Consider the following 225,495-nt stretch of genomic DNA (forward strand, 5'->3'; position numbering starts at 1 on the left):
GGCGGCCGCATGTGCTGTGAGATGGGTGGCGGTTACTCGGCCGCGACCGGAGCTGCCATCGGGTTGTTGGGGTGCATCGTCCAGTTCGCATAGGCCGCTTCGACCACCTTGCCGGTCCGCTGGTCGATGTCACCGACGGCCAGAGCTTCCAGGGTGATGCAGTTCTCGACGGGACAGACGTTGACGCAGAGATTGCACCCGACGCATTCCTCTTCCTTCACCTCGAAGTGGCGGACCCCATCGACCATGCTGGTGATCGCCTGGTGCGAGGTGTCCTCGCAGGCGATGTGGCAGCGGCCGCATTTGATGCAGGCCTCCTGATCGATATGCGCCTTGGCGATATAGTTGAGGTTGAGGTAGCGCCAGTCGGTGACGTTCTGGACTGCACGGCCGGTAATGTCGTCGAGTGAGCGGTGTCCCTTGGCGTCCATCCAGTTCGACAGGCCGGTGATCATCTCCTCGACGATCTTGAAGCCGTAGGTCATGGCCGCCGTGCAGACCTGCACGTTGCCCGCGCCTAGCGCCAGGAACTCTGCCGCGTCGCGCCAGGTGGTAACGCCGCCGATGCCGGAGATCGGCAAGCCATACGTTTCCTCGTCCCTGGCAATCTCGGCCACCATGTTGAGGGCGATCGGCTTCACCGCCGGTCCGCAATAGCCGCCATGCGAACCCTTGCCGGCAATCGACGGGTTGGGAGAGAAGCTGTCGAGATCGACGGACACGATCGAGGAGATCGTGTTGATGAGCGACACGGCGTCCGTGCCACCCCGCTTGGCGGCGCGGGCAGGGTAGCGGATGTCGGTGATATTCGGCGTCAGCTTGGTGATGACCGGCATGCGCGTGTACTGCTTGCACCAGCGAACCACCATCTCGATATATTCCGGCACCTGTCCGACCGCGGACCCCATGCCGCGTTCGGACATGCCATGGGGACAGCCGAAGTTGAGTTCGATGCCGTCGACTTCCGTTTCGTCGACCAATGGCAGGATGGCTTTCCAGGCCTCCTCCTCGCAGGGCACCATGATCGAGGCGATGATCGCCCTGTCCGGCCAGTTCTTCTTCACCTGCTTCATTTCGCGCAGGTTCACGTAGAGGTCGCGGTCGGTGATCAGTTCGATATTGTTGAGGCCGAGCAGCCTGCGGTCGGCGCCCCAGATCGCGCCGTAGCGCGGTCCGTTGACGTTGACGACCGGCGGTCCTTCCGAGCCGAGCGTTTTCCAGACGACGCCGCCCCATCCTGCCTTGAAGGCGCGCTCGACATTGTAGGCTTTGTCGGTCGGCGGCGCGGAGGCGAGCCAGAAGGGGTTCGGAGACTTGATGCCAACGAAGTTGTTGCGGATATCAGCCATTGCCCTGTCTCCCTTTAAGCTACGGCGGCAGCGGCCGGACGCATGCCGGCCGCGAAAGCGCTGTTGATGCTTTCCGCCGCGTCGCGTCCCTGCGCCACGGCCGATACGGTGAGATCTTCTCCGGTACCGGTGCAGTCACCACCGGCCCATACTCCTTCGATGGAGGTCCGACCCTCCGGATTGACGGCGATCTTGCCGCCTTCCATGCGCAACGTGCCGAGCCCGCCGCCCACAAAGGTCTGACCGATTGCCTTCATGATCTGATCGGCGGCGATGACGCCGGTTTCGCCGGTGGTGCCAAGCTTGCCGTCACGCATCGCCGTGTACTCCACTTCAATGCCGGCGACCTTGCCGTCCTTGCCGAGAATGCGCTTTGGAGCCAGCCAGTGGCGAATGATCACGCCATTGGCTGTGGCGAGGTCCTGTTCGTATCCCGAGGCGTTCATGTTCTCCTTGCCGCGCCGGTAGCAGATCGTCACCTCATCGGCCCCCAGCAGCTTCGCCTGGATCGCGGCATCGATGGCGGTCATGCCGCCGCCCAGTACGACGACACGGCGGCCGATCGGAATTTCAGCCTTGTCCATGGCCTGGCGAAGCGCAGCGATGAAATCGACCGCATCCTCGACGCCGGAAAGGTCTTCGCCTTCGATGCCGAGGCCGTTGACCCCGGCAAGTCCCATGCCGAGGAAGACGGCGTCGAAATTGGCCGTGAGCTCGCCGAGGGTGAAGTCACGGCCGAGCATCTGTCCGGTGCGGATCTCGATGCCGCCGACAGCAGTAACGTATTCCACCTCGCGCCGTGCGAAGTCGTCGGTCGCCTTGTAGGTGGCGATGCCGTACTCGTTGAGGCCGCCGGCCTTTTCACGCGCGTCGAAAACGATGACCGCGTGCCCACGGACGGCAAGCCTATGGGCAGCCGCCAGGCCGGCAGGGCCTGCGCCGACGACTGCGACCCGGCGTCCGGTAGACGCCGCACGGCTGTAGAACTGGTGGCCCGTCTCCATGGCGATGTCGGTGGCGTAGCGCTGCAGTCTGCCGATCTCGACGGGCCGATCCTCCGCCGTGTTGCGGACGCACACCTGCTCGCAGAGCGTTTCGGTGGGACAGACGCGTGCGCACATGCCGCCGAGAATGTTCTGGTCGAAGATGGTCTTGGCGGAGCCGAGGGGATTGCCTGTCGATATCTGCCGGATGAACAGCGGGATATCGATGGCGGTGGGACAGGCCGTCATGCACGGCGCATCGTAGCAGAAGTAGCAGCGGTCTGCTGCGACCAGCGCCTCATGCTTGTCGAGGCGCGGGTGAAGGTCGGAAAAATTGGATTCGTATTCGCCGGGAGACAGGCGTCCGGCCTGTATCCCGCTTCCCAGTCGTTCCATCTGAGTTCCCTCTTTTATGGCTTTATGGACAACTATTAACAGCAGGCTACCACAGGCCAAAAATTTATCAAACGGTAAAAGAATTGGGTTGGCGCGGGGCCGGCGAGCTCGAAAAGAGGGCCGCTTCATCCACAGAAGCGTGAAATCTGACAGTTGAACATGTTTCGCAAGGGGCGTACGAAGTTAACATTCTTTTAACCAATTATTTCCGGTCCAGGATTATGTTGCACAACGAGAAGCCCCGCCATTATCTGGCGCAGTTCTACGGGGCGAACGACAATCCTCACGAACGTCATCGCAAGGTGAACCTGGTCGCACGCGCAGTGTATCCGAGAGCCGGGGTCAAGTCGTTCGCCAGCCTGCAGGTTCGAATTGTCGGCCTGCGTGAGAACGGTGCGATCATCCAGTCCAGCGCCATCGATTTCCTGCCGGACCACTTTTATATCTGCCTGGGCGAGGGCGAGATCTTTCTCACCTGCGCCAAGCGAAACGTGATGCAGGCGGAGATGGCTGTCTCATTTTCTCAACCCGTCGAGACGCCTTTTATCGAAGCCCTGTCGCGCATCAGTTTTCCGCTGAGCACGCTCAAGCGAATGGACGGCTATTGCCATCCGGCCGTCCAGGCAAGGATCGTCCGGTCGCGTCGCGGAGCCTGAAACGGCCCGCAGTTTCTTGTTTTTGGTCGCTTTTCCTGGCGCCGGTTGTGGATCTTAACGGAGCGTTAAGGTTTAAAACTGATTGGCGGCCATCATAAGGATTTACGCTCTACTTCTCTGACTGAACTGAGTCTCTGTCATGCAGGAAGAGGTATTATCTATGAGCGATGATGCGGATATCGAGGTGCCTTCGCCGGCTTGGGCCACTCCCTTCGGTCTTGGCCCCGTCTCATATGGCATTACAATAAAAGGTGGCGCGCCCACGCTAGGTGCGGTTCTTCCGCAATTTGATGAGGTGGCCTTTGCAGCGGGGCCTGCCGTGCCGGCTGTCCGCGCCGAAGTCTCGCAAGATAGCGTCCGCGAAATCCCGCTGGAGATCGAGGTGGTCATCGGCCGTACCAAGGTTTCGGTGGCAAAGCTCATGGCTGCGAACGAAGGCGATCGTTTTCTGCTGGACCGGAATTTCGGTGAGCCGGTGGAGCTTCAGGTCAATGGCAAGATTTTCGGCTACGGCGAGATTGTCTCTGACGATCACGAGAACATCATCGGCATCCGGATCGCATCCATCGAAAAGAACCTCTGAGTGACTGGCCGCCACGGCTGAGCCGGCCCAAAGCCCCTTCCCATTCTGCATAGCAACTGCTGACCGCCCGGTAAAACGCTGTCAAATCCGGGCGGCGAGCACGCTGTATAACTTGACGATTATCATCCACTTTAATCTTTACTCTGAAAATCAACTTTACTATGGTGCCGGCCGGTAGAGGGGCTCCGGCCCGGGATTCGAGAGTGGGACGACGTGATGGCGAAAAAGCAGAAGCGCAAGAACGGCAGCAAGGCATCGGCGGAGAAGGGTGCGTCGCAGGCGCCGGCTCCCGCTCCCGCACGGGAGGTGCCCGACGTTCGCAGCTTTCTTTACGTTGGTGGCCGCGATTGCCAGGTCGCGCACCTGCGTGCCATCGCCACCCGCCACGGAGCGGAACTCATTCATCACGACGGCGGCCTCAGGGAAGCGGTCTCGCGCATCGATACCGTGCTGCCTTCCGTCGACTGCGTCTTCTGCCCCATCGACTGTATCAGCCATGATGCGTGTCTGCGGGTGAAGACCGGCTGCAAGAAGTTCGGAAAGACCTTCGTCCCGCTGCGCAACGGCTCAAAATCAAGTCTGGAGCGGGCGCTGCAGACCATGAAGGAACAGCATGATGAACAAAGAACGTCCTGACGCGAGCCTGTTCATAGGCCTGCACAAACTCGCAGAACAAAATGGCGATGGCCTCGTGCCCGAACTTTACGCCCTGCTTTCGGAGCGGGCACAGGCGGTCGACATGACGAATGTTGTGGCGTTTCCGCCCGAGCGGCGGGACACGATCGCTAACACACTTAGCGAGATCCCGGCGAAGGTGCTGGCGTTCCGGCGGTAACGCCTTGGCCTATATCATCCTCACATCCGACCCACCTCCTTCCCGCTGGGGAGAGCCGATCTTCCTCTTCCTTCAGGGTGAGGGGCGTAAGCTAGTCTCGAACTAGCCTTGCGGCCTTCTGAAAAACGCACCGATAGCCACCAGCAGCCAGCCGGCCATCATGGTCATGCCGCCGGTCGGCGCGGCCATCGCGAAGAGGCCGCTGCCCAGGAAGTGTCGTGAAACCAGGTCGCCGGCAAACAGCAGGGTACCGATGGCGATCACCAGCGCCGCGAGCGTCGCCATTCGCAATTGCCGGTGCGCGGCGTAGAGCGCAATCAATGCAGGGGCGTGTACCAGACACATCGTTGAGGCGGAGCCGAGCAGGCGCGTCTCGCCGCCATGGCTTGCCGCTGCAGCAAGAGCCACGCCGGCGGCGCCGAAGATGCCGCTCAGAAACAGAATCAACGGCCGCAGATTGTCGAGTCTTTCCATCGGCCTATTCCTTGTTCCGCATGTGGTGGGCGAGGCGCTCGATGGGCGGCCAGATGATGTCTCGCAGCTTCGGGTTCTCGATCGTCTCGTCAAGCGCACGGCGGAAACAGAGCAGCCATTCCTCGGTCTCCTGCGGGCCGATGGCTGCCCCGAAGTGGCGTGAACGCAAGCGAGGGTGTCCGTATTTCTCGACGTAAACTGGAGGTCCGCCGAGGTAACCCGTGAGATAGTCGTAAAGTTTGGCTTCGCTGCCTTTGAGGCTTGGCGGATGAACAGCACGGCAGTGGGCGGCCTCGGGCAACGTATCCATGAGTTCATAGAAACGTCGCGTCAATGCACGCACCGCCGCATCCCCGCCGATCGCTTCGTATAAGGTGATCGTGTCGCCCGCCATGCATGGCCCCTGTTCCGGTCCCCATGCTCTATTGGCTGATGAAGCGGCGGGCAAGCACCTTGGTATTGTCGTCAGTCGGGTCCGACGTCCGCTTCCCGACCGCTGTCGTCGGGCAGCGAGCCGGAACCGGGAGTTTTTTCCCGATCCGTTAGGTGCTCCTTCGCGTGGGGGCCGGCCGGCTTCTGGGCTGACGCGGGTTTCCTGGCCTCGCCGCGGCTCTCGACTGCGTCCTGAGCCTTCTTGTCATCACTCATCGGATACTCCCTTTCACGAGACAACCCACTTCGGCCGATACTGGTTCCGGAAGCATTGGCATCGCCGCCGGTTTAGATGCGCCTTGCAGGTAGGCCGGGCGAACCGTCACGAAACTGCTATTCTCACACGGTATTGCGAATCCGACGAACCGACCGCCTTTATCCTCATTTCCCGAGACAGACATGCCTGACGCCGACCGGACCCTGCCTGCCGAGCCAACCCATCATCACGGTATACCGTTCGGGGAGGCGGTCGTCGTCTGGGCGAAGGTTGCCGCGTTGAGCTTCGGCGGTCCGGCGGGGCAGATCGCCGTCATGCACAGGCTTATCGTCGAGGAGAAGCGCTGGATCGGCGAGAACCGGTTCTTGCACGCCTTGAACTACTGCATGCTGCTGCCGGGACCCGAGGCACAGCAGCTTGCGATCTACATCGGCTGGCTGATGCACCGCACGGCGGGCGGGCTGGTCGCCGGCATTCTGTTCGTCCTGCCCGGCTTCGTCGCGATCCTCGGCCTCAGCTACATCTATGTCGCACTCGGCGATGTGCCACTGGTTGCTGGCCTGTTCTTCGGTCTCAAGGCGGCAGTGCTGGCAGTGGTCATCCATGCGGTATTCCGCATCGGCAGCCGTGCCCTGAAGGGTCCGGGCATGGTTGCGATCGCGGCCCTGGCATTCGTGGCGATCTTTGCTTTCGATGTGCCGTTCCCGCTGATCATCGTGGTCGCTGCCATCGTCGGCTTCCTGGGCGCCAGAAGCGGCCATGCCGCCTTCAGGGGCAGCGCCTCCCACGCCTCTGCCGGCGGTGCGGTGGTGCGGGATGCGGATTCTGCGCTCGGCGAGCATACGCCCGAGCATGCGCGACCGCATCTCGGCTGGTCGCTTCGCATCTCGTCCATACTGCTCGCGCTCTGGCTCGTGCCGCTTGCGCTTCTCTACGTGTTTCTTGGCCCGGATGACGTCTTCACCCGGATCGGCATCTTCTTCAGCCAAATGGCGCTTGTCACATTCGGCGGGGCCTATGCGGTTCTCGCCTATGTGGCGCAGCAGGCAGTCGAGAACTTCGGCTGGCTGCAGCCGGGAGAAATGCTCGATGGCCTCGGCATGGCCGAGACGACGCCCGGGCCGTTGATCATGGTGGTGCAATTCGTCGGCTTCATGGCTGGTTTTCGAGACCCGGGCAGGCTCGATCCGATGCTGGCCGCCACGCTTGCCGCAATCCTCACCACCTGGATGACATTCGTACCCTGCTTCCTCTGGATATTTCTCGGTGCGCCCTTCATCGAGAAACTCCGCGGCAATCAGGTGCTTGGCGGCGCCATGTCTGCCATCACCGCGGCGGTGGTCGGTGTCATTCTCAATCTGGCCGTCTGGTTTGCGGTCCATACGCTTTTTGCGCAGGTGGATGTATTCAACTTCGGATGGATGGAGATCGAGGTCCCGGTTCTCGACAGTCTCATCCTTCCTGCTCTGGTCCTGTCCGTTTGTGCGGCGTTTTTTCTCTTCCGCCTGAGATTGTCGGTGATCGTCACGCTGGCAATCTGTGCCGTTGCGGGAATGGCCTGGGTGCTCGGGAATTCCTGAACCCGATCAGTCCGGTTTCGCGAATGGGTTTGGGGCCGAGACGCGAAAGACGCCCGACCATCGGCCAGGCGTCTTTCAGGAATGGGCTTGGGCAAGTCTGTCACCCGTGGCCGATGATTAGTTCGGGCGATTTGCGCCGTCGTAATAGTCGCCACGATTGACGGTGACTGACCAGTTGTTGTCGCGTCTGCCTTCATTGCCAACCGAGAAACGATGTTCGCTGCCAATGCTGCCCGTTGAAATGCGGTCGACGGCGAGGGGACGATCCTTGGATGCGCCTTGATAATAATCGCCGCCGGCGTGAGCGGCAGAGCCGAGCGCGACGGAGGCAGTAAGGGCGGCGATGATGAACTTGGTCATGTGCGTGTTCTCCTGAATTGGGAGCCGCCCCCTGTTTGCGACCTGGTGGGCGGCCGATGTCTTGAATGAGCTACTGATTTAGTTGGGGCGGTTTGCACCGTCATAGTAATCGCCGCTGTTGATGGTGGCGGCATGGTGGTCTGCAGAAGTGGAATTGAGGGAAATGCTTGCGGTATTGATCGTGTCGACGGCGTTGGATTTGTTCTTTGAGGCGCCTTCGTAATAATCGCCTTCGGCACGGGCTGCCGTGCCAAATGCGATAGAAGCAATCATGACTGCTGAGAGTGTCGATATAATTGTCTTGTTCACTGTCGTTCTCCTGATGCTCGAATGAAGTCTTGATGATTGTTGTGCAAACGCTGTCGCTTGCCATGACAAGAAGATGGATGTTTCAGGTGAAAACCGGTAGGTGCCGAAACGGCAACGCGTCGTTCACTTATGTTGAACGGTAATCGGTGAGGCGTTCACATATCCGTGAATTTGACGCTGTAATCATTCGGACGGTGGAAATCGGCTTTAGCCTTTGCCGCGAGGCCAATTGCGCTTCCGCGAAGATTTGCCCAAACTCGACATCTGCCCGACGCATTCAGGACCATTATGCCCAAGACGATCACGTTCCCATCCGAAGACGCCGCGTTCGACTATTTCGATACGCTAGACCCGGTTCCCGTTTCCGGCCTTGTCGGTCTCTGGGAGGGGCGTGGGGTTCCCACCGGTCACCCGCTCGACGGCGTGCTCGAAAACCTGGGGTGGTTCGGCAAGCGGTTCAACGGCGACAGAAGTGCTGATGCACTTCTTTTCAGGCAAGGTGAGCGGCGGCTCGTGCCAATCGATCCCTCGTTCATTCCGCTGGGCCTTGCCTTCCGCTTCAACAGGTTCGGACGCAGCCGCACTGGCCAAAACCTCTTTTCGCATATGACTAGGTATCTGCGGGCACGGGGACCTGTCGCTTCCGTGAAGAGCTTGCCCTTTCGGGACAAGACCAGTGCGGCCATGGCATACAACCGCAAGCCCATTACCGACCACTTCCGGCAAATCGACGAGGATACCTTGCTGGGCGTCATGAGCGTGGAAGGGCAGGCCTCACATTACTTCTTCCAGCTCTCCCGGGTCGTCGAGGCGAAGGCGTGATGCGCATCGCCGGATACCCGGCTTTCGGTTTGCGGTGCGCGTCGCGCTCAATGCAGGTCCAGCGGGATCTGGATACCCTTGGGAAGGACAGGCTTTCTGATCGAGGCGATCTGGATACGGCCGAAAACTTCCCTCCGCTCTTTCGCCTCACGCTCGCGGCGCGCACGTGAGGCGGCAACGGCTGCCAGGGCGCGATCAATAACTTGTTGGGTACGATCCATCACTACCTCCGCATGTTCACTTTATGTTCTCATTTCTGGGTAAGCGAGTCAATGGGGACGGTGTTGTTGCCGTTCGACGCCCTGCGTCGCAGGCTTGCCGCAGAAAAACGCGATACTATTTTGCCCGTGCGGTAACATTGTATTGGGCCTTGCCCACCTGGCGGTCTCGGACGGAGCGGGTATTATCGATGCGAAAATTACTCCTTCTTGTCGTCGTCCTGTGCGTGGCATGGGCTGGCAATCGTGATTTGGCTTCGGAGGAAACGGCGATCAAAAGCGATCTGCACGCGGCTGCTGCCGATGACGATCCCGCAGCCATTCGCGAGCGGCTTTCAAAGGGGGCCGACATTGAGGCGAGGGACGAGCGTGGCCGGACCGCGCTCCTAGTGGCAACGCATGGCAACAAGGTCGATGCCGCCAAGGGCCTCATCGATGCGGGCGCCGACGTCAACGCCAAGGACGATATCCACGACAGTCCCTACCTCTATGCGGGGGCGAGGGGGCATATCGAAATTCTGGAAATGACGCTGGAACACGGCGCCGATCTTGCGAGCATCAACCGCTACGGCGGCACCGCGCTGATCCCGGCAGCCGAACGGGGGCATGTGGAAGCGGTTCGCCGGCTGATCGACGCAGGTATCAACGTCGATCATGTCAATAACCTCGGCTGGACCGCGTTGCTCGAGGCGATCATTCTTGGAGATGGCGGTGAGCCCCACCAGCGCATCGTCAAGCTGCTCATTGACGCCGGAGCCGATGTGGATCTGGGCGACAGTGACGGTGTGCTTCCGCTGCAGCATGCGCGCAGTCGCGGCTATCGGGAAATAGAGATGCTGCTGGTTGCGGCAGACCAAAAATAGGGTCTACCCCAGACACGCTGAACGATCCCGCTTCCGGAAATGAAAGGGGCTCAATCTGCACGATGATCATCCCTCCCGTTTTCTCGCCGTTGCTCAGGCAGATGGGATGAACTCGCTACCAGCTTCATAGCTCCTCCAAGCAGAAGAACGGATAGAGGAAGTACAAGCGTGTTCCAGTCGAGGGGGCCCTGCGTCTCCCCCACCTGCGCTGCGAAGTGGACCACCAGGTAGAGGATGATCATCTGGAAAAACAGGTTCTTCAGTTCGGCGACCGTGTCGATGATCATCCACTGTGGCAGATTTTTTCGCTGCTCCGGGGAAATGTCGAGTGCAAATCCAAGCGCGATGCCACAGCCGACGACCATCAGCACGATGCCAAGAAGGATCTTGTCGGTCGCTTGCAGGACGGTGACGATGACCGAGAAGTCCGGATCGAGCCGGACCAGCCCGTAGCCTTCCCACAGCATCAGCAGGCCTTCCCAGAACATGAGAAAGGCCGCAAAAAGCACGCCGAGGGACGCCAGGATGAGGAAGTATCTAAGGCCCAGAAAGAATGACACCATGTCACGATCCCCTCTATCAGGATGCGGTATCTCGCCTCTATTTTCCCGACGCTTGCGTTGCGGCATGCTCGGAGGGAGGTTCCGAGGCTACGCCGAAGACCCGATGTTTGATGGTTTCCCGTATCGATTGCACAAGGATGTAGAGAAGCGGAATCACCAACAGGCCAAGGATGGTTCCGACCAGAAGCCCGCCGAGGACGGTTGCGCCAATCGCCTGTCGGCTACCGGCGCCCGCCCCGGTGGCGATCACCAGCGGCACTACTCCAAGTATGGAAGCCATTGCCGTCATGAGCACGGGTCTGAAGCGCTGGGATGTGCCTTCGCTGGCGGCTTCCACGATGGCCATGCCCTCCTCCCGACGTTCCTTGGCGAACTCGACAATCAGGATTGCGTTCTTCGCGGCCAGGCCGATGAGGAGCAACAGGCCAATCTGAGCGTAGATGTTGAGATCGATTCCACCGACGACAAGCGCGCCGAGGGCTCCGAGAACCGCTACCGTCACGGACAGCATCACCGCTATCGGAACGCTCCAGCTTTCATATTGCGCGACGAGGAAAAGATAGGTGAACACGATCCCCATGATCAGGATCATGATGGTCTCGTCCCCGGCCTGTTTCTCCTGAAGTGCCAGACCTGTCCATTCATACCCAAAACCGGGTGGCAGCTCTTCGGCTGCAACTGCGGCCATGGCATTGAGGGCCTCGCCTGTGCTTGCCCCGGGTGCCGCCTGTCCGTTTATCGCGGCCGACGGGAAGAGGTTGTAGCGGTTGACGGAGCTGGGTCCGTGGATCGTTGAAATGGTCAGCAGCTCTTGCATCGGAACCAGATCGCCGGACTGACTGCGCACTCTCAGGCGCTGGATGTCCTCCGTTCGAGTTCGAAAGCCTGGCTCATCCTGGAGCCGTATCTGGTAGATGCGGGAAAAAATATTGAAGTCATCGACATAGGATGAGCCCAGATGGGCCTGCAGCGTAGCGAAGATCGCCGCAGGGGAAACGCCGTAGAGTTCTGCCCGGCTCCTGTCGATGTCCAGATAGACTTGCGGGACATCTGCCGAAAACGTGCTGAAGATGCCGGCTAGACCGGGTGTCTGGTTCGCGGTGATGATCAGGCCGCGCATGACCTCGGCGAGTTCCTGCTGGCTTTGTCCGGCTCGGGCCTGGAGCCGGAAGTCGAAGCCGCCGGTGGTGCCGAGGCCGGGAATCGCTGGCGGATTGAACGGCACGACGGACGCGGTCGTGATTGCCGCAAGATCGGTCTGAAGGCGGCTTATCAAGGCGAAGACGCTTTGATCGGCCCCCCGTTCGCTCCATGGCTTCAGGGCGGTGATGATCATCCCGGAGTTCGAGCCGCCGCCGCCAATCATGCTTGCCCCAGCAATTCCGATTGTATTGGCTACCCCCGGCGTGCGCTGGAGGAGTGAGCTGACCGTGGCGATCGTCTGCTGCGTCCGCTCGAGGGATGCAGCGTTTGGCAGCTGCACGTTCATGAAGAGGTATCCCTGGTCTTCAGCAGGAACAAACCCTGTCGGAAGAACACGGTAGAATCCATAGATACCGCCCGTGACGGCCAGAAGAATGAACGATGCCACACCGAGCCGTCGCGCGCACTTGAGCAGCAAATTCAAGTAGAAGCGTCGTGAGGTATCAAGGCCATTGTTCAGTTTTTCGAAGAGCTTCGAGCGCCTTTCTGGAGCGGGGCGGAGCATGAGGACGCAGAGGGCGGGGCTAAGCGTCAGGGCATTGATCGTCGAGAAGACGATGGTCACGAGAATAGTCACGGCAAACTGCCGATAGAGTTCACCGGTGATGCCGGCCAGAAAGGCGACGGGTACGAAAAGCGCACCGAGCACCAAAGTCGTCGCAACGATCGGACCGGTAACCTGGCCCATTGTGCGCAAGGTCGCCTCCCGCACATCGACACCGCTCTCGCTCATGACGCGCTGAACGTTCTCAACCACGATGATCGCGTCGTCCACGACAAGGCTGATGGCCAGAATGACAGCAAAAAGCGTGATCGTGTTGGCCGAATATCCCAACACGTAGAGCACGGCAAAGCCGCCAATCAGCGACACAGGTATCGTCAGGCTGGGGATCACCGTGGCGCGCCAATCCTGCAGGAAGCCGTACACGACCGCTACGACAAGGAGGAAAGTAATCGCCAGAGTGATGAAAATTTCCCGGATGGTTTCTCGCACGAAGGACGTCGTGTCGAAGACGAGCGTATAGGCTACATCGTCTGGAAACTGCCTTGACAGTGTCTCCAGTTCTCCAAGGACAGCGGCGGAAACCGACAGCGCGTTGGCGTCGGGGGACTGGTAGACGACAACGGTCGCACTCGGCATTCCATTCAGGGTCGAGGCGGTATCGTAGGACTGCGCACCCAGTTCGACACGCGCAACATCGCGAAGGCGGACAATCGCTCCATCCCTGTTTGCGCGCACTATTATGTTGCCGAACTCGGTCTCGTTTGCCAGCCGTCCCTGCGCCATGACCGTCAGTTGCAGCTGTTGACCCGAAGGGGTGGGAGGTGATCCGAGCTGCCCCGCGGATGCTTGCGCGTTCTGGGCCTGAATGGCTGCCGCAAGATCCGCGGCGGTAACGTTCAATGCCTGCATCTGGTCCGGGTTCATCCAGATCCGCATGCTGTAGACGGGACCGAATACGCTTGCTTCCCCAACCCCCGGAAGGCGTGCGATCGCATCCCGGATGTTGATCGTTGCGTAATTGCTGATGAAAATGTCGTCTTTCGTGCCCTTCGGCGAATAGATCGCAAGCCCCAGCAGCATACTGGATGACCGGCTTCTGACGGACACGCCTGTCTGCGTGACCGCCGCAGGCAGGCGCGGTGTTGCCATGGCGACCCGGTTTTGCACATTGACCTGCGCGATGGCGGGATCGGTCCCGGCAGCAAATGTTACCGTCAGGCTGTACGTGCCGTTATTGGTGCTCGAGGATGACATGTACAGCATGTCTTCGACACCGTTCACCTGGTCCTCGATCGGAGCCCCGACGCTGTCCGTCATGACGCTCGCGTTTGCGCCGGGATAACTCGCCGTGACCTGGACTTCAGGAGGCGTAATCTGCGGAAACTGGGCCACCGGGATCTGCAGCAGGGCAAGGGTGCCGGCAATCAGCATGACCACGGCAATGACCATCGCCAGCCGTGGCCGGGCGATGAAGGGCGCTGACAGGTTCATCTTGAAGGGTCCGCCTGTGATGAGACCGAGACAGGAGGTTCGGCGTCAATGTCCGGACTGGCGGCGGGCACAGCCTTGACCGCCAGCCCTTGGGAGACGTTCTGCAATCCCTCGACGATCAACCGCTCGTTGCCTTTCAGTCCGTCTTCAACGATCCATTTTCCTCCCGTCTGAGAGGAAACGTCTATCCGGCTCATAACCACGTGGTTGGTGTCATCGACGAGCAAGACATACTTGCCGTCGCGATCTTGATGCACGGCTCCCATCGGCACGACAGGGCGCAGTTTTTGTTGCGTTTCCGAGATAACCACAGTCACGAATTGACCCGGCGTGAGCAGCAGTTCCGGGTTCGGAAAAAGCGTCCTGATGGGAAGCGTTCCGGTTCGTTCGTCGATCTCGTTGCCGAAAAACTCGATCTTTCCCGGATGCGTATAGGGTTGCCCGTTCGAGAGGTTCAAGGCAGGTACGAACTGCGTGACGAGTTCATCCTTGCTTGCGCCGCCCGCGGCACGGCGCAGGTCCAACACGGTTCGGTCGCTGACGGAAAACACGACACGGATTGGATCCAGTTGCACGACCCTCGCGAGCGCCGGGGACGATGAATTGACGAAGCTTCCGGGAGAAAGCGCGGCTGCTCCGATGCGCCCTGTCATGGGCGAAGAAATCCGGGTGAAGCTGAGGTTCAATTCGGCCTGGTTTACCCTTGCCTGAGCGGAAAGGAGGTTTGCTTGCGCGGTGTCGCTCGCGGCTTGGCTTTCTTCCAGCGCGGCACGTGACACCGTTTGGCTGCTCAGCGTTTGATTTCGCTCAAGCCGCCGCTGAGCGTCTGCCAACGTGGCCTTGGCGCTCGCGAGGGAGGCATTGGCGTCCGCAAGAGCGATTTCCAAAGTACGCGGATCCATAAGAAAGAGATCCTGGTCCTTCTCGACGATGCCTCCTTCGATAAAGAGGCTTTGGTCTATGAAACCCTCGATGCGGGAGCGGATATCGACGGCATTTACCGCCTCCACGCGCCCAACGAATTCGTGCTTGGGAGAGACGTCCAGTACCTGGACATTGATGATGCCGACCGTCGGTTCGACCTGCGCCGCCAAATGCCCTGGTGCGATGACAACTGCCGTAAGCAAAGCTGCATATTGGAGTTGTCGAATGCCATTCGGTATTTTCATCAACTGATCTCCGACAGTCCAAGTATCAAACCGGGCGATAGTTCGGCAGACGGCCGCGGGCAGGGTGCCTGAAGGGCCAACGCGGCCAGGTTTAGACGACCTGTCTTCTGCGCCACGAGGCTTGATCGGCAGTGTCTGCCTTCGGAATGCTGGCGCAGAACCGCAGAGATCAACAGGCCGACGCGCAGAGCCCCGCCGCCGCGGTGTTCAGCTGTGGCCGCGAGATTGCAGGTGCTTCCCCGCAGGGAGCCAGTGTCGCCGGCGCGTTGAAATGAATGAACTTGTGAGATCGAAAAGCGGGTCCAGTAATTCCATGCGGATTCCTCGGTGTCGGGAAATGCTGCAACTGGTAGCTGTCTCAAGTGTTCGGTGTGGCTGGAGTATCGTTTCTTCAGCCAACAGCGAATTGTGTCAACATAGCGAAGTTCTCCCGGCGTTGGAACGTTTTTTAAACCGCCAGTACATCCGCATGAAACGTGGTGAAGTCATCCCACGATTTCCGCAGTAATTTGCCCTGGAACGGAGCGTATCCATCGCGCATCGCCGATATGCTTTACTCGGGCGCTCGCAGCGCAGGGCGGGCAAGACATCGGAGGTGGAGTGCGAGACTTGATCAGCGAAGTGAGCGCTCATGGAACATCGTCGTCGCCCACTATCCCTCCTTCACCTTCCAGTCTTGCGATGCGACGCGTATCCGCGTGGTTGAATTTCAACCTCACCCCAATCCCGCTGTCCGCTCCGTCGGGCAAGAAAGCCGCGCCAGCTTTTTCCAGAGCGGATCGAATTGCTGCGACCGCAGCCTGATCGGGCTCGTCCACTTTTCGTTCGAACAAGTCGATGATGTCCTTATCGACCCCTGATGACGTTGCGAGGCGATCCTGACTGTATCCAACCAGTGCCCTGGCAGCTCGGCATTGTGAACCAGTGATAATGAGTGACATTGCATTCTCTCCGTTCATCGACCTGTCAGCATTGCTCAGGCCCAGCCCTCCAGCGACAGTCGCCTATTGGAACAGGGTGGCCAGACCTACTATGGCTTCCTGCAGAGTGAGACCGTGATCGAAAGCGCCAGCTTCGAGAAAGTTGATGACTTCGAGCACGACGATGGGGTTGAACATCATGAAGGTATGCGTTGCGTGCAAGACCAGATGGTCGTCCGCTCCCTTCAGCCGGGTCGATTCGACAGTGACCTTTCCATCATTCGGCCCGTCCAGGATGGAATCGAATATCGGGTTTAGGGATGTGTCTCCCGCGATGATCCCTATTGAATAGTCGGGATCGGGGAGAATTTTCAGAATTGATGCGGGATCCGTTCCCAGCTCAAGTCCGGCCGGTCCGTTGATCCATTCAAATGGTGCAAGGTCGCCGAAAACATCGACGATCTCCGAGCCATGATTGGGAGGGGCAAGCATCACCACGCGTCCGAGCTTTTCAGGTCTGGCGTTGGCCAGCCAGTAGCGGACAAGTATGCCGCCCATGGAGTGCGTGACGAAGTTCACGCGACGGTCGCCGCAGGATTCGACTGCGCTGCCGACATAACCGGCAAGGTTTGCAATCGATGCTGTCGTGGAGGGATACTCCGCATTGACGACTGCGTAGCCTCGTGCCGCCAAAGCCCTCTCGACAAGCCAGAACGATCCGCTGCCGCGAGCAAGCCCATGCAGGAGGACAACGCATTCGGTCTTTTCCCGAAGCGGTTCGACTGCCATAGCCGACCCCGGCAGCATCAGGAGGACGGCCATGACGGGCCGCAACCACAACAGGAGCATTGTTCCGCTCATCCGATCCGATAGCACAACATGAACCGTAAAATTGCCAGCGCCTATCCCCGCTCAGGAGATGGCGCAGGTGCAGCCTCCGCAGGGACGGGATATCTCGTCTTGAAAATCAGGCATTATGAATTCACGACCTTCGAGATGAAGCTGGACTGCTGGTCAGGATGGTTGCGATCCAATTCGTCGATGGTGCTCCGGCACAGTAGACGACAAATGCGATCAGCATCGGAACGCCGATGAATGCTCCTGATACGCCCCACATGAAGCTCCCGAAAAACACCGCGAAGATAACCGCGAAGGGGGAAATGGCCAGCGACGTTCCTGTCATCCGCGGCTCGATATAGCTGCCGATTATGAACTGTATCACATTCAGGCTGGAAAAGATCAGCACTGCCGGCAGCCAGGAATCGTACTGCGCGATGGCGAACAAGGTCGGCAAGGTCGTCGCCACGAGCGGGCCGAGAAATGGGATGTAGTTGAAGGCGAAGGCGATGGCACCCCAGGCTGCGGCCAGTTCAAGGCCGGAGCCGAGCGCAAACAGCCAGACGACGAAGCCGGTCAGGATGCTGGCCAAGGTTCGTACCATCATGAAGCGCCGCATCTTGGCGGCGATCACCCGGTTTGCCGAAAGAATCCGCTCTCCAAAAGGCTGGGCGGCGGGCAAGACAAGTCGTGCTCTGAAATCCTCGACTTCGAGGAGACCCAGCATGACGAAGATCAGCACCAGGAATGCAAAGCCGCCCAGACTGTGCAACCGTCCGGCCATGCCGCGCACGATGCCGACAAGCCAGGACACGTCGAACTGGTCCATCAGCGGCCCGGCGATTCCCATACCATGGTGATCCAGCCAGTCCGTCCAGCCGAGATAGATCGTCTGGAAGCGATCCGCATTCACGAACAGCCACTGGCCAAGCATGCTGAACCCCCAGGCAAGCGCAGAGCCAACGGTGATGATGATCGCCATGGTCATGAAGAGAGTGAGCAGCAGCGCCACCAGCTTGGGGAGCCAACGCTGCAAAGCAAGCTGGCAGGGCCAGACCAAAGCGATGATAAACAGCGAGAATACCAACGGTGCAAAGATCGACTGCGCCACGAATAAAAGCGCAAGCACGAGGATAGCTGTGGTGAGAGAGCCTATCGTCCGATTGTCTGCTTGCGGCATTCGGTCCCCAATATCGTTGGCGTACGCTGCACTTCCAGGAAATGGTCAGGGTGTGTCGCGCCCATTCAGTTTCGCGAGCACAAAAATCCACGTCCCGCGGATCACTGCACTTCGATCGAATGGACGCGAAGACGCTAGCTCGTTGCGGAAGCCGACGCTAAAGCATCGCGCAGGACCTGTTCCTTGGTTTCGTCGAGCGAAGACTTCAGAACCGTGCCGCCGTAGGGAGAGATTTCCTTCAGGACCTTGTCTGCGGTCATTTCCTGAACCAGGACAAACAATGCAGCGTTCCCTTCCTGAAGGTTGGCTGCGAGATCCTTTATGAACTTGTCGTTGATGCCGACGTCAGTCAACGCCCCGCCAATCGCACCGGACGCGGCACCGACGGCAACTCCCAGAAGGGGATTGAGGAACAAGACCCCGATCAGCAACCCCCAGAAACTACCGGACGCCGCTCCGGCTGCGGTCGTGTTGACCACCTGGTTGAGCTTGACCTTGCCACCCTCGGTTTTGGTGGCGATGACGGCATCTCCAATCTTTACAAGATATTCCTTCTGCAAATCGAAGAGCCGCTGGCGGACCTCCTCGGCCTTGGCTTCAGTTGGATAAACTATCGCAATCAAGTCAGACATGGTTAGCCCTCTAAACTGAGAAACGCGTTCATCTACACTTCATTCAAAGCAAATCGCGGCCTTAAGCACAAATGTATTTTTAAGAAACATTTCGGCGAGACCTCGAATGGAAGGCGATTACGGTCTGCGCCGAAGCACTTGTCCATGCCGACGCGAACTATAAAGTGGCCCCGCCGAGCTTTCCTTGCATCTCGTTCACACGCAATTCGCGTGCGCTCCAGATGTTGGAATTCATCTGGAACTCGAAGCAGGATCAAACTCCCGCATCAGTTTATCGCTTGCCTCTACCGATGAGCGGAACCGTCCGATGGAGTAGGGGGAGAGGTCGACCGGAGCCTTTTTCCCGCAGATTTCCAGTGCGAGACATTCACCAACCGCAGGGGCGATCTGGAAGCCGCCGCCGCTGCCCCCGAACGCGTGATAAAGACCGGCAGTGGTTTGGCTTGCTCCGATGGCCGGCAGCATGTCAGGCAGATACCCCTCGACACCGGACCAAACCCGTATGACTTCCGCGTTGCGGAACCCAGGTACATGTGTCCCCACGGCGCGCATGCCATTCAAGGTCTTTTGCGGAGGCACAAAGGTATGGCGACCGTCATCGTTCGCGAGTGTTCGGGGGTATCCCGCGAATATGAAATTGCCCCGCGATGTTTGTCGGATGATCATATCGCCTTCGATCGCGTAAACCGAAGGCTTCAACACATAAGGCATCGGTTCTGTGACGAACTGGGGAGGTCCCGCAGAAAAAAGCGGCACGGGTTCGCCAAATTGCTCGCAAATCGTTCCTGCCCAACCCCCGGCCGCGTTTACCAGCACGGGCGCGGTCATGGGGGGGCGGTTCGGGGTGCTGACAGTGAAGCTTGTCTGGCCTTGATCGATTCCCACCACCTCGGTTCCCTCGAACAGCTGTCCGCCGGCTCGCGTCATTGCGCGCACGACCGCAGGGGTGGTGATCCGGGGATTGGCGACCGCACAACGAGGCGAGTAGGATGCAGTCAGCCCGCTACCCGTGAGCCAGGGCAATTGCCGGCGGACCTCGTCTCCCTCCCAGATCTCGATCTCGAGGCCGCAGGCGCGCGAGCTGGAAGCGTATTTGAGCAGTCGATCTCTGCTGGCCTCGCTGGAGGCAAAATAAACCATGCCGTTGCGATCGTATTCGCAACCTTCGCCGATAAGCCCGTCAAAATTCTCCCAGTGACCTTGAGCCATCAGCGACAGTGGATACTGCTCAGGCGAACGGCCTTGCAGGCGCAGTCCACCAAAATTCGCGCCGCTCGATTGTGCCCCCACAAGGCCTCGCTCAAGCAAGGCTACCCGCTTGCCGGATCGAGCAAGGAAAAGACCGGTGAAACTGCCAAACAAGCCACCGCCGATGATGATCACATCAAAATTTGAGCTCATGGCTGATGTCCGTCATTGTCGGAGGCGGCGATCGGGATCGGGCGCACGGGAGCCTGAGCACGCAGCCGGCCGACGTCAGCCACCGGACGTTCGCAGGTTGCGGCCGTCAGTTCCTGCAGGGTCTGGCCGCAATAACGGCCTTGGCACCGGCCCATGCCGCAACGTGTTATCGCCTTGACGCGGTTGACCTCAGCCGGACCGGCAACCTTCCTGATTGCGTCGCGGATCTCGCCGGCGGTGACGCGCTCGCAACGACAGACTATGGTGTCAGCGGGCAGATCGCCGGCTGCTTCGTGTGGCCAGGGAAACGCTCCGGCCATATGTGCCTGGAACCGACGCAGACGGGCGACCGAACCGCGTAGCGAACGGACTTCGGCGGCATCTGAAACCTCGCTTCCCTGTGAGGCGATCATCGACAGCGCCGCCAGCCGCCCGCTTTGCGCCGCGGCTACACGGCCGCCCGTCAAGCTGCTGTCGCCGGCAAGCCAAAGCCTCGGGCCGGCGCGGCCGTCGGCATCCACGAGTGGAAACCAGTTCCGCAACGTTTCATCAAAACGAAAATCCGCGCCGGCAAGCTCGGCGAGCTGCGTCTCGGGCCGAAGGCCGTAGCCAAAGGCGAGGGCATCGCACGAGATCGTCTCCAGCGTTCCATCGGGATGTCGAATGTCGAGGGCTTCCACGCGCTCGGCTCCAACCGCCCGAACCAGCGTTGCGCCATTGATGCGGCGGATCCGATGCCGTCGGAGTTCCAGGAGAAGCTGAAGGCCTTCCAGCAATGTCTTTGGCGACGTCATGGCCATGCCAAATGCTGCTCTTCGCTTGCCTGCAGGTCTCGCGGTATCGACAATCGTGATATCCCGCGCTCCCATGCGCACATATTGAGCGGCAGCGAGATAAAGAAGGGGCGATGCTCCCGCCATCACAATCCGCTTGCCGATGAACGATGTGTGGTTTTTGAGGGCAACCTGCGCGCCGCCGAGTGAAAACACCCCCGGCAACGTCCAGCCGGGCAGCGCCATAATCCTGTCGGTGGCGCCAGTCGCGATCACAAGCTGGTTGTAGGGAATGCTGTCGTGGCGGCCTTCGCGCACAATCTCCAGGTGGTTGCCGAAAATGCCCCAAACCAGAGTGCCGGGCCGCCAATCGCAGGCCGCAAGCACACGGTCTTCATCGGCCTCACGCGCCGCCGTGGCCGCCGCCGCGCGCCGTCCCATGAAGCGTATGGCTTCCGACGACATCGCTGCCGACAAGCGCCGTGTGCCCTGGCCCCCCGGTCGCGACGTTTCTTCAAACACTATCGGGCGAAGGCCCGCCTCGACCAGAGCTTTTGCGCATGCAAGGCCGGCAGGGCCTGCGCCGATGATGACTGGGGGTAGCGCAGAGTTCACGTGCTGGACCCCTCAAGCGGAGCTGTGCGACGCAGGGACATTCCTGGCTGCACTTCGGTCATGCATGCGCGCAGTCTCTTCCCAGACGACGTCCAGAGGGTGCAATCCTGACAGGCACCCATGAGGCAGAAGCCGGAACGTGGCTCGCCATCAAATTCAGACCAGCCTGTTACTTGCCCCGCCGCCAGCAGGACGGCAATCAGCGTGTCGCCCGAGCAAGCGGGGATGTCGTGGCCGTCAATATGCACCGTGGTATCCGGGGTTCGGTGAACCGCCGGATAAAATTGAGGAATTGCGCTCATCGTTCCCAATTATTGTTATGCAATAAATGCTATTGCATACAGGGAACGCCAAATCCGGTGGACTGTCAATCTCTTAAAATGAGGGTCCCGACCTAGCTGAACGAGATTCCGCGCGCTGCTGCGATGACCAGTTTCGGGAAGGTCTCGAGGACTTCCTCGCGGCTCAGTCGAGCCAAGGGAACGGCTATGCTCACCGCCGCAATCACCCCTCCGTCAGGGCCGAGGATCGGTGCTCCCACCGACGCGTCACCGTGGTAGATCTCCTCGAAAGCATGCGCGTACCCCTTCGATCGCGCTTCATCGAGACGAGCAAGAACCTCCTCGATCGTGTCAGGGGTGGAGGGGGTCCGTTGGCGGAGTTCGCTTCGGTCGAGAATATCGCGAACAGCAGCTTCCGGCAGGCGTGACAAGATCGCTCGGCCGGGAGATGTGCAGTACGCCGGCAGTCGCGAGCCGGTTATGACGTCGGTGTTGAGAGACTGACGGCTGAGATAGCGGCACACGAAGACAATCTCGGTTCCGTCGAGGATCGTCAGGCTGACTGCTTCTTCTGTTTCCTTGCTCAGATGTTGCAGCACCGGCATCGCACGGTCAACGAGACGTGAGCCTCTCGTGTAGTGGTAGGCCAGATCAAGCGTCTTGATCGCCAGCTCAAATTGACGCGTGAGCGGATCCTTCCGCAGATAACCCAGTTGCGTCAGCGTGTGCGTGAACCTTTGAGCTGTGCTGACATCCATGCCGGTGAGTTGCGCTATCTGCGACAGCGTAAGCGATCCGTGTCCCTTGTCAAAAACGTTCAATACCTTGAAGGCCTTCGCGACGGAATTGACCATCAGCGGTTCGGCACGTTTGGATCGCGAGGTGTCGTTTCCCATACTCTATCAGCCCGGCTTCTCTAACCAATTAAACGCAGCCCGCCACACACGAGGGCGCCTGCGTCACCTGAGCCCAGATCAGCTGCCTTCGCAAGAAGCCATCATTCGATCGCCCAATATGCGATCTCCAAAAATTAGTGCGCTTGCAAATTTCAGCTTGACCTAAGACAATTTCGTATATCAACATACAATAAGAGTTATCGCTATGCAATAGAAAGGCTCGCTATGTCGGAGTTTGTGTTGGTCGAAACCATCGGTTCTGTCCGGAGGCTGACCCTGAACCGCCCTGAGAAGCTGAACGCGTGGAATACCCCGATGCGGGATCAGCTCATCGCAGCGCTCGAAGCTGCGGAGGTCGATCCCTCGGTCAGGGCGATCGTATTGACCGGCGCTGGCGACAGGGCCTTCGGTGCAGGACAGGATCTTGCGGAAAGCAAGACCTTCGATGCCGATCGTGCGGAGAGCTGGATGGGCGAGTGGAGACGGCTCTACAATCTGTTCCGTCTCGGCTCGAAGCCGATCGTGGCTGCGCTGAACGGCATAGCGGCAGGCTCGGCATTCCAGGTGTCACTGCTTTGTGACCTGCGGGTCGCCCATGCCGGCGTAAAGATGGGGCAACCAGAAATCAATTCGGGCATCGCGACCGTCACCGGCAGCTGGATCATGCGGGAGTTCATGGGGCTTGCCCGCACTATCGATCTCACTTTGACAGGGCGAATGCTCGAAGCAGACGAAGCCTTCTCTTTCGGATTGATCTCCCGGCTGGTCGATCAGGACAAGGTTCAATCCGAGGCTTTGGAGCTTGCCCAATTCCTGGCGGAGAAGCCGCCTGTTGCCATGCGTCTGAACCGTCAACGGTTCGCGGAACTCACTGAAGCGGGCTTCGATGACGCCATGACTTCCGGCGTTCGGATACAGCGCGAAGCCTACGCGTCAGGCGAACCGCAGGCGATGATGGAGAAGTTCCTGGCTGTGAGAGCTGCTCGCAAAGGCTGACGATCCTGCGCTTCGGCTCACCGCCGAAGCGCCAATCCTGAGCATCGATTAACGATGCCAGAATCAAAACCATCAGAGGAGAATAGATGTGACAAAGACCAGCTTCCTGAACCTGTCTCGCCGTAGTCTGCTCGCTGCAGGCGCCGTGGCTCTCGCCACTCCGATGCTGACGCGCCGGTCGTGGGCCAATGAATCACTTGTTGTGGCGGATCCCGGCGGTCCCTTCGCAGATGGCTATCGCAAGGCATTCTACGAGCCCTTCACGGCTGCGACAGGTATCAGCATCAACGGCGTGGCGCGCGACGCCGAGCCCACTGCGCAGTTCAAGTCTATCGTCGAGACCCGTTCGTATATCTGGGATGTGTGCACTCTGACGCTCTCGGCACGGCTTATCCTTGAAGAGGAAGATCTGCTGGAGCCACTGAACATCGAACCAGCCAAGGTTGCCAACGTAATGCCGGAAGCCGTTCACCCCAACATGCTGGGGACGGACGTTTATGCAACCGTCATGGCCTACAATACCGATATGCTGCCGGAAGCGCCGACCGGTTGGGATGCGTTCTGGGACCTCGATCGCTTTCCGGGCCGCCGCTGCCTGCGCAAGAACCCGATCGACACGCTTGAAATTGCATTGATGGCGGATGGCGTATTGCCGGCCGACCTTTACCCTCTCGATCTGGATCGCGCCTTCCGCAAGCTGGATCAGATCAAGGACAATATCGATGTCTGGTGGACAGGGGGCGCGCAGTCCACGCAGCTTCTTGAAAGCGGTGAAGTTGACATGATCGCGGGTTGGAATGCTCGTTTTCAGGCAGCGATCGACAATGGTGCGCCCGCAAAAATCGTCTGGAACGGCGGTCTCTACTCGATTGAGGGTTGGGGAGTTCCCAAGGGTAATCCGAAGGCCGATCTGGCGCGCGAGTTTGTCGCGTTCTGCGCTCAACCCGAGATGCAGGCCAAGTTCACGGACGATCTGGCCTATGGACCTACCAACCTGCGCGCCTACGATCATATCGCCGCTGAACGGGCCGCGATCCTGCCGACGGCACCTCAGAACCTGCAAGTCATGTCGCTGGCATCTGAGCCATTCTGGAAGGCCAATCGGTCGGCAATCACTGAGCGCTTCAACGGTTGGTTGCTCAGCTGATAAATTCCTGTCGGGGGGCCGTGCGCCCCGCGACCCCGGCTAACTGAACGATGGGCGCCTGCGCTGCCTCTGCGCAGCCGCCTTCACGAACCAATACTGCAGGAGCGACAATGACAACGGGAACCGGTGAGAGCGAAATTGTGCTCGAAGGCCTGTCCAAACGCTATGGAACGTTTACGGCGCTTGAACCTACAAGTCTGTCGGTCAAGGAAGGCGAGTTTCTAACTCTCCTGGGGCCATCCGGGTCGGGAAAGACAACCCTGCTCCAGATGATTTCCGGCCTGGTGGATCCGTCGGCAGGCCGGTTGACGGTCAATGGTGAGGATTGGACACATCGCCCGGTCAACCAGCGAGGCATGGGGCTGGTTTTCCAGCACTACGCCCTGTTTCCGCATATGACCGTCGCGGAGAATGTTTCCTTTCCCCTTCAGATGCGCAAGCTGCCAGCCGCAGATATAAGCGCTCAGGTGGAAGAAACTCTCCGCAAGGTCCAGCTCGACCGGTTCTCCCACCGATTTCCAAAGGAACTTTCGGGCGGGCAGCAGCAGCGTGTTGCCCTCGCTCGGTGTTTCGTTTTCCGGCCCAAGATTATCCTGATGGACGAGCCGCTTGGCGCGCTCGACAAGGCGCTTCGCGAGCATATGCAGCTCGAGATACGGCGGCTCCACAAGGAGTATGGCACCACCGTCATCTACGTGACGCACGACCAGGAAGAGGCGCTGGTCATGTCCGACAGGATCTGCGTGATGAACCACGCCAAGGTCGAGCAGCTTGGTGCGCCGCACCAGATCTATTCCGATCCCGAAACGGTATTTTCCGCGACATTCATCGGTCATTCCAACGTGCTGAAAGGTACGCGGGAGGCAGCCGACGACAATTGGGCGACAGTACGGACGGCGAATGGCACCTTCAGCGGTCGCTACACCGCTCGCGACAAGGCCACGCAGGATGTCGCGCTCGTCGTAAGACCCGAACAGATGCGCGTTGGCCCAGCTCCATCGAGCGAATTTGAGGGGCTGCGCGGTCGTCTGAGCGAATTGGTCTACCTCGGATCAGAGACACGTCTTCTCCTCACGCTCGCTGACGGCACGAACATCATGCTCCGTCATGATCCCGCAGCCGGTGCGATGCCTTCGATCGGCGAGGAGATAGAGGTCCACTGGCTGAAGTCGCTCGCGAGGGTCGTGGCATGAGCGTCATCCAAAACGTTCCTGGATTGCGTCGGTTTCCCGTCGGCCCTCTCTGGCTCGTTCTGCCGGCTGTTGCGCTGCTTGCCGTGTTTTTCCTTTTCCCGATGGGGCGGCTGTTCTTGCTCGGGGTACAGGACCCGGCGACGGGAGCGTTCACGGGCGAGCATTACTCCCGTGTTTTTGACACATCCGTCTATTGGCGCATCCTGGCTATCACCTTCCGCATCGCCATCCTCACGGCGCTATTTTCGGTTCTGCTGGGTTACCCGCTGGCTTTGTGGCTTTCGCGGATGGATAGCCGCCGGCAAGCCCTGATTGCTCTTCTGGTGCTTCTGCCGTTCTGGACGTCATACCTGGTCAAGACCTTTGCCTGGATGATCCTTCTGGGAAATCGTGGCGTGCTGAACACCTTGTTCATGGACGTCGGATTAATCGAGCGTCCACTTCGGCTTATGTACAATGAGTTCGGTGTCATCATCGGCATGGTCCATGCGATGATGCCCCTGGCCGTCCTGACGATGCTTCCGGTGATGAACGGGATCGATCAACGGTTGGCGCTCGCGGCAGGTACCATGGGTGCCAGCAGGTCTCAGCGCTTCTGGCTGGTATACTTCCCTCTGTCGGTGCCCGGCGCAGCCGCGGCAGGACTGTTGGCCTTTGTAACATCGCTCGGGTTCTTCATTGTCCCGGCCTTCCTCGGCGGGCGTGGCCAGACCATGTTGGCGCAGGCGATCATCACCCAGGTTCAGGAACTGGTGAACTGGTCATTCGCTGCCGTCCTGGCGAGCCTGCTGGTCATCACGGCCTTGGCGTCCATCTGGGTCTACAACAAGCTCTTCGGCTTGTCGGTGATTTCCGGCGCGGAAAGCGATGATCTGCCCAAGCGCACGAGCCTTCTGCGAACGGGCGGGCAACGGCTGCTCCGTTTCATGGCTTGGGTGTCGGCGCCATTTGATCGTTTTCGCTCTCCCGACGGCATCACCAACAAGAAGGTCAGCATCTACCCGCTGCTGGCTCTGGCCTTCCTGGTAGCGCCGATCCTGGTCGTGTTCCCTATCGCCTTCACGTCATCCAACTCGCTGCAATTCCCGCCGCCGGGATATTCGCTGCGATGGTTCGAGCAATATCTGACCTCACCTGTCTGGATCTCGGCCACACTGCGCTCGTTCGGCGTCGCGTTCGCCACGGCCTTTTTTGCAACGGTACTGGGTGGGCTGGCGGCACTTGCCCTAGCGCGGTCGAAATCGCTCTGGAACGGCCCGATCTTTGCACTCATCCTCGCGCCGATGGTGGTTCCGCGAATAGTCATCGCGGTAGGTCTCTTCTACCTGATGGCGCAAATGGGGCTCGTCGCGACCGATGCCGGCCTGGTAATCGGCCACACGCTGCTGGCCATCCCCTATTGCTTCATCACCATCGGAGCCGTGCTGAAGAACTACGACTGGAGACTCAACCAGGCAGCAGAAACACTGGGCGCCGGGCGTTTCACCATCATGCGCCGCATTACGTTGCCTCTCCTGCGCGGCGGCGTGGTGTCTGCCGGACTGTTCGCCTTTGTCACGTCTTTTGACGAGCTGACCATCGCGATCTTCATTTCGGGCGGGCTCAAGACAACCCTGCCGAAGCAGATGTGGGACGACATGTTCCTGCAGCTCAATCCAACGCTCGCAGCAGTCTCCGTCGTGGTTCTGGCGATCGTGACTGTGATCCTGCTCGTCGCACAAAAAATACAAAAGTAGATGTGGTCTTATCCGCCAACGGGTTAGCTCCAGAAATCAAGGTTATACTTCACATGCAGATCCGAGGATTAGCAACTCGCCTCCAAGAGCTTGGTGGCGCCTCACCGGAACGACTCTTTGCCCAGATCGGCGACAATCCACTAACGTTCGGCGAACTGGCCGGAGCGGCATCCGGCATAGCCGAGCGCTTGCACAGGCAGGGCCTGCGCAAGGGCGACCGGGTCGTCGTCATGATGGCCAACAGTGTGGCGTCGCTCGCGCTTATTTACGGGCTTCTGCGCGGCGGGATCGTGTGGGTGCCGGTCAATCCGGCGCTCGTTGGGGAGCCCCTTGCCCATGTCATCAGGACCACCGAGCCTGGCCTCATCATCTGCGATGCGGGCCTGGAGGCATCCATCGCCGATTGCGGTGAAGCGACGAATATTCCGCTCGAAGTCATCTCGGATCGCGGCCTGCCTTCGGCTGTCGCCGAGTTTGATGGGGCGTTCCCGCAGCCGCGTGATCTTGCAGCCATCATGTTTACCTCAGGCACGACCGGCCCGGCAAAGGGGGTGATGGTCAGCCATATGATGCTGGAGCTTGCCGCCGAGGCGGTGTCGCTTTGCGCAGATCTTGTGCCGGGCGACAATCTCTTCATGTGGGAGCCCTTCTACCATATCGGCGGCGCTCAGGTGTTGCTGGTTCCCCTGGTCAGGGATGTGCGGCTCACCATCGCGGATCGGTTCAGCGCCTCGAAGTTCTGGCGGCAGTTGGCGGAAACCGGGTGCACCCATATCCACCATCTCGGCGGCATCGTTCAGATCCTCCTGAAGCAGCCCGAGAACGAGTGGGAACGCGATCACAAGGTCCGCATAGCCTGGGGAGGCGGTTGCGCGCCGGAAGCTTGGCGTCCGTTCGAGGAACGCTTCGGCGTACAGATCCGTGAATGCTACGGCATGACGGAGTGCTCCAGCCTGACGACCTGGAACAATGAATGGGTGGTCGGTTCTGTCGGCCGACCGATGCCCTGGTTCGAGATCGACCTTGTCGACGAGGCCGGCCGGGTTCTTGGCTTCGGGGAAGGCCGGGGCGAGATCGTGGTTCGAACCTCGCTGCCGGGTGCCGTCACGGAAGGGTATTATCGCAATCCTGAGGCGACCAAGAAGGCGATACGGCCATCCGGGTTCCATACGGGAGATCTGGGTTCCTGGAACGACGACGGCATGCTCTTTTTCCATGGACGGATGACCGATTCCGTGCGGTGCAAGGGCGAGAACGTCTCTGCGTTTGAAGTCGAGAGCGTGGCCGGCAGGCATCCCGATGTGCTGGACGCGGCCATGGTTGGGGTTCCGGCAGAGATCGGCGAGCACGACATTCAGCTCTTTATCCAGCCGCGGGCAGGGACCAACCCGGACCCGGCGATGATCTGGGCATGGATGGCCGAACGTCTCGCTCCGCATCAACGCCCACGGTACATCGCCCTGATGGCGGACTTTCCCCGCACTCCCAGCCAACGGATCCAAAAACACCTGCTTCCCAAGGAGCCGGCCGGACGTTGGGAAGCTCCGTCGAACCGCAAGAGCACTGTAAACGAGGAAGCTGCACAATGAGCTGCGATGTTTTGATCACCGGTACGGGAATGTTTGCGGGACGGATCGCGCTGGATATCGCGGCCACCGCAAAGGAGCCGGTGAATGTCGTATTGTCGGGCCGCAACCGAATGAGGCTCGACTGGCTGCGCACGGCCGGAAATGCCCGTGCAGCCATGTTCGGCACACCAGCGCGCTTCACCACCCAGGCGATGGATCTGCTTGAACCGGGCGCAAGCGAGATTCTGGTTCGTGAGCACAAGCCAAGATTGGTGGTGCAGGCAGCATCAATTCAGACCTCGACGGTGATTTCGGATGGAGGTTCGGCCTGGACCGATCTCGTGGCTGAAGGCGGACTAAGCGCCACGGCGGTGTTTCAGGCGCTGATTTCAGCGCGGATGGCAGCTGCAATCAGCGATATTACTCCTGACACCAGACTGATCAACTGCTCCTTCCCGGATGTCGTAAACGGCATGCTTGTGGCGTTGGGACACAAGGTGTTGTGCGGTACAGGCAACGTTGCGATCCTGTCCAACGTCTTCGCTGGCGCGCGCGAAAACCTGCCGGAAGGCAAGCTTCGTGTTCTGGCCCACTATCAATGCCTTGCTCCCTGGCGGTTGCCACCCGAACAACGTGCCGGTGCACCGGCGCCACGTATCTTTGTCGGCGACGAGGAAATCACAGATCCTTTCGAGGCGTTCCGTCATTGCCAGCTGACTCCCGAACCGGCGATCGAGATCTCGGGTGCCTCCGGCGTCACGCTGATGCTGGCGCTGATTGCGGGCCAGGTATGGGAGGGGCACGTGCCTGGCCCCAACGGTCTGCCGGGCGGCTATCCGGTACGGCTGGAAAACTCGGAGCTGACACTCGATCTGCCGAAGGGCGTCGCCCGGGCTGAGGCCGTCGCATGGAACCAGGCGTTCGAGGAGCGAAAGGGCCTGACGGTTGACGGCAGTGCCGTGCGTTATCATGGCAGGCTTCGTGAACTCCTGGCGGAAGCCGGCTCAGCGCACGCGGACGGGTTCGAACTTGCTGGTCTCGAGAGCGTCTGCAAGGATCTGATCACCTTACGCGACCATCTGATGTCCCTTCCATCCAAACGCTAGTCAGGCCTGCGGGGAGGGATGATGGAACACGCAGCTCAAGGAACATGCCCGTCATCGGTCGCGATAATCGGCGGCGGAATCGTTGGCTTGTTCACTGCCTTGGAGCTGCTGGAGAGGGGTTACAACGTCAGCCTCATTGAGCCGGACTTGCCCGGGGGACGACAGGCCGCATCGTATGGCAACGGCACCTGGGTGAGCGAAGGCGCGATCATTCCCATCTCGCTGCCTGGAATGTGGAGGGCGGTCCCGGGTTTCCTTCTGGATCCCATGGGACCGTTCGTCCTTCAGTGGAGGTACCTTCCTTGGCTCCTCCCATGGCTTGTCCGGTTCCTGGCCGCAGGCAGGAGCTGGTCGCGTGTGGAGAGAGACATTCCCGCTCGGGCGGCCTTGTTGACGGGGGCGGTGGCTCGTTATGAGGCGTGCGCGGCTGAAGCGGGTATATCCCAACTGATGGGCGCGCGGGGCGTCATGTATGTCTACCGCAGCCATGCGGACCTTGAAGCCGATCGCCCGGCCTGGGACCTGCGATCGAAGTACGGCATTGAATACGAAGTCAGGGAAGGCGAGAGTTTGCGGTCGCTCGTGCCGGATCTCTCGGCTGAGTACATTCTGGGCATCCGCATACTTCCTGCGGTATCTCTGCGTGATCCCGGCAAATTTTGCGCGGGTCTCGCCAAGCTGTTCGAGGATCGTGGAGGCAGGGTTTTCAAGGCCCTGGCGACAGGATTTGATTTGAGTGGTGGAAAGCTCAGGGCCGTGCAGACCAGTCAGGGGCCGATAGCATGTGATTATGCCGTCATCGCCGCCGGCATCGGATCGGGGAAGCTCGCGCGCATGGTCGGCGATCTCGTGCCGCTGATCGCGGAACGCGGGTATCACGTCGAGGTCTTGGACTGCCCCATACGCCTCCAGACCGGCCTGATGCCCGCGGACGGCAAGATGGCCGTGTCGAGTACCCTGACCGGGCTTCGCCTGGCTGGACAGGTTGAACTGGCGAAGCCAACGACACCGCCAGATTGGCGCAGGGCACGGATACAGCTAAAGCATGCGCGAAGGATGTTTCCCCAGATAGCCGACATCATCGACAACGGACCGCATGATGTGTGGATGGGAAACCGGCCGTCAACTCCGGACTGCCTGCCGGTGATCGGGCGCTCCTCCGGCTGCCCGGATGTTTTCCATGCATTCGGTCACGGCCATACGGGGATGGTGATGGCGCCCGGTACCGCATCGCTGGTCGCTGATCTCATCGCCGGATCGACGCCCTCAGTTGACCCGACACCTTATTCCCCTCGGAGGTTTCGTTTTTCTCGCTGATTCCGTTCGTACGTCGGTTGTCAGCAACGACAAGGACGACGAGGGACATCGGTACCGGCCCAACACCAGGACGGGACCGGTCCGCTAATATCGTGTCGTAGCAACCTTGAGCGTTCCCGAAGCTTCCATCGCCTGCGCGATGTTGGGCGGCGGCGGCGAATTCGATACGAGACGGTCTACGCGATCCCAACCGGCTACCTCGAAAATACCCCGCTTGTTGAATTTGGAGGCGTCCGCCAGCACCGTGACGCTCTCAACGCGCTCTATGATGGCGCGGGCAATCTGGGTTTCAGCCTCGTCAAAATCGAACAGGCCTGTGCTGTCAATCGCGCCCACGGTCAGAAACGCATGCCGGGCTCGGATCCGTGCGATCTGCTCGACCGCCAGCGAGCCGACCGTTTCCGATGCATCGAGGCTGAATGCGCCGCCGATCAGAAAGACCTTGTTATCGCTTCCGGCTGCCACGATCGAGGCAATACGGGTGCTGTTGGTGATCACCGTCAGACCCGACAAGCCGGCGATTGCTTCGGCAAACAGGAGCGTGGTGGTTCCGGTGTCTATGAAGAGGCTGTCGCCTGGGGACAGAAGGCTTGCGGCCGCCTTGGCGATCTGCCGCTTCGCGGCCAGGTTCTCGGCCATCCGCGCGGCGAACGGGCCTTCTCCTCCGAGTTCGGTGGCGGCGATCGAGCGAAGCTTGGCGCCTCCGTGGAATTTCTGCAGCCGGCCCTGATCGTCCAGCCCCACGAGGTCACGACGAATAGTCTCCTTTGACACCTGCAAGTCATCGGCCAGTCTATCAACACTCATCTCACCATGGCGCGTAACAAGCCTGATGATTTCCTCGTGACGCTCATGCGGACGCAATTCTGACCCTCTTCATTCCGGCCTGTTCAATGTGCAACAAGATGCCCGAGTGGGCAATGATTCACCAAATTATCCAGCATATAGCGATCGTGTGGGCACGTCACAAACAAGGGACGACGCAAAACTGCGTGGAATTTTGCGACTGACCACAACTCTTGTTGGCTTTTGGCAAATTCCGGCTTTACAGGCGGGTAATCTACTTGTTACCGTTCGGGCATAAATCGCCCGAACGGTAGGAAATGATGTTGTGAGCATGCAACAACCGCATCCCCGAAACGACATCTTTGACGTCGCGATCATTGGCGCGGGCGTCGTGGGATGCGCGGTCGCACGGCGGTTTGCCCTGGCGGGTGCCAAGGTGGTCTTGCTCGAAAAGGGATCGGACATTCTTTCAGGCGCCTCCAAGGCGAATAGTGCCATCCTCCATACAGGTTTCGATGCGCCCAAAGGCAGTCTTGAGCTTGCATTGGTTCAGGCAGGCAGACGGGAATACCTCGACATCCATGCGGGCATGAACCTCCCTCTGGTCGAGACCGGAGCGCTCGTCTGCGCATGGACGCAAGACGAGGCGGCCAGGCTTGAAGCGATCGCGGAGCAGGGGCGCGAAAACGGCGTAACCAGCGTTCGTTTGGTAACCCCAACCGAGGCACTCTCGATAGAACCCGGCCTGTCTGACGGGCTTGTTGCGGCACTGCATGTCCCGGACGAGCATGTGATTGACCCCTGGTCGGCGCCGCTGGGATATGTGAATCAGGCCATAGCCTTAGGGGCCGTTGTTCTCAGGCAGTGTGAAGTCCGCGCCGGGTCCTTCGACGGTGAGTGGCGGCTCGAGACGAGCAAGGGCGATCTGCGGACAAAGTTCGTGATCAACGCGGCGGGTCTGTTCGGAGACTACGTGGACACCCGCCTTGGCTTTGAGCCCGAGTTTCAGATCAAGCCCCGCAAAGGGCAGTTTATCGTCCTCGACAAGGCGGCGTCGCGGCAGCTCAAAACAATCATCCTCCCCGTTCCGAACGAGATCACGAAAGGTGTGGTCGTCTGTCCTACGGCCTTCGGAAACATTCTCGTCGGACCGACCGCCGAAGAGCAGGACGACCGAAACCGGGCAACCGTTGAACACGATACGTTGGAGGGACTGGTCGCGCAGGGGGTGAAGCTCGTGCCGGGGCTGGCCCACATCCCTGTGACTGCCGTCTACGCCGGCCTTCGCCCGGCTTCGGACAAGAAGGAATATCGTGTCATCGCTCGTCCCGAGCTCAATGCCATTACCTTGGGCGGAATTCGATCGACAGGACTGAGCTCGGCTCTTGGCCTGGCGCAACACGCGTTGAAGCTCCACGGCGGCTCCGAGCGAGGCGAGTTTGCCCCCAGGGCGGCTCCCGACGTTCGCATGCCGAACCTCGCCGAGTCGAGAATGCGTGACTGGCAGGCCGAGGGGCATGGAGAGATCGTCTGTCACTGCGAGATGGTGACGAAACGGGAGATCGAAGCCGCGCTGAACAGCGCTCTTCCTCCGGGTGACTTCGGCGGTCTGCGCCGCCGCACCCGCGCCGGCATGGGGCGGTGCCAGGGGTTCTATTGCAACTCTCGCTTGGCCGAAATGAGCAGCGGTTGCCTTGCCAACCCGCTGGCTATCGAACAGGAGGGCGGCAAATGACCCACTCCAGCTCGGACGTCATCATCATCGGCGGTGGGCCTTCCGGCGTTGCAGCCGCCATCGCAATGCGCAAGGCGGGCGTAGGAAAGATCACGTTGCTTGAACGCGAGCAGCATCTGGGCGGCGCGACGCGTCACTGCAGCCACTCACCGTTCGGGATGCTCGAGTTCGGTCGCGTCTATATCGGGTCCGCCTACGGCAAGCGCCTCGAAATGGAGGCCGAAAGATACGATATCGACGTGCGCTATGGCCATTCGGTCGCAAGCCTGGGCGAAGACGGCCGTCTGCTCGTATCCAGCCACACCGGGTTGGAAACGCTGGCGGCGAAACGCGTGCTTGTTACCACCGGAGTGCGCGAGACCACGCGCGCCGCGCGTATGGTCACCGGTGATCGTCCCGTCGGTGTCGTGACCACCGGATCGCTTCAGTCCTACGTGGCATTCCACAATCTGATGCCGTTCAGGCGTCCGGTGATCGTTGGCTCCGAACTCGTCACCTTGTCCGCGATCTGGACGTGCCTGAGCCACGGCGCCCGCCCGGTTGCAGTACTGGAGCCGGGGCCTCATGCGCTTGTTGGCGCACCCCTCAACTGGTTTCCGTCGATGATGGGCATCCCGTTCCATCGGAACGCGGAAATCATCGATATTCTTGGGGCTGGTCGCGTCGAATCCGTAAAAATCAAACGCGGCGATGTGATCGAGACGCTGGAATGCGATGGCGTTCTCTTCTCGGGTCAGTTCACGCCGGAAGCGTCCCTTTTCCAGACGTCCGGACTGAACGTGAACTGGGGCAGCGGAGGGCCAGCCGTCGACCAGGACGGACGTTGCGAGAACCCGATCTATTTCGCCGCCGGCAATGTTCTGCGCGCCGTCGAGACGGGTGGCTGGGCTTTCAGGGAAGGTCGTTCCGTCGGCATGGCCATCGCGTCGGACATCCTGGGCGACGTTTCCGGTACGGCTCCCGTCAAGGTGACCTACGACCAACCGATCAAGCTCGTGGTGCCTAACCTCATCCGGAGCGGTACTTCGTTACCCGGCGGTCTCAAGGACTTTCAGCTGCGCTTTGCCCGTTATGCCAAGGGGACGCTTTTCTTGACTGTCGATGGGCGCGAGGTCTGGCAGCGCCGCGGTACCTGGCATCCTGAAAAGCGCATCACGGTTACGCGGCCGGACAAGACCAGATCCGCGGAAAACATACATTTTGGGTTCAGAGGGGAAGGTTGAATGCGTATCGCATCGATTGACCAGGGAACGACATCAACGCGTTGTCTTGTTGTGGAAGACGGTGGCGAATGGCGGATCGTCGCCAGCCGCAAACACGGGCAGGATCATCCGTTCGCGGGTTGGGTCGAACACGACCCGGACGAGTTGCTCAAGAACATCATGACTGTTCTGGACGCGGCGGGAGAGGTCGATGCGATTGCTATCGCCAATCAGGGCGAGAGCTGCATCGCCTGGGATGCCGAAACCAGGGCCGCCCTTTCGCCTGTGATCGTCTGGCAGGATGCCCGTACCGCCAAGCAGCTGTCGGAATTGGGAGCTGAAGCGGAGAAGGTCTCGAAACGCATCTGCGGACTTCCGCTCGACCCGTATTTTTCCGCCAGCAAACTCGCCTGGCTGCTCCGCAACATACCCAGCATCGCCGAGGCCCATAAGGCGGGTCGCCTGCGACTGGGAACCACCGACGCCTTCTTCCTCGATAGTCTGGCTGGCGTTTTCGCGACCGACCTCGCCACCGCGTCCCGAACGGGTCTTCTGGACCTGGCGACCGGGCAATGGAGCGACGAGCTTTGCGCGTTGCATGGCGTGCCCAAGGAGTGCCTGCCCCGCATCGCCGCTGTCGACGAGGGATTCGGCGAGATCAACGGCATCCCTGTGCGTGCCTCCATCGTGGACCAGCAGGCTGCTCTCTACGGCCATGGCTGCCGTGAACCCGGTGATTGCAAGATCACTTTTGGTACTGGAGCGTTTCTGCTCGCCGTTGCAGGCGCTGAGCGTCCGCCGCAGGCCGAACTTCTTCCGACTGTCGCGTGGGCGCTTCGTGACAGCGGCACGACCTTCGCCATCGAAGGCGGCGTCTATGACGCCGGAGCCGCGCTGGAGTGGGCAAGAAATATCGGCCTTTACTCGGCTCTCGAGGAGCTTGGGATTTTTGAAGGACCATCCGCGCTGAGCCGCGGCATCATCTTCGTGCCCGCTCTATCCGGTCTCGCCGCTCCGTACTGGGATCGGTCGGCTGCACCGCTCTTTATCGGCATGGATCACGCGACCGACCGGCGCGACCTTGTTCGGGCCGTGCTCGAAGGCATAGCCATGCTGACGGTGGGGCTGATCGATGCCGCCGCCGAGGTGACGGAACTGGGGCCGGCCATCTCGATCGACGGCGGCCTCTCACAGAGCGCCTATTTCGCCCAATTTCTGGCATCGGCAAGCAAACGGACCATCACGGTTCCTTCGATGCACGAACTGACTGCGTTGGGTCTGGCGGAATTCTGCGGCCTGGATGTCAGCGCCGCGAGAGCAAAGCATGAACGGTTCGAACCGGACGGATCTGTGACCGAGGAACACCATGCGTTGTTTGCCAAGGCCGTCGAGCGTTCGCGCGGCTGGCGAAACTGACCTTCCAACGAGTATACGAACAACTGGAGAACACCGTGCGAAAGATTTTTCTCGCTGGCCCTTACGGCCACGCTGACCGTGAAGTCGTGGAGAGACGCTTCCAGGAAGCAAACGCAGTGGCCGCGAAGATTGCTCGAAGCGGATCGACGGTCTTCAGCCAGATTTCAATGTCCCATCCCATCAACGGCTGCCTGACCGATCTCGACAAGGCGGGCATCGGCAAGCTCTGGGCTCCGATCGACCAGGTTTTCATGGAGGCCATGGACGAGATCATCGTGATTGACGGACCCGGCTGGCAGGAAAGCGCCGGGGTCAAGCGGGAAATGGAATTTTTCCAATCCAAGGGGCTCCGCGTCAGCCTCTGGAGCGAAGTCGAAGGCGAATTCGCCAACTGACGCTCGACGTGAACAAGAGGGGAATAATATGTCAACGGTTACCAGAGCCGGCTCCGCGCCGGGACTAACTGATCATGATCACCTGAAACGCGATGTCACTCCGTTTCAATCTTTCGCAGTGGCTTTCGGCTTCGTATCGATTGCGACAGGCATTTTCACCGCCTACGGCGCCATGTTGTCGACATCGGGGCCGATAGGCATCTGGACATGGCCTGTCGTGGTCATCGGCCAGCTGATGGTCGCTTTGATCATCGGCTCGCTCGCGGCCCGCATCCCGGTCACCGGGTACATCTACCAGTGGGCATCGCGCCTCACCAATCCGGTCTTCGGCTGGATCATGGGCTGGATCGGATTTACGTTCCTCGCCGTGGTCCTTTGCGCCGTGGATTACACCATCGCTTCCACGGTTCTGCCCGTCCTGCTCAATTACGAGGGAACTGCGGCCAACGCCTGGTGGATCACCAGCTTGGTGATCGTCCTGCAGGCGATCATGATCGCGTTCTCCACGAAGTTCACGCAGAAGTTCAACGCGGTCGCCGTGACGATCCAGCTCGTCGGGATGATCGGACTGGTCGTCCTGCTGTTCGCCGTCGGTGCATTCAATAACGAACTCGACTTCTCGAACCTGTTCAGCACAGGCAACGTGGCGCAGGAAGGCTATTATTCCTTCGGCGGCCTCACGAGCGTCGGTCCCTGGATCATGGCCACGCTCCTCGGTGCGTTCACCATTGTCGGCTTCGAGTCCGCGGCGAACCTCGCCGAGGAAACGCGCGATCCGGCGCGGGTGGTTCCGAAAGCCATGTGGCAGGCGGTCCTTAGCCTCGGCATCATCGGGATGTTTTTCCTCGTTGCCATCACCGCGCTGCTGGGTGATCCGACACTGCTCGGTGGTTCGGCCACGCCTATTGCCGACGTCATCACCCGCGTTCTCGGACCGATCCTGGGCAACCTCCTGCTCGTGCTCGTGGTCATCTCGATCTTCTCCTGCGGCCTGGTCATCCTCCTCAGCGGGACACGTCTCGTCTGGGCAATGTCGCGCGACGAGCGGTTCCCCGGTTGGCAGCTGTGGCACCGGATTCATCCGACCCTGAAGACGCCGGTCAATTCGACGATCTTCGTTGCGGTCGTTGGGCAGGTGATCCTCGCCCTGTTCTCGCAGCAGACCGACGCCCTGTTCGCGCTCTTCTCCGCTGCGACGCTCCTGCCGGCCATCATCTACGCGGTGACCGTTGGTATCTATGCGCTCAAGCGGAAGAACCTGCCGCCGAGCCAGGGCTTCCGCCTCGGCGCCTGGGAGACCCCGGTTCTGATCGTGGCCATTGCCTGGCTGGTATTCGAACTGGCTATCTTCCGGGATGCGTCCTTCGCCAAGCCCTGGTCCTACGTGGCGATCATGTTTGCGATCGGCGCAGTTTACCTGGTGTTCCTGCTGGCAACACGAGGTGGTGCAAAGGCGCTCAAAATGCCTGACCTGATCGAGGTCGACGCGATCCTTGACGCCGACAAGGGCGCGGAACTGTCGCGCTAAACGGCCTTATCCAAAGCCGGCATCTAGCACGCCGGCTTTGGACCCATGAAGTCAACGTTGAGGGCTTGTGGCGTAGCAGAGACGAAAGCCCGTGTTGCTGGTCGACGATTCAGCGCTCATGGCGGAGCGGGCGGCTATCCTGTAGCGATAGCAATAACTTCTGTGACACAGGAACGACCCGCCCTTGATCACCTTGTCCCGGGTTTTGGCGGCCTGCTCGTTGCGTTGCCGCGCCAGTTTGCCGACCGAACGCACCTTGAACGGTTCGGCAGTCCACTCCCACACATTGCCGGCCATGCCAAACAAGCCGGCACCATTCGGCGCAAACGCATCGACCGGTGAAGCGCCCGTAAATCCGTCGAGCGCGCTGTTGTAGCTCGGAAAGCGACCCTGCCAGATGTTGCAGTGGATCGTGCTGTCGTCGGGCTCTTCGTCACCCCAGGGGAAACGGGGATCAGCCAATCCGCCACGCGCGGCGTGTTCCCATTCCGCTTCGGTCGGAAGGCGCCCGCCACTCCATGCGGCGAAGGCTTGCGCATCGTTCCATGAGACCTGCACGACAGGATGGTTCCCCCGTTCGACGACACTGCTCAGCGGACCCTCCGGCGCATGCCAGCAGGCTCCGTCGACACGCACCCACCACGGGATCTGGTCGCCGACAGGAGAGTGGATGGCGCCGTCCGGCAGTAAATCGATGAAGACAGGCGACCAACCGTAGCGTTCGGCATCGGTCACATATCCCGTTGCATCCACGAAGGCAGAGAACCGCGCGTTGGTGACGGTCGTGACCTCAAGCTCGAAAGCCTGCAGCTTGACGGCTCGGCGCGGCCCCTCGCCATCCTGAGGCAATTCCGGCCTGTCTGTTCCCACATGACTGCCCCCGGCGTCAAAGCTCGCTCGAGGAACATGCTTCACAGGACCGCTGGCGGCATCGGCGGAGAACGGCTTTGATGCGGGGCGGGCCTGGGAGCCGATGCAGCAATTCATGACCTGGGACCATTCGACATTCAGATTTCGGGCATCCTCTAGCTGTATCCGCGTCCCGAGGGAATATGGTGAAAATCGCTCATTTCCGCGTCGCGAAACCCTGAATGTCGATTGGTTCTATGCTTCCACAACCAGTTTTCGCAAGCCGGCAAGCACGGCTGCACTGTCATGCTCCGGGATATCCCCGATCTCGGTCATCTTGGCGTCGAGCTTGGCAAGCATTTGCGCGAAGATGTTGGCGAGGGCTGGGTCATTGGCCCGGTTGTGAAGCTCGGACGGGTCCGCCTCGCAATCGAAAAGCTCCCACTCGGGCGGCTCGTCGCCACTATAGGCTCCAAGCTGGTCAAGCGGATCATTGTACCAGTAGATCAGCTTGTATCGACCATCGCGCACCCCGTAGTGAGCAAAGGCGTTGTGAAATTCGTCCTTGTGCATCCAGTAGCGGTGGTAGGCGACGCGCTGCGGGTCATCGGGGGATGTCTGTTCGAGCGCCCCGCGCATGCTTTCGCCCTGCATGTAGGTGGGCTTCGTCAGTCCCGCATAGTCCAGAAACGTCGGTGCGAAATCGACATTGGTCACGATCACGTCCGATTTCGTGCCGGGCTCGATGCCTGCGGGATACCGGACGAGGAATGGCATCTGCAGCGATTCCTCGTACATGAACCGCTTGTCGAACCAGCCGTGCTCGCCGAGGAAGAAACCCTGATCGGACGTGTAGATAACGATGGTGTTCTCGGTCAGCCCCTCGGCGTCGAGATAGTCGAGAAGCCTTCCAACGTTTTCGTCCACGGCAGCGATCGTCTGCAGGTAGCGCATCATGTAACGCTGGTATTTGAACAGATCCAGTTCATGCGGGTCGGTGAAGACATGAACTTCGCCGGTGTTTACGTCGATCAGCCGCAGCTCCTGGCCGGCGGTGATCCCGGGGACCTTGCGGTGCGGCCAGCCCGGCAGGAGAAGTTCGCCGATCTCGTCGCCGCCTTCGGGCTGCACCAGTCCCAGGTCCTTGTAGGTCATGTCCGACCTGATGCGCATCTTGGCAGCGGCAGCGGCAGCGGCGCGGTTCGCGTAGTCGTCGCCAAACGTTTCAGGGACGGGCAAATTCCCGTCGGCATAGAGATGGCGGTGGCGCGGATGAGGCTCGAAACTGCGGTGCGGCGCCTTGTGGTGGCACATCAGGAAGAAGGGGCGATCGGCGTTGCGCCGGCTCAGGAAATCCAGGCATTTGTCCGTGATGATGTCGGTGGCGTAGCCCTGTTCCGCACTCGGACCATTGCGGTCGAGCATGACCGGATCGAAATAGTCGCCCTGGCCCGGCAAGACGGACCATTCGTCGAAACCGGTGGGCTCGTGTGCCGCGCCTTCCCCCAGGTGCCATTTGCCGAAAATCGCGGTCTGATAGCCGTCGGCACGCAGGTGCTTGGCGACGTTCGGCAGGCGGTTGTCGATATGGGTGTCGAGCGTGGTGACCAGATTGACGTGATTGTAGGTGCCGGTCAGAATTGCCGCGCGACTGGGCGTGCAGATCGAGTTGGTCACATAGCATCGGTCGAGGCGCATTCCGCCATCGGCTATGCGGTCGATGTTGGGAGTGCTGTTGAGACCGGAGCCGTAGGCGGAAACCGCCCTGGCTGCATGGTCGTCCGACATGATGAACAGGATGTTCGGCTTCTGGGTCATTCGGGGCTCGCTGAAAAGTGCCCGACGCATCGCGAAGAGTTGCGTCGGGCCATGGAGACTAATTGCCGGCGTAGAGGTCAGCCAGGTAGTAGTCTTTCGGGTCGAGAGGGTTCTGCAGCTTGCCGAAAGCGACGAACTGTTCGTTCAGGCCCGTCAGCCAGCTTGCCACCGTGCCATCCTTCGTGGCGGCGACTAGCTCGGCCGACGTCAGGAACTGGCCGTTCTGGCTTTCCGTCACAAGAGGCTCGGCGGGAACACCGAGGAACTTGGCGGTGATCTCGACCGAGCGCGGCACGTCCGCAGCGCGATAGTCGTTGGCGTCTTTCATGACGGCAATGAACTTCTTCACCATCTCCGGATCCTGGTCAGCCACTTCGTTGCGCGCCACAAAGGCTGACGGGAAGGAGTTGGCCGGATAGAAGTCCGCGCTCTTGGCAACCTCAACGAGATCCGGGATCGTCTTCTTGATGATGCCTACCAGCGGATACCAAATTCCCGCTGCATCGATCTGTTTCGAGGCGAAAGCCGAAACGACTGTCGGCGGGTCCATTTTGATGACTTCGACATCGGAGAGCTGCATGCCTGCCTTTGCCAACGCCAACCGCAGCAGCATGTCGCCGGAGGTGCCCTCGGGCACGCCGATCTTCTTGCCCTTCAGGTCCGCCATGGTGTTGAAACCGGCCTGGGCGATGACGCGGTCCGACAGACCCAAGGCGTTCATGGCGACAAGCTTGGCTTTACCGGTGGCGGGGAGCCAGAGAGCGCCTGGGCCAACATAGCCGAAGTCGAGGCTGCCAGCGCCAAGGGCCTGGATCTGGATCGGGCCATTGGTGAAGACCTTGAGGTCGGGCTCAAGGCCATGCTTTGCCCAAAGGTCCTGATCGCTCGCGATGGCCGTCAGGCTTGTGCCGAAATAGTCGGCAATGTAGCCCACTCTCACAGGCGTGGCCTGCGCGAATGCGCTGCGCGTTGTCAGCATGGCGGCGGGGGCAGCCAGCGCTCCGGCTGTGGCTGTAGCAAGGAAATGGCGTCTGGTCAGTTTCATGTCAGGGGTTCCTCCTCTTGTATGTGCAGATCGACGTGGGGTTTCTGATGGTAAACGGCATGCCAGACCTGGTTGCGAATTTCCGCGAACTCGGGTGACAGGCGCATTTCTTCTGTGCGCGGGTAGGGAAGATCGACCGGGATGATCTTGTGGAGCCGGCCGGGCCGCGCAGCCATGACGATGACGCGATTGGCGAGATAGACGGCCTCGTCCACATCATGCGTGATGAAGATGACGGTGCGCCGCTCACGGGTCCAAGTATCGAGCAGCTGATCCTGCATGCCGACGCGTGTCAATGCATCGAGCGCACCGAAGGGTTCATCCATGAGCAGGATCGTCGGGTTGACGGCGTAGGCGCGTGCAATGGCGCATCGCTGCTTCATGCCACCCGACAGGGTCTTGGGAAGTGCGTCGGCGAAGTCGGTCAATCCGACCAGACTGATGAAGTGATCCGATATGCGCCTGCGCTCCGCAGCGGAAGTGCCCTTGATGCGAAGACCGAACTCCACGTTCTGGCGAACCGTCAGCCACGGGAACAGCGCGTATTGCTGAAAGATGACGCCCCGTTCGGGGCCGGGGCCGACAACGCTCTTGCCATCGACAAGCACTCTTCCGTCGGACACGTCGGTAAGGCCCGCCGCAATGTTCATCGCCGTCGACTTGCCGCAGCCCGACGGGCCGACCACCGTCACGAATTCACCGTCGGCAATGTCCAGTGAAAGACGATCCAGTGCGAGGAACGACCTGTCGCCCTCGCCGTAGCGACGGCTGACGTTCTGGAACGATATTTTGGCGTTGGTCTGGGGTGATGTCATCACACGCGCTCCTGCCATTGCGTCAGGCGGCGTTCTGCAGCCTGAAGGAAACGGTCCATGACGAGGCCGAGAATGCCGATGGCAATCAGGCTGACGAAGATCGTCGGCAGATCGTAGTAGAGTTGTGCCTGCTGCATGCGGAAGCCGAGACCCGATTGCGCCGCGATCAATTCGGCAGCGACAACCGTCGCCCAGGCGGACCCGAGCCCGATGCGCACGCCGACCAGGATGAACGGAATGGACGCCGGGATGATGACGCGCGGGAAGATGACCCGATCCGTTGCCCCCAGCACGCGCGCGGCGTTGATCAGCGTGCGGTCAACGCTGATCACTCCCTGATAGGTGGCGACCACACACGAGAGGAAGGACGCGAGAAAGATGACGAAAATCTTGGGCGCTTCATCGATGCCCAATGTAACGATCGCCAGCGGAATCACCGCCAGCGGCGGGATCATCCGAAAGAACTGGACGTAAGGTTCGATCAGGGCCCGAGCTACGCGGTACCATCCCATCAGGAAGCCGACCGGCACCGCCAATGCGACGCCCAGGATGAAGCCGGTGAGCACGCGCTGCAGGCTGGAGACGATATCGAGCGGCAACTGGCCGTTGGCAATCAGTTCGATTGCGCGTTGGAACACTGCCGCCGGTCCCGGCAGAATGACCAGCTGTGCGGCTGTGATCGCCCACCAGACAGCCAGGCCGAAAACGAACGCGACCAGGTTCAGGATGATTGGCGGCCAATCGGCGATTGACCGGCTCCCGGCGCCTTGGTTGTCTACTGCCACATCACTCAATGCCGGACTCCAGAATAGAAGAAATGATCCAAGGCGACGACGGCGCCGCCGATCGCCCCCGCAAGTGGCCCAAAGCCCGTGCGATCGATGCGCAGGACATCACGCATGTGCGGCATGACCCGGGGCGGCAGGTTTGCGCGCAAATGGGAGAACAGGCTTTCCGGCGCTTGGCTGAGATGGCCACCAAGGACGATCAGGTCCGGGGTAAGGATATTGATGGCAATCGCCAGCGAGTCGGTTAACCGGTCGAGCGTGGGGCCGAACGCGTCTGTCGCCTCAAGTTGTTCGAACAGATTGCTCGGTGCCTGCCCCTTCAGTCCGATCGAACGCATCAGCACGCCTTCGTTGACGTAGCTTTCCAGGCAGCCGTGATTGCCGCAACTGCACAGCGGCCCATCTCGGGAAATCTGGATATGGCCGAGTTCAACAGCGCCATGGCCGCCGGGTCGGAAGGGAATGCCGTCAACGACGAGCCCTGCGCCAAGCCCGGTGCGCAAGTAGACATACAGTACGGCCGGAACCCTGCGTCCGATGCCGTATCTCACTTCGGCCAACGCCATCGAGGTAACGTTGTGTTCAAGGATGACAGGGAGGTTGATCTGCGTTTCGAACAGTTTTGCCAGCGGCAGGTTGCGCCACCCGGTATTGATCGATGCGAGGAGAGACCGTTGCTCGACGTTGACAGGGCCGGGGACCGCAACGCCGGCTCCGAGCAAATGCGGGTCTCCTGCCTCGCTTCTCAGCGTTGCAAGTGCTTCGGCAGTCCGAGCGATGACATCGTCCGGCGCAGTGTCCCGGACGGAAAACTCAAAAGAGGCGGAAGCTTTGATGCTGGCTGCAAGATCCGCGATCACCAGTTGCACCAATCCGGCGCCGAGGTGGATTCCGACGACATGGTGAGCATCGGGGATCAGCTTGATAGCCTGTCCGGGCCGGCCGATGCCCGTGGTGTCGACAAATTCTGATTCCGCGACGACGCCGTCACGCAAAAGCTGCGCAGTAACATGCGTCAGCGTGGTGGCGGACAACTTTCCCCGCCTGGCCAAGGATGCTCGAGACTGTGGACCGTCATCCCGAAGGATGCGGAGTACTTCCCCGTGATGGCTTCCCATAAAGCCTGCCCCTATTACTTTCTAAAATTTAGAAAGTAATTCTTGAGCATTGTCAAGCGAGGGGCAGATGTCCTCCACAAAGCCGCGCGCAGGTGTTCTGCGGGTGCGCATTCGCCGCTCTTGGTGGCACGGGAGGAGTGGCCGTCGTCACCGGCCACTGTATGAAGGGGAAACCCGCGCCGTCATGGGCGCGGCGTTACTCCTGACATAGCAACAAGATCCCGCCGGATGGCTCAGGCAACGGAGCGCCAGGTTCGGCTTCCCGACCGTGCCGGCTGCTGGACAGATCCCGCCGTGCGGAACCTTGAGAGCAGGGCGGCAAGACCATCGCTGATCTCCGAGAGGTTTTGCGCGGAGGCGTTGGTCTCCTCCATCTGTGCCGCATTCTGCTGCGTGATCTGTTCCATGTCGCGTACGGCGGTATTGATTTCGTCGATTCCTGACGCCTGCTCCTGGGCCGACTGCGTGATCGAATTGATGTTCTCGTTGATAGCGCCAACTCTTTGTCCGATCGCGGCAAGAGACTGACCTGTCCGGTTGACCAGCTCCACACCGCGGCTGACGTGATGCGAGGAACGTTCGATCAGCTCCTTGATTTCCTGCGCCGCCGTTGCAGAACGTTGGGCAAGCTGCCGTACTTCCTGTGCGACGACGGCAAAGCCCTTGCCCTGTTCTCCGGCACGGGCGGCTTCCACACCCGCGTTCAGCGCGAGAAGGTTGGTCTGGAATGCAATGTCGTCGATGACGCCGATGATATGGGTCATCTTCTGCGACGAGCTTTCGATCTCGCCCATCGCTGCGATCGCTTCCTTGACGACATTTCCAGAGCGCTCTGTCTCGCTCGTGGATTCATGAACGATCGCCTGAACGTCACGGGTCCGCAGGACAGACTGACCTGAGATGGCCGTGATTTGCTCCAGTGCTGCCGCGCTTTCTTCGAGCGCGGAAGCCTGATGTTCGGTGCGCTTGGCCATGTTGTCCGACGCGGTCGTAATATCCGCGATCTCCGAACGCACCTGGTCGACGGAATGATTGATCTCTTCCATGGCAAGTCGCAGCGCTGCAACGGAGGCATTGAAGTTGTGCGTCAATTGCTCGAAATTCGGGCCTAGTCCCTGCAACTGTGCCGTCAGGTCGCCGTTTGCCAGTCCTGCGAGGACCGTCTCGAGAGCATCAAGCGCCGCACCTTGTTCCGCCTTCTCCTGATCACGCTGCGCCTGCAGTTCGGCGCGCTCCTCAGCCAATGCGTCCAGGTAGACGGATATGGCATAATCCATGTCGACAAGTGCTGCCTTGACGACAGCGGTAAGGCTTGCGGACAGCTTCTGCGCCTTGCGACCATGCAGGATGCCCGTCAGTTCCTGTTGAACGACGGCGCGGATGATGCCATCCAGGATCAATGCATAACCGCCGATATACCAGCGGGGCTCAAGGCCGATCTGCGCATGGACCTTGCCGACCCTGGTGACGCCGTCGACATAGTCTCCCTGATAACGGCCGGAGGCGATGGTTTCCCAGTGCTTGAGCTGATGGCCCTTCGCGTGGGCGATATGGGCCTCGCTCGAGAAGAATTTGCGCGTGTGGGCGTGGCTGGCTGCCTTTTTGTAGAAAACGTCCAGCGCTTCGCCAACAGCCGACTTGATGACCGACTGCGCGTCGGCAAGGTTCCGACGCTGGGCGGAATCGAGGCCGACGAATTCGAGGCGTTCGTTGAGGACTTCGATCTTGCGCTGGTCTGTCATGGAGAACTCCGGGGGAAGGACCGCTGGGCTCTGCTCATTCAGACAGCGGCTCGGGCCACCGTGTAGTCTTTTTATCCTTAACAATTGCTAACTGCATAAAAAATAACGCCTTCTCATGCTGTCTAATAAGCAACGAGCGCATTTTCGTCCGCCACGCGGAAACGCGTTGGAAAGCAAATGGGAAAGTTGCCACGGTCGGGGTCTGACCGTGGCAACGTCGATCTACGCAACTTCCTTTGTCGTCTCCGCCGCTAGCTCCCTTGCAACCAGCTCACGCGCACGGGCGAGTGGCTTGGGGTCTATGAAGTCATTGAATGAAAAATCAGCCTTCAGGAAACCCTGCTCCAGGAGAAATTCCTTTTGGGTTTTGAGATGACCAATCAGGTCGTCATCGAGACTGGTTTCCAGTTGATGGATGACCTTGGGAGAATAACTCAGCTCGACGGCCTCCTCGGGGATCGCCGTGTCGCGAGCGATATATCGGGCCGCATCCTGCGGGTTTTCGCGTGCCCACTTCGCTGACCGCAGATTGGCGGCAACATACTCGGTGACGATGTCGGGTTGGGCATCGAGCAACTCGCCTTTGACGGTGAACGTGACGGGGGTGAGATTGCTCACGCGATCCGATGGATCGAGCGAGGTCGCCGCATCGAAGATGACATTCGCACCTGTCAGACTCTGCACCTCGGCCCCGGCGCCGGTGAGATATAGCGCGTCCACCGTGCCTTCCAGCAAGGCTCGAATGAGGACCGATTGTCGCTCTCTGACGCCGATGATTCCAAACGCGGAGGATGACAAGGCTTTTGTCTCAGGAGGTAGGCCGACCAGAGGCTTCTCGTAGGTGAGGTCGACAAATGTGACGTCATTTGGCGAAATGCCGCCAGCCTTCAGGGCGACATGATACCCGCGGAGCTGGGTAGCCCGGCTAAAATCGATCCTGTCGTTGGGACGATTGATCAAGCCGAGCCGCTTGCCCTTCAGATCGGCAGGGCTTCGGATGTTGGAGCCAGGCAGTGTGATCAGGCTGGCGTAGTGCTCCACCCAGGAGAGCCCGATGACGCGAACGTCCTTGCCCTCGGAACGGCTCCATAGCGGTGGAATATTGCCACCTTCACGGAACAGGTTTTGCTGGGTCTGGTCGTAGTGTGACTCGCGCACGCTACGGTCTTCATGCGTTCGCACATTTCGCAAATTGACGGGGCTATTGGCGAACCGCGCCTGTATTTCGCCGCGGCCCAAAGCAATGCTGACCGCCGACGGTACCGGGCAGACCGTGTACCACACGTCTGTCGGCTGAAAATCATTCAAAGGATGGATCGACATGGTCTGAATCTCCTTGTGCTTCAGTTTTCAAGTTTGACGTTGTTCTTCTTGACGATGTCGGCCCAGAATCCGATGCCGTCGTGCAATAGGGCTCCCTGTTGCTCGGGGGTGCCGCCGGCAGGATCGAAGGCGTTGGCAAGCAACTGCTTCTGGACCTCAGGTTCGGCCAGAACTTCGTTGATTGCGCTGTTGAGTTTTGAAACCACTTCGGGTGGTGTCCCGGCTGGAGCGAAGTAGCCCTGCCAGGAAGTGAAAGTCATCCCATCCAGGCCGAGCTCGCGAAACGTGGGGACATCGGGCAGAGCTGGCGTTCTTTCCGGTGTGGTCACGGCGATAGCGCGGAGCTTGCCCGCCTGAATTTGCGGCAATGCAGGACCAAGCGTTACAAAAATGGAATCGATGTGCTGACCCAAGACGTCGTTGATTGCTGGTGCGGCACTCGGATAGACGGCGATGTTGAGATCGATGCCAGTTTGCGACTCCAGCATCAGGGATGCCAGGTTGCCGCTCGTGGTCACGCCGGGCACAGAGATCGTCTGACCGCCCGGGTCGGTCTTTGCTCTTTCAACGTACTCGTCCACGCTCTTTACATCGATGTCGCTTCTGACTGCCAAAACCTGCGGTGACGACATGGCCTGGATGACCGGGGTAAAGCTCGTTGTCGGATCAGGCTGGTCGGGAAAAAAGCTGACATTGATGCCGAGAGCATCCGAGGTGCCCAGCAAGGTGTAGCCATCTGGCTTTGCGCGGGCCACGTACTCGTTAGCAATCGCACCTGCGCCACCCGATTTGTTTTCCACAATGACGCTCTGCCCGATCTTGAGGCTGAGATGCTGGCCGATAATTCGTGCGAGGATGTCGGGGCTACCGCCCGGGAGGGCCGAGACCACAATCCGGATTGGCTGCTCCGGGAATTCGGCAAGTGCCGGGCAGGATACCGTAACCGTCATGATGGCAGCGGATGCGAGTGCAACTATTTTACGCATTTGTTTTCTCGATTTTGGGGTTGGTGAAGTTTGCGCGGTGACGGGTTCGCCGCAGGCGCGGGAGAACCAAGGAAAAGAAGATGGTCAAGGCGGTTGCGGCGAGGAGGCCGGCGCTGATCGGCTTTGAGATGAAGATCGTCAGGTCGCCCCTGGCGATGGTCATGGTCCGACGAAAATTCTCTTCCAGCATCGGACCAAGAACGAAGCCCATGAGAAGCGGGGCGGGCTCCAGCTTCAGCTTGATGAAGATGTAACCGACGAGGCCGAAAAAGGCTGCCAGCAGGATGTCGAAGGTACTGTTGTTGAGGCTGTAAATCCCGATTGCACAGAGCAGCATGATGACCGGGAAAAGGATCGAGTATGGGATCGTCAGGACCTTCACCCATACCCGGATGAGGTTCAGGTTGAGGAACAGCAGCATGAGGTTGCCGACAAACATACTGGCGATCAGGCCCCAGAAGAGCTCGGGTCTCGTCGTCATGACCGCGGGTCCCGGCACGACCCCATGAATCATCATTGCGCCGGCCATGAGAGCCATGATTGCCCCAGAGGGAAGTCCAAGCGTCAGCAAAGGGATGAAGTTGGTCTGGGCTGCGGCGTTGTTTGCCGCCTCCGGTGCCGCAACCCCTTCGATCACGCCGGTACCGAAGAGTTCAGGATGGGCTGAAACTTTCTTCTCGACCGTATAGGCCGCGAACGCCCCCGCCGAGGTGCCCAGTCCGGGCAGAAATCCCACTGCGGAACCAATGAAGCTACCCCGCAAGATCGCCTTCCAGCTTCGTCGAAAATCGTCCCGAGTAGGGTAAATGTTGGTTATGCGGGCGGTCGGAAGCTTCTCTTGCTTCAACCCCTCCTCGAGGTTGGCGATGATCTCCCCGAAACCATAAATTCCCATCGCTATGACGACGAAATTTACCCCGTCTCGCAATTCCGGGATTCCGAAATGGTAGCGCGCAATGCCTGTGGACGTGTCGGTGCCAATGGTGCCCAGCAGGATGCCGGCGACAAGCATGCCGACGGCGGGCAGGGAAGGGCCCTGGGCGACCATCACCGCAGCGGTTAGACCCAGTAGCATCAGGCTCACGTTCTCCGCCGGGCCAAAATCCAGCGCAATGGACACGAGAAGGGGAGCAAAGAAGACGACCGCGAGCGTGCCTATGGTGCCTGCAACGAAGGAGGAGATCGCGGACATGCCAAGCGCCGCGCCTGCTCGTCCATTCCTTGCGAGTTGGTTCCCGTCCAGGCACGTCAGTACCGCGGCGGTTTCCCCCGGCAGCTTCAACAGGATTGCCGTGGTTGAACCCCCGTATTGCGCGCCGTAGTAGATGCCAGCCAGCATGATCAGTGCGGTCACCGGCTCCATCCCGAAAGTCAGGGGAAGAAGTAGGGAAATCGTGACGACGGGCCCGACCCCCGGCAGAACGCCAACCAGCGTGCCGAGCACGACTCCGATGAAGCAGATGAAGAGATTGATTGGCTCGACGGCCACCAATAGTCCGCCAAGAAGACCGCTGATGCCTGTATCCCACATTACGGGAACACCTTCAGGGGCACGCCAAGCAATATGGGAAAAGCGAGAACCGCGGCGAGAGTGAGTGGGACGCCGAGCAGCACCCCCGTCTTCAGGCTTCCTTGCCCGCTGGCAACCAGCGCTCCCGCGATCAGGAGTGGAGCCGACAAGGCAAGACCGAGCGTTTCAAGCAGTAGCGAGAATGCGACCACCGAACCCAGTATCGCGACAATCGGCTTTACCGGAAGGCTACGAAGATGTTCGTCCGATTTGCGTCCGGTCAGCGCCACGACGAATGCTATGCCGACAAGAAGCATTCCCCCCACGACAGGAAACATCCCCGGACCCATGGATCGAAGGGAGCCGAGTCGATATTCCAGGCCAAAGTAAGCAAAGAATGCCCCTAGTCCGAGAAGCAGGAATGCCGAGGCGTTGGTGTTCGAGATGCTATAGCGAGCATTCCGTGATTTGGAATCAGCTGTGCCCGATCCCGCAGTCTCCAGGTAGGTGGTCGAATTTTCCGCCATGAGGCCCTCCAAAGCGTCAGGCGGAAAGTATCTATAGTCTATAGATTTAATCGAGATTTAGCGGACCGTCAGTTGGCCCGAATGGAAATTAAGTTTCCCGAAAAACCGAGGCTTGGGCAAAATACGTCTTTGCGTGGTCGGCGGCCTGGGTCCGGGGAGGCTAGGCCCAAAGAGCCGTCACCCGGACGGAATAGATGCTCGGCTTAGGAGGAGCATAATCGCAACATTGATCGCGCTGGAAGGTTGTAACCGGAGTTGGCGGCGCGGGCTGACAACACGTGCGCGGCCTGAGGTATTGCTGCTGAGGCCTCACCTCAAGCGTTAAGTGCCTGAAAGTTTTATTCTAATAATGGCGCACCCGACATCCGCCAATTTAAAGTCTTGGTTACACTAAGATATTGATATCAATAAATAAAATATTCTTGCCGTTGGCAAGATGTGTTACAAAATGTGTTGCAAATCTGGGTTGAGTGCTGGATTTGGCAGATTCGAATCCTGTGATGTTCGGTCACGGCGGCAGGAGTCGAACCCGCACCTCCTTACCCAGCCGAATATGCAGCTGTCGAAAGTAAGGGCTCTATCCATTAAGCTACACCGTTGCCCCTCGGACCGAACGATGTCTTTGTAGGGTTACTCGGCACCGCATTGTTGACCAGCATTGCGGCAATTTCGAAAAAGTAGGTCAATCAGCTCGGCTGCGTACTTTCTGACCGAGTTCGATAGCTAGAGACAGTATCTTGTTTTCGTGTCTCTCAGACTCTTCTCGCCACTCAGCAAACGTGCTGCGGCTCATTTGGCTGCCCCAGATGAGAAAAGGACCGTGTTCTTTAAGCGCCGCCTGCTTTTGTTCTATTACGTCCAGCATACGATTCGAGATTTGCTGGATCGAATTTTTGTCCCATGACTGTGAGGACAGCATACTTTGCCAAAATTCCTCCTCCGCTCCCAACGACTTTATTCGTGATTTCAGAGCGGCAAAATTATCAGACTCGTAATCCGCGATGCCCTCATCACTATTTTCATAGCGGTGGGTTTTTTCTTCCTCATCTACCTCTTGTCTTTCGGGGCTGCGAGCAAACTTGTTGATGGCACCTGCCAAGCTTTCGTGCGGTATCCCTGTTCCAAGCTCATATATAAGGCTGCAAAGATTTGAAAATTCTGATCCTGGCGTTGTTTTAAGAACGGGTGTGCCGAACTGCAAAGCAAGACGGTATGCACATTCGACAACGTGGGTTTTCGCTTTGTTGTCGCCTACATAGAACGATCGCTGGCATACACTGTCGCGATAGAGAGTTAGTCTCGAAACAAAACGCAATGCCATTAGCTCGCGGCGAAAGCTCTCGATATGTCTCAATTCTTGCTCGGTTTCATAAAAACGAGCAATCGCGTCTTTGTGGTGATTAAATTCGATATCTATGTGTCTTGAAGCTTCATCCAGCGCTCCATCCAATTGTTCTGCCAATTGTATTATGGATTTTATCCCTTTGACGGCCTTCTTACGTTGCTGAGAAGAGAATTGAGACCTCTCAATTGCCGGATATTCTCCAGCGCAATCGTATATTTGGTGAGTTGCGGACGATATGTCGTTAACGTCGTCTATTTCGAATATTTCGATGATCGCAGGCAAAATGACTGTCAGTCGAGACACAAGGATTTTCCGTGTCTCTATGATGTCTCTGATTTCTTCCTCGCTAGATTTCGCGCTTATGAAGTTGAGTAGAGCCCAAGATTCAAGGTATTTTCCGGCGCTTTCGGATATTTGAGAAGCGGCTATTCTCCGGCTTTCACAGGAATATGTGTCGGTAATCTCATTGATGGTCAAATTCATTAAATCATGCGGTATGTCTTCGCCTCTTTTTATGAGGCGTACAACTTTGCCTAAATGTACCTTGCCATCGCTCATTATGTTTCTCGCATCATATGCAATGATTTCTAGTCAACTCGCTACCTGTTTAAAAATAATGACTTGAAGACTGTTCGCACGACCTTAGGTGCGGCTGCACTGGAAAGCTCAGCCTCACGCCTATCGAGATCGATGTTGATCAGGACTCGGGCCGCGAGGCTATAGGTGAAGGCGTCCAGGCACTCGGCTCGCCTGCCGGGGATGCGCTCAAATGCTCGCGTCGGCTGGCCTCGCGTATAGCGGACAATGCGCCGCTCGCTCACAAGCTCCTCAAAGAACCGCGCTTCAAGGTCGCCCGAAAACCGAATGCTCTTGCCAGCGGACAGTCGATTGAAGATCGAATTTTTGATGGCATCGCTACCGACGATGAAAACCGACTGGCCTTTGACGTTCGAGCGTTGCAGCGGCGGACGGCTGAATCCGGCCATGCCCTTCGAGGCCGCGACCTTGCGACCGAACCGGGGACGGGCGAAGGCATAGACATGCGGCTGATGCTCCCCGTCCCCGCTATCGATTAGCGCCGCCGATACGCCGATATGTGCGCCGCCCGGATGCTGCCAGGTCGTCTTGAGGAGGTCGTCCACTTCGGCCCATAGGTCATCCGAGTCGAACCGGCCATGTATCTGCCCGTTGGCGAGAACGAACGTCTCGGTTCGGCTATGGCCGGTCAGCACCCAATCTGCCCATTGGTCCTGCATGTCGATGCCTGCCGTCACAAAGAGGACGTCGGCAGGTAGGTCGGTCAGGCCGAACGGCTCGGCACGGCGGTGTGAAGTGATACGGCGACGTGTTCGGGGACTTCTATCAACCGAAATCGAAGAGGTACGCGCTTTCGCAGATGGTAGTTGAGCCGCGACGGATAGTTGCCATTGGGCATAAGTACCGCTCAGCTATTGACGTCGCAAGCGTACCGTGCGCGCAAAATGTGGTGCAAAAATCAGAGTCAAAAACCTAAGTATTTAAATTTACTATGGTTTTTGAAAGAATATGGCGCACCCGACAGGATTCGAACCTGTGACCTTTGGAATCGGAATCCAACACTCTATCCAGCTGAGCTACGGGTGCTAACCGTCGGCAAGTCTGACTCGCCGCTCCGATGGCTGGTACTTAACCCAGGAAGCCGCCCGCATCAATGGCAATAGCGATCCAGGCACCGGGAAAAATTCCACGGTGCGCTGAACCATCACGCAACGGTGTGGCATGCCCATCGCAAGTGTTTGCGTGTCACGCCGATTGCGGAGGCGGGACCTGGCCCTCAGGCGTGAGCTCGTCCACGACGCTCGGCAGATCCTTGGATAGCCTGCTGAGGATCTCTTCCTGCGAAAGACCTGTCCGTTCGGCCAGATCCGCAAGAACATCCGGTCCCAGCGCGTCGGACAGTTCCCGGTCATCGATCGGCTGGTTTTCTCCCGTTCTCACCCAGGATTCCGCCTTGTCGCCATGGCCGGTCTGCTTGAACTGATCCAGAAGTTCGCCAAGCCCGTTATTGAGGATCGACCCGAGCGATCCAAGCGATCCGCCAGCGAGAATGCTTCCCAATCCACCTTGCAGGCCTCCCTGCAAGCCGCCCTGCAGGCTGCCGAGCAGGTCGTTCAGTCCGCCGCCCGATGGCGTCGTACCGGGCTGTTCGCCCTCCGATTGCATGCCTTGCGAGAGCGTGCCGTCGGCAGGCGCGCCTGTGCGTCCGCGGGTCGCTTCGCGGAAAACCTCGGCAATCTTGTCGCGGTTCTGGTAACCGGCCACTGCCAATACGGCCAGCAGTGCCTTCAATGGTCCCTTCTGCATCGGTTTCCTCCCTCTTTGCGCGGCCACGCAGCATTTCGGAGCGCAGCCCCGGTCAACGACGCGGGAGCAAATTGGTTCCGGCAGGGTCCCCCGGCGCGCAGGTGATCCTCAATGCATCCGGCCGGGCGTCGCGTGACGCGGCAGCCTGGCTCTTCTGGCGAAGCAATGTAGAAACCCAGCGGTCAGTTATAAAGACCCCGCCCTGGGTCCAGATCATCGTGGTTGTAGCTGCCAAACACGGCGTTGGGTCCGGGTTCCTGCGTCCGCGCATAGGTCGTGTTGCCGGGGGCGGTGCTCGTGCACCCTGAAAGCGTCCAGAGTATCACGCTGAGGACTATCGCAACATTGTTCAAGGTCATTGGTAGTCTCCTGGTCAAGGTTGTACCGAACTCGAAATGCGTAGAATGAGTATATAATCCTCCGAAGTCCATACTGTCTCACAACGTCGGCTGCGAAGCCATCGGAGGCTGGCACGCATCAATGCCAGTATCCCCGCAGCCGCTTGAAGCCCTGTCTGCATGCCTTACTGTCTCGCGCCGCTAGGGCGAGAGAGGTTCGCTCACGCGACCTTCATCGCACCAGGCCCCGGCGTCGCACCGGGCGGCACCTTGCCGAGGATGATCATGCCGAGCACCTCGTCCTTGGTCACGTCCCCGGTTCGCGCATGGCCGACGACCTGGCCGTTCTTCATCACGAAGACGCGGTCGGCGAGGTCGAAGACGTCATGGATGTCGTGGCTGATCAGGAAGATGCCGATACCCTCGCGCTTCAGCTGCTTGATGAGGTCGCCCACCTGTGCCGTCTCTTGCGGACCGAGTGCTGCGGTCGGCTCGTCCATGATCAGGATGCGCGCATCGAACAGGATGGCGCGGGCGATGGCCACCGATTGCCGCTGTCCGCCCGAGAGCGCCTTCACCGGTTCCTTGAAGCGCTTGAAGTTCGGGTTGAGCCGGCCCATCACCTTGCGGGCGTTCGCCTCCATGGCGACGTCGTCCAGAGTGCCCCAGGCCGTCTGCAGTTCGCGGCCGAGATAGAGGTTGGCGGCAGCGTCCACGTTGTCGGCAACCGCGAGCGTCTGGTAGATGGTCTCTATGCCGTGCTTCTTGGCGTCCCGAGGGTTGCGGATGTCGGTATCCTCGCCGTTGATGAGGATGTCGCCGGCATCCCGGCGATAGGCGCCGGACAGGATCTTGATCAGCGTCGATTTGCCTGCGCCGTTATGGCCCACGAGCGCCACGACTTCTCCCGGATAGAGATCGACACTGGCATTTTCCACGGCATGGATGCCACCGAAGGAGATGGAGATGTTCTTCATTTCCACGAGCGGAGTGTTTTGGTCCGTCACGATGAAAACTCCTGTTTGAATGGCCGGTTACTTGGCTCTGGCGCGGTAGACGGTGTCGAGCCAGACGGCCAGCACCAGGACGGCTCCGACGACGATGCGCTGGAGCGGTGTGTCGATGCCAAGCAGCACCATGCCGGATTGCAGCGATTGCATGACCAGCGCGCCGAGCATTGCTCCGGCGATCGTGCCCATGCCGCCCCCGAGTGACGTGCCGCCGATGACGGCGGCGGCGATCGTGTAGAGTTCGTCGAGTTCGCCTTGAGCGTTCGTCGCGGCGTTGAGGCGGGCGGTGGAGATGGCCGCGGCGATGGCGCAGAGCATGCCCATCAGGGCGAAGATGCGCACCGTCACCCAGCGGGTCTTGATGCCGGCGAGTTCCGCCGCCTCCAGGTTGCCGCCGATCGCAAAGACATAGCGGCCGAACCGCAGGCGCGTCGCGATGAAGGTCATGACGATACCGACCGCAATGGCGATCAGGACGGGGATGGCGATGCCGTGAGGGATGAGGAGACCGCCTTCCGGCCATGCGATGCCATTGGCGTCGGCATAGCGGCGGGCGATGGCGACCGGCCAGTAATAGCTGTTGGCGACCAGGACGAAGCCCATCACGACCGCGCAGCCGATCCCGCCGATCACGTACTCGGCCCACACCGGCTTGCGCGGGAAGGAGAAGCGCTTGCGCTGGCGGCGGGCGTTGATGATTGCCACGATGATGGCGAGGCAGGCGGTAAGGCCGACGATCCAGCTCCAGGTCGCGCCGATCGAGCCCTCCGTGCCGCCGCCCATGAGGCGGAACGTGGCGTTCATGGGGGCAACGGTCTGGCCGCTGGTCACGAACCAAGTCGCTCCGCGCCATATCAGCAGGCCGCCGAGAGTGACGATGAAGGACGGGACGCCGAGGAAGGCGATGATCACGCCGTGCAGGCCGCCGATCATCGCGCCGACGACAAGGCCCGTCGCCAGTGCCACGGCCCAGAGGGCAGGGTGGTCGAAGCCCAGCAGCTGGGGCAGGATATGGGCCTGCATCACGCCCATGATCATGCCGGTGAAACCGAGTATCGAGCCGACCGATAGGTCGATGTTGCGGGTGACGATCACCAGCACCATACCGGTTGCCATGACCGCGACGGACGACGTCTGCACCGTCAGGTTCCACAGGTTGCGTGGGGTCAGGAAGAGCCCGCCTGTGAGGAAATGGAAGCCGACCCAGATGATCAGCAATGCGCCGACCATGCCGAGCAGGCGCGTATCGATCTCGGTCGCGCGGAAGAAGCGCTTAACGAGATTGGCGTCCGACTGTCTCGGTCCGCCCGTTGTCGTCGAATGCAATGTATCGGCCATTCTTGCCGTTCCCCACTTCTTGCGGCGCGTTGGTCGCCAATGGAATAGTTTTCCGCTGGACCGTGCCGCCTGCGCAGCGCACCGCATCGGCGCCCTGCCGTCATGACCGATCCCGACGTTGCGGCGCGAGTGCTGGCAACGTCGGGATTTTCTGCTTCGCTCTTATGCTTCGCCGTTAGTTGCAGGCGGCAACCGAGTCGGCCTTCACGCCCTGGCAGGCCTCATCCTTGCTGATCCAGCCGGCATCGACGACAACGTTGAGGTTGTCCTTGGTGATCGGCAGCGGAGCGAGGAAGACGGACTTCATCTCGGCACCCTTCGGGCCGCCCGTGAAGGTCTGCACGTTAGGGATCTGGTCCATGGTCTTGCCGCCGGCAAGGGCAAGCGCGATCTCTGCGGCGTTCTTGCCGAGTTCGCGTGAGTCCTTCCAGACGGAAACGGTCTGGGTGCCGAGTGCGACACGGTTCAGCGCCGCCTTGTCCGCATCCTGGCCGGATACGGGAACAGAACCGGCAAGGCCCTGGGCATCGAGAGCAGCGATCGCACCGCCGGCGGTGCCGTCGTTGGATGCCACGACCGCATCGACCTTGTTGTCGTTGGCGGTCAGGAACTGTTCCATGTTCCGCTGGGCGTTTTCAGGCTTCCAGCCGTCGGTGTAGGCTTCGCCGACGTTCTTGATCTTGCCGCTGTCGATCGCTTCCTTCAGCACTTCCATCTGGCCGGAGAACAGGAAGTCCGCGTTCGGATCGGCAGAGGAGCCCTTGATGAAGACGTAGTTGCCTTCCGGCTTGACCTTGAACACTTCGGCAGCCTGCATGCGGCCGACTTCCTTGTTGTCGAAGGTGATGTAGAAAGCTTCTGGGTTTTCGATCAGGCGGTCGTAGCCGACGACAGGAATGCCTTCCGCTGTTGCCTTCTCGATGGCTGGGCCGATGGCGTCGCTGTCCTGCGCGAGAACGATCAGCGCATTTGCCCCTTGCGAAATCAACGATTCCACATCGGTCAGCTGCTTGGCTGCGGACGACTGGGCATCGGCGGAAATGTATTTGGCGCCGGCGGCTTCGAGCGCCGTCTTGATGGCAGCTTCATCGGTCTTCCAGCGCTCTTCCTGGAAATTCGACCAGGAAACGCCAACAACTAGCTCCTGTGCCAAAGCGGCAGTCTGCATGGAAACAACGATGGCCGCACCGGCCATCAGTCTGATGATCGACTTCATAATGTCCTCCTCCCGAGTGACGGCGGATGGCCAAAGCCTCCGTGCTCTCCCCCCGCCAGTTTAGCTGTCGGACAAGCAAACGCTTTTTTCTCGACAGTCGAGAAAATAGATGTCAGAGAATTTTAACGGAGTCAATCGGCCGAACGGACCACGATTTCAGGTAGCGCGGCCGGGGTTCTTGAACAATAAACGCCCGGTTCTTGAGCGATAAACGAAGGGAGGAAGGGCCGTTCATGCTGGCCAAGTCGAGCACCGAACTGGTCCGGCAACAGAACAGTGCCCTTGTCTTGTCGGTGCTCCGACGCGAGGGACGGCTATCCCATACGCAGATATCGGAGGCGACCGGTCTCTCGTCGGCGACGATCTCGGCCATCACCGCCGACCTTGAACGCAGCGCGATCATCGAGAAGAGCGAGCAGCAGGCGCCCACCGGCAGGGGACGCCCCCGGGTTTTGTTCAGCCAGCGGCGCGATTGCGGCTATCTTATCACCGTCATCATCTCCTCGGATTCCATCCAGTATTCCCTGGTCGATTATGCCGGGACGCTTCTGGACCGCTTTACGGAGACCCGGCCCGAGGGCTCGCGAGAAGCGTTCGTCGCCGCTATTTCCGCCGGGCTCGACCGGACGGTGCAGCGCGCGGATATCGGCCGCAATCAGGTCCTTCTCGTTTCACTCAGCAGCAAGGGCCTCGTCAGTCCCTCCGAGCCAGTGCTGGTCTGGTCTCCCATGCTGGGATCGGAGGCGGTGGATTTTCGTGTCGCGCTCGGCGAGAACTGGGGAGACAAGGTCGTCCTCAACAACGAGACGCTGCTCGTGGCCAAAGCACTACAGCAAAGGCAGGCGCGCGGGGCGCAACCAGGCGCCAGCCTTGCAGCGATCTCGCTCGGCCACAGCATTGGTCTTGGAATTGCACGGACGCTGCCGGAGAAGGATGCGGAAATCTCGGCGCCGAACTTCGGGCACATGCTGCACATTCCTGGAGGGGCGCTGTGTCGTTGCGGGGCTCGCGGCTGCATCGAGGCCTATGCGGGCTTCTATGCGGTGTTGAGATCCGCGTTCGAAGTGCGTGCCGATACGGTGCCCGCAAAGATCGTGCCGCTGGCCGAGGTCGACAAGATCGCGGCGCTGGCCCGGCAGGGGCAGCGGATGGCCGTATTGGCGTTTCGCCAGGCGGGCGTCGCGCTCGGAAACGGCATTTCGCGATTGCTCAGCCTGTACGATCACATGTCGATCTTCATCACCGGTCCGGGCATCCGCTATTACGATCTTCTGCAGGCGGGCGTGGAGGAGGGGCTGGCGCAGACGCATGTGGTCCGGCTGTCCGGCATGCCGCGGCTTGAAGTGGTGGTCGATGAAGCAGCACTTGTCTTTGAAGGCCATGTCGGGCTTGCCTTTTCGCTCATCGACCGGGATATCATTGCGCTTCGCACGCCACTTCAGGCGGCAGGAGAATAATTGAATGATCGATCTCGACCACCCGTATTACCAACCGCTCTGGGCACGGCTGCTGATTGTCGGCTCCTGTGCGGCCTGGGCCGGTTTCGAGTTCTACACGAACGCACCTTTCTGGGGCACGATCGTCGGCGGCATGGGCGCCTATGCCGCCTACAAGCTCTTCTATGAATTCTATCGCCGTCCGCCGGCGCCGGGCAGCGATGCTCAGGACGAGCGCAAGTAGAGATCCTTGATGGCGCGGTCGATCAACAGGTTGGCCATCTTCATTCTCGACGTCGCGCTGTCGCGCAGTGCGGCGGGTACGCGGTCGGGATGATTGTCCTTGGCAAAACGGCGGCGCTTGTCCGCCAGCACCTCGGCAGTGTCGGCGGGCATGATCGCGAGTTCGGCGGCGACCTCCTCCTCGGAGACCCGCAGCAGATGGTCATGCATCGGAGCCGGTTCTTCGGGCTCTGCGGCGGGCGGTAGATCTTCGGGGTCGGCAAGAAAATCGAAGTAGGCGCTTGTGCCGGCAGACTCGACCGTCGACGGCGCGTCCACCGTCGCCGCGACGAAGCCCGCATTCAGGCCTGCCACGCGGAAGGTCGATGGTGCCGCCTCGGCATCCTCCCGTTTTTCCTCTTCGCTCAGCCGGGTCAGTACCGACTGAAACACTGATTGCCCGAACAGCATCCTGCCTCCTTGTAGAGGCATAGTAGATCACATCAACGTGGTGCCGGGCTTGTGCCTGTCGTTGTAAAGAAGCTTCATCCTTTAACTGCTTTTCAAGTCATTCCGAATATTGTGCTGTCGTTTCTTCCCGGTTCCAGACAACCAGACGGTGGCTCATGAGTGAACTCCAGAATCGCGCAGTCCGCATGTTGCAGCAGGAATCGCTCAACATGACAGTTTCAGACCATCGATTTCAGATGCTGAAGGTAGCCCTTGCCCTGTACCGCTCGTCCGGCGGGTCGGAGCGGATGGCACGCGATCTCTGCGCGGAGGCATTCAAGGAACCCCGGAAGGATATCGCTGCCGGCATCGGCGAGATCATGATCGTGCTCGCGGGTATAAGCCACCTGAATGACCTCGATATGATGCAGGCGGCCTACAACGAGCTTGAGCGCGGACTTCCCGAACTGGCTTAGACAGCGCCGCCTTCACCAGCGCTGTCTTCACCTTTATTGCTGTTGGCTTCCGGCCCGTGCGACCGTGACTGATACGGTCAGGTTCTCGTTGGTCGGGCCGATGCGCACGCCGGCAATCGGTGCGCAATCGTGATAGCACATCCCCGTGGCGATGCGGACGTAGCGTTCGTCAGGGCAGACATTGTTCGCCGGATCGAAACCGGCCCAGCCAAGGTTTGGAAGGTGGACTTCCGCCCAGGCATGCGTCGCGACCTGCTCGACGACGCCATCCATCAACAGATAGCCGGAGACATAGCGCGCGGGGATGCCCAGTGAGCGCGCCGCCGCGATGAAGATGTGTGCGTGGTCCTGGCAGACGCCGCTTTTCGCCTCGAGCGCCTGTTCGGCGGTGGTGTCGCTGTCAGTCGTGCCGGGCAGATAGGCGACCTCGCTGTTGATCGTATTCATCAAGGCGTGCATTCGGCTGATATCGTCTTCACCGCCGATGCGCTGCACGAGATCGCGGACACGCTGGCCCGGCTCGGTTCGAGGTGTATGGCGCAGGAACAGCCAGAGTGGCGTAAAGCCCTGGTGTGCTCCGTAGACACCGGCGGTGTCGATGGTTTCGACTTCGCCACGGGCAACAATCCGCACCGCTTGCGTATTGCCCTGCAGCGACATGAGCGCCACCTGGTTGCAGTATTGGTCGCCATAGCCGGTCTCGGCCGGCTTTCCGTCCACCAAGACGGACCAGTTCAGCACCTTCTGCGTCGGGCCATCCATCGGCCTCAGCCGAAGACGCTGCACCACATAAGAAACCGGCTGCTCATAACGATACTCTGTCGCGTGCGCGATCGTCAGCTTCATGTCCGCGATACCCTACTGATAGAACCGATATCCGTCGGAGATTTCGAGGCTGAGCTGATTGTTGCGATTGATGAAGTCGTCCAGGAATTCATGCAGTCCGTGGTCCATGATGTCGTTGATCGAGCCGCGGGTCAGCATTGCCTGGATTCCTTCGGCCGTGTCGATTGCTTTTGGACGAATCCCGTATTCACCCTCAAGATATTGGAGGTTGCGGACAATCTTTCCATAGCTGTAGGCAAGCGAACGGGGCATGCGGCCGTTGAGAATGAGGAAATCGGCGATATTGGCGGGCACGTATTCCCCGCCGTCGTAGACCCAGCCGTAGGAGCGATGCGCGGAGACCGAGCGCAGGATCGATTCCCACTGCATGTTGTCGATAAGCGAGCCCACCTGGCTGACGGCCGGCAGCAGGACGTAGTACTTCACGTCGAGGATGCGGCTCGTGTTGTCGGCGCGCTCGATGAAAGTGCCGATGCGCGAGAAGTTATAGATGTCGTTTCGCAGCATCGACCCGTGGAAGGCGCCACGGATCAGGCCGCAGCGGTGCTTGATGACATCGATCAGTTCGGGAAGATCGACGTCCCTGATCTTCCGCTGCAGGCGCTGCTTGATGTCGATCCAGCATTCGTTCGTCGCCTCCCACGTTTCGCGGGTCAGCGCGGTCCGGACCATGCGCGCATTGTTGCGGCCGGCGTCGATGCAGGACATCACGCTGGAGGGATTGTTGTGATCCCGCAGCAGAAAGTCGATCGCATCGGATGCCGTGACGTTCGGGTGAACCTTGAGGTAAGGCTCGCGCACATCCGCACTTTGAAGCACGCCGTCCCAGTCCTCGTCGCCGGTGTCGCTCCGCGTCAAAGATACGCGCAGACCCACATCGACGAGGCGGGCGATGTTTTCCGCCCGCTCGATATAGCGGAACATCCAGTAGAGGCCGTTGGCCGTACGTCCCAGAAGCATGATCAGTCCTCCAGAACCCAGGTGTCTTTGGTGCCGCCGCCCTGACTGGAATTCACCACCAGGGACCCCTTCTTCAGCGCCACGCGAGTAAGGCCGCCAGGGATGATCTTCACCTTGTCGGAGACCAGCACGTAAGGCCTCAGGTCCACGTGCCGCGGTGCGATACCCTTGTTGACGAAGATCGGCGTGGTGGACAGCGAGAGCGTCGGCTGGGCGATGTAGTTCGACGGATTTGCCCGCAGCTTGGCGGCGAAGGCTGCACATTCCTTCCTGGATGCCGTCGGGCCGACCAGCATGCCGTATCCGCCGGAGCCGTGCACTTCCTTGACCACCAGTTCGTGCAGGTGCTCCAGGACGTAGGCCAGGCTGTCGGGCTCGGTGCAGCGCCAGGTCGGCACGTTTTCGAGGATCGGCTTGCGGCCCGTGTAGAACTGCACGATCTCGGGCATGTAGGAGTAGATCGCCTTGTCGTCGGCAATGCCGGTGCCCGGTGCGTTGGCGATCGTGATGTTGCCGGCGCGGTAGACGTCCATGATCCCCGGCACGCCAAGGGCCGAATCTGGTCGGAAGGTCAGGGGATCGAGGAAATCGTCATCGACGCGGCGGTAGAGTACGTCGATGACCTCGTAGCCACGCGTGGTGCGCATCTGCACGCGACCGTCGATGACCCGCAAGTCTGCCCCTTCCACCAGTTCGACGCCCATCGTGTCGGCGAGGAAGGCGTGTTCGTAATAGGCGGAGTTGTAGATACCGGGCGTCAGCACAGCCACGCGCGGCTTTCCCCTGCAGCCGGGCGGCGCCAGTTGCGCCAGCGATTGCCGCAGCTGCCTCGGGTAGTCCTCCACCCGCTGCACCTTGTTGATCGCGAAGAGTTCGGGAAACATGTGCATCATGGTTTCCCGGTTCTCCAGCATATAGCTGACCCCCGAAGGTGTGCGGGCATTGTCCTCCAGCACGTAGAACTGGTCTTCGCCGGTCCTGACAATATCGGTGCCGACGATGTGGGTATAGACGCCGCCGGGCGGCTTGAAGCCGATCATCTCGGGCAGGAACGCCTCGTTCCGGTCGATCAGTTCGCGCGGGATGCGCCCCGCCTTGATGATTTCCTGCTTGTGATAGATGTCGTCGAGGAATGCGTTGATCGCGAGAACCCGCTGTTCGATGCCCTGGGCGAGCTTGCGCCACTCGCGGCCGGAGATGATGCGGGGAATGATGTCGAAGGGAATGAGCTTTTCCGAGCTATCCGCATGTCCGTAGACAGCGAAGGTGATGCCCGTCTTGCGGAATATGTTCTCGGCGTCGCGCGTCTTCTGGAGAAGGTGAGCGGGATCCTGGTTCCGGTACCACTCGTGATAGGTCTCGTAGGCGGGGCGCGGACGTCCGTCCGCAGTCATCATTTCATCGAACGCCAATGCCCGTTTCCCCTCGGCTTGTAGTTTTCATCAGGGCGATGCAAGAAGCGTGCAAATTCGAGGCAACGGCATGGAAATTCGGCTTTCCACCAGCGCGGGTTACCGTCGTCTGCCAGTAATTGAGGCAATCGCCACACTTTTGATCTCGCGACTTCTTCTTTTATGAGCTTCAGCCGTCCTGATGACTTCTGTCAGCATTTCTGCTTTGACCGCATTACGCTAGGGCTTTAAGCACCTGCAACCTCTATTCCCGTCTCGCCGGAAGTTCCGACATGCTCGATCGACTGGCTCCGGCCCTCTTTGTCCTTCTCTGGTCCACCGGTTGGCTTGTCGCAAAGCTGGCGGTCGCGCATGCTGATCCCCTGACCTTCCTGGCGGCACGGCACGCGCTGGCCGCAATCGCCTTCGCCTGCCTCTGCGTCGTTGTCGGCACCCGATGGCCGAGATCGCGCCGCGTGATCGTGCATGGCGTAGTGTCCGGCATGTTCCTGCACGGTCTCTATCTTGCCGGCATCTGGTGGGCGATCGGGCAGGGCGTTCCGGCCGGTCTGTCCGGCATCATCGCCGGCTTGCAGCCTTTGCTGACAGCGGCAGTAGCTCCCCTGATGATCAGCGAGCGACTGCGGCCGCGCCAGAAGGTCGGCATCATCATCGGCTTCGCGGGCATTCTGATCGCCATCTCGCCGCAGCTTTTCGACACGTTCGAGCACGGCCTCGTTGGCCTCGGGTTGCCGGTGATGGTCAATCTCGCCGCGATGCTCTCCGTTACATACGGCACGCTCTACCAGAAGCGCCACCTGCAGCAGGGCGACCTCCTGTCGATCGCGGTCCTGCAGTTCATCGGCGCCTTTATCCTGACCTTGCCGCTTGCCCTTGTCTTGGAAGACCTGCGCTTCGACTGGAGTGGTGAGGTAATCTTCGCCATGGCCTGGTCGGTCTTCGGTATCTCGATGGGTGCCGTCGGCCTGCTCCTCTATCTCATCCGCCGCGGGCAGGTGTCGCGGGCGGCGTCGCTCATCTACCTGATGCCGCCGGTCGTCGCGATCGAGGCATTCTTCCTGTTCGGCGAGCCGCTGACACTGCCGATGATCGTCGGAACGATCATCGTTGTTTGCGGCGTTTATCTGGTCAACCGGAAGGCCTGACGGCCTCTTTCGCCGGTTGTCGGGAAACGGGTGTCGGCGGGGTTTCGCCTTCGCTAGGCAAAGGGTCTCAACAGCAAAGGAGACCCTCATGCTTGAGAACAAGGTTGCCATCATCACCGGCGCGTCCAGTGGGATAGGCCGCGCTGCGGCCCTGCTGTTTGCTGCCCAAGGTGCTGCGGTTGTCGTCAATGCCCGCGATGCGGGGCGCCTTCAGGCGGTGGTGGATGAGATCGAGGCGGCCGGCGGTCGCGCATCGGCGGTTATCGGCGACATCGTGGAGGATGCGACCCACGTGCGACTGGTCGAGACGGCGCAGGAAAAGTTCGACGGCCTCGACATTGCCTTCAACAACGCCGGGTCTGTCGGACCCTACAAGCCCCTTGCGGATGTAACGCCGCAGGAATGGCATGAGACGCTTTCCGTCAACCTCAGCAGTGCCTACCTCGGCGCAAGACGGCAAATCCCGGCGATGCTGCGGCACGGGGGTGGGGCCATCATCTTTACCTCCACCTTCGTCGGCACCAGCGCCGGAATGCCGAACATGGCGACCTACGGATCTGCCAAGGCGGGGCTCATGGGCCTGGTGAAGGGTATAACGGCCGACTACGGTGCGTTGGGAATACGTGCCAATGCCTTGCTGCCTGGTGCGGTAGACACGCCGGCAGCGGGTGATCAGGCGCAGAAGGAATGGGCGGCGGGACTGCATGCCTTCAAGCGTATCGCCCAGCCGGAGGAAATTGCTCGCGCCGCACTGTTCCTGGCGGGGCCGATGGCGAGCTTCGTTGCGGGCACGGCGCTCTTTGCCGACGGCGGCAACGCTGCCGTCAAATAAAAAAAGAGGCCGCTGTTGGCGGCCTCTTTCAACTCGTTATGCCGGGCGGCGCTTGCGGCCCTGGCTGCCGGTCCGGTCGCTATTGCCGCGAGCCTCGCCTCCGCCGAACTTCACCGGGCCGCCAGTACCGCTGCCCTTGTTCGCCGGGCGGCCATGGCCGCTGCGGCTGCGCTGGTTACCGGCTTCGTGGGCGCCGTGCGCTGCCGGAGCATTGCCCTTGCGGTGCTCGCTGCGGGCCGGACGGCCTTCGCCCTGCGGACCACCGAACTGCTTCTTCGTCGCACGGAAATCCGAGGTCGAGGAGAGGTCGTTGTCGGCTTCGGAACGCGGAGCGTCCTCGCCGCGGCGCTGTCCACGGAAGTCTTCGTTGCGGTCGCGCTGCGGACGTCCGCCATTGCCGCCATTCGGCCGGCCGCCACGTCCTTCCGAACCTTCATTCTGGAAGAAGGGCTTGCGTGCCGGGCGATCGCGGCGTTCCGGGCGGCCTTCGCCGCCACGGGCCTGGCCATTGCCATTGCCACCGCGATTTTGACCGCCGCGCTTGTTGCCGCCGCCACGTGCCGGGCGGCTCATGCCTTCCGGACGCTCGCCGGAAGCGGTGGTGATCTCGATGCCCATCAGGCGCTCGATGTCACGCAGGAGACCGGTTTCGTCCGACGCGCAGAAGGCGATCGCAATGCCGTCGCGGCCGGCACGGGCCGTGCGGCCGATGCGGTGGACGTAGGCATCCGGGACTTCCGGCAGGTCGTAGTTGAAGACGTGGGTAACGCCGGGAATATCGATGCCGCGGGCGGCGACGTCAGTCGCCACGAGAACGCGGATCTCTCCATCGCGGAATGCCTTCAAGGCACGCTCGCGCTGGCCCTGGCTCTTGTTGCCGTGGATCGAGGCGACCTTGAAGCCGACATGCTCCAGGTGCTTGGAGAGCTTCTCGGCGCTGTGCTTGGTGCGCAGGAAGACCATGGCGCGGCCATCCGGGTTTTCTTCCAGCGACTTCTTGAGAAGATCGGTCTTGTCGTTCTTGCCGCTCACGAAGTGCACGTACTGCTCGACCTTGTCGGCAGCCTTGCCCGGAGGCGTGACGGAGACCTGGACCGGATCCTTCAGGAAGTCGGAGGCGAGCTCGGAGATCGTCTTCGGCATGGTGGCCGAGAACAGCAGGGTCTGCCGCTTGTTCGGAACCATCTTCGAGATCTTGCGCAGGTCGTGGATGAAGCCGAGGTCGAGCATCTGGTCGGCTTCGTCGAGCACCAGGTAACGGACTGCGGTCAGGCCGATTGCGCGGCGGGCGATGAGGTCAAGCAGGCGGCCCGGGGTCGCGACGAGAATGTCGGTGCCCTTTTCGAGCTGAAGCTGCTGCTTGTTGATGGAAGCACCGCCGACGACGGCGTTGATCTTCATCGGCGTGTTGCGGACGTAGCTCTTGAGGCTTGCCGCGATCTGATTGACCAGTTCGCGGGTCGGCGCAAGTATGAGCGTGCGGGCCGTGCGGTTGTCAGGACGCTTGGGGTCCTTCGCGAGCATTTCGATAAGGGGAAGACCGAATGCTGCGGTCTTGCCGGTGCCGGTCTGGGCAAGGCCGATCATGTCGCGGCCTTCGAGCAGGTGTGGGATTGCCTGTGCCTGGATCGGCGTCGGCGTCTCGTAACCGAGCGCAAAGAGAGTGGCTACGAGCTGCTTGGAAAGGCCAAGCTCATGGAAATTCGTCAAGTCGAATACCTTTTCGGGGCGCCAAAAAAAGATCGCCCGATACGGCACGATGCCGTCCGGTTTTCTCTGGCGTCAAGAACCCCGCGTGAAGTGGGAACTTGTAAGTTGGAAATTGCCTTCCAGCGCGTAAACCCTCAAGGTCGAGGGCGATCTATCTATGCGCCTTGTACCTTCTTCGCGATCTCTATTGTCGCTGGGCCAACTCACGCGGCGGCCGGAAGATGAAAGCTGTGCCTCATTTGGTGGATAGGCGGTCCAAAGTCAAGTAATGATTTCGCACGTGCGAAATCTAGAACCGGATGCAGACCTGCAAACCGGTGCCCTGGCGGTTCTCGATTGCGAGCGCCAAGCCGTAGACGCTGCAGATTTCCTGGGCGATGGAAAGGCCCAGTCCGGTGCCGGGCACCTTGGTGTCCAGCCTCACGCCGCGCTCGGTGATGCTGCGGATCTTTTCCGGATCGACCCCAGGACCATCGTCGGTGACGACAAGCCGGCGGTCCTGCCAACTGATCGCGACCTCGCTTTTCGCCCACTTGACGGCGTTCTCGACGATGTTGCCGAGCAGTTCGCGCAGGTCATGGGGGTCGAGCGGTACGTCCTGCGGCTCGGCGGCATCGACGCGCCACTCCAGCATCTCGCCCTCCGGTGTGCGCTTCAATGTTCTGACGATCTGCCCGATGATCGTTTCCATGTTGGCGTCGGATTGCCTCATCTCGGCATTGGCGGCGATACGGCTGCGGGCAAGCTCGGCATCCACATGACCGCGCATAAGCTGCACCAGCCGCTCGATCTCGCCCGCCATTTCCGTTTCTCCCTTTGCAAGAAGCGTCAGTGCGTCGTTGGAAAGGACGGTGAGTGGTGTTTTCAGCCCATGAGCGAGGTCGCCAGCGCGGGCGCGGGCCTTGGCGAGCGATTGGGCCTGTTCGTCGAGGAGCCGGTTGACCGCCGTCTCGACGGGTGCAAATTCAGCCGGCAACACGCCCTGCAACCGTCCGGCACGGCGCTCGCGGATCCTGTCGAGACCGCTGGTAAGCTCGGTGAGTGGCCTCAGGCCGAAGAAGACCTGGAATGCGGAGGCGGCGATCAGGAAGGTCGCCAGCCCGGCGAGATAGGGCAGGATGTCCACGGCGAAGGTGCGGCTGGCATCCGCGAGCGGCTTGCTGTCGGCGGCGACGACGATGGTCAGCGTCTTGAGCCCGGCTGGCGTTGGAACCATGATCTGCCGCTGCTGGGCCGTCAGCGTGGTGCCGTCAGGCCCTGCAAGGTCGTAGCGGTGAACCGCGCCATCGGCGGGCAGGCCCTCCGGGGAAGGAAGCGTGAAGTCCCAGAGTGATTGCGAGCGAAAGCGCGCGGGAGAACCCTCATCGCCGATCTGCCAGTAGAGGCCGCCATAGGCTTCGGTGAAGCGCTTGTCGAAGAAGCCTGGCGGCCGCTCGAGGCTGCCGTCGGGAGCAAATCGAAGCGATGCAGCTATGTTGTTGATGTGGCCGGTCAACTCGGTGTCCAGCCGCCGCTCCAGATTTGTGGAGAATACCGAGATCATGAACAGTGCAGCAAGCGTCAGCGCGGACGGTACGGCAATGAGCGACACGATGAGGAAGCGCGAGCGGATGGAAAGTGGACGCTTCATGTAATGCCGATCCGGTAACCGTAGCCGCGCCGTGTGGTGATCACATCCCTGCCGAACTTCTTGCGCAGACGCCCGACCAGCACTTCGACGGAGTTGCTCTCGCGCTCGAAATCCTGCGCGTAAAGCTGCTCGGTCAGTTCCATCTGCGAGACATGCCGGTCGGCGCTCGCCATCAGGACATGAAGGCAGCGATATTCAAGCGGCGTCAGGTCGACCGGCGACCCGTCCACCGTGGCGGTCCGGCTGCGGGGGTCGAGTTTCAGCCGCCCGGCATTCAGCACCGGCCCGGCATTGCCCTGGGAACGGCGGATGATTGCCCGGAGACGCGCCAGAAGTTCCGGCATCTGAAAGGGCTTTGCGAGATAATCGTCGGCACCGGCATCGATGCCCTCGACCCGCTCTTCCCAGTTTCCTCGGGCCGTCAGTATCAGCACCGGAAGCACCCGCTCGGCGGCGCGCCAGCGCTTAAGCACGGTCAGGCCGTCCAGCTTCGGAAGACCGAGATCGAGGATGACAGCGGCGAATTCCTCGCTGTCGCCGCGGAACCAGCCGCTCTCGCCGTCGCGCTCGTGTTCGACGAGGTAGCCGGCGCGCTCGAGGTGATGCGTGACGTCGCGGGCGATCAGGGGGTCGTCTTCAACAAGCAGGATACGCATGGAAATCAATCGTCATCATCTATGTCGAGAACCTTGCCGTCCTTGGCATCCATCTCGATTTCCAGCAACCTGCCGTTGGTCTGCAGAACCTTGAACTCGTAGATGAAGCGACCGTCGTCCTCGTCTATTTCGACACTGATGATGTCGCCGGGAAATGCCTTGCGGACGTGATCCTGAAGAGTGGATAGCGGCATGGCCTCTGCGCGCCTGACAGCATCGCGCAGGCGGTCCAGGTCATCGTCGCCGGCGCGAGCTACCCACGTGGGCAACGCGAAGGCGCAAATCAGCATCAGGGGAAGGAGGCCTCTCATCATCAAGACCATGTAACACACCCTTGCTGAAATTTAGCTGACACGGAGCGTCAGTTATCGCTCAGCCCGGTTTTCGTAAGGTCCAGTCATCGGCCGGGCAATGGCGCTCGGGTCGGATCGAAAGGAAACTGTCATGAAGAGCCTGGTTCTTGCCGCTGCCTTAGCTTCCCTTGCCCTGGCTTCTACAGCCAAAGCAGACGACGACCACTTCCGTTGCGGCAACGTGCCGATCGCCGACTGGATGACCGAGGCGGACCTTCGCAGCAAGGTCGTTGCCATGGGTGTCGAGATTCGCAACGTCGAGATCGACGATGGCTGCTACGAAGTGGAAGGACGAAACAAGGATGGCCGTGCGGTGGAAATCCGCTTCCACCCTCAGACCGCGGAACAGATTTCCGTTGATGGCGACGATTGATGAAAGAAGAAGGGCGACGGTCTCGCCGTCGCCCTTTGAACCCAGGTACTAGTAGCAGACGCGAGCGCGGTAGGCATCGCCCCATTCGTCCTCGACCCACTCGAAGTGGCAAGGCGGCGCGTCACGATAATAGGTGCGGCGGTACACCGGCCGGGGCGGCGGCGCGTATTCCGGCTCGACGTAAACCGTGCGCGGCTGCGAGGCGATGGCGCCTCCGATGAGGCCGCCCGCAATACCCGCTGCGACACCGGGCCAGATGTCGTCATGGTGGTGGCGATCGCGAGCCTGTGCAGTCGGCGCGGTGGCGGCGAGCGCACCTATGACGGTAAGGGCAAGAAGCCCCGCAGAAGCGCGTTTATGCATTACGGACATGGTCTGTTCCTTTCCCTTTGTTCTCTCAAGGGCACGAACGAGAGTCTCCCCGGCAAAGGCGGCGGATTGATGGAACGGCGGAGGCTCTTGTCTGAACGGCTGTTCAGCTTGGCGCTGCTTCTGGTTGAACCCGGTCCGTTTTCCTCAGCCTGTGGCGGGAATTATGGCCGACATGCGGCCTGCATGAGGCCGAACCAAGAAGGAGAGAATCGCGGTCTTCCTTATCCCTCAGGTGGCAAACGCAGGAAATATGAATGGCATAAGCGGTGTGGCAAGAACTTGTTAACGCTCGCTATGGTGTTATCGACGGATCAGATGCCTACAGAAGCGCTGCGGCGCGGGCCACATCGGTTTGGAGCGGATACGGTGGAGATGCAGGGCGAACTCCTGGGAACGGCGTGCGCGCGGATCGACGATCTGCGGGAGCCGGCGTTCATCAAGGACAGCACCCTCAAGTACGTCGCCGTCAACCGCGCATATGCGAAGCTCTACGGGGTTCGCGCCGGTGACCTCGTCGGCCAGACGAGCCGTCAACCATCCCATGGCGAAGAAGATCCGGAACGCAGGGACAAGGAGTGCCGGGCGCTGATCTTCGGCACAGACGAGACCGTCCGCTGCGGTGAAGCCGACTACGAAATTTCCATCGAGCGTTTCGTGACCGAAGACGACCAGACCTATCTGTTCGGCTCCTTCACGACAGTATCGGAGACCGGCCATGGGCCGGAGCCGACCGATCGACATGAGGGAGGAGAACAGATGGGCGAGGGTAGTGCGGCCAGCGATCGCAGTCTGCAGCTCGAGGGCGCGCTGGACCTTCTCGATGTCGGGATCGGCATCTACGACGACACCCATGTGCTCATCTATTGCAATGCCCAGCTGACGGACTTCTTCGATTCCTTCGGCGTCCGACTTAAGGCAGGCGTTACCTTCACCGAAATCTGCGAGCAGGTCTACGACAAGAGCGTCAAGACCAGTCCACGCCTCGCGGGGCGCGGACTCCCCGAGCGTTCCGCCTGGGTTCAGGAGCGGCTCAGGACCTTTGCTCTTCCCTATTCGGAGGCTGTCGAGCAACTGTCGGACGGGCGCTGGCTGAAGAGCGTCAACAAACGGCTCGACAACGGTCTCGTCATTACCCTGCGATCCGATGTCAGCGAGTTCAAGGAGCAGGAGCTGCTTCAACGGGCGCAGGTTGCGGAAACGGAGCTGCTGCGCGCTGTTCTGGAAGATCTGCCGGTGCCGGTTTTCGTTCGCAACAGCGGGCACGAGCTGACCTACGCCAATGCCGCCTACGAGGACATGCTCGGCGCTCCCCGGGACAGCTTTCTCGGAATGACGGAAAGTCAGATGTTCCCGACCGCGGCCGAACGGTTCCGGCTTGAGAACGATCGCATTCTCGAAGGGGAAGAGATCGAGAAATCCGAGGACATGGAGTTCTCCGATGGCTCGGTGATCCCCGTCATCACCCATCTGCGTCGCATCACGACGCATGATGGCGCGCACCATCTTGTCGGTTCGCGGATGAACGTATCCCTCATCAAGGAGGCGCAGAGAAAGGTCGAGAAGCTCCACAAGGACATGCAGACCATCATGCATGCCGTCCCGGTGGGCATCGGTATTCTTGATGGCGATTTCGTTTTCGAATATGCAAACCCTGCCTTCTACAGCTTCTGGGATGCGGGCGAGCAGTTCGAACTGGTTGGCCGGTCTTACCGGGATTTCCTGAGAGTCAATTTTGCCCACGGGATCTATGCCGATAGCGGCAAGTCGTTCGACGCGATTTACAGCCAGCGCATCTCCGACCTGACGCAGGAGGGCGAAAAGCCGCCGATCGAGGTGCGCAGCGCCCAAGGTCGTGTCATTCTCATCTCCGGCACCCGGCTCTCCGGCGAAAAGCTGCTTCTCAGCTACATGGACATTACCGCGATCCGGAAGCGCGACGAGGAGGCGAAGGCCGCGCAACAGGCCCTCGAACGTCAGGACGCCCTGATGCGTGAGGCCACCAGCGCAATGTCGCAGGGCCTTCTCGTCCTGCACGACGGAACCATCGTCTTTTCCAACAACGCCCTGTCGGCGATGCTGGAAGTTCCCGAGAGCTTCAGTGCTCCCGGCGCGCTCTGGCGGGACGTGTTCCGCTTCTGCGTCAAGCGCGGCGATCTCGGTCCCGCCGACGAAGCAATGGAAATGCTTCGGACCTGGGAGGAGAACGTCAGCGCCGGCAACTCGGTCTCCGCGACCTTCTGCGTCGAGGGCCGAAAATGGGTTCAGGTCGAGGCAAACCTCAGCGGTAGCGACCACTGGCTTGCCGTCTTTACCGACGTTACGGAGATCCAGGAGCGCGAGACAGAACTCAGGCGCCTCGTCCAGCGCGCCGAGGCCGCCGACAAGGCGAAGTCCGAATTCCTCGCCAATATGAGCCACGAGATCCGCACCCCGATGAACGGCGTGCTGGGCATGGCCGAACTGCTCGCAAAGTCCAACCTCGATACCCGCCAGAAGACGTTCATCGACATTATCGTCAAGTCGGGCAATGCGCTGCTGACCATCATTAACGACATCCTCGACTTCTCGAAGATCGATGCGGGCCAGATGAAGCTGCGCAAGGCGCCGTTCGATCCCGTCGAGGCGATCGAGGATGTGGCGACGCTTCTGTCGTCCTCGGCCGCCGAAAAGGACATCGAACTCATCGTCCGGGGTGACGCTTCGGTCAAGGAAACGGTGCTCGGCGACGCGGGCCGCTTCCGGCAGATCATCACCAATCTTGTCGGCAACGCGGTCAAGTTCACCGAAAAGGGGCATGTCTTCATAGACCTGCATTCGGAGCCGCTGGCTGACGGCGAGATGATGCTGAGCGTGCGGATCGAAGATACCGGTCTCGGCATTCCCGACGAAAAACTGAGATCGGTGTTCGAGAAATTCTCGCAGGTCGACACCTCATCCACCCGTCGCCATGAAGGCACCGGCCTCGGCCTTGCCATCACCGCCGGTCTCGTCGAGCTGTTCGGCGGCTATATCGACGTGGCGAGCGATGTCGGAAAAGGCTCGGTCTTTACCGTGCACCTCCCGTTCCGCGTCGTCAGCGAACGCAGCAACAACACGGTGCTTCCGGTCAATACGCTTGGCGCGCGGGTTCTGGTCGTCGATGACAATGCCGTCAATCGCCGCATCCTGACGGAGCAGCTCACCATGTGGGGCTTCGACACGGTCGCTGCCGACGGCGGGGCCGAGGGCTTTGCGGTGCTGGGCGAGGCGGCGCGCCTCGGCATCTCCATCGATGCGATCGTACTCGACTATCACATGCCGGAGATGAACGGTCTGGATGTCGCGAGCCACCTGCGGGCGGACCACCGTTTCGCCGATGTCGGCATCGTGTTCCTCACCTCGATGGACATGGCCGGCGACGAGAGCATCTTCTCCGAGTTGAACATCCAGGCACACCTGATGAAGCCGGCGCGCGCCAATCTCCTGCGCACCACGATCATCGATGTGGTGCGCTCGGTGCGGACGAGGCGCCGCAGTGAAGCAGTTCCTGTCGGCGCGAAAGCGGTGTCGGTCGAGCCGGCAACTCTGCCGCAGCGACCTGTCTCAGCGGTCTCGACGCCTGTCGTCCAGTCCCTTCCGGCACTCGACGTGCTGGTCGCCGAAGACAACGAGGTGAACCAGATCGTCTTTACCCAGATCCTCCAGGGAACCGGCTGGCGTTTCGAGATCGTCGAGAATGGTGCCAGGGCCGTCGAGGCCTGGCAGGAGAAGGACCCGGCCCTCATCCTCATGGACGTTTCGATGCCGGTCATGAACGGACATCAGGCGACAGAGAAGATCCGGGAGATCGAGCAGCAGCGCGGCGGCCACGTCCCGATCATCGGCGTCACGGCCCATGCGCTAGAGAGCGACAGGGAACTCTGCATCAAGGCCGGCATGGACGACTATATGTCAAAGCCCATCAGCCCGGAACTGCTCGAACAGAAGATCAAGGCCTGGCTCGGGGAACCATCGACCTCCATGTCGGCGCGCTAGGACGCTTTGCGGCCGCACAACATCTCACGCTTGCCGGCAAAGCCTGGCCGCCGTTCGACCGCGTATCCCGCTCCCTGCAGGTTTCGCCGCACGAAGCCCGCCGCCGCATAGGTGGCGAAGCTGCCTGCGGGGACCGTCCTGTCATGGATTGCCTGCATCAGGCCCTGTGACCACATGTCCGGATTGCGAGCCGGCGCAAAGCCGTCGAGGAACCAGGCATCGAAATCGGGCTGTTCGGCGGTGACGCCGTCGAAGGCCGGGCCGACGATGACCGTCAGCTTGGTCTGCTCGTCCACGACGATCTCCACGCGTCCTGCCGGCTCATCCGGCCATGCCGCCACCAGCGCCTGCCGCTCCGCATCGATCTCGGACCAATGGGCGAGGGCGCGGCCGATCTCCTCGGCGCGCATGGGATAGAGCTCGAAGGACGTGAAATGCAATCTGGTCCCGGGACGTCGGGCGAGCTTCCACTGCCGCCAGGTTTCGCAGAAGTTCAGGCCGGTGCCGAAGCCCAGTTCGCCGATCCGGAACGTCTCGGACGTCTCCCAGCGCTGCGGCAAACCGTTACCGGCAAGGAAGACATGGCCGCATTCCAGGCGCCCGTCGCTGCGACAATAAAAGTGATCGCCAAACTGCTTCGAGTAGGGCATATCGCCCTCATGCCAATCGAGGCCATCGTCGGCCGTAGGGGAAATCTCTTCGCTCATGGCCACAGCCGATAATCCCGCAGAACGCACCGGTCAATCTGTTCTTCAGGCGCTTCCAGCATCCGTCAATCTCGTCATCGTCGGCGGCGGCGTCATGGGCCTGTGGGCCGCCGTGAAGGCAGACCGCATCGGCATACGGACATTGCTGGTCGATGCCGGGCGGATCGGCAGCGGTGCGAGCGGCGGCCTGTTGGGCGCGCTGATGCCCCACACGCCGGATCGCTGGACGGACAAGAAGCAGTTCCAGTTCGACGCGCTGGTCTCGCTGGAGGCGGAGATCGCCGGGATCGAGGCGGCGACCGGCCTTTCCACCGGCTACCGCCGCTCCGGCCGGCTGATTCCGCTGCCGAAGCCGCACCTGCGCGAGATCGCGCTGCGCCACGCGGCAGACGCGGGCGATCATTGGCAGGCGGATGGCCGCGATTTCGAATGGAGCGTTGTCGACAACGCGTCCGATGCCTGCGGGCTCGATCCCGAGTTCACGGCAGGGGGACTGATACACGAGACGCTGTCGGGCCGGGTGTCGCCGCGCCTTCTGACGGCAGCGCTTGCCCGCTGTCTTTCCCTGTCCAGGCACGTCCGGGTCATCGAAGAAATGGGAGTGGCGGAGATCGACCCGTCTCGAGGCCGCATTCGCTTCGTCAACGACGAGAGCACATCCTTCGGTCACTGCATCGCTTCGGCGGGCCACCAGTCCTTCCCGCTGCTTCAGCGGTTTGCGCCGGGCACCGGTGTCGCGCTCGGCCGGCCGGTCAAGGGGCAGGCGGCCCTGCTTGACGCTCCCGGTGTCGATCCCGCGCAACCGGTGCTTTTCCTGAACGGTCTTTACGTCGTGCCGCACGATGATGGCAGGGTGGCCGTCGGCAGCACGAGCGAGGAGGAGTTCGACGATCCCCGCGCGACCGACGGGAAGCTCGATGACGTGCTCATGCGGGCGCGTGCGCTCGTTCCGGCATTGCGCGACGCAGCGGTTGTCGAACGCTGGGCTGGCTTGCGGCCGAAGGCTGTCGGCCGCGAACCGATGGTCGGTCCGCATCCGGATCATTCACGTCTCGTGGCGCTGACCGGCGGCTTCAAGGTGAGCTTCGGCCTTGCCCACAAGCTGGCCGATGCGGCGCTCGCTGCGGTCGAGGGCCGGGAAGCCTCTGTACCCCCGTCATTCACCTTCACCAGCCACCTTGAGGTCGCAGCGACGAAGCGCGCGGTGGCCGAAGACTAGCGAAGCATCTCGACAGCGCCGGAACGGGTGCGCTACCGTCACCGCCGGTCTTACAGGGTGATTTGATGTCCGCGCACGATTATTCCCGCAATCTCATTGGCTACGGCCGCAACACTCCCGATCCGAGATGGCCGGGCGGCGCGCATGTCGCCGTGCAGTTCGTGATCAATTATGAGGAGGGCGGCGAAAGCTGCGTCCTCGACGGCGATCCGGCGTCGGAATGCCTTCTGTCGGAAATTGTCGGCGCGCAGCCGTGGCCTGGCCAGCGCAACCTCAACATGGAGTCGATCTATGAGTACGGCTCGCGCGCCGGCTTCTGGCGCCTGTGGCGAATGTTCACCGAGCTCAAGGTGCAGACGACCGTCTATGGCGTGACGCTCGCCATGGCGCGAAACCCGGAAGCCGTCGCGGCGATGAAGGAAGCGGGCTGGGAGATCGCCAGCCACGGCTATCGCTGGCTGGAATACAAGGATTTCCCGCTCGACAAGGAGCGCGAGCACATCCGCGAGGCGGTGCGCCTGCACACGGAAGTCACGGGCGAGCGACCCTACGGCATGTACCAGGGCAAGCCGTCCGACAACACGCTGCGGCTCGTCATGGAGGAGGGCGGTTTTCTCTACTCGTCCGACTCCTATGCGGACGATCTGCCGTTCTGGGTGCCCGGCCTCGATGGCAAGCCGTTCCTGATCATCCCCTATACGCTCGACACCAACGACATGCGGTTTGCCACGCCGCAGGGCTTCAATTCCGGCGACCAGTTCTTCGCCTACCTGAAGGACGCGTTCGACGTGCTCTACGAGGAAGGCAGGCAAGGTGCGCCGAAAATGATGTCGGTTGGTCTCCACTGCCGCCTTGTGGGGCGTCCCGGTCGCGCGGCGGCGCTTCGCCGCTTCGTCGAATACGTACTTTCCCATGACAAGGTCTGGATCCCGCAGCGGATCGAGATCGCCCGCCACTGGCACGAACATCACAAGCCGGGAGACCAGCCGTGACCGCCCGCGACGATTTCATCGCACGCTTCGGCGGCGTGTTCGAGCATTCGCCGTTCATCGCCGAGCGGGCCTATGACGGCGGATTGATCTTCGTTCCGCTGACGGCGAAGGGCGTTCATCAGGCGCTGGTCTCGGTTTTCCGCACCGCGTCCCGCGAGGAACGGCTGGGCGTGCTGCGCGCCCATCCCGATCTTGCGGGCAAGCTGGCGATTGCCGGTGAACTGACGGAGGACAGCCGCAAGGAGCAGGCGGGTGCGGGGCTCGATCGTCTTACGCCGCAGGAGCATACCCGCTTCACCGAGCTCAACACGGCTTATATCGAAAAATTCGGCTTCCCGTTCATCGTCGCGGTGAAGGGGCTAGATAGGAAAGACATCCTCGCTGCCTTCGAAAAACGCATCGGTAACAGCGCTGACGACGAGTTCGAGACGGCCGCGGCACAGGTCGAGCGGATCGCCGGCCTGCGGCTAGCAGCACTCCTGCCCGAGGGGTGAGGGGACGATCGTTCGCCAGTGCTTTCTAAGCCACATGCTCTCCGTTATACTATTGGGATCAGGAGTGATTTCGGCATGAGACCCTCGGAAGCGCTGAACAAGAACCGATCCGTCATCAGAGAGATCGTCGCCCGTCGACGGGTTTCCAATCCACGGGTCTACGGGTCGGTCTTGCGCGGTGAAGATCGCCCAGGCAGCGACCTCGATATCCTGGTGGATCCTTCGCCTGACACGAACCTGCTGACCCTTGGCGGGTTGGAGGGGGACCTTTCGGACGCTCTCGGCATCCGGGTAGACGTGAAGGTCCCTGGAGATTTTCCTCCTGCCGTGCGCGCCCGCATCATGGCGGAAGCGGTCGCCGTATGAACGATGAACGGCTGGAAATCTATTTGAAGCGCATGGCCGCTTCAGCGGAGACGGCTATTGGCTATTACCCGAGGGATGGATCGCGATGACTTCCTCGTGGATCGGAGAACGCAAGACGCTGTTGTTGCCAATCTCATGGCGATCGGCGAATGCGCCACAAAGCTCATGAGCGGCATCTGGATTTTGTTGTCGAACATCCGGAAATTGCCTGGAAGGACATCCGCAACATGCGCAATCGCATAGCGCACCAATATTTCCAGCTGGATGTAGGGACGATCTGGCTCACAGTAAGCGAAGTACTTCCCGACCTTCTCGACAAACTTCACGCCCTCCACAATTGGCGCGCGCAAGGCGAATGACGATGCCCGAACACCTCTCGATTCATCCGCTTACGAGGCAGGCTTTCGAGCCCTACGGGGACGTCATCGAGGCCGATCCCTCGACCGTTCGTCTCATCAACAACGGCACGACGGAGCGCTTCCACAGGCTCGGCGTTGCCGAGGCGGAAGGCGAAGGCATCATCATCAGCCTCTTTCGTGGCCAGCCACGGCAATTCCCTTACGAAATCGGCATGATGGAGCGGCATCCCTTCGGCAGCCAGAGCTTTTCGCCAATCTCGGGGAGGCCGTTCCTCGTCGCCGTTTCGGATGATGTCGACGGACGGCCCGGCAAGCCGACGATATTTCTGGTGCGCGCAGACCAGGGCGTGAACTATCGGCGCAATGTCTGGCATCATCCGCTGATGGTGCTCGATGCACCGAGCGACTTCCTTGTGATCGACCGGGACAAGCCGGAAAACAACCTCGAAGAGTTTCACTTCGACAGTCCCTATATCATTGCGGAGCCACGCCCATGACCGGCCTCACCACCCATGTTCTCGATACGGCGCGCGGCACCCCGGCACAGGGGTTGAGGATCGATCTTTACCGGCTGTCCAGCGATAGCCGCGAGAAGCTGACGAGCGTCGCCACCAATGCCGATGGTCGTGTCGATGGCGGTCCGATGCTGATCGACGAGAGTTTCGTGGCCGGCGAATACGAACTGGTCTTCCATGCCGGCGAGTATCTGAGGACGACCGGGCAGGCCTTGCCGGAACCGGCCTTTCTCGACGTCATTCCGATCCGCTTCGGGATCGCAGATACGACGGCCCACTATCACGTGCCGCTGCTGCTCTCACCCTACGGCTATTCCACCTACCGGGGAAGCTGATGATCGTCGCCGCGCTCGCCGACATCCACGGTAACGCCGCCGCGCTCGAGGCGGTTCTTGCCGATATCGAACGGCAAGGCATCAACGACATCGTCAATCTCGGCGATTGCTTCAGCGGCCCTCTGGAAGCCGGCAAGACCGCCGATCGCCTGATGGCGCTTGGGCTGCCGACGGTTCGCGGAAACCACGACCGTTACCTCATCGAAACGCCGCCGGATGCGCGTGGTAGCTCCGATGCGCATGCCCATGCGCAGCTTTTGCCGCGGCATTTCGAATGGCTTCGAAGCCTGCCGTTCAGCCTGGTCTATCTCGAGGAGGTGTTTCTGTGTCACGCCACCCCCGATGACGACGGTCTTTACTGGATGGAGCAGGTGTCGCCGGAAGGCCATGTAACGCTGAGGGCGGCGGATGATATCGCCGCGCTTGCCAGCGGCGTCGAGCAGCCATTGATGCTTTGCGGACATAGCCACCTCCCGCGCGTCGTCCAGCTCGCCGGAGGCCGGATGATCGTCAATCCCGGCAGTGTCGGCTGCCCTGCCTATGACGACGATCGACCGGTCTTCCACAAGGTGGAAACGGGACATTGCCTCGCATCCTATGCGATCCTGCAAAAGGTTGCGGGCCGGTGGGCGCCGCAGTTTCGCACCGTGTCCTACGACAACATGGCGATGTCGCAGCTTGCGGCTGCAAACGGCAGGGCGGATTGGGCGAACGCACTCGCCACCGGCCGTGTCTGATACAACAGACTGCCATTTCGAAACCTTTCGGAAACCATAGGCGGCGATACTGCGGCGGAATCGACGAGAGGTTCCTATGGCCGGTCCCAGACGTAAACCCCAGCGCAAGAGCGGCGGGCGCAAGAGGCGCGCGTCCAGTGGCAGCGCATCCATCTGGCTGTGGAGCGCCGCGCTGGTTTCACTGGTCGGCGGCATCGCCGCCTATGACAATTCCGCTGCCGTTCGTCGCGTTGCCGACGGCCTTATGCCCGGAAACGAGGAAAAGGTCGCGAGCAGGGAGCAATCCAGGCCAAGTGAGCAAAAGAAGCCCACCGCGACGCGACCGGCGCCACCGGTTCCGCCCAAGGAAGTCGCCGTGCGCAAGCCCGAGATGAAGCGCGGGCCGGCACCCCAGCGACACGATGCCCTGCAGACGGCCGCAATCACGCCGCCGGCACCAATCGGCAGGCCCGACCATGTCCGCAAGCCGGTGGTCACCGCCGCCGTGAAGCCCGACAAGCCTGCGGTCTTGAATAGCCGCTACCAGACGAAAATCTTCCTTTGCGGCACCGCCAAGCAGGATGACTGCGTGATCGCCGGAGACAGTTTTGTGCTGAGCGGCCAGAAGATCCGCCTTGCAGGCATCGAGGTGCCAAGCATCGACAAGCCCCGCTGCGAGGCGGAGCGCATCAAGGCGAGTGACGCAGAGCTCAGGGTGCGGGCATTTCTCGATTCCGGCCCGTTCGAACTGGTTGCTGCGGGTGCCGACGACGCAGACAGCGGCGGCCAGAAGATCCGGGCGGTCATGCGCAACGGCATCTCGCTGTCGGATGTTCTGGTGCGCGAGGGACTGGCCCGGCGCCCCGGCGCCAGGGACAGCTGGTGCTAGTCGCTACCCCCTAAAACGGCATCTCCGCCAATACGCTGTGATCGACCGTCTGGATGTCACGCTTGCCGCAGAGCGCCATCGTAACGTCCAGCTCCTTGCGGATGATTTCGAGTGCTGTCGTCACGCCGGGCTTGCCCATGGCCCCGAGGCCGTAGAGGTAGGGGCGGCCGATGTAGGTGCCCTTGGCGCCGAGAGCCACTGCCTTCAGCACGTCCTGGCCGGAGCGGATGCCGCCGTCGACATGAACTTCGATCTGGTCACCCACCGCATCGACGATGCGCGGCAGCATGCTGATCGACGATTTTGCACCGTCGAGCTGGCGTCCGCCATGGTTGGAGACGATGATCGCATCCGCGCCGGTTCCGGCGGCGGCGCGCGCATCCTCCTCGTCAAGAATACCCTTGAGGATCAGCTTGCCGCCCCAGCGCTCCTTGATCCAGGCGACATCGGCCCACGAAAGCTGCGGGTCGAATTGCTCGGCGGTCCAGGAGGATAGCGAGGAGAGGTCGGACACGTTCTTCGCATGGCCGACGATATTGCCGAAACCCCGACGCTTCGTGCGCAGCATGTCCAGGCACCAGAACGGCTTCGTCGCCAGCTGTATGCCATGATGGAGTGTCCACTTCGGCGGGGCGGAAAGCCCGTTGCGGAGATCCTTGTGGCGCTGGCCGAGGACCTGCAGGTCGAGCGTCAGGACGAGTGCGGAGCACTTCGCCGCCTTGGCGCGGTCGATCAGCGAGTTGATGAAGTCGCGATCCTTCATCACGTAGAGCTGGAACCAGAATGGCTTCGATGTCACGGACGCCACGTCCTCGATCGAGCAGATGGACATGGTCGAGAGCGTGAACGGGACGCCGAATTCTTCCGCGGCCTTAGCCGCCAGCATTTCGCCGTCGGCATGCTGCATGCCGCAGAGCCCGGTCGGCGCCAGCGCCACAGGCATGGAAGCGTCCTGACCTGCCATGGTGGTGGCAAGCGAACGGTTGGTCATGTCGACGAGCACGCGCTGGCGCAGCTTGATCTTCGAGAAATCTTCCTCGTTGGCCCGGTAGGTGCCTTCGGTCCAGGCGCCGCTGTCGGCATAATCGAAGAACATCTTCGGCACCCGGCGCCGGGCTCGGGTCTTCAGATCGGCGATGGTCAGCGGCTGCGACATGATGTGTCTCTCTTCCCGTGCAGAATTACCTGCCAGCTAGCATGAGTCATTTGTCTCCGTCAGCAAAAAAAGACGCTGTCATTGTCTAAGGTATGCTGTGAACGTTGCTGGCTTTGGTCAGTGATGCCGAGGGCTCAATCCGGTTTTGCTGCCGCCCATTTAAGCAAGGTATCGAGGGCGGGGCACATGGATTGCCCCCAGTCCGTCAGCCCGTACTCGACCTTTGGCGGAACCTGATGGTGGACGATGCGCCGGACGATCCCGTCGGTCTCCATCTGCCGCAGTTGCTGGATCAGCATCTTCTGCGAGATCGCGGGGATGGCCCGTTCGAGATCGGAGAAGCGCAGAAGCTTGCCGCCGAACAGGTGGAAGAGGATTACCAGCTTCCATCGCCCCTCGAGCATGCGCAGGACGTTTTCCACGCCGGCGGCAGCGGAGGAAGGGGTCATCGCCTCGGCCACCTTACCTTCAGGTAAGTACCCTACTTTTTCGTGCGTACTTGTCATCTTTTCAGGTTAGCGCCATCTTGCCATCGAAGCAATGCAATTGCTCCGGACGGCGGCGCCCCGTCCTCCAACGCTCAAGAGGACAGACATGACAAAGCCATTGCCGCACGCTCTGGCAGCCTTTTACGCTGCCAAGAACAGCCATGATATCGAAGGCGCGCTCGCGCAATTTACCACCGACGCCATCGTGACGGATGAGAGGCAGACCAGGTCCGGCCATGCCGAAATCCGGGCATGGCTGGAGGAAACGACGCGCACATACAATGACACGGCGGAGGTGCTTGACGTGGAGGAAGACGAGGGCAGCCATCTCGTCAGGGCGCGTGTCACGGGGACCTTTCCAGGCAGTCCCGTCACGCTCAGCTTTCGCTACACGCTCTGCGACGGGCAGATCGCACAGTTGGAGATTGGCTGATGACGACCGGGCCGACTTTCCCCATCATCCCCGAAGAATTCTCCGGCAAGCGTGTCCTCGTCACCGGCGGAACGAAAGGGGCGGGCGCCGCAATCCTGCAGCGCTTTGCCGCCGCCGGTGCCGTCACCGCGAGCAGCGCCCGCTCGAGCCGGCCCGGAGCGGTGAAGCCTGATCTTTTCGTGGAGGCAGACCTCACGACTGCCGAGGGCGTCGACAGACTTGCGTCCGCAGTCATCGAAGAACTCGGCGGGATCGACATCCTCGTTCACACGCTCGGCGGCTCTTCCGCCCCCGGTGGTGGGTTCCGCATGCTCGCCGACCAGCATTGGCAGGATGAAATCAACCTGAACCTCATGCCGGCCGTCAGGCTCGATCGTGCGCTGGTGCCGCAGATGATCGAACGCGGCTCGGGTGTCGTCATCCATGTCTCGTCGATCCAGCGCCGCCTGCCGCTGCCCGAGTCCACCACGGCCTATGCCGCTGCCAAGGCGGCACTCACCACCTACAGCAAGGCTCTTTCGAAAGAGCTTGGACCCAAAGGCGTGCGGGTGACGTCCGTCTCGCCGGGCTGGATCATGACAGAGGCCGCGGAAGATCTGGTTTCGCGGATCTCTGCCGCGACGAACACGGACGCCCGGGCGGCACGGCAAAGCATCATGGATGCATTGGGCGGCATTCCGATCGGTCGCCCGGCCTTTCCGCAGGAGGTCGCCGAACTCGTTGCCTTCCTGGCGTCGGATCGCGCCGCTTCCATCCACGGTGCCGAGTATACGATCGACGGCGGAACCATTGCGACGGTGTGAGTAACTCACGCCCTCGATAGTATGAAGAGGGCGACGTGGCGGCGGTTACCGGCCGGCCATCCTAGCTGCCGGTGGTATGGGCCAGTGCCTCGGCCACCGCCAGTTCCGCCATGGCCAGCGCTGCCTCACGCGTTTTCGCGGCGGCAATGAAGCGCCCGTTGTGGCAGAAGGTGGCGCCTGCGACGCCGCAAACGGCTTCGAGACCGCTATCGGTCAAGCCGCCCCAGCTTGCTGGAAGGTCTGCACGCAACTCGAACCCGTTTTCCGAACGGCGTATGCCCGTGAGGCACCAGTCCCGGTCGCGCGGATGAACGACGAACAGAAGGTGGTCGGCGCCGGCCTTCACGACCGCAGGTCTGAACGGCATGCCGACAGGCAGTTCGAGGATGCGGCCGGAGCCGGTTTTCTCGATCGCGTCGAGAACGAGCGATTCGGCCCGCAGCTTCGCCGCACGTTGTCGGATGCTCGCCTCGACGAAGCCGCGTGCAATCGCCAGAGCCTGTTCGAAGGCCCGCATTTCCGCTTCTGCGTCCCTTTCGTCGAAGACGGGCTTCAGCGTCTCCAGCAGGGCCGGCAGCGTCAGGCTTGCAAGCGGCCCGGCGGACGAAGGATCGATCGCGCCATTGTCGAGGAGATCGACCGGCAGCACGAAGGCGGTATCAAAGGATGCATGCAGCGCTTCGACATGGTCTGCCGGAACGGATGAAGCGGCAAGATATTCGCGGCCGTAGTGCTTCCAGATCAGCCCAAAGGAACTGAACGGATTGCCGTCCTCCCGCAGCGGCGCACCCCGCTGGTGGTGGTCGAAGATGCCCGCTTCTGGATCGTAGACGCCCCCGACATCGTAGATGATGCGGTCAGAGCCAGGCGTGAGCCATTCCGCCGCCCTGCTGCGGATGATGCGGGCTTGCGGAAAAAGCCGCGTCAGGATCACGCTCGAAAGAAGCTCGTCGGCATGGAAGCCACCCGAATGGGTGACGAGGAATTCTATGGTCATGCCGAGAGACGTCCCTGATGAAAAGAAGATGTCCTGCCTGATAACGTTTCCGCGATGCGTTCTCAACCGTTCTTCGCCGGTCGGGAAAGTCGTTTCGCGCAATTGCGGGAGATGGCGGATTTTAACCGCTCAGCCGTCCAGCCGCTGCTTCATCGCTTTACCCGCCACATAAGTCTCCGCCACGGCGCGGTCGTCGCCCATCGTCTGCAACAGGAAGAGTTCCTCCGGTAGCGTCGTGATCGTCTCCATGCGCAGTGTCATGGCTGGTGTCGAGGCGGCGTTCAGCACCACGAGATCGGCGTCGGTACCGACTTCGAGCGTGCCGATCCGGTCGGAAAGCGACAGCGCCTCCGCATTGCCGCGGGTCATCAGGAAGAAGGTCTCGAGTGGGTTCATCCGCTCGCCCAGCATTTGCTGGATCTTGTAGGCCTCGTCCAGCGTACGCAGCATCGAATAGCTCGTTCCGCCGCCGATGTCTGTTGCGACGCCGATGCGCACCGGCTTTTCCCGGCGCGTCAGCGCCTTCAAGGGGAACAGGCCCGAACCGAGGAACAGGTTGGAGGTCGGGCAGTGGATGGCGACAGAGGCCGTCTCGCTCAACAGGTCCGTCTCGCGGTCGGAAAGGTGGATCGCATGGCCGAGCAGCGTCTTTTTCCCCAGCAGCCCGTAACGGGCGTAGATATCGGTGTAATCCTTCGCCTCCGGATAGAGTTCGCAGGTATAGCGGATCTCGTCGTGGTTCTCCGACAGATGCGTCTGGATGTGCAGGTCGGGAAACTCCTTTGCCAGTGTCTGCGCCGCCTGCATCTGCCCGGGCGTCGAGGTGATGGCGAAACGCGGCGTGATGGCGACGTGGTTGCGGCCCTTGCCATGCCATTCGGCGATCACGGCGCGCGTCTCGTCATAGGCCATCTGCGGCGTGTCGAGCAGGCCCTGCGGCGCATTGCGGTCCATCATCACCTTGCCGCCGATCATGCACATGCCGCGCCTCGTCGCCTCTGCGAAGTAGGCGTCGGCGGATGCCTTGTGCACCGAACAATAGGCAGCGGCGGTGGTCGTACCATGGCGAACCAGTTCATCGTAGAAATGGGTGGCGATGCGGGCCGCGTGGTCGCTTTCGACGAACCGGCATTCCTCGTGGAAGGTATACGTGTTCAGCCATTCGAGCAGGCTGCCGGCGTAGGAGGCGATCACCTGCATCTGCGGGAAGTGCATATGCGTGTCGATCAGACCGGGAAGTATGAGATGCGGCCGGTGGTCGATCTCCTCAACACTCTCGGGTGCTTCGGCTTTCACCTTGGCGTAGTTACCGATGGCGGCAATCACGCCGTCCTCGATCAGCAGGCCGCCGTCGTGTTCGTACGCGTAGCTGTCCGTGTCGGTGAGGGAGAGCGGCGCACGCTTGAAGGAGAGCAGGCGGCCGCGGATCAGTGTCGTCGTCATTCGGAAACGGTGCTTTCATACCAGGCGGTGAGCAGTTGCCGCTCCTCCGCCGAGATTTCGGTAATGTTGCCGGGCGGCATGGCATGGCTCCGGCCGGCCTGGATGTAGATCTCGCGGGCGTGCGCGGCAATCTCCCGGTCGCTTTCGAGCTTGACCGATTTCGGCGGGAAAGGAATGCCCTCCCATACGGGTTCTGCCGCGTGGCACATGGAACAGCGCGATTGCACCACGTCGCGGGCCGCTTCGAAATGGGCATTCGAGGCGAACTTCTGCTGGATCGGCGACAGTGCTGCGCCTTCGGTCTCGCCGGTCAATACCTTCGGGACGGTCGAAAGCCACATGATGGCGATGAACAGGAGCAGCGTGACGAGCCACGTCCATGTCGGGCGACCCTTGCGTGCGTGCGTCGTGTTGAACCAGTGCCGGATGGTGACGCCCATCAGGAAGACCAGGGCAGCGATCACCCAGTTGAAATGCGTCGCGAATGCCAGCGGATAGTGGTTCGACAGCATGAAGAAGATGACGGGCAGCGTCAGGTAGTTGTTGTGCAGCGAGCGCTGCTTGGCGATCACGCCGTATTTCGGGTCGGGCGTCCGTCCGGCAATCAGATCGGCCACGACGATCTTCTGGTTCGGAATGATGATGAAGAACACGTTTGCCGACATGATCGTCGCCGTGAAGGCGCCGAGATGCAGGAAGGCGGCGCGGCCGGTGAATGCCTGTGTATAGCCCCAGGCCATGGCCACCAGAACGATATAGAGAACAGCCATCAGGCCCCAGGTGTTCCTGCCGATCGGCGACTTGCAGAGCTGGTCGTAGATGACCCAGCCGACCGCCAGCGAGGCGACGGATATGGCGATCGCCTGCCACTGGGTCAGTTCCATGACGTGGGTGTCGATCAGGAACAGGTCCGCACCGCCGTAGTAGACGATGGCCAGCATCAGGAAACCGGAAAGCCAGGTCGCGTAGCTCTCCCATTTGAACCAGGTCAGGTGCTCGGGCATCTGCGCCGGCGCCACCAGGTATTTCTGGATGTGGTAGAAGCCGCCGCCATGCACCTGCCATTCCTCGCCATAGGCGCCCACCGGCAGGTGCGGCCGTTTCACGAGACCGAGATCCAGCGCGATGAAATAGAAGGACGAACCGATCCAGGCGATGGCGGTGATCACATGCAGCCAGCGTGCCGCGAACGACAGCCATTCCCATGCGACGGCATACTCATACATAGAAAACCCCTTCGGAAACCCGTGTCCCGACTCGTCACATTGCGGAAAAATAGCGGGTGAGGGAAGGGCTGATCGGTACGAAGGAAAATGTTCCCCCGCGGGGAACTTCCGCGACGCGCCTTCAGTTAATGGACTGCGCCACAGTAAGGACGTTTGTGTTCGCTAATGTAAGGGTGCATCGACCGACGAGAACGCAGGATGCGGACCCCGTCGGCGACACGTGCATGCTGGCCGGTGTTGGGTTTGTCGGGCTCACCGGCTGTGATCATTCACAACGGAGAATGAGCATATGCGCATACCGATGGCCGTGGCACTTGTTGCTTCCCTGGTTCCGGCCTTGTCCGTGGCAGCACACGATACCGAATCAGGCTGGGACTATGAGCAGTTCTGTTGCAACGGCGACAACCATAGCGGTGATTGCCAGATGATCGCGACGAAAAACGTCCGTGTCACCAAGGGCGGCTATGAGATTTTCCTGCGGCCGGGCGATCATCGGCTGGTGACCCGCCCCCACAATTTCAGCCTGCCCCAGAGCGAGGCGCGCCGCTCGCAGGACGAGGAGTATCACCTCTGTCTCTACCCGACGGAAGATACCCTGCGTTGCTTCTACGCCCCGGATATGGGGTTTTGATCGGCAAAGGCGCGACCGCGACCGCTGCCGTCAATCCTGGAAACTGGGCATCATCTTGCGCATGAAATCGCGAAAGGCGCGGATCTTGTGCGTATTGCGGCGTGACTCGGGATAGACGAGCCAGTAGTCGGAGCCGTCACTGGCGAGAAGCTCGAAGGGCTGGTAGAGTCGCCCGAGCGCCACGTCGTCCGCATAGAATTCCGGCCTGAGGATTGCCACGCCCTGTCCGGCAATCGCCGCCGCCGCATGGAAATACTGCGCGCCGAACTGGCTCGACGGTCGGCCTGCCAAATCGGCCTCGGGCAGGCCCGCTGCATGAAACCAGATCGGCCACCACATGTCTTCCGGATCGATGATCCGCAGCTTGAGCAGATCGGCCGGCTCCTTTACGCCGCCGATCGTTGCGGCAAGCGCCGGGCTCAACATCGGCGAGAAATGGCTTTTCATCAGGAAGTGTGATTTCAAGCCGGGCCATGTCCCCTTGCCGGAGCGGATCGCCACGTCGCCCTCGGTACGCGAGAAATCGATGACCTCCTGCGAGGTTTCCAGACGCACGGCAATGCCCGGATTTTCCAGTTGGAAGGTGCCGATGTGATGCGCCAGCCAGTGCGAGCCGAAAGTTGCGGTCGTGTGGATCGTCAGCGTGCCTTCCGACTGGTCGCGGACGCTGGCCATCGCCTCCGACAGCGTGTCGAAGGCGTCGCTCACCTTCGGCGCCAGCCGCTCGCCGATCTCGGTCAGCGACACCTGCCGCGGGCGGCGCAGGAATAGCGGTTCGCCGATCGTGTCCTCGAGCAGCTTGATCTGGTAGCTGACTGCCGTCTGGGTCATGCCCAGTTCGTCGCCCGCCTTGGTAAAACTCTTCAGGCGCGCGGCGACCTCGAAAACCCGAAGCGCATTGAGCGGAAATTGCCGGGATAGTTTCATGGATAAGTGCTCTTGATCCATGCAGGCGGATATTGAATTGGAAGGGGCCTGCTTCGAGGCGCATTGTAAGCTCATGAATTCCAGATGGAAGTGAGCTTGCCATGTCTATTTGTCATGATCTTGAGGGAGAAGAGCGTGTTTCCTCCCTTCGTTTCCCGAAGTTTAGGGGCCTGGGCTCTCTCTTCAGGTCGGGGCGTTCATCCAGCAACAGGATTGATCGTGCGCATCTGCCGGAAAGCCTGCAGCGCGACATCGGCCTGATCGACGGCCGAGACGGTTCGTACCGCTCAGGACAGACTTTCTGCACGGCTTGGTGCGCGGCCAGTGTCATGCATCTGCCGAGGAACCTCTGACCGCGCCGCGGGCGGCTGCCGTATCTGTAAGCACTGTCAGAAGTTCGGCTGCCACCAGTGCGGCGATAACCGCCGGTCGCTTGTCGCCCACGGTGCTGCCGCCGATCGGCAGCACCAGCCGGTCCATCAGTTGAGGGGGGGCACCGTCCCGCTTCAGCCAGTGGGCGAAAGTCGCGCGCTTGGTGGCCGAGCCGATCATGCCGACATAGGCCAGGTCCGGACGTGACAGCGCTTCCCTGGCAATCAGGAAATCCAGCGCGTGGTCGTGCGTAAGAATGACCGCCGCGCCGCCGGCGGATATCTCGGCAACGAGAGCTTCCGGCATGGCGACATGCCGTGTCTTCACCTGCCGCGGCAGTCCGTCCAGCACGTCGGTGCGTGTCTCGACCACCGTGACGGAAAACGGCAGCGGTGCAAGCGCCCGCGCCAGTGCAAGGCCCACATGTCCCGCCCCGAACAGGAATACGGACGGGTTCCCTCGTTCCTCCTGCCTCTGCCTCTCCTCCAGGAGATCCGCCAGCTCCGGCGTCACCACGCGGAATGACAGATGCGTGCGGCCGCCGCAGCACTGGCCGATCTCCGGCCCGAGCGGAATGTCCATCGCTGCCATGCCGCTGCCCGCAAGGATCGCCCGGGCATTGTCGATTGCCATGAACTCGAACTGCCCGCCGCCGATCGTGCCCCAGATCGCATCCCGGGACACGAGCATGAAGGCACCCCGGTCGCGCGGGGTCGAGCCCTTCGCCTCGTCGATCGCGACGAGAACATTGTGCGGGTGGCTGGCAAGAAAGCTGGAAAGGGTGAGATCTGACATGACGGAAACATCATAGCATTCTGTAAGGGCAACCGCACCGGCATCACCGCGTGCGCCGCACGCCAGCGGAAGCTGGAATCGTTTAAATTTTATCAGCTTTTTGTCGTTATTTCTTGCGTAAGATCAATTCGCTCGCAGCCTGCGTGTGGCAGCTGCGAGAGCGCGACCGGGTACAATGACGAAAAGAGCATCCATTGCTTCGCTGATTCCTGGATCGCAGGATATCTATCGCAAGATTGTACTCGAGATCGCCGACGGCATCATCGGCATCGACGAGAGTGGCATCATCCGCCTCTGCAATCCGGCGGCCGAAAACATTTTCGGCTGGGAAACGGGACAATTGCTGGGCAAGCCGCTGGAAGTGGTGCTTCCGGAGCGCATGCATTCTTCGCACGGGATGCTCGTCAGCAACTTCCTCGCTGGTGACACGGATGCGCGCTATATGGGGCAGAGAAGCAACGGCATCGAGGGGCGGCGCTCTGATGGCGCCGGAATCCACCTGGGGATCACCATCCTGAGGACGGCGGCCGCCGGCGAACCCTTGATGATTGCGGTGGTGCGGGACATTTCCGAGCGTGTCCGCTATCAGCAGGACCTCAAGCGCCTGGCCGAGACCGATCCCCTGAGCGGCCTCTTGAACCGGCGCGCCTTCCGCGACTGTGTGGCGCAGAGCCTGACGAGGGTTTCTCCGGTAGGGTCGTCGCTGGCGCTGTTCGACCTGGACGATTTCAAGGGGGTCAATGACCGCTACGGCCATGATGCCGGCGATGAGGTCATTACCCGGTTTGCCGATGTCCTGCGAACCTCAACCCGTGCGAATGATTTTGTCGGGCGCTGGGGCGGGGAGGAATTCATCGTCTTCCTTCCCGACACGACGCCTGACGCCGCCACTGCCATAGTGGAAAGGATACGAGCCGGGTTCTCGGACATCGATTTCCATTGGGAGCGGGGCGCCCCCGTCAGGCTGACGGTGAGCGCCGGAATAGCCAGCGGCGAGATCGGTCAGGGCGAACTGGATGCCATGGTGTCTTGCGCCGACAAGGCGCTGTACGAAGCCAAGCGCGGCGGCCGCAACAGGCTCATCTCCACTGTCATGCAGCAGATCGCGCTCGCATCCTGAAGTCTCGTATTTCGCGACCGTTGGCCTTGGCTGCGTGATCGCGGTTCATGTTGCGATCGTGTTATCCGTCTCACATCATTCCGACAGAAAATATGGGTTCTCCACCTCATGAAGCCGCGTGACCTTGCCGTCTACCTATTCCTCGCCATCGCGTGGGGCCTCTCCTTTCTCGTCATGCTGCAGGTGCTTTTTTCCTTCGGGCTCGTTGGCGCGGTTTCCTTCCGCAGCTTCATTGCCGTCGGAATGCTGGTCATCCTCGCGACGGCCATGCGGCGCCGGCTGGATTTCAGCGCCGGTTGGCACCACTTCGTGATCGTCGGGCTGACGACTGTGGTGATCCAACTGATCGGGCTGACCTTTGCCATGTCGCGTATCGGCACCGCCATGTCGGCCATTCTGGTCTCCTCCATCCCGCTGTTCTCCATGCTGATCAGCCGCGCCTGGGGAATGGAGCGGATATCCGGCAGTGGTTTCGTTGGATTGGCTCTTGGGGTTCTCGGTATTGTACTGCTCGTCGGTTTTCCCGTCGAGCCCGTCACCGCCGATTTCGTAATCGGTTGCGTCGCAGCGCTCGTCGCGTGTGTAGGGGCGGCGTTTGGCAGCAACTACGCCAACCGGCACCTGCGTTGCACAGGCGCCTGGGAGGTGACGATCGGAGCCTTCCTGTCCGCAGGCGTCATCACGCTGCCGTTTCTATTCGCAGTCCCGGTGCCGGCCATGCCGTCTGCGGTCGATTTCGGTTACCTGCTGATCGCCGGATGCCTGATGAGCGCGCTCACCTATGTCTGCTATTTCGATCTCGTAGCCTCGATTGGACCGACCCGAGCGATCAGCGTCGAGTTCGCCGTCACGCTGGTTGCAGTCTTTGTCGGTGCCATCATGCTTGGCGAACAGCTGTCCCCGATCCAGATCGCCGGCGGCGCCGTGATCCTGGCCGGTTGCGCATTGGTGCTAGGGTTGTTTTCCTTTCAGCGAAGCAAGGTGGCGGAAATCCCGTTGCCGCATCAGGACGGGTTGCCGTGAGCATCCGTCATCTGTTGCCTGGCGAGGCTCCCCGTCGGCGCTGCGATACGACCGGAATTGTGGCGATCTCCATGCCAGGCCTTTGAAATTCTACGAAAATGCTCTAATTTGGAAAGCGAAAGATTACGGCCCGCAACCGATTGTCCAAGGATTTCAATTCTCAGAACATGGCAAACGACATCCAGGACGATATAGCGCTGATGCAGGGTATCCCTGCGGTACAGACAATCCTGGAGGTGGCGTGCCATTTGACAGGCATGGGCTTCGCAGCCGTTGCGCGGGTGACCGAGGATCGCTGGGTAGCCTGCCAGGTTCTTGACAATATCGAATTCGGCCTTCCCCCCGGCGGCGAGCTGGAGGTGGAAACGACGCTCTGCCACGACGTGCGTCAATTTCGCGGACCCATCGTCATCGATAACGTAGCGGAAGATCCTGCCTATCGCGAGCACCACACGCCGAAGCGCTACGGGTTGCAGAGCTACATTTCCATGCCGATCATCCTGCCGGACGGACGGTTTTTCGGCACGCTCTGCGCCATCGACCCAAGGCCTGCCAGGCTCAAGAACAATGCGACCATCGCGACGTTCAAGCATTTTGCGGACTTGCTTGGCTATCAGTTCGATGCGGCGGAAAAACTGAAATCCGCCCATTCCAGCCTGATCGATGAAAAGGCCGCATCGGAGTTGCGGGAGCAGTTCATCGCCGTTTTGGGGCACGATCTTCGCAATCCGGTTGCGTCGCTCGGTGGCGGCATCAGCATCCTGTCGCGGGAGCCGCAGAGCGAAAAGTCCACGCTGGTTCTCAACATGATGCGCGGTAGCGTGCTGCGGATGTCCGTTCTCATCGATAATGTCATGGACTTTGCCCGTGGGCGGCTGGGCGGCGGCATCTCCCTGGCAAAGGATAGCGATAGTCCGCTTGGCCCGACGCTGGAGCAGGTCATTTCGGAGATCCGGTCCGGCCATCCGGAACGCAGCATCGAGGCAAGCTATGACTTGTCAGCTGCTGTTGCAATCGACCACCAGCGCATAGCCCAGATGTTTTCGAACCTGCTCGGCAATGCCGTCACCCACGGCTCACCCGAACATCCCATCCACGTCAAAGCCTGGATTGCCGACGGTGAATTGAACCTGTCGGTCTCCAATTCCGGCGCGCCTATCCCGCAGCAGGCGCTGCAGAAACTGTTCCAGCCCTTCCATCGGGGCGAGGCGGGTTCGAGCCTGCAGGGGCTTGGTTTGGGGCTCTACATCGCGTCGCAGATTGCCGAGGCCCATGGCGGCCGGCTGGATGTCGCATCCGACGAGACGGAAACGCGTTTCACCTTCCGCATGCCGGCCGGCTGAGCCGGCGGCCGGGTTTCGGAGTTCATCTCACATCGCCTTCAGCCGCTCGACCGCCATCAGCACCCGCTCCGGGGTCGCCGGGGCGTCGAGCTTCGGGCAGACGCGATAGTCGGCGATGCTCGCCACCGCCATGGAGATCGCCTCCAGAACTGAAATCGCCAGCATGAAGGGCGGCTCGCCCACCGCCTTCGAGCGGCCGATCGTCGGCTCGGCATTCTCCGACCATTCCGCAAGCTTGACGTTGAAGACCTTCGGACGGTCGGAGGCCAGCGGGATCTTGTAGGTCGAGGGCGCATGGGTTCTCAGGCGCCCCTTGTCGTCCCACCACAATTCTTCGGTCGTCAGCCAGCCCATGCCCTGCACGAAGCCGCCTTCCACCTGGCCGATGTCGATCGCCGGGTTCAGCGACTTGCCGACGTCGTGCAGGATGTCGGTGCGCTCCACCATGTATTCGCCGGTCAGCGTGTCGATCACCACTTCCGAGACAGCGGCGCCATAGGCGAAATAGTAGAAGGGCGTGCCGCGTCCGGCCGTGCGGTCCCAGTGGATCTTGGGCGTCTTGTAGAAGCCCGTAGCCGAAAGCTGCACCCGGTCGTAGTAGGCGGCCCGGACCAGCGTGTCGAAAGGCACGATTTCCGTGCCGACCCGCACCCGGTTGGGCAGGAACTCGATGTCGTCGCGGGAAACAGTCCACTGGCGCATGGCGAAATCGATCAGCCGGTCCTTGATCTGGCGGGCGGCATCATAGGCGGCCATGCCGTTCAGGTCCGTGCCGGAGGAGGCGGCCGTTGCCGAGGTATTCGGCACCTTGCCCGTCGTCGTGGCGGTGATCTTCACCCTCTCGATGTCGACGTTGAACGTGTCGGCCACAACCTGAGCCACCTTGGTGTAGAGGCCCTGGCCCATTTCTGTGCCGCCGTGGTTCAGGTGGATCGAGCCGTCCTGATAGATATGCACGAGCGCGCCCGCCTGATTGTAGGCGGTCATGGTGAAGGAGATGCCGAACTTGACCGGCGTCAGCGCGATGCCCCGCCGGATGACCGGACTGTTCTCATTGAATTCGAGGATCGCCTGCCGGCGCGCCTGGTAGTCGGACGAAGCCTCGAGTTCCTCCACCACGCGGGCGATGACATTGTCCTCGACCTCCTGGTGATACGGGGTCAGCGTGCGCCCGGAACCCTGCTGTCCGTAGAAATTCAGCTTGCGGATTTCGAGAGGGTCCTTGCCGACCGCGTAGGCGATTTCCTCGATCATGCGCTCGGCGCCGAGCATGCCCTGCGGCCCGCCGAAACCGCGAAATGCGGTGTTGGAGACGGTATGCGTCTTGAGCGGCATCGAGGTCAGGTTCACATGCGGATAGAAGTAGCTGGAATCCGCGTGGAAAAGGGCGCGATCGGTCACCGGGCCGGACAGGTCGGCGCAGTAGCCGCAACGCGCCGCATAGGTTGCGTCGAGCGCATGGATGCGGCCTTCCTCATCGAACGCCACGTCGTAGTCGACAAGGAAATCGTGTCTCTTACCGGTGGCAATCATGTCCTCGTCGCGGTCGGGGCGGAATTTCACCGCCCGGCCGAGCTTCTTCGCAGCCACCGCCGCAAGGCATGCAAACTGGTTGCTCTGGGTCTCCTTGCCGCCGAAGCCGCCACCCATGCGGCGTGTCTTCACCTCTACCGCATGGTTCGCGATGCCCAGCACATGCGCCACCATGTGCTGCACCTCGCTCGGGTGCTGGGTCGACGACCAGACGGTGATGTCTTCGTCTTCGCCGGGAATGGCGAGCGCGATATGGCTTTCGAGGTAGAAGTGCTCCTGGCCGCCGATCTCCATCCGGCCCTGCAGCCTGAACGGCGCCTTGTCGATCTCGGTTTCCGGTTCGCCCCGCTTCAGCACCATCGGCTGGATCACCAGCGGTGCGCCGTTCTCAAGTGCGCCGGCGATATCCGTCCAGTGGGGGAGGTCGCGGTATTCCACCTTGGCCAGCCGTGCGGCGCGGCGCGCCTGGTCGCGCGTCTGCGCAATCACCGCGAAGATCGGCTGCCCGTGAAACTCCACTTTCGTGGTCGCCAGCAGCGGCTCGTCGTGCTGGCCGGTGGAGGCGACGTCGTTGAAGCCGGGAATGTCTTCGCCGGTGATCACCCAGACGACGCCGGGTGCCACTTTTACCGCATCGAGGTCGAGCGAGACGATTTCCGCATGCGCACGGTCGGCCATGCCCAGCGCCGCGTGCAGCGTATCGGCAGGCTCGCGGATGTCGTCGATATATTCGGCGGTGCCGGTGACATGCTTGTGGGCGGAATCGTGCTTCAGCGCGGCATGCATCGGGCCGTTGATCGTGTTCTTCGGTTCGAAGGTCGACTTGTCCATATCACGCTTCCTCCAGTTCGAAGCGCTGCAGTTCTTGCGGTGCGCCCGCCGTTTCCAGGAAGAAGCGGGTGAGCAGGTTCTTCGCCGTGAGGCTGCGGTATTCGGCGCTCGCCCGCCAGTCGGTGAGCGGCTTGTAGTCCTGATCGAAAAGGTCGCGCACGGCCGAGACGGCGCCCCAACTCCAGACCTGGTCGAGAAGTGCCTTCTCCACATGCCTCGCCCGCTTCGGCGTTGCCGCCATGCCGCCGAAGGCGATACGGATGTCGTCCACCCGGCCTTCCGCGTCGAGTTCGAGATGGAAGGCGCCGCAGAGCGCCGAAATGTCCTCGTCTCGGCGCTTGGAGATCTTGTAGACGGCAAAATATCCCATGTCCGTCGGTCGCGGCACGAAGACCTTCTCGACGAACTCGCCGGCGATGCGGTCCTGTTTGCCGTAGGCGAGGAAATAGTCCTCGAGTGCGATTGTCCGCTTGCCGCTATGGGAGCGCAGCGTTAGCTCGGCACCCAGCGCGATCAGCGGCGGCGGCATGTCGCCAATCGGTGACCCGTTGGCAATATTGCCGCCGATCGTTCCCATGTTGCGCACCTGGCCGCCGCCGATGCGGTCGATCAGGTTGCCCAGCGACGGCAGTTCCAGTGCCAGAACGTCGAATGCCTGGGTGTAGGTAACGCCGGCGCCGATGGTGATGCCCTTGTCGTCGGCGGTGATGGTCTGCAGTTCGGGCAGGTGGTTGATGAAGACGACCGGATCGAGCCGGCGCATCTGCTTCGTCACCCACAGGCCGACATCCGTCGAACCCGCGACGATCGTTGCCTTTGGCTCGTCCGCAAGGAAATCGGCGAAATCCCTGAGGTTCGCCGGAATAATCGAACGGGCGCCGTCTCCTGTGACCACGATCGTCTCCGGATGCGAGCGAAGCTCCCAAAGCCTTGCGGCAATCTCGGTGCGGTCGCGCTCCAGCGGGTCGAACAGCGTGCTCGGCCGCGCCTGTGTCACCTGCTCGGCGGCCTTCACGATCGGCTCATAGCCGGTGCAGCGACAGAGATTGCCTTGCAATGCGCTTTCGATGTCGGCCCGCGACGGCGCCTCGGTCGAGAGCCACAGCCCGTAGAGCGACATGACGAATCCCGGCGTGCAGAAGCCGCATTGCGAACCGTGCTGGTCGACCATGGCCTGCTGCACCGGATGCAGTGTGCCGTCCCTGGCGGCCAGATGCTCGACCGTCACCACGTGGGTGCCGTGCAGCGAGCCCAGCAAGCGGATGCAGGCATTGACGGTCTCATACCAAAGCGCGCCGTTGACGAGGCGCCCGACGAGCACCGTGCAGGCACCGCAATCTCCCTCCGCACAGCCCTCCTTGGTGCCTGTCAGCCGGCGCTTGAGGCGCAGGTAGTCGAGCAGCGTTTCCGTCGGGCCGAAGCCGCCCAACGAGACATCCTCGCCGTTGAGGATGAAGCGGATCGCGTCTGTCATGCGGTTTGTTCTCTTTATTGGGCGGTCCAGCCGCCATCGATCGAAATATGTGTTCCCGTGATCTGCCGCGCCGCATCGCTCGCCAGGAAGACGGCGGTGGCCGCGACCTCCTCGATGGCAACGAACTCCTTGGTCGCCTGCAGCCGCAGCATCACGTCTGTCTTCACCTCGTCCTCCGAGATGCCACGCTCACGCGCCGTGTCGGGTATCTGCTTTTCCACGAGCGGCGTCAGTACGTAACCGGGGCAAATCGCGTTGACGGTAATCCCGAATTCGGCAAGTTCCAAGGCTGCTGTTTTCGTCAGTCCTAAAATACCGTGCTTGGCCGCCACATAGGCTGCCTTGAACGGCGAGGCAACGAGCGCGTGGGCCGACGCGATGTTGATGATGCGGCCCTTGCCGGTCTCTTTCATCAGCGGAATGGCGAGGCGCATCGTGTGGAAGGAACTGGTGAGGTTGATGGCGATGATCTGGTCCCACTTTTCGGGCGGGAAGTCCTCGATCTTCGCGACATGCTGGACGCCGGCATTGTTGACGAGCACGTCCACCGAACCAAAGGTCCGGTTTGCCGTATTGATCAGGTCGGCGATCTCGTCGGGCTTGGTCATGTCAGCGGCGTGGTAGATCACCCGGGCATTGCCCGCGGCTTCCATTTCGCGCCGTTCCGCCTCGATCTCGTCTGGCTTGCCAAACCCGTTGATGACGACGTTCGATCCCTCCGCCGCAAACGCCTTGGCGATGCCGAGCCCGATCCCGCTGGTGGAGCCGGTAACGACGACGGTTCTGGACATGCCCGCTCTCCCTATCCGCGGCGTTCTTGTGCGCCGCAGTGATTTGTCAGGTTATGCTCAAATGCGGGCGGCTGGCAATCGGGGGTGGGAGGGGTTCCTGTCGCCACCGACTTTGCCTTCCTGTCGAGATACCTTGCCCGGCGACGGGGACGGTGTATGTTTCCGGCGGGATGACGGAAGCGAGGGTGCAGAATGGCGGGCATCGAGAAAACCATGACGGCAGAGGCATCCGGAACGGATGCAGTGCTTGAGGATCATGTCGATAGGCTGCGCAGCCAGTGGGCGCGTGAATTGCCGGACCTCGACACGGAGCCGATGGCGATCCTCGGGCGGGCCAAACGCCTGTCCAACCTCGTCGCCCCGAGCATCGAGAAGACCTTCGAGGACTTCGGTCTCGATCGCGGCGAGTTCGACGTGATCGCCACCCTGCGCCGGTCAGGGCCTCCGTTCCGGCTGACGCCGACGGAAATCTATACGACGCTTATGCTGTCCTCGGGCGGGCTTACCCATCGGCTGGACCGGCTCGTAAAAGCCGGTCTCATCCGCCGCGAGAAGTCGGAGAGTGACGGCCGCAGCCTGCTTGTGGCGTTGACGCCGAACGGCATCGCGCTGGCGGAAAAGGCCTTTTGCGTCGATATGGCGAATGAACTCGAGTTCCTGAAGGATCTGAATGTCAGGGAGCGTGAGACCCTGGCCAATCTCCTGCGCAAGCTCGTGCAGAGCATCGAAGGACGGGCGAACGGGGCCGATTAGAGGGTCTTAATCGGGTGAAGCCAGGCACGGATCGAGCAGAATATGCTTCGCATCCTGGATACGCATGGCCCCGCGCACCGTCACCACGTCACCGATCCGCATGCCGTTGTCCGAGTAGGTGACGCACAATACCCTGATCCCGGGTTCATCGCAGATGCCGACGTACCAGAGGACCTTGTCCGTATCCACGATCGTCACCGGGCCCGACGCCCACAAGTCTATGCGCTCGGAGACCGGCGGGTTGAAGTCCCGGATCGTTTTCGCAAGATCACGACAGCCAATCGTCTCTTCCGGCGTGCCTTCAGGATAGGCGAGCCCAGGCCTGCCCGGGTACGGGTTCTCCTGGCAGGTGGCTGCGGAAGCGGTGAGGATCACGGCCGCAAGGGCGGAGAGGGAGGATTTCATCATCATGCAGACCTTCTCCTAATGCCCGCGGATGCGGCATCGTCGGGACTGGTTGATATTGGTCGGCGCCGGCACAAGGCAAACGATGAAAAGTTCGATCTGTCCCAAGAATTTCTAGGGCATTCACCATTTTCAGGGCATTCACCGGCGCGAGCGACAGCCTCGGCTACCTCCAGTGGTGTATCTTGTGAATTCGCCAATCAGGCGTACCATCCCCATCGTCATGCGCGCAGGGAGGATGTGTCATGAAGCTGACGAAGCGAGAATTCGCCAAGGGGCTGGTTCTGGCGGCGGGGGTTGCGGGCTTCTGCCCGGCGACGCTTCGAGCTGCGGAGATCTCAGAGGCCGAGGCGCGTGTCATAGCCAAGGAAGCCTATATCTACGGCTTTCCGATGGTGGATAGCTACCGCATCCAGCACGCCTATTTCGTCGATCCCAAAAACCCGGAATACAAAGGCCCCTGGAACGAGCTGGTGAATATTCCGCGCGTCTATACGCCGGCCGACACGGCGGTCCAGACGCCCAATTCGGATACGCCTTACTCGATGCTCGGGTTGGACTTGCGCGCCGAGCCGATGGTGCTGACGGTGCCGCCTATCGAAAAGGATCGCTATTTCAGCATCCAGCTGATCGATGCCTATACATTCAATTTCGATTACATCGGCAGCCGCGCGACCGGCAACGACGGAGGCAGCTTCCTCATCGCCGGGCCGGGCTGGAAAGGCGAGACGCCCGTGGGTGTCAAAAAGGTCATCAGGTCGGAAACCGAGCTGGCGCTAGCTGCCTATCGCACGCAGCTTTTCAACCCGGACGACCTCGAGAATGTGAAGAAGATCCAGGCGGGATACCGGGCGGAACCGCTATCCAGGTTTCTCGGCCAGCCGGCGCCGGAAGCCGCGCCCGCCATCGATTTCATCACGCCGCTGACAGCGGAGGAGGAGAAGACCTCGCTCGAGTTCTTCAACGTCCTGAACTTCCTCCTGCAATATGCGCCGACCAACCCGTCCGAAACCGAACTGATGGCCCGTTTCGCCAGGATCGGGGTCGGCGCGGGGAAGAATTTCGACGCCAGCACGCTCTCGCCCGGGATGAAGAGTGCTATCGAGCAGGGGATTGCCGATGCCTGGGTCGATCTCGATGCCTTGCGCAAGCGCACCGACGCGGGCGACGTGACCTCAGGCGACATGTTCGGCACACGCGAGTACTTGCAGAACAACTACCTCTATCGCATGGCCGCCGCCGCGCTCGGTATTTACGGCAACTCCAAGCAGGAGGCGATGTATCCCATCTATGCCATTGATTCCGATGGGAAGAAACTCGACGGTGCCAACAGGTACACCATACATTTCGCGGCTGACGATCTGCCCCCGGTCAACGCGTTCTGGTCGCTGACCATGTACAACCTGCCGCAGAGCCTGCTCGTCGCCAACCCGATCGATCGCTACCTGCTGAATTCGCCGATGCTGCCGCAGTTCGTGAGGGACGTGGATGGCGGCCTGACGTTCTACGTCCAGAACGAAGCCCCGCCCAAGGACAAGGAACCCAACTGGCTGCCCGCGCCGGAAGGCCCCTTCGTCATTGCCATGCGTCTCTACTGGCCGAAGCCGGAAGCGCTCGACGGCACATGGAAGCAGCCGCCGATCACGAAAGCAGGATGAGACAACCCACTCGCCAAACGGAGAATGCCTATGCTCAGGATACTATCCGTCGCGGCCGCTGCATTGGCCGTCGTTGCATTGCAAACCGCTGTGGTTCGGGCTGCTGACGCAGTGCCGGTCACGGCTGAAACGTTCCCGCGCGCAGAAACCGATCTCTATTTCAGTCGTACCGTCAAGGACGGGGGCTTCGGCAAATTCCTGCATCACCGTGAGCCTTCAAAAATTGAAGAACAGGCCGTCATTCGGCTGAACCGGGACACGCTCTATTCGGCAGCCGTCTTTGATCTCGATGCCGGCCCGGTGACGATCACGCTGCCCGATGCGGCGGGACGCTTCATGTCCATGCAGGTGATCAACCAGGACCAGTATACTCAGGAGGTTACCTATGCGCCCGGTCCGCACCTTCTTTCAAAAGAGAAGGTCGGAACGCGTTACGTGCTGGTGGGCATCCGGACGCTCGTCGATCCGAATGCACAGGAGGACGTGGCCGTGGTTCATGGCTTGCAGGACGCGATAAGGTCGGACCAGCCAGGGGGACCGGGCAAGTTCGAAGTGCCGCAGTGGGATCAGGCCAGCCAGGCGGAAATACGCAAGGCACTCCTCGTTCTGGCGGGTACGCTTCCCGACACGAAGGGCATGTTCGGCAGAAAGGAAGAGGTGGACCCGGTCCGGCGGCTGATCGGTTCGGCGTCGGCCTGGGGCGGAAATCCGGAAAAGGAGGCGCTTTATCTGAACGTCGTGCCGCCTGAGAACGATGGCAAGGCGGTCTACAGGCTCTCCGCCAAGGACGTTCCTGTCGACGGTTTCTGGTCCATCAGCCTCTACAACGAACAGGGCTACTACGAGAAGAATGCGCTTGGTGCCTATAACGTCAACAATATCACCGCGAAGAAGGCGCAGGACGGGTCGGTGAACGTTCAATTCGGCGGGTGCGACGAGACGGTGGAAAATTGCCTGCCGATCATGAGAGGCTGGAACTACATGGTCCGGCTATACCGACCGAAGGCCGAGATTCTTGACGGCAGCTGGTCCTTCCCAGAGGCGACGCTGGTGAAGTGACGAGGCGTTCTACAGACAGCAGGACCACGAACGGCTTCGTTCAAGCCCGCTAGCGGTCCTGCCTGTTCTGTTGGGTGCGCCTGATGAAGTCGAGCATGAGCGATGCGCCGGCCGGCGCGTCCGTTTCCAGCCGCAATTGACCTCCTGAATGCGGCCCGCCGAGTCGCGGGGAATGCGCCCGCAAATTTACAGTTGCGTACTTACGCTACCGGCATTTTTCCCATCATCTGATCGTTCGCACTGCATTTCATGGTCGAGCAACCGTGCTTCGCACGAGGTTTGATGGGAGGAGTTCATGATGGCTTGCGATGACCGAACGGACGCGCCCGAGGGCGTAACACGACGCAACCTACTCATAGGATCAACAGCGCTTGCGGCGGGCGCCGCCGCAGTGGCGAATGTTGCTTATGCTCAGGCACAGCCTCAGGCGCAGGCCCCCACCGGGACACCGGCTCCGGCGCCTTCCGCCGCCAAGCCGAATATCCTTGTCATCTGGGGCGATGACATCGGCACATGGAACATCAGCCACAACAACCGTGGCATGATGGGATACATGACGCCCAACATCGACCGAATAGCGGAGGAAGGTCTCGCCTTCACCGACTATTATGCGCAGCAGAGCTGCACGGCCGGGCGTGCGGCCTTCATAGGCGGCAACGTGCCGGTGCGCACGGGCATGACGAAGGTGGGCCTGCCGGGTGCGCCTCAGGGCTGGCAGAAGACCGATGTGACGATGGCGACGGTCCTGAAGAGCCAGGGCTATGCCACGGGCCAGTTCGGCAAGAACCATCAGGGCGACAGGGACGAGCATCTTCCGACGATGCACGGCTTCGATGAATTCCTGGGCAACCTCTACCATCTGAATGCCGAGGAAGAGCCGGAGAACCGCGACTACCCCAGGGACCGCAAGATGCCGGACGGCAAGACGTTCGTCGAACAGTTCGGTCCGCGTGGCGTTCTTCACAGCTGGGCCAACGAAGACGGGAGCCAGAAGATCGAGAATACCGGGCCCCTGACGAAGAAGCGCATGGAGACGATAGACGATGAGACCATGGCCGCGGCCAAGGATTTCATCACCCGGCAGCATCAGGCGGGCAAGCCGTTCTTCGTCTGGTGGAACGGCACACGGATGCATTTCAGGACGCATGTGAGGGAGCAGCATACCGGCCTGGCCGGCCCGAGCGGCGACGAATACCACGATGGCATGGTCGAGCACGACATGCATGTCGGCGAACTGCTTGCACTGCTCGACGAGCTGGGCATCGCCAACGACACGGTGGTGATGTACTCCACCGACAACGGTCCCCACTACAACACCTGGCCCGATGCCGGGACGACGCCCTTCCGCAGCGAGAAGAATTCGAACTGGGAGGGAGCCTATCGCGTGCCGACCTTCGCACGGTGGCCGGGACGGTTCCCGGCGGGCAAGACGCTGAACGGCATCGTTGCGCACGAAGACTGGCTTCCGACCTTCTCTGCAATTGCCGGAGAGCCGGATATCAAGACGAAGCTTGCAAACACCATCGAATTGAACGGCCGCTCATACCGAAACTATATCGATGGCCACAATCAGCTCGATTACCTTTCAGGCAAGGTGGAGGAATCGCCGCGGCACGAGTTCTGGTACGTCAACGACGACGGACAGGTCGTTGCCGCCCGCTACGACGATTGGAAAGTTGTGTTCCTCGAAAACCGGGGCGAGGCTTTCGGCGTCTGGCGCGAGCCGTTCATCGAGTTGCGGACCCCGCTGCTTTTCCATCTCCGGCGGGATCCGTTCGAGAAGGCGCAGCACAATTCCAACACCTATAACGACTGGTTTCTCGAACGCGTCTTCGTGATCGTCCCGATCCAGGCTCTGGCGGCGCAATTCCTGCAGACGATGAAGGATTATCCGCCGAGCCAGACGCCCGGCTCGTTCAATCTGAGCAAGATCGAAGCGTCACTGCGTGCAGCGGGTGGTGGCTAGCGTCGATTATGGAAGCGCACCCCGGCGGATTGGTATGCCGGGGTGATGCCGTGTCGTACCTTCATCAGTCGCCGGGTGCGGGGCCAGTTGCCGGTCCTGTTGCCGGGTTCTGGGGCGGTTCGGTCGCGGGAACCTCACCCTGCGGCGGTGTCGGCGAGGTCACGCCTCCTGGGACCGCGGGTGCCGGGGCCTGTTCGGCCGGCTGGCCTGCCGGCTGTTCGCCCGCCGGTGCGGGGGGCGTTGTGGCGGCAGGCGGTTCGGTCGCGGTAGCAGGTTCAGCGGCAGGGGCAGGCGCAGCTCCACCTGCGCCGCCAGGTGCCGGTGGAGTCGCAGTTGCCGGGGCAGGAGCAGCCGTTGCGCCACCCACGCCCGCAGGCATCTGATCCGTCGCGATCGGCTCGGGGATCACCGTGCCGTCGGCTGACGCCACGCGCCAGACGGTGTTGCCCGCGTCGTCGGCGATGAGCAGTGCGCCGGTGCCGTCGATGCCGACGCCGACCGGGCGACCGCGGGCCTTGTCTCCGCTTAGAAAGTCCGTCACCACATCCTGCGCCACGCCGGATGGCTTGCCGTTTTCAAACGGTACGTAGATCACCTTGTAGCCGTTGAACTGGTTGCGGTTCCAGCTGCCGTGCTCGCCGACGAAGGCGCCGCTGCGGTACTGTTCCGGCAGGGCGGAGTTCTTGGAGAAGGTGAGGCCGAGGGCGGCGACATGACTGGAGAGCGCATAGTCGGGAACGACCGCCTTCTCCACCATGTCCGGTCGCGGCGGGTGCAGCCGCGCATCGACATGGTTGCCGAAATAGCTCCACGGCCAACCATAGAAGGCACCGTCCTTCACCGAGGTCATGTAATCGGGCACGAGATTGGGGCCGAGTTCGTCACGCTCGTTGATGACGGCCCAGAGTTCGCCGGTATCCGGGTTGAACGTCAGGCCGTTCGGGTTGCGAAGCCCGGAGGCGAAGATGCGGGAAGCACCGGTCTCGCGGTCCACCTCCCAGATCGCGGCTCGCCCCCTTTCGGCCTCCAGGCCGCGTTCGCCGGCGTTCGAATTGGAACCCACCGAGGCATACAGGAAGCGGCCGTCCGGGCTGAGTGCCAGGTCCTTGGTCCAGTGGTGGTTGATAGGCCCGCTGAGCAGATCGGTGATCAGGCGGGGTTCCTCGGTGATCGCGTTCCCACCGAGCGGATAGGGGTAGGCGAGAATGGAATCGGCGGCCGCGACATAGAGCGTGTCGTCGATCCAGGCCACGCCGAAGGGGGAATCGAGCTTGGTCAGAAGGTCATGGCGTTCGTCCACCTCGCCGTCGCGGTTGGTGTCGCGAAGCAGGGTTATGAGGTTGCTCTCCTTCTGTTCGCCGCCCCCGCCGCCATGGGCGATCGACATGATCCAGCTGCGGATGAAATCCTTCGGCCGCTCGGTTGGCCTGCCTTCCGGCGCCTTGCCCTGCACCACCAGAACATCGCCGTTCGGCAGGGTGTGGACGGTGCGCGGATTGGCAAGCTCGGTGGCATAGGGGGTGATGGTCAGGCCTTCGGGCACGGTCGGCGTCTCGCCGTCGGCCCAGCCGACCACTTCCGCCACCTTCAGGTCGGGCAGAAGTTCGGTCACCGGCTCCGGCAGGACCGGATCGGCTCCGATCTGCTGAGATACGTCGAAGTTATCCGGGGCTTCGTTGTTGCAGCCGGCAAGGGCAACGACGAGCAGGGAAACCGAGGCGAGGGCGGTGGTGCGGGAAAAGCGGCTCATCGTTCTACACTCCAGATCACGCGGGACCGTCCGCGCGCAGCGAGCAGGACGGTGAAGATCGCCAGGATGACGGTGATGGTGGATAGAAGAATTCCCATCGGGACGATCGCCGTCCAGCCATCCCCGGCATGGACGAAGCTGTTGAGGACGCCGAAGGCCAGCATGACGATGTAGCCGAGCGCAGCTCCCCAGCCGGGACCCCATATGCGGGTCGAACGGCGCAGCATGTCGATCGCGCCGGCCAGCAGTCCGATCCCTCCGAAGACGAGGCCGGCAAACAGCAGCCATGCGGAAAAATTGTGCCACATCATGAACGAGGTGCGCCAATACGCGATGTCGGTCAGCAATGTCAGCGTGAAGCAGACGAAAGCAAACGGCACGAAGAACGTCCGAAGGGGAAAACCCGCCCTTCCGGACGTCGTGGTCGAATAGGTCGTGGTCATGGCGGCGCCTCGGCTGCGAGAGTGTCAGACACCACTTTTACGGATGAGGGCGGATTTTGTTCCAAGGGGGTCAACTGATCGCGCCGGCGGGCAGCTGTTGAGCAGACGGATTTGCCGCGCCGCCGCTACCACCCGTTGACACCGCTTTGCCGCATCTGCTCAAACCTTTCCCTGAAGACTGGCGTGACGGGAGGAACGGATGGCAGGATATGTTTTGGCGATCGACCAGGGCACCACGTCGACGCGGGCGATCGTCTTCGACGAGGACATGAAGGTCGTGGGCGTCGGCCAGAAGGAATTCACGCAGTTCTTTCCCAAATCCGGCTGGGTCGAGCACGACCCGGAGGAAATCTGGGGCACGGTCGTTCTCACCATCCGCCAGGCGATCCGCAAGGCGGGCATCAGTGCGTCCGAGATCGCCGCAATCGGCATCACAAACCAGCGGGAAACGGTGGTGGTGTGGGAACGGGAGACCGGCCAGGCCATCCACAATGCCATCGTCTGGCAGGACCGGCGCACTGCAAGCTATTGCGAGAAGCTGAAGCGGCAGGAGCTGGAAAAGACGTTCAGGCGCAAGACCGGCCTGCTGCTCGATCCCTATTTCTCCGGCACCAAGCTTTCCTGGGTGCTTGCCAACGTGAAAGGCGCGCGCGCGCGCGCCGCCAAGGGGCAGCTCTGCTTCGGCACAATCGACACCTATCTGATCTGGCGGCTGACAGGCGGAAGGAGCTTCGTTACCGACGCCACCAATGCCTCGCGCACGCTGATGTACAATATCAGCGAGAACCGCTGGGACGAGGAACTGCTCGAAATCCTGCGCGTACCTTCGGCCATGCTGCCTGAGGTGAAGGATTGCGCCGACGATTTCGGCGTCACGGAAGAGCGGTTGTTCGGCGCCGCCATTCCGATCCTCGGCGTGGCGGGCGACCAGCATGCGGCGACGATTGGCCAGGCCTGTTTCGCGCCCGGCATGATCAAGTCCACCTACGGCACCGGCTGCTTCGCCGTGCTCAATACCGGCGCCGACATGGTGCTCTCGAAGAACCGTCTGCTGACGACCATCGCCTATCGCCTGAATGGCGAAACCACCTATGCGCTGGAGGGCTCGATCTTCATTGCCGGTGCCGCGGTGCAGTGGCTGCGCGACGGCCTTGGCATCATCCGCAAGGCCGAGCAGACCGGCGAACTCGCCGACAGTGCCGATCCCGAGCAGAACGTCTATCTCGTGCCGGCCTTTACCGGGCTCGGCGCGCCGCACTGGGACGCGGAAGCGCGTGGCGCGATCTTCGGCCTGACGCGCAATACCGGCCCGGCCGAACTGTCACGCGCAGCGCTGGAAGCCGTCTGCTACCAGACGCGCGATCTTCTCGACGCCATGCACAAGGACTGGAAGAGCGACGGCAAGCAGACCGTGCTGCGCGTCGATGGCGGCATGGTTGCCTCCGACTGGACGATGCAGCGGCTGGCCGACCTTCTGGATGCTCCGGTCGATCGCCCGACGATCCTTGAAACCACAGCACTCGGAGCGGCATGGCTTGCCGGGTCGAGGGCGGGGGTCTGGCCGGATCAAAAGGAATTCGCCCGCCGCTGGGCACGCGAGCGGTGCTTCGAACCAAAGATGGACGAGAAGGTCCGCGCCGCCAAGATCCGCGGCTGGAAGGATGCCGTCAGAAGGACGCTGAGCACCACCTGACGGTCATAACCCGACAAGGCTATTCGAATCGCTCGCCGGGATAGACGCCCCAGAGCGAAGACTGGTCGAGATAGCCGTCGAGGCCGTTTCGCTGAAGATGCACAGCGCACCAGGTGCCGTCGCACCGGCCCACATGCATCATCACCTTGGGTGAGAGCTGTGCGGCAACCCGGCCGTTCGACGAGGCGGTGCGCCTGAGCGCAACGGGCTCGTCAAGCCAGGGGCCGACGATCGCGGTGCGGTCGCCGGAGAGCAGCGCGCCGGACATCCAGCCGGTCACCCCGTCGACATCCCGAACGCGGCGCCAGTTGCCGTATTCCTCGGTGATCTCGAACGGCATGCCCTGGTGGGTATAGACCCACTTGGTGGCATAGTCGGTGGAGGGGCCGATGCGCATGCGGGCACGGTTGGATTTCAGCGAGACGAAGCGCGGCACCGGATAGCCGGTCTCGCGTCCCTTGCGGAAGCCGGCGGCGAGTTCTGCCTGCTGCGCCACCACAGGTTCTGCCGGCAGGAATGCCGGCAGAAAGGAGAAGGCAAGGCCGCAAGCCATGATCCTGGCTGCGGACCATCGCCCGGTATGCTTTCCTGTCATGAGCCTGCAGGTTCCCTGGCAGCGTAACTGCAGTCAGGCATCAATTGCACTTCTGCACTTCCTGAAGCGCTGCGGTGACGCCCTTCAGGGAATAGGCGTAGCTCGTCTGGGTGCCCCGTTGCGAGGTGGCTTCCACCACCATCTGGCTGCCTGCCCTCATGGCCTTCACCATTTCCGGCTCGGTGGCTTGGTTCTTCACCCAGGCGGCATTGTCCTTGGGCAGCATGCTGAACGACTTGTCATCCACCTTGACTGCGACTTCGCTGTCCTGCTTCAGGCCGTATCCCATGATCGCCTGTGGCGCATAGGACGAGCCTTGCGGTGCGACGATTAGGAAATTGTCCCCGTGGTTGACATTGCTTGGCTGCTGATTGACCGGCACCGAAAGGGCGTAGCAATTCTTCTGGCCGTCCTGGGTATAGGCGTAGACGCCCCAGGCATCGAATTGCTTGACCCGTGCCGGTTGTGCGACGGCAACTGCGGCCGATCCGAGGGTGAGCGAAAGAGCAAAGCAGCACGTCCGAGTGAACATTATGCCTCCATCTGATTTCTTTGCGGTGGGTTTCGAGGCCGCGAGGGCCATCCGTGATGAGGCCTTTAATACGGGCGCGGACGGTTACCGGGAAGTTAATATCTGTGCCGAAACGGTGCCGACAGTGGTCACAAAGGGGTGAATTCGGATTGATTTGCGTGGTTTTCGGGTCGTTCCCGGTCGGTGTCGATCATTCGTGAAAACGGCGACGACACGATGTCGCCGCCGGATAAACAGCAATATCGAGAGCTACTTGACCGGCTCGTTCATCGCCCAGAGCACACCGAACGGATCGCGCAGCTGGCCGTAGCGGTCGCCCCAGAACATCACCTCAAGGTCGGTGACGACCGTCATGCCGGCATCGACGGCGCGCTTCCACCAGAAGTCTATGCCCTCGACCGGCAGCGTGATTGTGAAGGCCTGCGGCTTTTCCAGCGGATAGCCGTAGTCGGGATAGGCGTCGCTCATCATCAGCGACGATCCGTTGATATAGATATGGACATGCATCGTCCGCCCCTGTTCGTCCGGCGGATGGGCGCCGGCCAGCTCGGCACCGAAGGCCTGTTTGTAGAACTCGGCGGCCTTCATCGCACCGTCGATCTGCAGATAGGCGACGATGCCGCCCTTGACCGGTGCGGCCTGCTGCTGCGCGCTGTTCTGTTCGACTGTCGTTTCCATCAATCCCTCCATCGCTGTTTTGCCCGCCTCTCGCGGGAATGGCTCAAGGACGAACGGGGAGAGCGGCAACCGACAGGGAGGCGGAATTTTTTTCTGCCCGCGTCGTGTCGACGTTGTCGACCGCGCCCGTCGTTGCTCAAGGGACGTCTCCTCAGGGCCTTGCCGGAATGCCCAGGCCGCGTTCCACCGCGGGACGGGCAAGGCCGCGCTCCAACCATTTCGGCACGTTCGTCAACTCCTTGTAGTTCACCAGGTCGGCAGCCTCATAGAAGCCGATCAGGTTGCGCACCCAGCCGAGCATGGAAATGTCAGCAATCGTGTATTCGCCACCCATCACCCATTCCCGGTCTTCCAGGCGGGTCTCCAGCACGCGGATGAGGCGGGCGCTCTCCTTGGCGTAGCGGTCCCGCGGGCGCTTGTCCTCATAATCCCTGCCGGCGAATTTGTGGAAGAAACCGAGCTGGCCGAACATCGGCCCGAGCCCGCCCATCTGGAACATCACCCACTGGATCGTCTCGTAGCGCCTGGCCGGATCGGCGGGCAGGAACTTGCCGGTCTTTTCCGCGAGATAGATCAGGATCGCGCCGCTTTCGAAGAGCGCGAGCGGTTTGCCGCCCGGGCCATCCGGATCGAGGATGGACGGGATCTTGCCGTTCGGGTTGAGCGACAGGTATTCCGGTCCCCAGGTCTCGTTCTCGCCGATGTTGATGAAGTGCGGCTCGTAGGGCAGGCCGGTCTCCTCCAGCATGATCGATACCTTCACGCCGTTCGGCGTCGGCGTGGAATAGAGCTGCAGGATGCTCGGGTTCTCCGCAGGCCAGCGCCGGGTGATCGGAAAGGTGGAGAGATCGGCCATGATGTTTCCTCGCTGTGGTATCGGGCGGTGAACTATAGAGCGGCCGGGCGCCGGCGCCAGTCGTGCGAGGTTCAGTTTTTCTGATGCGTCATGTCGGCCGGCGCGCTACTCCTTCGTCTTCAATGGAGAAGGAGAACAGAATGCTTTACGCCATCCTTTGCTACGCCAACGAAGAGACCGTCTTCGCCTGGTCCAAGGAGGAGGAAGCGGCGGTGATGGGCCGTCTCAATGCCGTGCAGGAACCGCTCGCCAGGGCAGGCAAGCTCGGCCCGACCGGCCGCCTGATGCCGACGACGGCCGCCACCACCGTGCGCAAGGGCAAGGATGAGCCGCTCGTCATCGATGGCCCGTTCGCCGAGACGAAGGAGGCCTTGCTCGGTTTCTACACCATCGACGTCGAGACGCTGGACGAGGCGATCGCCTTCTCCAAGGAGCTTTCGGCTGTCAATCCGGGCTCCACGTCCTATGAAATCCGGCCATTCTACGTCTTCCATCCGAAAGGTTCGCCCGCATGAAGGATCTCGCCTGGATCGACCTGGCGCTTACTGCGGCACGGCCGCAGGCCATGGGAGCGCTCCTACGCTATTTCCGTGACCTCGATACGGCCGAGGAGGCCTTTCAGGAAGCCTGCCTGAGGGCCATCCGCACCTGGCCGGACAAGGGCCCGCCGCGCGATCCGACCGCCTGGCTGATCTTTGTCGGTCGCAATAGCGGGGTCGATCAGATCCGCAGGACGGCGCGTAACACCGCGCTGCCGGACGAGGAGGTGCTTTCCGACCTGTCCGATGCGGAGGCCGACATGGCCGAGCGGCTGGACGGCTCGCATTACCGCGACGACATCCTGCGGCTGATGTTCATCTGCTGCCATCCGGACCTGCCGGCGACGCAGCAGATCGCCTTGGCGCTCAGGATCGTCTCGGGCATCAGCGTCGCGCAGATCGCCCGTGCCTTCCTGGTCTCCGAAAGCGCCATGGAGCAGCGCATCACGCGGGCAAAGGCGCGGGTGGCGAAAGCCGGGTTGCCCTTCGAGGCGCCGGGTGCGGTCGAACGGACCGAACGGCTTGGGCCGGTCGCGGCGATGATCTATCTCGTCTTCAACGAAGGTTACTCCGCCGGCGCCACCAATGCCGATATCGCCGCCCTCTGCGGGGAGGCGATACGACTTGCGCGACTGCTGCTGCGGATCTTCCCGGGCGAACCGGAGATCATGGGGCTGGCCGCGCTGATGCTCCTGCAGCATTCGAGGCGCGACACCCGTTACGATGCCGCCGGCCAGATCGTTCTTCTCGAAGAGCAGGACCGCAGCCTGTGGGACCGCCGGCAGATCGAGGAGGCGCTGGCGCTTCTCGACAAGGCGATCCGCCATCGCCAGCCCGGACCCTATCAGGTGCAGGCGGCCATAGCAGCGCTTCATGCGCGGGCCGCCAAAGCCGAGGACACGGACTGGTCCGAGATCGAACTGCTTTATCAGCTTCTGGAGCGGCTCAACCCGTCGCCGGTCGTTTCGCTCAACCGGGTCGTCGCCATCTCCAAGGTTCGCGGTGCGTCCGAGGCGCTGTCCATGCTGGAACCGCTCGGCGAAGCGCTCGACGGATACTTCTATTTCCATGGCGTGAAGGGCGCGCTTCTCGGCCAGACCGGCGATACGAAAGAAGCGCGCGAAGCGTTTGGCCGCGCCATCGCGCTCGCCCGTTCGCCGGCGGAGGCGGCCCATATCCGCCACGAGCTCGACCGGCTGGGCGAAAGCGGTGCGTGAATCAGCGCTTGCAACCGGAGTGCGGCGTGATCCGACAGAACTGTCGAGGCGCCGTGCGGGAAATGATCGGGAATAAAATTATCCCTCGTGTCGGTTCTCCTGCTTCCGGTTCGTCCTAGGTTCAACATCCGATGCGATGTGTTACGCAACCGAAGGGAGACAGGACGATGACCAGCAACAATGCCACCCACGAGCTGCAGCTCGTTCGCGAATTCGATGTGCCGGCCGAAAAGCTCTACAAGGTCTGGACCACGCCAGAGCGCTTTGGCGAGTGGTTCTGCCCGCTGCCCTGGAAGGTCACCGAGGCGCGCGTCGACCTTCGGCCGGGAGGCGAGAGCTTCGTTCTGATGGAAGGCCCCGAGGGCGAGAAAATCCCGAACACCGGCGTCTACCTGGAGGTGGTGCCGAACAAGAGGCTCGTCTTCACCGATGCCTTCACCAAGGCCTGGGTGCCATCGGAAAAGCCGTTCATGACCGGCATCGTCGAGTTCGAGGATCTCGGCAACGGCCGCACGAAATATGTCGCGAAGGCCCTGCACTGGACGGCCGAAGACAAGGAGGCCCATGAGAAGATGGGCTTTCATGAGGGCTGGGGCATCGTTGCCGATCAGATGGCCGATATCGCCCGGACGTTCTGACCTTCAGTCGAAAACTCTGGCCAAGGGAGCAGGGAGGCGGGTGATTTCCACCTGCCTTTCCGTCTCGCACGGTCGATCCCGGCGTATCGCGGCGGCTGAAATCATCCCGGCCTGAAACTGCACTTCTCAACCTGATTCCGCTCGCTTCCGTAAGAGGTTGTTCGGGAACATTATTTAGCAACGTCCTTTAGATGAAATTCGCCATGGAGCCTGTTGGACAAGTCATCGACGCGCCCTACATTCGCGTTCGATGAAATCCTAATGTGTATGGAGCATGCGTGGTCCCGGAGTCGCCAGAGCAGAACGGAAGCCACTCATTCCCCGTCGGGGGCGGCGAAACAGGCAGGCTGATACGATCATTCGACTGGTCGAAGACGCCACTCGGACCTCTTTCCACATGGCCCCAGAGCCTCCGGACCGTCACCGGCATGCTGCTTCTGTCGCCGGTGCCGATCGTGCTGCTGTGGGGTGAAGACGGCATCATGATCTACAACGATGCCTACTCCGTCTTTGCCGGCAAGCGTCATCCGCAGCTGCTCGGATCCAAGGTGCGGGAAGGCTGGGACGAGATTGCCGACTTCAACGACAACGTGATGAAGGTCGGGCTCGCCGGCGGGACACTCGCCTACGAGAACCAGCAGCTGTCGCTTATCCGCCAGGGCAAGCCGGAGCCCGTCTGGATGAACCTCGATTATTCTCCGGTTCTCGACGAAAGCGGCAAGCCCGGCGGCGTCATCGCGATAGTCGTCGAAACGACCCAGACGGTTCTCGCCCAGCAACAGCTGCGCGAGAGCGAGGAGCGTTTCCGGGCGCTGACCAATGCCACGTCCGATGTCGTCTATCGCTTCAGTGCCGACTGGAAGGAGATGCAGCAGCTCGACGGGCGCGGCTTTCTGGAGGACACCGACAATCCGCGGATCGCCTGGCAGGAGGATTACCTCTATCCCGAGGACAGGCCCAAAATACAGGCGGCGATCGACGAATCGATCCGAACCAAGAGCACGTTCCAGATCGAGCATCGCGTCCGCAAGATCGATGGTTCGACCGGGTGGACGCAATCCCGTGCCGTACCGATTGTCGATGATGACGGAGAAGTCATCGAGTGGTTTGGCACGGCGACGGATGTCACCTCGCGCCGGCGCAACGAGGAGCACTTGCGGCTCGTCGTCCACGAGCTCAACCACCGGGTAAAGAACAATCTAGCCATGACGCAGGCGATCGCTGCCCGCACATTCCGCGATGTTACAGACATGAAGGAAGCGCAGGCAGCCTTCGGTGCCCGAATGGTGGCGCTCGGTCACGCAAACGATCTCCTGACCGGCGAGCGCTGGGTCGGCGCATCGCTGAAAGGCGCAATCGAACAGGCAGTCAAGCCGCACTGCCCGGATGAAAGCCGCTGTCAAATCGAGGGGGTGGAGGACGTCCAGCTTTCTCCAAAAACGGCGCTGGCGCTGACGCTTGCCATGCACGAGATGTCAACCAATGCCTTTAAGTACGGGGCCTGGTCGAATGCTGACGGCAAGGTGAACGTGTCCTGGCGCAGGTATAAGGGCGAGGGTGGTGAAAAGCGCCTGCAGATCGTCTGGGAAGAAATCGATGGGCCAGTGGTCACTGTCCCGGCGAAGCGCGGCTTCGGGTCGGTCCTGGTCGAGCGTGGCCTGTCGCGTGAGATGGGTGGCGAAGCGAAGATGGAGTTCCTGCCCCAGGGGCTCGTCTGCACAATCGACGCGCCCGAAGACCCCTACGCAGGTCGCTGAAAATGGGCTCGCGCGTACTCGTGGTCGAAGACGAAATGACGATAGCCCTTTTGATCGAGGACATGCTGGTCGAGATGGGGCACGTCGTGGTCGATCTCGCCATGCGTCTCCCCCAGGCGGAGGAGCTTGCTCGCAAAGCCGAATTTGACGTCGCCGTGCTCGACGTCAATCTGGACGGTCGCCGGTCGTTTCCGGTGGCGGATATCCTGAGGGAACGAGGGATTCCGTTTGTCTTTGCTACGGGCTACGGCGCAAGTGGTGTGGATCCGACCTATGCGCACAGCCCGATCGTGACGAAGCCGTTCGTCATTGATGAGTTGAAAACGGCCATCGAAGGGCTGGTGGGTGTGGACCCGGGGCGATGAGGGCGTCCGAGGCAGGCGGAGAGGATTTCGTGCCGGGAGAGTTCTGGCCATCTGCCGCAAGCGAGTGAGAGCCTGCGGCAGAAGTTCGTCAGCATGCTACGTCACAGACGTGCTTCGAGGATGAGGTTGAACGGCGTCTGCAGGGCGCGGCGGAAGTGGGTGAAGCCCGCCTTGCGGAAGATATCCGCCAGCCGCGCCTCGCCCGCCTGGGCACCGAGCACCGTGTGTCCACCGTCCGAGATCGCATGGGCACAGCAGATCGTCGTCGAAGCGGCGTAGTAGAGCCGCCCGACAGGCGAGATATTGTCCTCCACACGATCGTTGGCGAATGGTTCCACGAGCATCACCGTGCCGCCGGGCGCAAGCGAGCGGGCTGCATGTTCGGCGGCTGCCTGCGGATTGCCCATGTCGTGCAGGCAATCGAAGAAGCAGATGAGGTCATAGCCGCCTCCCGGATAGTCATCGGCTCTCGCTGTCGCGAACGTGGTGCGGTCCTCCACGCCGGCTTCGATGGCCACTGTGCGGGCCTCGATCACCGACTTCTCGTGATTGTCGAAACCGTGGAAGGTGGAAGCCGGGAAGGCGCCTGCCATCAGCACGGTCGAATGCCCGTGGCCGCAACCGACATCGGCCACCTTTGCGCCATTCCCGAGCTTCTCGGTCACGCCGTCGAGTGCCGGCAGCCATTCCGGCACGAGGCTCGCCTTGTAGGCATTGCGGTAGAAGGCCGCGACGCCGCAATAAAGTCGGCCGTCATGATCGCCCCACGGAATACCGGCTCCCGTACGGAACGCCTGCACCGCCTTCTCTTCGTCTGCCCACATGGAGGCCGGCACCGACCATGCGTTCGGGATGAAGACGGGGCTGTCCTCGTCGGCGAGCACAAGCGCCTGCTCCGGGGTCAGTTCGTATGTGCCGCTGATGGCGTGGTAGGTCACGTAGCCGCCGGCCACCTGCGACCCCAGCCATTCGCGCACGTAGCGTTCGGCGCAGCCGGTGCGGCCGGCGACCTCGCGGGACGTGAGCGGCCCCTTTCCGGCCATCGCCTTGTAAAGGCCGAGCCGGTGGCCGAGGCTCACCATCACGCCGCCATAGCCGGCGGAGAGGTCGCTCACGACGCGGCCCACGAGTGCGTCCAGCTTGGCCGTGTCGATGGTCTTCGATTGTGCGTAATCCATATCGTATTCTCCCTGGTCCTGACCTCTTTCCCGAGGTGCCCGCACAATCGCAGCAGGGGAGGCGGGACGGCAGAGCGGTGCGGGCCACAACCGGGTCGTTTGGGCCATGCGGGCAGGATTTGTTCGGCCGTGGTGTCTCGCCCCTTTCGGCGCTATTCTCTCCGCCTTGATCAGGTGGGCGATGATGACGCCGAGCGATGCGCGCATATCACCAACGGCGGGGCAGGCGCCTCTGCATGTGAGCCTCGTGGCGATCCCCGAGGCGGTGATCTCGACGCTGAGCGGAATTTTCGACGTGATGAACGCCTTTGCCATCGTGCCGGGACCGGAGGGTGCTGCCAGAACGCCGCCCTTCCTGGTGGAAGTCGTCGGGCGCCAGTCGGGGCCGCTGCAGCTTGCCAGCAAGGTGCCGGTAACCGTGCAACGGGCGATCGCCGACATCGACCGGACGGACATTGTCATCGTGCCTTCGGTGCTCATCGGAAATGAGGGGTGGATCCGCGACCGGTATCCCGACCTCGTTCAATGGAGCCGCACCATGCACGAGCGCGGTGCGCTTTTATGCTCGGCCTGTTCCGGCATTTTCCTGCTGGCCGAGACCGGATTGTTCGACGGTGCCGATGCGACCGTGCATTTCGGCTATGCGCGGGCTTTCCGGGAGGCGTATCCACAGGTGCCGATCCATCCCGAAAAGGTGCTCGTGGTGTCGGGCAGGAGCGATGAACTCATCACGTCGGGCGCCTCCATGACCTGGCACGATCTCGTCCTCTACCTGATCGCCCGCCATGCGGGCGCGACTGCCGCGCAGACGATTGCGCGCTTCTTCGCCCTTCAATGGCATCAGGACGGGCTTGCGCCCTACATGGTCTTCGACGGACGCCGGGACCATGGCGACATGGCGATCGGAGCTGCGCAGGACTGGCTGGCGGGGCATTTCTCCGTCGTCGATCCGCTCGACGGGATGATCAGGAGTGCCGGTCTTGCCGAGCGCACTTTCAAGCGACGCTTCACGCAGGCGACGGGCATGAGCCCGATCTCCTATGTCCAGCGGCTGCGGATCGAGGAGGCCAAGCGCCGGCTGGAGCGGACGGAAGCTTCCGTCGACGAGATCAGCTGGCAGGTGGGGTACGAGGAACCTGCCTTCTTCCGCCGTCTGTTCAAGCGGGTCACAGGCTTGACCCCGGGGAGCTATCGGCGGCGGTTCCAGATGCCGGATTTTGCGCGCCCCGGCGGCAGAGGATGAGCACCGAAGGCGTTCGCTTTCATTCCATTCTCCTCATGTAAGGCTTATCATGCAGCCTGCATTCTTCGGAGGTGCGCGACATGACCGAGGCTTCCCGGCACGATGCCTGGCAGGCAGGCGGCAGCTACGACAACTACATGGGTCGCTGGAGCCGGCGCATCGCGCCGCGCTTTCTGGACTGGCTCGCGCCCGAGGAGGGCCTCGAATGGCTCGACGTCGGCTGCGGCACCGGCGAGCTTTCGGATGCGATCGTCTCCCACTGCAATCCGAGGGGCCTGATCGGCATCGACCAGGCGGAAGGGTTTCTGTTGACGGCGCGGGACAAGGTGCCTGACCCCCGCGTGAAGTTCGACGTCGGCCAGGCCCAATCCCTTCCGTTCCCATCCCAAAGCTTCGACGTTGTTGTCTCCGGCCTCATGCTCAACTTCGTTTCCGACCGGCCGGAAGCGCTCGGCGAAATGAAGCGGGTGGCGCGGGGCGACGGCACGGTCGCCTATTATGTCTGGGACTATCCAGGCGGCGGCGTCGAGTTCCTGCGGGCCTTCTGGATGGCGGCGATCGACCTCGACCCGAAAGCGCAGGACCTCGGCGAGGACCGTCGCTTCCCGTTCTGCACCAGCGAAGGGCTGGCCGCACTTGCCGAGGAGGCAGGGCTTGCCGAAGTCGACGTAACCGCCATTGAGGCCCCCACCCATTTCCAGGATTTCGACGACTTCTGGCGTCCTTTCACGCTGGGTACCGGGCCGGCGCCCGGCTATTGCGTCAATCTTCCACCGGAGGAGCGGCAACAATTGAAGGAACGGCTTCAAACGAGCCTTCCCTACGCCAGGGATGGCTCTATCCCGCTCAAGACGAGAGCCTGGGCTGTCCGGGGCCGTGTGAGCTGACGTCAAACAATCCTTTCAAACATTCGAACGGACCGTTCGATATATTGGCATTTGCAGCCGGCTCTCCGGGTCTCTATCTCCTGACCAACAACAGGATCGGATAGAGACGATGGAAATTGGACTTTACACTTTCGCGGACGTCGATGCCTCTGCTGCCGACAAGGGTGCAGTCGGCGCCCAACGCCTCAAGAACCTCCTTGAGGAAATCGAGCTTGCCGACCAGGTCGGCCTCGACGTCTTCGGGCTCGGCGAGCACCACCGGCCGGATTATGCCGTCTCTTCGCCGGCCACCGTGCTTGCCGCGGCGGCGGTGAAGACGAAGAACATACGGCTGTCGAGCGCGGTCTCGGTCCTGAGTTCGGACGAGCCGGTGCGCATCTTCCAGCAGTTCTCGACCGTGGACCTCCTGTCGAACGGCCGGGCCGAGATCATGGCGGGCCGAGGCTCCTTCATCGAGTCCTTCCCGCTGTTCGGCTACGACCTTGGCGATTACGACCAGCTGTTTTCCGAAAAGCTCGACCTGCTTCTGGCGATCCGCGACGAGGAAGTGGTTACCTGGGCGGAAGGGCAGTTGCGTGCGCCGATCAACGGCCGGGGCGTCTATCCGCGGCCGCTGCAGGAAAAGCTGCCGGTCTGGATCGCCGTCGGCGGCACGCCGCAATCGGTGGCGCGGGCCGGTGCCCTCGGTCTGCCGGTAGCGATTGCCATCATCGGCGGCGAATACCCGCGCTTTGCGCCGCTCCTCCAACTTTACCACGAGGCCGCTCGCCGGGCCGGACAGGACCCGACGAAGCTGAAGACCAGCATCAACGTCCATGGTTTCATCGCCGACACGACCGAGAAGGCCGCCGACCAGTTCTACGGCCCGCAGGCGGCGGTGATGGACAGGCTTGGCCGCGAGCGTGGTTGGGCGCCGACGAACCGCGCGCATTTCGACCAGGCCCGCGGGCCGACCGGCAACCTCTTCGTCGGAGACCCGGAACTGGTGGCTGAAAAGATTGTTGCGGCTCACAGGGTGTTCGGCAATGACCGCTTCCTGCTGCAGATGGCGATCGGCCTGATGCCGCACGACCAGATCATGCGCGGCATCGAGCTTTACGGCACGAAAGTCGCGCCGCTGGTCAGAAAAGAATTGACCGGCTCGTCGTATGGCGCGAAACCGGCCGCCTGAAAGACCGGACGGCAAGATGATCGTTACCACTGAAGAAGAACTGCAAAGGCTGAAGGATGTCGGCCGCATCTGCGCCATTGCCATCGAAACGATGGCGAAGGCGTTGGAACCCGGCATCACCACCGCCGAACTCGACGCTATCGGCCGCAAGGTGCTGGAGGACAATGGTGCGGAGTCCGCTCCGGAATTCTGCTACAAGTTCCCCGGCGCCACCTGCATCAGCGTCAACGAGGAAGTGGCGCACGGCATCCCCGGTCCGCGGGTGATCCAGGCGGGCGACCTCGTCAATATCGACGTATCGGCTGTCAAGGACGGGTTGTTTGGCGACGCCGGTGCGTCTTATGCGGTGCCGCCGGTGACGCGTCAGGTGGAGAAGCTCTGTCGCGACGGTCGCCGGGCGCTGTGGACCGGGCTGCAGCAGGTGAAGACCGGGAAGCCGATCGCCGGCATCGGCAATGCAATCGGTGCCTTTGCCAGGAAAAACCGCTACACGCTGATCCAGAACCTTTCCAGCCACGGCATTGGCCTCACGCTCCATGACGATCCGAAGGAAGTGCCGACTTGGCCGGATCCGACCGAGACGCGCGTCATCGAAGAGGGGCTGGTGTTCACCATCGAGCCTTTCCTGTCGCTTGGCGCCGACTGGGCCGAGGATGGCGGCAACGGAGATCCCTGGACGCTCTATAGCGAGCCACGGGCGCTTACCGTACAGTACGAGCATACGATCGTCGCGACGAAGAACGGTCCTATCATCCTGACCCTGCCGAGCTAGCCGGAAGAAGACCAGGCGGATTACGTGAGCACCGTAGAGAACCTCTCCCGCTACGGCTTTATTCCTGACCGGTTGTCCTTTGCCACGCGCACGGCATTGGCCGCTTGCCTGGCGCTTCTGTTTGCCTGGCTGCTCGGGCTGGAGCATCCGCAATGGTCGGCGATGACGGTGTTTGCAGCGGCGCAGCCCACCCGCATGCAGCTTCTGGAAAAGAGCTTCTTCCGCGCCGCCGGCACGCTGGCAGGCACGGTGGTCGGCGTCCTGCTGGTGGTTTTTTCCGGCGGTGAGCCCTGGATCCTCGTGATCGGCCTCTCTGCCTGGATCGGCGTGTGCGTTTTCTGCGGCAATGTCATTCGCGGCTTTGCCTCCTACGGCGTCCTGCTCGCCGGCTATTCGGCTGCAATGGTGGCGCTTCTCGATACCGCCCACCCGGACAAGGTGCTGGCGCTTGGCGGCGACAGGCTGCTGACGGTGCTCACCGGCGTGGTCACGGCGGCGCTGGTCGGCCTCCTGTTTTCGCCGCGCCAGGCCGAGCATTCGGTTGCGGCGCGCATTCGCCAGCTGACCGCCGCCGCCCTGGACCTGCTTGCCGCCGAGCGAGGAAGCGCCGAGGCCAATGAGGTTCAGCAACGCCGCATCCTGCGCGAACTCGCCGCGGTCGAGGACGGGCTCGATCAGCATGGTGCCGGTTCGATCGGCGCACGCCGTTCCGTCCGCAGCCTGCGGACCATCGTATGGTCGCTTGTCGACGTGCTGATCTGGCTGCGCTACGGCGATGCCGCGTCGATAGACCCCCAGGCGCGTCGGTTGCTGGCGGAGGCTTCGCGTAAACTCGATGCCGATGGCCTGACCCCGGACGTGGTCGCTCTGCTTGAAGAAGCCGGTCGATGTGTCGAGGGACGTCCGGTGCTGCAGTCCGTCATCATGCGGGCGTCGGCGGCCGTCAGCCAGCGGATCGGTATCACTGACGATGAGGAGACGCCGAGCCACAGTGGCCAGGGGCCGAGGGTCATCCTGCACCGTGACTGGATCGGCGCGCGGCAGGCCTCGATCCGGGCGACCGGCGTCCTCCTTCTTCTCGGGTTCGTCTGGCTTGTCACCGGCTGGCATGCCGGGCCGCTCCTGCTGCTCGGCACCTCGGTGATGGCGAGCGTATTCTCCACGTGGGAAAATCCGGCGCTGATCATGCGCCACGTCCTCGTTGGCCAGGTTTTCGGGGCTGCAGCGGCGCTCGCCTGCCACTGGCTTGTCTGGCCGTACGCCTCGTCGGAGTTCGAGCTGGTCCTGATGCTGATGCCGTTCATGCTGCTGGTTATCCTGCCGCTCGCGCACCGCAGGATGATGCTTGGCGCCACCGACTACTGCATGGTGCTGCTGCTCCTGTCACAACCGGTGCTGCCGCTCACCGGAACCTTCGGTGAATCCCTGTCCCGTGCGGCTGCCGTGATCGCCGGGCCGCTCATTGCACTCATCGCCTATCGCTATGCGTTTCCCGCAAATGCCTCCCGCCGCCTCGACATGCTGGTGCGCATGATGGTCCGGGACCTGCAGGATGTGGCCGGCGCGGCGGATGCGCTGGAACGCCGGAATATCTGGCACGCACGGATGTCGCATCGGCTGCTTCGGGCGGTCAGTCTGGCCGGGAAGGCGGGTCGCATCGGCGCGGTGACGGAGGAGGGCGGCATCACCGTCTTTTCCCTCGGCGCATGCATTTTCCGGCTGAAGCAGATGCAGAGGGAGGAGCAGACGTCGCCGGCCGTTTCCCGCGCAATCGGGGTCGCGCTGCGCAGGCTCCAGACACTTGAGGGGCATCCCGAAAAGGTTCTGCAGGCGCTCGACCGGGTGGCACAGCGACGCGCCGCCGAAGGGCAGCGCGAGGACGGTGCGATCCGTTCCGCGCGGATATCGCTTCGGCAGAACCTCGATTTCTTCCGTCCGTCAAAGCTATCGCTGCCTTCCGTCTTGCCATAGTTCGGATTTACGGTGAGGGCTTTGCAGGCAAGCTCCCCCAATCCCGGCCTGCTGAAGGAGGCGATCTATGCCGAAATTCGTGACGATCGGATATGGAGACCGTAACGGTTACGACGAGACCGCAGTGGCCATCCGCAACGCTGCCCATGCACACGACGCGAACCTGCAGAAAGCCGGCGTGTTGATGGGGATCGCCGGCACCCCGGTGCAGGTGCGCAATCGCGACGCTGCTCAAGTGGAAACGGCGAAAGGTCCATTCATGAGATCCTCCTTGCCGGTCGCGGGTTTTGCCATCATCGAGGCTGCCGACATCGGCGAAGCCATCGAGATGGTATCACGAACTCCCTGTGCCGTTGCACGCGGTGTCGTTGAGGTGTGGCCGCTGGAGCAGCCCGGATGAGCCAGGCAGGGTAACGACAGCTGCAGGCGCTCGACCGGATAGGATGGCACGCCCCCTTGCGGGCCGTGGCCGCAGGTAGGCTGAAAACGAAAAGCCCGGCGCGAAGGCCGGGCTTTCCTTTTTTGGTCGGTGCCGGTTTTTACTCGGCGTGGATGTCCCTGTCCTTGGTCTCGGGCAGGAACAGCATGCCGATCACCAGCGTGATCGCAGCGAAGATGATCGGGTACCAGAGACCATAGTAGATATCGCCCTTGGCGGCGCTCATCGCGAAGGCCGTTGCCGGAAGCAGGCCGCCGAACCAGCCGTTGCCGATGTGATAGGGCAACGACATGCCGGTGTAGCGGATACGGGTCGGGAAGAGTTCGACCAGCAAGGCAGCGATCGGGCCGTAGACCATGGTCACGTAGATGACGAGCACGGTCAGGATGGCGATGAGCCCGATCCAGTTCACGTCTTCCGGAGCCGCCACCATGGCGAAGCTGCCGGAACCCGGGATGGAAAAGACTGCCATTTCCGTCACGCCGGTAGCCTCTTCAGCCGTCAGCAACTTCTGCGTGACGAGGTCCGCGCCGGATACTGTCTTCGATTCGCCAGCACGGATGGCCGCAGCGTCGAGCTGCAGTTCCGGGTTGGCGGCAACGAAGGCGTCAAGCTTGGCTTCCGGTACGCTAGAGACCCCGCGTGCCAGTGGGTAGCCGGCCGTCTGCAGAGCGATATTGATCTGCTTCTGGAAGGCGGCGTCCGCTGCCTTGGCATCGACGCCGGCCTGCGCCGCGTCATGGCTGGTGACAACAGAATCGCCGATCTTGACGGTTGCCGGAGCGCCGGCCGGACCTGCAATGATGTCGTAAGGGACGGAGTTGCGGGTCAGGAACGAGGTCGCGATATCGCACGAGGTGGTGAATTTCGCGGTGCCGGTCGGGTTGAACTGGAATCGGCAGTCCCCCGGAGCGGCGGTCACGGTCGCACGAACTGTTTCCTGCGCCTGTGCAAGTGCCGGATTGCCCGCCCAGGTCATGGCCTTGAACAGCGGGAAGTAGGTGACGATCGCGAGCAGAAGGCCCGCCATGATGATCGGCTTGCGGCCGATCTTGTCCGACAGCCAGCCGAAGAAGACGAAGAAGCCGGTGCCGAGGAGCAGCGAGGCTGCGACCATGATGTTCGCCGACTGGGCCTCCACCTTCAGGATGTTCTGAAGGAAGAACAGGGCGTAGAACTGCCCGGAATACCAGACGACGGCCTGGCCGACGACGGCGCCGAACAGGGCCAGAAGGGCTATCTTGGCATTGCGCCACTGGCCGAACGCTTCGGTGAGCGGAGCCTTTGAACCCTTGCCCTCTTCCTTCATCTTCACGAAGGCCGGGGATTCGTTCATCTTCAAGCGGATCCAGACGGAAACGCCGAGCAGGACGACCGAAAGCAGGAACGGAACGCGCCAGCCCCAGGCCGCGAATTCTTCCTTGCCGAGCAACATCTGCACAGCCAGGATGACCACAAGCGACAGGAAAAGACCGAGCGTGGCAGTGGTCTGGATCCACGAGGTGAAGAAGCCGCGCCGGCCATGCGGCGCATGCTCGGCCACGTAGGTGGCAGCACCGCCGTATTCGCCGCCGAGCGCCAGGCCCTGCAGCATGCGGAGAGCAATCAGAAGGATGGGCGCTGCGATGCCGATCGTGGCGGCACCGGGCAGGATGCCGACCAGGAAGGTCGAAACGCCCATGATGAGGATGGTGACAAGGAACGTGTACTTACGTCCGACGAGGTCGCCCAGGCGACCGAAGACAAGGGCGCCGAAGGGGCGCACCAGGAAGCCTGCGGCGAACGCGAGCAGTGCGAAGATGTTTCTTGTCGTCTCCGGATACTGACTGAAGAATGCGGCGCCGATAAAGGTGGCAAGCGAACCGTAGAGGTAAAAATCGTACCACTCGAATACCGTGCCGAGCGATGAGGCGAAGATGACTTTCTTCTCCTCCCTGGTCATGCTGCCGGCTTTGCCGCCCGCAGAAACTGCGACGTTTGCCATATATAAATCCTCCCAATGAACCTTGCCCGGTCTATGACATGTTCCTCCCGCATAGACCGGACCTGTATTGTAGAGTGACAGAATTGCTCGCGATGGGAGAGAGATTCTTTAGTCTAATTGCTTTTGGTGAACTGGGCGCGCCGACTCAGGTTGCTTGGTCTGGCCGGCGCGCATGGCTTCTGTCGCGGCGCCGGCCTTCAACCGCCGAAGCGGTCGATCACCTGGGTGAGGGGAACGTGGCCGAGACAGGCACTGGAGCCCGCTGCATCCTGGTCCTCCTCAAGTGCGGTGGCATGGATCACCGCCGGATCGGACTCAAGCCGCCGGCGCAGGTCCGACAGCTTCGGCCAGCGTTCCCTGTCCGCCACCTCATGGAAATCCAGCCACCGGCCCACGCCGACCAGCACGGCATCGGCAAGCGTTGGACGAGTTCCCATAAGGAATGGTGTATCGCCGATCATCGCCTCAAGCTTGTCGTGCCGGTCGATGACTGCTTCACGGCCAAACCGGCGGAGCGCGGCCTGGAAGGCCGGATCGGGGTTGTCCAGTTCCATTGCCACCCAGAGGGGCGAAAAGGCGCCGGTGAAGCCGGTGTTCACATAAGCCATCAGCTGGTGCATTCGGTCGGCTTCCGGCGAAAGCGGATCGAAGCTGATGCGTCGCTCGGTGTCGCGCGCCTCGATCCATGCGGCAATCGCCATCGTCTCGGTGAGCGGGCGTCCGGTTTCGGTGATGAGGGCGGGGGTTTCGTGCCGCGCATTGATGCGGGCATAGGAGGGGTCTCGCATTTCGCCCAGCATGTCGACGCGGCAAAGGCGGTAGGGCTTGCCCAGCCACTCCAGCGCGGCGACGAGCCCCATGGAGCTTCCGGCGGGGAAGCCGTAGACGAGGATCGGTTCCATTTTTTGTTCTCCGTGATTTCTGATGACCACGCTGCGCAGCGGCCTGGAACCTAACGGGTCGGGGCCTTAAGTAAATTACGAACATTTTTGTAACCGCGGAGAACGTTTCATGAAGGACCTCGTCTCTCGCTGCCCGATCGAGGAAGGCATGCAGGTGCTGGGCGGTCGCTGGCCGACGCTGCTCATCTATTACCTGAAGGACGGCACGAAGCGGTTCAGCGATCTGCGCCGCGATAATCCGACCGTCTCGCACCGCATCCTGACGCTTGAACTGCGCAAGCTGGAGAAGGCCGGCATCGTTCGGCGCACCAGCCATGAGGGCTATCCGCTCAAGGTGGAATACGACCTGACGCCGGCGGGACTGACGCTGGTACCCCTGATCGACGCGATCGGCGACTGGTGGGAAGGCCTGCATCCCGATGCGGACGTCGACGGGGCGGAAAAACAATCCGCGGCATGAACAGTCATCGGGCACGGGGCATCGGGCATCGCTCGTGCCGTGGGCTGGCGATCCATCAGGGCCACTCATCGGAACCATGAGGATTTGTGGTTTGCCGCCCGGCTGCCGTGGTGCGATAAGCCGGACATGCTAGGTCGCCCGTCTTTCAACCGTTCCTCTCCCGACCGTTCATCGCCTTTCCTTATCGGCCTTGCCGGTGCGCTTGCCATGGCCGCCGCCATGGGGTTCGGGCGGTTCGTCTATACGCCGATCCTGCCGGGCATGATGGAAGGCGCCTCGCTTTCGTCGGCGGATGCCGGCCTGATCGCCGGGGCGAATTTCGCCGGTTATCTCCTCGGCGCCATCCTGGCCGCCTATGGCTGGGCCGCCGGCCGCGAGAGAGGCGTCGCACTCAGCGGTCTCGCCGCCACAGCCGTCCTGCTTGTCGGCATGGCGTTGACCGACAGCGTTACCGTCTTCCTCGTTATCCGTTTTCTCGCCGGGCTCGCCAGCGCGTTCGCGATGATCTTCACCTCCTCCATCGTGCTTGCCCATGCCCCGCGTGGGGAGGCGGTGCAGATCCTGCATTTCGGTGGTGTCGGTTTAGGCATAGCGCTCTCTTCGGCGCTGGTGCTTGCTATCAACTCGGTGCTTGGCGATGGCGCCCATGGCTGGCGATGGGAGTGGGTCGGCAGTGCTGCGACCGCCGCATTGCTGCTCGTCGTCGTGTCGCGGATCCTGCCGCATTCCGGCTCGGCAAGGACTGCTGTGCGCGAGCCGGCGCTACCCTGGCGGCTGCCGCTTGTCCTGTTGACGGCGTCCTACGGCCTGTTCGGTTTCGGCTATGTGATCACCGCCACCTTTCTGGTGACCATGGCGCGGATGGCGGCAGCGGGTCCGATGGTAGAATTCCTGGCCTGGTTCGTGGCCGGCACCTCGGCCGCGGTTTCGCTGCTGGTCTGGCGACCGTTTCTGCGCCGCTTCGGGCCTGTCGCCGCCTATGCCGCCTGCACCGGGCTGGAAGCGGTCGGCATCCTCGCGTCAGTGCTCCTGGCTCCTGCCACGGGCGCGCTCGTCGGCGGGCTGTTTCTCGGCCTTACCTTCATGGCGGTTACCGCCTACGGGCTGCAGATCGGCCGCACGCTGGCCCCCGACAGCCCGCGACGGGCGATGGCACTGATGACAGCCGCCTTCGGTACCGGCCAGATCCTCGGGCCGCTGGTCGCCGGCTGGATCGCCGAGCGGACCGGCAGCTTCACCCTGCCCACCATGATTGCGGTGCTGGTGCTCGCCGCCAGCACTCTGCTCGTGCTGCCGCTCCTGCGCCGGGCGCTTTGACTTTTTCGTTGATTACATTTCAGTAACACGATGTGCACGGCATTGCTGCCTTCGTAGTTCTGCCCTAGTTTGCGCCCACTCGATGAGGGCCAATGACGGCCCGAACAGACAAGTGAGCCCTGCTACGTGTTCAAGTCATTCTTCCCGCAGCCAAAGCTTTTCTTCACGTCCGCCGCTCTGTGGTCGATCCTCGCGATAGCGTTCTGGTACTCGGTGGGAGAGGGACTTGGGGCTGCTTTCGGCATGCCGCCGGTGCCCAGCAGTGATGCGCCCGCGGTCGGCATCACCACCTTCTGGTCCCCGGCCTTCATCTGGTTCTACATCTATTTCGGGCTGGTGACGCTTGTCTTTGCTGCATTCTGGTTCTGGTATAGTCCGCACCGCTGGCAGACATGGTCCATCCTCGGCTCGGCGCTGATCCTCTTCACCACCTATTTCCAGGTCCAAGTGAGCGTGGCGATCAACAACTGGTACGGGCCGTTCTGGGATCTCGTACAGGCCGCGGTCTCCAAGTCGGCAACCGTGACGGCAGAGCAGTTCTACGGCCAGATCGGCGTCTTTCTCGGCATCGCCATGATGGCGGTCGGCGTGGCCGTCATCACGCGGTTCTTCGTCAGCCACTATATCTTCCGCTGGCGCACGGCGATGAACGAGTACTACATGGCCCAGTGGGGCAAGCTCCGGCACATCGAAGGTGCCTCGCAGCGTGTGCAGGAAGACACGATGCGCTTCTCGTCGACGGTCGAGGGGCTCGGTGTGAGCTTCATCGATTCGATCATGACGCTGATTGCCTTCACACCGGTGCTGATGCGCCTTTCCGAAAATGTCACCGAACTGCCGCTGATCGGTCAAATCCCCTATCCGCTGGTCACGGCGGCGATCCTGTGGTCCCTGTTCGGCACGGTGTTCCTGGCTCTGGTCGGCATCAAGTTGCCGGGGCTTGAATTCCGCAACCAGCGCGTCGAGGCCGCCTATCGCAAGGAACTCGTTTATGGCGAGGACCATGCCGACCGTGCGGAGCCGATGACGGTGGCGGAGCTGTTCGCCAATGTCCGTCGCAACTATTTCACGCTCTATTTCCACTACCTGTATTTCAACATCGCCCGGATCTTCTACCTGCAGATCAACAACATCTTCGCCCTCCTGATCCTGGCGCCGTCGATCATCGCGGGCAAGATATCGCTCGGCGCGCTCAACCAGATCTCGGGTGCATTCGGGCAGGTGACGTCGTCGTTCCAGTACCTCGTCTCGTCCTGGCCGACGATCGTCGAGCTGCTTTCCATCTACAAGCGCCTTCGCGCCTTCGAAGCGGCGATCGACAATCAGCCGCTGCCCGAGATCGACCAGAAGTATCTGGAACGCGAGGCGTTCGGTGGCGAATTGGAAGCCGACCGTCCGACCTAAAACCCGCCAGCCGTTTCGGCCGCGCCGGAGAAATCCGCGCGGTTGATCGGGGAAGGGCAGGCGGAGGTATTCGTGTGATAGGGTGTTTCAGGCGTTCCGCCTGCCCCGATCGCCGTTCCTGCCGGATACTTTTCCTGTCTGTTCCGGCATTCCTGCAACCATCATCGGCACCAAGCCTTGAACCCAGAGGGCGAACCGGTTCGCGACCCGGTGTCCCCGTCCGATGCCCCGGTGATTATGGCTCGGGTTGCGAGGGTGAGGATGATCGCTGGCGATTTTTCTTTTAAGCCGTTGGATCTTCAGCAGATGAATTCGTGAGGTCGGACAAACGTCCTACAGCCCGGAGCTCTCCCGCTCGCTGCGTGCGTCCATCTCCTTCATTGCTTCGGCATAGGTCACGCAGCCGACGTCTTCCTCCGAACAGACTTCCGAAACCAGGCGTTCCATCGCCCGCCAATAGGCGCCGCCGTTCATCTCGACGAAATGCAGGCCGATCTGTAGCGGGATGCGATTGCCCTCGTACTGCCTGTCGAAAGCGGCGCGGAAGGCGCTGTAGGCGCGTGCCTCGAATTCCTTCGTGCGGCTCGGGTTCTCTACGCCGGCCGAGTGGCGAATGAAAAGGTTATAGTCCATGGCGATGATCGGCCGCTGCTTGGGGCCTTCCGGGATCAACGGCAGCCCGAAGTGGACGACGCCGCGCGTCTCGGACGGCATCTGCGGTCCCTTGGTCACGGTACTGGCGTCGTAGGTGAAACCTTCGGCTTTCTCGGCCTCGAAAAGGCTTCCCGGTGCCGAGAGGTAGGGAGCCCGGAAGCCGCGTATGCCGGCGACGAAGTCCTTCCATCCTTCCGGCTCGCCGGTGGGGGCGCCGTTGGCGCTCCAGGCGTCGGAGAGAATGGAGCGGAAGCTCGTCATCTCGGCCTTCCAGTCGGAGACCGACCAGTCGGCGCCATCGAAGTGGCCGCAGGTGTGGCTGGCGATCTCGTGGCCTTCCCCGTGCGCCTGCCAGACATGGCCGAGCCGTGTCTGGGCTTCCTCGCTCGTCTGGGCAAAGCCGATGTTCGACCGTCCGGCCTTGCGACGCGGCCCCTTGTAGATGGCTGCATCCGCACGGGCGATCACCAGGGAACAGGACAGGAAGTAGGTGAAACGGACGTCGGTGGTCTTTGCGAAATCACGGCTGCGCTGCCAGAGTTCGTTGTTGCCCGCGCCGTCAAAGGAAATCAGCAGCAGCTGCTTCGGCTTGGCCGGTTCGGCCGCCTGGGAAACTGCGGGCAGGGCGAGTGACAGGGAAAGCGACAGGGCAAATCGATAAAACATGGACACCGTGATTCAAATGCGAGGCTGATCTTTTGTGTCGCGAATGCGGCGAAGCTGGGGTCGAGCGCGCAGCAACGGCGCCGAAACTTCAGTTTCTCGTATCCAGGCAGGTCCGTTCAATGCATTTCGATCCGGTTTATGTGTTCACGGCCCGGGAGACGGTAGCAGGATGTGACTTTTGAGGTTAAGCGCTTTGGAAGGATTCAAAAGAGGGACTCGGAATCATGTCACTGCTCGTCGTCAGCCTCATCCTGTTCTTGGGCCTCCATCTCATCCGTGCCGTCGCGCCCCAGGTGCGCACGTCGGCCATTGCCGCGATGGGGGAGAATACCTGGAAGCTCGTCTATTCGCTTGTCAGCATCGCGACGCTGGTACTGGTTATCTACGCCTTCGGCCAGGCCCGCCAGGAAACCGGCATTCTCTATGTGCCGCCGGTCTGGATGGCGCATCTCTCCTCGCTTCTGATGCTTGTTGCGCTGATCTGTCTCGTGGCAAGCCTCATGCCGCCGGGGCATATTGCGGCGAAAACCATGCACCCGATGGTGCTTTCGGTGAAGATCTGGGCGCTGGCTCACCTCATGGCCAACGGCGAGACCTCGTCGGTCCTGCTGTTCGCATCCTTTCTCGCCTGGGGCGTCGTGCTCAGGATCTCGCTGAAACGCCGGGAACGGCGCGGCGAACTGGTGCGCAAGCCCTTCGTTTCGGCACGTTATGATGTGTTTTCCGTCGTCATCGGATTGGTGGTTTTCGTCCTCTTCATCTGGCGCCTGCACCTGTGGCTGATCGGCGTGCAACCGCTGCCGGTCTGAGAATCGCGTGAGCACCCCTTACATCATGCGGAAAATGCGCTAGAAGGCGCCTTTCAGCATGATGGACGAACAGGGGCCACGGCGGCCGGAGACTTGAATGGCGCAAGATAACGACAGCTTTATCCGCGAAGTGAACGAGGAACTGCGTTCCGACCAGTTCAAGGGAGCATGGAGCCGTTACGGCAAGATCGTCATCGCTGTCGCTGTGGTGATCGTCGTCGCCACCGCCGGCCATCGCGGCTATGTCTACTGGGAAAGCCACAACGCATCAGCCTCTGGCGACCGCTTCCTGGCGGCGCTGAAGCTTGCGGGCGAGAACAAGCCCGACGAGGCGCTGGCTGCCTTCGAAGCGCTGGCGAAGGACGGTAGCGGTTCTTATCCGGTCTTGGCGCAGATGCGTTCCGCAGCGGTTCTTGCGGAAAAGGGCGACGCCGCCGGCGCCGCCGCTGCCTTCAAGGCAATCGCGGGCGAAGGTTCGGCACCGGAAGCCATGCGCGACGTGGCGCGGCTGCGCGGTGCATGGCTGCTGATCGACACGGGCACCTACGAGCAGGTGTCCGCCGAGGCCGAAGTCCTGACCGGTGGCAACCACGCGCTGCGCAACTCGGCGCGGGAAGCGCTCGGCCTTGCCGCCTACAAGGCGGGTGACATGGTTCGCTCCAGGGAGTGGTTCCAGGCGATCGCCGATGACGCGACCGCGCCACGCAACGTGGCCAGCCGTGCTCAGATCATGCTCGACAACATCGCCGCATCCGGCAAGGCGCCCTAACTTCCGGCTAAGGAAGTGGGCTGAAGGAAAAGACGCATGAGCTTCACCGTCGCGATCGTCGGACGTCCGAATGTCGGCAAGTCCACGCTGTTCAACCGGCTGGTGGGCAAAAAGCTCGCCCTGGTGGACGATACACCGGGCGTTACGCGCGACCGTCGCCCCGGCGACGCCAAGCTCGTCGACCTGCGCTTCACCATCATCGATACCGCTGGCCTCGAAGAGACCGGACCCGACACGCTTGAAGGCCGCATGCGGGCGCAGACCGAATTGGCGATCGCCGACGCGGACCTGACCCTTTTCGTGGTCGATGCGAAGTCAGGCCTGACGCCTCTCGACAAGACGTTCGGCGAGCTGCTGCGCCGCAGCGGCAAGCCGGTCGTGCTGGTTGCCAACAAGTCGGAAGCACGCGGTTCCGACGGCGGCTTCTACGATGCGTTCACGCTCGGCCTTGGCGAACCGGTGCCGATCTCGGCCGAACACGGCCAGGGCATGATCGACCTTCGCGACGCGATTGTCGAAGCGATCGGCGAGGAGCACGCCTTCCCGGAAGACGAGGACGAGGCTGTCACCAACGTCAGCATCTCGGCTTCCGAGGCGGATGGCGAGGATGACGAGGATTTCGAGCCCGAATATGACGAGACCAAGCCGCTGCGCGTGGCGATCGTCGGGCGCCCGAACGCCGGCAAGTCCACGCTGATCAATCGCTTCCTTGGCGAGGACAGGCTGCTGACAGGGCCGGAAGCCGGCATCACCCGCGACAGCATCTCGGTCGATTGGGACTGGCGCGGCCGCACCATCAAGATGTTCGACACGGCAGGCATGCGCCGCAAGGCTCGCGTCCAGGAAAAGCTCGAGAAGCTTTCGGTGGCCGATGCGCTGCGGGCGATCCGCTTTGCCGAGACCGTGGTCATCGTGTTTGATGCGACGATCCCGTTCGAGAAGCAGGACCTGCAGATCGTCGATCTGGTTCTGCGCGAAGGGCGTGCCGCCGTGCTCGCCTTCAACAAGTGGGATCTCGTAGAGTATCCGCAGGAAGTGCTGGCCGACCTGCGCGAGAAGACCGAGCGGCTTCTGCCGCAGGCGCGTGGCATCCGCGCCGTGCCGATTTCCGGCGAGACCGGATACGGCCTCGACAAGCTGATGCAGAGCATCATCGACACCGACATGGTGTGGAACAAGCGCATATCGACCGCCAAGCTGAACCGCTGGCTCGACAGCGTGCAGACCCAGCATCCGCCACCGGCCGTTTCCGGTCGTCGCCTGAAGCTCAAGTATATGACACAGGTAAAGGCGCGCCCGCCGGCCTTCATGATTTCCTGCACGCGACCCGATGCGGTGCCGGAGCACTACCTGCGTTATCTGACGAACGGCTTGCGTGCCGATTTCCAGATGCCGGGCGTGCCGATCCGCATTCACATGCGGGCCTCGGAAAATCCTTTCGAATCAAAGAAGAAGCGCCGCTAGCGAAGAAAACGATTCCGGCGGCTGAGATTCCGATTCAAGTGGATGGAGCCGGCAGCGCGGGAGCGCTGCGCGACGCCAGCACGTTGCTGAGGAACTGGCGCGATGCTGCTTCCCAGGTGAATGTCTGGGCAAGCGCGCGCGCATCTTCCCGCGAGCACTGGAGTGCGGCAAGGCAGGCCCGGCGGAGATCGTCGTCGAGGGCGCCGGCACCGCTGCCGGGCTCGATGATGTCCACCGGTCCGGTGACCGGATAGGCGGCGACCGGGACGCCGCTCGCCAGCGCCTCGAGGATCGTGTTGCCGAACGTGTCGGTCCTTGACGGAAAGACGAAGACGTCCGCCTGGGCGTAGGCCTCGGCGAGATCCGCGCCGCTCTTCATGCCGGTGAAGAGCACGTCGGGATAACGCTTCTGCAGGTCGGCCCGTGCCGGTCCGTCGCCAACCACGACCTTGGAGCCGGGCAGGTCCAGTTCCAGGAATGCAGGCAGGTTCTTTTCCACCGAAACGCGCCCGACCGTCAGGAATATCGGCCGCGGCAGACCGAATGGCGTCACCTCCGGCGGCCTTGGCCGGAACTGGGACTGGTCGATGCCCCTGCTCCAGCGCAGGAGGTTGCGCATCCCCAGCTTTGCGAGTTCGCGTTCGAGACTGGCTGTCGCCACCATGCAGCCGTTTCCGGCATTGTGGAACCAGCGCACGAAGGCTTGCAGCGGGCGGATAGGGATCGGGAAGCGGGCCGCGACATATTCCGGAAATCGCGTGTGGTAGCTGGTCGAGAAGGGCACACCGTTCCTGAGACACCAGCGGCGAGCCAGAAGGCCAAGCGGTCCTTCGGTGGCGATGTGCAGGGCCTCGGGCTGCGAGCGCTCGATCTCCCGCGCAACCTTTCCATAGGTTGCGACCGACAATCTGATTTCGGGATAGGTCGGGCAGGGGACGTTTCGAAACGTCTGCGGCGTGACCATCGTCACATCGATGCCCATGAGGGCCAGTTCCCGGTTGGTATTCTGGATGGAGCGGACGACGCCGTTCACCTGGGGATACCAGGCATCGGAAACGATGGTGATCTTCTTCATGGTCACAGCCCCGTGGTGACGGCGCGCGACTCAATCGTTCGCGAGCCACCGTTCAGGGCATGGTATGGACGGACATGTTACAGGCGGATGTCAGCCGCTTAAGCAGGACAAGGCCGTTTGAAAAGGGCCTTCTTGCTGATCAGCCCGGCAGAAGCGCGGGGCTGATCAGGGCGCCGTGATGCCCGACGACAACCGATGCGACGGCTGCGCCATAGGCGGCGGCATCCTGCGGCGATGCTCCACGCACCAGACGGGACAGGAAGCCGCCATTGAAGCTGTCCCCGGCGCTCGTCGTGTCGACCAGTTGGTGGGCTTTGACGGCCGGCACGAAGGATGTGGTGCCGCCAAAGCTCAGCGTCACGCCATGCTCGCCATTTTTCACCACGACGCCTTCGACGCCGAGTGCGTGGTAGCGGGCGATGGTCGCCTCTATCGACGTGTCGCCGAAATGGGTGGCCTCGTCATCGAAGCTCGGCAGGACCATGGTCGCGGCGCGGGCGCCGTCCTCGATTGTCTTCAGCATGACATCCTTGCCGGCCCAGAGACGCGGGCGGATGTTCGGATCGAAGGCGATGCGCTTTCCGGCGGCCTTGGCGCGCCGCAGTTCGGCAAACAGCGTATCGATGGCTTCGGGCGCGAGGATGCCGAGCGTAATGCCGGAAAAATAGATGACGTCGGACATCTCGATCCAGCGACGCAGGTGGTCGCCGTCATCGGCCAGCTTGCGGGCAGCGGCCGTATCGCGCCAGTAGCTGAAGGTCCGCTCGCCGTTCTTGAGCGTGATGAGGTAGAGGCCGGGCGTCTTGCCCTCGATGCGGCGGATCGCGTCGGTGCCTATGCCGGCAGCCTTCATGAAGGTCAGCATCTCGGAGGACATCGGGTCGTCACCGACGGCCGTGAGATAATCCACATTCCATTCGGCTGGAAGGCAGGCCCGCGCATACCACGCGGTGTTGAACGTATCTCCGGCAAATCCCTTGCGCAGCAAGCCTTCGCCCGCCTGCGAAAGTTCGACCATGCATTCTCCGATGGAAAGTAAGCGTCCCGGCAATTGCGTTTTTCCCCGTGGCAATCCTTGTCGCAATAGGACGAAGTTCCGTTCAAGGCAAGTCTGCCGGCCCCCGGTCGCGCTCGGTGGTTTGGGTTTGTCTTTTGCCTCCGGGTCTCTACGTTGGAGATTGCATTGCACAAAACAGGGCGCCAGATGGGCGCAAAACAGGAGATGCGGAATGGCGGTAGACAAGGCCAGGCTTGACAATTCCTCCTGGTGGCGCGGCGCGGTGATCTATCAGGTCTATCCACGTTCGTACCAGGATACGAACGGCGACGGGATTGGTGACATCAAGGGCATCACCCGGCGTCTTCCGCACATCGCCTCGCTCGGCGTCGATGCAATCTGGCTGTCGCCCTTCTTCACATCTCCCATGGCCGACATGGGCTACGACGTCTCCGATTACTGCAATGTCGACCCGATGTTCGGGGTGCTGGCCGATTTCGACGAGATGATGGCCGAGGCCCACCGACTCGGCCTGAAGATCATCATCGACCAGGTGATCAGCCACACCTCGGACAAGCATCCGTGGTTCGTGGAAAGCCGCACCAGCCGCACCAATCCGAAGGCCGACTGGTTTGTCTGGGCCGACCCGAAGGCCGATGGCACGGCGCCGAACAACTGGCTGTCGATCTTCGGCGGGCCCGGCTGGGAATGGGACGGCGTGCGCAAGCAGTACTACATGCACAACTTTCTGATCTCGCAGCCGGACCTCAATTTTCACAATCCTGATGTGCAGGATGCGGTGCTGGACACGGTGCGCTTCTGGCTGGATCGCGGTGTCGACGGTTTCCGGCTCGATACCGTCAATTATTACTTCCACGACAAGCACCTGCGCGACAACCCGCCGATGATCTACGATACCGACGGGGCGGGGATGGAGACCGACACCAATCCCTATTCGATGCAGAACCACCTCTACGACAAGAGCCAGCCGGAAAACATCGGGTTCCTGAAGCGCCTGCGGTCGCTGATCGACAGTTACGACAACCGCACGACGGTGGGGGAGGTGGGCGACGGTCCACGATCTCTGACGACGCTGGCGATCTATACGAGCGGCAATGACAAGCTGCACATGTGCTACACGTTCGACCTTCTCGGGCCGGCTTTTTCGGCCAGCTATATCCGCAAGATCGTGACGACCTTCCAGGACACCGTGACCAACGGCTGGGTATGCTGGGCCTTCTCGAACCATGACGTGGTTCGCCACGTCACGCGCTTTGCGGAAACGGCGGCCGAACGGGAGAGGGTGGCCAAGCTGTCGATTACGCTGCTTGCCTCGCTTCGCGGCTCGATCTGCCTCTATCAAGGCGAGGAACTGGGGCTGACGGAGGCGGAGCTTGCCTTCGAGGATCTGACAGACCCTTACGGCATTCGCTTCTGGCCGGCCTTCAAGGGGCGCGACGGATGCCGCACGCCGGTGCCCTGGGAGGTTCACAAGCCGCATGCCGGCTTCACAGAGGCCGGCCGGGCCTGGCTGCCGGTGCCACCGGAACATTCGGCCGCTGCCGTCGATGCGCAGGAGCTGGATCAGGATTCGGTGCTGCATCATTACCGCCAGGCGCTGGCGTTCCGAAAGGTGCATCCGCCGCTGTTCGACGGGGACCTCATCTTCGTCGATACCCACAATCACGACCTGCTCGCCTTCATCCGCGAGAAGGACGGCGAGCGGCTGCTCTTCGTGTTCAACCTGACGCGCGAGGCACAGGACTTCTCCCTTCCGCAAAGGATGAAATCCTGCATGCCGATCCCGGTCCCCGGTTTTGATGTCGCGCTTCAGGACGGCGTCGTGAAGCTTTCGGCACTCGATGTCTTTTGTGCGCGGGTGTGACGGGGATTTTCGCTTTCCGGGCACAAAGCGGATGTCCTTCCGCATTGTGCCCGCTCACCCCAGAATTGGCATCGATCCCAATCCCAGGATGTCATTGAGCAGCGCCAGTGCGATCCCCGCGGCAACGATCGAGATGCCGATCAGAAACAGCCGTCTGGCGCGGTCGTATTTGGCAGCGATCAGCGAGTCCCGGGCCAGCAGGTCGGCAAATACTTTGACCTGAAAGGCAATCCCGACCGTAAGCAGCAGCATCGGCAGGATGTCGATCCGGCTCCAGTCATTCGGATTGGAGACCCAGCGGCTGATGAAGCTCAAGGAAAAGCCCAGAATAATGCCGGCGGCCGTCAGTGATCCGTTGCGGAATGTCGCATCGATCTTCTCGTCTGGATCAGGCTCGGTCATGGTTCTGGTTCCGGGTGGACCCTCCGGCAAGAAACGCAGAAATCCCCGGAATCAGCAAGGCCACCGCTGGCCTCACCCGATCAGCTCCAGAGGGATCCTGATCGGATCTGTCAGGCGTCGGCGTAGCGCGTCGGCTCCTGGCGCAGCCGTGCGACGTCCTGGATCGGCGGGAAGCCGAACAGGCGGCGGTATTCGCGGCTGAACTGGGAGGGGCTGTCATAGCCCACCTGCTGCGCGGCGGTTGCGGCATCGAGCGAGGTCGTCAGGATCAACCGGCGCGCCTCCTGCAGGCGGAGCTGCTTCTGATATTGCAGCGGGCTCATGGCGGTCACGTCGCGAAAATGCTGGTGCAGTGACGACTGGCTCATGCGTGCCTCGGCGGCGACCTGCTCGATCGAGAAGGCGGCGGCGTAGTTCTGCCGGATCCAGGCGATTGCGCGGTTGACCTGCTGCAGCCGGCTGTCCGGCATGAGCATGCGCCGGACCTTGTGGGCCTGCGGTCCGCGCAGCAGCCGGTACATGAGTTCCCGTTCGGCGAGCGGCGCGAGATAGGCGATATCGTCCGGCGCATCGAGCAGCCGTACCAGGCGGAGTGCAGCCTCCAGGAATTCCGGCGAGCTTTCCTTCAGGCATATGCCCTTGGTGCAGGCACCGGTGGTTTCGGTCGCCGGTTGCGGGATCTCCATGAACATCGCACCGAGCGCCTGCAGATCGAGATCGATGCAGACGCAGAGATAGGGCTTTTCAGGACTGGCCTCGATGATCTGGCTGGTCACCGGCAGATCGACGGAAACGACGAGATGCCTTGCCGGCCCGTAGATATAGATCTCGTCGGCCAGCATCATCTGCTTTGCTCCCTGGACGACAATGCAGAGCGACGGGCGCTGCACCGTCTGGAGCGGCTGGGTGCCATTGGAGAACCGAATGAGCGCGAGGCGTGGAATGCGGGTCGGGAAAACACCATCCTCGTTGGTGTTTTGTGCAACGATTTTCGCCAGTTCAGCCAGCTGAGGAGATTCGAAGGGCGATTCCAGCATGGGGCTTTCCATTGATTTCGTGATTTTCCGTGCGATCCTTGTACGCCCGCCTTGGGTGGGTTCAAAGTTCAAAATGTGCCGCTCGGAGGATCGTGCAATCATATCGGAGATTCGGTCTACCGCCTCACGGTCTCGATCCGCCATATTCCGTCTCGTCCGATCCGGCTACCCCGGACAGAAATGGAGATGGTGATGGAAGATTTCCAGCGTCTGCTCGAAAGCCCTTTCCGCTGGCTCGCCAGCCTCGCTGCGCCGCTCGTCCGCCGCGTCCACGCTCTTGTGGAACAGAGACGGGAACAGGCACTCAGGCGGAAGTTCATGGATGGCTGAGCGCCATGCCTCTCATCGTCTTGCCCTTGCCGCCTTCGCCGCGGCTTTCGTTTTCGTTGCAACGGTGACCGCGTTCGCCGGCGACGCGCACCAGGAAACATCCATGACAATTCACCCCTATGTCGGCCTCTGGGTCACTGACGACGACTTTATCCGCCATGAGCTTCTGCCGAACGGCCGCTATGTCGAGGCACGCGGCAGCCGGGAGCGCGCCTACAAGGGCGAGTATCGTGTGAACGGCGATCACATCGACTACAGGGATGACACCGGCTTTGCCGCCGAAGGCGATTTCCGCAGGGATGTTCTCTATCATGCCGGCATGGTGCTGCGGCGGGGGTGAGTTAACGGATCAACGCAAACTTATCCACATCCACCATGCCCATGTCGGAAATCTTCAGATGCGGGATGACGGGCAGCGGCAGGAAGGCGACCTGCAGGAAGGGCTCTTCCAGTTGCGTTCCAAGGGCATAGGCCGCTTTCCTCAAGTCATGCAGCGTGTCGCGGACCCATTCGTAGGGCTCCAGGCTCATCAGGCCGGCGATGGGCAGCGCGATCTCGCCGGTGACCTTGCCGTCCTCGACGACGACGAAGCCGCCGTTGATTTCACCCAGCCTATTGGCGGCGAGCGCCATGTCGTCCTCCGAGACGCCGACGACGCAGATATTGTGGCTGTCATGGCCGACGGTGGAGGCGATGGCGCCCTTCTTCAGCCCGAACCCCTGAACGAAACCGTTGGCATGGTTGCCGTTCTTGCCGTGCCGTTCAATGACGGCGACCTTGATGATATCGCGCTCGATATCGACGGTCGTCTGGTTGCCGGAGGTGGGCAGGCGGTAGCGGCGATGCTCCGTGATGATCTTGCCGGGCATGACGCCGATCACCGGTGTTTCGCCTTCCGCGACCGGCACGCCGAAGTGCATCGCCTGCACCGGCCGCGCCTTGACGCTGTTGAGGCCGACCGGAGCGACGGCCCCACGGGCGGCGAAGAGTTCGTCGGTAACCTTGCGGCCGGCGGAAAACACCATCTCTGCCTTGCAGTTTTCAAGCGTGTCGACGACCACGAGGTCCGCCCGCCAGCCGGGCGCTACGAGGCCTCGGTCGCGCAGGCCAAAGGCCTTCGCGGCTGATATCGATGCGGCGCGGTAAATTGCCAGCGGCTCGACGCCATGCTTGATCGCGGTGCGGATCATGTAGTCGAGATGGCCTTGTTCAGCGATGTCGAGCGGATTGCGGTCGTCGGTGCAGAGCGCAAGGTAAGGCGACAGGCGCTCCGTGAGGATCGGCATCAATGCGTGCAGATCCTTGGAGACCGAGCCCTCGCGCACGAGGATATGCATGCCCTTGCGGATCTTTTCGAGTGCTTCCTCGGCGGTCGTGCATTCGTGTTCGGTGCGGATGCCGGCCGAGAGATAGCCGTTCAGGTCGAGCCCACGCAGCAGCGGCGCATGACCGTCGATATGGTCGTCGTAAAAGGCATCGAGCTTGGCGAGGCAGATCGGGTCCTTGTGGATGACGCCGGGGAAATTCATGAACTCGGCAAGGCCGATGACTTTTGGATGGTTGCGGAAGGGCAGGAGTTTTTCGATCGGCAGGTCGGCGCCCGCCGTCTCCAGATGCGTGGCGGGCACGCAGGAGGAAAGCTGGACGCGGATGTCCATGATCGTCCGTTCGGCCGAATCCAGGAAGAATTCTATGCCTTCGGCGCCGATGACATTGGCGATCTCGTGCGGATCGCAGATCGCCGTCGTCACGCCATAGGGCAGCACGCATCGGTCGAATTCATGCGGGGTGACGAGCGAGCTTTCGATATGCAGATGCGTATCGATGAAACCGGGAACGACGATCTTGCCGGAAATGTCGATCTCGGTCTTGCCTGTGTAAGTGCCACAGGTGCCGACGATACGGTCGCCGCACATGGCGATATCGGATTGGACCAGTTCGCCCGTGACGAGGTCGAAGAATTGCCCGCCCTTGAGCACGATGTCGGCGGGCTCGCGGCCGGTGCCCTGATCGATCAGCGTTTCGAGGCGCGTGGTCATGTGGTCTCTCCGATTCATTCGTCCGGTAGCTTTACCCCCGCGCGTCCGGTTCGGGGAGGGGTGCCCTGAGAGAAACCCGAACGCCGACAAGACACTAGGACGATCACGATTGTTCCATTAGGATAGAGCAATGAGTCTCTCCTGGAAAATTCCCGTCATCATTTCTATCGGCGATCCACCTGCCGAGACCGCCATCAGCACCCTGCAGGCGGCCGCGTGGGCATTGATCGAAGACTGGCCGCTCGAAGACGAGCCCGCCCTCGACCATGCGCTCGTCGTCTGCGCCGCCGTGATGGAGGGCAAGCGCAAGCCGGAAGAGGCGCGCCAGGCCTTCGTGGCGGCGGCGACCGAAGCCGGTATTCTTATCAAGGCGTAATTCCTCGTCGGCGTCCCAGGGCGCGATGGCGGAAAAGGTCGGAAACTGCACGGTGGATCGCTGGACAGGCGAGGACTGTGTCCTATCTTCGCCCGCATGAAACGCACTATCATCACCGGCGGTGCCGGCCTCATCGGCACAGCGCTCTGCAAGGCGCTCGCGGCGCATGGGTTCGAGGTTGCATCGTTCGACCTGGAGCCGGCACCGGAGGGCGTGCGGCATGTCCACTGCGACGTATCTGACGAGGCTTCGGTTCTCGGTGCCTTCGAGGAGCTCGACTGGGACAGCCTCGATCTCCTTGTCAACAATGCCGGGATCGCAAGTCCGGTCACAGGACCAATCGCCGAGCTTTCGCTCGATGACTGGCGGCGGGTGACGGATAGTCATCTGACCGGCGCTTTCCTGATGACGCGGGCGGCGGTGCCGCTGATGAATGAGGGAAGCGCCATCATCAACATGGCCTCGACGCGGGCCTTGATGTCCGAGCCGAATACGGAGGCCTATGCCGCCTCCAAGGGCGGGCTCGTGGCGATGACACATGCGCTGGCGATCAGTCTCGGCCCGGCGATCCGGGTCAATGCGATTGCGCCCGGATGGATTTCGGGTGGCGACGGGTTGCGGCCGGAAGACCATGCGCAGCATCCGGTCGGGCGGGTCGGCGAGCCGAACGATATCGCCGAGGCCGTTCTCTACCTTGCGACCGCAGGGTTCGTGACCGGTCAGGTGCTGACCATCGACGGGGGCATGACCCGCAAGATGATCTACGCGGAATGAATGCGGACGCTGCGGCGCAAGCGGCAGGCGCACCATTGGCGTCTTTGGCCGATGGTGGACTTATGGCGGGCTGACCGGTTCAAAGCTTGCGGGCTTCCAGACGCCGCTTGTCACGCTCAACATGTTCGGAGCCAAGCTCTGTCAGGCGGAATTGCCGTTTCTGAAATTCTCCGCGGATAAGAATGAAGCCTTGCTCCTCGGCTTCGCTCAGTGTTTTCAGGCTCGTGCGTTGAGGAGGCGACTGCCAATCCATGCCCACAGCGCTGTGCAGCAATACCATTATCTTTATGATTTCGTTTCTCCACGGCTGGTGCGTACAGCCGAACCCTTAGCCCTTCGCTTGCGCCGCCGCAATGTCCACGTCCGGCCCGAAGCAGACATTGCCACACTCCGCCATTGCACTCTGCTTTTCCAGCCGAAGGACGTCTCCGACCACGATACTCGCTTTGTAGTTTAGAATTATGTGAAAGTGACGGGCGGCAACGGGAGCATGGTTAGCCACATAGCAAGGACGGCCGGTGATTGAGCAACAAGACCGGACGGTTCATTCGGCCCAACGATTCTTATGAACGGTCAGATCGAGTGAACTTGGCGCGGCTGCACCGCTCCATGCACCAAACGATTCCAATGTACTGAACAAAAACAGCTTTCGAGCGTTATCTCGCTCGGGTGCGGACGTCCAAATTTGAGAGACAGGACCTAAAGGCGTTTGTCCGCGCCGGCCACCGAACTAGGGAGTTTGCGGGAATGAATATCGGAATTGGGGCAAAAGCCAAGACTGGTGTCGTTGGACTTGACGACATTTTGGTTGGAGGATTGTCGCGAGGACATGTTTTCTTGCTTGAGGGCAACCCTGGCGCTGGGAAGACTACCATTGCCCTTCAGTTTCTTATCGAAGGGGCAAAACTCGAGGAACGCTGTCTTTACATCACCCTTTCCGAAACGGAGAGCGAATTGCGCTCCGGCGCGGCTTCTCATAACCTCGAACTCCACGAGCACATCGAGATTTTCGAGTTAGTACCGCCGGAAAGCCTGCTCGACGCCCAACAGCAGCAAAGCCTTCTCTACTCGTCCGACCTTGAACTCGGCGAAACCACCAAACTCATCTTTGAAGCCGTCGAGCGGATCAAGCCTTCCCGCGTTGTTTTGGACAGTCTGTCGGAAATCCGATTGCTTGCTCAGAGTTCGCTGCGATATCGCCGCCAGATATTGGCACTCAAGCACTACTTTGCACGCCTGGATGCGACCGTACTCTTGCTCGACGACATGACGACTGATGTCAATGATAAGACGGTTCACAGCGTCGTCCATGGGGTGATCAATCTCGAGGAAATTGCTCCGACATATGGATCTGAACGCAGAAGGATGCGCGTCGTCAAATACCGTGGCCAATCTTATCGAGGCGGATATCATGACTTCAAAATAGAAACCGGCGGTGTCGTGGTGTTTCCCCGTCTCATTGCCGGAGAGCACAGGACAGCGTTTTCGCGCGCTCCAGTCAGCAGTGGTATAGCAGAGATTGATGAGTTGCTTGGCGGCGGGATCGAGCGCGGATCGAGCACGCTCGTGATTGGCCCAGCGGGCACTGGCAAAAGTACGTTTGTCATGCAGTTCATGGCGGCGGCCGTACGGCGCGGCGAGAAAGCGGCTGTGTTTGTCTTCGATGAAGAACTCGGGCTTCTTTTCTCACGCATGAAGGCGATGGGTATCGATCTCGAAGAACTGCAAGCATCGGGGGGCTTGCATATAGAACAGCTCGATGCAGCGGAATTGTCTCCGGGCGAATTCGCGCATCGGGTCCGGGCAAGGGTCGATAGCGCAGGCGCGAAAACCGTGCTGATCGACAGCATCAACGGCTACCAGGCATCGATGCCAGATGAGCATGCCTTGATCCTACACATGCATGAGCTTCTGCAATATCTCAACCGCCAGGGAGCCAACACCTATCTGACCGTGGCCCAGCATGGTTTGGTGGGTGATATGAAATCACCTGTTGACGTCACCTATCTCGCAGATACGGTGGTTCTACTCAGATATTTCGAGGCGACCGGCCAAGTGCGGCGGGCGGTCTCGATCATCAAGAAGCGGACCGGGTTCCACGAAGACACTATCCGTGAATACCGGATATCCAACCAAGGCCTCAGCCTAGGCGCTCCACTTTCCGGGTTCCAGGGCGTGCTCAGGGGCGTGCCCAATTTCGTAGGCGGCGCGCAGCCACTGATGATGGCCGGGGGGAAAGTCAATTCCTGATTCCCTGGCTCCTGTCGCGTTGATACTTGCGCCTGGTGGGCGTGATGCCGAAGTCGCCGGTGCACTTCTAACCGAGGCCACAATTCCCTCGACAACAATCGCCAACCTGTCCGAACTGGTGGCTTCGTTTGATGATATGACCGCGTTTGTCGTGCTAACGGAAGAATCCGTGCGCTCGGCCGACCTAAAGCCGCTGGCAAATTGGTTGGCCGAACAGCCTAGCTGGTCGGACCTGCCCTTCATCGTACTTACTCAGAGAGGCGGTGGGCCTGAACGCAATCCCGCGGCCGCCAGACTTTCGGAGGTACTCGGAAACGTCACCTTCCTCGAGCGCCCCTTCCATGCCACGACGTTTGTCAGCGTCGCTCGTTCTGCTCTAAAAGGGCGTCGCCGTCAGTTCGAAGCACGTACCCGCCTTGTGGAAATATCAGAAGCCGAGCGCCGGTTACAGACAGCGCTCGAAGCGGGGCGGCTGGGTGCGTGGGAACTCGATATTGCCAGCATGGAAATGACTACCTCGGCCACATGCAGAGCGATCTTCGGTCGGAGGCCCGACCAGGCTTTTGGCTATCAAGAGCTTGTGGCGTCCATACACCCCGAAGATCAATCGCGGATGCAGGCTGCCATTCAGGAGACGCTGCGCTCCGGCAAGGACTACGCGATCGAATATCGAGTGATTTGGCCCGATGCCAGCCATCACTGGGCCGAGATCAGGGCGCAGCCCTATCATGACCGTCACGGCAATGTGGAACGATTGGTGGGCGTTTCGGCCGATATCACCGCACGGAAAAACGCTGAGGATGACCTGCGGCGTCTCAACGAAACGCTGGAAGAGCGCGTCTCAAAGCGGACAGCCGAACTGGAAATTGCCGAGGAGCAACTTCGGCAAGCCCAGAAACTCGAGGCAATCGGCCAGCTCACGGGCGGTGTCGCCCACGATTTCAACAACTTGCTTATGGCCGTTCTGGGCAATCTCGAGCTTCTGGGAAAGCACTTGGCTGGAGACGCCAAAGCGAGTCATCTGATTGACGGGGCGACGCGCGGCGCGCGGCGGGGTGCTGCGCTGACACAACGTCTGCTGGCGTTCGCAAGACGGCAGGACCTGACTGTGGAGGCGGTCGATCTCATCGACCTTGTCAACGGAATGGACGATCTGCTTCTTCGTTCGATAGGGCCAAATGTTCGGATTGAAAAGCAATTGCCGCTGGGTTTGCCCTTGGCTTTGATTGACTCAAATCAGGTCGAACTTGCACTTCTGAATCTTGCCATCAACGCGCGTGACGCAATGCCGGATGGCGGGACGCTGTGGATCTCGCTACGGAGCGAGCTGCTGGAGAGCTCAACCAGCGTTATCGACGAAGGACACTATCTTGTGCTCACAGTGGCAGACACCGGGTACGGCATGGACAAGGTAACGCTAGAGAAAGCCATCGACCCCTTCTTTTCCACCAAGGAACTCGGCAAGGGCACTGGACTGGGGCTATCGATGATCCATGGGCTAGCAGTCCAGCTCAATGGCGCGTTGAAACTGGATAGCACGGTTGGAAAGGGAACCCGCGCCGAACTCTGGCTGCCGATGGCCGCCGACACTATGAAGGAGGTGTATAAAGAACCGCCTGCCGATGAACCGATGGTGTCTCCCGCGCTTCGCATTCTGATGGTCGATGACGATGCTCTCATAGCGATGAGTTCGGTCGACATGCTTGAGGACCTCGGGCACATCGTTACTGAAGCCAATTCTGGAGCCGAAGCTCTCGCTCGCCTCAGGATCGGCGATCCCTTTGACCTTATGATTACTGATTACTCCATGCCGGGTATGAACGGCGCGGAACTCGGCAAGGCGGCCCGGGAACTTTATCCAAATCTTCCCATATTGATGGCCTCGGGATATGCCGATCTGCCGCCAGGCTCAGGCATCGATCTTCCCCGTCTTGGCAAACCCTATACCCAATCACAGCTCGCATCTGAGATTGGAAAGCTTTTCAGGCAATCTGGTACACAATAAATCTCCGATGCACCCAGCTATTCCGCATTTTATTGAATGACCGCTCATGGCCCAAAGGGACGTTTGCCCGTTACGGTTTGCGCCCTCGGCCGCGACCCGACGACTGTCGGGATTCCTTCGCCGAATCCGAGAAACCTGGAGGTTTGCTTTTTACCCATGCAACGAATGTTTGCACGGCAGGGTCTTCAAGGATGGCCTCGATCGTGGAGAACTTCTTGGCGAGTTGGGCATCCGTAAAAATCGCATGTATCTGGTCGTGGCAGATACGGTGCAGGCAAACGGTTTTCTTGCCGCCCTTGCTCTTGGGGACGAGATGATGCTCGTCTTGTTGATCATCCGGGATCACGCGCTCGCACATCGGGCAAAGCACTGGCTCTGGCACCGCCTCGTCGCATGACGCTAGTTCAACTCTGTTCTTGCGGGCCATCGGTCCATCATTCAAAGCGCTGTCGGCCTTGCGTCGAGTTTGCTTAAATCGGTGCAGGCCCTTGTACGCCGCAGATATCGCTTCTTCTCAGGCGAAGCAATGCTGTCTGATCGACCTTGGGCCGAGGCATGGCCCGATATGGTCTGCGAAGATTGATAAGCGATCACGATCGCGCTTCTGCGCCATGACGGCCACCGGCCCATTGCGGACTTCACTGCACGTCTGATTTCGATCAGCGGATATCCTGGAGCCTCCAGAATAAGTTCATAGCTGGCGCTTTCTGATATCACGAAACCCTCCGTGATCAGCTGCCCCGGTTGACGACTTTCGGCTCGCAAGCGACTGGTCCGCCAAGCCGGCAGCGGGCGCCCATTTTGCGGGGATTAACGGCATCAAAAGCTTTTTGCGCTATCGCGGAGCAATGACTTGGGGTGGATTTCGAAAAAGACTTCTGGCGACCTTTCTGCTTCTGGCGACGCTGGCGCACGCCAGCGCCGGATCGGCTAACGCGGCGGATCCTGCCGAAATACGCAGTTCCTGCTGGGCGTCCGGCACTCTGTCGGAAGACGTGGTTGCGATAGCTCGGAATGCAGAGCGATGGTCCTGCGCCGACCGCAAATTCTCCATCGCAGCCGAGCGCGTGTTGCTTCGCTTCGACATCACTCCGGACGATATCCTTCCCCGATATCTCCTCTCAAGGCGGAGCGCGCTCGAGGCGGTGCATCTGCTTGCAATCGATCGGGACGGTGCGGTCCGGCAAGCTTCCATTCCTGCCGCCTCCTTGCCCAGTTCAATGGCTGGCGGGCACTTCAAGGCTTCGCTGCCGGATGTGACGCGCGAGACCCGGCAGATCGTTGTCGCGGTTGACCTGCCGACCCACCGGATGACGCTGGAGAGGGCACATCTTGCACCAACGGACGCAGTTGGCAGCATCGACGACATGCGATTCCTGCTGATTCTGGCGGGGCTTGCGGGCATGCTCGTCATGCCCTTGATCTTCAATGCTGTGTTCTACCGCGTCCTACGCGAACCTTTCGTTCTCTGGCACTCGGCTCTCACAGTTTCGCTGCTGATGACGATCCTGGTTTCATCCGGGCTGTCGGTCATGTTTTTTGATCCGCCTGCCATGACGTTGAGCTGGATGACGACATTGATCTTCGGGATGACAGTCGCGGCAGGGGCGATGTTCACCTACAGCTTCATCGAGCCCGGACTGATGCATCCGTTGCTGCGGCGCCTGCTACCCTATTGCGCGGCATGGGCAATGTTCCTGAGTGCGTTTCATGCGGCGTTCCCCTTCGTTGAGCGACCCATACAGACGAGCGCATACACGGCGGCGTTTGCACCGATCCTTGTCGTCTTCCTATTGGCAATGATCGATGCCTTGCGTCGCGGAAGCCGCGCCGCAAGGTTCCAGGCCGTTGGATACGCGCCAATGATCCTGGTCGGATTGATCCGTCTGGTGACCGGTGTCGTTCCCTGGTTGCAGAGCACTGACGCCATGCTGCTGTTCTACATCGGGTGCATGTGTGAAGTCCTTTTCACGACGCTCGGGGTGGCAGACCGATTGGGGAGCATGAAGCGCGATAGAGACCGCGCACGCAACGAAGCCGACCTGCTCGAACGGCTGTCCGAAACAGACCCGTTGACGGGATTGCTCAACCGGCGGGCGATCGAGCGACAGTTCGAGCAGCTTCGAAGCGAAGGCTTCGTCGCACTGGCTGCCATCGACCTTGATCATTTCAAGGCGATCAACGATGTAAACGGGCATAGCGTTGGAGATGAGGTGCTCAAGGCTGTGGCGAATGCGCTCCAGCCAGGCCCGAGCGTTCGCGCGTACCGCCTTGGCGGCGAAGAATTCGTGCTTCTCCTGCGCGGCGACGACGCCTATTTTCAGGCCGAGTTCCGGCGCCAGGCAATCCCCGCAACTGTCGCGAATACAGTTTCGGGTCTCGGACGATCCGTAGCTGCCAGCATGGGTTTGACGGATCTTTCCGGCGATGAAGGTTTCGCGATACTTTATGAACGGGCCGACAAGCTGCTTTACGAAGCCAAGAGCGCGGGGCGAAATCGAACCCGGAGCGCAAGCAGGACGACGCCGGTGCTGACGACCTTTCCAGGCGACCGAGCGATGATCGCGTAGAACAGCGCGGTGTTCAGTCCGTTTGAGATTTTTCGCAATCCCCCTCTAGTTCTGGCCGCGCAAAGGCTTTAGCGTCCGGTCTTTCCTAGATTTCCCTCATTGTCAGAGGCACCCCATGGCCGAGCCTTCCCTATTTGCCCGCTTTGTCGCCTTTATCGGCCAAGGCACTGTTCTCATTCGTCATTCGGGTGATGGCCCGCGGGCGCCGGTTTATGGCACGGCGCCGGCCATTCCGGTGGCCAAGCCGCAGGGCATGATGCCGACGCTGAAGATGCCGACGGCCAAGGGCTGGGAGGGCGAGCACAAGCCGACGGCGGCCGCCGGGCTGAAGGTCAATGCCTTTGCGCGGGGGCTGGTGCATCCACGCAATATGCATGTGCTGCCCAATGGCGATGTGCTGGTGGCGGAATCCATGGGCGAAACGGGAAATCCGCGCACCTTGTTCGACCATGCCATGTCGGCCACGATGCAGCGGGCACGCGCGTCCGGCGACAGCCCCAACCGCGTGACGCTGCTGCGTGATGCCGACGGCGACGGGGTGGCCGAGGAAAGCCACGCCTATATCGAGAATGTTCGGCAGCCCTTCGGCATCGTGCTTGTAGGCGAAACGCTTTATGTCGGGGCGAGCGACGCGCTTCTGGCCTACCCTTACGAGGCGGGTGCGACGAGAGTTACCAAGCCGGCCAGAAAGCTGATGGATCTGGTGCCCGGCGGGCATTGGACGCGCAATCTCATTGCCAGCAAGGACGGCACCAAGCTTTACGTGGCTGTGGGGTCGCTGACCAATATCGCTGACGGAGGCATGGACGTGGAGGAAAACCGCGCCTGCATCCACGAATACGACCTGACAACGGGGCAGTCCCGCATTTTTGCCGGTGGCCTGCGCAATCCTGTGGGCATGGCCTGGGAGCCCGAGGGGGGCATGCTCTGGACGGTTGTCAACGAGCGCGACGGTCTGGGCGATGAGACGCCACCCGACTATCTGACATCGGTGAGCGACGGCGGGTTTTACGGCTGGCCCTATTGCTACTGGAACCGGGTGGTGGACGATCGCGTCCCGCAGGACGCTGCCAAGGTGGCCTCGGCGCTGCAGCCCGATTATGCGCTGGGCGGGCATACGGCGTCGCTCGGGCTTTGCTGGCTGCCCGAGGGCACGCTGCCGGGCTTTCCGGCGGGCATGGCCATCGGCCAGCACGGTTCGTGGAACCGCTCCAAGCTCTCGGGCTACAAGCTGGCGTTCGTCGCCTTCGAAAAGGGCAAGCCCCAAGGGATGCCGCGCGAAATTCTCACCGATTTCCTGTCGCCGGACGAGAAGCACTCCTATGGCCGCCCGGTCGGAGTGGCGCTGGCGGCGGACGGCGCGGTATTGATGGCCGACGATGTGGGCGACGTCATCTGGCGCGTCACCGCCGCCTGAGAGCGGGGTGACCACCGGACTCTTCCGTGGTTGGTGGTCGCCCATCTCTGATGCCGGACTGGCAGCATTCGGCCCATTGCGGACATAGAAGGTTCGATCATGGAAAGACGGCTCAGCGCTTCATTTGCGCCGTCCCGGCACTAAAGTTCGCAACGCGAGGGGCCGCATGCTTCGGCTCCCCTCGCGTCTTGGTGATCAAGCGCCAAACGCACCATCTATCGTATGCATCGCTCCGGTGACGAAGCCGGCCTCAGGGCCTGCAAGCCAAGCGACCATTCCCGCTACTTCTTCCGGTCGCCCGTGGCGTTTGATGGCCATGAAGCTGTGCATCAGGTCCTTCATCGGTCCATTCTCTGGATTTGCGTCGGTATCGATCGGTCCCGGCTGAACGATATTGATCGTGATCCCTCGGGGCCCGAAATCTCGCGCCAGCCCTCGCGCCAACCCTTGCAGGGCGGACTTGCTCACCGCATAGGATGCCATGCCCGGCACGGGCATCCGGTCACCATTGACGGAACCGATGACGATGATCCGGCCACCTTCCGGCATCTGCCGCGCCGCCTCTACCGAAGCATGATAGGGTGCTTGGATATTGATCTGAAATAGTCGGTCGATCACATCCGGATCCTGTTCCAGAGCATCGCCGAAAACGCCAATCCCGGCATTGACCACCAGAACATCCAAAGGGCCGCTTTCGCGCACCCTAGCTATCACCGCATCGCGGTTGGCGCTGTCTGTCAAAACGGCCGTGCTGCCCGTCTCGGCAGCCAACTGATCGGCCGCAGCTCGGGATCCGGCATAGGTAAAGGTTACCGCCGCGCCTTCGGTCGCAAACCGCCGTACAATGGCCGCTCCGATACCCCGGCTGCCGCCGAGCACCAGAACGGATTTTCCTTGGAAGATAGACATCTGCATTCCTTGATGATTAACGTAATAGATGCTACATAAATCACCTGCTGCACTCGTCAAGATAAATATGTAATGATCACTACAAATAAATTGCGCCCGCGCGGTCGTCCACGCCGCTTTGATCCCGACCAAGGTGTGGCTGCTGCCCAGCACCTGTTCCACGCGCGCGGCTACGATGCTGTCAGCGTAGCGGACGTTACGGCAGCCATTGGCATCAACCCGCCTAGCTTCTACGCCGCTTTTGGCAACAAAGCCGGCCTCTACGCTCGCGTTCTCGAACGCTACGCCGTTACCGAAGCAATTCCCCTTCCTGATCTGCTGCGGCCTGACCGCCCGGTCGCCGAATGCCTAACGGCGGTGCTGGAAGAGGCTGCCCGGCGCTATGCTGCCAATCCCGCTGCCGCTGGCTGCCTCGTGCTGGAAGGCACACGTTGCGATGACCAGGAAGCCCGTGCGGCCGCCTGCGCCTTCCAAGCGGCCGCGGAGGACATGATCCGCGTCTACATTGCCGCGCGTTACCCGGAAGAGGCAGAGCGCTTGACGGACTTCGTCAGCACCACCATGGCAGGTCTTTCCGCCAAGGCCCGCAGTGGACTCGACCTTGATCGCCTGCTGGCCATCGCTCGCCTTGCCGGACGCGCGATAGCCCAAGAGTTGCCTGCCTGAGCGCCGTGTGCGCGGTTCGCTCATGGCACCGCTGCCGGTTTCGCCGGCAGCGGTGAACAGGCTTACCAGCCTTGCTCGGTTGGCAAGACGAACATTTCCGCGACATTCATGCGCTCCGGTGCCTTCAAGGCAAACAGGATGGTGTCGGCGATATCGTCGCCTTCCAGAAACGTCATGGACGTCGCGAGGTCGTCCATCTGCTTGCGATAGTTTGCATCGGAGATGTGCTCGTAAAGCTCCGACTTAACGGCACCCGGCTGAATGCAGGTGACGCGGATATTGTGTTTCGGCCCAACCTCCATTCTCAAGCCGTCGGAGAAGGCGGCGACTGCCGCCTTGGTGGCGCAGTAGACGGTGAGGCCGGTAAATACCTTCCGCCCTGCGATCGAGGACATGTTGAAAATGTGTCCGGATTTTTGCGCGATCATCTGGGGCAACACGGAGGCAGTCGCATTGAGAACGCCGGAAACGTTCACATCGACCATGCGCTGCCATTCATCGACCTTAAGACTGTCGATGTCGGAAAGCGGCATCAGGCCTGCATTGTTGATCAGAATGTCGATGCAGCCATACTGGGCAATTACCTGTTCAACGGACGTCTTGCAGGACGTGGGATTGGTAACGTCGGTTTCCAGCGAGATCGCCCGCCCACCATCGGCGGCAATTTCTGCGACCAGTGCGTCAAGCCGATCTTTGCGCCGGGCAGCCAACCCAACGATAATCCCTGCTGCTGCGAGTTTGCGTGCGGTTGCGGCCCCAATGCCGCTCGATGCGCCCGTGATGAGAGCGACTTTGCCTTCGATGTTCATCAAAAATCTCCGTTAAACTCTTTGCCAGACGGCAAATCGTGACGACGGGTATTCCTAATGATCGAGACGAATGCGTGCGCGCGGTGCCTTGCCGTAACTATCGTGATCTTGCGCCAAACAGACACGTCGCCGGTTGAGCACTATCGCCAGCGCACGTCCGGCTATTGTAGATACGAACGTTCCTGAAACGAAACGGTTTTGTTGACATGGCCCCCGCAAAACCATCCTCCCTACGGTCATCCAGCCGTGCGCTGGAACAGCACATTCGTGGGCACAAGATCGTCCAGAGCGCGGGCGAGGCGTGGGCGGATATCGAGGTGCAGATATTTCAGCGTGCGCACGAGGAAATGGAGGTTCTAGTCCCGGCCGTGGCGGAAACTCTCCTGGTCTGGATCATTTCAGGCGAAGCTCTCGTCGAGGAGCGCGACCTTGACGGCGAGTGGCACGGGAGTGTCGTAAAGCCTGGTTCATTCTATCTGACGCAAGCGCAATCTCCTTATCTGATGCGGTGGAAGGCCGCGCCGGAACAACCGTTTGAGGTCATGCACCTCTATCTCGGCCCGGAAATGGTAAGCCGCGCGGCCTTGTCTCTGAAACTCAATCCGGCGCGCACGCGCATGCAGGAGGTTTCGGGTGGCCACGATATCTTCGTCAGCAATCTACTGGCAGGATTGAGAGATGAATTGCGGGCGGCCCATTGCGCCAATCGGCTATTCATCACCGGCCTGGTCGATAGCCTCAGCGTCCATCTGTTACGCCACCACGCCGAGGCGTTTACCGCGAAGGGGCGCAAACCCGCCCTGCTTCCCGCCTGGAAGCTGCGCAGGTCGCTCGATCATATGGAAGCGCATCTCACAGAACCATTTGACTTGGACTGCCTGGCCGCTCTGTGTGCCATGAGCCGGTATCACTTCAGCCGTGCCTTCCACAACACGGTGGGGCAAAGCCCTTCACGCTGGTTCATCCAGCGCCGCATGGCACATGCAAAAGAGAACTTGCGCTCCACAGACATCAGCATCGTCGATATTGCGGCGAGCGTTGGTTACGGCAGCCCTAGTCATTTCGCAAAGATATTCCGGGCGGAAACCCAGATGAGCCCGAAAGAGTACAGAAGCATATGAGTTTAGCCTGTCACACAGGCTCGATTAGAGCGGACTTGCTTTCCTGACGGTTGCGATGCTGTTGAATTGGCAGTGTTGCCACACCGGCAATGTCCGGTGTTGGCCCTGAGAGCATGCGCTCGGGTGGTGGTGGTCGCTATGCCTTTCAATAAAAAAAGCGGCCGTCGCCGGCCGCTTTTCGAATGCTTGTATCGAAGTGCCGATTACTCGACGGAAACGATCTGGCCTTCTTCCCACTTGAAGAGCGAGAAGCTCTGCGAGGTCAGGTCGCCGGTTTCGCCATAGGTCACTTCGCCAATGGCGGTCTTGATCGGTGAGCCGTCCTTCAGGGCCGCTGCAACCGCTTCGGAATCCTCGGCGCTGCCCGCCTTCTCGATGCCGGCCTTGATGACCTCGACGGCCGCATAGGCGTTCAGCGTGAAGGCTTCAGCGGGGATGTTCTTGGCAGCCAGCGCATCGGCGGCGGCCTTGGAATCCGGGTTCTTGGTTGCGTCCGTGGCATTGGTGAAGACGGTGCCGGCGGCCACGTCGGTAGCGATGTTCCAGTATTCGCTGTTCGACAAGCCATCGCCGCCGATGATGGTGGCCTTGACGCCGACATCGGCAAGCTGGCGGGCCAGCAGACCGGCTTCCGGGTGATAGCCACCGAAGTAGATGACTTCGACACCTTCTGCCTTCATGCGGGTGGTCAGCGCGCTGAAGTCCTTGTCGCCGGCGGTGAGCGCATCGTTGAAGACTTCGGTGACGCCGCCGGCATTGAGCGAAGCCTTGAAGGCGTCGGCAAGGCCTTTGCCGTACTGGCCCTTGTCATTGATGATCGCGACCTTCTTGTCCTTGAGGTGCTCAAGAACGTATTTTGCGGAAACTTCCGCCTGCTGGTCGTCACGGCCGCAGGTGCGCAGCACGTTGGTGAGGCCGCGTCCGGTCAGGTCCGGAACGGTCGCGGTCGGGGTGACCATCAGGACGCCGTTCTCGGCAAGGACGTCTGAGGCGGGCATGGCTACGCCCGAGGTGACGGGGCCGACCACGAAACGGATGCCTTCACCGACGAGCTGGTTGGCCGCGGAAACGCCCTGCTTCGGCTCGCCCGCATCATCGGCAATCTTCAGCACGACCTGCTCGCCATTGATGCCGCCGGCCTTGTTGATTTCCTCGACGGCGACTTCGGCGCCGTTCTTGACTTGCGTGCCATAGGCGGCGACCGGACCGGTGAGCGGTGCGATGAGGCCGATGACGATTTCGGCATGGGCGAGGGGAGCGAAAGCCAGCGAAGCGAGCATGGTCGCCCCGGCGAGAAGTTTCCGATTCATCTTGGTTCTCCTTGGTTGGGTCCTTGGACCCCGACAGTGCGCGTTGTCGCTGTCGCGTTTCGACCGAGCGGTCGTGCCAAAGGCGAGCGGCGGGCGCGCGTTACCGCCCGGCGCGCCATGTTTGGCTGCAGCTCGAGCTTGCCAAATTCCTAGATTGTCCTCGGACGCTTCGCAAGGAAATTGCTGAAACAACAGGCTCCGGCGACGGGTTGCTGTCGTAAAATTGATCATTTGCACCCAAATGTTGCTGGCAAGGTTATCCGCCCGCCTGCGGAGGCTGCCTTGTTCCTACACAAATGGCCGCAGAAGCATTTCCATTCCGAGGATCAGAAGGGCGAGCAGAAACCATCGGCGGAAGGTCGGTGGGCTGATCCGGTTGCGGGCAGCCTGGCCGGCCCACATGCCGATGAGGGCAGGGATCAGGGCCAGGGCCGAAATCCAGAGGTTTCCGGGGTCGTAGGCGCCGCGCAAGGCAAGGCCGGCTGCAAGGGCGATTGTCGAAACGGTGAAGGAGAGGCCGAGCGCCTGGACGAGTTCGTCCTTCTCCAGTCCGAGCGACTGGAGATAGGGTACGGCGGGAATGACGAAGACACCGGTGCCGCCGGTGACGATGCCGGTGACAAGCCCGACGACAGGGGACAGCCAGGGCTCGACCCCCGCCGGGACGCGCAGCTGACGGGCAAACAGAGTGAAGCCGGCATAGACCACCAGCGCGGCGCCGAGCGCCCCCGTCGTGACCGCCGTATTGCCTTCGGCCAGCAGCGACGATGCGCCGACCGTGCCGATCAGGATGGCGAGCATCATCGGCCAGAACCGTCTCAGAACCGTACCGACATTCGGGCCGGCGGCGAGCTGCCAGACATTGGTGACGAAGGAGGGAACGATCAGCAGGCTGGCGGCGGCGAGCGGTGAAATCAGCGCTCCGAGAACGCCCATCGCGACCGTCGGCAGTCCCATGCCGGTGACGCCCTTGACGAGGCCGGCGACGACAAAGGTGGCGGCGATCGCCGACAGGAGAATGAACTGGTTATCCATCAGGTCCCTGATTGCGTCGTGAGACTGCGATCACGGCAGCACGCCAGCGCAGATCGATCGGCAGAGGCCGGTGTATCGGCACGGAGCCAGCAGTCCGAGGCATGAGCTCTCCCGCCGGGGCGGGAGAGTGCAGGTCACATGGCTGATGGATCAGATGTTGTTCGTCAGGATCTCGCGCAGCTTGCCGATGATCTCGTCGATATGGTGCTTCTCGATGATCAGCGGCGGCGACATGGCGATGATATCGCCGGTCGTGCGGATCAGGAGGCCGTTCTCATAGGCCTTCAGGAAGGCGGAGAAGGCGCGCTTGGTCGGTTCGCCGACGATCGGATCCAGCTCTATCGCACCGATCAGGCCGATATTGCGGATGTCGATGACGTTCTTGACGTCCTTCAGCGAATGCAGGCCGTCTTCCCAATAGGACGCCATCTCGGCAGCCCGGGTCAGCAGGCCTTCCTCCTTGTAGGTGTCGAGCGTCGCGAGAGCGGCGGCGGCTGCTATCGGATTGCCCGAATAGGTGTAGCCGTGCATGAACTCGATCATGTGCTCGGGGCCGTTCATGAAGGCGTCGTGGATTTCCGACGTCACCAGGACGGCGCCCATCGGTATGACGCCATTGGTCAGGCCCTTGGCAGTGGTCATGATGTCCGGCGTCACGCCGAAATAATCGGCACCGAAGGGCGTGCCCAGGCGGCCGAAGCCGGTGATGACTTCGTCGAAAATCAGGAGGATGCCGTGCTTGGTGCAGATGTCGCGCAGCTTCTGGAGATAACCCTGCGGCGGGATCAGGACGCCCGTCGAGCCGGCGACCGGTTCGACGATAACCGCGGCAACCGTCGATGCGTCATGCAGGGTGACGATGCGCTCCAGTTCGGTGGCGATGTCGCCGCCATGCTCGGGCTCGCCGCGCGTGAATGCGTTCTGGCCGGGCAGGTGCGTGTGGGGCATGTGATCGACGCCGGTCAGCAACGTGCCGAACATCTTGCGGTTCGCGACGATGCCGCCGACGGAAATGCCGCCGAAATTGACGCCGTGGTAGCCGCGCTCGCGGCCGATGAGGCGGAAGCGGGAGCCGTTGCCCTTCACGCGATGATAGGCAAGCGCAACCTTGAGGGCGGTGTCGACCGATTCCGAACCGGAATTCGTGTAGAGAACGTGGTTCATGCCCTCAGGCGCGATGTCCACCAGGCGGTTGGCCAGTTCGAAAGCCTTCGGGTGACCGAGCTGGAAAGCGGGGGCGTAGTCCAGTTCGCCGGCCTGCGCGCTGATGGCTTCGGTAATTTTCGGGCGGCAGTGGCCCGCATTGACACACCATAGACCTGCCGTCGCATCCAGCACCTGGCGCCCGTCATGGGTCGTGTAGTGCATGTCCTTTGCACCAACGAAGAGGCGTGGTTCTTTCTTGAACTGGCGGTTGGCAGTGAACGGCATCCAGAACGCCCGAAGATCATTGGGCGTCGAATTAAGGCGGTTGGACATGAACTTTTCTCCCCGACCGGCAGTGGGCCGGCTTTTTTGACTACATGGTCAAATTATCAGGGGCAATCGCGCCGTCAACCCGCACCAAAGGCGTCATTTGACGGCTCCAACGCTGACAGCCGAAGCGTTCACGAAGCCGGTATCGGCCGGCTTCGTGAGACAGTTACGGCGGCATGTCAGCGCTGTCATCAGGCGGCCGCGTATTTCGCCCGGATCGGCTGGCAATAAATATCCTCGAGAGAATCGAGGATCTTCAGCACTGCTGGCGAAGAGCAGGAGTAATAGATGGTCTGCGCATCCCGCCGCGTCTTCACCAGCTTTTGCGCTCGCAGCTTGGAGAGGTGCTGCGAAAGGGCCGATTGGCTCAGGCCGACTCGAACTGCAAGAGCGCCCACTGCAACTTCACCCCTGACGAGGCAGCACAGTATCATGAGGCGTTTTGGATTGGCCATGGCCGACAACAAGCCAGCGGCGACGGGTGAATGCTCAGAAAGTGGCATCGTATCCATTAGTCTTAATTTCCCCAGGAAGCGGGAACGCTTCTAAATATGACCAGCATGGTAAAGTACCAAATTAACAATGGAAAATGACGGTTGTATATCCCTAATTTTGGGGTAGTGAATGTTTAGGTGCTCAAGAATTAGACAACTCGCCGATATGCTTAAGTGCGTCGTCTGCAGAGAAGAGCGGCTCGACAAACTCATGTCTGAGTTGATTGTCACCCCATACAAGATCAAATCCTGACGGATCAACCCCGGCGAAGCGGCAATTTATTTGATTGTGCGACGTGAGACGCGCAGCCAGTGTGGTTGCTTCCTCCGTCATTCCCCGCAAGCGGCGCTGCAGATCTCGCCATTCGGCTGGCGCATGCGATTCGGCGATGCGCAGGTCGCTGCCGGGAAGCGCATAGGCTTTGCCGAAGCCGCCATTCAGCGACGCGGATTGGGGCGTCAGGCGGAAGAAGCGGAAATCGGGAAAATCGACATAGAGGGAAGCCTTGGGATGGCGGTCCAGAAAACGCTCGCGCAGCAGGACGTGAGCATCGCCGGCTCGATCGACCGGTTGTGCCAGGCACAGCACGGTAATGCGCGGATATGCCAGCGGATCACCCTTGCCCGGCTCGCCGGCCAGCAGAGAGCAGCGCGGGTCTGCGAGCAGCGCCCTGGTATGGGCTGACAGGGCAGAGGCGAGGATGACGGGCACGCCGTCGAGATCCGTTGCCGTCAGCGCTCGGCTTGCCGAAGGAAAACCCGTCTCCGCGTCGATGACGGCGAGCGACATATGACGGGCGCCTCTCACCAGCACGCGTGCCAAGCGGCGTGCCTCGTCATCCGTTTCCCTGAGGACGCTGGGTTTGTCTGAGGTCTTTTCGTTCACGGTGTCCCCGTCCGACGTCTGTGCCGGGTCAATCCGGCAATAATGTCATCGGCTGAGATCGTACCGATGATCGCGCCGTTGTCGATGACGCCGATTGTCCCAGGCTGGCGGGCAAGCGCGTCGAGGATATCGACAAGCGGTGTCTCCTGTTTGGCAGTTGCGGAGACGCCGGTCGCGGGGGCGCCGGAGGCGACGCCCGGGCGCATCACGTCGCCCGCGGTCAGCATGGCTATCGGGTTCAGGTGCTGGACGAAATCCGAGACGTACTGATTGATCGGATCGCGGACGATTTCCTGCGGGGTGCCGCACTGGATGATGCGCCCGCCTTCCATGATGGCGATGCGATTGCCGATCCGGAATGCCTCATCGAGATCGTGGCTGACGAAGAGGATGGTCTTCTTGAGGCGTCGCTGGAATTCCAGGAGTTCATCCTGAAGCCGGGTGCGGATCAGCGGATCGAGCGCGGAGAAGGGTTCGTCCATCAGGAGGATCGGCGCGCCGGTGGCGAAGGCGCGGGCAAGCCCGACGCGCTGCTGCATGCCGCCTGAGAGCTCGCCGACCTTGCGGTCCGCCCATTGACTGAGGTTGACCAGTTCCAGTTGCTCGCCGACGCGCCTGCGCCGCTCGCCATCCTTGACGCCGGCCAGTTCGAGGCCGAAGCCGACATTCTCCTCGACCGTGCGCCAGGGCAGGAGGCCGAATTGCTGGAACACCATGGATACGGTGTTCGTGCGCAGGTCCCGCAGCGATTTGGGACTGGTCTTGTAGGGATCGATCGGGCCGTTCGCCGTATTGACCTGAACCTCGCCGCGGGCAACGGGCGCCAAGCCGTTGACGGCGCGCAGGAGGGTTGACTTGCCCGAGCCGGAAAGCCCCATGAGGACGAGGATCTCGCCCTCGCGGATCGACAGCGAGGCCTTCGATACCCCCACGACGATGCCCGTCGCCTCGCTGATCTGGTCGCGGCTCTTGCCCAGGTCGATCAGGTCGAGGACTTCGGCGTGCTTTTCGCCGAAGACGATGTCGATGTTCCTGAAGACGACTGCGTCGGTCATGTGCCGTCTCCCGATGCGGGGCGGAACATCCGGTCGAGGATGATCGCCAGGATCACAATGCAGAGCCCCGCCTCGAACCCTCGGGCGATGTTGACGGTGTTCAGCGCCCGGACAACCGGTACGCCGAGGCCGTTTGCGCCGACGAGGGCGGCGATCACCACCATGGAGAGCGACAGCATGATCGTCTGGGTGAGGCCGGCCATGATCTGCGGCATGGCGAAGGGCAGTTCAACCTTGCGCAGCACCTGTCCAGGCGTGGCGCCGAAGGCGACCGCCGCTTCGGTCAGTGCGTCAGGAGTGGAGACGATGCCCAGCCGCGTCAACCGGATTGGCGACGGGATGGCAAAGATCACGGTGGCGATGAGCCCAGGCACCATGCCGAGACCGAACAGGATGAGCGCGGGGATCAGGTAGACGAAGGTCGGAATGGTCTGCATCAGGTCGAGCACCGGACGCATGGCCTCGTAGAGCCATGGCCGCCGCGCGGCTGCGATGCCGAGCGGTATGCCGACCACCATGCTCACCGCAGTGGCGGCAAGCACCAGCGCCAGTGTTTCGGTCGTCTCTTTCCAGTAGCCCTGATTGATGATCAGCAGCAGGCCGAGCACGGTGAAGGCAGCGACCCCGAAGGAGCGGCGGAACCACCAGGACAGGCCCGCCATGACGGCGACGATGACCAGCGGGTGGGGTGTCTGCAGCACGAAGAGCAGGCCATCGATGACGGCCGAGAGCATGGCGGATAGCCAGTCGAAAAACCAGGCGCCGTTATCCGTCAGCCAGTCAACGAAATCCTTGGCCAGGCGGCCGATGGGAATCTTGAAGTCGGTCAGCCAATCCACAGCGGTATACCCGGTTGGATGGTGTCAGGAAAATCGGGGCGGAACCGCCCCGATCGGCGACGTATGCTGCTCAGAGGCCAAGCTCTGACTTGACTGCGGCGGAGGCGTCGCCGCCATCCCTGGTGGTTACTCCGCTCAGCCATGGCTCGATCGCGCCGCCGTTGGCCTTCAGCCATTCGGTGGCGGCGTCTTCCGGATCCTGACCGTCATCGAGGATCGAAGCCATGATCTCGTTTTCCATCGGCAGCGAGAACTTCAGGTTCTTGATGAAGGCGCCGACGTTCGGGCACTCCTCGGTATAGCCGGCGCGCACGTTGGTATAGACTTCGGCACCGCCGAAATTTGCCCCGAAGACGTCATCGCCGCCGGAGAGGTAGGTGAGCTTGAAATTGGCGTTCATGGGATGGGGCTCCCAGCCGAGGAAGACGATCGGCTCGCCCGCCTTGTCGGCGCGGGCCACCTGAGCCAGCATGCCCTGTTCGGAGGATTCGACCACCTCGAACTCCTTCACGCCGAAGGTGTCGTTCTCGACCATCTCCAGGATCAGGCGGTTGCCGTCATTGCCGGGCTCGATGCCGTAGATCTTGCCGTCGAGCGCGTCCTTCTGCGCCGCGATGTCCTTGAAGTCCTTGATGCCGAGTTCCGCGCCCTTTGCGTTGGTGGCGAGCGTGTACTTGGCGCCGACGAGGTTAGGCCCGAAGGATTCGACCGATTTGTCGTCGAGGAAGGGACGGACGTCGGCTTCCTGGGTCGGCATCCAGTTGCCGAGGAAGATGTCGATGTCCTTGTTCTTCAGCGAGCTGTAGGTGACGGGGACGGAGAGCACCTTCACGTCCGTTTCGTAACCGAGTGCTTTCAGCAGAACAGAGGCGGTCGCCGTGGTCGCCGTGATGTCGGTCCAGCCGACGTCGGAGAAGCGCACCGCACCGCAGGATTCGGGCTCGGCTGCCGCAGCACCATGAGCGAGCGCAGCCAGCGATACGGCACCGGCTAGCATGATCTTCATCGGATGGTTCATCGTGGTGCTCCGTGGGTTCATGTTCCCGGCCATTATCAATATATGGCGAAAGGAGGCAAGCGAGGTCGTGAACCGGCAAACCGGATCGTGTCTGCTATGCAACGGGTGCCAGCAAGTGCAACGTTTGCAGCCTATTTCCTGTGGTTTTCGGCGCAGCCGTGCTTTTCTACGCGACGATTGAACGCCAGAACGGCAGACATGGCCAAGCTCTATTTCCACTACGCGTCGATGAACGCCGGCAAGTCAACGCTGCTCCTGCAGGCATCCTACAATTATCAGGAGCGCGGCATGCGGACCGTCATCCTGACGGCAGCACTCGACAGCCGGGCAGGGGTCGGACGGGTCGCTTCCCGCATCGGCCTGCACGCGGATGCCATTCCATTCACCGCGGCCGACGATCTCTTCGCACTCGTCGAAGACATGCATCGTAGCGAGCCGGTTGCCTGCGTCTTCATCGACGAAGCGCAATTCCTGTCGCCCGAGCAGGTCTGGCAATTGGCGCGCCTGGCGGATCGCGTCGGCATTCCGGTCATGGCCTATGGCCTCAGGACGGACTTCCAGGGAAAGCTGTTTCCAGGATCGCAGGAACTGCTGGCGATCGCCGACGAGCTTCGCGAAGTTCGCACGATCTGCTTTTGCGGTCGCAAGGCCACGATGGTCGCGCGTCTGGACGAAGAGGGGAACTTCGTACGCGAGGGGGCGCAGGTCGATGTCGGCGGCAACGAAAAATACGTCTCCTTCTGCCGCCGCCACTGGGAAGAAAAAATGCGCTGCTTCTAAACTGCTTGATCTTCGTCAAAGAGCGCGGGGGCATGTCGCCGTATCAAGGTGGTCGACGCCTCCCAAGGCGCATTTCAGGAGATCGAGAATGTTCAAGACTGCAAAGACCGCCTTCCTTCTCGCGACGAGCCTCGTGGCCCTCTCATTTCCGGCCCTCGGCGCGGAAATAGAGGTCAAGATGCTCAACAAGGGCGCAGACGGTCAGGCCATGGTTTTCGAGCCGGCCGCCATCAAGGCCGCTCCGGGCGACGTTATCAAGTTCGTGGTTGTCGACAAGGGCCACGATGCCGCTTCCGTCAAGGGGATGATCCCGGATGGTGTCGAAGAGTTCAAGGGCAAGATAAACGAGGAACTCTCCATTACGGTCGGCAAGGAAGGCGCTTATGTCGTGAAGTGCACGCCGCATCTCGGCATGGGGATGGTCGCTCTGATCGTCGTCGGTGACGCGCCCGCCAACCTCGAAGCGGTCAAGACCGGCAAGCTGCCGAAGAAGGCGCGCGAGCGGATCAACGCCGCAATTACGCAGCTCGGCCTCTAAAACTCAGTGCCGATCCTGCCTTTACATCGGGCCGCCGTGGTATAAGTCCATGGCGGTCTTTTGTTGTCTGATGCGCTTGCGGGGGATCGGTATGGGCAAGGTGAGAAGCGACCGGGATTCGATTGCGGCATTGCAGGCCGCGCTCGCAGATCTCGACCGTGAGATCGACCGGACGGGGAACGCCGTCACCGAGGCAGCCAGATCCAAGCGGGTGCCCGACATCACGGGCGATGCGACGCCGGGGCTCGAGGGCATCTCGGCGGCATGGACATCAGCCTGCGAAACACTGGCGGTTCGCGCAGCGATAATCGCGGCGCGCGTCGATGACGTGATGGCCGTGCTCGAGGACAAGCCGCAGCCTACGGCGAAGGAGCGACTGAGGGCCGCGCTACGGAACCTGCTTGCGATGCGCTTCGGCCGGTCGGGCTGGATGGCGACCGATGTGCTGGTTGCGGCGCTTGCCGATGCCGACAGCCTCCACGGCATGCTTTCGGCCCGCCGCGAGCGGCTTGTCGCCATGCGGCAGCGCGTCGAATCCGATCTGGTGGAACTGGGCGGGCACCGCCAGGTGCTTGCCGACAACCTGGCCGAGGCCGCCTCGCACGAGGGGCGGCCGATCAGCGGCGCTTCGGTCCTCGTGGAGCAGTACCTCCAGACGGTTCAAGACTTCCTGGTCGAGATCAACCGCCAACTCACCCCCATCAATGTGCTGGTCAACAAGCTGACGATCGAGGCGGAACGGGCAATCCTGCTGGCGGGGATCCTCTCGCCGAGGCGCGGCGGATCGACGGCCGGGGTGTTCGCGCTCGACCGTGAAAGCCTGCCGCATCTGACGCCGCTGCTCGAACTCCATGAGACAGATATGCTCTCAAGCATCGAGGTCGAACGGCGAAAAACCAAGATCGACGGTCGATTTCTCGATACTTTCCGTGGCGCGCTCGACAAGGCGACCGGCACTGCCTACGTGAAGGGAACAAATGCAGGGGTAGGCAATGCTTGATGCGATCAAAGGGCTTTTCCGAAAGATTTTCAGTGCGGCTGGTCGAGCTGTCGGGCTACTGGTCGCGTGGCTGGTGTGGCCGTTCCGAGCCGCCCGTGGCTGGTATTCGGGCCGCAACTGGATTGTGAAAGGGCCGCTTCTGGCGATCCTCGTCCTTTTCACGGGGCTCTATGGCTACTTCTTCTGGCAAACCCAGGTATGGAGCGGCTTCAATCCCGACTTTATCGACAACCATCGCTGGTCCGAGCGGACGGTTGCCGCCGGACAGGAACTGCCCGCCCCGGCGCCGGCTGCCGCCGATGCTCCGGCGGTTGCCGCCGCGCCCCAGTGCCAGACGTCGGCAATCGTCGATGCTGCCGCCGATCTCATCGTTTTCAATGTCAACGAGAACGCCTGGATATCCTCCATGCTTCTCTACCGGGTGGGGCTTTTCGGTCTCGACTGGGACAATACGCCATTTCTCGACAACAAGGCGTCGTTCCAGCGCGGCGTGAACCAGGCCGTGCGGCGCACGTCCATCGAACTGGTTGACACGCTGGCGCGAGTGCGCGGCACGTCGGGCATCAACAACGACTTGCAGGATGCCCGCAACAACATGCAGTTCGACGAGTACTCGTGGTATTTCGGGCTCAGCCCCTTCGGGCCAAAGACACCGACTCCGAGCTACTACCGGTCGGCGCTCGACAGCCTGCGCAAGTTCAATGTGGATCTCAGCGCCTGCAAGGCGACCTTCGACGGGCGTGCCGACAACCTGGTGCAATTCCTCGACCGGATCGCCAACGATCTCGGCAGCACGTCGGCGATCCTGCGCGAGCGGTCGGAGAAGCACAATGGCGGCTGGTTCGATACGCGTGCGGATGATCGCTTCTGGTTCGCCTACGGCCAGCTATACGGCTATTACGCGATCCTTTCCGCCGCCGGGGCGGATTTCAGCCAGGTCATCCGCGAGCGTAACCTCGGGCCATTGTGGGCGGATACACTCGGCCAGTTCCGGGCGGCGCTGCGGATACAGCCGGCGATCATTTCCAACGGTCGCGAGGACGGCTGGATCATGCCGACGCATCTGGCGACGATGGGCTTCTATATCCTCAGGGTAAGGTCCAATCTCGTGGAAGTCCGGTCGGTCCTTGACCGCTAGGAAGATCGGGGACCGCTAGGAGATCGGGTCAAGGAATGAGGCCAAGGCGGATCGCCTTGGCCACGAGCTGCGTGCGGTTGACGCAATCCAGCTTCTTGATGGCGTTGGTCATGTGTGCGTTGACCGTGTGATCCGACAGCGACAGGATGTGGCCGATCTCCACCGAGGTCTTTCCCTGGGCGGTCCACCGCACCACCTCCAGCTCGCGACCCGAGAGTGGGTTGGGCACGGCGAGGCGACCGGTGCGGCGGATTTTCTCGAACACGTCGAAGGCGTGCAGCGAGATCATCCCGAGTTCGTTGATCTCCGCCTGCTGAAGCGGTGGGCGGTCACCATCGAAGCACATGAGGAACCGTTCCCCGTCCAGCGAATGCAGCGGCATCACGATTGTCGTGGTGATGCCGAAGCGGCGCAGCAGGTGCATAACCGGTGTCGGATGCTCCTTGCCAAAATCGCTTTGCAGACTGTCCAGCGTCCATGCGCGGGGCAGCATGGATTCGAAGAGTGTGGGCAGGATCGGGAACTCTACCAGAAATCGGTTCCTGTCGAATTCCTGGACGAAATCGGCAGGGAGAGTGCTCCGGACAAGAATGCGAGACAACAGGTGTTCGATGCCTGTCGGTTTGACCAGTAGTGATACATAGCTAAACTCGAAGGCGCGTGCCGCACGTTCCAGCGCTGCCACAACATCGGCCTGACAGCCGGCTGCGGCAATCACCTCACTCAGTGCTGACTGCCTTTCGGGCTCTTCCATCTTCACGACCGACAAATGCGACTGCCCCCCTCTGAACTCTGGCCGCGCTGATCTAACCAAGAGTAGCTTTGCACTTTGTTTACGATAGATGGTCAGATTTTAACTACTTAGCAATTGTTGGCCGGTGTCCACAAGCATCCTTTTGTAACAGGTATACTGTGTGCATTTTGTGCGGGGGTGGCCAGAGGCGCCTGTCGGGATCGCAAATGAAAATATGAGTTTTTTTATCACCTTTAATGTTGACAAAAAGAATCATGTTTTTTAGATGGCGGAACCAAGGCAGGTTTTCCTCCCGCCCGTATGACCCAGATCGGAACGCTCTTCCAAGCGACGCACTGCCGTGCGCCGTCGATGGCGCGTGCCTGCTCAAGAAAGGAATACTATGAACGCCCGAACCACGAGATCTCTTTTGCTCGCCTGCACGGCGATTGCCGTCTTCTCGGCTTTGCCGGTATGGGCGCAGCAGGCAGTCGCCACCAATGGCGAGACGCAATTGCCAACGATCGTGGTGAAAGGGCAGCGGGTTGCGGCCGGCAGCATCGTCAACACGCCGCTCGCCTCGGAAACGACGGAAGAGGAAATCGAGAGGAATCAGGTCCAGAGCATCGAGGATCTCGGTCGTGCGCTTGAGCCCGGTGTGAACTTCAGCCGGGGCACGACCAACTCGCTCAATATCCGCGGCCTTGAGGGGCATCGTGTTGCAACGATCATCGACGGCGTGCCGATTGCCTATCTTCAGGACGGTGCGCGCAGCACGTCCGGCGGCGCGGAAAGCTTCGACTTCTTCGCCCTGACCAGCGTAGACGTGATGCGTGGTGCGGATTCCAGTCGCATCGGCGACGGCGGCCTTGGTGGTGCTCTCGTGCTGCGCACGCTGGAACCGGAAGACCTGATCGGCGAAGGCAGGACCTGGGGCGGCAAGGTCGGCAGCGGCTATGACAGCACCGACAACAGCTGGTACGCAGGCGCGGCCGTGGCGAAGCGGGTCGAAAACACCTCAGTCCTGTTCCTGGGCTCCTACAAGGAGGGCCATGAGCGGGACAACCAGGGGACCGTCGGCGGATACGGCCCGACCCGCACCAAGGCAAACCCGGCTGACTACGACCGGCACAATCTCCTGTTCAAGCTGCGCCAGGACACCGAGCTGGGCCACGTCTTCGGCCTGACGGCAGAGCGCTTCCGCTTCGACAAAGACGTCGACTTGCGTCGTGACCAGATACCGCTCACCGGCAACTACCGTCCCGGCAACCATTCGAACGGCCAGGCCAACGAGCGCGACCGCGTGTCGCTCGACTACTTTTACGAGGCGCCCAGCGCCGACGGTCTCATCGACGCTGCTGAAGCGACACTCTACTGGCAGCGGCAGATGCGTCAGGACAGCCAGGATTCCATCCGCTTCACCAGTGTTCCGGGCGTCTTCCAGCGCTGGAACGACATCGAGGAAGCCGGTATCGGCTTCAACGGGTTCTTCGACAGCGGTTTCCAGACCGGAGGCGTGGACCATGTCCTCACGCTGGGCACGGACATCTTCATTTCGAAGGCAGAGCAGTATTCGGCGGGCGTCGACTCTTGCCCGCCAGGACCGCCTTACTCTCCTCCGTTCCTCTTCGGCGCCTGCGGCAACCTCCATACCAACCAGTCCGACATGCCGGATGTCGACAGCAAGCGGATCAGTTTCTATGCGCAGGATCGCATGACTTTTGGCAGCAGCGGGTTCTCGTTGACGCCGGGCCTGCGCTACGACTGGTTCGACCACGACCCGAAGGAAACGGCGGACTATCTCGACAACGCCATGGACCCGTCGATGCCGCCCGGTTCCAGCGGCGACGCATGGTCGCCGAAGCTCCTGGCGGAGTATGAGGTCAACCAGCAGTTCACCCTGTTCGGCCAGTGGGCCATGGGCTTCCGCTCGCCGAGCGCCAATGAGCTCTATATGACCTTCGGCGCTCCGGGCACCTACCTGCGGACGGGCAATCCGGACCTCGAGCCGGAAACCAGCAACGGCATAGACGTCGGTGCACGGTTCGGCGATCAGAATGCCGGAGGCAGCCTGTCGTTCTTCTACAATCGCTACAAGAACTTTATCGAAAACCGGAACCTGACCCCGGCCGAACAGATCGCCCGCGGGATCGACCCGAGCCTCGGATACGCCTTCGTTCAGACGCCGGAGAACGTCAGCCGTGCCGAGATCTATGGCATCGAACTTGCTGCTCACAAGCACTTCGACAACGGTTTCAACATGCGGGCGGGAATTGCCTACGCACGGGGCGAGAACCTGGATACCGGCAAGCTGCTGGCTTCAGTACCTCCGCTCAAAGGCATCATCGGAGTGGGGTACGCGGCGGAAACCTGGGGCGTGGATGCGCTCTGGACGGCCGTGAAGGGCGTGGACGACGATTCCGCGGCGAGCTTCAAGGCTCCGGGTTATTCCATCGTCGACCTGACCGGATGGTGGGAACCTGAACAGGTAAAGGGGCTGCGGGTTCAGGCCGGCGTCTACAACGTGTTCGACGCGACCTACTACGACGCGTTGAACACCAAGGACTACACGACGATCACCGCAGCGAACCAGGAATTCTACTCCGAGCCGGGGCGGACATTCAAAATCTCGCTGACACAGCGCTTCTAGACCTTATCGGCGGGGGCTGGGCGAGGGCGGTGCGGTTTCGCGCCGCCCTCTTTGCGTTACGGCTTGTCTCAAGCCTCGGAAACGGTCAGCCGAACGCTGCCCCGGTTGTTCTCGTAGGCGTGCCAGGCATCATTGGCGAAGCAATAGAGGTATCCGGATTTCTGCGGCTTGAAGGTTGTCTTGTCGCCGATCTTGAAGACCTGGTGCGGCAGACGCTCGATCTCCTGCTTCTCGTCCTTCTTCGGTGCCGGCACGTCGTTGGCGACGAGGCCGACGAGGCAGAACCAGTCGAGATCCTCTTCCCGCTTCGTCCACCAGAAATCCACCTGGCGGTTGCCGGTGACGTTCTTCCACAATGTCTCCATGCCGCCCCAGATGGAGGAGGCGATCTGGGCGATTTCAGCCGGATTGAATTTTCCGTCGCTCGTGCCGCCCGGTCCGCACTTGATCGAGGCGTCCATCCATTCGCCCTCGGCCACAAAGCGATAGCTCTTCCCGGCCTGGAGATAGACACCGGTGTCGTTCCAGTGGTCGCGTGCGAAGATGTCGACGGTGAGCGGTAGCGTCTCCTTCAACGGTCTGTAGCGGCCCTGGGCGAGCGGTGGATTGGCGTGGCGGTCCTGCGCCGATGCATGAACCTCTTCGGATGGTGTCGCCGATACTTTCGGCGTCGCCCGTGGCCGGGTCTTGAGCGCCTTGAACACGCCTTTCACCGAGTCGTGCAGCAGGCCGCGTGCATCGGGCCTCATCTGGTTGACGGCGCCGGCATTGAAGGACAGTCCCAGCATTTCCGCTTCCTGCATCATCCAGTAGAGCGCGCCATCCGACAGGCCGGACTGGCTGTAGCCGCCGCCGACATCGCCGTGGACGCCCGGAAACCAGACCTGTTTCAAGGTTCCCGTCCAGCCGGCGGGCTTTTCCCAGATGGTGGGCAGGAAGCTCTGGCGGAATTCGTCGAGCGCAACGGCATGACGGGCATTCTGGACCGCCGGGCCGAGCTTGGTGTCGTGGAACCGGTGGTCGTCGGGATCGTCGAGAAGATTGAGGAGCGCCATGTCGTCCGGAATACCGAGCGACCCCACCGTGTCCCATACGCCGATGAAGTGAACCTTCGTCTTTCCAGCCGGGGACTGGCCCGCAGCGGAGTGGTGGAATTTGCGGTTCTTTCCCGCCTTGATGGGGCTTGGTTCATCTGCCCGGTAGGCGTCGAAGACGTCCTCGATTGCCGTCCAGGCCTGGTTGTCGGTGAGTTTTGATCCCGGCAGGTCGAGAAGCCCGCATTTGGAGATCATGCCGCCCAGGCTTCTGACCGTATAGGCACCGCGGCTGAAGCCGAAGAGCCAGATCCGGTCGCCCTCCCGGTAGGTGCGAGCCAGCCAGTTGTAGCCGCTCATGATGTTCTGATCGAGCCCCTTGCCGGTGCTGCCGCCGAGAAATCGCTTAACCCAGGTACCGTCCGTGCCGACGCCGGGGTGGTAGTAGAACTTCTGTTCGGTGCCTTTTGCGTCGGCGGCGGCGAGCGCGTTGTAGAGCTTCACGACATTGGTCGGGCTCGGCAGCCCGTTTTCAGTCGCGTCAGGCGTATTCCATGTACCATCGCAGCAGACAATGATGTTCATGCCTATCTCCCTCAGGTTGCATTGATAGGTAACTGCACCTTTAAGTAAATTGCAATCGGGAATTACACGCAGCGGTATATGTATCACACCTGTGCAAACCGGGGACGGTGATGCCACCCCGCTTGTGTCCCGCGTCCGTCTGTGGCCAATTCACCAACCAAACATGCCAAGAGGATGAATGACATGACGGCGGTGAAATCCGACATCGAGATCGCGCGGATGGCGGCGAAGAAGCCGATCATGGAGGTCGGTTCCAAGCTCGGCATTCCGCAGGAACACCTGGCGCCCTACGGCCACGACAAGGCAAAGATCGGCGCAGACTTCATCCATTCCCTCAAGGATCGTCCCGACGGCAAGCTGATCCTCGTGACCGCCATCAACCCGACGCCGGCGGGCGAGGGCAAGACGACGACGACAGTCGGGCTTGGCGACGGCCTCAACCGGATCGGCAAGAAGGCGATCATCTGCGTGCGCGAACCTTCGCTAGGGCCCTGCTTCGGCATGAAGGGCGGCGCCGCCGGCGGCGGTTACGCACAGGTAATCCCGATGGAGGATATCAACCTCCACTTTACCGGCGACTTCCACGCGATAACCTCTGCCCATAACCTCCTTGCCGCGATGATCGACAACCACGTCTACTGGGGCAACGCGCTCGACATCGACGTCCGGCGGATTACCTGGCGGCGAGCGATGGACATGAACGATCGGGCGCTGAGGCAGATGGCCGGAGCGCTGGGCGGTGTCGCCAACGGTTTCCCGCGCGAATGCGGTTTCGATATTACCGTCGCCTCGGAAGTGATGGCCATCCTGTGCCTGGCGGAAGACTTCGAGGACCTGGAGCGGCGTCTCGGAGAGATCATCGTCGCCTACCGCCGCGACAAGACGCCGGTCTTTGCCCGCGACCTCAAGGCCGACGGCGCCATGGCCGTGCTGCTCAAGGATGCCATGCAACCGAACCTGGTGCAGACGCTGGAGAATAATCCGGCCTTCGTGCATGGCGGACCTTTCGCCAACATCGCACATGGCTGCAATTCGGCGATTGCCACGAAAACGGCGCTGAAGCTTGCGGACTATGTGGTGACGGAGGCGGGCTTCGGCGCCGATCTCGGCGCAGAGAAATTCTTCGATATCAAGTGCCGAAAGGCGGGGCTCAGTCCTGCGGCGGCGGTCATCGTCGCGACCGTGCGGGCACTGAAGATGAACGGCGGCGTGAGGAAGGAAGACCTCGGTGCCGAGGACGTTGCAGCACTGACGCGCGGCTGCGCCAATCTCGGTCGTCATATCGCCAATGTCCGCCGCTTCGGCGTGCCGGTCGTCGTGGCGATCAACCATTTCACCTCCGACACGGACGCCGAAGTGGTCGCCGTCAAGGACTATGTTTCCCGCCACGGTGCCGACGCCATCCTCTGCCGGCACTGGGCGGACGGGTCTGCCGGGATCGAGGAACTGGCAGAGCGTGTGGCGGAACTGGCCGATGCCGGACAGGCGGATTTCAAGCCGCTTTATCCGGACGACATGCCGCTGATGGAAAAGATCGAGACGGTTGCTTCGAAGATCTACCATGCGGGCGAGGTGACGGCCGACAAGGCGGTGCGCGACCAGTTGAAGGCCTGGGAGGAGCAGGGCTACGGCCATCTTCCGGTCTGCATGGCGAAGACGCAGTATTCCTTCTCCACCGATCCCAACCTGCGCGGCGCGCCGGAGGGCCATGTCGTGCCGGTGCGCGAGGTTCGGCTTTCGGCGGGTGCCGGCTTTGTCGTCGCCATCACCGGGGAGATCATGACCATGCCGGGCCTTCCCCGCTCGCCCTCCGCAGAGCGCATTTTCCTGAACGATGACGGGCACATAGAGGGTCTTTTCTAAGGCGTTGATTCAGGCTCCTCAGAGATTGATTCAACGGCAATACCTGTAGCCGCTGTCGCGCTCCAGCACGTCGAGGTGCAGGTGATCCTGGTGGGCGGCGTCGCTGCCGGGGGACAGCACGGTACGGAAGTGCAGGCAGGCGCCGGCGGTCGCGGTGCGCTGGAAGGCGCCTTCCATCGTCCCGTCCTCGTGCCGTGGTTTCATCGTCACTTCCGCACCGTCGTCGAGCCGGAACGCGGCGACGTCGATGGCATTGCCCCGGGCGTGTTCCGAGATCTTGCCGGTCGAGGCTCCGTTTCGCAGGCGGCAGGCATAGGTCGAGCCGGTGGTGATGCCGCTGATCTTGCGGTCCGGCATGGCAATCTTCAGCGCCGGCTGGACGGTATCCTTCAACCAGTGGCCGAGCGCACGGGCCGTTTCGCAGCGCATCTGCGCGCCGCCCGTATCGATACCGGGCAGGGCTTCGGTCACCTCTATGGGCTGATCGATGCCACAGCCTTCGCCTTCGTCGATGCGCGTCGCGGTCTTGTACTTCGTGCCGAGGGCGGCCAAATCCGCGAGGCAGGCCTTCAGCGCTGCCGCGTCCTCTTTCTCGACAGGCGGAGGCGGCGGGGGTGGAGGTGTCTTTGCTTGCTCCTCCTTTTCATCCTTGTCGTCCGGCTTGTCTTCACCGGCTTTTTCATCCCCGGGCTTTGCCTCTTGAGGCGGGGCCGGTTTCGCCGCTTCGGTGTCCGGCTTTGGCTCCGGCGTGGGGACAGCCGCTTCAAGCTCGCTGGCCGGATCGGGCTGATCGTCGGAAGACTGCTCGGCCGGGGGTTGCTTGCCCCCAGCTTGCCCATCCGGCGCGTTTTCCTCGGCGGGCTTTGGCGCGGGGACCGGTCCGGAGCGGGGCAGCGCGGCGGCTCCGACGACGAACGGAAGGCAAAGCACGAGGAAAAGGATGGACCGTTGCATCTAAGGCTGCTCCGTGAATGGTTTCGCGACAGGCAACGCGCGAACCATGGTTTTGGTCGCATGGCCTACAAATCCGCTTGCGGAGACAGAAGCTCCGCGTTATCTCTTTCGCCATGATCAAGTCGATGAACATTGGTAACTGGTGGTGGGCACGCTAACGCGGCCTTGACCAGTCATGTCCATCGACAAGACGACACAAGCCGCCCGGAAACCGAGGCGGCTTTTTTGTTATCCGCCGCAGGTTCCCGAGCGAAAGAAACGGAGAGCAGGATATGGTGACGATCATTCGGGACGACGGCTCGGAGACCTACGAGACCAGGGGCGGGATCACCGTCAGCCGCCAGCGGCGCGCGACGCCCTATTCGGACGCCGTCTCTTCCTATGTCGACAAGCTCGACGAGCGGCGCGGCGCGGTGTTTTCCTCGAACTATGAATATCCCGGCCGCTATACCCGCTGGGATACGGCGATCGTCGACCCGCCGCTGTGCATCTCGTCGCACGGCCGCAAGGTCTGGATCGAGGCGTATAACGAGCGCGGGGAAGTGCTGCTCGGCTTCATCGCCGACAAGCTGACGACTGTTGCGGACCTGACGCTGGGGGCTCGCTCGGCCCGCCGCCTCGACCTTGCCGTCAACGAGCCGACCCGCGCCTTCACCGAGGAAGAGCGCTCCAAGATGCCGACGGTGTTCACCGTGCTGCGCGCCGTGGTCGATCTCTTCCATTCCGACGCGGATTCGGCCATCGGCCTGTTCGGCGCCTTCGGCTACGACCTGGCTTTCCAGTTCGATGCGATCAAGCTGTCGATGCAGCGGCCGGAAGACCAGCGTGACATGGTTCTGTTCCTGCCGGACGAGATCCTCGTCGTCGACCACTATTCCGCCAAGGCCTGGATCGACCGCTACGATTTTGCCAGGGACGGGGTGACGACCGACGGCAAGGCCGAAGAGATTGCGCCGGAGCCCTTCCAGCGCACCACGGTCACGCCGCCGAAGGGTGATCATAAGCCGGGCGAATACGCGCAGCTGGTGACGAAGGCGAAAGAAAGCTTCCGCCGCGGCGACCTGTTCGAAGTGGTGCCGGGGCAGAAGTTCATGGAACGCTGCGATTCGAAGCCGTCGGAGATCTCCCATCGCCTCAAGGCGATCAATCCGTCGCCTTATTCCTTATTCATCAACCTCGGCCATCAGGAATATCTGGTCGGCGCCTCGCCGGAAATGTTCGTGCGCGTCTCCGGCCGGCGCATCGAGACCTGCCCGATCTCGGGCACGATCAAGCGGGGCGAGGATCCGATCGCCGACTCGGAGCAGATCCTCAAGCTCCTGAACTCCAAGAAGGACGAGTCCGAACTCACCATGTGCTCGGACGTCGACCGCAACGACAAGAGCCGGGTTTGCGAACCGGGCTCGGTGAAGGTGATCGGCCGCCGGCAGATCGAGATGTATTCGCGCCTCATCCACACGGTGGATCATATCGAGGGCCGGTTGCGCGAAGACATGGACGCTTTCGACGGCTTCCTCAGCCACGCCTGGGCCGTGACCGTCACCGGTGCACCGAAACTCTGGGCGATGCGCTTCATCGAGAACCAGGAGAAGAGCCCGCGCGCCTGGTATGGCGGCGCGATCGGCATGGTCGGCTTCAACGGCGACATGAACACCGGTCTGACGCTTCGCACGATCCGCATCAAGGACGGCATTGCGGAAGTGCGTGCGGGTGCGACGCTGCTCAACGACAGCGATCCGCACGAGGAAGAGGCAGAAACCGAACTGAAGGCATCGGCCATGATCTCGGCAATCCGTGACGCGCGCGCAGGAAATTCAGGCAAGGTTGCCCGCGACGTGGCGCTGGTCGGGCAGGGCGTGAAGATCCTGCTCGTCGACCACGAGGACAGTTTCGTCCACACGCTGGCCAACTATTTCCGCCAGACCGGCGCGGAGGTTTCGACCGTGCGCACGCCGGTGCCGGAGGAGATTTTCGACCGGGTCGATCCGGATCTCGTCGTCCTGTCGCCGGGACCGGGCAATCCGAAGGATTTCGACTGCAAGGCGACCATCAAGGCAGCACGGGCCAGGGACCTGCCGATCTTCGGCGTCTGCCTCGGCCTGCAGGCGCTCGCCGAAGCCTATGGCGGCGAACTGCGGCATCTCGCGGTCCCGATGCACGGCAAGCCGTCGCGCATCCGGGTGCTGGAGCCGGGCATCGTCTTCTCCGGCCTGTCGAGCGAAGTGACCGTCGGTCGCTACCATTCGATCTTCGCCGACCCGACAACGCTGCCCACGGACTTCACCATCACGGCGGAAAGCGAGGACGGCACGATCATGGGTATCGAGCACGTCAAGGAGCCGATCGCAGCGGTGCAGTTCCACCCGGAATCGATCATGACGCTCGGCCAGGACGCCGGCATGCGGATGATCGAGAATGTCGTGGCGCGTCTGGCGCGCAAACGGAAGGTGCAGGCAGCGTAAGCGGCGGGCGAGACACCCGCGCTTGCTGATGGGGGAAAGGTCTCTGCCTAGGTGGCTGGCTAAGTTGCTGGGACGACTGGGGATGCGTCCTTCCGTCCTTTGACAAAACCTGCTGCTTGAGCCATACCGCGATCAATCGAAACCGCCCGGGTCCCGCCCGGGCGGTTTCGCCGTTTAGGGGCATTGCTCTTGCAATTCGTTCGCATACGCATGGGAGTTAGAAGGTGACCACGAAAACCGATCCGATCGTCGAAAGGCTGGCTTTCTGGGGCATTCCGCTCTCCTTCGGCGTGATGGGGCTGAAGATGCTGGCGTGGTGGGTGACCGGGTCGGTGGCGCTTCTGTCCGACGGACTGGAATCGACCGTCAACGTCGCTGCCGCCTTCATCGCCTATTTCGCCATCCGTTATGCGCAGCGTCCGGCTGACGACGACCATCAGTTCGGACACCACAAGGCCGAGTACATGTCGGCGGTGGTGGAGGGGGCACTCATCATCGTCGCGGCGCTCCTGATCGTGCAGGAGGCGTGGGGTGTGCTGTTTGCGCCCCGACTCCCGGAAGCGCCGGTGCTGGGCCTGGCGATCAATGCCGTCGCGGGCGTGATCAACGCGGCCTGGGCAGCCATTCTCATCCGGGTCGGAACCAGACACCATTCGCCGGCACTTTCTGCCGACGGCCGCCACCTCGTGTCGGACGTCGTGACGTCGGCCGGCGTCTTCGTCGGGCTGGTCCTGGCGGTGGTGACGGGCTATGCCATTCTCGATCCGGTGATGGCGATGCTGGTCGCGGTCAGCATCCTGTTCCAGGGTTACAAGGTGATTTCCCATTCGCTCGGCGGGCTGATGGACCGTGCCGTCACGCCCGAGGAAGAGGTGGCGATCCGCCATGCGATCAAGGAGAACGCGGCCGGTTCGCTCGGCGTCCATGACCTGAGGACGCGGCGGGCGGGCGCGGCCGCCTTCATCGATTTCCACCTCGTCGTACCGGCGGGCATGCCGGTGGCGCAAGCGCACGAAATCTGCGATCGCCTCGAAGATGCCATCAAGGACGTCATACCGGGCGCAAGCCTCGCCATCCATGTGGAACCCGAAGGGGAGGGTGCGCATGGCATCAAGGTCAAGGTAGAAGGAACACTCACATGAGCATGACCGACACATCGAGCCTTTCCCAGCTCGGCCAGAAGGTGGACGCGCCGGAAAACCCGGAAGCCGCCGTCCTGGAGAAGGTGCCGAACGGCAACCAGGGAACCGACTATGTGGTGCGCTTCACGGCGCCGGAATTCACCTCGCTCTGCCCGATGACGGGCCAGCCGGATTTCGCGCATATCGTCATCGACTACATTCCGGAGGCGCATCTGGTGGAATCGAAGTCGCTGAAACTCTTCCTGCACTCGTTCCGCAACCACGGGGCATTCCACGAGGATTGCTCGGTCTACATCGCCAAGCGTCTGGTCGAGCTGTTGCAACCGAAGTGGTTGAGGATCGGCGCCTACTGGTATCCGCGCGGCGGCATTCCGATCGATGTGTTCTGGCAGACAGGCGAAGCGCCGAAGGGCGTCTGGCTGCCCGAGCAGGGTGTTGCCACCTATCGCGGTCGCGGGTGAGCCGGGACTTCCGTATCTGAAAAAAGGGCACCCTGAACGGCAGGGAGCCCTCATGCCGGAATGGCTTCAGCCGAAGGCGAGAGACAGGCCCGCGAGGGCAGTCAGGGCACCCGCAAGGCGTGCGATCCATGGCGTGATCCGGCCGATGCCAAGCCCGATGGCGATGCCGGCGAGGTGCAGCAAGGCCGTCGCAACCACGAAGCCGATGCCAAACTGAAGGGCACCGGCGGCGCCAAGCTCGCCGCCATGGGCATGGCCGTGGAAGAGCGCGAAGATGCCGACCACGGCGGCCGATGCCGCGACCGGAAGCCGGACTGCCATGGCCACGAGCAGGCCGAGTGCGACGACCGAGGCGAGAATGGCCGGTTCCACGAACGGCAGCCCTATGCCGCCGACCTCTGCGGCATAGCCAAGTGCCATGGTGCCGACAAAGGTGGTCGGGATGAGCCAAAGGGCTGACCTGTTACCCGAGCCGGAGGCGATCTGGCTTGCCCACAGCCCGACTGCGACCATCGCAAGGATATGGTCTGTCCCGAACAGCGGATGCGAAACGCCGGCCATGAAGGAACCGTGGGCGGCAGGATCGAGATGCGCGAAGGCGGGCGCTGCGGCGGCAGCGGAAATGGCTGTGGCGAGCAAAAGTCGTCTGAGCATGGTGGACCCCTCAAGAAGTTGCTGCGGCCAAAGTGAACGACCGAAGCGTTATGCAGGGGACAACGATATGGCAAGGCCGACGGGGCTGTCCATCAGCGAACAGGCTGATCCCCTACGTCATTCACCTTAGTCTGTTTCGCGCATTGTTTTACGGTTGCGAACGCATTATGTCCGTGGAGACCAATTCCATGCTGGAGATGCTGATGAACGACGACAACGACGACGACAAGGCGAAGGAATTGCCGCTCGGCAAGGAAACGGAGGCGAACCTTTTCAAGTCGCGTTCGATCTTCATCTACGGCCCGATCAACCAGGAGCTGGCGCAGAAGGTCTGCACGCAGCTCGTCGCGCTCGCTGCCGCCAGTGACGAAGACATCCGTGTCTACGTGAACTCGCCGGGTGGTCACGTGGAATCGGGCGATTCCATCCATGACATGATCAAGTTCATCAAGCCGAAGGTGTGGATGATCGGGACCGGCTGGGTCGCCTCTGCCGGCGCGCTCATCTATGTCGCCGCTCCCAAGGAGCGCCGTATCTGCCTGCCGAACACCCGCTTCCTGCTGCACCAACCCTCCGGTGGCACGCGCGGCATGGCATCGGATATCGAGATCCAGGCCCGCGAGATCATCAAGATGAACGAGCGGCTGATCAAGATCTTCTCCAAGGCCACGGGCCAGACGGAGGAGAAGATCGCCAAGGACATCGATCGCGACTACTGGCTGTCGGCGGAAGATGGTGTGGCCTATGGCCTTGCCTCCCGCGTCATTACCAACCAGTCCGAGATCGGTTAACCATCTGCCATCTCAATCAAAAGCCCCGCCGGCAGCCGCCGGCGGGGCTTTTGTTTTGTCCGCGGCCAACGGCCTGATTGACAGCGGCGACGTGTTGCCGCAAAGAAAGCTTCTTTTAAAACTCCACTTATGGCCGCGCGCGTGACGTTTCAGCCTCGAATGAGTAACCGCATCGGCGGCTTCAAGGTCGTCGGCAAGATCCATCGTCGTCAGTGGAATGGCATTACCGCCGACCTGACGCAGGTGGAGTGCGAAACCTATGCGGGCGGTTACTATGTGGCCCAGGATCCTCGACTGTTCATCCTGCTGGATGCCGAAGGCGAGGGGCGACCGCTGGTCAAGATGAGCTCCGACGGTTCCGCGACACCTCAGGACACCAGGCACCGGCCCATATCATTCGTGCCGGCGGGAATGGATCTCTGGGTGGATGTCATCGGCGTGCGCTCCATGCGGCATCTCGATCTCCACTTCGATGCGGAAGTCATCCTCCAGCGCCTGGGTGCGGATCTCGACCCGAAGCGGCTTGAAGATGCGCATCTGCTCTTCAGTGACGAGCGGATCGTGGCGCTTGGGCAGCTTATTGCGGCCGAATGCGCCAATCCGCAGCCGCTGCACGATCTCTATGGCGACAGCCTTGCGATGGGGCTGATCATCGATGTGATGAAGCTCGGCCGCTCCGAGCCGCGCCAGCGCAGCGCACTGGCATCATGGCAACTCCGCCGGGCGCTGGACTTCATCGAGGGCAATTGCCTGCGCAACATCCGGCTCGAGGAGCTGGCATCGCTGACGGGGCTGTCGCAGTCTCATTTCAGCCGCGCCTTCAAGGCATCGACCGGGACTGCGCCGCACCAGTGGCAGATGAAGATGCGCATCAAGAAAGCGCAGCAGATGCTGGCCTCGAACGACGGTTCGTTGAGCGATGTCGCTGCGGAGACCGGCTTCTCCGACCAGGCCCACTTTACCCGTATCTTCCGCCAGTTGACCGGAACGACGCCTTCGCATTGGCGCAGGGCGCAGAAGTAAGGCGAAAAGCGGTCAAATATGTCTATTCCCTTCAAAAGTCGCAAATGCGTTCAATCCGGGCAGAGAAAGATGAGTTATCCGCTCAGCTTATTTCATGCCGCGAGCAGGGGCTGCGGCGTTGTCGGGGTTGTTTTCATGCATGCGAGAACTTTGAGGGTAATGACGGGCCTGCTTAAGGCCAGTGCGGCCATCGCGGCGGTTGGGGCTGCGACGCCTGTGCTGGCGCAAGATACACAGCTCGCGCCGATCGTCATCCAGTCCGAGGGTGCCGGTAACGGCTCCGACCAGACGGCCGTGGCTCCTGTCCGGGGCTATGTCGGCAGGACGTCCTCGGCGGGCTCCAAGGGCAACACGCCGGTCAACGAAATTCCGCAATCGGTGTCGATCATCGGTCAGCAGGAGTTCCAGGACCGCGGCATCACCAACAAGGTGGACGAACTGTTGCGTTATACGCCGGGCGTCGTGGCGCAGCCGTTCGGCAGCGATCCGGACACCGACTGGTACTTCATCCGTGGCTTCGACGCGACGCAGACCGGTGTCTATCTGGATGGACTCAACCTGTTCGCCTATGGCTTCGGTGGCTTCCAGATCGATCCGTTCATGCTGGAGCGCGTCGATGTGCTGAAGGGGCCGTCCTCCGTGCTTTACGGTGGTGCAAACCCGGGCGGACTCATCAACCTCATTCGCAAGCGCCCGACCGACGATCCGCTCTATTACACCGAGACCGGTATCAACTCGAACGGCAATGCCTTCTTCGGCTTCGATTTTTCCGATGCCATCAACGAAGACGGCACTGTGAACTATCGCCTGACCGGCAAGGTCGCGGGTGGCGACAACTATTCGGACTTCTCGGAAGACCTGCGCGGCTTCATCATGCCGCAGGTGACGTTTACGCCGGACGACGCCACGAGCCTCACGGTCTGGGGCTATCTCGGTGGGCTTGACCAGGTGCACACCGGCAACGGCTTCTTCCCCTATGTCGGCACGGTCGTCGATGCGCCCTTCGGCAAAATCGCCAGGGACGCCTTCTATGGCGAGCCCGACATCGACACGGGAGAATACGTCCAGAAGATGCTGGGCTACGAACTTGAACACGAGTTCGACAACGGCTGGAAGGTTTCCCAGAACGCGCGTTACGGCCATCTGTGGAAGCATGAGGAAGGCCCGTATCTGAACGGCTATGTCGGCGGGGTGCCGACCGCTCCCGACTACCTGCTGGCCCGCATAGGCTTCGAGGCGACGTCGGAGGCCGACAGCTTCGCCATCGACAACCGCGCTGAACAGGAGTTCGAGTTGGGCGGTGCGACGCACAACCTGATGGTCGGCCTGGACTACAAGTATTACACGCTCGACCACGTGCAGGCCTGCTGCGGTGCCACCCCCATCAGCGCCACCGATCCTGTCTTCGGCGTCCCGCAAGGTCCGAACTTCGTATACCTGGACCAGGTCGTGACGCAGAATCAGGTGGGTCTCTATGCGCAGGACCAGATCCGGTTCGGCGACGGATGGCTCGTCACGCTCAACGGTCGCTATGACTGGGTCAGCACCGACTCCGAAGCAGCAGTCGGCCCGACCTACGACACGATCGACAGGGCACTGAGCGGCCGCGCCGGCCTGGCCTACGAATTCGACAACGGCCTGACGCCCTATGTAAGCGTCGCTACCTTCTTCAATCCGCTGATCGGCACGGCCGCAAGGGGGGCTTTGGAGCCCGAGGAAGGAGAGCAGTACGAAGCGGGTATCAAGTACGAGCCCACCTTTATCGACGGCTCGATTACTGCCTCGGTGTTCCATATCAGCAAGAGGAACAACCTCGTCTCTATGCCAGCTCCTCTCTTCACCCAAGATCAGCTGGGTGAAGTGGAATCGCGGGGCTTCGAACTCGAAGGTAAGGTCAACCTCAACGAAAACTGGAGAATCCTCGGTTCGTTCGCATACACGGATATGGAAATCACCAAGAACCCATTGAATACAGCGCTCATCGGCAACTCGCCGTTTATCGTGCCTGACGTGACGGCCTCGCTATGGGTTGATTACGCCTTCACGACCGATGCGCTGCAGGGTCTCAGCCTCGGTGCCGGTATCCGTTACCAGGGCGAATCCTGGGCCGACGAGGCGAATACGAGGAAGGTGCCCGATGCGACGCTGTTCGATGCCGCAATCCGGTATCAAAAGGACGACTGGAGCGCCTCGCTCAACGTCGCGAACGTCTTCGACGAGAAGTATGTCAGTGCTTGCCAGAGCCTGACCGGGTGTGGTTACGGCGATGCCCGGACCGTGACCTTCAAGCTGAGCAAGAAGTGGTAAGCAGGAGCACCGATGGTTGAGCAGGGCGTGCCGGACAGTTTCCTTTCGCTGAGAGGTGTAGGCTTCTCGGTGGACAAGAAGGTGATCCTTTCCGGCATCGACCTGGATGTCGCGGCTGGTTCGGTCTGCGGCCTCGTCGGCCCGAACGGTTCGGGCAAGAGCTCGCTCCTGAAGATCATCGCGCGGCAAGTCACCCCAAGCGCCGGCAGCGTCGCCTGGGGTGGCGCGCCGGCGACGGACTGGAGCAACAGGGCGTTTGCGCGCCATGTTGCCTACATGCCCCAGTTCACCCCGGGCGCGGACGGCATGACCGTCCGTGAACTGGTGGCGCTGGGGCGTTTTCCCTGGCATGGCACGCTCGGCCGGTTCGGCGACAGCGACCGCCGGGCGGTTGACGATGCCATCGCGCGGACCGAACTGGAAACCTTCGCGGACCGTCGTGTCGACGGCATGTCCGGCGGCGAACGGCAACGGGCATGGATCGCCATGATGCTGGCCCAGGATGCGCGCTGCCTGATCCTCGACGAGCCCACCTCGGCGCTCGATCTGGCCCATCAGGCGGGCGTGCTTTCGCTGGTGCAGACGCTTGCCAGGGAGCGCGGGCTGACGGTCATTGTCGTGCTCCACGACATCAACCTCGCGGCGCGCTATTGCGATACAATCACTGCGCTCAACAGCGGACATGTGCTCATGAGCGGGACGCCGGCCGACATCATGCAGCAGGACTCGCTTCGCCGGATATTCGGCGTGGAGATGGGCGTGTTCAACCACCCGCACCATCACCAACCGGTCAGTTACCTGTTGTGAGCGGGGTCGTGCACAGCCTGACTCGAAGGCAGCTTCTGGCGAGCCTGGGCGCAATGCTGGCGTTGCCGTGCGCGGCGCGCGCCGCCGCAGGGCCGACGGTGGCGACGCTCGACTGGGCGTTGCTTGAAACGCTGCTCGCCATGAACGCCAACGTGGTCGCAGGTGCCGAATTGCGGCAGTTCATCGACGTGGCCGTCGAACCGACCGTGCCGGCAGGGGTCACCGATCTCGGGCTGCGGGGAATCCCGAACTTCGAAGCGCTCTACCACGCGCGGCCTGACCTGATCTTCAATTCCAATTTCTACCTGGCCAACGAGGCGCGGTTGAGCCGGATAGCACCGGTGGAAACCCATTCGATCTATCTTCCCGGCGAAAGCCCGTTCGCGCATTCCATTCAGGCGACCCGTGCGATCGGTGAACGGCTCGACCTTCCGTCGGGTGTGAAAATGATCGAGAGGCTGGAAAGCCAGCTCGGCAGCCAAACGCGGATACTTGCGGGCGGCGACGGGCGGCCGGTGCTGCCGATCAACCTGGGCGATGCGCGGCACTACCGCGTCTTCGGCAGCGACAGCATGTTCGGCGAGGTGCTGGCGCGTCTCGGCCTCACTAATGCCTGGACGGGTGCAACAGCCTATACCGCCATGGCTCCGATGGGCATCGAGACGCTCGCCACCATGCCGGACGCCTGGATAATTCTCATTCCGCCGCATCCGGCTGATGCGCTTGATGCACTTGGGCGCAGTGCCTTCTGGAATGCGCTGCCACCGGTAAGGGACGGGCGGGTGCTGACGCTCGGAGCGGTCAATCCCTATGGCGCACTTCCGGCAGCCGGACGTTTCGCCAATCTTCTGACGGAGGGGCTGGCCCGTGCATGGAATGGCTGACATCGCGCGACCGCAGCCCCGCCAAGGGCGCGGGATGGCAGTGGCCGGGCTGGGCATCGCCTGCCTTCTGCTGTTGTTGCTCCTGCTTCTCGTGTGGCTGATGCCGGCGGTGCCCGGCGAGCCGGGACAGGCGGAGACGCTTCACTCCATCCTCCTCTGGCACAGCCTGATGCCGCGCGCAGCGCTTGCCCTCCTCGCCGGTGCCGCTCTTGGCCTGTCCGGTGCGCTGCTCCAGCATGTGCTGCGCAATCCGATCGCCGACGCCTCCACGCTCGGCATTGCTGCCGGGGCGCAACTGGCGCTGACGGTTGCGCTCGGCATGGCGCCGGCGCTGCTTCTCCTGCCGCGCGAGATTATCGCGTTCGGAGGCGGGGTGCTGTCGCTTGCCGTGGTGCTTGCTCTCAGCTGGCGACGACAACTCGATCCGGTGACCGTCGCACTGTCCGGCATGATCGTGACGATGATCGCATCGGCTCTCAGCATCGCGATCATCCTTGCCCGCGGCGAATATGTGATGTCGATCTTCATCTGGGGCTCGGGGTCGCTCAGCCAGCAGGACTGGAGCGGCGTGCTGTCGCTCGTCCCGCGTCTCATCGTCGGTGCCATTGCGACCGCGCTTCTGATGCGTCCGCTGCGGGTGCTGTCGCTGGACGATGCCGCAGCCCGCAGCCTCGGTGTCTCCATCCATGCCACCCGCTTCGCGGTCCTGGCGCTCGCCGTGTGGCTCGCCGCCTCCGTCACCGCGATTGTCGGGGTGATCGGTTTTCTCGGGCTCGCCGCGCCTGCGATCGCCCGCTATTGCGGAGCGCGGACGACCACCGAGATAACCACGGGTGCGGCGATCATTGGCGCCGGCCTGCTGTTTGCCGCAGATAGCCTGATGCAACTGTTGGGACCGGGCTTTTCCGATCTGGCGCCGGCGGGTGCTGCGACGGCGCTTTTCGGCGGGCCGCTGCTTCTTCTTCTCCTGCCGCGCCTGCGCAGCACGCTGAACCTGCAGGTCGCAAGCGTAAGCGCGATCCGCAGACTGTCGCGACCGGTTGTTGGACTTGCCGTTTTGTTCGCCGGCGTGACTGCAGTGTTTCTCGGCGCGCTGGCGGTGGGTGCTTCCGACGATGGCCTGACTTTCAGTCTCGGCGCGAGCTTTGCCGACCTTCTACCTTTCCGGCTGCCTCGCATTGTCGCGGCCGGCGGCGCTGGCGCCATGCTGGCGGTGGCGGGCCTCATCATGCAGCGGATCACCGGCAATCCGCTCGCGAGCCCGGAAGTTCTGGGCGTCAGTGCCGGCGGGGGCGCAGGGCTGACTGTCGTCCTGTTTCTGGTGGGTTTTCCTACGCCGCCCGTGATGCTCGGAGCCATGGCGATCGGCGCGGTCGTCACCTTCCTCCTGATGATGGCGCTGACGGCGCGGTCGGGCTTCTCATCCGAACGGGTGTTGCTCGCGGGCGTCGCGGCAGGCGCTCTGGCGATGTCCATCATGACGCTGGTGCTCGCCCAGGGCGACATGCGCAGCTACATTCTGCTCCTCTGGCTTTCCGGTTCGACCAACAATGCGGGGCCACTGCATGCCGGCATCGCGCTAGGCGCGCTTGTTGTGCTGGTGGCGCCGCTTGCGTTTTGCGGACGCTGGCTGACGATACTGCCGCTCGGCACGGCCGTTGCCAGGGGACTTGGACTTCAGGTCGCCAGGGCAAGGCTCATGCTGGCAGTGCTTGCAGCGCTGTTGACGGCGGCCGGCTCGTTCATCGTCGGACCTTTGAGCCTTACCGGCCTTGTCGCGCCGCATCTTGCCCGGATGATGGGCTTCCAGAAGCCGGGACACCAGCTTCTCGCCGCGATCCTGCTGGGCGCCGGCGTCCTGATGGGGGCGGACTGGCTCTCACGCCTCGTAATCTATCCTTACCAGATCCCGCTCGGGTTGTTCGCCGCCCTTATCAGTGGCCCCTATCTTCTCTGGCTGTTGAGTCGTAAGAGCGGGTCCTCAACCTAGATGCCGCCGCCATGGAAATACACCGCATGAAAGACCTCGTTCGCCGCTTTGCAGCCTATTACCGACCGCACCGCCGGCTGTTCCTCCTGGACTTCTCGAGCGCGGTGGCGGCAGGAATGCTGGAACTCGCCTTTCCCATGGCGGTGACGCTGTTCATCGACAGGCTGTTGCCCACGCAACGGCTGGACCTGATCGCGCTCGCGGCAGTCTGTCTTCTGCTGATCTATCTGCTCAATGCGGGTTTGCAGGTGGTGGTGACCTATTGGGGCCACATGCTGGGGATCAACATCGAGACGGAGATGCGCCGCAAGGCCTTCGATCATCTGCAGAAACTGTCCTTCGGCTTCTTCGACAACCAGAAAACCGGCAATCTCGTGGCTCGGCTGACCAAGGATCTCGAAGAGATCGGCGAGTTGGCGCATCACGGCCCCGAAGACCTGTTCCTGGCGCTGATGACACTGATCGGTGCCTTTGTGCTGATGATGTGGGTGCATGTGCCGCTGGCGATGGTCACAGCTGTCGTCGTTCCGCTGACCGCCTTCGTGACGACGTTCTACGGCCAGCGGATGACCGGAACCTGGCATGCGCTCTATGGGCGGGTTGCCGACTTCAACACGCGTATCGAGGCAAATGTCGGGGGCATCCGGGTCGTTCAGGCCTTCACCAACGAGGACCATGAGCGCCGCCTGTTCGAACAGGACAACAACAATTACCGCACCACGAAGCTGCAGGCCTACAAGGTCATGGCGGCGGCGACCTCGCTCAGCTACCTCTCCATGCGCTTCGTGCAGGTTATCGTGATGCTGGCCGGCGCCTGGTTCGTCACCAAGGGCGAACTGTCGGCGGGCGGGTTCGTCGGCTTCCTGCTGCTGGTGAACGTGTTCTTCCGGCCGATCGACAAGATCAATGCGGTGATCGAGAGCTATCCGAAGGGCATCGCCGGTTTCCAGCGCTACCAGCAGTTCCTGGCGACGTGTCCCGACATCGCGGACCGCCCCGGTGCGGTGGAGCTTCCGCGCGCCGAGGGCCGCATCGGTTACACGGGGGTCGGTTTCGGCTACCGGAATGGCCGCAAGGTACTCGACGGTCTGGATTTCGAGGTGGCAGCAGGGGAGACCGTCGCATTCGTCGGGCCATCCGGCGCCGGCAAGACGACGATCTGTTCGCTGTTGCCGCGTTTTTACGACGTGACGGAAGGTGCGATCACCATCGATGGTATCGACGTTCGAGACCTGACGCTGAAGTCGCTGCGCGCCAATATCGGCATCGTGCAGCAGGACGTGTTCCTGTTTGCCGGCACGATCCGCGAGAACATCCTCTATGGTCGCCTTGATGCATCCGACGAGGACGTGCGACGCGCCGCGGAGCGGGCGCGGCTTGACGAGATGATCGCCGAATTGCCGGAGGGCTACGACACAGTCGTTGGCGAACGTGGCGTGAAACTCTCCGGTGGGCAGAAGCAGCGCCTGGCGATCGCACGGATTTTCCTGAAAAACCCGCCGATCCTGATCCTCGACGAGGCGACGTCCGCGCTGGATACGGAAACGGAACGGGCGATCCAGGCCTCGCTTTCGGAGCTTGCGAAGGGCCGCACGACGCTGGTCATCGCGCATCGGCTTTCGACGATCACCAAGGCGAACCGGATCTTCGTGGTGGACGGAGGCAGGATCATCGAGAAGGGGTCGCACGAGGCTCTGGTCTCCAACCAGAACGGCGCGTTCTACAAGCTGGCGAAGGCCAGTCTCGGCTGAAGATCTTTTTTGGGGGGAGGAGCCGAGCCGGTCACGCATTTTTTCCCGGTATTGTAGCAGACACCACCAAGCGCGCTTAGTGGTGTCGGACAATAGGCTAATCGCCACGGGATCGGCGGCAAAGCGCCCGGCCGGTTGGTTCGCTCGACCGACCGGGCGGAAGTATAGCGTTCAGTTATTCGTGGCGTGGATGATTATCTTTCCCAAAGATACCTTTGGCGCATCTACGCCAATGTGTGCTGCGTTTTTTGCAATCCAGTTCTTGGCCATGCTTACACTCTCATCGATGCCTGCCTTGTCCTGGCATACGGTCATCGACATTCCTCCGTCACTTTCACTACTGCGAGCCAGTGTGTAGCTCACAAATCCCTTTGTTGAGCGCAAAAGCTTCTCAACCTCTGCCTTGCGCTCCTCCAGCAATGAAAACAGCTCTTTCGAGCCCTTACCTGAGTAAGTTCTTACAACGACGTCCATAATGGATACCTCTGAACGAAGGCGTTCACTTCGTGAACGCGCATTTTGGCGAGCATCGATCCAAGCCACCGGCTCCGGTCCTGCTGACCAACCTGCTGGCATCCCTTTTATACTTCAATCGCAGGTCGACCACGAGCTAAAGTTGGCGCGCTCATCCGCAAAGCCGTGCGTTGTCTGCGATGGGGCGCTGAGTTGCCCCTGGTGTCATTGCTACACAATACCGTATTCCGAAGTACGGATTCATGCCGGCTGTGACTTGCCAAAGTACACCCTCTCCGGGCATCGATAGCGAATACGCAATCGTTCTTTTCAGAGACCCTGATGCTCAAAGATCTTTCGGCCCAGAGTTTCTTCATGGGCGTACTCACCGCCTTCGTCGGGTTTGCAAGTTCTTTCGCCGTCGTGCTGCAGGGACTGAAGGGTGTGGGAGCCACCGATTTCCAGGCCGCGTCCGGCCTGATGGCGCTGTCGGTTTCGATGGGGCTGTGCGCGATCGCGCTGAGCGCCTGGACGAAGCTGCCGGTCTCGATCGCCTGGTCGACGCCGGGGGCGGCGCTGCTGGCGACGGCCGGCACGGTGGAAGGGGGATTTGCGGCCGCGGTCGGCGCGTTCCTCGTTTGCGCCGTGCTGATCGTCATCGCCGGGTTGTTTCGGCCGCTCGGCCGCGCCGTGGCCGCCATTCCGGCGCCGCTTGCCAATGCCATGCTTTCCGGCGTCATCCTCGGCCTGTGCTTTGCGCCCTTCAAGGCGATCGCCTTCGATCCCATGCTCGGACTGCCGATCCTCGTCGCCTGGGCGGCGGTGCTGATGGTGAAACGTCTCTATGCGGTGCCGGCGGCACTTGCCGCGTTCGTCGCGGTGATGATCTTCGGCGTCGAGCTGCCTGACGGCGCAATGCAGAACTGGGCCGCCTCGCTTGCGCCGCCGGTGGAGATTGTCGCGCCGCTCTTCACGCTTCCGGCGCTGGTCTCGATCGCCCTGCCGCTTTTCATCGTCACCATGGCATCGCAGAACATTCCAGGCATCGCGGTGCTGAAGGTCAATCACTACGAGCCAAAACCCGGTCCGTTGTTTGCCGTGACTGGCCTCTTCTCGCTTTTCTCGGCGCCGTTCGGCGGACATGCGGTGAACCTGGCTGCCATCACGGCGGCGATGTGCGCCGGAGAGGATGCGCATCCCGACCCGAGGAAGCGCTATTGGGCGGCGATTATCGGAGGGGTTGGCTATGTCGTCTTCGGGCTGATGGCCGGGGCCGTCACCGCCTTCGTGTCGCTGGCGCCGCCGATCCTTATCCAGGCGGTAGCCGGGTTGGCGCTGATAGGGGCGTTTTCCGGCTCGGCGGTCGCGGCCTTCAAGGAGCCGGAGACGCGCGAGGCGGCTGCCGTCACGTTTCTCATCACGGCCTCCGGCGTTTCGTTCGCCGGCATTTCCGGTGCCTTCTGGGGGCTCGTCGCGGGTGGCTTGATGATGGGGCTGCAGCGAGTGATGAAGCGAAGCAGCTAAGGCTTGCATCATGGCCGAGGTTGAGGTTATACCTCGTGACATGACCATGACAGGCGCAATCATGTCTGACCGGATGTCGACCAGCCGCACCGCGGCCGGGACGCTGGTTCTTGCGCTTTTCTCGCTTCTTAGCCTCGCCCTTACGCGCGGTTGCCGGGTCCGTTGAGGAGCGCCCGGCGGCCGAAAAGCCTGCCGGCGTAAGAGCTCCTCTCACAATCATTCAATACGGAACCAGAGAAGACCCCTAGGGTCCGCACCAGCAACGGCATATGACCGTCAGTGCGTGAGCGAGAAGAGACGAAGACGATGGACGCCAAGAACTTTACCCCGAAAAACGGCATGCCTGACGCGGCGGGGAAATACCGGTCCTACCCGCAGATCGACATTCCTGATCGCACCTGGCCTTCCAAGGTGATCGACAAGGCGCCGATCTGGTGTTCGGTCGACCTGCGCGACGGCAACCAGTCGCTGGTCAACCCGATGGGCCATGACCGCAAGGCCCGCATGTTCAAGCTGTTGCTCGACATGGGCTTCAAGGAAATCGAGATCGGTTTTCCCTCCGCATCGCAGACCGACTTCGATTTCGCCCGCTGGTGCGTCGAAGAGGGCGGAGTGCCTGAAGACGTTTCGCTGCAGGTCCTGGTGCAGTGCCGGCCGGAGCTGATCACCCGGACGTTCGAGGCACTGGAGGGCGCGCACAAGCCGATCATCCACTTCTACAACTCCACTTCGGAACTGCAGCGCCGCGTGGTGTTCGGCAAGGATGTCGCGGGCATCAAGCAGATCGCCGTCGATGCCGCCAAGATGATCACCGATATGGCGGCGAAAGCCGGGGGCGGCTACCGCTTTGAGTATTCTCCCGAGAGCTTCACCGGCACCGAGCTGGAGGTGGCGCTGGAGATCTGCAACGCGGTGATCGCCGAAGTGAAGCCGACGGCCGAGAACAAGCTGATCCTCAACCTGCCATCGACGGTGGAAATGGCGACGCCCAACATCTATGCCGACCAGATCGAATGGATGTGCCGCAACATCGACAACCGCGAGAACATCATCATCTCGCTGCATCCTCACAACGACCGCGGCACCGGTATCGCCGCGACGGAATTGGGCCTGATGGCCGGCGCCGACCGCGTCGAGGGGACGCTGTTCGGCAATGGCGAGCGGACCGGCAACGTCGATGTCGTGACGCTGGCGTTGAACATGTACACGCAAGGGGTTGATCCCGAGCTGGACTGCACCGATATCGAGCGCATCAAGGCCGTCTATGAGTATTCCAACGAGATGGTCATTCCGGAACGTCATCCTTACGTCGGCGAACTGGTCTATACCGCGTTTTCGGGCTCGCACCAGGATGCCATCAACAAGGGGATGAAGGCGATCAAGGTCGCCAACGATCCGCATTGGGAAGTACCTTACCTGCCGATCGATCCGCGCGATGTCGGCCGCTCCTATGAGGCGATCATTCGCATCAACTCGCAGTCCGGCAAAGGTGGCATCGCGTACATCCTGCAGGAGGATTACGGCCTGAACCTGCCGCGCAACCTGCAGGTGGAGTTCCGCGAGGATATCCAGCGGATCACCGACGAAGAGGGCAAGGAACTGCCGGCCAGGCGCATCTACGAGCGGTTCATGGAGCGCTATGTCGAGCAGTCCGATGCGCGGCTGAAGTTCGTCGATCATCACACCTATCCGGCCGGTACCGACCACAAGGGCGTGCGGATCGTTGCGGCCGAGATTACCGACAAGGGCGAAACGAAGCGGATCGAGGGCAAGGGAACCGGCCCGATCGACGGTTTCATCAATGCGCTGTCGACCTATCTCGGCGTCGAACTGTCGGTGAACGATTATTCTGAGCACTCGCTGCAGCACGGCTCCAACGCATCGGCAATCGCCTATGTCGAAATGGAACATCCGGGCGGCAAGCTGTTCGGCGCGGGCGTGAACAAGAACATCGTCGCAGCCTCGCTCGAGGCGATCGTCTCGGCAGCCAACCGCGTGCTGGAAGAGAAGGGCCGCTAAACCTTACGCACAGCAGATGAATGAAAAGCCGCGTCGGACCTCCGGCGCGGCTTTTTCGTTGTCGATGACAGGTCAGGCCGGCTGCGTCAGATCAGGCCGGCTGCCTTCGCTGCGATCTCGTCCAGCGATGCGGCGGAGGAGGGGCCAACGACGATATAGGTCGTGGTTGGGCTCTTCCAGGACATAAGCGCGATGCTGTCCCGGATCAGTTCCGAGAAGCCATCGTCATCCGGGTGGTTCTTGCGGAACAGGAGGCCTATGACCTCGCCCTCGGCCGAGGTGTAGACCAGATGGCCGACCGGTGTGCCGCCGGCGACGAAAAGCCTTGCCCCCTGGAAGGTCAGGCCGTTCCCGGACAAATCCGGAATTCGGAAATTCACGCCTGTATTGGCGAGCAGCCATTCGACAATTGCGGCGGAATCCGTGGCCGGCAGTTCAGCCAGTCGGTCGGTCGGTCGCGAGAAGACGCGGTAATGGGCGACGATGTCGTTCAGCCAGTCGCCTCTCGTATCTGCCACGGGCGGATGGGCCGTTGCGGCCGATGGCTGCCCCAGCATGTATCCAAGGCCGCCGCCCAGAACGAACAGCAGCAGGCAGGCGGTTCCAGCCTGTCGGGCCGTCGGCTTCAAGGGGAACGGAAAACGCCGCTCCGAAGGCAGCCGTACGGCCTTGCGCGGCTGCGGCGCCGTCTTGATCTCGCGGACGAGATCGAGGGGGACAGGCTCCTTCAGCAGATCGTTGAACACCTCGCGCCCGCGGCTGCTGCCGCGCGCGAGATGCTCGTGAACCCTCTGTGCATGCGGGTCTTCCTGTAGCCTCGCTTCAAGATCCTGTCGTTCCTCTGCTGCCGCCTGACCATCGAGCAGCGCGCTCAGCCGAACGTGGAGGGCTTCACCGCCGGAGGCTGCCATGCTCATGCTCTCCGTTCTGCCTGGTGGGTGTCGGGATCGGCGAAATGCAGGCGGGCGTCGCAGAGATACGAGGCTACCTTGCCGGTGGATATGTCGAGAATGTCGGCCGTTTCGGCATGGGAAAGCCCCTCGACCTCGACAAGCAGGAACACGCTGGCCAAGGCCTGCGGCATATCAAGAACGATTGCCTGATGCACGGTCGGACGGCCTTTTGCCGGTGCCTTTATCTTCAGATCGGCTGCGTCGGCTTCAGGCTTGTCGCGCATGGTTTCGAGAGACTGGTCCCGGACAAGCCGGAAGAGAAATCGCTCGTTCTCCCCCTCGGGGCGTCCCTTGGATATGGCCTTCAGGCATGCCTCGCGGACCAGTCCATCAGCCGCTTCCATGCTGGGCGCAAGCGTCAGTGCAAAGCGCCGCAGACGCGGCAGGAGGGCGACGAGATCGCGCCTCAGGTCGAGCGGTGCAACTGATTGAGTCATCAGGTCGAATGGCTTTCGGTTAACATCAAAGGCGAGGTAACCGTAAGTTATGAATCGAATGTGGCGATTCGACAACTTTCAAGCGCAATAAGCAGTGGATAGTCCTAAATCATCCTCGCCGCTTCGGGAATGGAAACGGGCGGGATCGCTTCGCCGTAGAAGAGATGGCTGTGGTCCAGCGCTACCGCGTCGGCGGTCTCGGTCAGGCTGTAGCGGTCGCAGACCAGGTTCCACGCACCGGGGGAGCCCGAGAGGGTGAAGAGGTTGTAGCCGGCGCGCGGCTTGCGGCCGCCCGGTCCTTGTGACGCCGAGGCAATGCCGACGACAGGAACCTGGCCATGATGGCTTTTCAGCCAGTAGATCGTGTTGAGGTGTGTGTGGCCGTGCAGGACCAGTTCCGCACCGCCCGTCGAAATGGCCGCGGCAAAACGCCGGATACCGATCATGCGCTTGTGCGAGGAGGTGGCGCCATGGATCGGTGGATGATGGATGAGGACCACCCGGAAGAGGCCTTCCTCGCCCGCCTTCTTCAAAAGGTTCACCGTTTCACGAGCCTGGCGCGGGCTGAAATAGCCCGATGCCGAGAAGGGCGGCGTGGCGACCGATGTGGAGCATCCAATGATCGCGACGGGACCGCGGCGGCGTATCGTCGGAAACACTTTCGTCTCGTCGTCCCAGCTCCGGGTGCCTTCGTCGCCGATGACATAGGGATACCACTCCTTGACGGAGCGATCGTGCGCGCCGCGCACATAGGCGTCGTGGTTGCCGGGCACGACCGTCGTATCCTGCGGTTCGCCGATGCTTTGCAGCCACTCGCCTGCAAGCCTGATCTCGATCCCGGTTGCCAGATTGACGAGGTCGCCGGTGATCACGAGATGGTCCGGATCACGGGTCTTGAGGTCGCTCAGCAGGAGATCGAGCGTGTTGACGAAAAGGTGCTTGCGCCGGTTTCTATGCCAGTTCACAAAACCGGTGATACGCTTTGAGAACAGTTCCCGGAGCGTAAGATTGGGAAGCGGCCCGAGATGGATGTCGGAAATATGCGCGAATTTGAACATGGCGCAGGCATAACGCATGAGGCGTTAATTCGTAATCTCTTTTCTGCTTGCGGTGAGGTCACAGATGTCTGATGGCGGTCTTCCCGAGATAAGCGGCCTTCGCAACCAGCTGTTGGTCTGGCTGTTTCACCGCGTTTTCATCCTGAAGCGTGGCATGACGCTTGGCGTGCGGGCAGCCTGCTTCGACCGTGAGGGGCGCATCTTTCTGGTGCGCCATACCTATGTGCCAGGCTGGTATATGCCCGGCGGCGGAGTGGAGCGACACGAGACGGCACTGCAGGCGCTGGAAAAGGAATTGCGCGAGGAGGGGAACCTCGTGATGACCGCAAAGCCTTCGCTCTTCCACGTCTACTACAACCGGCGTGTCAGCAAGCGGGACCATGTGCTGTTCTACAGGGTCGAGGTGGAGCAGACGGCGCCGCGAAGGCCGGACCGCGAGATTGCCGAGAGCGGTTTTTTCGCTCTCGATGCGCTTCCGGCCGATACCACGACCGCGACCCTCAACCGGGTGAGGGAACTGAAGGGCGAAACGCCGCCCTCCGACCTTTGGTAGGCTTGCGGCCTAGCGCGCCAAGACTTCCCGTCCATGCGGACGATCGAGGTCCATGACCGGTCCGACCGGCACGACGCCTGTCGGATTGATGGTCTTGTGGCTGCAGTAATAGTGCCGCTTGATATGGTCGAAATGGACAGTCTCCGCCACGCCCGGCACCTGGTAGAGGTCGCGCAGGTAGCCGTCGATATTGGGATAGTCGGCGATCCGGCGGAGATTGCACTTGAAGTGACCGACATAGACCGGATCGAAGCGAACCAGCGTGGTGAACAGGCGCCAATCGGCCTCGGTCGTGCGATCGCCGAAAAGATAGCGGCTACTGGCCAGCCTGTCCTCCAGCATGTCGAGCGTTTCGAACAGGCGGGTGACCGGGGCCTCGTAGGCTTCCTGCGTCGTCGCAAAACCGGCCTTGTAGACGCCGTTGTTGACCGTGTCGTAGATCTCCGCATTGAGCGCGTCGATCTCGCCGCGCAGGTCTTGCGGATAGAAGTCGTCGGTCGAACCGGTAATGCCGTCGAACGCGCTGTTGAACATGCGGATGATTTCCGCGCTTTCGTTCGAGACGATCGTGTTCTGCTGCTTGTCCCATAGAATAGGCACGGTGACGCGGCCGGAATAGTCAGGATCAGCCTTGAGATAGACCTGGTAGAGAAAGTCGGAACCGAACAGGTGGTCGCCGGTTGAGCCTTCGCCGCGTTTGAATTCCCAGCCGTTCTCCAGCATCACGTAATCGACCACCGACACGCCGATGAGATCCCCCAGCTTCTTCAGTTTGCGGAAGATCAGCGTGCGGTGAGCCCAGGGGCAGGCATAAGAGACGTAAAGGTGATATCGGCCTGCCTCGGCCTTGAAGCCACCATTGCCGCTGGGGCCCGCCGATCCGTCCGCCGTGATCCAGTTGCGAAATTGTGATTCAGACCGCTTGAAATGACCCTTGGTCGACTTGGTGTCGTACCATGCGTCCTGCCATTTTCCGTCGATGAGTATGCCCATTGCCTGCCTCCCTTTCTGCTGTCGCATAGATACGACAGTCATCACGGATGACGAGACGCCAATTTGCGAACGCAGCGTTTTTGCATTGGACGGGCGAAAAAAATCCTGCTACCTCGCTTTCCACAATTTTCGGGAACATCCACCTCATGACCGAAGTACGGGCACTACGACGACGCCGATGATCGACCAAGACGCCAATGACGGCGTCATCGATATCGCTTGTCCTGTCCGCTCTTTTTCTACGGCTTCGGTTCACCATGTCTCCGCAACTTCTTCCAAAGCACGACCTTGTCTACCTCACCGAGGACGCGTCGCATGATGCCGTCATCGAGCTTATCAATGCGGAAGCATTCGGCCCCGGCCGTCATACCCGGGCGGCCGCACGCATCCGCGAGCAAGGGCCGCACGACCGATCGCTTTCCTTCGTCTGCACGGACGACGGCGAAACGATTGCATCGGTGCGGATGACGCCTGTCTTTGCGGGTGCGGCGAAAGGGCATCTTCTGGGGCCGCTTGCCGTGCGTCCTTCCCATAAGAACAAGGGCATCGGTCGCGAGCTTGTGCGTATTGCCATCGAAGCGGCACGGCGGAAGGGATCGCAGGCCGTCATCCTGGTGGGCGATCCGCCTTACTACATGCCGCTCGGGTTCGAGAAGGTCGCCTATAACGCCCTGGAATTCCCGGGGCCTGTCGATCCCGGCCGGGTGCTGGTCGTGCCGATGGCGCCAGACGTGCATGCGCGTCTCAAAGGAACAATTTACTGGCGCAAATAGAACGTCTCCTCTAAGCAAGAGCTGGGTCCCGGGCCTTCTCCGGCGACCTTTCGTCTGCACAGGGGATGGTGGAATGGCGGCAATTACGATTGACGAGGCGCTCGATCGCGCCGGGGCGGGGACCTACCAGAGACGGCTGATGGGCATTTTCGGCTTGGTATGGGCGGCGGACGCCATGCAGGTTCTCGCCGTCGGCTTCACCGCGGCCTCGATCGCCGCGACGTTCGGATTGACGGTCCCGCAGGCGCTGCAGACCGGAACACTCTTCTTTCTCGGGATGCTGTTGGGGGCAATCGGTTTCGGACGGCTCGCCGACCGGATCGGGCGTCGCAACGTCCTGATCGTCACTGTCCTGTGTGACGCGATATTCGGTACGTTGTCGATCTTTGCGCCGGACTTTACCATCCTTCTTGTGCTGCGCTTCCTGACTGGTGTCGCTGTCGGCGGGACGCTGCCGGTCGATTATGCGATGATGGCCGAGTTCCTGCCGGCAAAGAACCGCGGGCGCTGGCTGGTGCTTCTCGAAGGCTTCTGGGCTGTCGGTACGCTGGTCGTCGCGCTGGCCGCCTGGGCGGCCAGCGTCGCAGGCGTGGAGGATGCATGGCGCTATATCTTCGCGGTGACCGCACTTCCGGCTCTGATCGGCATCGGCCTGCGTTTTCTCGTTCCCGAATCGCCACTCTATCTGATGCGAAACGGGCGCAGTGACGAGGCGAAGTCGATTGTCGACCAGATCCTCATCACCAACGGCAAGCATCCGATTGCGGCCGACCAGTATCTGGTATCGCCGCCACCGCCGCAGGAAACGCGGATCTTTTCCGGCGCGCTTCGCCGTCGCAGCGTCATGATCCTGGCAATCTGGTTCCTGGTCTCGATATCCTATTACGGCATCTTCACCTGGATGCCGCCGCGGCTGGCAGGCGAAGGTTTCGGCTTCGTGCGCGGCTACGGCTTCCTCGTGCTGATCGCGCTTGCACAGCTTCCCGGATATGCGCTGGCGGCCTACGGCGTCGAAAAATGGGGCCGCCGGCCGACATTGATCGGCTTTTGTGTGCTATCGGCGGCAGGATGCCTTCTGTTCGTCGTCGCAAGTGGCGGGATACTGATCGGCGCATCGCTCCTGATCATGAGCTTCGCGCTGCTCGGCACCTGGGGCGCCCTTTATGCCTATACGCCGGAACTCTATCCCACCGCCTCCCGTGCAACCGGCATGGGTGCGGCCGGAGCGATGGCTCGCTTCGGCGGACTTCTCGCTCCGTCGCTCATGGGGCTCGTTGTGGCTCATAGCTTCGGACTTGCAATCGCAATCTTCGCGGGCCTGTTGTTGCTGGCAGCCATTGCGGCCTTCCGGATTGACGCGGAGACCCGGGCATCATCGCTCGCATGACAACAATGGAAAAGCGCGGGCGCCTCCACTGAGAGGTCGCCCGGGCTGAAGATCAGTAGTTGGCGCTGTAGACTAGTGGCACCCAGTCGTAATTCGTTTCGTCGCGTCGGACATGCCCGATGCCGGGAAATGCATCGTGAGCGCCGGCAACGAGATATTTTTCGTTTGCAGCTTCCGCAAAAGCGACTGCGCGTGTTTTCGCCGCCTGGGGCTGATCGACGTCGAACTCGACCGTGATCTCCGGCCGATCATATTGCAGCACATCGCCGTGGGTGATGTCTCCCCAGAAGACGATCCTTTCGCCGTTGCTCTCGACGATGATGGCACTGTGTCCCGGCGTATGCCCGGGGCGCAGGACTGACTGGAAACCGGGGATGGGCGGCGCGTCGTCTGCAAAGGTCTCCAATCGGCCGGCATCGACGTAGGGTCCTACGCTGGCCTTCGCCTCAGCGACGAAGTTCTTGAGTGTATCGCCGGCCTGGCCGTCGAGCCAAAAATCCACTTCGCGCTTGTTTACACGGACAATGGCATTTTCGAACACCCGGCGACCGTCACGCGACAATCCGCCCGAGTGATCCGTATGGATATGGGTGAGGATCACGTCATCGATGTGGTCTGCCCGATAACCGGATGCCTCGAGATTGGCGACGAGCCTGCCGAGTGCAGGTCCCATCAGATTGCCGCTACCGGCATCGATCAGGACGAGCCGGTCGCCCGTATTCACCAGATAGGCGTTGACCGACGTTTCGGTCGGATTCGACTGAAAATAGCCTGCGAGATGGGCTTCGGCGTCCTTTTCCTCAATGCCCTCGTAGATCTTCGCCATAGGCAGATCGGCCGTTCCGTCCGATAGTGCGGTGACTTCGTATTCGCCGAGTTTCAGCCGATAGTAGCCTGGCGCCTGCCGGCCGACGATCGGAGCCCCGGCGAGGGCGACGGGTGGCAAAACTCCGATGACGCCGGCTGCAAGCGCCATGCCCGCGGTCGTCTTCAGAAGGGTGCGTCGTGTGTGCATGTTTGGTCTCCGGATTGGTCGGCGATGGAGGTCTTGAACTGACCCGGAGAACACGTATGTACCGAAGCATCAGCAAACAAATCGATGCGGCTCATGGTAACTATCGTTCATTTCAATCTGCGATCCTTCGACCTCAACCTCCTCATCGCCTTCGATGCGCTGATCTCGGAGGGGAGCGTTACCAAGGCGGCGCGGCGGTTGAAGATCCAGCAGCCGGCAATGAGCCATTCACTCTCGACACTGAGGGTTCTGCTGCAGGACGAGTTGTTCATACGCGTCGGCCAGGTCATGCAGCCGACCGCCAAGGCACGCAGCCTTGCCGTGCCGGTGAGACAGGCTCTCAGGCAGGCGCAACTGGCGCTTTCCGGCGGGGAGGCCTTCGATCCAGCAACGGAGGAGAGGGTTTTCCGGATCGCCATGAAGCCGGAGACCGAACTGCTGCTTTTGCCGGATCTGACGGCCCGGCTTCGGCGGCTGGCGCCCGGTATCAGGGTCCTGGCGCGCGTGTTCTCGTATGACGCAGGGGAGCCTTCCCTGGAGGACGGCGTCGTCGATCTGGTGGTCGGATGCACCTTTGCCAGGACGAGCCGGCGCGTGTTCGAGACGCTCTTCGACGTCGAGCTTGCCTGCTGCTTCAATCGCGATCTGCTCGACCTGGCTAATCCCATCGGTCTCGATGCCTATCTCGCATCGGAGCACGCCCTGATTTCGCAGAGCGAAAGCCTGCAGGGCTGCATCAAGGAAGCGCTTGAGATTGCCGGCATCGAGTTGAACGTGGCCACGGCTGCGCCGGGATTCATGTCCATACTTTCATCCGCCCAGGTAAGCCCCGTGATAGCGACGATCCCCAAGCGGGTAGCCGACCGCTATGGTCGTCTTCTGGGGCTGGAGGTCAGCCCGATGCCTGTTCGCCTGACCTTGCCGCCGGTGCACATGGCCTGGGCCGTGCATGCGGACAAGGACCCGGCCAATGCCTGGCTGCGTCAGCAGGTTCGCGAATGCTTCGCCGTCGCGGAGGGGGCCGGTGGCGCAGCGGCCGTCATGCCAGGTTCTGCCAGCCGACAGGATCTGGCGATTGCCTGATGGCGCGCATCGCGCGTCGACCTTCAGCGGCCTTCGCGCCACCACATGGCAGCAACGGCGAAGAGTAGCACCGAAAGCCCGCCGAAGCCCGCAAACAGCGGAATGGTGTTGACGCCCCTCAGCACGGTTTCGTCCGTCATGCGGATCACCATGCGGTTGGGGTCCTGAACCCGCACCGCACCGCGCACAGGCAGGATGGCCGGCAGGGTCACGCCGTCGCCGTCGGCTACCCGCGTCACCAGCCCCTTGGTCTTTTCCGCATAGGGCACCAGCGTTTCCTCGGTCGAGATCATTGCCTTGAACTCGGGCGCATCGACGGTGCCGATGTGGACGAGAGTAGAGAAATCTCCATTTTTGACTTCGAACAACCCGGTCTCGTCCATGCGGCGTTCGAACCGATAGAGGCCCGGGCCGCTCTGGGTGAGAGGGACGGTTTCCGTCCGGCCGGAAGGGTAGGTGATCGTTGCCGGGCCGGGATCGTCGCCAATGGTCTGGCGCGTCGCTTCCAACGTGCGGCCGACGGCGCGCGCCGTCAGCGCCTCTTCCTCCAGTTCCGGTTCCTTCATCAGCCAATGGGCAATGCGGCGATAGAGCGAAACGTGCGGGCCGCCGCCTTCAAAACCGCGAGCCCAGAGCCAGCCATGATCGGACAGGAGCATGGCCACGCGGCCTTCCGCCTCGCGGTTGAGGACGAGAAGCGGACGACCCTGATCTGCGGTCATGACCGTCTGGCCGCGCGGCTGTGCCACGTCGATGGTGCGGAACCAGCGTCCCCAGTGGGGCGGATCCTCGCCGCTCGTATCGAGGCCGCGTGTGACGGGATGCTTCTGACCTTCCTCCGACAGTCGCGGATAGAAGCCGGCATTGTGGATTTCGCCCGTTGGATCGGCAGGCAGGACCTGGGACAGCGGCGTCCCTGCAATCGAGCTGCCGCCGGCATGTTCCGGGCCTGCGGCGATCAGGAGAGCGCCGCCGTTCTGAACGTATTGCGCGATATAATCGTAGTAGAGGATCGGCAGGACGTTTCGGTGCGTGTAGCGGTCGAAGATGATGAGGTCGAAGTCCTCGATCTTTTCGACGAAGAGTTCACGCGTCGGGAAAGCAATCAGCGATAACTCATTGATCGGCGTGCCATCCTGCTTTTCCGGCGGCCGCAGAATGGTGAAGTGTACCAGATCCACCGAAGCGTCGGATTTCAGGAGGTTCCGCCAGGCGCGCTCGCCGGCGTGGGGCTCGCCGGAGACCAGCAGGACGCGCAGGTTCTGGCGGATGCCGTCGATGACATGGACGGCGCGGTTGTTGACGGCGGTCACTTCTCCGGGAATTTCCGCGACGGAAAACTCCATCACATTGTTGCCAGCGCGCGGAACGGTGAACGTGAAGGGCGTGTCGGCGCCGGGTGCCGCCTGAAGGGTCGCAATTTCCTTGCCGTTCATCCGCACCGTCACATCGGCGGTTCCGCCGTCGGTGCGTCCATCGTCGAAGACGCGCAAGGACAGTTCCTGCTCCTCGCCGACGATGCCGAAGCGCGGCGCCCGGACGATCTGCACCCGACGGTCGAATTCGTCCGGCTGGCCGGTTACGAGGCCATGGATAGGGGCATTGAAGGAGAGGTCCTGGTTGACACCGGGCAGATCGTGGATCTGGCCATCGGTCAGAAAGACAGCGCCGCCCACGCGTCCGGGAGGAACGTCCGATATAGCGGAGGAGAGGGCGGAGAAGAGCTTGGTCGACGGCGTGTCGGTATCGGCATCGTCCGTAACCTCGACCACGCGGGTCTCTATGCGCGGGAAACGGGCAAAACGCTCCTGCAGTCCGGCGAGCGCCGCATCGGTCTGCGGGTTTCGCCCCGTCGTTTCCTGGCTCTGCGACCGGTCGACGATGACCGGCACGACTGTGGACAATTGCTCGCGGTCCTCCTGCATGAGAAGCGGATTGGAGAGCGCCAGCAGAAGAGCGGCAAGCGCCAGCGCCCGCAGCGTTGCGCCGCGGATACGGCGCCAGAAGCTAAGCGCCGACAGGAGCGCCGCGAAGACGGCAAGTCCCGCCAGCGCAGGCCACGGGAGGAAAGGAGCGAATTCGATTGTCACGTCTGACGCTCCTTACTGGCCGAGCCGTTCAAGGAGGGCAGGGACATGGACCTGATCCGCCTTGTAGTTGCCGGTCAGCATGTACATCATGATGTTGACGCCGGCGCGGTATGCGTATTCCCGCTGCATTTCGTCCGCAGGGATGGTGGGCAGCACGGCCACGCCCTGCGCGTTCACGGCCCATGCCCCCGCAAGGTCGTTGGCGGTGATCAGAAGCGGGGTGACGCCATCGCCGGACGAAGAGAGCTGGCTGTTGGTCTGCGCCGCTTCCTGGCGGGCTTCCACCCAAAGCGGACTTCCGGAATAGCGGCCGGGAAAATCAGTGAGAAGATAGAAGGAACGCGCCAGGACATGGTCTTCCGGCGTCGGCTCCAGGGGCGGAATGTCGATGTTGGCGAGGATCGCCTGGAGCCGTTCGCCGTTGGGTGATGTCGCTCCGGAATTGTCGAGGCTCGAGAACTGGTCGCGGGTGTCGAACAGCACTGTGCCGCCGTTTCGCATATAGGCATCGATGCGCGAGATCGCGGCCTGCGAGGGCATGGGAGCATTGGCGGACACCGGCCAGTAGATGATCGGATAGAAGGCCAGTTCGTCACTCTCGATGTCCAGACCCACGGGCGCGCCGGGCTCCAGCGTCGTGCGATAGGTGAGGAATTCCGTCAGCCCCTGCAGCCCTTGCTCGGTAATCCGATCGACCTCGGCCTCCCCCGTAACCACATAGGCAAGGTGGGTGGTGTCTAGCCGTTCCAGGATCAATTCATCATTGGGCTTGGCATCCTGGGCCCGACCGATGTCCGGGTGGATGAAAAGCGTGAGGGTGGCCAATGCCGCGAGGGAGGCGGCAGTGCGTCGGTTGAGCCGCGGCATACGGGAAAAGACACCGTTCATGAACAGCACGATCAGGCTGTCGAGCAGGATAAGCAGAAAGGCGATGGCAAACAGGATAGGGCGCAGAGATTTTGCCTCCTCGCCGATCAGCGTGTCGCGGACCACCTGCTGCCCGGAGATCGCGGTGTTGAAGGGCGCCAGCACCGTGTCGGGTGGCAGGAGATTGACAGCGGTGAAGCCGTCCTCGGTTCCGTAGAGGCCGGGCGGGTGATCGAATCCGGCAACCGGGTTCTGGCCGGCCAAGACCGTGATCGGCTTTGCCGCCCCGGTCTCGGCCGTGAGCACGCCATCCGCGTCCAACAGGCGGTAAGGTGGAAGGGCAGCGGTGGAAGCCTCCGTGCCGGAACTGCTGGTCGCGCCGCCGGCCCGCGCCATCTGCACGAGGCGCCGCAGCATTTCGACGAAGTTTCCGGACAGCGGCATGTTGGACCACGTTGCTTCGGCACTCGAATGGAAGAGAACGATGCGGCCGGCTTCCTGTTCCCGCGTCGTCACGAGCGGGGTGCCGTCGGCGAGGCTCGCCCAAGTGCGCTCCGCCAGATCCGGGGTCGGCTGGGCGAGGACCTGCCGGGTGATCGTGATGTCGTTCGCATGCGGCATGCCCGCGAAAGGTCCGAAGGACGGGAATTCGGCGAGCGGCTGGGGCTCGGACCAGGAGAGTGCGCCGCCGAGCGCGCGTTCGCCCTGGCGCAGGATTACCGGCACCAGAGGATCATCCGCAGGTGCCGCGGCAAGCCTCGGTCCGGCAAAGCGGATCAGCATGCCGCCACGGTTGATCCAGCGTTGCAGCGGTTCATAGGTTTCTGCCGGCAGGCGTCCGATATCGGCCATGATGATGGCCGACGGGTTGCTCTCCAGCACTTGCGGTATCGAGACGGACAAGTCGGCAGTCGTCGGTTCAATGAGGTCGGCGAAGGGCTGCAGGGCGCGGCTGATGTAATAGAGCGGTTGCAGAAGCGGCTGGAAATCGCTGCCGCTGTCGCCGGCCAGAAGGGCGACGCGGCGGCGTTTGAAACCGTCGTCGAGCAGGTGCGCCGCGCCGGCCGTCGCCACACCATCGACGTTCAGACGGGCGAAATCGTTGCGCAGCTCAAACGGGGCGGAAATTTCGCCGGTGGCCGTTGCCGACCCTGCGGCAAATTCAAGGGTGCCGGAGGCCAGCGCACGGCCCTGCGTATCCAGTGCGTTGACCGTGACGCTGCGCGCCGCAGCCGTCGGCAATCGCGTCGCGGTGACCGACATTGCCTCGGCATTGTTGGTGGCCGAGGTGATCGCCATGGCACTCACGCCATCGCCTTCCAGCACGCGCAGTTCCGCCGGCGAGAGGGCTGCGAGCGCATCGAGCGCGGCCTGATCGGAGGGGCCGGCAATGCCATCGGAGAGAATTGCGATCGTGCCGGGTGTGGTGCCGTTCAACGCTTCACTGACGGCGCCGGCCGCGCGCTCGCGATTGGCAACGAGCGGCCGTGGCGTTGCGGCAGCCAGCTTTTCCCGGGCGGCGGGCGCGCTGCCGGGCACGGCGTCGTGGGTCGGATCGGCTGTGAATGTGATGGATACGGGAAGCTCGGCGTTCTCGGCGTCGCTGATCAGCGCCTCGGCCGTCTCGACACGGCGTTCCCAATCGGTCGATGTCGCCCAGCTGTTGTCCACGACGAGGACCAGCGGCCCGCCTGTGGCGAGCGAGTTCGTGCGCGGGTTGAGCACCGGGTCGGCAATCGCAAGGATGAGGGCGGCGGCAAGCGCCATGCGCAGCAGCGTCAGCCACCACGGGCTCTTGGCCGGCGTCTCCTCGCGTTTCAGAACGCTGGCGAGGATCCTGAGCGGCGGGAAGACCTCCGTCTTCGGGCGCGGCGGCGTGAGGCGCAGCAGCCACCAGATGAGCGGGAGAGCCAGAAGACCGAGGAGTATGGCTGGATTGGCGAAGGCGAACGCACTCATGAACGGCCTCCGCCGAAGCTCGCGACCGGCATGCCGGAGAGGTAGCCGTGGACCGCGACCAGCGCCTCGGACGCCAGATGGTCGGTGCGGTGGAAGGCGAAGCTCCAGCCGAGCCGGCGCAGCGCTTCGCCGAGTGTTTCCCGGCGCAGGAGATAGGCGCGCTGGTAGTCGTCGCGGATCGTCTCGGCGCGGCCGGACACGAGCTTTTCGCCGGTTTCCGGATCGGTGAATTCTGTACGCCCCGTGTAGGGGAAGGTTTCCTCCGCGGGATCGGCGATCTCCACGACATGGCCCCGCAGACCACGACGCGCAAGCGGTGTGAGGCGGTCCATGATCCGGTTGGCGTCATCGAGGAAGTCACCGATCAGCACGAGGTCGCTTTGACCGTGGATCATCGTCGTTTCCGGCAGGCCGCTGGTCGTTGGCGCGTGCATGATGGCGGCGGCAAGCCGCTCGGCTGCGTTTCGGGAGGATACGGGCTCCATGATGCCGGGGCAGCCGATGCGTTCGCCGGAGCGTGCGAGGATTTCCGCCAGTGCCAGCATCAGCACCAGCGCCCGGCTTTCCTTGGAGACCGTGCCGAACGTGGACTTGTACATCATCGATGGAGAGAGATCGCACGAGAGCCAGACCGTGTGGGCGGCTTCCCATTCGCGGTCGCGGATATAGGTGTGGTCGTCGCGGGCGGAGCGGCGCCAGTCGATGCGCGACAGGCTTTCGCCCTCGGCATAGGGCCGGAACTGCCAGAAATTCTCGCCAACGCCGCGCTTGCGGCGGCCGTGCCAGCCGGCGATCACCGTGTTGGCTATGCGCTTGGCCTCGACCATGCAATCGGGCACGAGGGCGGCCCGCGCCTGGGCGCGCGAAAGAACCTCGCTGCCCGCGGTCTGTTCGACGATCTGGCCAATGGATGCCACGCGCAATCCCTTTGCTCTAGCTGCGGGCCTGCTTGACAAGCCCTGCAATGACGTCGCGAACCGACATGCCTTCGGCGCGGGCGGCAAACGTGAGCGCCATGCGATGCTGGAGCACGGGTTCCGCCAGCGCGTAGACATCGTCGAGCGACGGTGCGAGCCGGCCTTGATAGAGCGCACGGGCACGAGCAGTCAGCATGAGCGACTGCCCGGCACGGGGACCGGGGCCCCAGGCGACGTTCTTGTCTGTTGTGGCATTGCCATGGCCGGGACGGCCGGAACGGACCAGCGCGAGGATCGCGTCCACGACCTTTTCGCTGACCGGCATCTGGCGGATGAGCGCCTGGATTTCCTGCAGGCGTGCCCCGGTGATCACGCCGCGCGTCTTGGCTTCCGACGTGCCGGTGGTCTCCAGCAGGATCTGCCGTTCGGCGTCCAGTTCCGGGTACAGCACATCAACCTGCAGGAGGAAGCGGTCGAGCTGGGCTTCCGGCAACGGATAGGTGCCTTCCTGCTCCAGCGGGTTCTGCGTCGCGAGCACATGGAAGGGCGCAGGGAGGTCGTAGCGCTGGCCGGCGACGGTAATGTGATATTCCTGCATGGACTGCAGCAGCGCGGACTGGGTGCGCGGAGAGGCGCGGTTGATTTCGTCCGCCATCAGGAGCTGGGCAAAGACCGGTCCCTTGACGAAGCGGAAGGAACGCCGTCCGTTTTCGTCCTGATCCATCACTTCCGAGCCAACGATGTCGGAAGGCATAAGGTCCGGCGTGAACTGGATGCGGTTCGCGTCGAGGCCGAGAACGGAGCCGAGCGTGGTGACCAGCTTGGTCTTGGCGAGGCCCGGAACGCCGACGAGAAGAGCATGGCCACCGGACAGAAGAGCCAGCAGGGTATTCTCCACCACCCGTTCCTGGCCGAAGATCACCTTGGCGACTTCCGTGCGCACCGCGGCAATGTCGGCAAGCGCCTGCTCGGCGGCCGCGACGACGGCTTTTTCATCCAGAACGGTTTCGGTGGAATTCATCAGACCCATATCGCTCTCCCTGAGGCTTTGACGGGTATCCTGCTGCAATGTGCGAATCGTTGCGTTGCAGCAAGCAGTTCCTGTCGGACAAACTTATTACCGCAGAAGCGGCTGACAAGAACGTCCTGAATGACTATCTCGTGACACATAGATGCTTAGAGCGGAACCGGGACTGAAAGATGGCAGGCGAAACCATTCAGACAGCGACAGATGCCGCTGGACTTGCCGCACTGATCGCACGCGCATCGGAGCAGAAGGCAGGCGGCAAACCGGGCCTTCCGCCGGTCGAAAGGTGGGATCCGCCTTTCTGCGGCGATCTCGACATGGAGATCCGTGCCGACGGTACGTGGTTCTACATGGGTACGCCGATCGACCGGCAACCGCTTGTGCGATTGTTTTCGACCGTCCTGCGCAAGGACGAGGACGGCAAGACCTACCTCGTCACCCCTGTGGAAAAGGTCGGCATCCATATCCACGATGCGCCATTCCTTGCGGTCGAGATGAACGTGTCCGAACAGGACGGCGAGCAGGTGCTGACGTTCCGGACAAATGTCGGTGACGTTGTCGAGGCGGGACCCGAGCATCCGCTGCGCTTCGTGATTGCCGGCGAAAACAATGAATTGAAGCCGTATCTTCTTGTACGAGGTCGTCTTGAGGCGCTCGTGTCGCGGGCGGTGATGTACGACTTGGTGGAGCTTGGTGAGACGATCGACATCGACGGCGTCGGGATGTTCGCAATCCGCTCCGGCGGCAACGTGTTTCCGGTGATGCCGGCTTCGGAACTGGATGCGCTTGCATGAAGGTACATTCGGCCTATACCGCCAGCGACTTCAGGGAGCGCGCTCACAATCAGACTGGCAACCCCATCGCGGGAGCCTGGCGCGAGCATGGCGACCACCTGCTCAATCCGGACCTGATGCCGCTGATCGAGGGGCTGCGGCTCAAGGACGCCGCCGTGCTGGTACCGGTGATCGACGACGGAGACGAGGCCAAGGTGATATTCACCCGGCGCACCGAGACACTGCGCAAACATTCCGGCCAGATCGCCTTTCCGGGCGGCGCGATCGATCCGGAAGATGCCTCGCCAGAGGAGGCGGCAATGCGCGAAGCGGAGGAGGAGATCGGTCTTGCGCCGGTTTTCGTGGAGCCCGTGGGGCGCCTGCCGCAATATCTGGCGGCGACGGGTTTCCGCATCACGCCAGTGCTTTCCGTCGTTCATCGCGGCTTTGAACTGAAACTCAACCCGCACGAGGTGGACGATGTCTTCGAGGTGCCGCTCTCCTTTCTGATGGACCCGAACAACCACCAGAAGGGCAGCCGAGTCTGGGATGGACGGGAACGGCATTTCTACCAGTTGCCCTATGAAGAGCGGAATATCTGGGGCATTACCGCGAGCATCGTCCGCACCCTCTATGAAAGGCTCTATGCATGACCTCGGTGGCGCATGAAGCGTGGTTCCAGGATCCGTCGCTTGTACGCATCTTCTCTCTCCTCAACGCCGACGGTGGCGAGGGGCGGGTCGTCGGCGGAGCAATCCGCAATGCGCTGATGGGATTGGCGGTCGGGGATATCGATATCGCGACCACCCTGGTTCCGGAGGTGGTCGTGGAGCGGGCGAAAGCCGTCGGCATCAAGGCGGTGCCGACGGGCATAGAACACGGCACGGTGACGCTGGTTCTCGAGGGCAAGGGGTTCGAGGTGACGACGCTGCGCCGCGACGTCGAGACGGACGGACGGCGGGCTCAAGTCGCATTCGGCACCGACTGGAAGACGGATGCGGAGCGCCGCGACCTGACGATCAATGCGCTCTACGCGAACGACAAGGGCGAGGTGATCGATCTGATCGGCGGATTGGCCGACATCGAAACGCGCACCATCCGCTTTATCGGGGATGCGGAAACCAGGATCGCTGAGGATTACCTGCGCGTCCTGCGTTTCTTCCGGTTTTTCGCCTATTACGGTTCGGGGCGGCCGGATGCCGACGGATTGAGGACGTCGGCCAAGGCGAAGGACAAGCTGAAGACGCTTTCGGCGGAGCGGATCTGGAGTGAGTTGAAGAAGCTGCTCACCGCGCCCGACCCCTCCCGCGCTCTTTTGTGGATGCGCCAGACCGGCGTTCTCACGGAAATCCTGCCAGAGACGGAGAAGTGGGGCATCGACGCCATTCATGGGCTGGTGGCGACGGAACAGGCGTTGAAATGGGCACCCGACCCGCTGCTGAGGCTGGTGGCGATCATTCCCGACGATGCCACGCGCATCGAGGCGCTCTCGAAGCGCCTGCGCACATCGAATGCAGAGGCCGCAAGGCTGCAGGCCTGGGCGAACGCGCCGGTTCTCCCGGATGAAGTCACGGATGTCGGCTTCGACCGGATGCTCTACCGCCATGGAGCGCAGGGCATTGTCATGCGGACGAAACTGGCGCTTGCCTCGGCTCGTTCAGCTGCGGAAGGCGACCCCTTTGCCATGCGCAAATCGGCGCGGCTGTCCGATCTTCTGAAGCGTGGCGAACGCTACCGGAAGCCGGTATTCCCGCTGACGGGTGCGGATGTGCTCGCGGCGGGCGTTCCGGCTGGAAAGCGGGTCGGCGAATTGCTGGCATCGCTGGAGAATGTGTGGATCGAGCGGAATTTCGCTCTGGACCGGGCGGCGCTGACCGCCCGGCTCGATGACATGATTAAGGACAGCCTCTAACTCACGCGGCCGCCGCGTCGTCGCGGATGCGTGCCTTGATGTTGTCCACCATGTTCTCGCGGATAATTTCCTCGCCATGTGCCGAGCGTAGATGTTCGACTGAGCGCCGAACCACTTCCGCATCCTCGGCGGCGCGCGTATGCCAGGGGCATCCCGGAACAAGAGTTCCGCATTCGAACAGTCTCATAGCATCCTCCTTTCGTCGGGTGTCAGGGGAGGAAACCGATCAGGGCCTCGCCCGACAGGGATAACAAGGGAAGACGACAGGCGTTCCAGCCCGCCTACTCGCGCAACGCCCAGGCCTGAAAAACCGAAGCCGACTGTAGCGTGTTCTTCGGGTCTGCCTGATCCCTGGCTGTGCCAGGTGCGCCGGAACGTGCGGCAAGCTGCCGCTTCACCTGCTCGATGTAGAACTCGCGAGGCAGGCACGGATCGCTGCGCGAACGCAGTTCGTCAGCGAGATGTTCAATCATGTCGTGGGAATCAGTGAGACGGCTCCGTTCCGATCCTCGTTCGGACGGGTACTGTCGCGGCACTGGCATGCTATTCAACGCATTCATCGCGTTCTCCTCCCGGTGCAACCGAGAGAACGCTAGCACCATTGCCAGTCGTTGGATATGCCAAATGTTAGCACTGCGACATATTGCGTTATTCCTGCTGCGGAGGCGTTCTTTCCTAGGGCCAGCGCACTACGGGAGGCAGTGAGGAGAGGATGGATTCCACGTTGCCGCCGGTCTTCAGGCCGAAGATTGTTCCCCGGTCATGGAGCAGGTTGAACTCGACATACCGGCCGCGGCGGATCAGTTGTTCGTCCCGGTCCTCCTCCGTCCACGGCGTGTTGAAGTTTGTCCTCACGAGCTTGGGATAGACGAGGTTGAAGGCTCTTCCGACATCCTGAACGAAGGCGAAATCCGCCTCCCAGCCGCCCTTTTCCTCTTCGGGATGCAGCCAGTCGAAGAAGATGCCGCCGATGCCGCGGGCTTCATTGCGGTGCTTGAGGAAGAAGTATTCGTCGCACCACTGCTTGTAGCGGTCATAATCGGCGACGGCCTCATGACGTTTGCAGGTCACTTCCATGACACGGTGGAAGATCACGCTGTCCGGGTCGTCCTGCATTCGGCGCCGGTCGAGGACGGGCGTCAGGTCGGCTCCGCCGCCGAACCAATGGCTCGACGTGACGACCATGCGGGTGTTCATGTGAACGGCCGGCACGTTGGGATTGACTGGATGAGCGATCAACGAAATTCCACAGGCCCAGAAGCGCGGATCTTCCTCGGCCCCCGGGATCTGGTTGCGAAAATCAGCAGAAAATTCGCCGTGAACTGTTGACGTATGGACGCCGACCTTCTCGAAGACGCGGCCTTCCATCATCGACATGCGACCGCCGCCGCCCTTTCCTTCGTCACGTAGCCAGTCCTTGGCGACGAAGCGCCCTGCGGGCTGGTCGGAGAGGGGGCCTTCGAGCTCGTCCTCCAAGGCTTCGAAGGAGGCGCAGATCGTATCGCGCAGGCTCTCGAACCAGGCCCTGGCGCGTGCCTTCTTCTCCTCGATGTCCTCCGGCAGACCCTTGGGCAAAACTGGCCGTTCCATAAGCGTAACCTCGACAGACGATTCTTCTTTCAGAATTTCCTTTAGCAGCAACGGCTTTCGCCAGCCATGCCATTGGTAGCATGAGGCTCATTTCCGACTCGCAAAGCTTGAAAGCCCGGACTATCTTCAATCCATGAGAGGTAGATTGCATGGCAAGATTTACCCCGCCGCCACTTGACGGCTTGAAGCGACGGATAGACAGGCACCGGCTGGAAAAAGCCGGAAGATCGTCCGGCATGTTCGTGCGCGAAACCTTCTGCATGTCGCGCGACGAGGCCCGCGAGAAGGCGCGCGAGTGGTTCGAGGCTTTCCCCAAGGCAGCCTACTGGACCGAGGTGGAAAGCTGGCGCAAGCTCGACGGCGACCAGATTGAGTTCACGATGCGTCGGCTGCCGACGGCCGACTAGCTCGCTCCCTTATCTGCTTCCTCCTCCAGAATAAGCGGGCCGTGGCCGCTTTCTCCCAGAACGTCACGGGGATTGCGCAGCGGACAGTCGGTCATCGACAGGCAGCCGCAGCCGATGCAATCGGTAAGGTGATCCCGCAAGGCCGTAAGGCTGGCGATCCGCTCGTCAAGCTTGTGTTTCCACGTCTCGGACAGCATGCGCCAGTCGTGCGCCGTCAACGGCCGGTCATGAGGCAGGACGGAGAGTGCATCGCGGATTTCCGCAAGCGGGATTCCCGTCTTCTGCGCGACCTTGATGACGGCGACACGCCGAAGCACCGATCGGGGATAGCGGCGCTGGTTGCCGCGGTTGCGGAAGCTCTCGATCAACCCTTTCGTCTCGTAGAAATGCAAGGTGGAGACCGCAACGCCGCTGCGGCGGGCGATTTCTCCCACCGACAGTTCCCGCCGAATTCCCTCGTGCGTGTTTTTGTCCATGACCGTGTTGACCTCAACTATGCTTGAGGTTCTATAGCAGGCGCTTCCTTCAACGAAAACCCGGGAGCGCAAACTCATGCAGACACGATATACGTTGGCCGTCATCTACGGCAGCACCCGCGAGGGGCGCTTCTGCGATACCGTCGTCGACTGGGTGCTGACGCATCTGCCCGACATGATCGAGGCGGATATCCTGACGATCGATCCCGTGGACCTCGACGTGGAATCGCGGATGGCGCGCGCCGATGTAGAGCATCGGATCGGCCGAGACCTTGCGCGCGCCGATGCCTTTCTCGTCGTGACGCCGGAATACAATCACGGATATTCCGCCGCCCTTAAGGGATTGATCGACGCCTACCACAAGCCGTGGGCGGCAAAGCCGGTCGCCTTCGTCTGCTACGGCGGGGTCTCGGGTGGCCTGCGTGCCGTGGAGCAATTGCGCCAGGTCTTCGCCGAACTCGGGGCGGCAACCATCCGCGAGACGGTCAGCTTTGCACAGGCATGGGAGCTGTTCGACGCGCAGGGTCGACTGATGGAGCCGGAGGTGAAAGCGCGATCCTTGCGCAAGCTCGCCGTCCAGCTGACGTGGTGGGCGGCGACATTGAAGATGGGTCGTGAAACGGTCCAGATGAAGGAGGTGGCATAATGGCCTTCCGGTCTCTTCCTTCCGCCGGACCGGCGGTTATCGCTGACACCCGCCGGGCAAGAAATGCCACGCTGCTTGCCGTCAGCACGCTGACCATCATGTCGGGCGCCGCCATTGCCTCCTCCCTGCCGAGCATCGAGGCACGCTTCCAGCACGTTCAAAACGTGGAGATCCTGAGCCGCCTGGTGCTGACGCTGTCAGCGATCTTCATTGCCGGCTTCTCGCCGGTCGCCGGCTTTCTGATCGACCGCTTCGGCCGCAAGCGATTGCTGGTCGTTGCGCTGGCGATGTTCGCCATTGCCGGGTCTTCGGGGCTCTTCGCCGGGACGTTGACGGGCCTGCTCATCGGGCGCGCGGTCCTCGGCATCGCCGTCGGCGGGATCATGACGTCGGTCACGGCGCTGGTGGGCGACTATTTCACAGGCGCGGCGCGTGATCGCTACATGGGGCTGCAGCAGGCCTTCGTCGGCATCGGCGGCACGCTGTTCCTGACCGGTGGCGGGTTCCTCGCCGAAATTCACTGGCGCATGCCTTTCCTTATCTACGGCCTGGCCTTCCTGTTGCTGCCCGCTGTGCTCCTCTTTATCCGGGAACCACAGAGACGGGAGGCTGCACACAGGGCCGATGCCGATGGCCCGCGCCCGCCCGAGCGGCGGACGGTCCTCCTGCTCGGGTTGCTGCTCGCCGGGGCAATCTTCAACATGGTCGTCTTCTACATGATCCCCACGCAGTTGCCGTTCTTCCTGAAGTCGATGGGTTTTGCAGCCCCGAGTCTCGCCGGCGGCGCCATCGGTCTCGGCCAGTTAGTGGGTGTCGCCAGCGCCCTGATGTTTGCGCGGATCCGGCTGAAGCTCGGCGTCATGGGGGTCTTCGCGCTCGCCTTCGGTTCGATCGGCACGTCTTTCCTGCTGTTATCGATGGCGCAGAGCTATGGCGGCGTTCTGGTGGCTCTGGCGATCTCCGGAATCGGCATGGGAACGATCATGCCGAATTTCGCCAGCGCGGTCATGCTGCTTGCGCCACCGCACCTGCGGGGGAGCATCTCCGGGCTTCTGGTCTCCAGCATCTTCCTTGGGCAGTTCCTGTCGCCTCTGGCCTCGCAGCCGCTCATTGCAAATGGAGGCTTTGCGGCCGCCTGGGGACTGGCGGGGCTCGCCGCTCTCGTCGTCGCCTTCGCGTCGCTTGCCGTCCGCCTCGGCGCGGCATTTCTCGCTCGTCAGGGAGGCAGGCGATGAGCGCCCGGCCTTTCCGCTCAGGTACCCGGCTCCACCTGGCGCAGACGGCTCTCCCGCAGCAGGCCGCTGTCGTCAAGGATCGGATGGGCGACGGTGACGATGTGCGCGTTGATGCGCTTCAGGTCGCGCAGGATGTCGAGATGCAGCGAACTGGTCTGCAGGCTTTCCGCTCGCCCGTCTCTCAGGCGTCCGAGATGCCGCTCGGCGGAAAGCTTTTCCGCCTTGCGGACGTCGACCTTCAGCTCCATCAGGCGCAGCGCAAGGTTGAAGTCGCCGGTGACGAAGATGGTCTGCGCCGTGCGCAGGTTCTCGATGGTGAGGTCGAACAGGCTTTTCAGCTCCTGATAGCCGTCCTCGGAGAATTTGAGGTTGCCAGACACCTTCTTGCGGACCTGCTCGCACAGGCCCTTTTCGATGATGTCGCCGATATGCTCGAGGTTGATGGCGTAGCCCATGATGGCGGCGGAATGGCGCGCATTGTCGCCATCGAGGCCCTCGCGGCCGAGCTTCGAGAGGTAGATTTTGACCTCCTGCTGCAGGCGGTCCACGCGCTTTTCCAAGGCTTCGACTTCCGCAAGCGGCGCAATGTCGTTGTTCTTGAAGGCGTTCTCCGCGCGGATGAGCATGCGCTCGATCAGGTCGCCGACCCCGAGGACTTCGCGTGTGGCGTTGGCAAGCGCCACGACCGGCGTGGATAGCGCCTGTCCGTCCAGGAACCTGGGCCCGCTGTCGGGTTCTTCGACAGCAGGGATCAGCCGTTTCATGGCTTTGGAGATCACCCCGGAGAAAGGCCAGGCGAGCAGCGCCAGTGCGATGTTGAAAGCGAGATGGGCATCGACCGGCAGTTTTTCCGGAGAAAGCGGCAGCATGTCCAGCAAATCGGCGGCGAAGGCGGCAAGCGGCAGGGCTATGACGCAGCCGACGGCCCGGACTGCCAGATTGCCGGTAGTGATGCGCCGGGCGGAGGCGGGGCCAGAGAGCGTCGCGAGCACCGGCGGAATGGCGCCGCCCAGATTGGCGCCGAGGATCAGCACGATGATCAGTTCGGTGGACAATACGCCGGTGGAGGCAAGCGACAGGATGAGTACGACGACTGCAAGGCTGGACGAGGAGACCACGGCAAGGACGGCGGACAGGGCCAGCGCCACCGGCCAAGCGCCGTCCAGCAGGCGGACGAAGGCGGCCAGGGCCGGGGATTCCCGCATCGGCTCGGTTGCTGCCGACAGGAGGTGGAGCGACAGAAGCATGAGGCCGATGCCGATGAGTGCCGTGCCGCTGCCCTTGCGGGCGCTCGAACTGCCACGGTTGAGCGCCACACCGACGAGGATGAGAAGCGGCGATAGCCACTCGATACCTGTTGCGACGATCCAGGCGGTCACGGCGGTACCGACATTGGCACCGAGCAGGACGATCTGGGCCATGCGCGGGCGGATCAGGTCGCGCTCGACGAAGGAGGCGACAGTCAGGGCCGTGGCTGTCGAACTCTGCAATGCTACGGTTGCGACGAAACCGGAGACGAAAGAGCGCAGCCCGCTCTGCGTGCCCGTGGCAAGGCCAGTGCGAAGCCGCGAGCCGAACGCGCGCGTGACGCCATCCTTGACCTGCGCAAGGCCGAACAGCAGTAGGGCCACCGCGCCGAAGAGATTGATGATGACGATCGTCGATTCCATGCCGAATTCCGAACCGTTCCCGCCGGCCAAGACGGTAATTCTGTTGCCGGCTAAAGGAAATATGCCAGAACGGTGGTTAAAAATGAGGCCGTTCGCGACAGTTTTTCGTTTCGGACCGGCAGCGTCAGGTCCAGGAAGTCTGGCGGAGAGCCTCGCCGGTGATCATGGCCGCCGACATGGCGACATTGATGGACCTTTGGCCCTCGATCATCGGGATGAGAATGCGGGCGTCTGCGGCATCGTGCACGTGATCCGGTACGCCGGCGCTCTCACGTCCGAAGAGGAGCACGTCGTCCGGACGGAACGTGCAATCGACATAGGGTATGGCAGCCTTGGTGGACGCCAGGACGAGCCGCCGCCCCGTCGACTGACGCCACTCTTCGAAAGCCTGCCAGTTCACATGACGGGTGAGAGCGACGCTGGAAAGGTAGTCCATTCCGGCGCGCTTGAGATTGCGGTCGGAGATGTCAAATCCGGCGGGCTCTATGATGTGCACCTTCAGTCCAAGACAGGCCGAAAGCCGCAGGATCGTACCGGTATTTCCGGGAATATCAGGCTGATAGAGCGCGATGTGAAGGTCAGACATCGCCTGCCAATAGGCGATCTGTCGCCCGCAGTCAAAGCGGGAGCCCGTTCGCCTTTCGCCTTGATGCTGCCGCCACATTCAAGGCTGGATGCCAGGATCCACGCCTGTTGCGCCAGTTTGCACTTTTCAATTTTGCCGAACGGCGCTACAAGGCCAGCATATTCAACGCCAGCCCGAGGAGGCCTACATGGATATTCCCGTACGTACCCGCCTTCTGGCCCGGATCATGCCGCTTCCGGCCTAGGCGTATCGCGGTTTTCCGCTTCTCTTTTATCCCTGATTTCGCACGCGGCCTTCATTGGCCTTGTTTTCAGTTTTTCGCTCTCACGGTGTTGCGCGTTTTTGTTCGCGAAGTCCCGTGTAGGCACATACGTTATGGAGAATGACGATGTTTTCGTGGTTCGAGCGCCGCGTCGATCCTTATCCGCAGGAACTGCCGGGTCCGCCGCCTAAAGGATTGTTTGCCTTCTGCTGGCACTATACCCGGCCGACAGCGCCGTGGTTGCTGCTGCTCGGCATCTGCTCGATGGTCATCGCCGTTGCGGAAGTCTTCCTCTACCAGTTCCTCGGAAATATCGTCGACTGGCTTTCCAACGCGGAGCCGGCAACGTTCCTGGAGCAGGAGGGCGGCAGGCTTTACTGGATGGCTGCTGTGCTGCTTGTGGTGCTGCCGCTTGCCGGTGCGATCCACACGATGACGATGCACCAGGTTCTGGCTGGCAATTTCCCGATGATCGCCCGCTGGCAGATGCACCGCTTCCTGCTGCGCCATTCGATGACCTTCTTTGCGAACGAGTTCGCCGGCCGCGTCTCGACCAAGGTGATGCAGACGTCACTCGCGATCCGCGAGGCGGTGCTGAAGATCATCGACGTTTTCGTCTATGCGATAAGCTTCTTCGTCTCGATGCTGGCGCTGGTTCTGGTGGTCGACTGGCGGCTGGTTCTGCCGCTCGTCTTCTGGCTCGTCGTCTACTGCATCATCCTGCGGTACTTCGTCCCGAAGCTGAAGAAGCTTTCGAGCGAGCAGGCGGATGCCCGGTCGATGATGACCGGCCGGATCGTCGACAGCTACACGAATATCGGCACGGTGAAGCTGTTCTCCCATGCGGGGCGCGAGGAGACGTACGCGCGGGAGGGCATGGATGCCTTTCTCGGCACGGTGCACCGCCAGATGCGCCAGATCTCGCTTCTCAACATCTGCGTCGACATCAACAACGCCGTGACAATCTTCATCGTTTCCGCGGCCAGCATTGCATTCTGGCTGAACGGTGACGTTTCCGTCGGCTCCGTCGCGATCGCGATCGGGCTTTCCATGCGCATCAACGGCATGTCGCAGTGGATCATGTGGGAAGTCTCGGCGCTCTTCGAAGCGATCGGCACCGTCTATGATGGCATGTCCATGATGACCCAGCCGCACGACGTGACAGACAAGTCGGGCGCGCCTGAGCTGCAGGCCAAGAAGGGGCATATCCACTACGATCACGTTCGTTTCCACTATGGCAAGAACAAGGGCGTGATCGAGGACCTGACGCTGAACATCGCCGCTGGCGAGAAGATCGGCCTTGTTGGCCGGTCCGGTGCCGGCAAGACGACGCTGATGAACCTGCTGCTGCGGTTCTACGACCTCGAAGCGGGCCGTATCACCATCGACGGTCAGGACATATCGCAGGTGTCGCAGGAAAGCCTGCGGTCGCTGATCGGTGTCGTGACGCAGGATACCTCGCTGCTGCACCGGTCGATCCGCGACAACATCGCCTACGGCAAGCCGGATGCGACGGACGCGGAGATCACTCTGGCGGCGAAGCGGGCCAATGCCTGGGAGTTCATCCAGGGCCTTACGGACATGCAGGGGCGGGCCGGTCTCGACGCCCATGTCGGCGAACGCGGCGTGAAGCTCTCCGGCGGCCAGCGGCAACGGATCGCGATCGCGCGTGTGTTCCTCAAGGATGCGCCGATCCTGGTCCTCGACGAGGCGACGTCAGCGCTCGACTCAGAGGTGGAATCGGCGATCCAGGAGAACCTGTTCGCTCTCATGGAAGGGAAGACGGTGATCGCGATCGCACATCGGCTGTCGACATTGACCGAGATGGACAGGCTGATCGTCCTCGACAGGGGCCTTATCGTCGAGATGGGGACGCATCAGGAGCTGGCGGCATCCACCGGCATCTACGCCGATCTGTGGAGCCGTCAGTCGGGCGGGTTCCTGGGCAACCAGGACGCCGAAGAGGTTGCGGCGGAATAGCGCAGCAGCACTGTCCAGATGCGAAAACCTCCGCAGTAACGCTGCGGAGGTTTTTCTTATGATGTCACCGCAAGGGGCGGGTATCCCGGTAAAGTGCACGCAACAAGCCTGTTCGGGATGCCGATCTGTTGTTCAGATGGGGCGAAAGCTGGCTACGGGATAGTAATTCATTCTTTATCCGAGACTGCGACGAGCATGGCGGGTGCGCTTCACTTCCCGCCACTTCCGTTTCGGATTAGAAATAATGAATATAAAAATCAAAGTCCTTCTTCCGGCCCTTTTCGGCCTTGCCGTTCTTTTGGCCGTTCTTCAGGGTGGGCTCGGCATGCGTTCCGTGGCCGAGCTCGAGACGCAGGTCGAGACGATCGGAGGCCGCATGGAGCAGTCGATGATGATCGCCAACATGGACCGGCTGTTCATGGATGTTCGCCGTCTGTATCTGATGGCGCTCTCGGCTGGCTCGGTCGCCGACAAGAAGGCGTCGCTGGAACAGCTGCAAACCGCCGGAAACGCTCGGCTCGAGGCGTTCCGGGCCTTTGGTTCGACGGCATTGCATGCGAAGGCGAGGGAGAGGTTCGACACTCTGGAAAAGATTATCGCCGAGTATGATGCGCTCGGAGCGGAGTTCGTTGAGCTGATCGGTGCCTCGAACCTCTACAGTGCACGCGTCGTCATTGCCAAGATGATCCCGGTGGCGGCAGAAGCAGGCGCTGTACTACAGGAGATGATCGACGGTAACAGACAGGCGAGCGTCGAAGACCGCAAGATTGCCGCAGGTGCCGTTCAATCCGCCTTCGTCTGGACAATCGTCGGCGTGGCGACTGCGGCTACGGTCGCAGTCGCGGCCGCGTTCGTCAGCTATCTGCGCGTGACCCGTCCCATCGGCGATATCACCACGGCGATGAATACGCTCGCCGCCGGTCAAAACCAACTCGCCATTCCGCATGACGGTCGCCGCGACGAGATCGGTGAGATGGCTGCCGCCGTCGCCGTTTTCCGTGACAACGCATTGGCGCGCGAGCGGCTGGAACAGCGGACCGAGGCGAACCGCTCGTTGAGCGAGAACGAACGAATTGCCCGCGAGGAGCAGAAGGCGCGCGAAGCGGCTGACATATCGTTTGCCGTCGATGGGATTGCCCGTGGACTCAAGGGCCTTTCCGATGGTGACATGACCTTGCGGCTGGAGCAGCCTTTCGCAGGCCAGCTCGACCAGTTGCGGGTCAATTTCAATGAATCGGTCGGCAAGCTTCAGGCAGTGCTGCGTTCGGTCGGTGAGAATGCGCGGATGATTGATGCCGGGGCGAACGAGATCCGTTCGGCGTCCGACGATCTTTCCAAGCGCACCGAACAGCAGGCCGCTGCCGTCGAAGAGACCGCCGCAGCCCTGGAACAGGTGGCGACGGCCGTCAAGGATTCCTCGATGCGCGCCGACGAGGCGGGGCAACTGGTCGACCACACGCGCACCGGCGCCGAGCGCTCGGGCGAGATCGTCCGGCAGGCTGTCTCCGCCATGGAGGCGATCGAGAAGTCGTCCGGCGAGATCTCCAACATCATCGGCGTCATCGACGAGATCGCCTTCCAGACCAACCTGCTTGCACTGAATGCGGGTGTCGAGGCGGCACGGGCGGGCGAGGCCGGCAAGGGCTTTGCTGTCGTCGCACAGGAAGTCCGCGAGCTTGCACAGCGTTCGGCCAATGCCGCCCGCGAGATCAAGGCACTCATTTCGACGTCCGGCAAGACGGTACGCGACGGTGTCGATCTGGTCGGCCAGACCGGCCAGGCGCTGGAAGCGATCGTCTCCGACGTTCAGCAGATCAACAGGAATGTTGCCTCGATCGTGGTGTCGTCCCGCGAGCAGTCGACCGGTCTCAATGAGATCAGCTCGTCCGTGAACCAGATGGACCAGAGCACGCAGCAGAATGCGGCCATGGTCGAGCAAACGACAGCGGCAAGCCATAGTCTTGCCACCCAGGCGGCAGCGCTCAACGAACTGCTGTCGCAGTTCACGCTGGGCGGACAGCAGGTGGACATCCGTCCGGCGACCCAGGCTTCGCGTCCGGTCAACTCGCCGGCGCGGGCGATGGGCGCCCGGATTGCCTCCGCCTTTGGCGGTTCATCTGCCGCAGCCGCTGAGCCGTCCTGGCCGGAATTCTGATCGCGACGCGTGATGCCCCGGCCTCGACGGGATATTGATCGGCAGCTTCGGCTGCCGATTCCTGTTGCGGAATACGGGAACCGCACGCACTTGCGCAAAACCGGGCGGGACTGCCCTTTGCCGGGATGCCGATTGGACTTATATGCGAGCCATGATCAAAGCTATCGTCCGCTATTTCGAAAACTGGATCCAGCCATTCGAGAGGCGGGATGACATCAATCCGCCAGCGGGGCTATCGGCGTTCATCTGGTTCTATGTACGGCAGGCGAAGGCACCGTTCGTGGCCATGCTCGTGCTGGGCGGTGCCTCGGCCGGGATCGAGGCCGCGATGTTCTGGTTTGTCGGTCGCGTCGTCGACATCCTTGGGACGATCGATCGCGGTGAGGGATGGTCGGGCCTCATGGCCACGCACGGGAATGAGCTTCTTCTGATGGCGTTGGTCATCGGCGGCGGGCGTTTCCTCATCGCATTGATGACAGCCCTGATCGATCAGCAGATCATCACGCCGGGCTTCTACAACCTGGTGCGCTGGCAGTCCTATGTCCATGTCTCGCGCCAGTCGCTTTCCTTTTTCCAGAACGATTTCTCCGGCCGGATCGTCACGAAGGTCTGGTCCGCCGGGCAGGCCGCCGGCGACGTGCTGACAACGCTGATGGAGAGCTTGTGGTTTGTGCTGATCTATTCGGTCTCGACGGTCGTGCTGGTTGCGCAGCTGGATATCCGGCTTGCTGTCGTCGTGCTCGTCTGGCTGCTCGTCTTCGCCTTGCTCGCCAAGTACTTCGTGCCGCGCATCCGCGAGCATTCCAAGCTCTCGGCCGAAGCGGGCTCGATGATCAGCGGCCGCATGGTCGATGCCTATTCCAACATCCAGACGCTTCGCCTGTTCGGCAGCGACGAAGCGAACGACCACTACATGCGTTCCGGCTTCGAGAGCTTCCAGTCCACCATCATTCGCTTTACGCGGCTCTTGACCGGCGTGCGCGCGGCGATGGCGCTGCTCTCGGGAACGATGATCGTGATGATGGGTGGCCTCAGCATCCACCTCTGGCTCGACGGGCTGGTCAGCTCCGGTGCTGTTGCCTTCACGCTCGCGCTGATGTTGCGGCTGAATTTCCTCCTGGGGCGGCTGATGACCCAGCTCAACGGGCTGATGCGCAATATCGGCACGGTGCAGAATTCGGCGGAACTCATATCCCAGCCGATCGGTCTCGTTGACCAACCCTTCGCCAAGGCGCTGACGGTGCGTGCGCCGGAGATCCGGTTCGAAAACGTCAGCTTCCGCTATGGCAAGGGCCGGGGGGTGATCGACGATCTATCGCTGACCATTCGGCCGGGCGAGAAGCTTGGCATCGTCGGTCGTTCGGGGGCCGGAAAATCGACGCTGGTCAACATCCTCCTGCGCTTCTACGACCTCGAAGGCGGGCGTATTCTTGTCGATGGGCAGGACATTTCCGGGGTGACGCAGGAATCGCTCAGGGCGCAGATCGGCATGGTCACGCAGGACACTTCGCTGCTGCACCGCTCCATCCGCGACAATCTTCTGTTCGGCCGTCCCGACGCGAGCGAGGAACAGTTGAAGCTGGCGGCCCGGCGGGCGGAGGCCGACGGTTTCATAGCCGAGCTTCAGGATCAGCGTGGCCGGCGTGGCTACGACGCGCATGTCGGCGAACGAGGCGTCAAGCTCTCCGGCGGCCAGCGGCAGCGGATTGCGATTGCACGCGTCATGCTCAAGAACGCGCCTATCCTTGTGTTGGATGAGGCGACCTCCGCGCTCGATTCGGAAGTGGAGGCCGCGATCCAGTCAAATCTTGAGCGGCTGATGCAGGGCAAGACGGTTCTCGCCATCGCGCACCGGCTTTCGACCATCGCTGCGCTGGACCGGTTGATAGTGATGGATCAGGGCCGGATCGTCGAGGACGGCAGCCACGCAGAGCTTATCGCCGCTAACGGGATCTATGCGGATCTGTGGGCTCGCCAATCCGGCGGCTTTCTTGCCGCAGACGCGGCGCAGTGATGTTCCTCGCCCGTGGGGGTGTCAGGGCAGGTCGATGGTGACGTCCGCGATCAGGCCGTAGTGATTGGAGCCCAGCGTATCAGGCAGCCGCTGCAGCGACTTTATCCTGACAGGCGGGCGGACATAGACATGGTCGATCGGCACGCCGAACCATCCCGCCCAGTCGGGCCATGTCGCTGGTTCCCAGGGAGCTGTTCTCAGGGCCGTCCAGCGCAGGAACTGGCGCACATTGGGCGCAAGGCTGGATGCGTTGAAATCGCCGGACAGAAGAAGGGGGCCTTTCACCCGCCCCAGGACACGGGCGGCGTTCGTGAGTTCGGTGGTCTGGAAGTTGTCGAAATAGGGCTTGGTGGTGTGGATGGCGGCGACGTGGATCGGCTGCCCCTGGAACGACACCTGTGTGAGCATCATCCGCTCTTCGAAGACATTGCTCAACGTCACAATGGTCGACGAGGAGAGCGGTGTCCTGGAGAGGACCATAAGGTCGCATTCGCTGGTCATCTCGCCGCATCCGATACGGTAAGGGTACACCTCGGACAGGGCTGCGAGCTCCGGCCGTAACGGGGCGGCCTCCATCACGTTCACGACGTCGGCGCCGGACTGGAGGATGGCATCGCGGATGGCCTGCGCGTTCTCGAAGTTGTTCATCAGGATGTTGATCGACATAAGCCTGAATACCGGCGCGTCGGGAGCAGGAGAGGGGCCTACCTGCACCAGTTCGTGGGTCATCCACAGCCCGTGGGCAAGGAACAGCACCGAGACGAACAGAAGTCCCAGCGGCAGGATGTGGCGCCGAAGGAAGAGCGCGAACAGGAGGGCCAGAATGCAAGCCGCGGACAGGTGGAGCTGCAGGCTATGGGCCGTCGAGAAAAACCAGAAACCGCTGACGTAGCGGACGCTTAGAGCCAAAAGCGCAAGCGACACGATGACGCATATGGCCACCGACAGAAAATGTCTCATCCAGCCCGTCCCCAGCGCTACTCAAGGGTGATCCGACTATCACGCCGTCCTGTATGCCGCAATGCAGGTGCCGCATAGCGGCGAAAGGTGCGCCGGATATCGCGGAGCGGAAAGAAGTGTTGCGAGGGATGCCCTTTCCGGACCCGAACGAACGGTCTCTGGAGAGGCCGTCAGAGCCTCTTGGATATGCCGCGACAAACTAGCGCCTGCCCCTTGCCGAGACTGGACATATTTCGCGATCAAGCATAGAACGCGCCCAATTGCCGGGGAATCTGTGTCCCAAATGTGGCCAGTTCGAAATTCTTCCGGTGGAGGGGCAATGCGGGTTTTTCGCGAATTGCGTGAGAAGGATGGTTGAGCCGTGAGCGAGCACGAGACACACAGCGAAACACTGGGCGAGCCCACTCGCCGTGATTTCCTATATCTGACGACCGGCATGGCCGGCGTGGTGGGAGCCGGGGCGGTGGCTTGGCCATTCATCGACCAGATGCGACCGGACGCGTCCACGCTGGCGCTTGCGTCCATCGAGGTCGACGTCTCGGCGCTTGAGCCGGGCATGTCGTTGACAGTCAAGTGGCGCGGCAAGCCGGTGTTCATCCGTAACCGCACCGAGCAGGAAATCGAAGCTGCCGATGCGGTGGCGATCGAAGAACTGAAGGACCCGGTCGCTCGCAACGAGAACGTCGATGCGGCGGCACCTGCCACCGATCTCGCCCGTTCTGCTGGTGAGGGCAAGGAGAACTGGATCGTGATGATCGGCT

General features: G+C 61.7%; 211 protein-coding genes, 2 tRNA genes and 1 pseudogene (1 of these 214 only partly in view). 106 read left to right on the forward strand and 108 right to left on the reverse strand.

Annotation, left to right across the window (positions count from 1 at the left end; translation table 11 throughout):
• Positions 1-32: 32 nt before the first annotated feature.
• Positions 33-1,349, reverse strand: coding sequence for an NAD-dependent dihydropyrimidine dehydrogenase subunit PreA (preA, locus tag LH464_RS01375; protein WP_226784571.1), 1,317 nt, complete (start codon positions 1,347-1,349; stop codon positions 33-35).
• Between the two features lie 14 nt (positions 1,350-1,363).
• On the reverse strand, positions 1,364-2,728 hold the full coding sequence (locus tag LH464_RS01380; protein WP_226784572.1) for an NAD(P)-dependent oxidoreductase: 1,365 nt from the start codon (positions 2,726-2,728) through the stop codon (positions 1,364-1,366).
• A 221-nt stretch (positions 2,729-2,949) separates the two neighbouring features.
• On the opposite strand from LH464_RS01380, the gene LH464_RS01385 reads away from it, so the two are divergent.
• The 4 genes from LH464_RS01385 (at position 2,950) to LH464_RS01400 (ending at position 4,802) form a co-directional block, all read left to right on the forward strand.
• On the forward strand, positions 2,950-3,384 hold the full coding sequence (locus LH464_RS01385; protein ID WP_226784573.1) for a hypothetical protein: 435 nt from the start codon (positions 2,950-2,952) through the stop codon (positions 3,382-3,384).
• 160 nt (positions 3,385-3,544) lie between these two features.
• Positions 3,545-3,967 carry a FliM/FliN family flagellar motor switch protein gene (locus LH464_RS01390; protein ID WP_226784574.1) on the forward strand — a complete coding sequence of 141 codons (423 nt, stop codon included), beginning with the start codon at positions 3,545-3,547 and terminating at the stop codon, positions 3,965-3,967.
• A 216-nt stretch (positions 3,968-4,183) separates the two neighbouring features.
• On the forward strand, positions 4,184-4,603 hold the full coding sequence (locus LH464_RS01395; protein WP_226784575.1) for a DUF2325 domain-containing protein: 420 nt from the start codon (positions 4,184-4,186) through the stop codon (positions 4,601-4,603).
• Positions 4,584-4,802, forward strand: coding sequence for a hypothetical protein (locus tag LH464_RS01400; RefSeq protein ID WP_226784576.1), 219 nt, complete (start codon positions 4,584-4,586; stop codon positions 4,800-4,802). The genes LH464_RS01395 and LH464_RS01400 overlap by 20 nt, the downstream gene beginning before the upstream one ends.
• A gap of 102 nt (positions 4,803-4,904) precedes the next feature.
• On the opposite strand, the gene LH464_RS01405 is transcribed toward LH464_RS01400, so the two are convergent.
• The 3 genes from LH464_RS01405 to LH464_RS01415 all read right to left on the reverse strand — a co-directional run bounded on the left by LH464_RS01405 (position 4,905) and on the right by LH464_RS01415 (position 5,924).
• A complete protein-coding gene (locus LH464_RS01405) occupies positions 4,905-5,276 on the reverse strand; it encodes a DUF423 domain-containing protein (RefSeq protein WP_226784577.1) in 372 nt (123 codons plus the stop codon).
• Between the two features lie 4 nt (positions 5,277-5,280).
• Positions 5,281-5,670: a group II truncated hemoglobin gene (locus LH464_RS01410; protein ID WP_226784578.1), complete on the reverse strand. Its 390-nt coding sequence runs from the start codon at positions 5,668-5,670 to the stop codon at positions 5,281-5,283.
• A 71-nt stretch (positions 5,671-5,741) separates the two neighbouring features.
• A complete protein-coding gene (locus LH464_RS01415) occupies positions 5,742-5,924 on the reverse strand; it encodes a hypothetical protein (protein ID WP_226784579.1) in 183 nt (60 codons plus the stop codon).
• A 183-nt stretch (positions 5,925-6,107) separates the two neighbouring features.
• Between LH464_RS01415 and chrA the strand changes: the two genes are divergently transcribed.
• Entirely contained in the window at positions 6,108-7,505 is a 1,398-nt protein-coding gene (gene chrA / locus LH464_RS01420; protein ID WP_226784580.1) for a chromate efflux transporter, read from the forward strand.
• A 117-nt stretch (positions 7,506-7,622) separates the two neighbouring features.
• Here the strand turns inward: chrA and LH464_RS01425 are convergent, their stop codons facing one another.
• Together LH464_RS01425 and LH464_RS01430 are read right to left on the reverse strand one after the other, a co-directional pair.
• On the reverse strand, positions 7,623-7,865 hold the full coding sequence (locus LH464_RS01425) for a hypothetical protein (RefSeq protein ID WP_226784581.1): 243 nt from the start codon (positions 7,863-7,865) through the stop codon (positions 7,623-7,625).
• Between the two features lie 78 nt (positions 7,866-7,943).
• Positions 7,944-8,174: a hypothetical protein gene (locus LH464_RS01430; RefSeq protein WP_226784582.1), complete on the reverse strand. Its 231-nt coding sequence runs from the start codon at positions 8,172-8,174 to the stop codon at positions 7,944-7,946.
• 288 nt (positions 8,175-8,462) lie between these two features.
• Here LH464_RS01430 and LH464_RS01435 point away from each other — a divergent pair, with 288 nt between their 5' ends.
• Positions 8,463-8,996: a DUF4334 domain-containing protein gene (locus tag LH464_RS01435; protein WP_226784583.1), complete on the forward strand. Its 534-nt coding sequence runs from the start codon at positions 8,463-8,465 to the stop codon at positions 8,994-8,996.
• A gap of 47 nt (positions 8,997-9,043) precedes the next feature.
• On the opposite strand, the gene LH464_RS01440 is transcribed toward LH464_RS01435, so the two are convergent.
• A complete protein-coding gene (locus LH464_RS01440; RefSeq protein ID WP_226784584.1) occupies positions 9,044-9,217 on the reverse strand; it encodes a hypothetical protein in 174 nt (57 codons plus the stop codon).
• A 188-nt stretch (positions 9,218-9,405) separates the two neighbouring features.
• Between LH464_RS01440 and LH464_RS01445 the strand changes: the two genes are divergently transcribed.
• Positions 9,406-10,077 carry an ankyrin repeat domain-containing protein gene (locus LH464_RS01445; RefSeq protein ID WP_226784585.1) on the forward strand — a complete coding sequence of 224 codons (672 nt, stop codon included), beginning with the start codon at positions 9,406-9,408 and terminating at the stop codon, positions 10,075-10,077.
• 50 nt (positions 10,078-10,127) lie between these two features.
• On the opposite strand, the gene LH464_RS01450 is transcribed toward LH464_RS01445, so the two are convergent.
• The 11 genes from LH464_RS01450 to LH464_RS01500 form a co-directional block, all read right to left on the reverse strand.
• Positions 10,128-10,640 (reverse strand): YqhA family protein, encoded by a 513-nt coding sequence (locus tag LH464_RS01450; protein ID WP_226784586.1) that lies wholly within the window; start codon positions 10,638-10,640, stop codon positions 10,128-10,130.
• Positions 10,641-10,677: 37 nt separating this feature from the next.
• On the reverse strand, positions 10,678-13,839 hold the full coding sequence (locus tag LH464_RS01455; RefSeq protein ID WP_226784587.1) for an efflux RND transporter permease subunit: 3,162 nt from the start codon (positions 13,837-13,839) through the stop codon (positions 10,678-10,680).
• Positions 13,836-15,008: an efflux RND transporter periplasmic adaptor subunit gene (locus tag LH464_RS01460; protein WP_226784588.1), complete on the reverse strand. Its 1,173-nt coding sequence runs from the start codon at positions 15,006-15,008 to the stop codon at positions 13,836-13,838. The genes LH464_RS01455 and LH464_RS01460 overlap by 4 nt, the downstream gene beginning before the upstream one ends.
• 629 nt (positions 15,009-15,637) lie before the next feature.
• The gene (locus tag LH464_RS01465; protein WP_255648210.1) at positions 15,638-15,949 is read right to left on the reverse strand and encodes an XRE family transcriptional regulator; all 312 of its coding nucleotides are present in this window, start codon (positions 15,947-15,949) and stop codon (positions 15,638-15,640) included.
• A 63-nt stretch (positions 15,950-16,012) separates the two neighbouring features.
• Positions 16,013-16,777: an alpha/beta fold hydrolase gene (locus tag LH464_RS01470; RefSeq protein ID WP_226784589.1), complete on the reverse strand. Its 765-nt coding sequence runs from the start codon at positions 16,775-16,777 to the stop codon at positions 16,013-16,015.
• Positions 16,778-16,910: 133 nt separating this feature from the next.
• Positions 16,911-17,945 carry an AI-2E family transporter gene (locus LH464_RS01475; protein WP_226784590.1) on the reverse strand — a complete coding sequence of 345 codons (1,035 nt, stop codon included), beginning with the start codon at positions 17,943-17,945 and terminating at the stop codon, positions 16,911-16,913.
• 134 nt (positions 17,946-18,079) lie between these two features.
• Positions 18,080-18,577 carry a DUF1269 domain-containing protein gene (locus LH464_RS01480; protein WP_226784591.1) on the reverse strand — a complete coding sequence of 166 codons (498 nt, stop codon included), beginning with the start codon at positions 18,575-18,577 and terminating at the stop codon, positions 18,080-18,082.
• 231 nt (positions 18,578-18,808) lie between these two features.
• Positions 18,809-19,978 (reverse strand): NAD(P)/FAD-dependent oxidoreductase, encoded by a 1,170-nt coding sequence (locus tag LH464_RS01485; protein WP_226784592.1) that lies wholly within the window; start codon positions 19,976-19,978, stop codon positions 18,809-18,811.
• Positions 19,975-21,366 carry an FAD/NAD(P)-dependent oxidoreductase gene (locus LH464_RS24695; protein WP_226784593.1) on the reverse strand — a complete coding sequence of 464 codons (1,392 nt, stop codon included), beginning with the start codon at positions 21,364-21,366 and terminating at the stop codon, positions 19,975-19,977. Before LH464_RS24695 ends, LH464_RS01485 begins: the two co-directional genes overlap by 4 nt.
• Positions 21,363-21,668: a (2Fe-2S)-binding protein gene (locus tag LH464_RS01495; protein WP_226784594.1), complete on the reverse strand. Its 306-nt coding sequence runs from the start codon at positions 21,666-21,668 to the stop codon at positions 21,363-21,365. Before LH464_RS01495 ends, LH464_RS24695 begins: the two co-directional genes overlap by 4 nt.
• 92 nt (positions 21,669-21,760) lie before the next feature.
• Positions 21,761-22,543 carry an IclR family transcriptional regulator gene (locus LH464_RS01500; RefSeq protein WP_226784595.1) on the reverse strand — a complete coding sequence of 261 codons (783 nt, stop codon included), beginning with the start codon at positions 22,541-22,543 and terminating at the stop codon, positions 21,761-21,763.
• A 225-nt stretch (positions 22,544-22,768) separates the two neighbouring features.
• On the opposite strand from LH464_RS01500, the gene LH464_RS01505 reads away from it, so the two are divergent.
• The 7 genes from LH464_RS01505 to LH464_RS01535 all read left to right on the forward strand — a co-directional run bounded on the left by LH464_RS01505 (position 22,769) and on the right by LH464_RS01535 (position 31,606).
• Entirely contained in the window at positions 22,769-23,539 is a 771-nt protein-coding gene (locus tag LH464_RS01505; protein WP_226784596.1) for an enoyl-CoA hydratase/isomerase family protein, read from the forward strand.
• A gap of 88 nt (positions 23,540-23,627) precedes the next feature.
• Complete coding sequence (locus LH464_RS01510) at positions 23,628-24,686, forward strand: ABC transporter substrate-binding protein (RefSeq protein ID WP_226784597.1); 1,059 nt, start codon at positions 23,628-23,630, stop codon at positions 24,684-24,686.
• Between the two features lie 110 nt (positions 24,687-24,796).
• On the forward strand, positions 24,797-25,879 hold the full coding sequence (locus LH464_RS01515) for an ABC transporter ATP-binding protein (RefSeq protein WP_226784598.1): 1,083 nt from the start codon (positions 24,797-24,799) through the stop codon (positions 25,877-25,879).
• Positions 25,876-27,615 (forward strand): ABC transporter permease subunit, encoded by a 1,740-nt coding sequence (locus LH464_RS01520; protein ID WP_226784599.1) that lies wholly within the window; start codon positions 25,876-25,878, stop codon positions 27,613-27,615. Before LH464_RS01515 ends, LH464_RS01520 begins: the two co-directional genes overlap by 4 nt.
• Before the next feature lie 53 nt (positions 27,616-27,668).
• Entirely contained in the window at positions 27,669-29,204 is a 1,536-nt protein-coding gene (locus LH464_RS01525) for a class I adenylate-forming enzyme family protein (protein ID WP_226784600.1), read from the forward strand.
• Positions 29,201-30,289, forward strand: a complete 1,089-nt coding sequence (locus LH464_RS01530) for a hypothetical protein (protein WP_226784601.1) — start codon at positions 29,201-29,203, stop codon at positions 30,287-30,289. Before LH464_RS01525 ends, LH464_RS01530 begins: the two co-directional genes overlap by 4 nt.
• A 21-nt stretch (positions 30,290-30,310) precedes the next feature.
• A complete protein-coding gene (locus LH464_RS01535) occupies positions 30,311-31,606 on the forward strand; it encodes an NAD(P)/FAD-dependent oxidoreductase (protein WP_226784602.1) in 1,296 nt (431 codons plus the stop codon).
• 84 nt (positions 31,607-31,690) lie between these two features.
• Here LH464_RS01535 and LH464_RS01540 read toward each other — a convergent pair whose 3' ends face one another.
• Positions 31,691-32,470, reverse strand: coding sequence for a DeoR/GlpR family DNA-binding transcription regulator (locus tag LH464_RS01540; protein ID WP_226784603.1), 780 nt, complete (start codon positions 32,468-32,470; stop codon positions 31,691-31,693).
• A gap of 253 nt (positions 32,471-32,723) precedes the next feature.
• On the opposite strand from LH464_RS01540, the gene LH464_RS01545 reads away from it, so the two are divergent.
• The 5 genes from LH464_RS01545 to LH464_RS01565 are packed head-to-tail and all read left to right on the forward strand — an operon-like array spanning position 32,724 to position 38,668.
• The gene (locus tag LH464_RS01545; RefSeq protein ID WP_226784830.1) at positions 32,724-34,127 is read left to right on the forward strand and encodes an NAD(P)/FAD-dependent oxidoreductase; all 1,404 of its coding nucleotides are present in this window, start codon (positions 32,724-32,726) and stop codon (positions 34,125-34,127) included.
• Positions 34,124-35,350: an NAD(P)/FAD-dependent oxidoreductase gene (locus LH464_RS01550; protein ID WP_226784604.1), complete on the forward strand. Its 1,227-nt coding sequence runs from the start codon at positions 34,124-34,126 to the stop codon at positions 35,348-35,350. Before LH464_RS01545 ends, LH464_RS01550 begins: the two co-directional genes overlap by 4 nt.
• Positions 35,351-36,745, forward strand: coding sequence for an FGGY family carbohydrate kinase (locus LH464_RS01555; RefSeq protein WP_226784605.1), 1,395 nt, complete (start codon positions 35,351-35,353; stop codon positions 36,743-36,745).
• Between the two features lie 35 nt (positions 36,746-36,780).
• On the forward strand, positions 36,781-37,140 hold the full coding sequence (locus LH464_RS01560) for a DUF1937 family protein (protein WP_226784606.1): 360 nt from the start codon (positions 36,781-36,783) through the stop codon (positions 37,138-37,140).
• A 28-nt stretch (positions 37,141-37,168) separates the two neighbouring features.
• Positions 37,169-38,668, forward strand: coding sequence for an amino acid permease (locus tag LH464_RS01565; protein WP_226784607.1), 1,500 nt, complete (start codon positions 37,169-37,171; stop codon positions 38,666-38,668).
• A 51-nt stretch (positions 38,669-38,719) separates the two neighbouring features.
• Here LH464_RS01565 and LH464_RS01570 read toward each other — a convergent pair whose 3' ends face one another.
• The 19 genes from LH464_RS01570 to xylF all read right to left on the reverse strand — a co-directional run bounded on the left by LH464_RS01570 (position 38,720) and on the right by xylF (position 58,779).
• A complete protein-coding gene (locus tag LH464_RS01570) occupies positions 38,720-39,655 on the reverse strand; it encodes a formylglycine-generating enzyme family protein (protein ID WP_226784608.1) in 936 nt (311 codons plus the stop codon).
• 117 nt (positions 39,656-39,772) lie between these two features.
• Entirely contained in the window at positions 39,773-41,335 is a 1,563-nt protein-coding gene (locus tag LH464_RS01575) for a sulfatase family protein (protein WP_226784609.1), read from the reverse strand.
• Between the two features lie 58 nt (positions 41,336-41,393).
• On the reverse strand, positions 41,394-42,374 hold the full coding sequence (locus LH464_RS01580; RefSeq protein WP_390624906.1) for an aliphatic sulfonate ABC transporter substrate-binding protein: 981 nt from the start codon (positions 42,372-42,374) through the stop codon (positions 41,394-41,396).
• Positions 42,375-42,376: 2 nt separating this feature from the next.
• On the reverse strand, positions 42,377-43,195 hold the full coding sequence (locus LH464_RS01585) for an ABC transporter ATP-binding protein (protein WP_226784610.1): 819 nt from the start codon (positions 43,193-43,195) through the stop codon (positions 42,377-42,379).
• Positions 43,195-43,944, reverse strand: coding sequence for an ABC transporter permease (locus tag LH464_RS01590; protein ID WP_226784832.1), 750 nt, complete (start codon positions 43,942-43,944; stop codon positions 43,195-43,197). Before LH464_RS01590 ends, LH464_RS01585 begins: the two co-directional genes overlap by 1 nt.
• Before the next feature lie 41 nt (positions 43,945-43,985).
• Positions 43,986-45,101: an ROK family transcriptional regulator gene (locus LH464_RS01595; RefSeq protein ID WP_226784611.1), complete on the reverse strand. Its 1,116-nt coding sequence runs from the start codon at positions 45,099-45,101 to the stop codon at positions 43,986-43,988.
• A gap of 233 nt (positions 45,102-45,334) precedes the next feature.
• Entirely contained in the window at positions 45,335-46,843 is a 1,509-nt protein-coding gene (locus LH464_RS01600) for a methyl-accepting chemotaxis protein (RefSeq protein WP_226784612.1), read from the reverse strand.
• 222 nt (positions 46,844-47,065) lie between these two features.
• Complete coding sequence (locus tag LH464_RS01605) at positions 47,066-48,166, reverse strand: ABC transporter substrate-binding protein (RefSeq protein WP_226784613.1); 1,101 nt, start codon at positions 48,164-48,166, stop codon at positions 47,066-47,068.
• A gap of 20 nt (positions 48,167-48,186) precedes the next feature.
• Positions 48,187-49,116, reverse strand: coding sequence for a Bug family tripartite tricarboxylate transporter substrate binding protein (locus LH464_RS01610; protein WP_226784614.1), 930 nt, complete (start codon positions 49,114-49,116; stop codon positions 48,187-48,189).
• Between the two features lie 28 nt (positions 49,117-49,144).
• On the reverse strand, positions 49,145-50,683 hold the full coding sequence (locus tag LH464_RS01615) for a tripartite tricarboxylate transporter permease (protein WP_226784615.1): 1,539 nt from the start codon (positions 50,681-50,683) through the stop codon (positions 49,145-49,147).
• Entirely contained in the window at positions 50,683-51,189 is a 507-nt protein-coding gene (locus LH464_RS01620; protein WP_226784616.1) for a tripartite tricarboxylate transporter TctB family protein, read from the reverse strand. Before LH464_RS01620 ends, LH464_RS01615 begins: the two co-directional genes overlap by 1 nt.
• A gap of 511 nt (positions 51,190-51,700) precedes the next feature.
• Positions 51,701-51,788 (reverse strand) — tRNA-Arg (locus LH464_RS01625).
• 83 nt (positions 51,789-51,871) lie between these two features.
• Complete coding sequence (locus LH464_RS01630; protein ID WP_226784617.1) at positions 51,872-53,092, reverse strand: hypothetical protein; 1,221 nt, start codon at positions 53,090-53,092, stop codon at positions 51,872-51,874.
• 41 nt (positions 53,093-53,133) lie between these two features.
• On the reverse strand, positions 53,134-53,982 hold the full coding sequence (locus LH464_RS01635; RefSeq protein ID WP_255648232.1) for a terminase gpA endonuclease subunit: 849 nt from the start codon (positions 53,980-53,982) through the stop codon (positions 53,134-53,136).
• A gap of 98 nt (positions 53,983-54,080) precedes the next feature.
• Positions 54,081-54,157, reverse strand: a tRNA-Arg gene (locus LH464_RS01640).
• Positions 54,158-54,316: 159 nt separating this feature from the next.
• Complete coding sequence (locus LH464_RS01645) at positions 54,317-54,877, reverse strand: YidB family protein (protein WP_226784618.1); 561 nt, start codon at positions 54,875-54,877, stop codon at positions 54,317-54,319.
• A 559-nt stretch (positions 54,878-55,436) separates the two neighbouring features.
• Entirely contained in the window at positions 55,437-56,222 is a 786-nt protein-coding gene (locus tag LH464_RS01650) for an ATP-binding cassette domain-containing protein (RefSeq protein WP_226784619.1), read from the reverse strand.
• A gap of 27 nt (positions 56,223-56,249) precedes the next feature.
• Positions 56,250-57,563 carry a sugar ABC transporter permease gene (locus LH464_RS01655; protein ID WP_226784620.1) on the reverse strand — a complete coding sequence of 438 codons (1,314 nt, stop codon included), beginning with the start codon at positions 57,561-57,563 and terminating at the stop codon, positions 56,250-56,252.
• A 175-nt stretch (positions 57,564-57,738) separates the two neighbouring features.
• Positions 57,739-58,779, reverse strand: coding sequence for a D-xylose ABC transporter substrate-binding protein (gene xylF / locus LH464_RS01660; protein ID WP_226784621.1), 1,041 nt, complete (start codon positions 58,777-58,779; stop codon positions 57,739-57,741).
• Positions 58,780-59,012: 233 nt separating this feature from the next.
• Between xylF and LH464_RS01665 the strand changes: the two genes are divergently transcribed.
• Together LH464_RS01665 and LH464_RS01670 are read left to right on the forward strand one after the other, a co-directional pair.
• Positions 59,013-60,236, forward strand: a complete 1,224-nt coding sequence (locus LH464_RS01665; RefSeq protein WP_226784622.1) for an ROK family transcriptional regulator — start codon at positions 59,013-59,015, stop codon at positions 60,234-60,236.
• A gap of 4 nt (positions 60,237-60,240) precedes the next feature.
• Entirely contained in the window at positions 60,241-60,459 is a 219-nt protein-coding gene (locus tag LH464_RS01670; RefSeq protein WP_226784623.1) for a DUF3329 domain-containing protein, read from the forward strand.
• On the opposite strand, the gene LH464_RS01675 is transcribed toward LH464_RS01670, so the two are convergent.
• Positions 60,441-60,908, reverse strand: a complete 468-nt coding sequence (locus LH464_RS01675) for a hypothetical protein (RefSeq protein WP_226784624.1) — start codon at positions 60,906-60,908, stop codon at positions 60,441-60,443. The two genes, LH464_RS01670 and LH464_RS01675, sit on opposite strands and share 19 nt — an antisense overlap.
• Positions 60,909-61,063: 155 nt before the next feature.
• Here LH464_RS01675 and LH464_RS01680 point away from each other — a divergent pair, with 155 nt between their 5' ends.
• Entirely contained in the window at positions 61,064-61,363 is a 300-nt protein-coding gene (locus LH464_RS01680) for a hypothetical protein (RefSeq protein WP_226784625.1), read from the forward strand.
• A gap of 33 nt (positions 61,364-61,396) precedes the next feature.
• Here LH464_RS01680 and LH464_RS01685 read toward each other — a convergent pair whose 3' ends face one another.
• The 3 genes from LH464_RS01685 to LH464_RS01695 are packed head-to-tail and all read right to left on the reverse strand — an operon-like array spanning position 61,397 to position 64,566.
• Positions 61,397-62,209 (reverse strand): transglutaminase family protein, encoded by an 813-nt coding sequence (locus tag LH464_RS01685; RefSeq protein ID WP_226784626.1) that lies wholly within the window; start codon positions 62,207-62,209, stop codon positions 61,397-61,399.
• A 12-nt stretch (positions 62,210-62,221) separates the two neighbouring features.
• Entirely contained in the window at positions 62,222-63,169 is a 948-nt protein-coding gene (locus LH464_RS01690; RefSeq protein ID WP_226784627.1) for an alpha-E domain-containing protein, read from the reverse strand.
• A gap of 2 nt (positions 63,170-63,171) precedes the next feature.
• The gene (locus LH464_RS01695) at positions 63,172-64,566 is read right to left on the reverse strand and encodes a circularly permuted type 2 ATP-grasp protein (protein ID WP_226784834.1); all 1,395 of its coding nucleotides are present in this window, start codon (positions 64,564-64,566) and stop codon (positions 63,172-63,174) included.
• Between the two features lie 287 nt (positions 64,567-64,853).
• On the opposite strand from LH464_RS01695, the gene LH464_RS01700 reads away from it, so the two are divergent.
• Together LH464_RS01700 and LH464_RS01705 are read left to right on the forward strand one after the other, a co-directional pair.
• A complete protein-coding gene (locus LH464_RS01700; RefSeq protein ID WP_226784628.1) occupies positions 64,854-65,726 on the forward strand; it encodes a DMT family transporter in 873 nt (290 codons plus the stop codon).
• 88 nt (positions 65,727-65,814) lie between these two features.
• A complete protein-coding gene (locus tag LH464_RS01705; protein WP_226784629.1) occupies positions 65,815-66,558 on the forward strand; it encodes an SDR family oxidoreductase in 744 nt (247 codons plus the stop codon).
• Between the two features lie 36 nt (positions 66,559-66,594).
• Here LH464_RS01705 and LH464_RS01710 read toward each other — a convergent pair.
• From LH464_RS01710 to LH464_RS01725, 4 genes and pseudogenes are all read right to left on the reverse strand, one after another.
• Positions 66,595-68,309 (reverse strand): annotated as a pseudogene (locus LH464_RS01710) (DEAD/DEAH box helicase).
• Positions 68,310-68,557: 248 nt separating this feature from the next.
• Positions 68,558-69,898 carry a sensor histidine kinase gene (locus LH464_RS01715; protein ID WP_226784631.1) on the reverse strand — a complete coding sequence of 447 codons (1,341 nt, stop codon included), beginning with the start codon at positions 69,896-69,898 and terminating at the stop codon, positions 68,558-68,560.
• Positions 69,895-70,554, reverse strand: a complete 660-nt coding sequence (locus tag LH464_RS01720) for a response regulator transcription factor (RefSeq protein WP_226784632.1) — start codon at positions 70,552-70,554, stop codon at positions 69,895-69,897. The genes LH464_RS01715 and LH464_RS01720 overlap by 4 nt, the downstream gene beginning before the upstream one ends.
• A 5-nt stretch (positions 70,555-70,559) precedes the next feature.
• Complete coding sequence (locus tag LH464_RS01725) at positions 70,560-70,877, reverse strand: PepSY domain-containing protein (RefSeq protein ID WP_226784633.1); 318 nt, start codon at positions 70,875-70,877, stop codon at positions 70,560-70,562.
• Positions 70,878-70,998: 121 nt separating this feature from the next.
• Here LH464_RS01725 and LH464_RS01730 point away from each other — a divergent pair, with 121 nt between their 5' ends.
• On the forward strand, positions 70,999-71,280 hold the full coding sequence (locus LH464_RS01730) for a PepSY domain-containing protein (RefSeq protein ID WP_226784634.1): 282 nt from the start codon (positions 70,999-71,001) through the stop codon (positions 71,278-71,280).
• A gap of 48 nt (positions 71,281-71,328) precedes the next feature.
• Here LH464_RS01730 and LH464_RS01735 read toward each other — a convergent pair whose 3' ends face one another.
• A complete protein-coding gene (locus tag LH464_RS01735) occupies positions 71,329-71,652 on the reverse strand; it encodes a hypothetical protein (protein WP_226784635.1) in 324 nt (107 codons plus the stop codon).
• 315 nt (positions 71,653-71,967) lie between these two features.
• Between LH464_RS01735 and LH464_RS01740 the strand changes: the two genes are divergently transcribed.
• Positions 71,968-75,666: a response regulator gene (locus tag LH464_RS01740; RefSeq protein ID WP_226784636.1), complete on the forward strand. Its 3,699-nt coding sequence runs from the start codon at positions 71,968-71,970 to the stop codon at positions 75,664-75,666.
• Here the strand turns inward: LH464_RS01740 and mnmD are convergent.
• Entirely contained in the window at positions 75,663-76,373 is a 711-nt protein-coding gene (gene mnmD, locus LH464_RS01745; protein WP_226784637.1) for a tRNA (5-methylaminomethyl-2-thiouridine)(34)-methyltransferase MnmD, read from the reverse strand. The genes LH464_RS01740 and mnmD overlap by 4 nt on opposite strands.
• On the opposite strand from mnmD, the gene LH464_RS01750 reads away from it, so the two are divergent.
• The 9 genes from LH464_RS01750 (at position 76,372) to LH464_RS01790 (ending at position 82,258) form a co-directional block, all read left to right on the forward strand.
• Positions 76,372-77,592: an NAD(P)/FAD-dependent oxidoreductase gene (locus LH464_RS01750; RefSeq protein WP_226784638.1), complete on the forward strand. Its 1,221-nt coding sequence runs from the start codon at positions 76,372-76,374 to the stop codon at positions 77,590-77,592. The genes mnmD and LH464_RS01750 overlap by 2 nt on opposite strands.
• A gap of 65 nt (positions 77,593-77,657) precedes the next feature.
• Positions 77,658-78,584: an allantoinase PuuE gene (puuE, locus tag LH464_RS01755; protein ID WP_226784639.1), complete on the forward strand. Its 927-nt coding sequence runs from the start codon at positions 77,658-77,660 to the stop codon at positions 78,582-78,584.
• Positions 78,581-79,078: a 2-oxo-4-hydroxy-4-carboxy-5-ureidoimidazoline decarboxylase gene (gene uraD / locus LH464_RS01760; RefSeq protein ID WP_226784640.1), complete on the forward strand. Its 498-nt coding sequence runs from the start codon at positions 78,581-78,583 to the stop codon at positions 79,076-79,078. Before puuE ends, uraD begins: the two co-directional genes overlap by 4 nt.
• A gap of 75 nt (positions 79,079-79,153) precedes the next feature.
• Positions 79,154-79,444, forward strand: a complete 291-nt coding sequence (locus tag LH464_RS01765; protein WP_226784641.1) for a nucleotidyltransferase family protein — start codon at positions 79,154-79,156, stop codon at positions 79,442-79,444.
• 149 nt (positions 79,445-79,593) lie between these two features.
• Positions 79,594-79,803 (forward strand): HepT-like ribonuclease domain-containing protein, encoded by a 210-nt coding sequence (locus LH464_RS01770; protein WP_255648215.1) that lies wholly within the window; start codon positions 79,594-79,596, stop codon positions 79,801-79,803.
• A gap of 2 nt (positions 79,804-79,805) precedes the next feature.
• Entirely contained in the window at positions 79,806-80,300 is a 495-nt protein-coding gene (locus LH464_RS01775; RefSeq protein ID WP_226784642.1) for an ureidoglycolate lyase, read from the forward strand.
• Positions 80,297-80,653, forward strand: coding sequence for a hydroxyisourate hydrolase (gene uraH, locus LH464_RS01780; protein WP_226784643.1), 357 nt, complete (start codon positions 80,297-80,299; stop codon positions 80,651-80,653). Before LH464_RS01775 ends, uraH begins: the two co-directional genes overlap by 4 nt.
• Positions 80,653-81,390, forward strand: a complete 738-nt coding sequence (locus LH464_RS01785; RefSeq protein ID WP_226784644.1) for a metallophosphoesterase family protein — start codon at positions 80,653-80,655, stop codon at positions 81,388-81,390. Before uraH ends, LH464_RS01785 begins: the two co-directional genes overlap by 1 nt.
• Positions 81,391-81,466: 76 nt before the next feature.
• Positions 81,467-82,258 (forward strand): hypothetical protein, encoded by a 792-nt coding sequence (locus LH464_RS01790; RefSeq protein ID WP_226784645.1) that lies wholly within the window; start codon positions 81,467-81,469, stop codon positions 82,256-82,258.
• Between the two features lie 10 nt (positions 82,259-82,268).
• Here LH464_RS01790 and LH464_RS01795 read toward each other — a convergent pair whose 3' ends face one another.
• Together LH464_RS01795 and LH464_RS01800 are read right to left on the reverse strand one after the other, a co-directional pair.
• Positions 82,269-83,414 (reverse strand): alpha-hydroxy acid oxidase, encoded by a 1,146-nt coding sequence (locus tag LH464_RS01795; RefSeq protein ID WP_226784646.1) that lies wholly within the window; start codon positions 83,412-83,414, stop codon positions 82,269-82,271.
• 134 nt (positions 83,415-83,548) lie between these two features.
• The gene (locus tag LH464_RS01800) at positions 83,549-83,863 is read right to left on the reverse strand and encodes a winged helix-turn-helix transcriptional regulator (RefSeq protein ID WP_226784647.1); all 315 of its coding nucleotides are present in this window, start codon (positions 83,861-83,863) and stop codon (positions 83,549-83,551) included.
• Positions 83,864-84,008: 145 nt separating this feature from the next.
• On the opposite strand from LH464_RS01800, the gene LH464_RS01805 reads away from it, so the two are divergent.
• Both LH464_RS01805 and LH464_RS01810 read left to right on the forward strand, forming a co-directional pair.
• Positions 84,009-84,335, forward strand: coding sequence for a nuclear transport factor 2 family protein (locus LH464_RS01805; RefSeq protein WP_226784648.1), 327 nt, complete (start codon positions 84,009-84,011; stop codon positions 84,333-84,335).
• Positions 84,335-85,138, forward strand: coding sequence for an SDR family oxidoreductase (locus LH464_RS01810; protein ID WP_226784649.1), 804 nt, complete (start codon positions 84,335-84,337; stop codon positions 85,136-85,138). The genes LH464_RS01805 and LH464_RS01810 overlap by 1 nt, the downstream gene beginning before the upstream one ends.
• 61 nt (positions 85,139-85,199) lie before the next feature.
• Here LH464_RS01810 and LH464_RS01815 read toward each other — a convergent pair whose 3' ends face one another.
• The 3 genes from LH464_RS01815 to puuD form a co-directional block, all read right to left on the reverse strand.
• Positions 85,200-86,135 carry an MYG1 family protein gene (locus LH464_RS01815; RefSeq protein ID WP_226784650.1) on the reverse strand — a complete coding sequence of 312 codons (936 nt, stop codon included), beginning with the start codon at positions 86,133-86,135 and terminating at the stop codon, positions 85,200-85,202.
• A gap of 129 nt (positions 86,136-86,264) precedes the next feature.
• Positions 86,265-87,578, reverse strand: a complete 1,314-nt coding sequence (gene guaD, locus LH464_RS01820; RefSeq protein WP_226784651.1) for a guanine deaminase — start codon at positions 87,576-87,578, stop codon at positions 86,265-86,267.
• Positions 87,575-88,804, reverse strand: a complete 1,230-nt coding sequence (gene puuD / locus LH464_RS01825) for a urate hydroxylase PuuD (RefSeq protein WP_226784652.1) — start codon at positions 88,802-88,804, stop codon at positions 87,575-87,577. The genes guaD and puuD overlap by 4 nt, the downstream gene beginning before the upstream one ends.
• 301 nt (positions 88,805-89,105) lie before the next feature.
• Here puuD and LH464_RS01830 point away from each other — a divergent pair, with 301 nt between their 5' ends.
• Entirely contained in the window at positions 89,106-89,435 is a 330-nt protein-coding gene (locus tag LH464_RS01830) for a hypothetical protein (protein WP_390624907.1), read from the forward strand.
• A gap of 30 nt (positions 89,436-89,465) precedes the next feature.
• On the opposite strand, the gene LH464_RS01835 is transcribed toward LH464_RS01830, so the two are convergent.
• Both LH464_RS01835 and xdhC read right to left on the reverse strand, forming a co-directional pair.
• A complete protein-coding gene (locus LH464_RS01835; protein WP_226784654.1) occupies positions 89,466-90,362 on the reverse strand; it encodes a LysR substrate-binding domain-containing protein in 897 nt (298 codons plus the stop codon).
• 327 nt (positions 90,363-90,689) lie between these two features.
• Positions 90,690-91,529, reverse strand: coding sequence for a xanthine dehydrogenase accessory protein XdhC (xdhC, locus tag LH464_RS01840; RefSeq protein WP_226784655.1), 840 nt, complete (start codon positions 91,527-91,529; stop codon positions 90,690-90,692).
• A 175-nt stretch (positions 91,530-91,704) separates the two neighbouring features.
• On the opposite strand from xdhC, the gene LH464_RS01845 reads away from it, so the two are divergent.
• The 3 genes from LH464_RS01845 to LH464_RS01855 all read left to right on the forward strand — a co-directional run bounded on the left by LH464_RS01845 (position 91,705) and on the right by LH464_RS01855 (position 95,015).
• Complete coding sequence (locus LH464_RS01845) at positions 91,705-92,649, forward strand: GGDEF domain-containing protein (protein WP_226784656.1); 945 nt, start codon at positions 91,705-91,707, stop codon at positions 92,647-92,649.
• A gap of 108 nt (positions 92,650-92,757) precedes the next feature.
• On the forward strand, positions 92,758-93,672 hold the full coding sequence (locus LH464_RS01850; RefSeq protein WP_226784657.1) for a DMT family transporter: 915 nt from the start codon (positions 92,758-92,760) through the stop codon (positions 93,670-93,672).
• Positions 93,673-93,839: 167 nt separating this feature from the next.
• On the forward strand, positions 93,840-95,015 hold the full coding sequence (locus LH464_RS01855) for a GAF domain-containing sensor histidine kinase (RefSeq protein WP_226784658.1): 1,176 nt from the start codon (positions 93,840-93,842) through the stop codon (positions 95,013-95,015).
• 27 nt (positions 95,016-95,042) lie between these two features.
• Here LH464_RS01855 and xdhB read toward each other — a convergent pair whose 3' ends face one another.
• The 3 genes from xdhB to LH464_RS01870 are packed head-to-tail and all read right to left on the reverse strand — an operon-like array spanning position 95,043 to position 99,644.
• Positions 95,043-97,379 carry a xanthine dehydrogenase molybdopterin binding subunit gene (gene xdhB / locus LH464_RS01860; RefSeq protein WP_226784659.1) on the reverse strand — a complete coding sequence of 779 codons (2,337 nt, stop codon included), beginning with the start codon at positions 97,377-97,379 and terminating at the stop codon, positions 95,043-95,045.
• Position 97,380: 1 nt separating this feature from the next.
• Positions 97,381-98,853, reverse strand: a complete 1,473-nt coding sequence (xdhA, locus tag LH464_RS01865) for a xanthine dehydrogenase small subunit (RefSeq protein WP_226784660.1) — start codon at positions 98,851-98,853, stop codon at positions 97,381-97,383.
• A gap of 14 nt (positions 98,854-98,867) precedes the next feature.
• Positions 98,868-99,644, reverse strand: a complete 777-nt coding sequence (locus tag LH464_RS01870; RefSeq protein WP_226784661.1) for a 3-hydroxybutyrate dehydrogenase — start codon at positions 99,642-99,644, stop codon at positions 98,868-98,870.
• Positions 99,645-99,836: 192 nt separating this feature from the next.
• On the opposite strand from LH464_RS01870, the gene LH464_RS01875 reads away from it, so the two are divergent.
• Positions 99,837-100,397: a MarR family winged helix-turn-helix transcriptional regulator gene (locus LH464_RS01875; protein ID WP_226784662.1), complete on the forward strand. Its 561-nt coding sequence runs from the start codon at positions 99,837-99,839 to the stop codon at positions 100,395-100,397.
• A gap of 6 nt (positions 100,398-100,403) precedes the next feature.
• Here the strand turns inward: LH464_RS01875 and LH464_RS01880 are convergent, their stop codons facing one another.
• Positions 100,404-100,808 carry a hypothetical protein gene (locus tag LH464_RS01880; protein WP_226784663.1) on the reverse strand — a complete coding sequence of 135 codons (405 nt, stop codon included), beginning with the start codon at positions 100,806-100,808 and terminating at the stop codon, positions 100,404-100,406.
• Between the two features lie 239 nt (positions 100,809-101,047).
• Between LH464_RS01880 and LH464_RS01885 the strand changes: the two genes are divergently transcribed.
• The 3 genes from LH464_RS01885 (at position 101,048) to LH464_RS01895 (ending at position 105,485) form a co-directional block, all read left to right on the forward strand.
• Positions 101,048-102,460, forward strand: coding sequence for a DUF1254 domain-containing protein (locus LH464_RS01885; protein WP_226784664.1), 1,413 nt, complete (start codon positions 101,048-101,050; stop codon positions 102,458-102,460).
• A gap of 30 nt (positions 102,461-102,490) precedes the next feature.
• The gene (locus LH464_RS01890; protein WP_226784665.1) at positions 102,491-103,519 is read left to right on the forward strand and encodes a DUF1254 domain-containing protein; all 1,029 of its coding nucleotides are present in this window, start codon (positions 102,491-102,493) and stop codon (positions 103,517-103,519) included.
• 295 nt (positions 103,520-103,814) lie between these two features.
• Positions 103,815-105,485 (forward strand): arylsulfatase, encoded by a 1,671-nt coding sequence (locus tag LH464_RS01895; RefSeq protein WP_226784666.1) that lies wholly within the window; start codon positions 103,815-103,817, stop codon positions 105,483-105,485.
• A 64-nt stretch (positions 105,486-105,549) separates the two neighbouring features.
• On the opposite strand, the gene LH464_RS01900 is transcribed toward LH464_RS01895, so the two are convergent.
• Complete coding sequence (locus LH464_RS01900) at positions 105,550-107,235, reverse strand: PQQ-dependent sugar dehydrogenase (RefSeq protein WP_226784667.1); 1,686 nt, start codon at positions 107,233-107,235, stop codon at positions 105,550-105,552.
• Entirely contained in the window at positions 107,232-107,678 is a 447-nt protein-coding gene (locus LH464_RS01905) for a DUF2231 domain-containing protein (protein ID WP_226784668.1), read from the reverse strand. The genes LH464_RS01900 and LH464_RS01905 overlap by 4 nt, the downstream gene beginning before the upstream one ends.
• Before the next feature lie 199 nt (positions 107,679-107,877).
• On the opposite strand from LH464_RS01905, the gene glpK reads away from it, so the two are divergent.
• Entirely contained in the window at positions 107,878-109,371 is a 1,494-nt protein-coding gene (glpK, locus tag LH464_RS01910) for a glycerol kinase GlpK (protein ID WP_226784669.1), read from the forward strand.
• Between the two features lie 19 nt (positions 109,372-109,390).
• Here the strand turns inward: glpK and LH464_RS01915 are convergent, their stop codons facing one another.
• From LH464_RS01915 to LH464_RS01930, 4 genes are all read right to left on the reverse strand, one after another.
• Positions 109,391-109,966 carry an SH3 domain-containing protein gene (locus tag LH464_RS01915; protein WP_226784670.1) on the reverse strand — a complete coding sequence of 192 codons (576 nt, stop codon included), beginning with the start codon at positions 109,964-109,966 and terminating at the stop codon, positions 109,391-109,393.
• 40 nt (positions 109,967-110,006) lie between these two features.
• Entirely contained in the window at positions 110,007-110,498 is a 492-nt protein-coding gene (locus LH464_RS01920) for an invasion associated locus B family protein (RefSeq protein WP_226784671.1), read from the reverse strand.
• 249 nt (positions 110,499-110,747) lie between these two features.
• A complete protein-coding gene (locus LH464_RS01925) occupies positions 110,748-111,176 on the reverse strand; it encodes a VOC family protein (protein WP_226784672.1) in 429 nt (142 codons plus the stop codon).
• 151 nt (positions 111,177-111,327) lie between these two features.
• On the reverse strand, positions 111,328-112,032 hold the full coding sequence (locus tag LH464_RS01930; RefSeq protein ID WP_226784673.1) for a glutathione S-transferase N-terminal domain-containing protein: 705 nt from the start codon (positions 112,030-112,032) through the stop codon (positions 111,328-111,330).
• A gap of 140 nt (positions 112,033-112,172) precedes the next feature.
• Here LH464_RS01930 and LH464_RS01935 point away from each other — a divergent pair, with 140 nt between their 5' ends.
• From LH464_RS01935 to LH464_RS01955, 5 genes are all read left to right on the forward strand, one after another.
• Positions 112,173-112,547 carry a YciI family protein gene (locus tag LH464_RS01935; RefSeq protein WP_226784674.1) on the forward strand — a complete coding sequence of 125 codons (375 nt, stop codon included), beginning with the start codon at positions 112,173-112,175 and terminating at the stop codon, positions 112,545-112,547.
• Positions 112,544-113,788: an RNA polymerase sigma factor gene (locus LH464_RS01940; protein ID WP_226784675.1), complete on the forward strand. Its 1,245-nt coding sequence runs from the start codon at positions 112,544-112,546 to the stop codon at positions 113,786-113,788. Before LH464_RS01935 ends, LH464_RS01940 begins: the two co-directional genes overlap by 4 nt.
• Positions 113,789-113,955: 167 nt before the next feature.
• On the forward strand, positions 113,956-114,426 hold the full coding sequence (locus LH464_RS01945) for an SRPBCC family protein (protein WP_226784676.1): 471 nt from the start codon (positions 113,956-113,958) through the stop codon (positions 114,424-114,426).
• A 278-nt stretch (positions 114,427-114,704) separates the two neighbouring features.
• Positions 114,705-116,183 carry a sensor histidine kinase gene (locus tag LH464_RS01950; RefSeq protein ID WP_226784677.1) on the forward strand — a complete coding sequence of 493 codons (1,479 nt, stop codon included), beginning with the start codon at positions 114,705-114,707 and terminating at the stop codon, positions 116,181-116,183.
• A gap of 2 nt (positions 116,184-116,185) precedes the next feature.
• Positions 116,186-116,548 carry a response regulator gene (locus tag LH464_RS01955; protein ID WP_226784678.1) on the forward strand — a complete coding sequence of 121 codons (363 nt, stop codon included), beginning with the start codon at positions 116,186-116,188 and terminating at the stop codon, positions 116,546-116,548.
• A gap of 101 nt (positions 116,549-116,649) precedes the next feature.
• On the opposite strand, the gene LH464_RS01960 is transcribed toward LH464_RS01955, so the two are convergent.
• The gene (locus LH464_RS01960; RefSeq protein WP_226784679.1) at positions 116,650-117,726 is read right to left on the reverse strand and encodes a class I SAM-dependent methyltransferase; all 1,077 of its coding nucleotides are present in this window, start codon (positions 117,724-117,726) and stop codon (positions 116,650-116,652) included.
• Positions 117,727-117,910: 184 nt separating this feature from the next.
• Here LH464_RS01960 and LH464_RS01965 point away from each other — a divergent pair, with 184 nt between their 5' ends.
• The 6 genes from LH464_RS01965 (at position 117,911) to LH464_RS01990 (ending at position 124,170) form a co-directional block, all read left to right on the forward strand.
• Positions 117,911-118,969 carry a GlxA family transcriptional regulator gene (locus LH464_RS01965; RefSeq protein WP_226784680.1) on the forward strand — a complete coding sequence of 353 codons (1,059 nt, stop codon included), beginning with the start codon at positions 117,911-117,913 and terminating at the stop codon, positions 118,967-118,969.
• A gap of 80 nt (positions 118,970-119,049) precedes the next feature.
• Complete coding sequence (locus LH464_RS01970; protein WP_226784681.1) at positions 119,050-119,856, forward strand: class I SAM-dependent methyltransferase; 807 nt, start codon at positions 119,050-119,052, stop codon at positions 119,854-119,856.
• Positions 119,857-119,965: 109 nt separating this feature from the next.
• Complete coding sequence (locus tag LH464_RS01975; protein ID WP_226784682.1) at positions 119,966-121,027, forward strand: LLM class flavin-dependent oxidoreductase; 1,062 nt, start codon at positions 119,966-119,968, stop codon at positions 121,025-121,027.
• 16 nt (positions 121,028-121,043) lie between these two features.
• Entirely contained in the window at positions 121,044-121,799 is a 756-nt protein-coding gene (gene map, locus LH464_RS01980) for a type I methionyl aminopeptidase (protein WP_226784683.1), read from the forward strand.
• Positions 121,800-121,823: 24 nt separating this feature from the next.
• The gene (locus tag LH464_RS01985) at positions 121,824-123,770 is read left to right on the forward strand and encodes an FUSC family protein (RefSeq protein ID WP_226784684.1); all 1,947 of its coding nucleotides are present in this window, start codon (positions 121,824-121,826) and stop codon (positions 123,768-123,770) included.
• A 67-nt stretch (positions 123,771-123,837) separates the two neighbouring features.
• On the forward strand, positions 123,838-124,170 hold the full coding sequence (locus tag LH464_RS01990; protein WP_226784685.1) for a YciI family protein: 333 nt from the start codon (positions 123,838-123,840) through the stop codon (positions 124,168-124,170).
• A 139-nt stretch (positions 124,171-124,309) separates the two neighbouring features.
• On the opposite strand, the gene LH464_RS01995 is transcribed toward LH464_RS01990, so the two are convergent.
• On the reverse strand, positions 124,310-126,193 hold the full coding sequence (locus tag LH464_RS01995) for an MFS transporter (RefSeq protein WP_226784686.1): 1,884 nt from the start codon (positions 126,191-126,193) through the stop codon (positions 124,310-124,312).
• Positions 126,194-126,390: 197 nt separating this feature from the next.
• The gene (locus LH464_RS02000) at positions 126,391-127,095 is read right to left on the reverse strand and encodes a glutathione S-transferase family protein (protein ID WP_226784687.1); all 705 of its coding nucleotides are present in this window, start codon (positions 127,093-127,095) and stop codon (positions 126,391-126,393) included.
• A gap of 109 nt (positions 127,096-127,204) precedes the next feature.
• On the opposite strand from LH464_RS02000, the gene LH464_RS02005 reads away from it, so the two are divergent.
• From LH464_RS02005 to sbmA, 3 genes are all read left to right on the forward strand, one after another.
• Entirely contained in the window at positions 127,205-127,555 is a 351-nt protein-coding gene (locus tag LH464_RS02005; protein ID WP_226784688.1) for a winged helix-turn-helix transcriptional regulator, read from the forward strand.
• A 126-nt stretch (positions 127,556-127,681) separates the two neighbouring features.
• Positions 127,682-128,872 carry a YbfB/YjiJ family MFS transporter gene (locus LH464_RS02010; RefSeq protein ID WP_226784689.1) on the forward strand — a complete coding sequence of 397 codons (1,191 nt, stop codon included), beginning with the start codon at positions 127,682-127,684 and terminating at the stop codon, positions 128,870-128,872.
• Positions 128,873-128,998: 126 nt separating this feature from the next.
• Positions 128,999-130,276, forward strand: coding sequence for a peptide antibiotic transporter SbmA (gene sbmA / locus LH464_RS02015; RefSeq protein ID WP_226784690.1), 1,278 nt, complete (start codon positions 128,999-129,001; stop codon positions 130,274-130,276).
• A gap of 333 nt (positions 130,277-130,609) precedes the next feature.
• Here the strand turns inward: sbmA and LH464_RS02020 are convergent, their stop codons facing one another.
• Entirely contained in the window at positions 130,610-131,596 is a 987-nt protein-coding gene (locus LH464_RS02020; RefSeq protein WP_226784691.1) for a polysaccharide deacetylase, read from the reverse strand.
• Positions 131,597-131,820: 224 nt separating this feature from the next.
• Between LH464_RS02020 and LH464_RS02025 the strand changes: the two genes are divergently transcribed.
• The 3 genes from LH464_RS02025 (at position 131,821) to der (ending at position 134,638) form a co-directional block, all read left to right on the forward strand.
• On the forward strand, positions 131,821-132,405 hold the full coding sequence (locus LH464_RS02025; RefSeq protein ID WP_226784692.1) for an NnrU family protein: 585 nt from the start codon (positions 131,821-131,823) through the stop codon (positions 132,403-132,405).
• A 97-nt stretch (positions 132,406-132,502) separates the two neighbouring features.
• The gene (locus LH464_RS02030; RefSeq protein WP_226784693.1) at positions 132,503-133,174 is read left to right on the forward strand and encodes a tetratricopeptide repeat protein; all 672 of its coding nucleotides are present in this window, start codon (positions 132,503-132,505) and stop codon (positions 133,172-133,174) included.
• A gap of 36 nt (positions 133,175-133,210) precedes the next feature.
• Positions 133,211-134,638, forward strand: coding sequence for a ribosome biogenesis GTPase Der (der, locus tag LH464_RS02035; RefSeq protein WP_226784694.1), 1,428 nt, complete (start codon positions 133,211-133,213; stop codon positions 134,636-134,638).
• A 34-nt stretch (positions 134,639-134,672) separates the two neighbouring features.
• Here the strand turns inward: der and LH464_RS02040 are convergent, their stop codons facing one another.
• Both LH464_RS02040 and LH464_RS02045 read right to left on the reverse strand, forming a co-directional pair.
• The gene (locus tag LH464_RS02040; RefSeq protein ID WP_226784695.1) at positions 134,673-135,713 is read right to left on the reverse strand and encodes a glycosyltransferase family 4 protein; all 1,041 of its coding nucleotides are present in this window, start codon (positions 135,711-135,713) and stop codon (positions 134,673-134,675) included.
• A 139-nt stretch (positions 135,714-135,852) separates the two neighbouring features.
• Positions 135,853-136,764, reverse strand: a complete 912-nt coding sequence (locus LH464_RS02045) for a sugar kinase (RefSeq protein ID WP_226784696.1) — start codon at positions 136,762-136,764, stop codon at positions 135,853-135,855.
• A gap of 178 nt (positions 136,765-136,942) precedes the next feature.
• On the opposite strand from LH464_RS02045, the gene bglA reads away from it, so the two are divergent.
• Positions 136,943-138,595, forward strand: a complete 1,653-nt coding sequence (gene bglA, locus LH464_RS02050; protein WP_226784697.1) for a beta-galactosidase BglA — start codon at positions 136,943-136,945, stop codon at positions 138,593-138,595.
• Positions 138,596-138,649: 54 nt separating this feature from the next.
• Here the strand turns inward: bglA and LH464_RS02055 are convergent, their stop codons facing one another.
• Positions 138,650-138,997: a hypothetical protein gene (locus tag LH464_RS02055; RefSeq protein ID WP_226784698.1), complete on the reverse strand. Its 348-nt coding sequence runs from the start codon at positions 138,995-138,997 to the stop codon at positions 138,650-138,652.
• Positions 138,998-139,107: 110 nt separating this feature from the next.
• Positions 139,108-140,034 (reverse strand): AraC family transcriptional regulator, encoded by a 927-nt coding sequence (locus LH464_RS02060; protein WP_226784699.1) that lies wholly within the window; start codon positions 140,032-140,034, stop codon positions 139,108-139,110.
• 192 nt (positions 140,035-140,226) lie between these two features.
• On the opposite strand from LH464_RS02060, the gene LH464_RS02065 reads away from it, so the two are divergent.
• Both LH464_RS02065 and LH464_RS02070 read left to right on the forward strand, forming a co-directional pair.
• The gene (locus LH464_RS02065) at positions 140,227-140,364 is read left to right on the forward strand and encodes a hypothetical protein (RefSeq protein ID WP_226784700.1); all 138 of its coding nucleotides are present in this window, start codon (positions 140,227-140,229) and stop codon (positions 140,362-140,364) included.
• Complete coding sequence (locus LH464_RS02070) at positions 140,357-140,704, forward strand: Atu4866 domain-containing protein (protein WP_226784701.1); 348 nt, start codon at positions 140,357-140,359, stop codon at positions 140,702-140,704. The genes LH464_RS02065 and LH464_RS02070 overlap by 8 nt, the downstream gene beginning before the upstream one ends.
• Before the next feature lies 1 nt (position 140,705).
• Here the strand turns inward: LH464_RS02070 and ade are convergent, their stop codons facing one another.
• Positions 140,706-142,403 carry an adenine deaminase gene (ade, locus tag LH464_RS02075; RefSeq protein ID WP_226784702.1) on the reverse strand — a complete coding sequence of 566 codons (1,698 nt, stop codon included), beginning with the start codon at positions 142,401-142,403 and terminating at the stop codon, positions 140,706-140,708.
• A gap of 130 nt (positions 142,404-142,533) precedes the next feature.
• On the opposite strand from ade, the gene LH464_RS02080 reads away from it, so the two are divergent.
• Both LH464_RS02080 and LH464_RS02085 read left to right on the forward strand, forming a co-directional pair.
• Entirely contained in the window at positions 142,534-142,779 is a 246-nt protein-coding gene (locus tag LH464_RS02080) for a DUF982 domain-containing protein (RefSeq protein WP_226784703.1), read from the forward strand.
• A gap of 96 nt (positions 142,780-142,875) precedes the next feature.
• Positions 142,876-143,553, forward strand: coding sequence for an SDR family oxidoreductase (locus LH464_RS02085; protein ID WP_226784704.1), 678 nt, complete (start codon positions 142,876-142,878; stop codon positions 143,551-143,553).
• Between the two features lie 79 nt (positions 143,554-143,632).
• Here LH464_RS02085 and LH464_RS02090 read toward each other — a convergent pair whose 3' ends face one another.
• Positions 143,633-143,833 (reverse strand): hypothetical protein, encoded by a 201-nt coding sequence (locus LH464_RS02090; protein WP_226784705.1) that lies wholly within the window; start codon positions 143,831-143,833, stop codon positions 143,633-143,635.
• A 467-nt stretch (positions 143,834-144,300) separates the two neighbouring features.
• Between LH464_RS02090 and LH464_RS02095 the strand changes: the two genes are divergently transcribed.
• Entirely contained in the window at positions 144,301-145,803 is a 1,503-nt protein-coding gene (locus LH464_RS02095) for an ATPase domain-containing protein (protein WP_226784706.1), read from the forward strand.
• A 19-nt stretch (positions 145,804-145,822) separates the two neighbouring features.
• Complete coding sequence (locus LH464_RS02100) at positions 145,823-147,808, forward strand: PAS domain-containing sensor histidine kinase (protein ID WP_226784707.1); 1,986 nt, start codon at positions 145,823-145,825, stop codon at positions 147,806-147,808.
• A 70-nt stretch (positions 147,809-147,878) separates the two neighbouring features.
• Here the strand turns inward: LH464_RS02100 and LH464_RS02105 are convergent, their stop codons facing one another.
• Positions 147,879-148,235 (reverse strand): HNH endonuclease, encoded by a 357-nt coding sequence (locus tag LH464_RS02105; protein ID WP_226784708.1) that lies wholly within the window; start codon positions 148,233-148,235, stop codon positions 147,879-147,881.
• Positions 148,236-148,656: 421 nt separating this feature from the next.
• On the opposite strand from LH464_RS02105, the gene LH464_RS02110 reads away from it, so the two are divergent.
• Together LH464_RS02110 and LH464_RS02115 are read left to right on the forward strand one after the other, a co-directional pair.
• Positions 148,657-150,378 carry a sensor domain-containing diguanylate cyclase gene (locus tag LH464_RS02110; RefSeq protein ID WP_226784709.1) on the forward strand — a complete coding sequence of 574 codons (1,722 nt, stop codon included), beginning with the start codon at positions 148,657-148,659 and terminating at the stop codon, positions 150,376-150,378.
• A 115-nt stretch (positions 150,379-150,493) separates the two neighbouring features.
• On the forward strand, positions 150,494-151,795 hold the full coding sequence (locus LH464_RS02115) for a PQQ-dependent sugar dehydrogenase (protein WP_226784710.1): 1,302 nt from the start codon (positions 150,494-150,496) through the stop codon (positions 151,793-151,795).
• Between the two features lie 195 nt (positions 151,796-151,990).
• Here LH464_RS02115 and bdcA read toward each other — a convergent pair whose 3' ends face one another.
• On the reverse strand, positions 151,991-152,704 hold the full coding sequence (bdcA, locus tag LH464_RS02120; protein ID WP_226784835.1) for an SDR family oxidoreductase: 714 nt from the start codon (positions 152,702-152,704) through the stop codon (positions 151,991-151,993).
• Between the two features lie 135 nt (positions 152,705-152,839).
• Here bdcA and LH464_RS02125 point away from each other — a divergent pair, with 135 nt between their 5' ends.
• Positions 152,840-153,370, forward strand: a complete 531-nt coding sequence (locus tag LH464_RS02125; RefSeq protein WP_226784711.1) for a TetR/AcrR family transcriptional regulator — start codon at positions 152,840-152,842, stop codon at positions 153,368-153,370.
• 62 nt (positions 153,371-153,432) lie between these two features.
• Here LH464_RS02125 and LH464_RS02130 read toward each other — a convergent pair whose 3' ends face one another.
• On the reverse strand, positions 153,433-154,182 hold the full coding sequence (locus LH464_RS02130) for an SDR family oxidoreductase (RefSeq protein WP_226784712.1): 750 nt from the start codon (positions 154,180-154,182) through the stop codon (positions 153,433-153,435).
• Positions 154,183-154,385: 203 nt separating this feature from the next.
• Here LH464_RS02130 and LH464_RS02135 point away from each other — a divergent pair, with 203 nt between their 5' ends.
• Entirely contained in the window at positions 154,386-155,300 is a 915-nt protein-coding gene (locus LH464_RS02135) for an AraC family transcriptional regulator (RefSeq protein ID WP_226784713.1), read from the forward strand.
• Positions 155,301-155,503: 203 nt separating this feature from the next.
• On the opposite strand, the gene LH464_RS02140 is transcribed toward LH464_RS02135, so the two are convergent.
• The 8 genes from LH464_RS02140 to LH464_RS02175 form a co-directional block, all read right to left on the reverse strand.
• Positions 155,504-156,610: an ABC transporter substrate-binding protein gene (locus LH464_RS02140; protein WP_226784714.1), complete on the reverse strand. Its 1,107-nt coding sequence runs from the start codon at positions 156,608-156,610 to the stop codon at positions 155,504-155,506.
• A gap of 288 nt (positions 156,611-156,898) precedes the next feature.
• Positions 156,899-157,645, reverse strand: coding sequence for a sulfite exporter TauE/SafE family protein (locus tag LH464_RS02145; protein WP_226784715.1), 747 nt, complete (start codon positions 157,643-157,645; stop codon positions 156,899-156,901).
• Between the two features lie 150 nt (positions 157,646-157,795).
• A complete protein-coding gene (locus tag LH464_RS02150) occupies positions 157,796-159,124 on the reverse strand; it encodes an aspartate aminotransferase family protein (RefSeq protein ID WP_226784716.1) in 1,329 nt (442 codons plus the stop codon).
• A 188-nt stretch (positions 159,125-159,312) separates the two neighbouring features.
• Positions 159,313-159,633: an ArsR/SmtB family transcription factor gene (locus LH464_RS02155; RefSeq protein WP_226784717.1), complete on the reverse strand. Its 321-nt coding sequence runs from the start codon at positions 159,631-159,633 to the stop codon at positions 159,313-159,315.
• 124 nt (positions 159,634-159,757) lie between these two features.
• Positions 159,758-160,501 carry a HugZ family pyridoxamine 5'-phosphate oxidase gene (locus LH464_RS02160; RefSeq protein WP_226784718.1) on the reverse strand — a complete coding sequence of 248 codons (744 nt, stop codon included), beginning with the start codon at positions 160,499-160,501 and terminating at the stop codon, positions 159,758-159,760.
• Entirely contained in the window at positions 160,498-161,556 is a 1,059-nt protein-coding gene (gene choV, locus LH464_RS02165) for a choline ABC transporter ATP-binding protein (RefSeq protein WP_226784719.1), read from the reverse strand. Before choV ends, LH464_RS02160 begins: the two co-directional genes overlap by 4 nt.
• Positions 161,553-162,395: a choline ABC transporter permease subunit gene (gene choW / locus LH464_RS02170; protein WP_226784720.1), complete on the reverse strand. Its 843-nt coding sequence runs from the start codon at positions 162,393-162,395 to the stop codon at positions 161,553-161,555. The genes choV and choW overlap by 4 nt, the downstream gene beginning before the upstream one ends.
• A 70-nt stretch (positions 162,396-162,465) precedes the next feature.
• Entirely contained in the window at positions 162,466-163,413 is a 948-nt protein-coding gene (locus LH464_RS02175) for a choline ABC transporter substrate-binding protein (protein WP_226784721.1), read from the reverse strand.
• A 198-nt stretch (positions 163,414-163,611) separates the two neighbouring features.
• On the opposite strand from LH464_RS02175, the gene LH464_RS02180 reads away from it, so the two are divergent.
• The 4 genes from LH464_RS02180 to LH464_RS02195 all read left to right on the forward strand — a co-directional run bounded on the left by LH464_RS02180 (position 163,612) and on the right by LH464_RS02195 (position 166,869).
• Complete coding sequence (locus tag LH464_RS02180) at positions 163,612-164,193, forward strand: thymidine kinase (protein WP_226784722.1); 582 nt, start codon at positions 163,612-163,614, stop codon at positions 164,191-164,193.
• Positions 164,194-164,281: 88 nt separating this feature from the next.
• Entirely contained in the window at positions 164,282-164,731 is a 450-nt protein-coding gene (locus tag LH464_RS02185) for a pseudoazurin (RefSeq protein ID WP_226784723.1), read from the forward strand.
• A 91-nt stretch (positions 164,732-164,822) separates the two neighbouring features.
• A complete protein-coding gene (locus tag LH464_RS02190; protein ID WP_226784724.1) occupies positions 164,823-165,731 on the forward strand; it encodes a hypothetical protein in 909 nt (302 codons plus the stop codon).
• Positions 165,724-166,869, forward strand: coding sequence for a DUF2333 family protein (locus LH464_RS02195; protein ID WP_226784725.1), 1,146 nt, complete (start codon positions 165,724-165,726; stop codon positions 166,867-166,869). The genes LH464_RS02190 and LH464_RS02195 overlap by 8 nt, the downstream gene beginning before the upstream one ends.
• A gap of 28 nt (positions 166,870-166,897) precedes the next feature.
• On the opposite strand, the gene LH464_RS02200 is transcribed toward LH464_RS02195, so the two are convergent.
• A complete protein-coding gene (locus LH464_RS02200; RefSeq protein ID WP_226784836.1) occupies positions 166,898-167,629 on the reverse strand; it encodes a LuxR C-terminal-related transcriptional regulator in 732 nt (243 codons plus the stop codon).
• Between the two features lie 376 nt (positions 167,630-168,005).
• On the opposite strand from LH464_RS02200, the gene LH464_RS02205 reads away from it, so the two are divergent.
• Positions 168,006-170,252, forward strand: a complete 2,247-nt coding sequence (locus LH464_RS02205) for a TonB-dependent hemoglobin/transferrin/lactoferrin family receptor (protein ID WP_226784726.1) — start codon at positions 168,006-168,008, stop codon at positions 170,250-170,252.
• 68 nt (positions 170,253-170,320) lie between these two features.
• Here LH464_RS02205 and LH464_RS02210 read toward each other — a convergent pair whose 3' ends face one another.
• The gene (locus LH464_RS02210) at positions 170,321-171,871 is read right to left on the reverse strand and encodes a DUF2235 domain-containing protein (RefSeq protein ID WP_226784727.1); all 1,551 of its coding nucleotides are present in this window, start codon (positions 171,869-171,871) and stop codon (positions 170,321-170,323) included.
• A gap of 183 nt (positions 171,872-172,054) precedes the next feature.
• Here LH464_RS02210 and LH464_RS02215 point away from each other — a divergent pair, with 183 nt between their 5' ends.
• A complete protein-coding gene (locus LH464_RS02215) occupies positions 172,055-173,734 on the forward strand; it encodes a formate--tetrahydrofolate ligase (RefSeq protein WP_226784728.1) in 1,680 nt (559 codons plus the stop codon).
• Between the two features lie 30 nt (positions 173,735-173,764).
• Here the strand turns inward: LH464_RS02215 and LH464_RS02220 are convergent, their stop codons facing one another.
• Positions 173,765-174,688, reverse strand: coding sequence for an extensin-like domain-containing protein (locus LH464_RS02220; RefSeq protein WP_226784729.1), 924 nt, complete (start codon positions 174,686-174,688; stop codon positions 173,765-173,767).
• Positions 174,689-174,960: 272 nt separating this feature from the next.
• On the opposite strand from LH464_RS02220, the gene LH464_RS02225 reads away from it, so the two are divergent.
• From LH464_RS02225 to queF, 3 genes are all read left to right on the forward strand, one after another.
• The gene (locus tag LH464_RS02225) at positions 174,961-177,150 is read left to right on the forward strand and encodes an anthranilate synthase (protein ID WP_226784730.1); all 2,190 of its coding nucleotides are present in this window, start codon (positions 174,961-174,963) and stop codon (positions 177,148-177,150) included.
• Between the two features lie 224 nt (positions 177,151-177,374).
• A complete protein-coding gene (locus LH464_RS02230) occupies positions 177,375-178,292 on the forward strand; it encodes a cation diffusion facilitator family transporter (protein ID WP_226784731.1) in 918 nt (305 codons plus the stop codon).
• The gene (gene queF / locus LH464_RS02235) at positions 178,289-178,753 is read left to right on the forward strand and encodes a preQ(1) synthase (RefSeq protein ID WP_226784732.1); all 465 of its coding nucleotides are present in this window, start codon (positions 178,289-178,291) and stop codon (positions 178,751-178,753) included. Before LH464_RS02230 ends, queF begins: the two co-directional genes overlap by 4 nt.
• A gap of 66 nt (positions 178,754-178,819) precedes the next feature.
• Here the strand turns inward: queF and LH464_RS02240 are convergent, their stop codons facing one another.
• A complete protein-coding gene (locus LH464_RS02240) occupies positions 178,820-179,407 on the reverse strand; it encodes a HupE/UreJ family protein (protein WP_226784733.1) in 588 nt (195 codons plus the stop codon).
• Between the two features lie 203 nt (positions 179,408-179,610).
• On the opposite strand from LH464_RS02240, the gene LH464_RS02245 reads away from it, so the two are divergent.
• From LH464_RS02245 to LH464_RS02275, 7 genes are all read left to right on the forward strand, one after another.
• On the forward strand, positions 179,611-180,198 hold the full coding sequence (locus tag LH464_RS02245) for an ATP-dependent Clp protease proteolytic subunit (RefSeq protein WP_226784837.1): 588 nt from the start codon (positions 179,611-179,613) through the stop codon (positions 180,196-180,198).
• A 159-nt stretch (positions 180,199-180,357) separates the two neighbouring features.
• Positions 180,358-181,221 (forward strand): AraC family transcriptional regulator, encoded by an 864-nt coding sequence (locus tag LH464_RS02250; RefSeq protein WP_226784734.1) that lies wholly within the window; start codon positions 180,358-180,360, stop codon positions 181,219-181,221.
• 159 nt (positions 181,222-181,380) lie between these two features.
• Positions 181,381-183,528, forward strand: coding sequence for a TonB-dependent siderophore receptor (locus tag LH464_RS02255; RefSeq protein WP_226784735.1), 2,148 nt, complete (start codon positions 181,381-181,383; stop codon positions 183,526-183,528).
• A gap of 27 nt (positions 183,529-183,555) precedes the next feature.
• On the forward strand, positions 183,556-184,335 hold the full coding sequence (locus tag LH464_RS02260) for an ABC transporter ATP-binding protein (RefSeq protein ID WP_315859573.1): 780 nt from the start codon (positions 183,556-183,558) through the stop codon (positions 184,333-184,335).
• Positions 184,336-184,343: 8 nt separating this feature from the next.
• On the forward strand, positions 184,344-185,219 hold the full coding sequence (locus LH464_RS02265; protein WP_226784737.1) for an ABC transporter substrate-binding protein: 876 nt from the start codon (positions 184,344-184,346) through the stop codon (positions 185,217-185,219).
• Positions 185,212-187,209, forward strand: coding sequence for a Fe(3+)-hydroxamate ABC transporter permease FhuB (fhuB, locus tag LH464_RS02270; RefSeq protein WP_226784738.1), 1,998 nt, complete (start codon positions 185,212-185,214; stop codon positions 187,207-187,209). Before LH464_RS02265 ends, fhuB begins: the two co-directional genes overlap by 8 nt.
• 26 nt (positions 187,210-187,235) lie before the next feature.
• Positions 187,236-188,960 (forward strand): ABC transporter ATP-binding protein, encoded by a 1,725-nt coding sequence (locus LH464_RS02275; protein ID WP_226784739.1) that lies wholly within the window; start codon positions 187,236-187,238, stop codon positions 188,958-188,960.
• Positions 188,961-189,131: 171 nt separating this feature from the next.
• Here the strand turns inward: LH464_RS02275 and LH464_RS02280 are convergent, their stop codons facing one another.
• Entirely contained in the window at positions 189,132-189,434 is a 303-nt protein-coding gene (locus tag LH464_RS02280) for a hypothetical protein (protein WP_226784740.1), read from the reverse strand.
• 321 nt (positions 189,435-189,755) lie between these two features.
• On the opposite strand from LH464_RS02280, the gene LH464_RS02285 reads away from it, so the two are divergent.
• On the forward strand, positions 189,756-190,937 hold the full coding sequence (locus LH464_RS02285; RefSeq protein ID WP_226784741.1) for a benzoate/H(+) symporter BenE family transporter: 1,182 nt from the start codon (positions 189,756-189,758) through the stop codon (positions 190,935-190,937).
• A 306-nt stretch (positions 190,938-191,243) separates the two neighbouring features.
• The gene (gene leuA, locus LH464_RS02290; RefSeq protein ID WP_226784742.1) at positions 191,244-192,956 is read left to right on the forward strand and encodes a 2-isopropylmalate synthase; all 1,713 of its coding nucleotides are present in this window, start codon (positions 191,244-191,246) and stop codon (positions 192,954-192,956) included.
• Positions 192,957-193,042: 86 nt separating this feature from the next.
• Here leuA and LH464_RS02295 read toward each other — a convergent pair whose 3' ends face one another.
• The 3 genes from LH464_RS02295 to LH464_RS02305 all read right to left on the reverse strand — a co-directional run bounded on the left by LH464_RS02295 (position 193,043) and on the right by LH464_RS02305 (position 195,404).
• Positions 193,043-193,873 carry an anti-sigma factor family protein gene (locus LH464_RS02295; protein WP_226784743.1) on the reverse strand — a complete coding sequence of 277 codons (831 nt, stop codon included), beginning with the start codon at positions 193,871-193,873 and terminating at the stop codon, positions 193,043-193,045.
• Positions 193,870-194,346: an RNA polymerase sigma factor gene (locus LH464_RS02300; RefSeq protein WP_226784744.1), complete on the reverse strand. Its 477-nt coding sequence runs from the start codon at positions 194,344-194,346 to the stop codon at positions 193,870-193,872. Before LH464_RS02300 ends, LH464_RS02295 begins: the two co-directional genes overlap by 4 nt.
• Positions 194,347-194,450: 104 nt before the next feature.
• Positions 194,451-195,404 (reverse strand): metallophosphoesterase family protein, encoded by a 954-nt coding sequence (locus LH464_RS02305; RefSeq protein WP_226784838.1) that lies wholly within the window; start codon positions 195,402-195,404, stop codon positions 194,451-194,453.
• 64 nt (positions 195,405-195,468) lie between these two features.
• Here LH464_RS02305 and LH464_RS02310 point away from each other — a divergent pair, with 64 nt between their 5' ends.
• The gene (locus tag LH464_RS02310; RefSeq protein ID WP_226784745.1) at positions 195,469-195,957 is read left to right on the forward strand and encodes an NUDIX domain-containing protein; all 489 of its coding nucleotides are present in this window, start codon (positions 195,469-195,471) and stop codon (positions 195,955-195,957) included.
• A gap of 9 nt (positions 195,958-195,966) precedes the next feature.
• Here LH464_RS02310 and LH464_RS02315 read toward each other — a convergent pair whose 3' ends face one another.
• On the reverse strand, positions 195,967-196,950 hold the full coding sequence (locus LH464_RS02315) for a glutathione S-transferase family protein (protein WP_226784746.1): 984 nt from the start codon (positions 196,948-196,950) through the stop codon (positions 195,967-195,969).
• A gap of 257 nt (positions 196,951-197,207) precedes the next feature.
• Between LH464_RS02315 and LH464_RS02320 the strand changes: the two genes are divergently transcribed.
• Both LH464_RS02320 and LH464_RS02325 read left to right on the forward strand, forming a co-directional pair.
• Positions 197,208-197,723, forward strand: coding sequence for a GNAT family N-acetyltransferase (locus tag LH464_RS02320; RefSeq protein ID WP_226784839.1), 516 nt, complete (start codon positions 197,208-197,210; stop codon positions 197,721-197,723).
• Positions 197,724-197,796: 73 nt separating this feature from the next.
• Positions 197,797-199,110: an MFS transporter gene (locus LH464_RS02325; RefSeq protein WP_226784747.1), complete on the forward strand. Its 1,314-nt coding sequence runs from the start codon at positions 197,797-197,799 to the stop codon at positions 199,108-199,110.
• A 52-nt stretch (positions 199,111-199,162) separates the two neighbouring features.
• Here LH464_RS02325 and LH464_RS02330 read toward each other — a convergent pair whose 3' ends face one another.
• Positions 199,163-200,125, reverse strand: coding sequence for an MBL fold metallo-hydrolase (locus LH464_RS02330; RefSeq protein WP_226784748.1), 963 nt, complete (start codon positions 200,123-200,125; stop codon positions 199,163-199,165).
• A gap of 93 nt (positions 200,126-200,218) precedes the next feature.
• On the opposite strand from LH464_RS02330, the gene LH464_RS02335 reads away from it, so the two are divergent.
• Positions 200,219-201,208 (forward strand): LysR family transcriptional regulator, encoded by a 990-nt coding sequence (locus tag LH464_RS02335; protein ID WP_226784749.1) that lies wholly within the window; start codon positions 200,219-200,221, stop codon positions 201,206-201,208.
• A 23-nt stretch (positions 201,209-201,231) separates the two neighbouring features.
• On the opposite strand, the gene LH464_RS02340 is transcribed toward LH464_RS02335, so the two are convergent.
• The 4 genes from LH464_RS02340 to LH464_RS02355 are packed head-to-tail and all read right to left on the reverse strand — an operon-like array spanning position 201,232 to position 208,071.
• Positions 201,232-203,298, reverse strand: a complete 2,067-nt coding sequence (locus LH464_RS02340) for a hypothetical protein (protein WP_226784750.1) — start codon at positions 203,296-203,298, stop codon at positions 201,232-201,234.
• 12 nt (positions 203,299-203,310) lie between these two features.
• Entirely contained in the window at positions 203,311-206,124 is a 2,814-nt protein-coding gene (locus LH464_RS02345; RefSeq protein ID WP_226784751.1) for a DUF4159 domain-containing protein, read from the reverse strand.
• Positions 206,121-207,041 (reverse strand): DUF58 domain-containing protein, encoded by a 921-nt coding sequence (locus tag LH464_RS02350; protein WP_226784752.1) that lies wholly within the window; start codon positions 207,039-207,041, stop codon positions 206,121-206,123. The genes LH464_RS02345 and LH464_RS02350 overlap by 4 nt, the downstream gene beginning before the upstream one ends.
• A gap of 16 nt (positions 207,042-207,057) precedes the next feature.
• A complete protein-coding gene (locus LH464_RS02355; RefSeq protein ID WP_226784753.1) occupies positions 207,058-208,071 on the reverse strand; it encodes an AAA family ATPase in 1,014 nt (337 codons plus the stop codon).
• A 170-nt stretch (positions 208,072-208,241) separates the two neighbouring features.
• Between LH464_RS02355 and LH464_RS02360 the strand changes: the two genes are divergently transcribed.
• From LH464_RS02360 to LH464_RS02370, 3 genes are read left to right on the forward strand one after another with little or no spacing between them, the layout of a single operon-like run.
• Complete coding sequence (locus LH464_RS02360; RefSeq protein ID WP_226784754.1) at positions 208,242-208,862, forward strand: DUF1285 domain-containing protein; 621 nt, start codon at positions 208,242-208,244, stop codon at positions 208,860-208,862.
• Positions 208,859-209,494 (forward strand): CoA pyrophosphatase, encoded by a 636-nt coding sequence (locus tag LH464_RS02365; RefSeq protein WP_226784755.1) that lies wholly within the window; start codon positions 208,859-208,861, stop codon positions 209,492-209,494. The genes LH464_RS02360 and LH464_RS02365 overlap by 4 nt, the downstream gene beginning before the upstream one ends.
• Positions 209,491-210,753, forward strand: coding sequence for a CCA tRNA nucleotidyltransferase (locus LH464_RS02370; RefSeq protein WP_226784756.1), 1,263 nt, complete (start codon positions 209,491-209,493; stop codon positions 210,751-210,753). Before LH464_RS02365 ends, LH464_RS02370 begins: the two co-directional genes overlap by 4 nt.
• Position 210,754: 1 nt before the next feature.
• Here the strand turns inward: LH464_RS02370 and LH464_RS02375 are convergent, their stop codons facing one another.
• From LH464_RS02375 to hemF, 3 genes are all read right to left on the reverse strand, one after another.
• Entirely contained in the window at positions 210,755-210,940 is a 186-nt protein-coding gene (locus LH464_RS02375; RefSeq protein ID WP_226784757.1) for a DUF1059 domain-containing protein, read from the reverse strand.
• Positions 210,941-211,034: 94 nt separating this feature from the next.
• The gene (locus LH464_RS02380; RefSeq protein WP_226784758.1) at positions 211,035-211,313 is read right to left on the reverse strand and encodes a hypothetical protein; all 279 of its coding nucleotides are present in this window, start codon (positions 211,311-211,313) and stop codon (positions 211,035-211,037) included.
• Positions 211,314-211,428: 115 nt separating this feature from the next.
• A complete protein-coding gene (hemF, locus tag LH464_RS02385) occupies positions 211,429-212,343 on the reverse strand; it encodes an oxygen-dependent coproporphyrinogen oxidase (RefSeq protein WP_226784759.1) in 915 nt (304 codons plus the stop codon).
• A 149-nt stretch (positions 212,344-212,492) separates the two neighbouring features.
• Between hemF and LH464_RS02390 the strand changes: the two genes are divergently transcribed.
• Positions 212,493-212,750 (forward strand): hypothetical protein, encoded by a 258-nt coding sequence (locus LH464_RS02390; RefSeq protein ID WP_226784760.1) that lies wholly within the window; start codon positions 212,493-212,495, stop codon positions 212,748-212,750.
• Here LH464_RS02390 and soxR read toward each other — a convergent pair.
• The gene (gene soxR / locus LH464_RS02395) at positions 212,747-213,226 is read right to left on the reverse strand and encodes a redox-sensitive transcriptional activator SoxR (protein WP_226784761.1); all 480 of its coding nucleotides are present in this window, start codon (positions 213,224-213,226) and stop codon (positions 212,747-212,749) included. The two genes, LH464_RS02390 and soxR, sit on opposite strands and share 4 nt — an antisense overlap.
• Positions 213,227-213,302: 76 nt before the next feature.
• Here soxR and LH464_RS02400 point away from each other — a divergent pair, with 76 nt between their 5' ends.
• Both LH464_RS02400 and LH464_RS02405 read left to right on the forward strand, forming a co-directional pair.
• On the forward strand, positions 213,303-213,872 hold the full coding sequence (locus LH464_RS02400; RefSeq protein ID WP_226784762.1) for an NADPH-dependent FMN reductase: 570 nt from the start codon (positions 213,303-213,305) through the stop codon (positions 213,870-213,872).
• Positions 213,872-215,107, forward strand: coding sequence for an MFS transporter (locus LH464_RS02405; RefSeq protein ID WP_226784763.1), 1,236 nt, complete (start codon positions 213,872-213,874; stop codon positions 215,105-215,107). Before LH464_RS02400 ends, LH464_RS02405 begins: the two co-directional genes overlap by 1 nt.
• Before the next feature lie 17 nt (positions 215,108-215,124).
• Here LH464_RS02405 and LH464_RS02410 read toward each other — a convergent pair whose 3' ends face one another.
• Together LH464_RS02410 and LH464_RS02415 are read right to left on the reverse strand one after the other, a co-directional pair.
• Entirely contained in the window at positions 215,125-216,777 is a 1,653-nt protein-coding gene (locus LH464_RS02410) for a Na/Pi cotransporter family protein (protein ID WP_226784764.1), read from the reverse strand.
• A gap of 124 nt (positions 216,778-216,901) precedes the next feature.
• A complete protein-coding gene (locus LH464_RS02415) occupies positions 216,902-217,363 on the reverse strand; it encodes a tRNA (cytidine(34)-2'-O)-methyltransferase (protein ID WP_226784765.1) in 462 nt (153 codons plus the stop codon).
• A 388-nt stretch (positions 217,364-217,751) separates the two neighbouring features.
• Between LH464_RS02415 and LH464_RS02420 the strand changes: the two genes are divergently transcribed.
• From LH464_RS02420 to LH464_RS02430, 3 genes are all read left to right on the forward strand, one after another.
• Positions 217,752-219,605 (forward strand): ABC transporter ATP-binding protein, encoded by a 1,854-nt coding sequence (locus tag LH464_RS02420; RefSeq protein WP_226784766.1) that lies wholly within the window; start codon positions 217,752-217,754, stop codon positions 219,603-219,605.
• Positions 219,606-219,849: 244 nt separating this feature from the next.
• Positions 219,850-221,760 (forward strand): HAMP domain-containing methyl-accepting chemotaxis protein, encoded by a 1,911-nt coding sequence (locus LH464_RS02425; protein ID WP_226784767.1) that lies wholly within the window; start codon positions 219,850-219,852, stop codon positions 221,758-221,760.
• A 142-nt stretch (positions 221,761-221,902) separates the two neighbouring features.
• Positions 221,903-223,774, forward strand: coding sequence for an ABC transporter ATP-binding protein (locus LH464_RS02430; protein WP_390624904.1), 1,872 nt, complete (start codon positions 221,903-221,905; stop codon positions 223,772-223,774).
• Positions 223,775-223,795: 21 nt separating this feature from the next.
• On the opposite strand, the gene LH464_RS02435 is transcribed toward LH464_RS02430, so the two are convergent.
• Positions 223,796-224,734: an endonuclease/exonuclease/phosphatase family protein gene (locus LH464_RS02435; RefSeq protein ID WP_226784769.1), complete on the reverse strand. Its 939-nt coding sequence runs from the start codon at positions 224,732-224,734 to the stop codon at positions 223,796-223,798.
• Positions 224,735-225,095: 361 nt separating this feature from the next.
• Between LH464_RS02435 and petA the strand changes: the two genes are divergently transcribed.
• On the forward strand, positions 225,096-225,495 hold the 5' portion of the coding sequence (gene petA / locus LH464_RS02440) for a ubiquinol-cytochrome c reductase iron-sulfur subunit (RefSeq protein WP_226784770.1). It continues 179 nt past the right edge of the window; the window shows 400 of its 579 coding nt (coding positions 1-400); the start codon lies at positions 225,096-225,098; the stop codon falls past the right edge of the window.

This window comes from Pseudorhizobium xiangyangii (assembly GCF_020531965.1).
Lineage (GTDB): Bacteria > Pseudomonadota > Alphaproteobacteria > Rhizobiales > Rhizobiaceae > Neorhizobium > Neorhizobium xiangyangii.

What these genes read in the sequence shown, in the direction of transcription:
- LH464_RS01960 (WP_226784679.1), bottom strand. Translation starts at nt 117,726, where the DNA reads ATGGATTACGCACAATCGAAGACCATCGACACGGCCAAGCTGGACGCA.
- bglA (WP_226784697.1), top strand. Translation starts at nt 136,943, where the DNA reads ATGGCGGTAGACAAGGCCAGGCTTGACAATTCCTCCTGGTGGCGCGGC.
- LH464_RS02330 (WP_226784748.1), bottom strand. Translation starts at nt 200,125, where the DNA reads ATGCACACACGACGCACCCTTCTGAAGACGACCGCGGGCATGGCGCTT.
- LH464_RS01570 (WP_226784608.1), bottom strand. Translation starts at nt 39,655, where the DNA reads ATGAATTGCTGCATCGGCTCCCAGGCCCGCCCCGCATCAAAGCCGTTC.
- LH464_RS01610 (WP_226784614.1), bottom strand. Translation starts at nt 49,116, where the DNA reads ATGACGGTTACGGTATCCTGCCCGGCACTTGCCGAATTCCCGGAGCAG.
- LH464_RS01930 (WP_226784673.1), bottom strand. Translation starts at nt 112,032, where the DNA reads ATGGCCGATCTCTCCACCTTTCCGATCACCCGGCGCTGGCCTGCGGAG.
- soxR (WP_226784761.1), bottom strand. Translation starts at nt 213,226, where the DNA reads ATGGACAAAAACACGCACGAGGGAATTCGGCGGGAACTGTCGGTGGGA.
- LH464_RS02030 (WP_226784693.1), top strand. Translation starts at nt 132,503, where the DNA reads ATGGCGCAAGATAACGACAGCTTTATCCGCGAAGTGAACGAGGAACTG.
- LH464_RS02210 (WP_226784727.1), bottom strand. Translation starts at nt 171,871, where the DNA reads ATGAACATCATTGTCTGCTGCGATGGTACATGGAATACGCCTGACGCG.
- LH464_RS01520 (WP_226784599.1), top strand. Translation starts at nt 25,876, where the DNA reads ATGAGCGTCATCCAAAACGTTCCTGGATTGCGTCGGTTTCCCGTCGGC.
- LH464_RS01495 (WP_226784594.1), bottom strand. Translation starts at nt 21,668, where the DNA reads ATGAGCGCAATTCCTCAATTTTATCCGGCGGTTCACCGAACCCCGGAT.
- LH464_RS01990 (WP_226784685.1), top strand. Translation starts at nt 123,838, where the DNA reads ATGCCGAAATTCGTGACGATCGGATATGGAGACCGTAACGGTTACGAC.
- LH464_RS01900 (WP_226784667.1), bottom strand. Translation starts at nt 107,235, where the DNA reads ATGAGCCGCTTTTCCCGCACCACCGCCCTCGCCTCGGTTTCCCTGCTC.
- LH464_RS01965 (WP_226784680.1), top strand. Translation starts at nt 117,911, where the DNA reads ATGACGCCGAGCGATGCGCGCATATCACCAACGGCGGGGCAGGCGCCT.
- LH464_RS01480 (WP_226784591.1), bottom strand. Translation starts at nt 18,577, where the DNA reads ATGTCTGACTTGATTGCGATAGTTTATCCAACTGAAGCCAAGGCCGAG.
- uraH (WP_226784643.1), top strand. Translation starts at nt 80,297, where the DNA reads ATGACCGGCCTCACCACCCATGTTCTCGATACGGCGCGCGGCACCCCG.
- glpK (WP_226784669.1), top strand. Translation starts at nt 107,878, where the DNA reads ATGGCAGGATATGTTTTGGCGATCGACCAGGGCACCACGTCGACGCGG.
- LH464_RS01565 (WP_226784607.1), top strand. Translation starts at nt 37,169, where the DNA reads ATGTCAACGGTTACCAGAGCCGGCTCCGCGCCGGGACTAACTGATCAT.
- puuE (WP_226784639.1), top strand. Translation starts at nt 77,658, where the DNA reads ATGTCCGCGCACGATTATTCCCGCAATCTCATTGGCTACGGCCGCAAC.
- LH464_RS01920 (WP_226784671.1), bottom strand. Translation starts at nt 110,498, where the DNA reads ATGTTCACTCGGACGTGCTGCTTTGCTCTTTCGCTCACCCTCGGATCG.
- LH464_RS02145 (WP_226784715.1), bottom strand. Translation starts at nt 157,645, where the DNA reads ATGGATAACCAGTTCATTCTCCTGTCGGCGATCGCCGCCACCTTTGTC.
- LH464_RS01585 (WP_226784610.1), bottom strand. Translation starts at nt 43,195, where the DNA reads ATGACATCACCCCAGACCAACGCCAAAATATCGTTCCAGAACGTCAGC.
- LH464_RS01850 (WP_226784657.1), top strand. Translation starts at nt 92,758, where the DNA reads ATGAAGCCGCGTGACCTTGCCGTCTACCTATTCCTCGCCATCGCGTGG.
- LH464_RS02175 (WP_226784721.1), bottom strand. Translation starts at nt 163,413, where the DNA reads ATGAACCATCCGATGAAGATCATGCTAGCCGGTGCCGTATCGCTGGCT.
- LH464_RS01380 (WP_226784572.1), bottom strand. Translation starts at nt 2,728, where the DNA reads ATGGAACGACTGGGAAGCGGGATACAGGCCGGACGCCTGTCTCCCGGC.
- LH464_RS01945 (WP_226784676.1), top strand. Translation starts at nt 113,956, where the DNA reads ATGACCAGCAACAATGCCACCCACGAGCTGCAGCTCGTTCGCGAATTC.
- LH464_RS02105 (WP_226784708.1), bottom strand. Translation starts at nt 148,235, where the DNA reads ATGGCCCGCAAGAACAGAGTTGAACTAGCGTCATGCGACGAGGCGGTG.
- LH464_RS01445 (WP_226784585.1), top strand. Translation starts at nt 9,406, where the DNA reads ATGCGAAAATTACTCCTTCTTGTCGTCGTCCTGTGCGTGGCATGGGCT.
- LH464_RS01705 (WP_226784629.1), top strand. Translation starts at nt 65,815, where the DNA reads ATGCTTGAGAACAAGGTTGCCATCATCACCGGCGCGTCCAGTGGGATA.
- LH464_RS02250 (WP_226784734.1), top strand. Translation starts at nt 180,358, where the DNA reads ATGAGTAACCGCATCGGCGGCTTCAAGGTCGTCGGCAAGATCCATCGT.
- LH464_RS01470 (WP_226784589.1), bottom strand. Translation starts at nt 16,777, where the DNA reads ATGCTCCTGTTGTGGTTGCGGCCCGTCATGGCCGTCCTCCTGATGCTG.
- LH464_RS01655 (WP_226784620.1), bottom strand. Translation starts at nt 57,563, where the DNA reads ATGGCCGATACATTGCATTCGACGACAACGGGCGGACCGAGACAGTCG.
- LH464_RS02020 (WP_226784691.1), bottom strand. Translation starts at nt 131,596, where the DNA reads ATGTTTTATCGATTTGCCCTGTCGCTTTCCCTGTCACTCGCCCTGCCC.
- LH464_RS01680 (WP_226784625.1), top strand. Translation starts at nt 61,064, where the DNA reads ATGAGTGAACTCCAGAATCGCGCAGTCCGCATGTTGCAGCAGGAATCG.
- LH464_RS02110 (WP_226784709.1), top strand. Translation starts at nt 148,657, where the DNA reads ATGACTTGGGGTGGATTTCGAAAAAGACTTCTGGCGACCTTTCTGCTT.
- LH464_RS01720 (WP_226784632.1), bottom strand. Translation starts at nt 70,554, where the DNA reads ATGCGTATCCTGCTTGTTGAAGACGACCCCCTGATCGCCCGCGACGTC.
- LH464_RS02005 (WP_226784688.1), top strand. Translation starts at nt 127,205, where the DNA reads ATGAAGGACCTCGTCTCTCGCTGCCCGATCGAGGAAGGCATGCAGGTG.
- LH464_RS01505 (WP_226784596.1), top strand. Translation starts at nt 22,769, where the DNA reads ATGTCGGAGTTTGTGTTGGTCGAAACCATCGGTTCTGTCCGGAGGCTG.
- LH464_RS02195 (WP_226784725.1), top strand. Translation starts at nt 165,724, where the DNA reads ATGCTTGATGCGATCAAAGGGCTTTTCCGAAAGATTTTCAGTGCGGCT.
- LH464_RS02430 (WP_390624904.1), top strand. Translation starts at nt 221,903, where the DNA reads ATGCGAGCCATGATCAAAGCTATCGTCCGCTATTTCGAAAACTGGATC.
- LH464_RS01880 (WP_226784663.1), bottom strand. Translation starts at nt 100,808, where the DNA reads ATGATGATGAAATCCTCCCTCTCCGCCCTTGCGGCCGTGATCCTCACC.
- preA (WP_226784571.1), bottom strand. Translation starts at nt 1,349, where the DNA reads ATGGCTGATATCCGCAACAACTTCGTTGGCATCAAGTCTCCGAACCCC.
- LH464_RS02190 (WP_226784724.1), top strand. Translation starts at nt 164,823, where the DNA reads ATGGGCAAGGTGAGAAGCGACCGGGATTCGATTGCGGCATTGCAGGCC.
- LH464_RS02345 (WP_226784751.1), bottom strand. Translation starts at nt 206,124, where the DNA reads ATGAGTGCGTTCGCCTTCGCCAATCCAGCCATACTCCTCGGTCTTCTG.
- LH464_RS01485 (WP_226784592.1), bottom strand. Translation starts at nt 19,978, where the DNA reads ATGAGCTCAAATTTTGATGTGATCATCATCGGCGGTGGCTTGTTTGGC.
- LH464_RS01405 (WP_226784577.1), bottom strand. Translation starts at nt 5,276, where the DNA reads ATGGAAAGACTCGACAATCTGCGGCCGTTGATTCTGTTTCTGAGCGGC.
- LH464_RS02405 (WP_226784763.1), top strand. Translation starts at nt 213,872, where the DNA reads ATGGCCTTCCGGTCTCTTCCTTCCGCCGGACCGGCGGTTATCGCTGAC.
- LH464_RS01775 (WP_226784642.1), top strand. Translation starts at nt 79,806, where the DNA reads ATGCCCGAACACCTCTCGATTCATCCGCTTACGAGGCAGGCTTTCGAG.
- LH464_RS02320 (WP_226784839.1), top strand. Translation starts at nt 197,208, where the DNA reads ATGTCTCCGCAACTTCTTCCAAAGCACGACCTTGTCTACCTCACCGAG.
- LH464_RS02355 (WP_226784753.1), bottom strand. Translation starts at nt 208,071, where the DNA reads ATGGGTCTGATGAATTCCACCGAAACCGTTCTGGATGAAAAAGCCGTC.
- LH464_RS02275 (WP_226784739.1), top strand. Translation starts at nt 187,236, where the DNA reads ATGAAAGACCTCGTTCGCCGCTTTGCAGCCTATTACCGACCGCACCGC.
- LH464_RS01620 (WP_226784616.1), bottom strand. Translation starts at nt 51,189, where the DNA reads ATGGCGGAAAATTCGACCACCTACCTGGAGACTGCGGGATCGGGCACA.
- LH464_RS01895 (WP_226784666.1), top strand. Translation starts at nt 103,815, where the DNA reads ATGATGGCTTGCGATGACCGAACGGACGCGCCCGAGGGCGTAACACGA.
- LH464_RS01815 (WP_226784650.1), bottom strand. Translation starts at nt 86,135, where the DNA reads ATGACCATAGAATTCCTCGTCACCCATTCGGGTGGCTTCCATGCCGAC.
- LH464_RS01665 (WP_226784622.1), top strand. Translation starts at nt 59,013, where the DNA reads ATGCTGGCCAAGTCGAGCACCGAACTGGTCCGGCAACAGAACAGTGCC.
- LH464_RS01535 (WP_226784602.1), top strand. Translation starts at nt 30,311, where the DNA reads ATGGAACACGCAGCTCAAGGAACATGCCCGTCATCGGTCGCGATAATC.
- LH464_RS01435 (WP_226784583.1), top strand. Translation starts at nt 8,463, where the DNA reads ATGCCCAAGACGATCACGTTCCCATCCGAAGACGCCGCGTTCGACTAT.
- LH464_RS01835 (WP_226784654.1), bottom strand. Translation starts at nt 90,362, where the DNA reads ATGAAACTATCCCGGCAATTTCCGCTCAATGCGCTTCGGGTTTTCGAG.
- LH464_RS02245 (WP_226784837.1), top strand. Translation starts at nt 179,611, where the DNA reads ATGAACGACGACAACGACGACGACAAGGCGAAGGAATTGCCGCTCGGC.
- LH464_RS02180 (WP_226784722.1), top strand. Translation starts at nt 163,612, where the DNA reads ATGGCCAAGCTCTATTTCCACTACGCGTCGATGAACGCCGGCAAGTCA.
- LH464_RS01605 (WP_226784613.1), bottom strand. Translation starts at nt 48,166, where the DNA reads ATGTCGATCCATCCTTTGAATGATTTTCAGCCGACAGACGTGTGGTAC.
- LH464_RS01500 (WP_226784595.1), bottom strand. Translation starts at nt 22,543, where the DNA reads ATGGGAAACGACACCTCGCGATCCAAACGTGCCGAACCGCTGATGGTC.
- LH464_RS02255 (WP_226784735.1), top strand. Translation starts at nt 181,381, where the DNA reads ATGACGGGCCTGCTTAAGGCCAGTGCGGCCATCGCGGCGGTTGGGGCT.
- LH464_RS02370 (WP_226784756.1), top strand. Translation starts at nt 209,491, where the DNA reads ATGACCTCGGTGGCGCATGAAGCGTGGTTCCAGGATCCGTCGCTTGTA.
- LH464_RS02155 (WP_226784717.1), bottom strand. Translation starts at nt 159,633, where the DNA reads ATGGATACGATGCCACTTTCTGAGCATTCACCCGTCGCCGCTGGCTTG.
- LH464_RS01630 (WP_226784617.1), bottom strand. Translation starts at nt 53,092, where the DNA reads ATGAGCGATGGCAAGGTACATTTAGGCAAAGTTGTACGCCTCATAAAA.
- LH464_RS02325 (WP_226784747.1), top strand. Translation starts at nt 197,797, where the DNA reads ATGGCGGCAATTACGATTGACGAGGCGCTCGATCGCGCCGGGGCGGGG.
- leuA (WP_226784742.1), top strand. Translation starts at nt 191,244, where the DNA reads ATGGACGCCAAGAACTTTACCCCGAAAAACGGCATGCCTGACGCGGCG.
- LH464_RS01555 (WP_226784605.1), top strand. Translation starts at nt 35,351, where the DNA reads ATGCGTATCGCATCGATTGACCAGGGAACGACATCAACGCGTTGTCTT.
- der (WP_226784694.1), top strand. Translation starts at nt 133,211, where the DNA reads ATGAGCTTCACCGTCGCGATCGTCGGACGTCCGAATGTCGGCAAGTCC.
- LH464_RS01735 (WP_226784635.1), bottom strand. Translation starts at nt 71,652, where the DNA reads ATGTCCGTAATGCATAAACGCGCTTCTGCGGGGCTTCTTGCCCTTACC.
- LH464_RS02240 (WP_226784733.1), bottom strand. Translation starts at nt 179,407, where the DNA reads ATGCTCAGACGACTTTTGCTCGCCACAGCCATTTCCGCTGCCGCCGCA.
- LH464_RS02225 (WP_226784730.1), top strand. Translation starts at nt 174,961, where the DNA reads ATGGTGACGATCATTCGGGACGACGGCTCGGAGACCTACGAGACCAGG.
- LH464_RS02295 (WP_226784743.1), bottom strand. Translation starts at nt 193,873, where the DNA reads ATGAGCATGGCAGCCTCCGGCGGTGAAGCCCTCCACGTTCGGCTGAGC.
- xdhC (WP_226784655.1), bottom strand. Translation starts at nt 91,529, where the DNA reads ATGTCAGATCTCACCCTTTCCAGCTTTCTTGCCAGCCACCCGCACAAT.
- LH464_RS01915 (WP_226784670.1), bottom strand. Translation starts at nt 109,966, where the DNA reads ATGACAGGAAAGCATACCGGGCGATGGTCCGCAGCCAGGATCATGGCT.
- LH464_RS01785 (WP_226784644.1), top strand. Translation starts at nt 80,653, where the DNA reads ATGATCGTCGCCGCGCTCGCCGACATCCACGGTAACGCCGCCGCGCTC.
- LH464_RS01905 (WP_226784668.1), bottom strand. Translation starts at nt 107,678, where the DNA reads ATGACCACGACCTATTCGACCACGACGTCCGGAAGGGCGGGTTTTCCC.
- LH464_RS02285 (WP_226784741.1), top strand. Translation starts at nt 189,756, where the DNA reads ATGCTCAAAGATCTTTCGGCCCAGAGTTTCTTCATGGGCGTACTCACC.
- LH464_RS01715 (WP_226784631.1), bottom strand. Translation starts at nt 69,898, where the DNA reads ATGAAGCGTCCACTTTCCATCCGCTCGCGCTTCCTCATCGTGTCGCTC.
- LH464_RS02090 (WP_226784705.1), bottom strand. Translation starts at nt 143,833, where the DNA reads ATGGTATTGCTGCACAGCGCTGTGGGCATGGATTGGCAGTCGCCTCCT.
- LH464_RS02070 (WP_226784701.1), top strand. Translation starts at nt 140,357, where the DNA reads ATGGCTGAGCGCCATGCCTCTCATCGTCTTGCCCTTGCCGCCTTCGCC.
- LH464_RS02420 (WP_226784766.1), top strand. Translation starts at nt 217,752, where the DNA reads ATGTTTTCGTGGTTCGAGCGCCGCGTCGATCCTTATCCGCAGGAACTG.
- LH464_RS01995 (WP_226784686.1), bottom strand. Translation starts at nt 126,193, where the DNA reads ATGGCAAACGTCGCAGTTTCTGCGGGCGGCAAAGCCGGCAGCATGACC.
- LH464_RS02025 (WP_226784692.1), top strand. Translation starts at nt 131,821, where the DNA reads ATGTCACTGCTCGTCGTCAGCCTCATCCTGTTCTTGGGCCTCCATCTC.
- LH464_RS01390 (WP_226784574.1), top strand. Translation starts at nt 3,545, where the DNA reads ATGAGCGATGATGCGGATATCGAGGTGCCTTCGCCGGCTTGGGCCACT.
- queF (WP_226784732.1), top strand. Translation starts at nt 178,289, where the DNA reads ATGAGCATGACCGACACATCGAGCCTTTCCCAGCTCGGCCAGAAGGTG.
- LH464_RS01455 (WP_226784587.1), bottom strand. Translation starts at nt 13,839, where the DNA reads ATGAACCTGTCAGCGCCCTTCATCGCCCGGCCACGGCTGGCGATGGTC.
- xylF (WP_226784621.1), bottom strand. Translation starts at nt 58,779, where the DNA reads ATGAAGTCGATCATCAGACTGATGGCCGGTGCGGCCATCGTTGTTTCC.
- LH464_RS01595 (WP_226784611.1), bottom strand. Translation starts at nt 45,101, where the DNA reads ATGGGAAGCCATCACGGGGAAGTACTCCGCATCCTTCGGGATGACGGT.
- LH464_RS01955 (WP_226784678.1), top strand. Translation starts at nt 116,186, where the DNA reads ATGGGCTCGCGCGTACTCGTGGTCGAAGACGAAATGACGATAGCCCTT.
- LH464_RS01600 (WP_226784612.1), bottom strand. Translation starts at nt 46,843, where the DNA reads ATGACAGACCAGCGCAAGATCGAAGTCCTCAACGAACGCCTCGAATTC.
- LH464_RS01675 (WP_226784624.1), bottom strand. Translation starts at nt 60,908, where the DNA reads ATGCTGTTCGGGCAATCAGTGTTTCAGTCGGTACTGACCCGGCTGAGC.
- LH464_RS02415 (WP_226784765.1), bottom strand. Translation starts at nt 217,363, where the DNA reads ATGTCTGACCTTCACATCGCGCTCTATCAGCCTGATATTCCCGGAAAT.
- LH464_RS01700 (WP_226784628.1), top strand. Translation starts at nt 64,854, where the DNA reads ATGCTCGATCGACTGGCTCCGGCCCTCTTTGTCCTTCTCTGGTCCACC.
- LH464_RS02365 (WP_226784755.1), top strand. Translation starts at nt 208,859, where the DNA reads ATGAAGGTACATTCGGCCTATACCGCCAGCGACTTCAGGGAGCGCGCT.
- LH464_RS01530 (WP_226784601.1), top strand. Translation starts at nt 29,201, where the DNA reads ATGAGCTGCGATGTTTTGATCACCGGTACGGGAATGTTTGCGGGACGG.
- LH464_RS02060 (WP_226784699.1), bottom strand. Translation starts at nt 140,034, where the DNA reads ATGCTGGAATCGCCCTTCGAATCTCCTCAGCTGGCTGAACTGGCGAAA.
- LH464_RS01410 (WP_226784578.1), bottom strand. Translation starts at nt 5,670, where the DNA reads ATGGCGGGCGACACGATCACCTTATACGAAGCGATCGGCGGGGATGCG.
- LH464_RS01425 (WP_226784581.1), bottom strand. Translation starts at nt 7,865, where the DNA reads ATGACCAAGTTCATCATCGCCGCCCTTACTGCCTCCGTCGCGCTCGGC.
- LH464_RS01400 (WP_226784576.1), top strand. Translation starts at nt 4,584, where the DNA reads ATGAACAAAGAACGTCCTGACGCGAGCCTGTTCATAGGCCTGCACAAA.
- LH464_RS02400 (WP_226784762.1), top strand. Translation starts at nt 213,303, where the DNA reads ATGCAGACACGATATACGTTGGCCGTCATCTACGGCAGCACCCGCGAG.
- LH464_RS02335 (WP_226784749.1), top strand. Translation starts at nt 200,219, where the DNA reads ATGGTAACTATCGTTCATTTCAATCTGCGATCCTTCGACCTCAACCTC.
- LH464_RS02010 (WP_226784689.1), top strand. Translation starts at nt 127,682, where the DNA reads ATGCTAGGTCGCCCGTCTTTCAACCGTTCCTCTCCCGACCGTTCATCG.
- LH464_RS01690 (WP_226784627.1), bottom strand. Translation starts at nt 63,169, where the DNA reads ATGCTTCTGGGACGTACGGCCAACGGCCTCTACTGGATGTTCCGCTAT.
- LH464_RS02185 (WP_226784723.1), top strand. Translation starts at nt 164,282, where the DNA reads ATGTTCAAGACTGCAAAGACCGCCTTCCTTCTCGCGACGAGCCTCGTG.
- LH464_RS02205 (WP_226784726.1), top strand. Translation starts at nt 168,006, where the DNA reads ATGAACGCCCGAACCACGAGATCTCTTTTGCTCGCCTGCACGGCGATT.
- LH464_RS01855 (WP_226784658.1), top strand. Translation starts at nt 93,840, where the DNA reads ATGGCAAACGACATCCAGGACGATATAGCGCTGATGCAGGGTATCCCT.
- LH464_RS01475 (WP_226784590.1), bottom strand. Translation starts at nt 17,945, where the DNA reads ATGCCGCAAGCAGACAATCGGACGATAGGCTCTCTCACCACAGCTATC.
- LH464_RS01730 (WP_226784634.1), top strand. Translation starts at nt 70,999, where the DNA reads ATGAAGAGCCTGGTTCTTGCCGCTGCCTTAGCTTCCCTTGCCCTGGCT.
- ade (WP_226784702.1), bottom strand. Translation starts at nt 142,403, where the DNA reads ATGACCACGCGCCTCGAAACGCTGATCGATCAGGGCACCGGCCGCGAG.
- LH464_RS02040 (WP_226784695.1), bottom strand. Translation starts at nt 135,713, where the DNA reads ATGAAGAAGATCACCATCGTTTCCGATGCCTGGTATCCCCAGGTGAAC.
- LH464_RS02300 (WP_226784744.1), bottom strand. Translation starts at nt 194,346, where the DNA reads ATGACTCAATCAGTTGCACCGCTCGACCTGAGGCGCGATCTCGTCGCC.
- LH464_RS01790 (WP_226784645.1), top strand. Translation starts at nt 81,467, where the DNA reads ATGGCCGGTCCCAGACGTAAACCCCAGCGCAAGAGCGGCGGGCGCAAG.
- LH464_RS01940 (WP_226784675.1), top strand. Translation starts at nt 112,544, where the DNA reads ATGAAGGATCTCGCCTGGATCGACCTGGCGCTTACTGCGGCACGGCCG.
- xdhA (WP_226784660.1), bottom strand. Translation starts at nt 98,853, where the DNA reads ATGACAGACGCGATCCGCTTCATCCTCAACGGCGAGGATGTCTCGTTG.
- LH464_RS01685 (WP_226784626.1), bottom strand. Translation starts at nt 62,209, where the DNA reads ATGAAGCTGACGATCGCGCACGCGACAGAGTATCGTTATGAGCAGCCG.
- LH464_RS02150 (WP_226784716.1), bottom strand. Translation starts at nt 159,124, where the DNA reads ATGTCCAACCGCCTTAATTCGACGCCCAATGATCTTCGGGCGTTCTGG.
- LH464_RS02135 (WP_226784713.1), top strand. Translation starts at nt 154,386, where the DNA reads ATGGCCCCCGCAAAACCATCCTCCCTACGGTCATCCAGCCGTGCGCTG.
- LH464_RS02410 (WP_226784764.1), bottom strand. Translation starts at nt 216,777, where the DNA reads ATGGAATCGACGATCGTCATCATCAATCTCTTCGGCGCGGTGGCCCTA.
- LH464_RS01890 (WP_226784665.1), top strand. Translation starts at nt 102,491, where the DNA reads ATGCTCAGGATACTATCCGTCGCGGCCGCTGCATTGGCCGTCGTTGCA.
- LH464_RS01810 (WP_226784649.1), top strand. Translation starts at nt 84,335, where the DNA reads ATGACGACCGGGCCGACTTTCCCCATCATCCCCGAAGAATTCTCCGGC.
- LH464_RS02000 (WP_226784687.1), bottom strand. Translation starts at nt 127,095, where the DNA reads ATGGAACCGATCCTCGTCTACGGCTTCCCCGCCGGAAGCTCCATGGGG.
- LH464_RS01440 (WP_226784584.1), bottom strand. Translation starts at nt 9,217, where the DNA reads ATGGATCGTACCCAACAAGTTATTGATCGCGCCCTGGCAGCCGTTGCC.
- LH464_RS01750 (WP_226784638.1), top strand. Translation starts at nt 76,372, where the DNA reads ATGGCCACAGCCGATAATCCCGCAGAACGCACCGGTCAATCTGTTCTT.
- hemF (WP_226784759.1), bottom strand. Translation starts at nt 212,343, where the DNA reads ATGGAACGGCCAGTTTTGCCCAAGGGTCTGCCGGAGGACATCGAGGAG.
- LH464_RS01885 (WP_226784664.1), top strand. Translation starts at nt 101,048, where the DNA reads ATGAAGCTGACGAAGCGAGAATTCGCCAAGGGGCTGGTTCTGGCGGCG.
- LH464_RS01415 (WP_226784579.1), bottom strand. Translation starts at nt 5,924, where the DNA reads ATGAGTGATGACAAGAAGGCTCAGGACGCAGTCGAGAGCCGCGGCGAG.
- LH464_RS02310 (WP_226784745.1), top strand. Translation starts at nt 195,469, where the DNA reads ATGTCTGATGGCGGTCTTCCCGAGATAAGCGGCCTTCGCAACCAGCTG.
- puuD (WP_226784652.1), bottom strand. Translation starts at nt 88,804, where the DNA reads ATGTATGAGTATGCCGTCGCATGGGAATGGCTGTCGTTCGCGGCACGC.
- LH464_RS01575 (WP_226784609.1), bottom strand. Translation starts at nt 41,335, where the DNA reads ATGACCCAGAAGCCGAACATCCTGTTCATCATGTCGGACGACCATGCA.
- LH464_RS02425 (WP_226784767.1), top strand. Translation starts at nt 219,850, where the DNA reads ATGAATATAAAAATCAAAGTCCTTCTTCCGGCCCTTTTCGGCCTTGCC.
- LH464_RS01670 (WP_226784623.1), top strand. Translation starts at nt 60,241, where the DNA reads ATGATCGATCTCGACCACCCGTATTACCAACCGCTCTGGGCACGGCTG.
- mnmD (WP_226784637.1), bottom strand. Translation starts at nt 76,373, where the DNA reads ATGAGCGAAGAGATTTCCCCTACGGCCGACGATGGCCTCGATTGGCAT.
- LH464_RS01795 (WP_226784646.1), bottom strand. Translation starts at nt 83,414, where the DNA reads ATGTCGCAGCCGCTGACCATCGCCGATCTGAAGACCCGAGCCCGGCGC.
- LH464_RS02305 (WP_226784838.1), bottom strand. Translation starts at nt 195,404, where the DNA reads ATGTTCAAATTCGCGCATATTTCCGACATCCATCTCGGGCCGCTTCCC.
- LH464_RS02080 (WP_226784703.1), top strand. Translation starts at nt 142,534, where the DNA reads ATGAGTCTCTCCTGGAAAATTCCCGTCATCATTTCTATCGGCGATCCA.
- LH464_RS01395 (WP_226784575.1), top strand. Translation starts at nt 4,184, where the DNA reads ATGGCGAAAAAGCAGAAGCGCAAGAACGGCAGCAAGGCATCGGCGGAG.
- guaD (WP_226784651.1), bottom strand. Translation starts at nt 87,578, where the DNA reads ATGACGACGACACTGATCCGCGGCCGCCTGCTCTCCTTCAAGCGTGCG.
- LH464_RS02065 (WP_226784700.1), top strand. Translation starts at nt 140,227, where the DNA reads ATGGAAGATTTCCAGCGTCTGCTCGAAAGCCCTTTCCGCTGGCTCGCC.
- LH464_RS01515 (WP_226784598.1), top strand. Translation starts at nt 24,797, where the DNA reads ATGACAACGGGAACCGGTGAGAGCGAAATTGTGCTCGAAGGCCTGTCC.
- LH464_RS01800 (WP_226784647.1), bottom strand. Translation starts at nt 83,863, where the DNA reads ATGACCCCTTCCTCCGCTGCCGCCGGCGTGGAAAACGTCCTGCGCATG.
- choV (WP_226784719.1), bottom strand. Translation starts at nt 161,556, where the DNA reads ATGACCGACGCAGTCGTCTTCAGGAACATCGACATCGTCTTCGGCGAA.
- LH464_RS01615 (WP_226784615.1), bottom strand. Translation starts at nt 50,683, where the DNA reads ATGTGGGATACAGGCATCAGCGGTCTTCTTGGCGGACTATTGGTGGCC.
- LH464_RS02280 (WP_226784740.1), bottom strand. Translation starts at nt 189,434, where the DNA reads ATGGACGTCGTTGTAAGAACTTACTCAGGTAAGGGCTCGAAAGAGCTG.
- LH464_RS01465 (WP_255648210.1), bottom strand. Translation starts at nt 15,949, where the DNA reads ATGTCACTCATTATCACTGGTTCACAATGCCGAGCTGCCAGGGCACTG.
- LH464_RS01870 (WP_226784661.1), bottom strand. Translation starts at nt 99,644, where the DNA reads ATGTCCAGAACCGTCGTCGTTACCGGCTCCACCAGCGGGATCGGGCTC.
- LH464_RS02220 (WP_226784729.1), bottom strand. Translation starts at nt 174,688, where the DNA reads ATGCAACGGTCCATCCTTTTCCTCGTGCTTTGCCTTCCGTTCGTCGTC.
- chrA (WP_226784580.1), top strand. Translation starts at nt 6,108, where the DNA reads ATGCCTGACGCCGACCGGACCCTGCCTGCCGAGCCAACCCATCATCAC.
- LH464_RS01725 (WP_226784633.1), bottom strand. Translation starts at nt 70,877, where the DNA reads ATGGTCTTGATGATGAGAGGCCTCCTTCCCCTGATGCTGATTTGCGCC.
- LH464_RS02055 (WP_226784698.1), bottom strand. Translation starts at nt 138,997, where the DNA reads ATGACCGAGCCTGATCCAGACGAGAAGATCGATGCGACATTCCGCAAC.
- LH464_RS01925 (WP_226784672.1), bottom strand. Translation starts at nt 111,176, where the DNA reads ATGGAAACGACAGTCGAACAGAACAGCGCGCAGCAGCAGGCCGCACCG.
- LH464_RS01645 (WP_226784618.1), bottom strand. Translation starts at nt 54,877, where the DNA reads ATGCAGAAGGGACCATTGAAGGCACTGCTGGCCGTATTGGCAGTGGCC.
- LH464_RS01875 (WP_226784662.1), top strand. Translation starts at nt 99,837, where the DNA reads ATGGCGGGCATCGAGAAAACCATGACGGCAGAGGCATCCGGAACGGAT.
- LH464_RS01525 (WP_226784600.1), top strand. Translation starts at nt 27,669, where the DNA reads ATGCAGATCCGAGGATTAGCAACTCGCCTCCAAGAGCTTGGTGGCGCC.
- LH464_RS02115 (WP_226784710.1), top strand. Translation starts at nt 150,494, where the DNA reads ATGGCCGAGCCTTCCCTATTTGCCCGCTTTGTCGCCTTTATCGGCCAA.
- LH464_RS01975 (WP_226784682.1), top strand. Translation starts at nt 119,966, where the DNA reads ATGGAAATTGGACTTTACACTTTCGCGGACGTCGATGCCTCTGCTGCC.
- fhuB (WP_226784738.1), top strand. Translation starts at nt 185,212, where the DNA reads ATGGCTGACATCGCGCGACCGCAGCCCCGCCAAGGGCGCGGGATGGCA.
- LH464_RS01450 (WP_226784586.1), bottom strand. Translation starts at nt 10,640, where the DNA reads ATGGTGTCATTCTTTCTGGGCCTTAGATACTTCCTCATCCTGGCGTCC.
- LH464_RS01845 (WP_226784656.1), top strand. Translation starts at nt 91,705, where the DNA reads ATGACGAAAAGAGCATCCATTGCTTCGCTGATTCCTGGATCGCAGGAT.
- LH464_RS01970 (WP_226784681.1), top strand. Translation starts at nt 119,050, where the DNA reads ATGACCGAGGCTTCCCGGCACGATGCCTGGCAGGCAGGCGGCAGCTAC.
- LH464_RS01805 (WP_226784648.1), top strand. Translation starts at nt 84,009, where the DNA reads ATGACAAAGCCATTGCCGCACGCTCTGGCAGCCTTTTACGCTGCCAAG.
- LH464_RS02095 (WP_226784706.1), top strand. Translation starts at nt 144,301, where the DNA reads ATGAATATCGGAATTGGGGCAAAAGCCAAGACTGGTGTCGTTGGACTT.
- LH464_RS02375 (WP_226784757.1), bottom strand. Translation starts at nt 210,940, where the DNA reads ATGAGACTGTTCGAATGCGGAACTCTTGTTCCGGGATGCCCCTGGCAT.
- LH464_RS01770 (WP_255648215.1), top strand. Translation starts at nt 79,594, where the DNA reads ATGCGCCACAAAGCTCATGAGCGGCATCTGGATTTTGTTGTCGAACAT.
- LH464_RS01385 (WP_226784573.1), top strand. Translation starts at nt 2,950, where the DNA reads ATGTTGCACAACGAGAAGCCCCGCCATTATCTGGCGCAGTTCTACGGG.
- LH464_RS01935 (WP_226784674.1), top strand. Translation starts at nt 112,173, where the DNA reads ATGCTTTACGCCATCCTTTGCTACGCCAACGAAGAGACCGTCTTCGCC.
- LH464_RS02435 (WP_226784769.1), bottom strand. Translation starts at nt 224,734, where the DNA reads ATGAGACATTTTCTGTCGGTGGCCATATGCGTCATCGTGTCGCTTGCG.
- LH464_RS01550 (WP_226784604.1), top strand. Translation starts at nt 34,124, where the DNA reads ATGACCCACTCCAGCTCGGACGTCATCATCATCGGCGGTGGGCCTTCC.
- LH464_RS02085 (WP_226784704.1), top strand. Translation starts at nt 142,876, where the DNA reads ATGAAACGCACTATCATCACCGGCGGTGCCGGCCTCATCGGCACAGCG.
- LH464_RS01830 (WP_390624907.1), top strand. Translation starts at nt 89,106, where the DNA reads ATGGCCGTGGCACTTGTTGCTTCCCTGGTTCCGGCCTTGTCCGTGGCA.
- LH464_RS01695 (WP_226784834.1), bottom strand. Translation starts at nt 64,566, where the DNA reads ATGATGACTGCGGACGGACGTCCGCGCCCCGCCTACGAGACCTATCAC.
- map (WP_226784683.1), top strand. Translation starts at nt 121,044, where the DNA reads ATGATCGTTACCACTGAAGAAGAACTGCAAAGGCTGAAGGATGTCGGC.
- LH464_RS02315 (WP_226784746.1), bottom strand. Translation starts at nt 196,950, where the DNA reads ATGGGCATACTCATCGACGGAAAATGGCAGGACGCATGGTACGACACC.
- LH464_RS01740 (WP_226784636.1), top strand. Translation starts at nt 71,968, where the DNA reads ATGCCTACAGAAGCGCTGCGGCGCGGGCCACATCGGTTTGGAGCGGAT.
- LH464_RS02360 (WP_226784754.1), top strand. Translation starts at nt 208,242, where the DNA reads ATGGCAGGCGAAACCATTCAGACAGCGACAGATGCCGCTGGACTTGCC.
- LH464_RS02140 (WP_226784714.1), bottom strand. Translation starts at nt 156,610, where the DNA reads ATGAATCGGAAACTTCTCGCCGGGGCGACCATGCTCGCTTCGCTGGCT.
- xdhB (WP_226784659.1), bottom strand. Translation starts at nt 97,379, where the DNA reads ATGGACAAGTCGACCTTCGAACCGAAGAACACGATCAACGGCCCGATG.
- LH464_RS01765 (WP_226784641.1), top strand. Translation starts at nt 79,154, where the DNA reads ATGAGACCCTCGGAAGCGCTGAACAAGAACCGATCCGTCATCAGAGAG.
- LH464_RS02380 (WP_226784758.1), bottom strand. Translation starts at nt 211,313, where the DNA reads ATGAATGCGTTGAATAGCATGCCAGTGCCGCGACAGTACCCGTCCGAA.
- LH464_RS02390 (WP_226784760.1), top strand. Translation starts at nt 212,493, where the DNA reads ATGGCAAGATTTACCCCGCCGCCACTTGACGGCTTGAAGCGACGGATA.
- LH464_RS02215 (WP_226784728.1), top strand. Translation starts at nt 172,055, where the DNA reads ATGACGGCGGTGAAATCCGACATCGAGATCGCGCGGATGGCGGCGAAG.
- LH464_RS01460 (WP_226784588.1), bottom strand. Translation starts at nt 15,008, where the DNA reads ATGAAAATACCGAATGGCATTCGACAACTCCAATATGCAGCTTTGCTT.
- bdcA (WP_226784835.1), bottom strand. Translation starts at nt 152,704, where the DNA reads ATGTCTATCTTCCAAGGAAAATCCGTTCTGGTGCTCGGCGGCAGCCGG.
- LH464_RS01545 (WP_226784830.1), top strand. Translation starts at nt 32,724, where the DNA reads ATGCAACAACCGCATCCCCGAAACGACATCTTTGACGTCGCGATCATT.